This is a genomic window from Litorivivens lipolytica, from assembly GCF_014191715.1.
GTDB classification, from domain to species: Bacteria; Pseudomonadota; Gammaproteobacteria; order Pseudomonadales; family Spongiibacteraceae; genus Litorivivens; species Litorivivens lipolytica.
Map to the genome: position 1 here is coordinate 171,391 of NZ_JACHWY010000002.1, position 230,686 is coordinate 402,076.

Annotated in this window: 205 protein-coding genes and 2 tRNA genes (2 of these 207 running past the window's edge); 119 read left to right on the forward strand and 88 right to left on the reverse strand. The window is 56.5% G+C overall.

Annotated features, from left to right (window positions below; all coding sequences use genetic code 11):
• Together FHR99_RS09230 and FHR99_RS09235 are read left to right on the forward strand one after the other, a co-directional pair.
• Positions 1-516, forward strand: partial view of an acyl-CoA dehydrogenase family protein gene (locus FHR99_RS09230; RefSeq protein WP_183410368.1) — the 3' end only. It extends 651 nt beyond the left edge of the window; 516 of the gene's 1,167 nt are visible here — the last part of the coding sequence; its start codon lies off the left edge, out of view; its stop codon occupies positions 514-516.
• Positions 503-1,270, forward strand: a complete 768-nt coding sequence (locus tag FHR99_RS09235; RefSeq protein ID WP_183410369.1) for an esterase/lipase family protein — start codon at positions 503-505, stop codon at positions 1,268-1,270. Before FHR99_RS09230 ends, FHR99_RS09235 begins: the two co-directional genes overlap by 14 nt.
• Before the next feature lie 17 nt (positions 1,271-1,287).
• Here the strand turns inward: FHR99_RS09235 and FHR99_RS09240 are convergent, their stop codons facing one another.
• A complete protein-coding gene (locus tag FHR99_RS09240; RefSeq protein WP_183410370.1) occupies positions 1,288-2,175 on the reverse strand; it encodes a TIGR01777 family oxidoreductase in 888 nt (295 codons plus the stop codon).
• Positions 2,172-3,701, reverse strand: coding sequence for a cryptochrome/photolyase family protein (locus FHR99_RS09245; RefSeq protein WP_183410371.1), 1,530 nt, complete (start codon positions 3,699-3,701; stop codon positions 2,172-2,174). The genes FHR99_RS09240 and FHR99_RS09245 overlap by 4 nt, the downstream gene beginning before the upstream one ends.
• A gap of 194 nt (positions 3,702-3,895) precedes the next feature.
• Here FHR99_RS09245 and FHR99_RS09250 point away from each other — a divergent pair, with 194 nt between their 5' ends.
• Positions 3,896-6,280: a putative bifunctional diguanylate cyclase/phosphodiesterase gene (locus tag FHR99_RS09250; RefSeq protein ID WP_183410372.1), complete on the forward strand. Its 2,385-nt coding sequence runs from the start codon at positions 3,896-3,898 to the stop codon at positions 6,278-6,280.
• 16 nt (positions 6,281-6,296) lie between these two features.
• Here FHR99_RS09250 and FHR99_RS09255 read toward each other — a convergent pair whose 3' ends face one another.
• From FHR99_RS09255 to FHR99_RS09275, 5 genes are all read right to left on the reverse strand, one after another.
• Entirely contained in the window at positions 6,297-6,959 is a 663-nt protein-coding gene (locus tag FHR99_RS09255) for a DUF2894 domain-containing protein (protein WP_183410373.1), read from the reverse strand.
• Positions 6,949-7,587, reverse strand: a complete 639-nt coding sequence (locus FHR99_RS09260; protein ID WP_183410374.1) for an OmpA family protein — start codon at positions 7,585-7,587, stop codon at positions 6,949-6,951. Before FHR99_RS09260 ends, FHR99_RS09255 begins: the two co-directional genes overlap by 11 nt.
• Positions 7,587-9,674, reverse strand: coding sequence for a DUF802 domain-containing protein (locus FHR99_RS09265; RefSeq protein ID WP_183410375.1), 2,088 nt, complete (start codon positions 9,672-9,674; stop codon positions 7,587-7,589). The genes FHR99_RS09260 and FHR99_RS09265 overlap by 1 nt, the downstream gene beginning before the upstream one ends.
• The gene (locus FHR99_RS09270) at positions 9,671-10,420 is read right to left on the reverse strand and encodes a DUF3348 family protein (protein WP_183410376.1); all 750 of its coding nucleotides are present in this window, start codon (positions 10,418-10,420) and stop codon (positions 9,671-9,673) included. Before FHR99_RS09270 ends, FHR99_RS09265 begins: the two co-directional genes overlap by 4 nt.
• Positions 10,421-10,593: 173 nt before the next feature.
• The gene (locus tag FHR99_RS09275; RefSeq protein WP_183410377.1) at positions 10,594-11,142 is read right to left on the reverse strand and encodes a lipocalin family protein; all 549 of its coding nucleotides are present in this window, start codon (positions 11,140-11,142) and stop codon (positions 10,594-10,596) included.
• 283 nt (positions 11,143-11,425) lie between these two features.
• Here FHR99_RS09275 and FHR99_RS09280 point away from each other — a divergent pair, with 283 nt between their 5' ends.
• Positions 11,426-12,646, forward strand: coding sequence for an iron-containing alcohol dehydrogenase (locus FHR99_RS09280; RefSeq protein ID WP_183410378.1), 1,221 nt, complete (start codon positions 11,426-11,428; stop codon positions 12,644-12,646).
• Positions 12,647-12,706: 60 nt separating this feature from the next.
• On the opposite strand, the gene FHR99_RS09285 is transcribed toward FHR99_RS09280, so the two are convergent.
• The 3 genes from FHR99_RS09285 to FHR99_RS09295 form a co-directional block, all read right to left on the reverse strand.
• The gene (locus FHR99_RS09285; RefSeq protein ID WP_183410945.1) at positions 12,707-13,423 is read right to left on the reverse strand and encodes a YebC/PmpR family DNA-binding transcriptional regulator; all 717 of its coding nucleotides are present in this window, start codon (positions 13,421-13,423) and stop codon (positions 12,707-12,709) included.
• Between the two features lie 71 nt (positions 13,424-13,494).
• Entirely contained in the window at positions 13,495-15,825 is a 2,331-nt protein-coding gene (locus FHR99_RS09290) for a TonB-dependent receptor (protein ID WP_183410379.1), read from the reverse strand.
• Positions 15,826-15,887: 62 nt separating this feature from the next.
• Positions 15,888-16,961: a DUF3089 domain-containing protein gene (locus tag FHR99_RS09295; RefSeq protein WP_183410380.1), complete on the reverse strand. Its 1,074-nt coding sequence runs from the start codon at positions 16,959-16,961 to the stop codon at positions 15,888-15,890.
• Positions 16,962-17,287: 326 nt separating this feature from the next.
• Here FHR99_RS09295 and FHR99_RS09300 point away from each other — a divergent pair, with 326 nt between their 5' ends.
• Entirely contained in the window at positions 17,288-19,573 is a 2,286-nt protein-coding gene (locus FHR99_RS09300; protein WP_183410381.1) for a TonB-dependent receptor, read from the forward strand.
• A gap of 13 nt (positions 19,574-19,586) precedes the next feature.
• Here FHR99_RS09300 and FHR99_RS09305 read toward each other — a convergent pair whose 3' ends face one another.
• Entirely contained in the window at positions 19,587-20,723 is a 1,137-nt protein-coding gene (locus FHR99_RS09305) for a zinc-binding dehydrogenase (protein ID WP_183410382.1), read from the reverse strand.
• Between the two features lie 383 nt (positions 20,724-21,106).
• Here FHR99_RS09305 and katG point away from each other — a divergent pair, with 383 nt between their 5' ends.
• Positions 21,107-23,335 (forward strand): catalase/peroxidase HPI, encoded by a 2,229-nt coding sequence (gene katG, locus FHR99_RS09310; protein ID WP_183410383.1) that lies wholly within the window; start codon positions 21,107-21,109, stop codon positions 23,333-23,335.
• A 117-nt stretch (positions 23,336-23,452) separates the two neighbouring features.
• Here the strand turns inward: katG and FHR99_RS09315 are convergent, their stop codons facing one another.
• From FHR99_RS09315 to FHR99_RS09335, 5 genes are all read right to left on the reverse strand, one after another.
• Positions 23,453-23,965: a pilin gene (locus tag FHR99_RS09315; protein ID WP_183410384.1), complete on the reverse strand. Its 513-nt coding sequence runs from the start codon at positions 23,963-23,965 to the stop codon at positions 23,453-23,455.
• 351 nt (positions 23,966-24,316) lie between these two features.
• Positions 24,317-24,392 (reverse strand) — tRNA-Phe (locus FHR99_RS09320).
• Between the two features lie 72 nt (positions 24,393-24,464).
• Positions 24,465-24,737, reverse strand: coding sequence for an oxidative damage protection protein (locus tag FHR99_RS09325; protein ID WP_183410385.1), 273 nt, complete (start codon positions 24,735-24,737; stop codon positions 24,465-24,467).
• Positions 24,738-24,741: 4 nt separating this feature from the next.
• Positions 24,742-25,797: an A/G-specific adenine glycosylase gene (mutY, locus tag FHR99_RS09330; RefSeq protein ID WP_183410386.1), complete on the reverse strand. Its 1,056-nt coding sequence runs from the start codon at positions 25,795-25,797 to the stop codon at positions 24,742-24,744.
• A complete protein-coding gene (locus tag FHR99_RS09335; protein WP_183410387.1) occupies positions 25,785-26,168 on the reverse strand; it encodes an acetyl-CoA sensor PanZ family protein in 384 nt (127 codons plus the stop codon). The genes mutY and FHR99_RS09335 overlap by 13 nt, the downstream gene beginning before the upstream one ends.
• Positions 26,169-26,256: 88 nt before the next feature.
• Between FHR99_RS09335 and hisB the strand changes: the two genes are divergently transcribed.
• The 4 genes from hisB to hisF all read left to right on the forward strand — a co-directional run bounded on the left by hisB (position 26,257) and on the right by hisF (position 29,143).
• Positions 26,257-26,850, forward strand: coding sequence for an imidazoleglycerol-phosphate dehydratase HisB (gene hisB, locus FHR99_RS09340; protein ID WP_183410388.1), 594 nt, complete (start codon positions 26,257-26,259; stop codon positions 26,848-26,850).
• Between the two features lie 18 nt (positions 26,851-26,868).
• Complete coding sequence (hisH, locus tag FHR99_RS09345; RefSeq protein ID WP_183410389.1) at positions 26,869-27,528, forward strand: imidazole glycerol phosphate synthase subunit HisH; 660 nt, start codon at positions 26,869-26,871, stop codon at positions 27,526-27,528.
• Between the two features lie 96 nt (positions 27,529-27,624).
• Positions 27,625-28,353 carry a 1-(5-phosphoribosyl)-5-[(5-phosphoribosylamino)methylideneamino]imidazole-4-carboxamide isomerase gene (gene hisA, locus FHR99_RS09350; protein ID WP_183410390.1) on the forward strand — a complete coding sequence of 243 codons (729 nt, stop codon included), beginning with the start codon at positions 27,625-27,627 and terminating at the stop codon, positions 28,351-28,353.
• Positions 28,354-28,366: 13 nt separating this feature from the next.
• The gene (gene hisF, locus FHR99_RS09355) at positions 28,367-29,143 is read left to right on the forward strand and encodes an imidazole glycerol phosphate synthase subunit HisF (protein ID WP_183410391.1); all 777 of its coding nucleotides are present in this window, start codon (positions 28,367-28,369) and stop codon (positions 29,141-29,143) included.
• A 3-nt stretch (positions 29,144-29,146) separates the two neighbouring features.
• On the opposite strand, the gene FHR99_RS09360 is transcribed toward hisF, so the two are convergent.
• The 7 genes from FHR99_RS09360 to FHR99_RS09390 form a co-directional block, all read right to left on the reverse strand.
• Complete coding sequence (locus tag FHR99_RS09360; RefSeq protein WP_183410392.1) at positions 29,147-31,360, reverse strand: molybdopterin-dependent oxidoreductase; 2,214 nt, start codon at positions 31,358-31,360, stop codon at positions 29,147-29,149.
• 101 nt (positions 31,361-31,461) lie between these two features.
• Positions 31,462-31,863, reverse strand: a complete 402-nt coding sequence (locus tag FHR99_RS09365) for a gamma-butyrobetaine hydroxylase family protein (protein ID WP_183410393.1) — start codon at positions 31,861-31,863, stop codon at positions 31,462-31,464.
• A gap of 11 nt (positions 31,864-31,874) precedes the next feature.
• Entirely contained in the window at positions 31,875-33,191 is a 1,317-nt protein-coding gene (hslU, locus tag FHR99_RS09370; RefSeq protein ID WP_183410394.1) for an ATP-dependent protease ATPase subunit HslU, read from the reverse strand.
• 31 nt (positions 33,192-33,222) lie between these two features.
• A complete protein-coding gene (gene hslV / locus FHR99_RS09375) occupies positions 33,223-33,765 on the reverse strand; it encodes an ATP-dependent protease subunit HslV (RefSeq protein WP_183410395.1) in 543 nt (180 codons plus the stop codon).
• A 155-nt stretch (positions 33,766-33,920) separates the two neighbouring features.
• Entirely contained in the window at positions 33,921-34,469 is a 549-nt protein-coding gene (locus FHR99_RS16585; protein WP_183410396.1) for an SPOR domain-containing protein, read from the reverse strand.
• Complete coding sequence (gene argS, locus FHR99_RS09385; RefSeq protein WP_183410397.1) at positions 34,470-36,152, reverse strand: arginine--tRNA ligase; 1,683 nt, start codon at positions 36,150-36,152, stop codon at positions 34,470-34,472.
• A 144-nt stretch (positions 36,153-36,296) separates the two neighbouring features.
• Positions 36,297-38,474: a primosomal protein N' gene (locus tag FHR99_RS09390; RefSeq protein ID WP_183410398.1), complete on the reverse strand. Its 2,178-nt coding sequence runs from the start codon at positions 38,472-38,474 to the stop codon at positions 36,297-36,299.
• Positions 38,475-38,673: 199 nt separating this feature from the next.
• On the opposite strand from FHR99_RS09390, the gene rpmE reads away from it, so the two are divergent.
• The 4 genes from rpmE to FHR99_RS09410 all read left to right on the forward strand — a co-directional run bounded on the left by rpmE (position 38,674) and on the right by FHR99_RS09410 (position 42,465).
• Positions 38,674-38,895: a 50S ribosomal protein L31 gene (gene rpmE / locus FHR99_RS09395; RefSeq protein ID WP_183410399.1), complete on the forward strand. Its 222-nt coding sequence runs from the start codon at positions 38,674-38,676 to the stop codon at positions 38,893-38,895.
• Between the two features lie 13 nt (positions 38,896-38,908).
• A complete protein-coding gene (locus tag FHR99_RS09400) occupies positions 38,909-39,724 on the forward strand; it encodes a thermonuclease family protein (RefSeq protein ID WP_183410400.1) in 816 nt (271 codons plus the stop codon).
• Between the two features lie 2 nt (positions 39,725-39,726).
• Positions 39,727-41,046 (forward strand): serine hydrolase domain-containing protein, encoded by a 1,320-nt coding sequence (locus tag FHR99_RS09405; RefSeq protein ID WP_183410401.1) that lies wholly within the window; start codon positions 39,727-39,729, stop codon positions 41,044-41,046.
• Between the two features lie 174 nt (positions 41,047-41,220).
• Complete coding sequence (locus FHR99_RS09410; protein WP_183410402.1) at positions 41,221-42,465, forward strand: malic enzyme-like NAD(P)-binding protein; 1,245 nt, start codon at positions 41,221-41,223, stop codon at positions 42,463-42,465.
• A gap of 35 nt (positions 42,466-42,500) precedes the next feature.
• On the opposite strand, the gene FHR99_RS09415 is transcribed toward FHR99_RS09410, so the two are convergent.
• On the reverse strand, positions 42,501-44,765 hold the full coding sequence (locus tag FHR99_RS09415) for a putative bifunctional diguanylate cyclase/phosphodiesterase (RefSeq protein WP_183410403.1): 2,265 nt from the start codon (positions 44,763-44,765) through the stop codon (positions 42,501-42,503).
• A 210-nt stretch (positions 44,766-44,975) separates the two neighbouring features.
• On the opposite strand from FHR99_RS09415, the gene FHR99_RS09420 reads away from it, so the two are divergent.
• From FHR99_RS09420 to FHR99_RS09430, 3 genes are all read left to right on the forward strand, one after another.
• Positions 44,976-45,857 (forward strand): TIGR03620 family F420-dependent LLM class oxidoreductase, encoded by an 882-nt coding sequence (locus tag FHR99_RS09420; protein WP_183410404.1) that lies wholly within the window; start codon positions 44,976-44,978, stop codon positions 45,855-45,857.
• Positions 45,858-45,859: 2 nt separating this feature from the next.
• Positions 45,860-46,543 (forward strand): NAD-dependent deacylase, encoded by a 684-nt coding sequence (locus tag FHR99_RS09425; RefSeq protein ID WP_183410405.1) that lies wholly within the window; start codon positions 45,860-45,862, stop codon positions 46,541-46,543.
• Positions 46,544-46,655: 112 nt separating this feature from the next.
• Positions 46,656-47,435: an outer membrane protein gene (locus FHR99_RS09430; protein WP_183410406.1), complete on the forward strand. Its 780-nt coding sequence runs from the start codon at positions 46,656-46,658 to the stop codon at positions 47,433-47,435.
• Positions 47,436-47,461: 26 nt separating this feature from the next.
• Here the strand turns inward: FHR99_RS09430 and FHR99_RS09435 are convergent, their stop codons facing one another.
• Entirely contained in the window at positions 47,462-48,232 is a 771-nt protein-coding gene (locus tag FHR99_RS09435; protein WP_183410407.1) for an SDR family NAD(P)-dependent oxidoreductase, read from the reverse strand.
• A gap of 94 nt (positions 48,233-48,326) precedes the next feature.
• On the opposite strand from FHR99_RS09435, the gene FHR99_RS09440 reads away from it, so the two are divergent.
• Positions 48,327-48,824, forward strand: a complete 498-nt coding sequence (locus FHR99_RS09440) for an NUDIX domain-containing protein (protein ID WP_183410408.1) — start codon at positions 48,327-48,329, stop codon at positions 48,822-48,824.
• A gap of 3 nt (positions 48,825-48,827) precedes the next feature.
• Here the strand turns inward: FHR99_RS09440 and FHR99_RS09445 are convergent, their stop codons facing one another.
• From FHR99_RS09445 to FHR99_RS09465, 5 genes are read right to left on the reverse strand one after another with little or no spacing between them, the layout of a single operon-like run.
• The gene (locus tag FHR99_RS09445; RefSeq protein ID WP_183410409.1) at positions 48,828-50,165 is read right to left on the reverse strand and encodes an MFS transporter; all 1,338 of its coding nucleotides are present in this window, start codon (positions 50,163-50,165) and stop codon (positions 48,828-48,830) included.
• Positions 50,162-51,037, reverse strand: a complete 876-nt coding sequence (locus tag FHR99_RS09450; RefSeq protein WP_246386701.1) for a hypothetical protein — start codon at positions 51,035-51,037, stop codon at positions 50,162-50,164. Before FHR99_RS09450 ends, FHR99_RS09445 begins: the two co-directional genes overlap by 4 nt.
• Positions 51,038-51,048: 11 nt before the next feature.
• Positions 51,049-51,477: a hypothetical protein gene (locus tag FHR99_RS09455; RefSeq protein WP_183410411.1), complete on the reverse strand. Its 429-nt coding sequence runs from the start codon at positions 51,475-51,477 to the stop codon at positions 51,049-51,051.
• Between the two features lie 14 nt (positions 51,478-51,491).
• Positions 51,492-51,923, reverse strand: coding sequence for a hypothetical protein (locus FHR99_RS09460; protein ID WP_183410412.1), 432 nt, complete (start codon positions 51,921-51,923; stop codon positions 51,492-51,494).
• A gap of 53 nt (positions 51,924-51,976) precedes the next feature.
• Entirely contained in the window at positions 51,977-52,651 is a 675-nt protein-coding gene (locus tag FHR99_RS09465) for a DNA-3-methyladenine glycosylase I (RefSeq protein ID WP_183410413.1), read from the reverse strand.
• 124 nt (positions 52,652-52,775) lie between these two features.
• Between FHR99_RS09465 and FHR99_RS09470 the strand changes: the two genes are divergently transcribed.
• The 5 genes from FHR99_RS09470 to FHR99_RS09490 all read left to right on the forward strand — a co-directional run bounded on the left by FHR99_RS09470 (position 52,776) and on the right by FHR99_RS09490 (position 57,999).
• The gene (locus tag FHR99_RS09470; RefSeq protein WP_183410414.1) at positions 52,776-54,485 is read left to right on the forward strand and encodes a methylmalonyl-CoA mutase family protein; all 1,710 of its coding nucleotides are present in this window, start codon (positions 52,776-52,778) and stop codon (positions 54,483-54,485) included.
• Positions 54,486-54,497: 12 nt separating this feature from the next.
• Positions 54,498-54,893: a cobalamin B12-binding domain-containing protein gene (locus FHR99_RS09475; protein ID WP_183410415.1), complete on the forward strand. Its 396-nt coding sequence runs from the start codon at positions 54,498-54,500 to the stop codon at positions 54,891-54,893.
• Entirely contained in the window at positions 54,893-55,849 is a 957-nt protein-coding gene (meaB, locus tag FHR99_RS09480; protein ID WP_183410416.1) for a methylmalonyl Co-A mutase-associated GTPase MeaB, read from the forward strand. Before FHR99_RS09475 ends, meaB begins: the two co-directional genes overlap by 1 nt.
• A 67-nt stretch (positions 55,850-55,916) precedes the next feature.
• Complete coding sequence (locus tag FHR99_RS09485) at positions 55,917-56,849, forward strand: MarR family transcriptional regulator (RefSeq protein ID WP_183410417.1); 933 nt, start codon at positions 55,917-55,919, stop codon at positions 56,847-56,849.
• Positions 56,850-56,907: 58 nt separating this feature from the next.
• Positions 56,908-57,999 carry an Rv3169 family protein gene (locus FHR99_RS09490; RefSeq protein WP_183410418.1) on the forward strand — a complete coding sequence of 364 codons (1,092 nt, stop codon included), beginning with the start codon at positions 56,908-56,910 and terminating at the stop codon, positions 57,997-57,999.
• Positions 58,000-58,035: 36 nt separating this feature from the next.
• Here FHR99_RS09490 and FHR99_RS09495 read toward each other — a convergent pair whose 3' ends face one another.
• Positions 58,036-58,857 (reverse strand): metal-dependent hydrolase, encoded by an 822-nt coding sequence (locus tag FHR99_RS09495; protein ID WP_183410419.1) that lies wholly within the window; start codon positions 58,855-58,857, stop codon positions 58,036-58,038.
• Positions 58,858-59,016: 159 nt separating this feature from the next.
• On the opposite strand from FHR99_RS09495, the gene FHR99_RS09500 reads away from it, so the two are divergent.
• Positions 59,017-60,057 (forward strand): helix-turn-helix domain-containing protein, encoded by a 1,041-nt coding sequence (locus FHR99_RS09500; protein WP_183410420.1) that lies wholly within the window; start codon positions 59,017-59,019, stop codon positions 60,055-60,057.
• 6 nt (positions 60,058-60,063) lie between these two features.
• On the opposite strand, the gene FHR99_RS09505 is transcribed toward FHR99_RS09500, so the two are convergent.
• Positions 60,064-60,765, reverse strand: coding sequence for a hypothetical protein (locus tag FHR99_RS09505; RefSeq protein ID WP_183410421.1), 702 nt, complete (start codon positions 60,763-60,765; stop codon positions 60,064-60,066).
• A gap of 201 nt (positions 60,766-60,966) precedes the next feature.
• Between FHR99_RS09505 and FHR99_RS09510 the strand changes: the two genes are divergently transcribed.
• The 8 genes from FHR99_RS09510 (at position 60,967) to FHR99_RS09545 (ending at position 69,746) form a co-directional block, all read left to right on the forward strand.
• Entirely contained in the window at positions 60,967-62,076 is a 1,110-nt protein-coding gene (locus FHR99_RS09510; protein WP_183410422.1) for a phosphatase PAP2 family protein, read from the forward strand.
• A 72-nt stretch (positions 62,077-62,148) separates the two neighbouring features.
• On the forward strand, positions 62,149-63,069 hold the full coding sequence (gene rdgC, locus FHR99_RS09515; protein WP_183410423.1) for a recombination-associated protein RdgC: 921 nt from the start codon (positions 62,149-62,151) through the stop codon (positions 63,067-63,069).
• A gap of 146 nt (positions 63,070-63,215) precedes the next feature.
• Entirely contained in the window at positions 63,216-63,689 is a 474-nt protein-coding gene (locus FHR99_RS09520; protein WP_183410424.1) for a hypothetical protein, read from the forward strand.
• 178 nt (positions 63,690-63,867) lie between these two features.
• Positions 63,868-64,563 (forward strand): hypothetical protein, encoded by a 696-nt coding sequence (locus FHR99_RS09525; RefSeq protein ID WP_183410425.1) that lies wholly within the window; start codon positions 63,868-63,870, stop codon positions 64,561-64,563.
• Positions 64,564-64,708: 145 nt separating this feature from the next.
• Positions 64,709-65,767 (forward strand): DNA polymerase IV, encoded by a 1,059-nt coding sequence (gene dinB / locus FHR99_RS09530; RefSeq protein ID WP_183410426.1) that lies wholly within the window; start codon positions 64,709-64,711, stop codon positions 65,765-65,767.
• Between the two features lie 206 nt (positions 65,768-65,973).
• Entirely contained in the window at positions 65,974-68,172 is a 2,199-nt protein-coding gene (locus tag FHR99_RS09535; protein ID WP_183410427.1) for a TonB-dependent receptor, read from the forward strand.
• 146 nt (positions 68,173-68,318) lie between these two features.
• Complete coding sequence (gene ppnP, locus FHR99_RS09540) at positions 68,319-68,630, forward strand: pyrimidine/purine nucleoside phosphorylase (protein ID WP_183410428.1); 312 nt, start codon at positions 68,319-68,321, stop codon at positions 68,628-68,630.
• 21 nt (positions 68,631-68,651) lie between these two features.
• Positions 68,652-69,746, forward strand: a complete 1,095-nt coding sequence (locus tag FHR99_RS09545; RefSeq protein WP_246386704.1) for an endonuclease/exonuclease/phosphatase family protein — start codon at positions 68,652-68,654, stop codon at positions 69,744-69,746.
• Positions 69,747-69,750: 4 nt separating this feature from the next.
• On the opposite strand, the gene folE is transcribed toward FHR99_RS09545, so the two are convergent.
• Positions 69,751-70,449, reverse strand: coding sequence for a GTP cyclohydrolase I FolE (folE, locus tag FHR99_RS09550; protein ID WP_183410429.1), 699 nt, complete (start codon positions 70,447-70,449; stop codon positions 69,751-69,753).
• 179 nt (positions 70,450-70,628) lie between these two features.
• Positions 70,629-72,737 carry a TonB-dependent receptor gene (locus tag FHR99_RS09555; RefSeq protein WP_183410430.1) on the reverse strand — a complete coding sequence of 703 codons (2,109 nt, stop codon included), beginning with the start codon at positions 72,735-72,737 and terminating at the stop codon, positions 70,629-70,631.
• Between the two features lie 236 nt (positions 72,738-72,973).
• Here FHR99_RS09555 and FHR99_RS09560 point away from each other — a divergent pair, with 236 nt between their 5' ends.
• Both FHR99_RS09560 and FHR99_RS09565 read left to right on the forward strand, forming a co-directional pair.
• Positions 72,974-73,444: a hotdog fold domain-containing protein gene (locus FHR99_RS09560; protein ID WP_183410431.1), complete on the forward strand. Its 471-nt coding sequence runs from the start codon at positions 72,974-72,976 to the stop codon at positions 73,442-73,444.
• Between the two features lie 18 nt (positions 73,445-73,462).
• The gene (locus tag FHR99_RS09565) at positions 73,463-74,515 is read left to right on the forward strand and encodes an NAD(P)H-dependent flavin oxidoreductase (RefSeq protein ID WP_183410432.1); all 1,053 of its coding nucleotides are present in this window, start codon (positions 73,463-73,465) and stop codon (positions 74,513-74,515) included.
• A gap of 48 nt (positions 74,516-74,563) precedes the next feature.
• Here FHR99_RS09565 and FHR99_RS09570 read toward each other — a convergent pair whose 3' ends face one another.
• A complete protein-coding gene (locus tag FHR99_RS09570) occupies positions 74,564-75,433 on the reverse strand; it encodes a LysR family transcriptional regulator (RefSeq protein WP_183410433.1) in 870 nt (289 codons plus the stop codon).
• Positions 75,434-75,537: 104 nt separating this feature from the next.
• Here FHR99_RS09570 and FHR99_RS09575 point away from each other — a divergent pair, with 104 nt between their 5' ends.
• The 6 genes from FHR99_RS09575 (at position 75,538) to FHR99_RS09600 (ending at position 80,021) form a co-directional block, all read left to right on the forward strand.
• Positions 75,538-76,374, forward strand: coding sequence for an SDR family NAD(P)-dependent oxidoreductase (locus FHR99_RS09575; RefSeq protein WP_183410434.1), 837 nt, complete (start codon positions 75,538-75,540; stop codon positions 76,372-76,374).
• Between the two features lie 20 nt (positions 76,375-76,394).
• The gene (locus tag FHR99_RS09580) at positions 76,395-77,174 is read left to right on the forward strand and encodes an SDR family NAD(P)-dependent oxidoreductase (RefSeq protein ID WP_183410435.1); all 780 of its coding nucleotides are present in this window, start codon (positions 76,395-76,397) and stop codon (positions 77,172-77,174) included.
• A 1-nt stretch (position 77,175) separates the two neighbouring features.
• A complete protein-coding gene (locus FHR99_RS09585; protein ID WP_183410436.1) occupies positions 77,176-77,796 on the forward strand; it encodes a nuclear transport factor 2 family protein in 621 nt (206 codons plus the stop codon).
• Positions 77,793-78,848 carry an alkene reductase gene (locus FHR99_RS09590; protein ID WP_425488624.1) on the forward strand — a complete coding sequence of 352 codons (1,056 nt, stop codon included), beginning with the start codon at positions 77,793-77,795 and terminating at the stop codon, positions 78,846-78,848. The genes FHR99_RS09585 and FHR99_RS09590 overlap by 4 nt, the downstream gene beginning before the upstream one ends.
• A gap of 30 nt (positions 78,849-78,878) precedes the next feature.
• Positions 78,879-79,400 carry an RNA 2',3'-cyclic phosphodiesterase gene (gene thpR / locus FHR99_RS09595; protein ID WP_183410438.1) on the forward strand — a complete coding sequence of 174 codons (522 nt, stop codon included), beginning with the start codon at positions 78,879-78,881 and terminating at the stop codon, positions 79,398-79,400.
• A gap of 141 nt (positions 79,401-79,541) precedes the next feature.
• Positions 79,542-80,021 carry a hypothetical protein gene (locus tag FHR99_RS09600; protein ID WP_183410439.1) on the forward strand — a complete coding sequence of 160 codons (480 nt, stop codon included), beginning with the start codon at positions 79,542-79,544 and terminating at the stop codon, positions 80,019-80,021.
• A gap of 54 nt (positions 80,022-80,075) precedes the next feature.
• On the opposite strand, the gene FHR99_RS09605 is transcribed toward FHR99_RS09600, so the two are convergent.
• Positions 80,076-80,405 (reverse strand): Mpo1-like protein, encoded by a 330-nt coding sequence (locus FHR99_RS09605; protein ID WP_183410440.1) that lies wholly within the window; start codon positions 80,403-80,405, stop codon positions 80,076-80,078.
• 13 nt (positions 80,406-80,418) lie between these two features.
• The gene (locus tag FHR99_RS09610; protein ID WP_246386707.1) at positions 80,419-81,192 is read right to left on the reverse strand and encodes a class II aldolase/adducin family protein; all 774 of its coding nucleotides are present in this window, start codon (positions 81,190-81,192) and stop codon (positions 80,419-80,421) included.
• A 105-nt stretch (positions 81,193-81,297) separates the two neighbouring features.
• Between FHR99_RS09610 and FHR99_RS09615 the strand changes: the two genes are divergently transcribed.
• A complete protein-coding gene (locus FHR99_RS09615; RefSeq protein ID WP_183410441.1) occupies positions 81,298-82,002 on the forward strand; it encodes a Crp/Fnr family transcriptional regulator in 705 nt (234 codons plus the stop codon).
• 245 nt (positions 82,003-82,247) lie between these two features.
• A complete protein-coding gene (gene cspE, locus FHR99_RS09620; RefSeq protein WP_183410442.1) occupies positions 82,248-82,454 on the forward strand; it encodes a transcription antiterminator/RNA stability regulator CspE in 207 nt (68 codons plus the stop codon).
• 66 nt (positions 82,455-82,520) lie between these two features.
• Here the strand turns inward: cspE and FHR99_RS09625 are convergent, their stop codons facing one another.
• Both FHR99_RS09625 and FHR99_RS09630 read right to left on the reverse strand, forming a co-directional pair.
• Positions 82,521-84,908 (reverse strand): TonB-dependent receptor, encoded by a 2,388-nt coding sequence (locus tag FHR99_RS09625; protein WP_183410443.1) that lies wholly within the window; start codon positions 84,906-84,908, stop codon positions 82,521-82,523.
• A 137-nt stretch (positions 84,909-85,045) separates the two neighbouring features.
• Complete coding sequence (locus tag FHR99_RS09630) at positions 85,046-86,242, reverse strand: amidohydrolase family protein (protein WP_183410444.1); 1,197 nt, start codon at positions 86,240-86,242, stop codon at positions 85,046-85,048.
• 198 nt (positions 86,243-86,440) lie between these two features.
• Here FHR99_RS09630 and FHR99_RS09635 point away from each other — a divergent pair, with 198 nt between their 5' ends.
• The 3 genes from FHR99_RS09635 to FHR99_RS09645 are packed head-to-tail and all read left to right on the forward strand — an operon-like array spanning position 86,441 to position 90,068.
• Positions 86,441-87,604, forward strand: coding sequence for a 1-acyl-sn-glycerol-3-phosphate acyltransferase (locus tag FHR99_RS09635; RefSeq protein WP_183410445.1), 1,164 nt, complete (start codon positions 86,441-86,443; stop codon positions 87,602-87,604).
• Positions 87,605-87,606: 2 nt separating this feature from the next.
• A complete protein-coding gene (gene dinG / locus FHR99_RS09640) occupies positions 87,607-89,733 on the forward strand; it encodes an ATP-dependent DNA helicase DinG (protein WP_183410446.1) in 2,127 nt (708 codons plus the stop codon).
• 17 nt (positions 89,734-89,750) lie between these two features.
• Positions 89,751-90,068 carry a YqcC family protein gene (locus tag FHR99_RS09645; protein ID WP_183410447.1) on the forward strand — a complete coding sequence of 106 codons (318 nt, stop codon included), beginning with the start codon at positions 89,751-89,753 and terminating at the stop codon, positions 90,066-90,068.
• A 15-nt stretch (positions 90,069-90,083) separates the two neighbouring features.
• Here FHR99_RS09645 and fixJ read toward each other — a convergent pair whose 3' ends face one another.
• Positions 90,084-90,701, reverse strand: coding sequence for a response regulator FixJ (fixJ, locus tag FHR99_RS09650; RefSeq protein ID WP_183410448.1), 618 nt, complete (start codon positions 90,699-90,701; stop codon positions 90,084-90,086).
• Positions 90,702-90,856: 155 nt separating this feature from the next.
• On the opposite strand from fixJ, the gene FHR99_RS09655 reads away from it, so the two are divergent.
• Both FHR99_RS09655 and FHR99_RS09660 read left to right on the forward strand, forming a co-directional pair.
• Complete coding sequence (locus FHR99_RS09655) at positions 90,857-93,958, forward strand: cache domain-containing protein (RefSeq protein ID WP_183410449.1); 3,102 nt, start codon at positions 90,857-90,859, stop codon at positions 93,956-93,958.
• Positions 93,951-95,474 (forward strand): ATP-binding response regulator, encoded by a 1,524-nt coding sequence (locus tag FHR99_RS09660; RefSeq protein WP_183410450.1) that lies wholly within the window; start codon positions 93,951-93,953, stop codon positions 95,472-95,474. Before FHR99_RS09655 ends, FHR99_RS09660 begins: the two co-directional genes overlap by 8 nt.
• 12 nt (positions 95,475-95,486) lie before the next feature.
• Here FHR99_RS09660 and FHR99_RS09665 read toward each other — a convergent pair whose 3' ends face one another.
• From FHR99_RS09665 to FHR99_RS09680, 4 genes are read right to left on the reverse strand one after another with little or no spacing between them, the layout of a single operon-like run.
• Positions 95,487-97,103 carry a long-chain fatty acid--CoA ligase gene (locus FHR99_RS09665; RefSeq protein ID WP_246386710.1) on the reverse strand — a complete coding sequence of 539 codons (1,617 nt, stop codon included), beginning with the start codon at positions 97,101-97,103 and terminating at the stop codon, positions 95,487-95,489.
• A 33-nt stretch (positions 97,104-97,136) separates the two neighbouring features.
• Entirely contained in the window at positions 97,137-98,285 is a 1,149-nt protein-coding gene (locus tag FHR99_RS09670) for an extracellular catalytic domain type 1 short-chain-length polyhydroxyalkanoate depolymerase (protein WP_183410451.1), read from the reverse strand.
• A gap of 18 nt (positions 98,286-98,303) precedes the next feature.
• Complete coding sequence (locus tag FHR99_RS09675; protein ID WP_183410452.1) at positions 98,304-100,667, reverse strand: TonB-dependent receptor; 2,364 nt, start codon at positions 100,665-100,667, stop codon at positions 98,304-98,306.
• Positions 100,668-100,727: 60 nt separating this feature from the next.
• A complete protein-coding gene (locus tag FHR99_RS09680) occupies positions 100,728-101,387 on the reverse strand; it encodes a TetR/AcrR family transcriptional regulator (protein WP_246386711.1) in 660 nt (219 codons plus the stop codon).
• Positions 101,388-101,536: 149 nt separating this feature from the next.
• Between FHR99_RS09680 and FHR99_RS09685 the strand changes: the two genes are divergently transcribed.
• The 6 genes from FHR99_RS09685 (at position 101,537) to mtnC (ending at position 105,981) form a co-directional block, all read left to right on the forward strand.
• Complete coding sequence (locus FHR99_RS09685) at positions 101,537-102,427, forward strand: alpha/beta fold hydrolase (protein ID WP_183410453.1); 891 nt, start codon at positions 101,537-101,539, stop codon at positions 102,425-102,427.
• Positions 102,428-102,504: 77 nt separating this feature from the next.
• Positions 102,505-103,329, forward strand: a complete 825-nt coding sequence (locus FHR99_RS09690) for a DUF6279 family lipoprotein (RefSeq protein WP_343067554.1) — start codon at positions 102,505-102,507, stop codon at positions 103,327-103,329.
• A 21-nt stretch (positions 103,330-103,350) separates the two neighbouring features.
• Positions 103,351-103,983 (forward strand): lysophospholipid acyltransferase family protein, encoded by a 633-nt coding sequence (locus FHR99_RS09695; RefSeq protein WP_343067502.1) that lies wholly within the window; start codon positions 103,351-103,353, stop codon positions 103,981-103,983.
• A 99-nt stretch (positions 103,984-104,082) separates the two neighbouring features.
• Entirely contained in the window at positions 104,083-104,697 is a 615-nt protein-coding gene (locus FHR99_RS09700; RefSeq protein WP_425488617.1) for a methylthioribulose 1-phosphate dehydratase, read from the forward strand.
• 37 nt (positions 104,698-104,734) lie between these two features.
• The gene (locus FHR99_RS09705; protein WP_183410456.1) at positions 104,735-105,280 is read left to right on the forward strand and encodes a 1,2-dihydroxy-3-keto-5-methylthiopentene dioxygenase; all 546 of its coding nucleotides are present in this window, start codon (positions 104,735-104,737) and stop codon (positions 105,278-105,280) included.
• Positions 105,280-105,981, forward strand: a complete 702-nt coding sequence (gene mtnC, locus FHR99_RS09710; RefSeq protein WP_183410457.1) for an acireductone synthase — start codon at positions 105,280-105,282, stop codon at positions 105,979-105,981. Before FHR99_RS09705 ends, mtnC begins: the two co-directional genes overlap by 1 nt.
• Before the next feature lie 8 nt (positions 105,982-105,989).
• Here mtnC and FHR99_RS09715 read toward each other — a convergent pair whose 3' ends face one another.
• The 4 genes from FHR99_RS09715 to FHR99_RS09730 all read right to left on the reverse strand — a co-directional run bounded on the left by FHR99_RS09715 (position 105,990) and on the right by FHR99_RS09730 (position 113,944).
• Positions 105,990-109,121, reverse strand: coding sequence for an efflux RND transporter permease subunit (locus FHR99_RS09715; protein WP_246386712.1), 3,132 nt, complete (start codon positions 109,119-109,121; stop codon positions 105,990-105,992).
• Positions 109,118-110,194 carry an efflux RND transporter periplasmic adaptor subunit gene (locus FHR99_RS09720; protein WP_183410458.1) on the reverse strand — a complete coding sequence of 359 codons (1,077 nt, stop codon included), beginning with the start codon at positions 110,192-110,194 and terminating at the stop codon, positions 109,118-109,120. Before FHR99_RS09720 ends, FHR99_RS09715 begins: the two co-directional genes overlap by 4 nt.
• A gap of 137 nt (positions 110,195-110,331) precedes the next feature.
• Entirely contained in the window at positions 110,332-112,686 is a 2,355-nt protein-coding gene (locus tag FHR99_RS09725) for an FAD-binding protein (protein ID WP_183410459.1), read from the reverse strand.
• Positions 112,687-112,924: 238 nt separating this feature from the next.
• Positions 112,925-113,944 (reverse strand): AraC family transcriptional regulator, encoded by a 1,020-nt coding sequence (locus FHR99_RS09730; RefSeq protein ID WP_183410460.1) that lies wholly within the window; start codon positions 113,942-113,944, stop codon positions 112,925-112,927.
• Between the two features lie 157 nt (positions 113,945-114,101).
• Here FHR99_RS09730 and FHR99_RS09735 point away from each other — a divergent pair, with 157 nt between their 5' ends.
• The 4 genes from FHR99_RS09735 to FHR99_RS09750 all read left to right on the forward strand — a co-directional run bounded on the left by FHR99_RS09735 (position 114,102) and on the right by FHR99_RS09750 (position 115,745).
• Positions 114,102-114,524 carry a hypothetical protein gene (locus tag FHR99_RS09735; protein WP_183410461.1) on the forward strand — a complete coding sequence of 141 codons (423 nt, stop codon included), beginning with the start codon at positions 114,102-114,104 and terminating at the stop codon, positions 114,522-114,524.
• Positions 114,484-114,687, forward strand: a complete 204-nt coding sequence (locus FHR99_RS09740; RefSeq protein ID WP_183410462.1) for a hypothetical protein — start codon at positions 114,484-114,486, stop codon at positions 114,685-114,687. The genes FHR99_RS09735 and FHR99_RS09740 overlap by 41 nt, the downstream gene beginning before the upstream one ends.
• Positions 114,680-115,423, forward strand: a complete 744-nt coding sequence (locus FHR99_RS09745) for an alpha/beta fold hydrolase (protein WP_183410463.1) — start codon at positions 114,680-114,682, stop codon at positions 115,421-115,423. Before FHR99_RS09740 ends, FHR99_RS09745 begins: the two co-directional genes overlap by 8 nt.
• A gap of 70 nt (positions 115,424-115,493) precedes the next feature.
• Positions 115,494-115,745, forward strand: coding sequence for a GlsB/YeaQ/YmgE family stress response membrane protein (locus FHR99_RS09750; RefSeq protein ID WP_183410464.1), 252 nt, complete (start codon positions 115,494-115,496; stop codon positions 115,743-115,745).
• A 20-nt stretch (positions 115,746-115,765) separates the two neighbouring features.
• Here FHR99_RS09750 and FHR99_RS09755 read toward each other — a convergent pair whose 3' ends face one another.
• Complete coding sequence (locus tag FHR99_RS09755; RefSeq protein ID WP_183410465.1) at positions 115,766-116,446, reverse strand: SDR family oxidoreductase; 681 nt, start codon at positions 116,444-116,446, stop codon at positions 115,766-115,768.
• Between the two features lie 241 nt (positions 116,447-116,687).
• On the opposite strand from FHR99_RS09755, the gene FHR99_RS09760 reads away from it, so the two are divergent.
• On the forward strand, positions 116,688-118,109 hold the full coding sequence (locus FHR99_RS09760) for a GGDEF domain-containing protein (protein ID WP_246386805.1): 1,422 nt from the start codon (positions 116,688-116,690) through the stop codon (positions 118,107-118,109).
• Between the two features lie 12 nt (positions 118,110-118,121).
• On the opposite strand, the gene FHR99_RS09765 is transcribed toward FHR99_RS09760, so the two are convergent.
• From FHR99_RS09765 to FHR99_RS09780, 4 genes are read right to left on the reverse strand one after another with little or no spacing between them, the layout of a single operon-like run.
• The gene (locus tag FHR99_RS09765) at positions 118,122-119,060 is read right to left on the reverse strand and encodes an alpha-L-glutamate ligase-like protein (RefSeq protein ID WP_183410467.1); all 939 of its coding nucleotides are present in this window, start codon (positions 119,058-119,060) and stop codon (positions 118,122-118,124) included.
• Positions 119,057-120,604 carry an inactive transglutaminase family protein gene (locus tag FHR99_RS09770; protein WP_183410468.1) on the reverse strand — a complete coding sequence of 516 codons (1,548 nt, stop codon included), beginning with the start codon at positions 120,602-120,604 and terminating at the stop codon, positions 119,057-119,059. The genes FHR99_RS09765 and FHR99_RS09770 overlap by 4 nt, the downstream gene beginning before the upstream one ends.
• 30 nt (positions 120,605-120,634) lie before the next feature.
• Positions 120,635-121,192, reverse strand: coding sequence for an ATP-dependent zinc protease family protein (locus FHR99_RS09775; RefSeq protein WP_183410469.1), 558 nt, complete (start codon positions 121,190-121,192; stop codon positions 120,635-120,637).
• Positions 121,193-121,208: 16 nt separating this feature from the next.
• Positions 121,209-122,561, reverse strand: a complete 1,353-nt coding sequence (locus FHR99_RS09780; RefSeq protein WP_246386714.1) for a succinylglutamate desuccinylase/aspartoacylase family protein — start codon at positions 122,559-122,561, stop codon at positions 121,209-121,211.
• A 260-nt stretch (positions 122,562-122,821) separates the two neighbouring features.
• Here FHR99_RS09780 and FHR99_RS09785 point away from each other — a divergent pair, with 260 nt between their 5' ends.
• From FHR99_RS09785 to FHR99_RS09825, 9 genes are all read left to right on the forward strand, one after another.
• Positions 122,822-124,369: a 2-isopropylmalate synthase gene (locus FHR99_RS09785; RefSeq protein ID WP_183410471.1), complete on the forward strand. Its 1,548-nt coding sequence runs from the start codon at positions 122,822-122,824 to the stop codon at positions 124,367-124,369.
• Positions 124,370-125,110 carry a hypothetical protein gene (locus FHR99_RS09790; RefSeq protein WP_183410472.1) on the forward strand — a complete coding sequence of 247 codons (741 nt, stop codon included), beginning with the start codon at positions 124,370-124,372 and terminating at the stop codon, positions 125,108-125,110.
• The gene (gene rimI / locus FHR99_RS09795; protein ID WP_183410473.1) at positions 125,107-125,601 is read left to right on the forward strand and encodes a ribosomal protein S18-alanine N-acetyltransferase; all 495 of its coding nucleotides are present in this window, start codon (positions 125,107-125,109) and stop codon (positions 125,599-125,601) included. Before FHR99_RS09790 ends, rimI begins: the two co-directional genes overlap by 4 nt.
• Positions 125,594-125,989, forward strand: coding sequence for a hypothetical protein (locus tag FHR99_RS09800; protein ID WP_183410474.1), 396 nt, complete (start codon positions 125,594-125,596; stop codon positions 125,987-125,989). The genes rimI and FHR99_RS09800 overlap by 8 nt, the downstream gene beginning before the upstream one ends.
• Before the next feature lie 21 nt (positions 125,990-126,010).
• Entirely contained in the window at positions 126,011-127,156 is a 1,146-nt protein-coding gene (locus FHR99_RS09805) for an epoxide hydrolase family protein (protein ID WP_183410475.1), read from the forward strand.
• Positions 127,157-127,221: 65 nt separating this feature from the next.
• The gene (locus FHR99_RS09810; protein ID WP_183410476.1) at positions 127,222-128,025 is read left to right on the forward strand and encodes an iron-containing redox enzyme family protein; all 804 of its coding nucleotides are present in this window, start codon (positions 127,222-127,224) and stop codon (positions 128,023-128,025) included.
• Entirely contained in the window at positions 128,025-128,771 is a 747-nt protein-coding gene (locus tag FHR99_RS09815) for a class I SAM-dependent methyltransferase (RefSeq protein ID WP_183410477.1), read from the forward strand. The genes FHR99_RS09810 and FHR99_RS09815 overlap by 1 nt, the downstream gene beginning before the upstream one ends.
• Positions 128,772-128,773: 2 nt before the next feature.
• Entirely contained in the window at positions 128,774-131,449 is a 2,676-nt protein-coding gene (locus FHR99_RS09820) for a class I adenylate-forming enzyme family protein (protein WP_183410478.1), read from the forward strand.
• Positions 131,450-131,499: 50 nt separating this feature from the next.
• Complete coding sequence (locus FHR99_RS09825) at positions 131,500-133,167, forward strand: MFS transporter (RefSeq protein ID WP_183410479.1); 1,668 nt, start codon at positions 131,500-131,502, stop codon at positions 133,165-133,167.
• An 11-nt stretch (positions 133,168-133,178) separates the two neighbouring features.
• Here FHR99_RS09825 and FHR99_RS09830 read toward each other — a convergent pair whose 3' ends face one another.
• Positions 133,179-134,396 (reverse strand): BaiN/RdsA family NAD(P)/FAD-dependent oxidoreductase, encoded by a 1,218-nt coding sequence (locus FHR99_RS09830; protein ID WP_183410480.1) that lies wholly within the window; start codon positions 134,394-134,396, stop codon positions 133,179-133,181.
• Positions 134,397-134,508: 112 nt separating this feature from the next.
• On the opposite strand from FHR99_RS09830, the gene FHR99_RS09835 reads away from it, so the two are divergent.
• Positions 134,509-134,901 (forward strand): VOC family protein, encoded by a 393-nt coding sequence (locus FHR99_RS09835; protein WP_183410481.1) that lies wholly within the window; start codon positions 134,509-134,511, stop codon positions 134,899-134,901.
• A gap of 52 nt (positions 134,902-134,953) precedes the next feature.
• On the opposite strand, the gene FHR99_RS09840 is transcribed toward FHR99_RS09835, so the two are convergent.
• The 7 genes from FHR99_RS09840 to metG form a co-directional block, all read right to left on the reverse strand.
• Positions 134,954-135,667, reverse strand: coding sequence for an electron transport complex subunit E (locus FHR99_RS09840; RefSeq protein WP_183410482.1), 714 nt, complete (start codon positions 135,665-135,667; stop codon positions 134,954-134,956).
• Positions 135,660-136,301 (reverse strand): electron transport complex subunit RsxG, encoded by a 642-nt coding sequence (gene rsxG / locus FHR99_RS09845; protein WP_183410483.1) that lies wholly within the window; start codon positions 136,299-136,301, stop codon positions 135,660-135,662. The genes FHR99_RS09840 and rsxG overlap by 8 nt, the downstream gene beginning before the upstream one ends.
• The gene (gene rsxD, locus FHR99_RS09850) at positions 136,301-137,344 is read right to left on the reverse strand and encodes an electron transport complex subunit RsxD (RefSeq protein WP_183410484.1); all 1,044 of its coding nucleotides are present in this window, start codon (positions 137,342-137,344) and stop codon (positions 136,301-136,303) included. The genes rsxG and rsxD overlap by 1 nt, the downstream gene beginning before the upstream one ends.
• Positions 137,345-137,347: 3 nt before the next feature.
• Complete coding sequence (rsxC, locus tag FHR99_RS09855; RefSeq protein ID WP_183410485.1) at positions 137,348-139,651, reverse strand: electron transport complex subunit RsxC; 2,304 nt, start codon at positions 139,649-139,651, stop codon at positions 137,348-137,350.
• The gene (gene rsxB, locus FHR99_RS09860) at positions 139,648-140,259 is read right to left on the reverse strand and encodes an electron transport complex subunit RsxB (protein WP_183410486.1); all 612 of its coding nucleotides are present in this window, start codon (positions 140,257-140,259) and stop codon (positions 139,648-139,650) included. The genes rsxC and rsxB overlap by 4 nt, the downstream gene beginning before the upstream one ends.
• Before the next feature lie 10 nt (positions 140,260-140,269).
• Positions 140,270-140,848, reverse strand: a complete 579-nt coding sequence (rsxA, locus tag FHR99_RS09865; protein ID WP_183410487.1) for an electron transport complex subunit RsxA — start codon at positions 140,846-140,848, stop codon at positions 140,270-140,272.
• A gap of 276 nt (positions 140,849-141,124) precedes the next feature.
• The gene (metG, locus tag FHR99_RS09870) at positions 141,125-143,161 is read right to left on the reverse strand and encodes a methionine--tRNA ligase (RefSeq protein WP_183410488.1); all 2,037 of its coding nucleotides are present in this window, start codon (positions 143,159-143,161) and stop codon (positions 141,125-141,127) included.
• Between the two features lie 142 nt (positions 143,162-143,303).
• On the opposite strand from metG, the gene apbC reads away from it, so the two are divergent.
• Both apbC and dcd read left to right on the forward strand, forming a co-directional pair.
• On the forward strand, positions 143,304-144,401 hold the full coding sequence (gene apbC / locus FHR99_RS09875) for an iron-sulfur cluster carrier protein ApbC (RefSeq protein WP_183410489.1): 1,098 nt from the start codon (positions 143,304-143,306) through the stop codon (positions 144,399-144,401).
• Between the two features lie 26 nt (positions 144,402-144,427).
• Complete coding sequence (gene dcd, locus FHR99_RS09880; protein WP_183410490.1) at positions 144,428-144,994, forward strand: dCTP deaminase; 567 nt, start codon at positions 144,428-144,430, stop codon at positions 144,992-144,994.
• Positions 144,995-145,036: 42 nt separating this feature from the next.
• On the opposite strand, the gene FHR99_RS09885 is transcribed toward dcd, so the two are convergent.
• Genes FHR99_RS09885 through purM form a run of 3 tightly spaced genes read right to left on the reverse strand, consistent with a single transcriptional unit; the run spans position 145,037 to position 147,419 of the window.
• A complete protein-coding gene (locus FHR99_RS09885) occupies positions 145,037-145,771 on the reverse strand; it encodes a DUF3108 domain-containing protein (RefSeq protein ID WP_183410491.1) in 735 nt (244 codons plus the stop codon).
• Positions 145,719-146,372 carry a phosphoribosylglycinamide formyltransferase gene (purN, locus tag FHR99_RS09890; RefSeq protein ID WP_183410492.1) on the reverse strand — a complete coding sequence of 218 codons (654 nt, stop codon included), beginning with the start codon at positions 146,370-146,372 and terminating at the stop codon, positions 145,719-145,721. Before purN ends, FHR99_RS09885 begins: the two co-directional genes overlap by 53 nt.
• On the reverse strand, positions 146,373-147,419 hold the full coding sequence (gene purM / locus FHR99_RS09895) for a phosphoribosylformylglycinamidine cyclo-ligase (RefSeq protein ID WP_183410493.1): 1,047 nt from the start codon (positions 147,417-147,419) through the stop codon (positions 146,373-146,375).
• Between the two features lie 143 nt (positions 147,420-147,562).
• Here purM and FHR99_RS09900 point away from each other — a divergent pair, with 143 nt between their 5' ends.
• The 6 genes from FHR99_RS09900 (at position 147,563) to FHR99_RS09925 (ending at position 156,134) form a co-directional block, all read left to right on the forward strand.
• Positions 147,563-148,636, forward strand: coding sequence for a DUF2066 domain-containing protein (locus FHR99_RS09900; protein ID WP_183410494.1), 1,074 nt, complete (start codon positions 147,563-147,565; stop codon positions 148,634-148,636).
• Positions 148,637-148,641: 5 nt separating this feature from the next.
• On the forward strand, positions 148,642-149,748 hold the full coding sequence (locus FHR99_RS09905; RefSeq protein ID WP_183410952.1) for an AI-2E family transporter: 1,107 nt from the start codon (positions 148,642-148,644) through the stop codon (positions 149,746-149,748).
• A complete protein-coding gene (gene hda, locus FHR99_RS09910; protein ID WP_183410495.1) occupies positions 149,745-150,443 on the forward strand; it encodes a DnaA regulatory inactivator Hda in 699 nt (232 codons plus the stop codon). Before FHR99_RS09905 ends, hda begins: the two co-directional genes overlap by 4 nt.
• Before the next feature lie 210 nt (positions 150,444-150,653).
• Entirely contained in the window at positions 150,654-151,766 is a 1,113-nt protein-coding gene (locus tag FHR99_RS09915) for an OmpA family protein (protein ID WP_183410496.1), read from the forward strand.
• 307 nt (positions 151,767-152,073) lie between these two features.
• On the forward strand, positions 152,074-154,257 hold the full coding sequence (locus tag FHR99_RS09920; RefSeq protein ID WP_183410497.1) for a molybdopterin oxidoreductase family protein: 2,184 nt from the start codon (positions 152,074-152,076) through the stop codon (positions 154,255-154,257).
• A 14-nt stretch (positions 154,258-154,271) separates the two neighbouring features.
• Positions 154,272-156,134: a DmsC/YnfH family molybdoenzyme membrane anchor subunit gene (locus FHR99_RS09925; RefSeq protein WP_183410498.1), complete on the forward strand. Its 1,863-nt coding sequence runs from the start codon at positions 154,272-154,274 to the stop codon at positions 156,132-156,134.
• A gap of 401 nt (positions 156,135-156,535) precedes the next feature.
• On the opposite strand, the gene FHR99_RS09930 is transcribed toward FHR99_RS09925, so the two are convergent.
• A complete protein-coding gene (locus tag FHR99_RS09930; RefSeq protein WP_183410499.1) occupies positions 156,536-157,177 on the reverse strand; it encodes a urate hydroxylase PuuD in 642 nt (213 codons plus the stop codon).
• 228 nt (positions 157,178-157,405) lie between these two features.
• Between FHR99_RS09930 and FHR99_RS09935 the strand changes: the two genes are divergently transcribed.
• The 13 genes from FHR99_RS09935 (at position 157,406) to ispH (ending at position 172,260) form a co-directional block, all read left to right on the forward strand.
• Positions 157,406-158,164, forward strand: a complete 759-nt coding sequence (locus tag FHR99_RS09935) for a hypothetical protein (RefSeq protein ID WP_183410500.1) — start codon at positions 157,406-157,408, stop codon at positions 158,162-158,164.
• A 102-nt stretch (positions 158,165-158,266) separates the two neighbouring features.
• Positions 158,267-159,784 (forward strand): fumarate hydratase, encoded by a 1,518-nt coding sequence (locus FHR99_RS09940; RefSeq protein ID WP_183410501.1) that lies wholly within the window; start codon positions 158,267-158,269, stop codon positions 159,782-159,784.
• Positions 159,785-159,885: 101 nt separating this feature from the next.
• On the forward strand, positions 159,886-161,304 hold the full coding sequence (gene sbcB / locus FHR99_RS09945; RefSeq protein WP_183410502.1) for an exodeoxyribonuclease I: 1,419 nt from the start codon (positions 159,886-159,888) through the stop codon (positions 161,302-161,304).
• Positions 161,301-161,576, forward strand: coding sequence for a GIY-YIG nuclease family protein (locus FHR99_RS09950; RefSeq protein ID WP_343067513.1), 276 nt, complete (start codon positions 161,301-161,303; stop codon positions 161,574-161,576). Before sbcB ends, FHR99_RS09950 begins: the two co-directional genes overlap by 4 nt.
• Complete coding sequence (locus FHR99_RS09955; protein ID WP_281388648.1) at positions 161,569-163,371, forward strand: ABC transporter transmembrane domain-containing protein; 1,803 nt, start codon at positions 161,569-161,571, stop codon at positions 163,369-163,371. The genes FHR99_RS09950 and FHR99_RS09955 overlap by 8 nt, the downstream gene beginning before the upstream one ends.
• Positions 163,368-164,384 (forward strand): aspartate carbamoyltransferase, encoded by a 1,017-nt coding sequence (locus tag FHR99_RS09960; RefSeq protein WP_183410503.1) that lies wholly within the window; start codon positions 163,368-163,370, stop codon positions 164,382-164,384. Before FHR99_RS09955 ends, FHR99_RS09960 begins: the two co-directional genes overlap by 4 nt.
• Positions 164,384-164,989, forward strand: coding sequence for an NUDIX domain-containing protein (locus FHR99_RS09965; protein ID WP_183410504.1), 606 nt, complete (start codon positions 164,384-164,386; stop codon positions 164,987-164,989). The genes FHR99_RS09960 and FHR99_RS09965 overlap by 1 nt, the downstream gene beginning before the upstream one ends.
• A 3-nt stretch (positions 164,990-164,992) precedes the next feature.
• Positions 164,993-166,585 (forward strand): murein biosynthesis integral membrane protein MurJ, encoded by a 1,593-nt coding sequence (gene murJ, locus FHR99_RS09970; RefSeq protein ID WP_246386717.1) that lies wholly within the window; start codon positions 164,993-164,995, stop codon positions 166,583-166,585.
• Positions 166,586-166,615: 30 nt separating this feature from the next.
• Positions 166,616-167,557 carry a bifunctional riboflavin kinase/FAD synthetase gene (ribF, locus tag FHR99_RS09975; protein ID WP_183410505.1) on the forward strand — a complete coding sequence of 314 codons (942 nt, stop codon included), beginning with the start codon at positions 166,616-166,618 and terminating at the stop codon, positions 167,555-167,557.
• A gap of 12 nt (positions 167,558-167,569) precedes the next feature.
• Positions 167,570-170,365: an isoleucine--tRNA ligase gene (ileS, locus tag FHR99_RS09980; RefSeq protein ID WP_183410506.1), complete on the forward strand. Its 2,796-nt coding sequence runs from the start codon at positions 167,570-167,572 to the stop codon at positions 170,363-170,365.
• Positions 170,358-170,864, forward strand: coding sequence for a signal peptidase II (gene lspA, locus FHR99_RS09985; RefSeq protein WP_183410507.1), 507 nt, complete (start codon positions 170,358-170,360; stop codon positions 170,862-170,864). Before ileS ends, lspA begins: the two co-directional genes overlap by 8 nt.
• Positions 170,864-171,301, forward strand: a complete 438-nt coding sequence (gene fkpB, locus FHR99_RS09990; protein ID WP_183410508.1) for an FKBP-type peptidyl-prolyl cis-trans isomerase — start codon at positions 170,864-170,866, stop codon at positions 171,299-171,301. The genes lspA and fkpB overlap by 1 nt, the downstream gene beginning before the upstream one ends.
• 5 nt (positions 171,302-171,306) lie before the next feature.
• Positions 171,307-172,260: a 4-hydroxy-3-methylbut-2-enyl diphosphate reductase gene (gene ispH / locus FHR99_RS09995; protein ID WP_183410956.1), complete on the forward strand. Its 954-nt coding sequence runs from the start codon at positions 171,307-171,309 to the stop codon at positions 172,258-172,260.
• A gap of 43 nt (positions 172,261-172,303) precedes the next feature.
• On the opposite strand, the gene FHR99_RS10000 is transcribed toward ispH, so the two are convergent.
• Both FHR99_RS10000 and FHR99_RS10005 read right to left on the reverse strand, forming a co-directional pair.
• A complete protein-coding gene (locus FHR99_RS10000) occupies positions 172,304-173,695 on the reverse strand; it encodes a DEAD/DEAH box helicase (protein WP_183410509.1) in 1,392 nt (463 codons plus the stop codon).
• Between the two features lie 99 nt (positions 173,696-173,794).
• Positions 173,795-173,881, reverse strand: a tRNA-Leu gene (locus FHR99_RS10005).
• A gap of 131 nt (positions 173,882-174,012) precedes the next feature.
• Between FHR99_RS10005 and rnr the strand changes: the two genes are divergently transcribed.
• The 7 genes from rnr to dnaB all read left to right on the forward strand — a co-directional run bounded on the left by rnr (position 174,013) and on the right by dnaB (position 180,962).
• On the forward strand, positions 174,013-176,412 hold the full coding sequence (rnr, locus tag FHR99_RS10010; RefSeq protein ID WP_183410510.1) for a ribonuclease R: 2,400 nt from the start codon (positions 174,013-174,015) through the stop codon (positions 176,410-176,412).
• An 8-nt stretch (positions 176,413-176,420) separates the two neighbouring features.
• On the forward strand, positions 176,421-177,161 hold the full coding sequence (gene rlmB, locus FHR99_RS10015; RefSeq protein WP_183410511.1) for a 23S rRNA (guanosine(2251)-2'-O)-methyltransferase RlmB: 741 nt from the start codon (positions 176,421-176,423) through the stop codon (positions 177,159-177,161).
• Positions 177,162-177,349: 188 nt separating this feature from the next.
• On the forward strand, positions 177,350-177,790 hold the full coding sequence (rpsF, locus tag FHR99_RS10020; protein WP_183410512.1) for a 30S ribosomal protein S6: 441 nt from the start codon (positions 177,350-177,352) through the stop codon (positions 177,788-177,790).
• Between the two features lie 26 nt (positions 177,791-177,816).
• On the forward strand, positions 177,817-178,044 hold the full coding sequence (gene rpsR / locus FHR99_RS10025; protein ID WP_183410513.1) for a 30S ribosomal protein S18: 228 nt from the start codon (positions 177,817-177,819) through the stop codon (positions 178,042-178,044).
• A gap of 32 nt (positions 178,045-178,076) precedes the next feature.
• Positions 178,077-178,925: a hypothetical protein gene (locus tag FHR99_RS10030; protein WP_183410514.1), complete on the forward strand. Its 849-nt coding sequence runs from the start codon at positions 178,077-178,079 to the stop codon at positions 178,923-178,925.
• Positions 178,926-178,946: 21 nt separating this feature from the next.
• On the forward strand, positions 178,947-179,396 hold the full coding sequence (gene rplI, locus FHR99_RS10035; RefSeq protein WP_183410515.1) for a 50S ribosomal protein L9: 450 nt from the start codon (positions 178,947-178,949) through the stop codon (positions 179,394-179,396).
• 162 nt (positions 179,397-179,558) lie between these two features.
• Positions 179,559-180,962, forward strand: a complete 1,404-nt coding sequence (gene dnaB, locus FHR99_RS10040) for a replicative DNA helicase (RefSeq protein WP_183410516.1) — start codon at positions 179,559-179,561, stop codon at positions 180,960-180,962.
• Here the strand turns inward: dnaB and tatC are convergent.
• The 10 genes from tatC to FHR99_RS10090 form a co-directional block, all read right to left on the reverse strand.
• Positions 180,959-181,711 (reverse strand): twin-arginine translocase subunit TatC, encoded by a 753-nt coding sequence (gene tatC / locus FHR99_RS10045; protein WP_183410517.1) that lies wholly within the window; start codon positions 181,709-181,711, stop codon positions 180,959-180,961. The genes dnaB and tatC overlap by 4 nt on opposite strands.
• Positions 181,708-182,121 carry a Sec-independent protein translocase protein TatB gene (gene tatB, locus FHR99_RS10050; RefSeq protein ID WP_183410518.1) on the reverse strand — a complete coding sequence of 138 codons (414 nt, stop codon included), beginning with the start codon at positions 182,119-182,121 and terminating at the stop codon, positions 181,708-181,710. Before tatB ends, tatC begins: the two co-directional genes overlap by 4 nt.
• A 23-nt stretch (positions 182,122-182,144) precedes the next feature.
• Complete coding sequence (tatA, locus tag FHR99_RS10055; RefSeq protein WP_183410519.1) at positions 182,145-182,372, reverse strand: twin-arginine translocase TatA/TatE family subunit; 228 nt, start codon at positions 182,370-182,372, stop codon at positions 182,145-182,147.
• Between the two features lie 21 nt (positions 182,373-182,393).
• Complete coding sequence (locus FHR99_RS10060) at positions 182,394-182,726, reverse strand: phosphoribosyl-ATP diphosphatase (protein ID WP_183410520.1); 333 nt, start codon at positions 182,724-182,726, stop codon at positions 182,394-182,396.
• Positions 182,727-182,732: 6 nt separating this feature from the next.
• Positions 182,733-183,134 (reverse strand): phosphoribosyl-AMP cyclohydrolase, encoded by a 402-nt coding sequence (gene hisI, locus FHR99_RS10065; RefSeq protein ID WP_183410521.1) that lies wholly within the window; start codon positions 183,132-183,134, stop codon positions 182,733-182,735.
• Between the two features lie 64 nt (positions 183,135-183,198).
• Complete coding sequence (gene ubiB, locus FHR99_RS10070; protein ID WP_183410522.1) at positions 183,199-184,806, reverse strand: ubiquinone biosynthesis regulatory protein kinase UbiB; 1,608 nt, start codon at positions 184,804-184,806, stop codon at positions 183,199-183,201.
• Positions 184,807-184,812: 6 nt separating this feature from the next.
• Positions 184,813-185,436 carry a ubiquinone biosynthesis accessory factor UbiJ gene (locus tag FHR99_RS10075; protein ID WP_183410523.1) on the reverse strand — a complete coding sequence of 208 codons (624 nt, stop codon included), beginning with the start codon at positions 185,434-185,436 and terminating at the stop codon, positions 184,813-184,815.
• Positions 185,433-186,182: a bifunctional demethylmenaquinone methyltransferase/2-methoxy-6-polyprenyl-1,4-benzoquinol methylase UbiE gene (ubiE, locus tag FHR99_RS10080; protein WP_183410524.1), complete on the reverse strand. Its 750-nt coding sequence runs from the start codon at positions 186,180-186,182 to the stop codon at positions 185,433-185,435. The genes FHR99_RS10075 and ubiE overlap by 4 nt, the downstream gene beginning before the upstream one ends.
• Before the next feature lie 103 nt (positions 186,183-186,285).
• Positions 186,286-186,966, reverse strand: coding sequence for a replication protein P (locus FHR99_RS10085; RefSeq protein ID WP_183410525.1), 681 nt, complete (start codon positions 186,964-186,966; stop codon positions 186,286-186,288).
• A complete protein-coding gene (locus FHR99_RS10090; protein ID WP_183410526.1) occupies positions 186,863-188,005 on the reverse strand; it encodes a DnaT-like ssDNA-binding domain-containing protein in 1,143 nt (380 codons plus the stop codon). Before FHR99_RS10090 ends, FHR99_RS10085 begins: the two co-directional genes overlap by 104 nt.
• A gap of 116 nt (positions 188,006-188,121) precedes the next feature.
• Between FHR99_RS10090 and radA the strand changes: the two genes are divergently transcribed.
• A complete protein-coding gene (gene radA, locus FHR99_RS10095; protein ID WP_183410527.1) occupies positions 188,122-189,486 on the forward strand; it encodes a DNA repair protein RadA in 1,365 nt (454 codons plus the stop codon).
• 110 nt (positions 189,487-189,596) lie between these two features.
• Here radA and FHR99_RS10100 read toward each other — a convergent pair whose 3' ends face one another.
• On the reverse strand, positions 189,597-192,068 hold the full coding sequence (locus FHR99_RS10100; RefSeq protein WP_183410528.1) for a penicillin-binding protein 1A: 2,472 nt from the start codon (positions 192,066-192,068) through the stop codon (positions 189,597-189,599).
• A 173-nt stretch (positions 192,069-192,241) separates the two neighbouring features.
• On the opposite strand from FHR99_RS10100, the gene FHR99_RS10105 reads away from it, so the two are divergent.
• From FHR99_RS10105 to hemE, 10 genes are all read left to right on the forward strand, one after another.
• The gene (locus FHR99_RS10105; RefSeq protein WP_183410529.1) at positions 192,242-193,309 is read left to right on the forward strand and encodes a type IV pilus assembly protein PilM; all 1,068 of its coding nucleotides are present in this window, start codon (positions 192,242-192,244) and stop codon (positions 193,307-193,309) included.
• Complete coding sequence (locus tag FHR99_RS10110; protein ID WP_183410530.1) at positions 193,309-193,878, forward strand: PilN domain-containing protein; 570 nt, start codon at positions 193,309-193,311, stop codon at positions 193,876-193,878. The genes FHR99_RS10105 and FHR99_RS10110 overlap by 1 nt, the downstream gene beginning before the upstream one ends.
• Positions 193,879-193,880: 2 nt before the next feature.
• Complete coding sequence (locus FHR99_RS10115) at positions 193,881-194,498, forward strand: type IV pilus inner membrane component PilO (protein ID WP_183410531.1); 618 nt, start codon at positions 193,881-193,883, stop codon at positions 194,496-194,498.
• The gene (locus FHR99_RS10120; protein ID WP_183410532.1) at positions 194,495-195,028 is read left to right on the forward strand and encodes a pilus assembly protein PilP; all 534 of its coding nucleotides are present in this window, start codon (positions 194,495-194,497) and stop codon (positions 195,026-195,028) included. The genes FHR99_RS10115 and FHR99_RS10120 overlap by 4 nt, the downstream gene beginning before the upstream one ends.
• A gap of 15 nt (positions 195,029-195,043) precedes the next feature.
• Positions 195,044-197,191, forward strand: a complete 2,148-nt coding sequence (locus FHR99_RS10125; RefSeq protein WP_183410533.1) for a type IV pilus secretin PilQ — start codon at positions 195,044-195,046, stop codon at positions 197,189-197,191.
• A gap of 35 nt (positions 197,192-197,226) precedes the next feature.
• Entirely contained in the window at positions 197,227-197,733 is a 507-nt protein-coding gene (gene aroK / locus FHR99_RS10130) for a shikimate kinase AroK (RefSeq protein WP_183410534.1), read from the forward strand.
• 51 nt (positions 197,734-197,784) lie between these two features.
• Positions 197,785-198,858, forward strand: coding sequence for a 3-dehydroquinate synthase (aroB, locus tag FHR99_RS10135; protein ID WP_183410535.1), 1,074 nt, complete (start codon positions 197,785-197,787; stop codon positions 198,856-198,858).
• A 205-nt stretch (positions 198,859-199,063) separates the two neighbouring features.
• Positions 199,064-203,509, forward strand: coding sequence for a glutamate synthase large subunit (gltB, locus tag FHR99_RS10140; RefSeq protein WP_183410536.1), 4,446 nt, complete (start codon positions 199,064-199,066; stop codon positions 203,507-203,509).
• Positions 203,510-203,537: 28 nt separating this feature from the next.
• Positions 203,538-204,956, forward strand: coding sequence for an FAD-dependent oxidoreductase (locus FHR99_RS10145; protein ID WP_183410537.1), 1,419 nt, complete (start codon positions 203,538-203,540; stop codon positions 204,954-204,956).
• A gap of 85 nt (positions 204,957-205,041) precedes the next feature.
• Positions 205,042-206,106 carry a uroporphyrinogen decarboxylase gene (gene hemE / locus FHR99_RS10150; RefSeq protein WP_183410538.1) on the forward strand — a complete coding sequence of 355 codons (1,065 nt, stop codon included), beginning with the start codon at positions 205,042-205,044 and terminating at the stop codon, positions 206,104-206,106.
• Positions 206,107-206,178: 72 nt separating this feature from the next.
• Here the strand turns inward: hemE and FHR99_RS10155 are convergent, their stop codons facing one another.
• Complete coding sequence (locus FHR99_RS10155) at positions 206,179-206,724, reverse strand: DUF4136 domain-containing protein (RefSeq protein ID WP_183410539.1); 546 nt, start codon at positions 206,722-206,724, stop codon at positions 206,179-206,181.
• Positions 206,725-206,741: 17 nt separating this feature from the next.
• Entirely contained in the window at positions 206,742-207,338 is a 597-nt protein-coding gene (locus tag FHR99_RS10160) for a DNA-3-methyladenine glycosylase I (protein ID WP_183410540.1), read from the reverse strand.
• 82 nt (positions 207,339-207,420) lie between these two features.
• Between FHR99_RS10160 and FHR99_RS10165 the strand changes: the two genes are divergently transcribed.
• Complete coding sequence (locus FHR99_RS10165) at positions 207,421-208,209, forward strand: M48 family metallopeptidase (protein WP_183410541.1); 789 nt, start codon at positions 207,421-207,423, stop codon at positions 208,207-208,209.
• A gap of 13 nt (positions 208,210-208,222) precedes the next feature.
• Here FHR99_RS10165 and cysE read toward each other — a convergent pair whose 3' ends face one another.
• Positions 208,223-209,038 carry a serine O-acetyltransferase gene (cysE, locus tag FHR99_RS10170; protein ID WP_183410542.1) on the reverse strand — a complete coding sequence of 272 codons (816 nt, stop codon included), beginning with the start codon at positions 209,036-209,038 and terminating at the stop codon, positions 208,223-208,225.
• A 27-nt stretch (positions 209,039-209,065) separates the two neighbouring features.
• Positions 209,066-209,764 carry a class I SAM-dependent methyltransferase gene (gene trmB, locus FHR99_RS10175; RefSeq protein WP_183410543.1) on the reverse strand — a complete coding sequence of 233 codons (699 nt, stop codon included), beginning with the start codon at positions 209,762-209,764 and terminating at the stop codon, positions 209,066-209,068.
• Between the two features lie 29 nt (positions 209,765-209,793).
• Between trmB and FHR99_RS10180 the strand changes: the two genes are divergently transcribed.
• Positions 209,794-210,516, forward strand: coding sequence for an acyltransferase (locus FHR99_RS10180; protein ID WP_183410544.1), 723 nt, complete (start codon positions 209,794-209,796; stop codon positions 210,514-210,516).
• Between the two features lie 23 nt (positions 210,517-210,539).
• Here the strand turns inward: FHR99_RS10180 and FHR99_RS10185 are convergent, their stop codons facing one another.
• Complete coding sequence (locus tag FHR99_RS10185; protein WP_183410545.1) at positions 210,540-211,529, reverse strand: serine/threonine protein kinase; 990 nt, start codon at positions 211,527-211,529, stop codon at positions 210,540-210,542.
• A 39-nt stretch (positions 211,530-211,568) separates the two neighbouring features.
• Positions 211,569-212,288 carry a ComFC family protein gene (locus FHR99_RS10190; RefSeq protein ID WP_183410546.1) on the reverse strand — a complete coding sequence of 240 codons (720 nt, stop codon included), beginning with the start codon at positions 212,286-212,288 and terminating at the stop codon, positions 211,569-211,571.
• A gap of 82 nt (positions 212,289-212,370) precedes the next feature.
• On the opposite strand from FHR99_RS10190, the gene bioB reads away from it, so the two are divergent.
• The 8 genes from bioB (at position 212,371) to FHR99_RS10230 (ending at position 222,641) form a co-directional block, all read left to right on the forward strand.
• Entirely contained in the window at positions 212,371-213,417 is a 1,047-nt protein-coding gene (gene bioB, locus FHR99_RS10195; protein WP_183410547.1) for a biotin synthase BioB, read from the forward strand.
• Positions 213,418-213,448: 31 nt separating this feature from the next.
• Positions 213,449-214,627 carry an 8-amino-7-oxononanoate synthase gene (gene bioF / locus FHR99_RS10200; protein ID WP_183410548.1) on the forward strand — a complete coding sequence of 393 codons (1,179 nt, stop codon included), beginning with the start codon at positions 213,449-213,451 and terminating at the stop codon, positions 214,625-214,627.
• Positions 214,627-216,138 (forward strand): malonyl-ACP O-methyltransferase BioC, encoded by a 1,512-nt coding sequence (gene bioC, locus FHR99_RS10205; protein ID WP_183410549.1) that lies wholly within the window; start codon positions 214,627-214,629, stop codon positions 216,136-216,138. The genes bioF and bioC overlap by 1 nt, the downstream gene beginning before the upstream one ends.
• Before the next feature lie 17 nt (positions 216,139-216,155).
• Positions 216,156-216,839, forward strand: coding sequence for a dethiobiotin synthase (bioD, locus tag FHR99_RS10210; protein WP_183410550.1), 684 nt, complete (start codon positions 216,156-216,158; stop codon positions 216,837-216,839).
• Positions 216,840-216,949: 110 nt separating this feature from the next.
• A complete protein-coding gene (locus FHR99_RS10215) occupies positions 216,950-218,587 on the forward strand; it encodes an acyl-CoA dehydrogenase family protein (protein WP_183410551.1) in 1,638 nt (545 codons plus the stop codon).
• A 162-nt stretch (positions 218,588-218,749) separates the two neighbouring features.
• Positions 218,750-220,537, forward strand: a complete 1,788-nt coding sequence (locus tag FHR99_RS10220) for an acyl-CoA dehydrogenase C-terminal domain-containing protein (protein WP_183410552.1) — start codon at positions 218,750-218,752, stop codon at positions 220,535-220,537.
• 33 nt (positions 220,538-220,570) lie between these two features.
• Entirely contained in the window at positions 220,571-222,340 is a 1,770-nt protein-coding gene (locus FHR99_RS10225; protein WP_183410553.1) for an acyl-CoA dehydrogenase C-terminal domain-containing protein, read from the forward strand.
• A 115-nt stretch (positions 222,341-222,455) separates the two neighbouring features.
• A complete protein-coding gene (locus tag FHR99_RS10230; protein ID WP_183410554.1) occupies positions 222,456-222,641 on the forward strand; it encodes a DUF3094 family protein in 186 nt (61 codons plus the stop codon).
• A gap of 6 nt (positions 222,642-222,647) precedes the next feature.
• On the opposite strand, the gene FHR99_RS10235 is transcribed toward FHR99_RS10230, so the two are convergent.
• The gene (locus FHR99_RS10235) at positions 222,648-224,204 is read right to left on the reverse strand and encodes a sensor domain-containing diguanylate cyclase (protein ID WP_183410555.1); all 1,557 of its coding nucleotides are present in this window, start codon (positions 224,202-224,204) and stop codon (positions 222,648-222,650) included.
• A 204-nt stretch (positions 224,205-224,408) separates the two neighbouring features.
• Between FHR99_RS10235 and FHR99_RS10240 the strand changes: the two genes are divergently transcribed.
• Entirely contained in the window at positions 224,409-225,275 is an 867-nt protein-coding gene (locus tag FHR99_RS10240) for a trypsin-like peptidase domain-containing protein (RefSeq protein ID WP_183410556.1), read from the forward strand.
• Between the two features lie 87 nt (positions 225,276-225,362).
• Here the strand turns inward: FHR99_RS10240 and FHR99_RS10245 are convergent, their stop codons facing one another.
• From FHR99_RS10245 to FHR99_RS10255, 3 genes are all read right to left on the reverse strand, one after another.
• On the reverse strand, positions 225,363-227,063 hold the full coding sequence (locus FHR99_RS10245) for a type IV pilus assembly protein FimV (RefSeq protein WP_183410557.1): 1,701 nt from the start codon (positions 227,061-227,063) through the stop codon (positions 225,363-225,365).
• Positions 227,064-227,175: 112 nt separating this feature from the next.
• Positions 227,176-229,569: an efflux RND transporter permease subunit gene (locus tag FHR99_RS10250; RefSeq protein ID WP_183410558.1), complete on the reverse strand. Its 2,394-nt coding sequence runs from the start codon at positions 229,567-229,569 to the stop codon at positions 227,176-227,178.
• Entirely contained in the window at positions 229,563-230,351 is a 789-nt protein-coding gene (locus tag FHR99_RS10255) for an MlaA family lipoprotein (protein WP_183410559.1), read from the reverse strand. Before FHR99_RS10255 ends, FHR99_RS10250 begins: the two co-directional genes overlap by 7 nt.
• 221 nt (positions 230,352-230,572) lie before the next feature.
• Between FHR99_RS10255 and FHR99_RS10260 the strand changes: the two genes are divergently transcribed.
• Positions 230,573-230,686 carry the 5' end (the start) of a helix-turn-helix domain-containing protein gene (locus tag FHR99_RS10260; protein WP_183410560.1) on the forward strand. It continues 612 nt past the right edge of the window, so the window shows 114 of its 726 coding nt (coding positions 1-114); it begins with the start codon at positions 230,573-230,575; its stop codon lies off the right edge, out of view.

Sequence of the window (230,686 nt, forward strand, 5' to 3'; positions counted from 1 at the left end):
GACGTAAACCCTCAGGTTCAGTTCCAGTTTCCCTGGGCTCAGTTGTTTATCCGCACCGTGTCCTCGCCGGCAATCGGTGCCTGTCGCGCAGCGCTGCGACTGGCCATCAAAGGCGCCAATGGCAAAGCCAGTAACGACCCGACCAAGTTGGCCGGCGATACCGCCACGCTGGAACGGCTTGCGCAGGCCGATTGCACCATTGATGAAATGGAAGCCTTGCTCTATCGCAACTTTGATCGCATGCAGGCCCAGCTTGAGCGCAACGAAGCCATTCCCCTGTCGGAGCGTGCTCGTTACCGACTGCAGGCATCGCAGGTTATCGAGCGCAGCATGGGGGTGGTGGATAGTCTGTTTTCTTCGGCGGGCGGCGGCTCGGTTTTCCTCGACAGTGAAATTCAGCAGCGCTTTATGGACATTCATACGGCGCGGGCTCATGTAGCTAACAATCCAACCCCCTTCCTGCGCAACCACGGTGGCCTGCTACTTGGTTTGGAGAATGGCGATGTCTTTATCTGAACGGCCCGGCGACGGGCGTCCCAATTTTTACACCATCGCGTCAGAACCGCTGCGGGCGTATTTTGAAGTGGCGGCACTGCCGTGGCGTTTGCCTGCGGCCCTGCGCAATATCCCGCGGGGTGACGGGCACCCCGTCTTGACCCTGCCCGGTTACGGCGGAGCCGATGGCTCAATGGCGGTGATGCGCGCAGCCTTGAAGCGACAGGGCTACCGCAGTCACGCATTGGATCTGGGGCGGAACCTGGATAGCGGTGATGACCGAATCCAGTCCGTGGATGACGCGATTCGCTTCCGCAAGAAGATGGTGGCGCTTATCTGTGCGCGAGTGCGTGAATTGTACGATCAATATGGGCAGCCGGTATCTTTGGTGGGTTGGTCATTGGGTGGTGTCTATGCCATTGATGTCGCCCAGGCCTTACCGAAAAAAGTACGTCAGGTTATTACCCTGGGTTCCCCCTTTGGCGACCCGAGGGGAACAACCCTGTTTCATCTGATGCGTCGAATCAGTCGCAGTCAGGTGCCGCTCGAAGGTCAGGACTATGCAGGTTGGTGCGAAGGCGCGCAGTGGAAAACGCCCGATGTGCCGGTCACGGTGATTTACAGTGAGCGTGACGGTATTGTGTCGACGTCGATTGCGCGGCTGGAAAACGATGAGACGGTTCGTTATCGAAAAGTAAATGCGAGTCACATCGGTTTTTCTCATAACACCGATGCGATTTGTGCGGTTGCGGAGGTCTTGGCAACGCGGCACTGAATTGTAAATTCAGTGCGCTAGTTAAGAAGTTCGTTCAGCGCACTATCTATGGTTTCAAAGCGAAACTGAAATCCCTCCTCCAAAGCCGCTTTGGGTACCACAAACTGCCCTGTCGTCAGCAGGGCAGACACCTCTCCCAACATCAAACGCAAAGCCCGCGGTGGCATGGGAATCACTGCCGGACGATGCAATGCACGACCCAAGGCCTTGCTAAAGGTTTTATTGCTCACCGGTTGCGGGGCAACAGCGTTAATAACGTTCGCGTTGAGTTCGCCACGCAGGCAAGCCATCAACAGTTTCACCAGATCGCTGATATGAATCCAGCTAAAGCCTTGTTTGCCTGAGCCGATGGGACCACCCAGCCCGAGCTTGAACGGTGGCAGCAGATTATCCAAGGCGCCGCCGTCGCCGAGCACAACGCCAATCCTGAGGCGCTGCACATGAGTAGATTCTTCTGCTTGCAGTGCACAGGCTTCCCAGTCACGGCAAAGATGGGCAGCGAAGTCGTCGCCCGCAGTGGCGTTTTCGTCTAGCGCGGGAGCATCACTGGCGCCGTAATAGCCTATCGCAGACGCAGAAATAAAACGCTGAATAGTGGGGCTGGCTTTAATACCTGCTGCCAGTTGCTCGGTGAGTTGGATGCGGCTGTCGCGTAGGCGCTGCTTTTGGGTTGGGTTCCAGCGCTTGGCAAACAGATTTTCCCCGGCCAGATTAATGATCGCGTCAAAAGGCCATGCTTCCGTTGTTGTTGGAAGCGCGTTGATATAGCGAATGTCTCCAAGGTCACTGCGCGCTTGTCTCGTAAGAATGGTTACCTGATAGCCTGCGTCGATCAGTGCCCGTGTCAGCGCACTGCCGACAAAGCCGGTGCCGCCGGTTAACAATACCCGTTTAATTTCTGTCATGTCGTAATCCTGTTGCGAATCTGACGTACCGTGTCACGAATGTTCGATTTTTCCTGATGCGAGAGGCGTTTGATATTGCGAACCTGCAAGGCCATGCGCGGGTGGTCGCTGAATCGCTGTTCGTGCCGAATCAAAAAGTCCCAGTACAGGGCAGTGAATGGACAGGCGTTTTCGCCACTGCGTTTTGCGGGGTTGTAAGGGCATTGATCGCAGTAGTTTCCCATGCGTTGAATATACTTGCCGGAAGCGACGTAGGGTTTTGAGGCCATCAACCCGCCGTCGGCGTACTGCGACATGCCCAGCGTATTCGGCATCTCAACCCATTCAATCGCATCGACGTAAATCGCCAGATACCAGCTGTGTATTTGCTCTGGCTTAACGCCAAACAGCAAGGAAAACAGGCCGGTTACCATCAGGCGTTGAATGTGATGGGCGTAGCCGTAGTCCAGTGTCTGAGTGATGGCATCTTTCAGGCACGCCATGTCGGTATCGCCTGTCCAGTAAAAACCGGGCAGGTCGGCGCTCGCTTCCAGTGCATTGCCCTCGGCAAAGCGGTCATAGTGAGTGAAGTAGAGTCCGCGCACATATTCGCGCCAGCCCAAAACTTGCCGGATAAAACCCTCTGCGGCATTGAGCGCCACATAGCCGTTGCGATAAGCGCGCTCGACGGCGGCAACCACGTCACGGGGATTGAGTAACTTCAGGTTCATGGCTGCAGAAAGCCGTGAGTGGTAGAGCCAGGGTTCTCCATGCCAAAGGGCATCCTGATACTGCCCAAATCCGACCAGTCGGTTGTCGATAAAATCCTGCAGCGCTTCCTGCGCCTGTTGCGCTGTGACCGGCCAGTCGAAGCGCTCAGTGGAGCCCGGATTATCGGGAAAGCGCTCATTCACCAGCGCGATCACGTCACGGGTAATCTTGTCGAGTTTGAAGGTGGTGGGTTGGCTCATCAGGCCGGGGCCTTGGGCGCCGAAACTTTCGCGGTTGTCGCCATCGTAATTCCACTTGCCGCCGCAGGGTTTGTCATCGTCCATCAACACGCCATAGCGCTTGCGCAATTCGCGGTAGAAGTATTCCATGCGCAAGGATTTGCGCCCGGATGCCCAACTGTGAAAATCGTCTATTGTCGAGAAAAAATGCGTATCGGAGTAGATATGCAGTGGGAGCCCAACAGAGTCCGCAGTGCCTCGCAGCATTTCGGCAACACGCCGATCCCCCGGCTCAGTGACCGTGATCTCTTCGGGGGAATGCTTGTCGATTGCAGCACGCAGGGCCTCTTCCAGCGTGCTCCAGGAATGGGTGTCCAGAGCGTGATAATCCACAGCTTGTTTGCGGCTTTTTAGGTCGCGGGCAAAGTGTCGCATCGCACTGAGGAAATACACACTGCGCGCTTTGTGTGACGGCACATGCAGACTTTCCTCGGCAACTTCAGCCATCCAGAAGACGTCACCGCGTTGATAATCCGTTACCAGCGGTGCCTGCGAGTCGAGTTGGTCGCCGAGCACGATACGGAGTGTTTTACCCATCAGCAGTATTTCGCTGTAGCTTAATGGCGACGGTGTTCTGCATGCTGAATCCTTGGTGACAAATATACTGATTGTGTTACGTAATTTGCGCTATCCCAGACCACTCGGGCGTTGTCTTAAAAACATTAGCACGCATACGCGTTTTCAAGTGATATTTTGCGAACACTCACTAGGTAATAATCCGCATAGCCGCATTGGGCGTCTTCAACCACACTGCTCGTCCGAAGAAATCTAACTGGAACGTGTACGTGCTGGAACTGGCACGGAAGAGGTCGGGAATGGGCTCTAAGACATCACAGCGCTGGACGCGCACTGCGACAGGGAAGCTGTTAGACGTTTCCACAAATCCGTATTTGCTGTTTCTGGCTATCGGCACTTTTTGGATAATTCTTTCCGATCAGGCGCTGGCGGCGATGCATTTTCCAGATTCACTGCTGTCAATGACCGGCTTTCAAACAGCGAAGGGCTTGCTGTTTGTTGTTATTACCGCGTCTGCTTTCTATTCCATTGGCTTGCGAAGTCAACGAAAACTGAACGACGCAACCAATCGGCTCCAGGGCTTTAGTGAAATTGCCAAGACCTCCTTTGATATTGTATGGCGGGCTAATGCGGGAAGCGGCGCTTATGAGATACTTCATGTATCTGACGCTGAGCGCTATAGCCAATTGTACGACGATGGTGTAGCCGCGGTGCATCCCGATGATTTTGGCGATGGGGGGCTCCCGAGCCACATCAAACGGCATGGGTTGAGGGCTCCCTTCAAGGCCGATGCCAGAATGGCGATCGATGGCGAGTACCGCCATTTTGAGCACTGGGTGTTTCCCGTCTTTTCTTCAAGTGGTGAGCTCATTGAGTACTACGGCACCTGCCGCGATGTTCACGATTTCGTTAATGCCCAGGAAAGAATCCAACGTGATGAGCATATGCTGCGAATGGCTTCCGAAGTGGGCGGTGTGGGAATTTGGGAATGGAACATTCCCGATAATAAGTTGAGGCTGTCTAATGAGGTCCACCGACAATATGGCAGTGTGGTCGATAACCCAACGGCGCTGAAACAATATATCCATCCGGAAGATTACCCCGCGGTGCGTGAAGTCATGTTGTCGGCCAAGCATCATGGGCTACCGTTTGAGATTGAATACCGGGTGGTTACTGCCGGTGGTCATGAGCGTTGGATTCACAATAAAGGTGCCCCGGTAGACAGAGGTGAAATCTCTCGAGGCGAATCCAGCAAGCAGATGGTAGGTATCAGCCTCGATATCAGCCGTATCAAGCAGGCTGAGCAACGCCTTCGTCAGCTCGCTTTCTATGATTCTGCAACCCAATTGCCGAATCGTGAGAAAGGGCAGCAACAGCTCGAGAAAATTTTCGGCCAAACCAAGTTCGCTGGTGAATGGGTTGCGTTGAGTATGTTTGATATCGACTACTTTTCATCACTCAATGAAACCTATGGGCCGATGGTGGCCGACGAAATTCTGAAGCGGATAGCAGACTCGGTAGTGAAGGCTAGTGGCGTACGCGATTTTGTCTGTCGCTACGGGCCGGATATTTTCCTTGTGATTTTGACCGGTTGCACTGAAACGCAATTTGTGGAGAAAGTCGAAGTTCTGGAAAGTATCCTGCATTCGGAGCTCGAAATTTCTGATATGAAACTGTTTGTCAGTATCACCGGGTCCATCGCCTGCAGTGATACCGATGGAGACAGCGCATCGGAGTTGGTGCGCGCAGCCCAATCTGCGCTCTACCATGCTAAAGATCAGAAGCGCGGCAAGCTGGTCCGCTTCTCGCCCGATATGTTGTCTAAATCGCTGCGCTTCGAGGCGATCCGCAATGCACTGAAGACGGCCATCTCCAACGCCGAGCTTACCGTCAATTTTCAGCCGCTATACCATATGCAAAAGCAAAGTATGCGCGGTTTTGAAGCACTTGTGCGCTGGAATTCGGCGAGCTTGGGTGCTGTGTCTCCCGCTGAATTTATACCCATTGCCGAGCGTATTGGTTTGATTGGTGAGATCGATGATTTTGTACTCGATGCCATTGCCGATCAAATTCAGGAATGGCAAAGCCATGGTCTAGAGGTCGACGCCATTGGATTCAACCTGTCACCGCGAAACCTCGAGGCCGACGGTGGTGCCGATCGGCTTCATCGAAAGATTTTGAGCCGTGGGCTGGAGCCTAGCGCCTTGCTGCTCGAGGTTACTGAAACAGCGATGATTCAGGATGCGATCGCCGTGGCGCGCAATCTGGAACAACTGGCGGCCTACGGTTATTTGATTGCTATTGATGATTTTGGCACGGGATATAGCAGCTTGGAGAACCTGCATCGCTTCCGTATTGAGAAAGTCAAAATCGACAAGAGTTTCACGCAGGCGATTACCATGTCTGAGCGCCATGCCAATATGGTGCGTTCAATTATCAATATGGCCCATGCCATGAATATGGAAGTAGTCGCAGAAGGCGTGGAAACGGAACACCAGCGCGAGTGTTTGAGTGAGTGGGGTTGCGATATTCTGCAGGGCTATCTTTATTCGAAACCGGTTAACGCCGAAGAGGCAGAGAAATTTATGCGCGCTGCCTGATCAGACAGCGCATCACTTACTTGCGCTGGCCTTTTCCTCGGGCCGCCTTGCGGTTTTTATGCTCGCGACTTTGTTGCAGTGCATTCAGTGCGTCAATATAACTGACAAACCGGTCCAGATAGGCGGGTGACACTGCCTGAATTTCATTGAGAATTTTCACTGCCAGCATGTGCGGGTTTAGCGGACCGGGGTTTTCCGGTTTCTGCTCCAGTGCAATGCGGACCTTGCGATGTTTGGCGTGCTTGATCTGATGTTGCTGAAAGCGACTGGCGGCGCGGAGGCCGGTAGTAACTTCAGTGCTTTCCTCAGATTGAGGTGCTACTGCTAGCTCGCCAAGTAATTTCCTGTTCTGTTCCTGAAGTTGCTGGTCGAGTTTGCTTAAGGGCTTGGGTTGCGGCGCTTGTGTTTCTCGTTTAAGTGCTTCCAGTAGCGGCGCAAGCGGTGAGGGCGTGGCCGAAGGCGCCTCTTCATTGGAAACTGATGCTACAGGGCAGCGTTGCTCCAGGCAGGCTTCTATTCGCTGGTAGAGTTTTTGTGCTACCGCCTCACGTTCTTTTTCTGCGCGGCTGAGCAAGCTCTCCGCCAGCATCAGTGGCAGCGGGCTTTGCGCGCCGGATTGTTCGCGCCATGCCTCGAGATCAGCTTTCAGTTGCGTTGGGTCCGGCATCTTACTGATCATCGTCCGTCTGGGTTGCGCGCGGCACGGGCGCCATTTCTACCCGCCGGTTGCGGGCGCGGCCTTCCGCATCTTCATTGGAGGCGACCGGCTGCTGGGCGCCAAAGGCGGCGGCAAACACCAGGTCAGAGGGCATGCCCGCGTCGATTAAGGCGCGGGTAACGGTTAGCGCGCGTTGGGCAGAAAGCTCCCAGTTGTCAGTAAAATTCAGGTTGCCCTGTTGGATGGGGAGATCGTCGGTAAAACCGCTGACCATCAAAATCTGATCGTGCTCACTGAGATAAAACTGCAGCGGTTGCAGCAGGCTCTCAAGCAGGGCACGCCCTTCATCCTGCAGCTCGGCAGAGTTGAGTTCAAACAGCACACTGCCACTGATCCCAATACGGCCTTGCTCGAAAGTAATACGGCCTTGAGCCAGCGGTGCGGCGAGTGCCTGCTCGAGAGCCTGACGACGCTCCTGCTCGGCTTCGCGTTTGGCGACTTCCTGTTTCAGGGACTGGGACAGCTCCAGCTGGAAGCCCAGTGCCCAAACCAGCAGCAAGACAAACACGCCGACCAAACCCGTCATTAGATCGCCGAATACGGCCCAGATAGGGGGTTCCTGTTCCAGACTATTGTCGAGGTCTGCCATCAGTCGTTACCGTTGGTGGCGGTTTCTGCCTGCAGTTTTGCCAGCAGTTCCTGATGGGTCAGTAAGTTGTGATCAATGATTTCACGGGCCTGACTCAAGTAGTATTCCATTTGCTCGTCGCTGCGCTGACCGCTGCTGGCGAGCACCGCTTCCATTTTCTCCAGTCGCGCCATCAGCTGCGTGTTAGCTTCTCCAAACTGCTGCACTGCGTTGGTGAATACCTCACCCAGAGCCGTCAGTTCGGCGGTGCTGGCAGAGAAGTGAGCGATCTGTTCGCTGAGCGCTTCGCTTTCACCGGCAACCTTCTGCTCGAATTTCTCGGCAATGCCGCCAAGGCTTTCGCTGGAGCCTTCGAGCATGGCCTGTACCGCTTCGCGTTGCAGGCGGGCATTTTCTTCGAGGCTTGCAGACAGGGATTCGAGTTTGCCGAGGGTATCGCGGCGCTCTTCAAGCAGGCCATTGTCGCGTTCGATATTCTTGCTGATTTCCGCGCGCATCTGTTCGATAACTTCGGCGGCCGCGCGCGGTGCTTCCGACGCGGTTTCGATCAGACGGGTCATGGGCGCTTCAAGGGCAGCCCCCAGTTTGGCCAGCTGTTCTGCGCTGCTGTCCTGCAGAGCTTTGAGCTGCGCGGCGGTGGCTTCGCTGCGCTGTTGTTCGTCGTTGCGCAGTTTTGAAAGTTGTTCCGTAGCACTGTCGATCAGCGTTTGCAGATTCTGGGCCGCCTGCTGTTGCCACTGTTCGTCGCGCTGCTGCTGGGCATCAAGCACGGCGCTGCTCTGGGCAAGCAGCTGATTGATTTTTTCTTGATGCGCGGTGGCATTTTCGCGGGCTTTTTCCGCCAGTTCGTTACTGGCCTCGGCCAGCTGGCGCGCACTGATTTCTGCGGCTTCACGCGATTGCTGCGCGCGCTCCTGCTCAGCCTGTCGGCTGCTCTCAAGCCATTCAGTATTGGATTTTTGCAGGTTTTGCAGCAGGGCTTCGCTGCCCTGGGTGAACTGAGACTGTGCCTGCTCAAGCTGCGCTTTGATCTGTGCCATCAATTCGTTGCTGCCCTGCTGGTGCTGTTGCAGCACCTCCTGCCAATGGGCCTGCTGGGCCAGTGTGCTTTTTTCAAGCTCGCGGCTGATGCCGGAAAGTTGAGCGGAGACTGCGGCAGAAATCTGCTCCTGTGTGGCCTGACTCTGTTCGCCCAGTTTCTGGATAAAGGACTGAAGGATCGGCTGGGCGCTTTCGGCGGCTACCTTGCCGGTATCGCGAAAGCCGGCGCTGAGGGCGTCGCTGACATTGCGGTTAAGTTCGCGCTGCTGTGTGGCGAGATCATCCTGCAGGGCTTTGTGACTGGCGCCGAGGCTGTCAGCGAGTTGTTGAAAGCGGGCGTCGAACTGTTCGGCCAGCTGGCCCAGCTGCGCGGCGGCCGCGGGCAGGGCGGTGGCCTGAGCTTGCAGCACGTCGTAGGTTTGACGGCGCTGATAGCTGAGAGAATGGGTTTTGAAAGCATCGCCCATTTCAGCATCCAGCTGACGTGAGGCCAGCAAACGCTCGCGGCGGCTCAGCGTCGAAATCAATCCCAGCATGGCCGAGGCGGTGACACCGGCCACGGAGGTGGCAAAGGCAAGGCCCAGACCTTCGATGGGCGCGGCAAGACCTTGGCGAATCGCTTCCAGTTCGGTGCTGCCCTGTAAGGCGCCAACGGCACCCTGCAGGGTTTCGACCATACCGAGAAAGGTGCCGAGCAGACCGAGCATGACCAGCAGGCCAACCAGATAGGGTGTTAGCAGCGGGGCGGGCAGGCCGGTGGCTTCGCCATTGATGCGCTGGCGTACGGAAAAGCGCAGTGAGGCAGGCAGCTGGGCAAGCCATTGATTGAGGTCGGCCACCGGGTGCTCGGCGGTATTCAATGCCTGCTGCAGTTTGCCGGTTTCGCTCTGATAGCGCAGCAGCTCGACAAAACCGGTGGTATAGGCGGCGGCAATGAGCAGGCTGACCAGCAGAGCCAGTACGCTACTGGCGACAAAGCTGGAGCTCATCCACAGGACGACGAGGGCGCCCAGAGCAAAAAGAATAATGGATACGGTACGTGTCATGACTTGTCCTGAGGTTCCAGTACATCCAGCAGGGCGCGCGCCGGCAGCAGGCGTAAATCCAGTTCTGCCAGCAGCAGTTGCTGCATATCCTGATGAAAACCGTGAATCCAGCCGCCTTCACAGGTCCAGGCGCTGGGGTCGGTTAATTGATCGGTCTCGGCCGATTCGATAAAGGTTTGACGCCGGGCGTGGAAATGCTCACCCACCAATTTAATGACGCCGCCGAGCACCTGGCGGCTGTATTCGCCAAAGGTGTCGTCGACGATCTTATCCAGTGCTGCCAGCTGCGAGCGGGGCGGTGGATCGAGGGTCAATGAGGCGCGCAGGGATTTGCGTAGCTTGCTGATCCGGTGGTCCATCTCACTCTGATGCAGGGAATAAAAGCGCAGGTAGGGCTTAACACCCTCGGCTGGGTCCTCCAGCGTTGGGCGGTTGGCCACGGGCAACATAAAGGGAGCGCTGGTATCGCTGGGGTCAAAGCTGCGCAGTATAAAGCGGATGATACCGCCACGGGCATTTAGGAACTGGCGTTGAGGGCGTTCCATCGAGATAGTGTCGGCGGCTTTGACCTTGTCCAGTGACATTAATGCCCGCGCCAGCGAGATGGAATCCGACAGCCCGATCTGGTCGCCCAGTAGCTCGGCGAGGTTGTATGGCGCAGGTCGCACATCGGGCAGCAGATTCATGCTGACCAGATGCTGCAACAACGGAGGCTGGCTCCGGATGTCCTGTGGGGCTTGCGTCATATCGGTCCGGGTTGTGGGGGAAGCCGCCGGGCGGCGAACTGCTGGCTGACAACGGATTGTTTTTTAGGTTGGTCATTATCGCCATTTTGGCCGTGGCATCAAGCTGGGCGCCACGGCCGGGGACGGTACTGGAAGGGGGTGGTGAGGGGCTTAAAACTATCTATATCAGTGGCTTAACGCTCATTCAGCGGCTGCTGAGGCTGTCTGCGGAACTCGCTCACATCGTAACCCATGTCTTCAATACGCTGCACATAGCTCTGGTAGCGCGCGTCTGACATGCCGGGGTCGCGGGACATCAGCCAGACATAGTCCCGGCTCGGGCGGGCAATGATGGTCTCCCGGTAGTCTGAGGTGACATAGGCAATCCGGTAATCGGCGGCAAAGGGCCAAAGGAACTGCATTTTCCAGGCGGTGCCGTCGGAGCCTTCAACCACGGTCGCTTCGGGGGTGTAGCGCTTCACTGGTCCATCGAAACTGCCCTTGTTGAAGGTATAGGTTGTATAGATGCGTCCGTCGTCACCCAGCCGGTAGTTTTCGATACCGTTATGGGCCTCGCTCTCCGGCGGCAAGGGGATAAAGCCAATCACATACCAGTCGCCCATAAAGCGTTGCAGGTCGACGGATTCCGGTCGCGGCAGCGGATTGTCGGGCGCGGAGCTACAGGCGCTCAGAAAAACCATGGTGGTGGAGGCAATGGCGAGAGTGGCAACGAGTTTCAGCATGTTGACCCCGTACTGGAAGCGATTTCTGTTATGTACGGGGCGGGCAGAGATTTGGACTTCGGTCTTGTAGCTGCATTGTGATCGATTCACGCTTTGAGGCCCTCTGCGTTGGACTGCTTATTCATAGTAGGCAAACCCTTGCGGCAAAAGTCTTGATGATGTGCGCCAGACGCCATTCAGAAAAATTATGCTGATCACCGCAGGTAAACCAGCGTCTGGTCTTTCAGTCGCCTAAATTGGAAGGCTAGTATGAGGAGCTAAGTCATAAAAGAAATGAATTCTCATGCACACTCTGACTGTACTCTATAGCCGAGCCATGTCCCTGTTGAGCCGGCTGATAATGAAATTTATCAGTGTTCCCGCACCTCTGGTTTACGCGGGCGCTGGCAGCTCAAGCGCCTTGATGCAGGCCATCGGTAATTTTGGTCACCAGCGGGTGTTGGTGGTGACCGACAAAATGCTGGTTGAATTGGGCCTGGTTAAACAGGTCACTGCGTCCTTGGCCGAGCAGGGCATCGATACCGTAATTTACGACGGTGTGCTGCCCGATCCAGATTTTGGGCAAGTAAATGCGGGCATCGCGAGTTGTAAACAAAATCGCTGTGACGCGGTGTTAGCCATCGGTGGAGGCTCTGCGCTGGACGCGGCAAAAGTCATCGCGATTTGTTCCGGCTCCGATCAGGAGCCGGCAAACATCGTCGGCTATTTCAATGTAAAAAGCCGGGGTTTGCCGATCTATTGTGTGCCCACAACCGCGGGCACAGGCTCTGAGGCCACCATGGTCTCTGTGGTGACAGATGCTCAGGCCGAAACCAAGTGCTTTATCGTAGACCCGAAACTCGTGCCCGACGCCGTCGCGCTCGATGCGGACTTGATGCTCAAACTGCCGGCCCCGATTACGGCTGCCACCGGTATGGATGCGCTGACTCACGCGATTGAATCGGCGCTATCGCGAGAAGCCAGTGAAGACACCTTGCGCAAGTCCCTGGCGGCTGCGCGCATCATCTTCCAGAATCTGGAATCTGCCGTTGCTGATGGAGGCAATCGCTCGGCAAGAGAAGCCATGGCACTGGCCAGTTACTATGCCGGTTCCGCCTTCACCATAGCCAATGTTGGCTACGTGCACGGCATGGCTCACCAGCTCGGTGCCCTCTGTCATCTGCCTCACGGACTGGCCAATGCCTTGTTCCTCCCTCACGTGCTGGATTTTTATCGCGACACCTGTGCGCCGCAGATGGCGCGAATTAGCAAATCAGCGGGTATCGGCAGCGCGAATGACAGCGATGACATTCTTGCCGAAAAACTCGTCGAGCGGGTGAAAGAACTCTCACAGGCGATCGGCATTCCAACCCACGCCGACGTCTTAAAACCTGATCAGGTGGCAACGATTGCTGCGCGGGCAATGAAAGAATCACACGGACTTTACGGCTACCCGGTGCCGAAATATATGCGCGGGGAAGAGTGTGAGGCGATTGTGCGCAAGATACTGCCGGTAGGCGAGTAATAGGCTGTTTGTGTTTTCACGGAATGTCAGGAGGTGACATTCCGTGAACTCGCGTAAGTGCTACAGTACAGCGTCGTGGTAAACCCGTTGAACATCATCAAGATCATCCAGCATATTCATAAATTTGTTGAACTGATCGCGATGTTCTTCGGCGATAGGCGTTGAGCCTTTCGGAATAAACTGAATTTCGTCGACTTCAAACTCGATATCCGGAAAGCCTTCCATCAATGCGGTTTTGGCCTTGAAGTATTCGGTATGCGGCACGAATACGCTCAGAGAGCCGTCTTCGTCCTCAATATCGCTGAGGTCAACTTCCGCCTCCAGCAGACACTCCATTACCGCTTCTTCGTCGTCGTGCGCGAATTTGAAAATCGCACAATGATCGAAGCTGTGGCTGGTGGTGCCCTGAGTGCCAATCTTGCAGTCGGTTTTGGTAAAGCACAGGCGCACATCGCCAAAGGTCCGGTTGGGATTGTCGGTCAGGCATTCGATAATCACCATGCAACCGCCGGGACCAAAGCCCTCATAGCGCGCCGGTGAGTAGTCCTCCCCCGCGCCGCCCTGGGCCTTTTTGATGGCATTTTCGATAACGTGGGTAGGCACCTGCTCGCGCTTGGCGCGCTCGATCAGCCCCCGCAGGCTCAGGTTGCCCTCGGGCTCGCAGCCACCGGATTTGGCGCAAACGTAGATTTCCCGTGCGTAGCGGCTGTAGACCCGGGCCTTGGCATCCGAGGTCTTCGCCATTGAATCTTTGCGGTTTTGATATGCGCGTCCGATGACCATTACTCCTGCAGGTTGATAGCGGGCAGCATTTTAGCCCATTTTCAGGCTAGGCCAAGAGTCCCTCGTTACCAATTGGCTTCAATAATCAAACCGGCCGTGCGCGGCGGCTGCGGCGCGATCAGTGAGTAGTTGCCGGGATCGGGCTGGGAGAAGTGGTGGGTGAAGATATCGTCGTGGTCTTCGAGGTTCTCCACAAAAATACCGACTCGATATGTGTCGGTCGGACTGTTCCAGTTCAGACGGATATCGGTTTTGTGGTGGGCGTCGACGGTATCAATGGGGTTATCGTAGGGGCGACGCTGATAGTCGTCAGACCAGGCAAACTTGACCACGCCGGTTAGCATACCGAAACGCTCCAGCGGGTGGGTGTAGCGCAGCAGGGCGCCAAAGGTAAATTCCGGGGCGTCGCTCATGCGAGCGCCTTTAAAATTGTGGGGCTGGTCGCTGTCACAACCGGGCTGGGTTTGCTGGTTCTCCAGCTCGTCATCGCGGCCGCAGAATTCCTCAAATTTTGCGTCCAGCCAACCAAAGGAAAAGTGAGCCAGCAGATTGGGCAGAGGCGCCCATTGCAGTTCAGCCTCGACTCCTTGAATGGAGGCCGCACCGGCATTGTTCAGCTCAATACCGGTGACGACAATTTTGGAAACTTGCAGGTCCTCGTAGGAATAATCAAAGGCCGATACATTCAGGGTCAGTGAGCGGTTATCAAACAGGGCGGTTTTCCAGCCGAATTCGATCATATTGAGAAATTCCGGATCGACCTGATTCAATTCACCGCTGGTCAGGATCTGGGCCGTGCCGGGTTTGTAGCCGGTGGCGTATTTGCCGTAGATCATGCCTTCGTCGCTGTAGAACCACTTGCCGCCGATCTCGCCGGTGCGGGCGGTGGATTCACCGGGTGCGTCGAAGGACTGGTCCGATACCACAAAGGGCGGGTTGGGCTGGCCGGTCTGGGCATCCTGCGCCGAGGCGGTGTCGCGTTCTACCAGCAGTCGGAATTCGTCGCGGTTATAACGGATGCCGGCAAACAGTTCGATCTCCGGCAGGGTCGACACCATATCCCGCAGATTGGCGCGAACGTTCAGGAAGGCTGCTTCGTTTTTGGTGTTCTGGTTCAGATCCTTTGTTACCACATAGGCATCAAAGATCCGGCTGCCGGCGCCGCCGGGAAGATTAATCGGCGCGAAAAACAACTGCCCCAGATTCTGTTTGGTGCGAGCAACGACGAAGCGATCCTGATGGTTGTCGTCGCGGTACCAGAACAAACCGAAGATCCAGTCGATGCCGCTGGTATTCTGCGAGGTAAACCGCAGTTCTGCATTGCGACCGACGCCGTTGATGTAGTTGTCGGTTTCAACGATCTGCACCTCGGTGCCATCGAGATCGTTGTAGCGGTGCAGGCGGCGGCGCTCGACGCCACCGATCAGGTCCACGTCGATATTACCCAGCAGCCACAGGTCTTCCAGACTCCAGGTCAGGTCGGTAACCACGCGGCTGCTCTTGTCATCCACTGGGCCAAAATCCTGATATTGCTGCGAGCGGACTTTTAACAGGTCGAGGGGCATCGGGGCGACGCCGAACTCGCGGTAGCGTTCGCTCTGCCGGGTGGAGATGGACGGGCTGGCAACCATATGCGCCTTGGTGCGCTTGTTATTCTTGATCGCATGCAATGCTAAGCGAAGGTTCTCGTTGACGTAGCCCTCAATCATGCCGCGATAAAAATAGCGGGTGAAGCTCTCCGGCTCTTCATCGCCATCGGCCAATTCGTTATCGAGGTAGCCGGTTTGTTCTTCCCACAGGCCGGCAAAGCGGGTGTTGATACCGTCGGCAACCGGTACGTTGATAAAGCTGCGTACCCGGCGATTGTCGTAAGATGCGGCTAGCAGATCGCCGCCCACCTCCCAGTGATCGACCGGGCGCTGCCATTTAACATCGATCGCCCCGGCGGTGGCGTTGCGGCCATACACGGTACCGGACGGCCCTCGAATCACCTCAATGGTTTGAATATCGTAAAACGGCTCGGTGGAATCTACGAAAAAGCCATTGATGTGGTAAGCCACGGGCGAGGTGCCGCCGAAGGCCTTGCCAATACCGCGAATGGAGATATCGTTGCCCTCGCGGTCGTTACGCGAGACCAGTCCGGGGGTGATGTCGGCTAATTGCTCAAAGCCGTCGATATTGTTCGCCTTGAGCAGTTCGTCAGAAAAGGCGGAGACCGCCGCAGAGACTTCCTGCACCGATTCGGTCCGCTTGCTGGCCGTGACAAAAACTTCCTCAATCATGGCAGTGGGCTTGTTCTGCTCGGGAGGCGTTTCGGCCGTCTGATCTTGGGCAAGCGCGTTTATCGAGAGCGTGCCTACCAAACAGGCCAGGGGGAAGCGGTTGTATGATGTCATGGGTAATATCTCTTTCTTATTATTCCAATGATAGTAAACCCTGCGGAGGCTGGTGCGCAAAATCACGGTGCCTCTGACAGGTAGGCTTGGCTGCGCTGTTCCAGATTGCTTCGTATGTTCATCCAGAACAGATTGTAGTCGTAACTGTGGTAGCCCTTGCCGGGAAACAGAGCCAGTCCGTAGCCGCGGGCGGCGGGTTCTTCAATCCAGAGAATGCCGTCTTCGCAGCGTGCTCCGGTCTGGTGGCGGTCGGGGGCGTCCAGAAAATAGGGGCCGGTTATGGGGAGTGACCCAAGGTTGGCGTTTTTGTTAATAGCCACGCCATCGCGGCGCCAGGACAGCGGGTTTACACAGACCGGTTGCCCCTTATTCAGCCAGTGACTGCCATCGCCGCCTTCGGCCACGGCATTCCAGCTCAAGTAGCAGCCGGTGGCTGTGGGGCTATCGCAGACCGGCAAAAGACCCTTCAGTCGGGATTCTTCAACGGTATTGCCGATCAGGTAGCCTGCTACAAAGCGCCTCGCATCCCGTGATCGCTGGGTATAAAGGTATTGCAGCAACGGCACCGCATGAGTGGTGCCTTGGCTGTGGCTGGCAATCAGGAAAGGGCGGCCCCGATTGTAGTGATCCAGAAAGTGGTCAAAAGCTCGCCGCACGTCGCTGAAGGCCAGTGAGCGCGCCTTTTCCAGATCATGCTGGCTCAGGGGTTTAACTTGCGCGCCTTGAGACATTTGGCGGTAGCGGGGGGCATACACTTTGGCAATGCCGTTATAGACCGCCGCCTGCTGGGGCAGCACACCGTAATCGGTTATAAGACGGGCCAGCCAGTTGCTTGTACTGCTATTCCATGCCCCGCCAATCAGGTAGCTGGTGGGGTGAATATAGAATACATCCATAACCGCATTGGCCTGACGATCTTCCAAACCGGTGCCAGCCGGCACCAGATCGGCATTGTCCTTGCGATCCGGGAGGGCAGCCCAATTGTCCGGGTCGTTGTAGTCCGGTGCTTCGGGGCTCTCTGTCGGACTAAAAGGTTTGCTGGGAGCTAGCCAGCCCGCGTAGAGATCGAGCGCTGTGGCAGGCGCCGCCATCAGGATGGTCAGCAAACTGATTATTAGTGCTGTTCCAGCTCTCATAAACACGCCTCGTTGAGACACTTTATTGTTATCAGTGCTGACACTAGCACACTCTGTCATGGCTGGAGGATGTCGTGTTCGGCCAGATTCTGGTGTCAGAATGCATTGCCGGCGGCCGTTTCAAGCGCTTGTAATAGCAAAGTCGTACTTTTGTACATTTAGGGCTTTTGTCTTGCTGAGCAATGCGTTAGCCTGAGTTTCGGCCCGAATGTAAATAACGATAACAACGTGAAGCGGGGTGGTATGTGAAGTGGAGTTGTCTGCGGCGTCGAGTGCGCCTTTTTAGGGTTGTTCTTACCGGAGTATTCCTCTGTAGCGGTCATACGTTGGCCGAACCGCGTGTGATCGAAGAGGTGCTGGTTACGGCCAACAAGCGCCTGGAGAGCTCTCAGGATGTGCCGCTCTCGATCTCGGTAGTCAACGGCGACTTTGTTCGCGAATCCGGTATTACCGATGTGGGCGAAATCACTCGCTATATTCCCAACGTCAATTTTGATGCCTCGCTGGCGCTCTATACCACGGTGACCATTCGTGGTTTTGGTACGCCGCCGCTGGGCGTGGGCTTTGAACCTTCCATTGGGCTGGTGATCGATGATGTGCCCTTTGGTCGCTCTACCTTTACCCAGGATGCGGTATTTGATCTGGAGCGGCTTGAAGTCCTGCGCGGCTCGCAGGGCACCCTGTTTGGCAAGAATACCCTTGGCGGTGTATTTAATTTCCATACGGCGTCACCTACCGACACGCCCGAAGGCTATATCAGCTATAACCGGGTTGAGGACGTAACCACAGAAAGCGCCGAACTGGCGATCTCTGGCCCCCTGATTGGCGACAAGGTCCTGGGCCGACTGGCCTATCGCTATAGCGACGGCGATACGCTGGAGTTCAACAGCACCCGTAACGAGCAACAGACCCAGCGTGACGAGGGCTTGCGCATCAAGCTACTGTGGGATGTCAGCGATACTCTCACGGCCAAGGTGAATTTGCTGCGCGCGGAGTCGATCACCAAGGGCTATACCCAGTCGCTCTACATTGCCAGCGAACGCAGTCTGGATGTTTTTCGTGAGTATGATCCACAGACCGAAGCGGACCCCTACGATCAGAATACCTCCACCGATGGCCTGACCTTGTCGGATCGCGAAACGGCTGCGGCTTCGTTGCAGCTTCTTTGGCAGACGCCGACCTTTTTTGGTTTGAACAATACCCAGCTCACCTCAATTCTGGCCTGGTCGCAGGTCAAAACCCCTTACGCGCTCGACGTTGACTACTCTCCGGTAAACCTCGTTGTGTTTAACGGCCCGCCGCGCGGTAACCCGTATTCGGCCCGCTCCCTTGAGTTTCGTTTTGACGCTACCGCGCCGTCGTTTTTCGGGCTCGATGGCGAGGTGGATTTTGTCGTAGGTCTGTTCGGCCAGCGCTCCAAGGTCAATGTCTTTCAGGATATCGATGTCGATCTCAATGGCCTGTTTGCCTTTGCCCGCGCGGGCGCCATTGTGCAAAACCAGCAGCTGCCCTTCGATCCGTTTTTGCTAGGGCTGCCAGTGGATTCCAACGGTCTGATCATTGCCGGTGAGCGCGAGCGTTTTATCTCGGGAACCTCGGCTGAAACCGTTTCCTATGCGATTTTCTCGCAGTTGAACTGGGCTGCAACCGAAAAGCTGAGCGTTACCCTGGGGCTTCGTTATGGCGAAGACGAATCTACCGGACGCTCGTTTTCGGCCGTGGCTGAGGGAAACAGTTTGTCGGCGGGTTCGCTGCAGCAGGAGAGTTTCAGTGCGCCGGATCTGGAACGTCGCGAAACCAATGTTTCGCCAAAAGTGGCCGTGAACTATGAGGTCGTGCCGGACATCAATCTTTATGCCACGGCGGTAAAAGGTTTTAAAGCCGGTGGTTTTGATTTTGCGCCACTTAACCCCAATTCGCTGGAATATGACGCGGAATCGGCTGTTACCTATGAAGTGGGTTTAAAGTCGCGGCTGCTCGGCGGCTCGCTGGTATTGAATGTGGCTGCCTTTGATTCAGAGGTGGAAGACCTTCAAATTCGTACCTTTAATGGTGTCACGTTGGTTACGGATAATGCGCCGGAGTCAGAAAGCCGTGGCGCGGAACTGGATTTCTTCTGGTTGCCACCGCTGCAGGGCTTGAGCATTGTCGGTAGTGTGGGTTATCTGGATGCGATTTATAAAACCTTCCCCGATGGCCCGCCCATTTTCACCTCGGGTCAGGATGAGCGCCAGAATCTTGGTGGTAAACCACTGCCTTATGCATCGGAGTGGAATGCGACCTTGTCGCCGCGTTATGAGTTCGGCTTTTTCGGTATGGATGAATTGCGTGCCAGCATTCGCTTAAATATCAGCTACAACAACGGCCGTTTTCTGGATTCGGATATTGACCCCAATACCTATCAAGAAGGCACCACGCGTATTGATGCAGGCTTGGGTTTGCGCTCGGAAACAGGTGGCTGGTCGCTAAACTTTAACGCCAAAAACCTGACCAAAGAACAGGATGCCCTGCTGATTCTCGACCAGCCCTTGCTGCCCGGGAATTACACCATGACACCCTATCCGGATCAGACCATATACCAGCTTGGTCTGCGATGGGATTTCGGCGGCTGAGCCGCCGAAGGGCTTACAAGGTCGGGTTGATCAGAAACTTCTGGCCGGTTGCCTGCTTGCTGTACTCGGCAACCACCTCGGCCTTGAGGGCGTCGGTCAGCGAAATTTCATCGCTGTAGTGGCTGGCGAACGTGGTGGTCAGTTCATCGGCCACACGCTTTTGCAGCTGCTGGGTTTTCTCCGGTCCAACCTTCTGAATAAAGGGCGTCAGCAACCAGGCATTCACACCCCAGCTGAAACCGAAGTTGCGGTTGATCACCGTAGGCGACAGATCGAGGCTGCCGTATACGTAGAGTTGTTTAAAGGTGTTGGAGCCGTAGGGTCCGGGCAGTTCGGTGTCTTTCAGCGCGGCCTTTTCCATACAGGTCAGAATGCGGCTGCCCAGATCGCCGCCGCCAATCGCGTCAAAGGCAACGTAGGCTCCGGTCGCTTCGATAGCAGCGGTCAAGTCGCGAGAGAAGTTCTCGTCATTTGAATTAAGCACATATTTCGCGCCCTGCGATTTCAGTAGCTCAACTTGTTCCGGTTTGCGCACGATATTAACCAGATCGATGCCGTCGTTCAGGCAGATACGGTTCAGCATCTGACCGAGGTTGGAGGCAGCGGCGGTGTGCACAATCGCTTTGAAGCCTTCGCTGCGCATGGTTTCCACAAAGCCGAGCGCGGTCAGCGGGTTTACAAAACAGGACGCGCCATCGCGAGCGCTGGTGCCTTCGTTCAGGGGCATGCACTGCATCACGTTGACCTTGCGGTACTGGCAGTAGAGGGCGCCATCCATAACGGCAACGGTTTTGCCGAGCAGGGCCTGAGCGGCTTTGCTGGAACCCGCTTTAACCACGATGCCGGCCCCTTCATTGCCCATTGCCAGCGGTTTGCCAATGCGCGGTTTAACGCGGCTTTCCAGTCCAGGTCGAACCTTGGCGGTATAGACCGTGTCAGCGCCGGTACCTGTGGTTTTACCGGTACTCACATCGGCAGGTGCGATCAGAGTGGCCTGATCGGAGGGGTTGATCGGTGTGGCTTCAATGCGTACCACCACTTCATCGTCGCCGGGTTCCGGTACTGGCGACTCCTTAAGCAACAGTTGCAGGTTTCCGTCTTCAGTAACCAGTGAGCGCAGGCTGAGCGCGGTTTGCGGTACGTTTTCCATTCCAGTCTCCAGTGTTATGCGATCGCGTAGCGTAACACTGCACTTGCCACAGGGCAGGCGAACCATTGCAGAACGGTTTCGCGCTTTGTGCGCAGGTGCAGTGAGCAGGCTGAAATATAGCCAAAAAAGCAGGCGATGACCCTGACTTGCGATGTCTCGTCGCCTGGCTTGCTCCAGATGTAAAAAATACCAAGCAGGCTTGAGTGGCCTGCAGGCCACGTGGCGCCTAGTCTATTGAAAAAACCTATCGACTGTTTCAAAAAATACTATTTTCCCTATCGAAACCCAAGGTCTATAAATCAGTCTGCGCCGTAAGACGAGCGCCCGAACATGAAGCCGTGCGTTGGCCGGCAATCGCATAACCTCTGATAAGGAGAACCATAATGTTCAAGTCTGCGAAACCGCGGGTCATGGCGCTGGCCATTGCCGCATCGCTGGCACTGCCTGCCGCTGCTGGTAGCCCCGCAAAGCAGGGTACAACCAATGATTTCTGGTGGCCCGACCTGCTCGATCTTCAACCTCTGCGTCAGCATGACAACGAATCCAATCCCCTCGGCGAAGACTTTGACTACGCCGAAGAATTTAAAAAGCTCGACCTTGCGGCTCTCAAGAAAGACCTGGAAGCCTTAATGACGGAATCGCAGGACTGGTGGCCAGCCGACTACGGTCACTACGGCCCCTTCTTTATCCGTATGGCCTGGCACAGCGCGGGTACCTACCGCGTCTTTGACGGCCGCGGTGGTGCCGGTGGTGGCCAGCAGCGTTTTGAGCCGCTGAACAGCTGGCCTGACAACGTCAATCTGGATCGTGCCCGCCGTCTGTTGTGGCCGATCAAGCAAAAGTACGGCAACCAGATTTCATGGGCTGACTTGATGGTGCTGACCGGTAACGTGGCACTGGAATCCATGGGTTTTAAAACCTATGGCTTTGCCGGTGGTCGTGAAGACGACTGGGAAGCCGATCACGTGTACTGGGGCAGCGAGAAGAAATGGCTGGCCGGCGATAAGCGCTACCACGGAGATCGCAAACTGGAGAAACCTCTGGCTGCAGTGCAAATGGGTTTGATCTACGTAAACCCGGAAGGCCCCAACGGTAAACCTGATCCGCTGGCGGCGGCCAAAGATATTCGCGAAACCTTTGGCCGGATGGCAATGAACGACGAAGAAACCGTTGCCTTGATTGCCGGTGGTCACACCTTTGGTAAAGCCCACGGTGCCCACAAGCCTGAAGAGTGTGTGGGAGAAGATCCCTCAGCCGCACCAATTGAACAGCAGGGTATTGGCTGGAAGAACAAGTGTGGCAAAGGTAATGCGGAAGACACCATTACCAGTGGTTTGGAAGGTGCGTGGACATCCAGCCCGGCGCAGTGGACCCACCAGTATCTGAGCAATCTGTTTGCCTTTGAATGGGAACAGACGCGTAGCCCGGCGGGTGCGATTCAGTGGGTTCCAAAAGGTGGTCAGGCTGCCAACTTGGTTCCGGATGCGCACGTTGAAGGTAAGCGTCACGCACCGATCATGTTTACCACTGATCTGTCGCTGAAGATGGATCCGGCCTATCGCGAGATTTCCCTGCGCTTCAAGGAAAACCCGGAAGAGTTTGAGAAAGCCTTCGCCCGCGCCTGGTTCAAACTGACCCACCGCGACATGGGGCCGAAAGCGCGCTACGTCGCGGGTGATCTGCCGCAAGAAGACCTGAAGTGGCAAGACCCGGTTCCCGAAGCGGATTACAAGCTGATTGGCGACGGTGATGTGAAGAAACTGAAAGCCAAGATTCTGGATTCCGGTCTGACCGTATCCGAGCTGGTGCGCACTGCCTGGGCCTCTGCTGCAACCTATCGCGGAACCGATATGCGCGGTGGTGCTAACGGTGCTCGGCTGGCGCTGGAGCCGCAGAAAAACTGGGCGGTTAACAATCCGGCTGAGGTGGCAAAGGTATTGGCCAGGCTCGAAGAAATCCGCACGGATTTCAACGACAGCCAATGGTTCAACACTCGCGTGTCGTTGGCGGACATGATCGTGCTGGGTGGCGCCGCCGCGATTGAGAAAGCTGCCAAAGACGCTGGTCACGACATCACAGTGCCTTTCGAGCCGGGTCGTACAGATGCTACTCAGGAGCAAACCGACGTGGAAAGCTTTGCGGTCCTCGAACCCAAAGCCGATCCCTTCCGCAACTACTACACTCGCAAAGCGCGTTACACGCCAACCGAGGCCATGGTAGATCGCGCGGCGCTGCTGGAGCTGACGGTGCCTGAAATGACGGTTCTGATCGGCGGTATGCGAGCACTGAACGCCAACACCGGCAGCAGCCAAAACGGCGTTTTTACAGATCAGCCGGGTGTGCTGAGCAACGATTTCTTTGTGAATCTGCTCGACATGTCGACTGAATGGTCCAAGGCCAACGGTCAGAAAGGTCTCTACGAAGGTCGCGATCGTACTACCGGTGAGCTCAAGTGGACTGCCACGCCAGTGGATCTGATCTTTGGTTCCAATTCGGAACTGCGCGCAGTTGCTGAGGTCTATGCAGTGAATGGATCAGAAGATCGCTTTGTGCAGGACTTTGTCGACGCCTGGGTCAAAGTGATGCAACTGGATCGTTTTGATCTGAAATGATCGCAGGGTTTTAACTGGATTGTTGTAGCTGAATAGTTGCGCCATCCAGGTCTCGTGAAGGGCTCCCATTGGGAGCCCTTTTTTTGTGAGATCTGCGTGGTCGGGGCTGAGAGAGGGTTAACTTCTGCACGAGCCCGGCAGATAAGAATCGTCTACAGGGTTCACGCTGGCCGGCCCGCACCGCCACTTATTAATAGACTTGCCTCCGTCTGTACTTCCATTTAGTGGTGCACCTTCGACAAGCGGTGTGAACTGGATTGAATTGCTGGTTGCCGACGTTCCGATTCCGAGTGTGGAGTGATTTCCGACAATTGTGATGACCCCGTTGGCATCTACGCTACCTGATGCAACGTAGCGGGTGGGAGCAATATCGCAGCCATTCAGCAAGGACGACGAAACGTCGGAGTTACCGCCATGATTAACATGGACAATATCGACGATGTCATTTTTGCAGGCTGAAGCGGCGAGTATGAGCTCGCTCATCTTTGAGCGGGTACTCATGCCGCCAACCGCTGGAATTGCAATCGAGGCAAGTATCCCGATGATCGCCACCACGCTGAGCAACTCGACTAAAGTAAAACCCGAAGGGGAAATATAGGAGGGACTTTTTGCTACTTTCTGATCGTACATGACGGCACACCAGTGGGTCTTGTGAACACGAGATCAAGCAAATGTTGATACGCAAACCCTAACGCCGCAGCGGGCCGCGCGTATATATGGGAATACCGAATACGGTGTTGCGCTCCTGCTGCACGGAAAGTGTTATGTGTGAAAGAGTGGTGGTGAGAATTGCTCAATGAGAGTGGTGGCGAGTGGCGGAATCATCAAAACAGCCTCAGGGCTGTTTTGACCCTTCGGGCTTCGCGCTATCGCGCTCGCATCAAATTGCGGCGCAATTTGTCGAGCCAGACTGGTGGTTCTCATCCGCCTGCGGACGCCAGATACAAAAAAGCCCCACCGAATGGTGAGGCTTTATTTGTATGGTGCCCAGAGGCGGAATCGAACCACCGACACGGGGATTTTCAATCCCCTGCTCTACCGACTGAGCTATCTGGGCGTGTCGCAAAAAGGGTGCTGACTTTGCGAAGGCGCGTATTAAACCTGTTCAGGTTTGCAGAGTCAAGGGGACTTACTCACTCGGCGGTACATAGCCTTCGGCTTTGTCGTAATCCTCGCCGGCGAAGAATTTTTCCATCTCGGCCTGCAAGTATTTGCGGGCATCCGGGTCCATCATGGAAAGCTGCTTTTCGTTGATCAGCATGGTTTGGTGGGTTTGCCATTCTTCCCAGGCTTTCTTGGAGACATTGTCGTAGATGTCCTGACCGCGCGGACCGGGGAAGGGCGGGGCTGTCAGGCCGTCGAGTTCCTGCTGATATTTGCGGCAATGGACTTTGCGGGTCATGAGGTCACTTTTTGATCAGTTGCTTGAGCAGTTTCTGTACCGGGGCGGCAAGACCAACCTCGGGCGTTGAGGGGCTGTTATACCAGAGGCGTTGGTCACCTTCCATGATCTGTGCCGGCACTGACGCCAGCTTGAGGTGGATCGGGTGAATATCCAAATGATAGTGACTGAAGGTGTGGCGGAGCACTGGCATCGTTTTGCTTTTGCTTTCAACACCGAAACGCTGGAGGGCAGCGTCTTCGGCGGATTCTTCGATAGCGACTTCCGGCAAGCTCCACAGGCCGCCCCAAATCCCTTGTGCGGGACGCTGTTCCAGCAGGATCTGCTGGCCGGGCGCTTCGATGATCAGCATTTGTACGGCTTTGACGGGAAGGGCTTTCTTGGGCTTTTTGCCCGGGAAATTGGCTTGTGTGCCCTCGGCTTTGGCAATGCAGTCTTCTGCGACCGGGCAGTGGTCGCAGTCGGGTTTACTGCGAGTGCAGAGGGTGGCGCCGAGATCCATTATGGCTTGTGAATAGGCGGCAGGGCGCTTTTTGGGTGTGGTGGCTTCCGAGGCCTCCCACAGCGCTTTCAGGGTGGCGGCTTCGCCGGGCCAGCCGGCTATGGCCCGGTGGCGAGCGAGTACTCGCTTTACATTGCCATCCAGAATCGGAGCCCGCTTTTTGAAGGCGATGGAGATAATGGCGCCCGCGGTGGATTTGCCCACGCCCGGGAGCTTCTCCATTTCCTCGACCGTATCGGGGAATTCGCCGCCCAGTTCATCCACCACGAATTGCGCGGCTTTGTGCAGGTTGCGGGCACGGGCGTAGTAGCCGAGGCCGGCCCAGTGGTGCAATACCTGATCTATCGGTGCCCGGGCGAGGCGCTGCGCGGTGGGGAAGCTCTTCATAAACGCCAGGTAATACGGAATGACCGTATTGACCTGAGTTTGCTGCAGCATGATCTCGGAAACCCACACGCGGTAGGGGTTAATATCCTGCTGCCAGGGTAAATCCTTGCGGCCGTGCCGATCGAACCAGTTGAGTAAACGGTCGGCGAACGAGGGCGTTACGGCCGCCATTGATAAGTGCCGGAACCGCTTTCTTCAAACCCGAACTCGGCAAACAGTGAGGCCAGTTCAGGGTGATCGCTGAGGTCGACTCTGATTGGCCGGGTAAAATCGAGGGTTTTGAGGGCGCTATGGATGGTCTGACGGGCAACGCCCCGGCGGCGCGTAATCTCGCGAACCTGCAGCTTCTCAAGCTGCCAGTGATCTCCCTGATCCTTGAGCAGAAAGCCCGATACCAGGCGATCGTTGAATCGGCCGGCTACTACCAGATCGCTGCCGGCGACGGCGGTTTGCAGCCACTCAGTGCGGTCTTCGTAGGTTTTTTTCAGGTCAATCAGGTCTTGAGCGCAGGGCTGAGACACAATTTCGGCAACAACAGGCATAGTAAGTGGTTACTGTTCCAGTATTTAGTGGCTGTAATGACGGCGGGGATTTTCTATAATATCGCGTTTTCACACAAGAGCAGGATAAATGGCGGAGCGCAAGGCCACAATCACCCGTAACACACTGGAGACGCAGATCACCGCTAGCGTGAATCTGGACGGCACCGGTGCGGCCAAATTCGAGACGGGTGTGCCCTTTCTGGACCACATGATGGACCAGATTGCTCGTCACGGTCTGATTGATCTGGATATCAACGCCGTGGGCGATCTGCACATCGACGCTCACCACACGGTGGAAGATATCGGTATCACCCTCGGTCAGGCCTTTGCTCAGGCTGTGGGCGACAAGAAAGGGATCAATCGCTACGGCCACGCCTATGTGCCGCTGGACGAGGCCCTGTCGCGCGTGGTCATCGATTTCTCCGGTCGTCCGGGCTTGGAATTTCACGTGCCTTTCACCCGCGCCAGCGTGGGCGGCTTTGATGTGGATCTGTTTATCGAGTTCTTTCAGGGCTTTGTAAACCACGCCAAGGTGACCCTGCACGTGGATTGCATCCGCGGTCACAACACCCACCATCAGGCCGAAACCGTGTTCAAGGCCTTTGGTCGCGCGTTGCGTATGGCGCTGACCGCTGACGAGCGCATGGCCGGCATCACGCCGTCCACCAAGGGCAGCCTGTAATTCGGTAGGAATCTGTTCATGACTACGCCTTCTGTTGCCGTGATTGATTACGGCATGGGTAATCTTCATTCTGTTGCGAGTGCGCTGGCCAAAGTGGGCGGCGACGTGGAGATTCGCGTCACCGACGAGCGAGCCCAGATCATTAGCGCCGATCGCATTATTTTTCCCGGTGTGGGCGCCATTCGCGACTGCATGGGTGAGATTCGCCGCTTGAAACTCGATGAAGTGGTGAATCACTGCATCGACGCTGGCAAGCCGGTATTGGCCGTTTGCGTGGGCATGCAGGCGCTGATGACCCGCAGTGAAGAAAACGGCGGTGTGGATTGCTTTGACACCATTGCCGGGCAAGTGCGCTTCTTTGGTGAAAACCATAAGGACGCAGACGGCAACAAGCTCAAGGTGCCGCACATGGGCTGGAACAATGTGGTCCAGAAAAAAGCCCACCCGCTGTGGAAGGATATCGCCGACGGTAGCCGCTTTTACTTTGTGCACAGCTACTTTGTGCAGGCCGAAGACGAAAGTCTGGTGACTGGTACCAGCGACTACGGCCGCGAGTTTCACTCGGTGCTGTCGCGCGACAATGTGTTTGCAGCCCAGTTTCACCCGGAAAAAAGCGGTGAGGCGGGTTTGCAGTTGTTAAAGAATTTTTTGGATTGGGACGGAAAGCCCTCACCCTGACCCTCTCCCAGTGGGAGAGGGGACGCTCTGCTCAAGCTTGGGCGGTAAACTCCCTCTCCCTCCGGGAGAGGGCTGGGGTGAGGGGAAGAGAATATTATGCTGATTATCCCCGCAATTGATTTAAAAGACGGCCAGTGCGTGCGCCTGAAACAGGGCGTTATGGATGACTCGACTGTCTACGGCAATGACCCGGTTGAGATGGCTGCCCGCTGGGTCGACACCGGCTGTCGCCGACTGCATCTGGTGGATCTGAACGGTGCCTTTGATGGTGAGCCGGTGAATGGCGAGGCGGTGACCAGTATTGCCAAAGCCTACCCGAACCTGCCAATCCAGATTGGCGGTGGTATCCGTTCACTGCATACCATTGAGAAATATCTGGAAGCCGGTGTGAGCTACGTCATTATCGGCACCAAGGCAGTGAAAGAGCCGAAGTTTGTGACCGAGGCCTGCAAGGAATTTGAGGGCCATGTGATTGTCGGTCTCGATGCCAAAGACGGTCGCGTTGCGACTGACGGTTGGGCGGAAGTGTCCGATGTACTGGCCACCGAGCTGGCCAAGCGTTTCGAACAGGACGGTGTGTCTTCCATTGTGTACACCGATATCGCCCGCGACGGCATGATGCAAGGTGTTAACGTGGAGCAGACCGTCGCCATGGCGCAGGCGTCCTCCATTCCTGTAATCGCCTCCGGCGGCATAACCAATATGGATGACATTCGCGCGCTGAAAGACGTTGCAGACAAAGGCATTCTTGGCGCCATTACCGGCCGTGCGATTTACGAGGGCACGCTGGATGTCGCTGAAGCCCAGCAATATTGTGATCAGTAAGAGATAACACCTTATGGCACTGGCTAAACGCATTATTCCCTGTCTCGACGTGGACAATGGTCGCGTTGTGAAAGGCGTGAATTTTGTCGACATTCGCGACGCCGGTGACCCGGTTGAAATCGCGCGCCGCTACAACGATCAGGGCGCAGACGAAATCACCTTCCTTGATATCACTGCCACCCATGAGGAGCGCGACACCACCGTGCACACGGTGGAGCAGATCGCCAGTGAAGTGTTTATTCCGCTGACCGTGGGCGGCGGTATTCGCGAGCTGAAAGATATTCGCAATATGCTCAATGCCGGTGCCGACAAAGTGGGTATCAATTCAGCGGCGATTAAAAACCCGGAGTTTGTAAAAGCTGCGGCCGACAAGTTTGGTTCGCAGTGCATCGTCATTGCGATAGACGCCAAACAGGTTGAGCCTAACGCCGACGGCACGCCGCGCTGGGAAATCTTTACTCACGGCGGTCGCCGCGCAACCGGCATCGATGCCATCGAGTGGGCGGTGCGTATGGTGAACTACGGCGCCGGTGAAATTCTGTTGACCAGCATGGATCGCGATGGCACCAAGAATGGTTTCGACAACGATCTGACCTCACGTATTTCCAAAGCCGTACAGGTGCCGGTGATTGCCTCCGGCGGTGTAGGCAATCTCGATCATCTCGTTGAAGGTGTGACTAAGGGTTTGGCCGATGCCGTATTGGCGGCCAGCATTTTTCACTTTGGCGAATACACCGTGCCCGAGGCCAAAAAATACATGGCTGAGCACGGCATCGAGATGCGGCTGTAAGCTTTAGGCCGCCCTCACCTCTATCTTGGCGCCGTTGACCACACTGGTGCCAGACGGTACGTCCAGTACCGTCCAGTCAATCAGATCATTGCAACTCACGCCGGGACTTTTCTCTCTGGCCGTGCTTTGACCGGTATCGCTAAAGCGGTGGCCAAAGCCGTGGGGCAGGCTGACCACGCCGGGCATCATGCTGTCACTGATTTCCACCTCTACGGTCGCGCTGCGTCCGGCGCCACTGACGATGGCATGGCCACCCTCACTCAGTCCAAGACTCTCTGCATCATCGGGATGAACCAGCAGGGTGCAGCGATTCTTGCCGCGCACATACTGGTTGATATTGTGGAGCCAGGAATTCATATCTCGAATATGACGGCGGCCGATCAGGCGAAAGCCGCTGTTTGCGGTTTGCATGGCTGCGGTCAGGCGCTCTACGTCATCGGTGATCAATGCCGGAGCGATATTCAGTCGCTTGTCCGGGGTTTGCAGTAAATCCGGCAGGCGAGGTTGCAGAGGGCCAAAGTCCACGCCGTGTTCTGCAGCTTTGATTTTCTGAAGATTCCAGCCTTCGCCTTGTTCAAAGCCATCGCCGTGAGGTCCTGCGCGCAGCATCATATCGAGCAGGCGTTCCGGCCCACTGTGTTCGCTGGTTGCGGTTTTAATCTTTTCGGCATCGAGCCCGGTAAATTTTGGTGATGAAGCAATTTGCGCGGCGAGCCCCTCTACCATCATGGCGTGCAGGTCATCCGCAGCCATACCGTTAATCCGCGCTACCAGTTCCGTCATGATTTCGTACTGATGCCGAGCATCCGAATCGGGTTCAAAAATCTGGGGCGAATAGCGTGCGAAGTTTCTGACGGCTGTAGTCTGAAACAGGAAGTCGTAATTGCTGTGCTCGAGTTGCGAGGTTGAGGGCAGAATGTAATCGGCCAGACTGGTGGTTTCGTTGATGTAGAAATCGAGGGCAACGATCAGCTCCAGACCTTGCATGGCCTCGCGGATGGCTTCGCCGTTCGGTACAGACAGAACCGGGTTGCCGGCAACGGTAATCAGCGCACGCGCTTTATCGTCGCCCTGATAGGCCAGTTCCTCGGCCATCAGTGAGGCCGGCATCATACCCATGTATTCGGGAAAGCCGCGCACGCGGGTTTTGAAACGGCCGTGGCCCACTTCGCTTTGCACGGGTTCTGCTGGTGGAGGTAATTCTGTCGCCGCTTGCGGAAACATGGCGCCGCCGGGGGCATCGAGTCGCCCTTGCAGCAGGTTCACAACATCTACCAGCCAGCTGGCAAGGGTGCCGAATTCCTGAGTGCAAAGACCGATGCGGCCGTAGAGAACAGGCGACTCAGCCTGATTAAAGGCGTTGATTAGATCGCGCAATTGAGCGGCGGGTACGCCGGTAATGTCGGCGGTATTTTCCGGTGTAAATGCTTTGGCCAAATCGCGCACGGTGTCGACGCCGTCGACGATATTTTCCAGTCTGCCCAGTGAGACTTTATTGTCTTCAAATAAAACATTTACCCACGCAAACAACAGATAGGCGTCGGTGCCGGGTTTGATAAACAGATGTTGGTCAGCAATCGCTGCGGTTTCGGTGCGGCGGGGGTCAATGGTCCACACCTGCCCACCGCGCTCGCGAATGCCTTTTAATTGCGCTTCGGCATTGGGTGCTGACATCAGTGAACCCTGAGACACCAGTGGGTTGCCGCCCATGCAAACAAAAAAGTCGGTTCGCTGGATGTCTGGGATGGGAAAGACCCAGGCGTTGCCGTAAAGGAGCTCGCAGCTGAGGTTTTTGGGTTGTTGGTCTACCGAGCCCGCCGAGAAAAAGCGCTCGGTGTTGAGCATTTGCGTGAATAGCTCGGTATAGACCATGCTACTGAAGTTATGGCCATTGGGGTTGCCGTAGTACATGGCAATACTGTCTTTGCCATGTTGCTCACGCAGCTTGCCGAGCTTCTCGCCTACTTCGGAAAGCGCTTGTTCCCAGCTAATGGTCTGCCACTGGTCATCCACTTTTTTAACCGGCTGGCGCAGACGCTCCGGATCTTCGTATACATAGCGAAAGGCCTGGGATTTTGCGCAGACGTAGCCCTTTGATCGTTCATCCTCCGGGTCGCCCTTAATCGAGATAACCTGTTTGGATGCCCGGTCGACCTCCAGCACCAGGCCGCAGCTGGCTTCACAGGTAGGGCAGCTTCGATAGAGAGTTTCGGTCATGGCGGGCTCCCGACGGTTTATTATCGTAATAGTTACGACTTTAGCCTATCGGGGGCCTTTCAGGATGACAAGGCTGTCATTTTTAGTGCGCAAGGAGGGGGTTATTCCTTGCCGGCGTCGAAGAATTTCACCACCTGCACCTCCGGGTCGCGGCTCGCACCCGCTTCGTGCAGTTTCTGTAGATACTCCTGCCAATACTGCTCGCGGTTATCGACTAAGTCCCGAAGGTAATTCCAGGAATAGATGCCACTGTCGTGGCCGTCGCTGAACTTAAGTTGAATGGCGTAGTTGCCGACCGGCACGATGTCGGTAATCGCGACATTAATTTTGCCGGTCTGCAGCTTTTCCTGGCCCTTGCCGTGGCCGCGGACTTCAGCCGAAGGTGACAGTACCCGAAGCAGTTCGCAGCTGAGGCGGTGCTTTTCCCCGTTGGCATAGATCAGCTCCAGCTCGCGGGATTTCTGGTGAAGTTCTATGCCGACGGGGGTGGTGTTGTCGCTCATGGTATTGAACCTTAGAGAATAAAGCGGCTGAGATCTTCGTCCTGCGCCAGCGCGCCCAATTGCGCATCCACATAGGCGGCATCAATCACCAGCTTGTTTTCGCTGGCATCGGTGGCCGCGTAGGAGGCTTCTTCCAAGAGCCGTTCCAGAACCGTATGCAGGCGGCGGGCGCCGATATTTTCGGTGCGGTCATTCACTTCCCAGGCGGTTTCGGCAATGCGGCGAATACCGTCTTTGGTGAATTCAACGGTCATGCCTTCGGTTGCCAGCAGGGCGATGTATTGCTCAGTCAGTGAAGCGCTCGGTTCTGTAAGAATACGCTCGAAATCATCCGGGGTCAGAGCTTCCAGTTCAACACGTGTAGGCAGGCGGCCCTGCAATTCCGGAATCAGATCCGAGGGTTTGCTCAGGTGGAAGGCGCCGGAGGCGATAAACAGGATATGGTCGGTTTTGACCATGCCGTGTTTGGTGCTGACGGTGCTGCCTTCAATCAGGGGCAGCAGGTCGCGCTGTACGCCTTCGCGGGATACATCGGCGCCGCCGGTTTCCTGGCGCTTGGCCACTTTGTCGATTTCATCGAGAAATACGATGCCGTTCTGTTCAACCGCGGCAATAGCCTCTGCTTTGGTTTCTTCCTCGTTAACCAGCTTGGCCGCTTCTTCATCGGTGGCTTGTTTCAGCGCTGCCTTTACCGTCATGCGACGCGATTTTTTGCGCTGATTGCCGAGATTGGAAAACATGCTCTGCAACTGGTTGGTCATTTCTTCCATGCCGGGCGGAGCCATGATTTCGACGCCCATCGGCGAGGCATTAACCTCGATATCAATTTCCTTGTCGTCCAGCTCGCCCTCACGCAGTTTTTTGCGGAACAGCTGGCGGGTTGAATTTTCCTTGTCAGCTTCTTCGCCTCGGCCGGGTGGCAGCAGAATATCGAGAATGCGTTCTTCGGCGGCGTCGGCAGCGCGATGACGGACTTTGTTCATTTCCGCTTCGCGGTGCATCTTGATTGAGACATCAACCAAATCGCGAATGATGGATTCCACATCGCGGCCCACATAACCCACCTCGGTAAATTTTGTCGCTTCTACTTTCAGGAAGGGCGCGTTGGCGAGCTTGGCCAGACGGCGGGCGATTTCGGTTTTACCCACGCCGGTCGGGCCTATCATCAGAATATTCTTAGGGGTGATTTCGGCGCGCAGATCTTCATCGAGCTGCATGCGGCGCCAACGGTTGCGTAGGGCAATGGCGACGGCGCGTTTGGCCTTGTCCTGGCCGATGATGAAACGGTTAAGTTCGTGAACGATTTCGCGGGGTGTCATTTGTGACATGTTGGCTCCGGTGTTCTGGTGCTCTGGGAGATCAGTTGTAATCCAGAGTTTCAATAACGCGATTGTGGTTGGTGTAAATGCAGATGTCGGCGGCAATCGACAAGCCTTTTTCCACAATGTCGCGGGCGGGCAGTTCGGTGTTATCCAGCAGGGCGCGGGCGGCAGACTGGGCAAAGGGGCCGCCGGAGCCAATCGCTATCAGATTGTCTTCCGGCTCGATTACGTCGCCGTTACCGGTAATCACCAGCGAGGTTTCCTTGTCGGCTACGGCCAGCAGGGCTTCAAGACGGCGCAGGGCGCGCTCGGTGCGCCACAACTTGGCCAACTCTACCGCGGCGCGGGTCAGGTGGCCCTGGTATTTTTCCAGTTGAGCTTCAAACAGTTCAAACAGGGTAAAGGCATCGGCTGTGCCACCGGCAAAACCGGCCAGTACCTTGTTGCCGTAGAGGCGGCGCACCTTGCGAGCGTTGCCTTTCATCACGGTGTTGCCCATGGACACCTGACCGTCGCCACCGATGACGACCTGGCCGTTTCGGCGCACGGAGAGAATGGTTGTGCCTCGGTATTGTTCCACTTGGGGCCTCGATTGTTGGCGGGTATCAGGACGATATGGGGGCGGGGCCGGGGATTTCAAGCGCTGTCCCTCTCCCTGTCCGAGAGGGTGCCCTCCATCAGAATTCAGGGCGCCCCCTCTCCCACTGGGAGAGGGTTGGGGTGAGGGGTAAAGGGTTAGCCCGCGACCTTACGTTTCAGCAGCAAGGTCTCAATCCCTTCAGAAATCAAGGTGGTACGCGCTTTGGAAAGCTTTGAACGGGACGTAAAGGGCCCTACATAAACCCGGTGCCAGGTATCACCATTGGCCTCCACGGCTTCGATTTTGGCTTCCAGTCCGAGCAGCAGGAGTTCCGCGCGGCGGCGATCGGCGTCGGCGTTGGTTTTAAAAGAGCCTGCCTGCAGGATGTACTGAAACTGTTCCTGATTGGCGCTGCTTTCTTCCCGGGGCTGCTGTTCCTCGGGCACGATCACCTCGCGCTCGGGCAGCAGGGTAAAAAAGTCGAACTGGGTTTCGGTCGTTGTCTGTTTGGCAGGCTTGGCCGGTTTGGGCGCGTTTTTACTGGCCACGTCCGCCTTGCTGTCACCGGAGTCGACACCGCCGAGAAAGACCAGAAAGGTCAGAAAGCCGCCACACAGGGCGCCGGCGCAGAATATGGCCCACGCCGGCACACCGGTATTGTTCTGGCGGGTTGCACCGCGGCTGCGGCTGCGATTGTTGGCCACTTACATTTCCTCCGGCGCGGACACGCCCAACAGGCTCAGACCGTTGGCAATAACCTGACGCACCGCTACGGAAAGTGCAAGCCGAGCGTTGCGCAGGGCTTCGTCGTCTTCCAGTACTTTGTTGCTGTTGTAGTAGCTGTGGAATTCGCCCGCCAGTTCGCGCAGGTAATTGGCAATGGTGTGGGGCTCAAAATTGGCGGCGGCTGTAGCGACCACATCCGGGAAGGCCGACAGGCGTTTCATCAGGGCGAGTTCGGCTTCTGCAGACAGTTGATCCAGTGTGTTGCAGCCGCTTTCCACGGACCAGCTCCAACCCTGCGTCGCCAGTTTGCGAATAACAGAGCACACCCGGGCGTGAGCGTACTGAATGTAGTACACGGGGTTGTCATTGCTCTGGGAAATCGCCAGATCAATATCAAAGGTCAGCTGGGAGCTGGGCGCGCGAGCGACCAGAAAATAGCGGGTAGCATCGCGGCCCACTTCGTCGATCAAATCGCGCAGGGTGACATAGCTGCCGGCGCGCTTGGAAATTTTTACTTCCTCGCCGCCGCGCATGACCATGACCATCTGGTGCAGCACGTAGTCGGGCCAGCCTTCAGGGATACCGGCGTTCAGTGCCTGCAAACCGGCGCGTACGCGGGTAATGGTGCTGTGGTGGTCGGCGCCCTGTTCGTTAATCACGGTTTTAAAACCACGCTGCCACTTGTTGAGGTGGTAGGCCACATCGGGAACAAAGTAGGTGTAGCCGCCTTCGCGCTTGCGCATAACGCGGTCTTTGTCGTCGCCAAAGTCCGTGGTTTTCAGCCACAGAGCGTCGTCTTTTTCGTAGGTGTAGCCGTTGGCGATCAGGGTGTTAACCGCTTCTTCGACTTTGCCTTCTTCGTAGAGTGAGGATTCGAGGAAGTAGACATCAAAATCGACGCCGAAGGCTTTCAGGTCGAGATCCTGTTCCCGGCGCAGGTAGGCCACGGCGAAATCGCGAATGGCTTCAAGATTGTCGGCATCGGCTGCGCCGGTCACGTGTTTGTCTTCGGCGTCGACCTTGTCGCCTTTCATATACGACTCGGCGACATCAACGATGTACTGGCCGCGATAACCATCCTCTGGCCATTCCGGGCTGTCCGGGCCAAGGCCCTTGCAGCGCGCCTGCACGCTCTTTGCGAGGTTGTCGATCTGGGCGCCGGCGTCGTTGTAGTAGAACTCGCGGGTTACATCGTGGCCGGTAGCTTCCAGCAGGCGGCACAGGGCATCGCCCACGGCGGCGCCGCGACCGTGGCCCACATGCAAGGGGCCGGTCGGGTTGGCGGATACAAATTCCACCTGTACTTTTTTTCCAGCCGCGCTGTCGCTGCGGCCGAAACTTTCACCGGCAGCCAGTACAGTATTGATAATGCCGGTGGCGGCGTCGGCATTCAGAAAGAAGTTGATAAAGCCGGGGCCGGCGATTTCGGTTTTGCTTACGAGATCATTCGCGGGCAGGGCATCGATAATCTGCTGGGCAATGGCGCGCGGGTTGCTGCGCAGCGGTTTGGCCAGCGTCATGGCGACGTTGCTGGCAAAATCGCCGTGGCTTTTGTCGCGGGTCTGCTCCACCTGCACCTTGGGTTCGAGGTCTGCGGGCCAGTCGCCGGCTTTCAGGGCGGCAACGGCTTGCTCGATCAGGGTGACGATCTCTTCCTTCATGGCGGGTGGAAAACTCCTGCGTGTACTGTATTTGCAATTTTGGGTGCAGCTGAATTGTGTGCTGCTATAAGAGGGCCGGTATTATCCCTGTTTCGCGGTTGCCCTGCCAGCGCTGGCAGGGGCGGACGTCACACTCCACAGCCCTTAAAACCACTCCAGCGGGTCGACGTCGATGGTCCAGCGTAGGGCAAAGCCCGGTTTTAGGGGCTCAGCGGCCCGGCGGGCGCGGTTGAGCAGGGCATGGAGCTGCTTTCTGTCCTGCGCAATCAGAATCAGGGAGCAGCGGTAGCGATTGGCCTTACGGGTAATCGGTGCGGGCAGGGGGCCGAGGAACTGGTTGCCGTTGCCGGGCATGCCGGTGTCGCGTCTGACGGCCTGCAGAAAGCGGTCGCAAGCCTCCAGCGCATTGGCTTCAGCGCGAATCACAGCGGTGAAGCTGCAGGGCGGCAGGCCGAGTTGCTTGCGCTCGGCCAGCAAGCGCTCGGCAAAGGGGCTGTAGTCCTGTTTTAACAGTGTCGCCAGAATAGGGTGATCCGGGGCGTGAGTTTGAATCAATACGGTGCCGGGGCGCTCGGCCCGTCCGGCGCGGCCCGCCACCTGAGTCAGTAATTGGCCGGCCCGTTCCGCACCGCGAAAGTCGGGGCTGAACAGTCCGCCGTCTATATCCAGCATCACCACCAAGGTTACCAGCGGAAAGTGATGGCCCTTGGCCAGCATTTGGGTTCCTACGAGGATGCAGGGTTTGCCTTCGTTAACCGTGCTGACCAGTTCGCTCATGGCGCTTTTGCCACCGGTGGTATCGCGATCGATGCGAATGACCTGAGTGTCCGGAAAGGCGCCTTTCAATGTTTGCTCCAGACGCTCGGTACCGGGGCCTTTGAAGGTCAGGCTGTGATTCTCGCAATCGGGGCAGACGTCCGGCAGCGGCTTGTAAGCATCGCAGTGGTGGCAGCGCAACTGGCGGCGACCAAAGTGCACGGTCATGCTTACATCGCAGTGATCGCACTGCCCCACCCAGCCGCAGGTGTGGCATTGCAGCAGCGGCGAAAATCCGCGGCGGTTGAGAAAGACCAGCGCCTGCTCGCCTTTGCCCAGCGTTTCACCAATCGCCGTCAGGCTGTCTGGCGCCAGGCCGTTATTCAATTCGCTGTTGCGAATATCCAGCAACTTGATGGTCGGAGGCTGGGCGCCGCCGGCGCGCTCGTTTAGCAGCAGGTGGCGATATTTGTTCTGCTGCACATTGTGCAAACTTTCCAGGCTGGGCGTGGCGCTGCCCAGCACCACTGGACAGTGGTGGTCGGCGGCACGTTTGACGGCAATATCGCGGGCGGAATAGCGAAAGCCGTCTTGCTGCTTGTAAGAGGGATCGTGTTCCTCGTCGATAATAATCAGGCCGAGTGAATTGAAGGGCGTAAACACCGCAGAGCGGGTGCCGATCACCACTGAGCAATCACCGCGTCCGGCCCGCTGCCAGTCCGACAGGCGCTCGCCGTCTGCCAGACCTGAGTGCAGCACGCTCACCTGGGCTGGAAAGCGGGCTTCAAAGCGGCGCAGGGTTTGCGGGGTCAGGCCGATTTCCGGCACCAGTACCAGCGCCTGTTTGCCTTGCTTGACGCAGTGTTCGATGGCTTGCAGGTAGACTTCGGTTTTGCCGCTGCCCGTTACACCCTGCAGCAAAAAGGGCTGAAATTTGCCCGCGTGGGCAGCGATGCTCTCCACCGCGTGCTGTTGTTCGGGGTTGAGCGTCTTGCCCTCGGCAATGGTGACCGGCATGGCGGCGGCATCGCCCGCCTCAATAAAACCCTTGTCGACCAGTGCCTTGATTTGTGGGTAATCGAAACCATTTTGCTTCAGGGTGCTGCGGCTGGCGGCCTGCTGATGGCTGAGCCAGTCGAGCAGTTCTGCCTGCTTTCGGGCGCGGCCCAGACTATCGCTGGCGAGGGCCTCACGACCGGCCTCGGTTAAGCGGTAGTGCGGTTCCATCTGATCGCGGGCGGGTTTTTCCTTGCGCAGGCGCACCGGCAGCATTTGCTGCAGCACTTCCCCAATAGGGTGGTGGTAGTAGTTGGAGGCCCACTGGGCCAGGGCCAGCAAGTCCTTGCCGAGGGTCGGCTGGGTGTCCAGTAGTTCGATGGCGGGCTTCAGCTTGGCGTGATCAACCTGGGTTTCGTTTTTACAGCCAAGCACCACCGCCACCAGACGGCGGTTGCCAAAGGGCACCAGCACGCGCATACCGGGCTCTGCAGCGGTTATTCCGCTGGGGGGCAGGTAGTCGAAACTGCGGCGCAGGGGGCAGGGAACGGCGACATCAAGAATCAGCATCGGCGAATTATATAGAAAGCCTTGGCAAAATCAGTAGACACGGGCTTTTCGGTTGATTATTGGCCAACTTCTGGTAAGATTCGCCGCCTGTTTCGCCCCCGGCCTTATTCCAAAAGACGGCTTGGGACGGTTTTATTGACTGATGACCTGCACGGTGCCTGGCAAGAGATCAGGTGGCGGTGCACGAGAGGACCCCATCATGCGTGCGGATATTCATCCCAAGTACGAAGAAATTACAGCGACTTGCAGCTGTGGCAACGTGATCAAGACCCGTTCCACCCTGTGTCAGGACATGCACCTCGACGTATGTGCAAAGTGTCACCCGTTTTACACCGGTACCCAGAAGATGATGGACACCGGCGGCCGTGTTGATCGCTTCCGCAAGCGTTTCGGCGCACGTGGTGGTGCCAAGAAAGCCTAACAGGCTTTTTTGTATGAATAAGAAAGCGCCCGGCCAACTCTGGCTGGGCGTTTTTGTTTGTGCCTTTCTCTTTCTGGGCCAGCTCTCTCTGGCGATGGCCGCGCCCGGTCGGGCCCTTTGTTCCCCTCCTGCCAATCTCGAAGCTGCCCGACTCGACAGTGTGGTCGATGGCGATACCCTGCGCCTGACCGATGGTCGAATGGTGCGCCTGATCGGTGTGAATACCCCGGAAATAGGCCGCGATGGCAAGCCCCATGAGCCTTTTGCTGTAGAAGCCGCCAAAGCCGTAGAGCGTTTTCTAGGGCGTGACCTGTTGCTGGCGGTTGGGCAGGAAGCGACTGATCGTCACGGCCGCACGCTGGCGGCGGTATATCGTGCCCGGGATCGCGGCCACTTAGGGGAATACCTATTGTTACAGGGGCTGGGCTGGCACATAGTCGTGCCGCCCAATGTGTCGGATCTGAGCTGTCTGCAACAAGCTGAGGGCGAGGCTCGCAAACGCCGTCGCGGTGTCTGGAATGAGGTCGCTCCGCTGCTGAAGGCGAGCGAGCTGGACAAACGCCACCGGGGCTTCCAGCGCGTGACCGGAACGGTAAGTCGCGTTGACTCCAGTCGCAGCGCCATTTGGGTGGAAATTGACCGGAATCTGTCGCTGCGCCTCAGCAAGCGCGATTTGCCCTGGTTTTCTGGCATCGACATCGAATCATTGGCGGGTGAGAAGTTGACGGTGCGTGGATGGTTGATTTATAGAAGTGGTCACAACCCGCGCTATCCTGCGCACATGATGTCGCTGCGTCATCCGGCGATGTTGGAACTGGATAAGGACTGAATATGCTGTTGGCCCGTAAAAAGAAGTTGCTGCAGGCACTGGAACGCAAAATTTTTCGCGGTTTTGTGGTTCCGGAAGACCTCGCGCCCCTGACGGATATTGATCCGAAAGAATCCAAGGCAACAGCAAAAAGCGGCGTTTCTCCCGAGGATGTCGAAGGCATCTGGTCAGCGGTAGAAAGTTTCTACCGACGCAGTGCGCATCCTTTTGTGTCGGTCTGTATCCGCCGTCACGGCGAAATGATCATGAATCGCTCGCTGGGTTACGTGACGGGCGCAATGGGCGAGTGTGAGCCGGTGGTGGGCAGTCTCGATACGCCGGTGTGCCTGTTTTCGTCTTCAAAAGCCGTATCGGCCATGCTGATTCACAAGCTGGCGGAGGAGCGTCATATAGACCTGCTGACGCCGGTCAGTTATTACATTCCCGAGTTCGCCGCCGGCGGCAAGGCCAATATCACCGTACACGATTTGCTATGCCATCGTGCCGGGGTGCCGGGCATTGCGCCGGACGTGCCGCGTGATGTGCTTTACGATCCCGAAGAGGCCCTGCGCCATATCTGCGAGATGGAAACCCTGCACAGCGATGGCCGAGTCTCGGCCTACCACGCGGTGACTGGCGGGTTTGTGATGGCCAAACTGGTGGAGGTCACGACCGGCATGACCATTCAGCAGTATCTGGACAAGGTGTTTCGTCAGCCGCTGGGCATGAAGTACTTCACCTACGGTATTGATGAAAAACTCCAGCCGACCGTGGCGCGGCACTACGAAACCGGCCTCAAAAATCCCAAGCCCATCGAGAATGTGCTGACCAATGTGCTGGGTGCTACTGTGTCTGAGGCCATAGAGATTTCCAACAGCCCCGAATTTATGTCGTCGGTGATCCCCTCGGGCAATATTTATGCAACCGCCGAAGAAGCCTGTCGTTTCTTCCAGATGATGCTGCAGCGCGGCGAGTGGGATGGCCAGCGCGTACTGGACCCGGTCACCGTGCTGCGCGGTACCCGCGAGGTGGGTGGTGCCCGCTTCGACAAGTCGCTGATGCTGCCCATGCGCTACAGTGCCGGCATGATGCTGGGCGGCAAGCCGGCCGGCTTGTATGGGGTGGATACCCACCACGCTTACGGGCATCTCGGTTTCACCAATATCCTGTGCTGGGCTGATCCGCAGCGGGATCTGTCGGCTTCAATTGTTACCAGTGGCAAGCCGGTGATTGGTAGCCACATCGTGCCACTGCTGTTCAGCGTATTGAACAGCATCAACAAGGCCTGCGAGCCCTGTGTGGATGGTCTCTATGAGCTGCCTCAGTACCGGCCGGCAAGTTGACTCTGCTGCCTTTGCACCGGGCCTGTGCAAAGGCTTGAAGTATTCACAGTAAACACCCTGAATATGCGCCAAATGTGATAAAAAGCGGCTCCGGGCGCCCTTGAGGCGCCCTTCGCTTTTCTATATGCTTCTGCGCCACTTTATCGGTATTACAAGCATCCGGACCCCAAGCAAATGTCTGAGGAATTCAAGCGCGCTGCGCTGGCGTATCACGCCGAACCGACGCCGGGCAAAATCGGCGTTCAGCTCACCAAACCTGCGGAAACCCAGAGGGATCTGTCTCTGGCGTACAGCCCGGGTGTGGCCGAGCCGGTGCGGGAGATCGCGCGCGATCCTCAGCTGGCCTACAAATACACTGCCAAAGGTAATCTGGTAGCGGTTATTTCCGACGGCAGCGCCATTCTGGGCCTCGGTGATCTGGGTCCGCTGGCCAGCAAACCAGTAATGGAAGGCAAGGCCCTGCTGTTCAAGCGCTTTGCCAACGTGGATTCCATCGACATTGAGGTGAATGCCGAGGATTCTCAGGCCTTTATCGATACCGTAGTGCGCATTGCTGACACCTTCGGCGGTATCAACCTTGAAGACATCAAGGCGCCTCAATGTTTTGAGATTGAGCGTATTCTGATTGAGCAGTGCAATATTCCGGTATTTCATGACGACCAGCACGGTACCGCCATTGTGACCGCCGCCGGGATGCTGAACGCGCTGGAAATTCAGGGCAAAACCATTGAGGAGGCAAAAATTGTCTGCCTCGGCGCGGGTTCAGCCGCCATTGCCTGTATGAAGCTCCTGATTGCTCTCGGTGCCCAGTACAAAAACATTTTCATGATCGACCGTCGCGGTGTGATTTACCCCGGCCGCGAAGGTCTGAACGAGTACAAAGAAGAGTTTGAAAACGACACCGACGCGCGCACACTGGCAGATGCCATGGTGGGTGCCGATGTCTTTGTGGGCTTGTCTGGCCCGGATCTTGTGAGCGAAGAAATGCTCATGTCGATGGCGCCCAAGGCCATCATTTTTGCCTGCTCCAATCCGGATCCGGAAATCAAGCCGGAGCTGGCCCACGCCCTGCGCGATGACCTGATTGTGGCCACCGGTCGTTCCGATTACCCCAATCAGGTGAATAACGTGTTGGGCTTCCCCTTCATTTTCCGTGGCGCACTGGATGTACGCGCGCGTCGTATCAACGAAGAAATGAAAGTGGCAGCGGTGCATGCTATTCGCGAACTGGCCAAAGAGCCCGTGCCGCAAAAAGTTATCGATGCCTGCGGCTGCGGTAATCTGGAATTCGGCCCCAACTACATCATTCCCAAGCCGGTGGATGCTCGCCTGCTGAGTCGGGTGCCGGCTGCCGTTGCTCAAGCGGCCGTGGATTCCGGTGTCGCCCAGTTGCCGTATCCGGAGCATTACCCTCTGTAGTGATTCTGCGTGTCGCGACTCGCGGCAGTAGCGCCTCAGGGTTTGCGGCTGGTGATGGGCGTGACGTTCGACATGTCCGGATCGAGATAGATCTGAACATGTTCTGCAGGCATGGGTTTAGCAAAGTAATAGCCCTGTGCCTGCTCACATCCCATTGCATGTAGCAGCTCCACTTGATCCGGGTGTTCCACGCCTTCCGCAGTCACCTCCAGCCCCAGGCTATGTGACAGTGCAATAATCGCCTGAACAATTTTGCCGTCGCTATTGCTGGCGTTCATATCTCGCACAAAAGAGCTGTCAATTTTCAGGCGCTCTACGTTCATCTGTTTCAGGTAGCTCAGGTTGCAATAGCCTGTACCAAAGTCATCAATTGCCAGCCGGAAGCCTGCCTCTGACAGTTCACGCAACGCAGTCAATGCGATATCAATATCCTGCATAATACTGGTTTCCGTGATTTCCAATTCGATGCAATGGCAGGGTATGCCGGCTTCACGAACCTGTTGCTTGATACGACTGACAAAAGTGGCGTCATGCAATTGGTGAGTAGAGATATTGATGGCTACGTAGAGTGCTTTGCGTTGTTCTTCCGTCCATTGCTGTATCAGGTTCAATGATTGGGCGACGACACTCTGGCTTACCTGATCAATCATGCCTGCGGCTTCGGCAATTGGAATAAAACGTTCGGGGGTGATGTGGCCCAGGTCCAGACTGAGCCAGCGCGCCAGCGCTTCAAAACCGACGACACGGCCGCTGCGCAGTTCAATCTGCGGCTGAAAAGCTACGCTGAGCTCGTTGTTTTCAATCGCGCACTTCAGCGCATTCTTGAGATGATTCCATTCCTGCATATCAGCCGTGATGCTGGGGTCGAACACCCGGACACAGTTTTTGCCACTGCGTTTGCCGCGGTAGAGCGCCGCGTCGGCAAAGCGCATCAACTGTTCGGGTTGATCACCGTGTTCCGGATACAGGCTGATGCCGAGGGTTGCAGTGATGAAGATGCGCTGCTGATCTATGTTGAGTGGCTCGGCCAGTCGATTGAGCAGGCGGTAGCCAAGGCCGAGGAGTGCTTCCCGGTCGCCATAATTTTCTACCAGGACAGCGAACTCATCGCCTTCCGGCCGATAGAGTAGATCGCCTTGGCCAAGGCAGGATTGCAGTCGGTTGCGGACGGCCTGCAGCAGGGTGTCGCCAACTTCGTGCCCCATACTGTCATTGGTGGATTTAAAGTCATCCAGATCAATCAGAATGAGCGCGGCTTCCTGATTCCGTGCAATAACCTTCCCGAGCTGGGCATTCAGCTCACGGCGGTTTGGCAGGTTCAGCAGTTCGTCGTGGCTCGCCTGGTGTGCCATGCGTTGCTCTGCAGCCTTCCGCTCACTGATGTCGATGTTGGCGCCAATAAGGTGCCGTTCACGGGTCTGGGGATCTTCAATAACGGTGGCCGGTGACAGCATCCAGCGATGCTCACCATCGGTGTGCGCGAGCCGGTACTCGATACTGAACTGACCGCGTGGGTTATTCTGAATCTGTGTTTTCAGCGCGAGCACTTTCTCCTGATCATCCGGGTGGATCAAATACTGAAAGAACTCCAAGGTTTCCGGAAACTTATTGCTGGTGAGGCCGAGTTGGGTTTTCCACTGCTGTGAAAAGCGAATGCTGTTGGTGCTCAGATTCCAGTCCCAGAAGCCGATATTGGCACCCTCGACGGCAAGTCGCAGGCTGGCTTCTTTTTCCAGCAGGGCAAGCTCAGCCTGCTTGCGCTCGTGTATATCAATGATTGAGCCAACCCATTCGCTGATTTCGCCCTCCGAATCCACAATTGGCACACCTTGTGATTCAAAGTGGCGATAACTGCCGTCGGCCATACGCATGCGGTAGTCGGTGGTAAAAGGGCGGCCGTCCTTCATGGCGGCTCCCCAGAGGCGGTAGGCCTGTTCACGGTCGTCGGGGTGGATAACGTCGATCCAGTCAGTGATGCTGGCACTGGCAGGGGACATGCCGGTCAGGCGGCCAAAGGCACCGCTTAAGTTCAACAGCTCATTGCGAGTATCGGTACGCCAGACAATATGCGGCAGGGCATCCAAGCGCTCCCGAAAGTCACGTTCGCGGCTGCGCAGCATGCGTGTGTGCTGTATGAAAAGCACGGCTGCCAAAAGCCCGAGTGCTATCAGGCTGAATTCCGCAAAATTCATCAGCCCGGCGGGTGTAATCATGGGGTGAGCTGTAGCAGAAAAAGGCAACAGCAGGGTAGTAACCCCGGTAGCTCCCAGCTTGGATAAGTTTAGTCTATCTGTTCGCATCGATTTACCTGTTCCAGTAAACCTTGGTGAGCGTAAGTAAACGATACTGAGAGCGCTCCTGCTCTTAGGGTTTCACCGCAGTGGTATACCGCGGACGGTAGGAGTCAGTATAGCTGATGCGGATAGTAGTGAGCGCTTTGCCAAGTGATCTAGATGAAAGTAGCATCAACAGCTTCTACGCTATATCGAAATGAATATAAGGAGAGCGGAATGTCGTTGGGAAAACTGGGTATTTGGGCCTGGGTTGATCACGCAGGCTTTGATGGCGCGGCCGAGTTCGCCAGGGAGATCGAAGCCCTGGGCTATTCCGCGCTCTGGATTCCAGAGGCCGTTGGCTGCGATCCTTTTGTGACACTGGCTCTGATCGCGAAACAGACAAAAACGCTGAAGCTGGCGACGGGTATAGCCAATATTTATGCGCGCGATGCCATGGCGATGCAGGCAGTACGCAAAACGCTGGACGGGCTGAGTGGCGGTCGACTGGTGCTGGGTTTGGGCGTCTCTCACCCGGAGATGGTCAGTGGCTTTCGGCATCACGATTACGGCAAGCCGGTGTCTACCATGCGGCGCTATCTGGAACTGATGGACGAGTCGCTGTACGCCGGTCCGCAACCGGAGCAAGAAGGCTTGCGTCTTCTGGCCGCCTTGCGCAAAAACATGCTCGGGCTGGCGGCCGAAAAAGCCGATGGTGCCCATCCCTATTTTGTCCCGGTAGAGCATACCGCCCGAGCTCGTGAATTGCTGGGGCCGGATAAATTATTGGCGCCTGAGCAGACGCTGCTGCTCGAATCCGATCCCACCGAAGCGCGGCGCATTGCGCGGGGCTTTATGTCGACGTACATCGGCCTGCAGAACTATCGCAACAATCTGCTGACCCTGGGTTTTGAAGAAAAGGATTTTGACAACGGCGGTTCGGATCGACTGGTAGATGCCATCGTTGCCTGGGGTGATGAAGATGCTCTGGCTGAGCGTATCCGTGAACACTGGCAGGCCGGAGCCGATCATGTGTGCATTCAAACCCTGCGCAAAGATGGCCAGAATGGTTTTGATCTGGAGGCGGTGCGCAAGCTGGCACCGTTGACAGCGGAATAGCCATGTCGCGGGTGGTCGTATTCAGTGGCGCGGGAATCAGCGCCGAAAGTGGTTTGCCAACCTTTCGCGACAACGGCGGGCTGTGGCACAACCACTCGGTTTACGACGTAGCGACGCCGGAAGCCTGGCAGCGCGACCCGCATCTGGTACTGGATTTTTACAACGCCCGGCGGCAGGGCTTGCGCAAAGTAAAACCCAATGCCGCCCACCTTGCGCTGGCTCAACTGGAGCAGCACTGTGAGGTGGTGGTTGTTACCCAGAATGTAGACGACCTGCACGAGCGCGCCGGTTCCAGCAACGTAATTCACCTGCACGGGGAGTTGACCAAGGCCCGTTCTACCGAGCGGGAATCGCTGGTATATGATCTCGGAGATCGAGATATCGCGTGGGGTGATGTGTGTGAACTCGGTTCCCAGTTGCGACCGCACGTGGTCTGGTTTGGCGAAATGGTGCACAACACCGACGAAGCCTGTGAGGCAATTGCGCAGGCTGACCGCCTGTTGGTGGTGGGAACCTCCTTGTCCGTTTATCCCGCGGCCGGTTTTATCGAACTGGCACCGCCGGCTGCTGAGCGGGTGGTGGTTGCACCCGAACTCGACCGGGTGCCGGCGGGCTTTGAATGGTTGCAGGGACCGGCAACAGAGCACGTGCCCGTCTTGTGTCAGCGCTGGGAACTCGGCAAATAGCGCTTCTGAAAATCCAATGTAGGCCTTTGTTCGTAACAGACGGTTAACGCGTTTTTGCTCAATGCTTTGCGCGCGTTCAACGTCTGATCTGACAAACGCAAGGAAGGTCTATATGAATAAGCAACTATCCCTCGCAGGGGCGCTGGTCCTCGCCAGTTCCTCCGTTTTTGCCCAGCAGCAGTGGCAGGGTTATTACCTCGGTTTCAGCGGCGGTTTTGGTTTTAATCCCGGCGACAACGGCGAGTTGGAATTCCGCCGGGTAGATGGCTCCGACAATAGCCAGGCGATTGATAACGCCTTTGGTGACAACTTCGAAGGCAAATTCAATGCGGGTTCGCTACTGGGTTTGCAGGCCGGTTACGATTTTCAGCAGGGCGCCTATGTTTATGGTGTTGAGCTGTCGGTAAATGCTGCGGATCTTTCGCAGGAGCAGAGTGCCTTTTCCGCCACGCCGGCGACCTATATTGAGCGTCGTGAAATTGATGTTCTGACAACTCTCACCGGGCGGATCGGTTTTGCCAGCGAGCACGCATTTCTTCCCTATATCAAAGCGGGCGTGGCCCACGGTGATGTCGACTACAGTTGGGAGGGGAATTCCGGCGCTTTTCGCGGCGAGGCTGACGATGATGACGGCAGTGGCCTGGGCTATACCGTCGGTGTCGGAATGGAAGTGCGGCTCAACCCTTCGCTGACACTTGCTTTCGAATATCAGTATGTCGATTTGGGGGCTGCTGACTTTGCAACGAACTTTAGCGGTGAGCAGAGCATAGGCGGCAGCAACGGCGCATTTAATGCCTTTGGTGATGCCGCATCAGGCGGCACCAACGCCGAGGGTAGTGACGACGATTTTGATTTTCAAATCGTGCACACTCAGTTGAAGTACCGCTTCTAAGGTCGGTTTTTCTCGCAACAAGTCGACTACACGTAGCGCACTGCGCCGCCGTCAATCCGGATATTCTGGCCATTGATAAAGGCGGCGCGTTCGCTGCAGAGGAAGGTCACCAGCTCGGCAACTTCCTCGCGGCTGGCCAGACGGCCGCAAGCGTTGGGAAATTCGGTTTCCACCACTTTTTGTTCAATCTCGGCCCATTCACTGCCCCAGCCTTTCTTTTCGGCCTTTAGCCTAAAACCCGCTTCCAGTTCAGGGGTGCGGATATACCCGGGCGATACCGTATTCACGGTAATTCCCGTGCCGCTCAGCTCTTTGGTTAGGCTGACCCCCAGCGTTGCCAGCGCCCCCTTGGCCGCGTAGTAGTGGGGCATGATGCTATTGGGCTGATGACTGCCGATGGTGCCGAGGTTTACGATGCGACCCCAGCCGTCATTTTTCATCTGCGGAATCACCAGCTCGCACAGGCGCGCGACCGACATCACGTTTTTCTGATACATATCCAACCAGTCGGCTTCCGGGGTCTTGCCCCATTTTCCGGGGCTGGCGGTGCCGTAGTTATTGACCAGAATCTGAACCCGCGCCCCCATATCATGCAGTTGCGCGGCGATACGGTCGCAGCCCTCTGTGGTGGCAAGATCGCCCCATACGCTTAAACCTTCACCGGCGAGGTCCTCTTCTTTCAGTCCGTGGCGAATCACCCGCACGCCCTCGGCCTTCAGTGTGCTGGCGATGATTTCACCGGTACCCCGGTGGCTGCCCGTTACGAGCGCGGTTTTGCCGCTGATACCCAAATCCATAGTGCTTCCCTGTGGATTAACAAAGTGAAAATGGTCTCACGATCACGCTCTGTGGCAAAATCGGCCCTTCTGCAAAAAATGATAAGAGGTCGCCATGAATTACTGCCCCCAATGCGCCAGCCCGATGGGTGAAGTCCTGATCGACAGCGAGATTCGTAAAGGCTGCCCCGACAAGGCCTGTGGTTTCGTGCAATGGAACAACCCGACACCGGTGGTGGCGATGATTGTGGAAGTGGAAGGCGGTGTAGTGCTGGCGCACAACGTGAGCTGGCCGAAAACCTTTTATTCCATCATTACCGGTTTTCTGGAGGCGGGTGAAGATCCGCTGGAATGTGCCAAGCGCGAAACCCTGGAAGAGCTCAATCTACATGCGCTGGAGACGTCACTGGTTGGCGCCTACGCCTTCCCCCAGCAGAATCAGGTGATTATCGCCTACCACATAAAAGCGGCGGGTGAGATCAAGCTGAATCATGAGCTGGACGACTACAAGATTGTGCCGATCAATGAACTCAAGGGCTGGAAGATGGGCACCGGTCTCGCCATTATCGACTGGCTTGCGTCGAAAGGTATTGAAGCCGAATTGGCTTTCTGAGTTTTAGCTTTCCGGGGTGGTACGGGCGACGGCTTCCTCGTCGCCTGCCTCTTCCGATTCGTCTTCTTTAGGATCAAAAAACAGGTCTTCCAGGGTCCTGTCGTCTTCGTTGTAATCTTCGTTACGCGGGTCGAGTTCCACCATAACTGGCAGTACATCCGGCGAGACGGCAACAAAGTCTTCCTGTTCTTCCGGTGAGATCGGCGGTACCCGGCTTAGATCGTTCAGGATAAACACCACCAGTAGGCCCAGCAATGCGGTGTTTGCCAGGAAGAAACCATTGGGTCCGATGGCGTCCATGACGCCGGCATTCAGCAATGGGCCAACCAGGTTACCTATCCCGTAGGCCGTCAACAGGGTCGCACTGGCAGCGACAATCTGGTTCTGGGTCATGCGGTCGTTGGTAATGGCAACGGCAATTGAGTAGACCGAGGCGGATAGCCCGAAGAAAACGGCGGTAAAGGCGCATATCCAGAAAAAGTTCAGATTGCCGAGTACGAAAATGACACCGCCAGCCAGTCCGGAAATGATAGCCACTACCAGCATCACCCGCGCCCGGTTGTGGCGGTCACAGAAGTAGCCGATTGGGGCTGCAATCACCATGGCCGACATGATGGCGACTGACATAAAGACCGAAATCTGTTCCACATTCAGCCCGGTGCTGGTGGCGTAAACGGGTGCCATGGCATAAAAACCGCTCATCACCACCCCGTTTATCAGTGAAGCAATCACGCCTAGCGGCGCCTCCCGATAGACCTCCAGCATGGGCAGGGCTTCCACCGCCTCAATGTTGGGTGAGTGCATATGACTCATGGCCAGCGGTATCAGCGAGGCCACCAGCAGGATGGCCGCCAAACTGAAAGGAATGGCAGACTCCGGCGGTGCGACCTGCAGCAGTAACTGGCCGCCGGCCACGGCGGAATAGAAAAAGATCTGATAGGTGGAAAACAGGCGCGCGCGATTGCCCTCGGTGGCCACACAACTGAACCAGCTCTCTACGGTCATGATAAGACCCGCCGCCGCGATACCGCTGGCGAAGCGCAGCACGCCCCACACCCACATGGATTGCCATAGCGGGTAGGCGAGGGCAGCAATGGCAATGCAGGCTGAAAACACCGCAAAGGCGCGTATATGGCCGACACGCTGAATAATGCGCTGGCATATGCGCGAACCGATCACAAAACCCAGCGCAAAGAAAAACAGCACGATACCAATGGTCATCGGATCGACGCCATTCAGGCTCATGCGCACGCCCAGTAGCGAATTGACGAAGGCATTACCGCTCGCGAATAGCACGACGCTGATAATCAGGGCAGATAGGGCGACAACAATCTGGGTCATGAGTAGTGGGCGGTATCGATTCCGTGTTCGGTGTTCAGTTCGAAGATAACGTCAGCATGGGAGGGCAATGTGACAAGATTGGCCTCGGTCAGACGTTGATAGTGTTGAATGAAGCGCGCGATCTCCTGGGCGCTCATGACGCCGCTGCAGTCTGGCGAGCGGGCAGCCAGCTTCTGTTCCTGCTCCAGCCGCCAGTGATAGACGCAGCTGAAATCGGGCGCTTTCAGCTGCAACATTTTATGCAATCGGGAAAACAGTTGCTGGTAATTTTGCAGGGCATCGTTTACGAAATTGCGCCAGCGGCGGCCGCTGTCCTCTTCGGCTTCCAGTTGGTTGACGGCTGTCTCCAGTTCGCTATCAGCTTGCGGGCGTGAGCCGACGCACCAGCCTTCGAGAATAATGAAGTCGACAGGGCCGCGGATTTCCGGCCATTGCGACATTGGCGCGCGATCATCGCAGCTCTTGTCAAAGCGCGGCAATTTTGTAGATTTATCCGCACCCTGCCCCAGCAGACTATCGAGGGTCTGCATGGCCAACCCAAGATCGTGAGTGCCGGGTACGCCGCGGGTTTGCAGTAGGGGGTGAATTTGGTCAGCCAGCGCCTTGCGTTCGGCGCGGGTTAGATAGAAATCATCAATCGACAATACCGCTACCGATTTTCCCTGCTCGCCAAGTGCGCGGGCAATAAAATCCGCGAGGGTCGATTTGCCCGAACCCTGACAGCCGTTAATACCCAGTACCAGTGGATGCTCGCGTTGTTGCTGCAACCATTCGAGCAGCGGCAGATAGTAACGGCGGGCCAGCCCGTCAAAGCTGTCCGGTAGTCTGTGTTGGCGGATGAAGTCTGTCAGTGTTGCGTCGGATACCGACAAGCAATGTCTCCTTACGGGCTGAATTGTTCCCTGTCGTCGGCGCTGGCAGCTTCGCGGCATTCACCAATCACGGTGGAATGGGTGAAGCCAATCACTTTCTCAATCACCACGTAGCCTTCGCGGCAGTAGCCAGTGGTCTCGAGTTTTTTGTCCAGTAGGGACATGACGCGGGCTTCGATACTGGCCTTTTCGTCCTCCGCAGAATACGACGACATTTCCGGCGGCGTATTCATGTCGGTGGGTTCGTTGGCGTCGAATACCAGCGTCGGTTTGAGATCACCGCTGGACGGAGAATCCAGGCGATAGTCAAACAGCTTGCTGCCGTCTTGCTGAATCCGGGGGCTAAAGGTTTCGGTCTCGTTGTCTTGCAGTCGGGAGCCGCTGCAGGCAGCCAATGTGCCGGCTGCCAGACACACTACTGCGAATTGGAACCCGGTCATAGGTCGCTCCTTGATCATGGTTGTTTACTGGCGCTTTGTTCTGAAGGTTTGTCAAAGCGGGCTCGATCTTCCGCGGTCGCAGCCTCCTTGCACTCGCCACGCAAGCTCGCGTTGCCATAGCCGATAAGCGTATCCAGCGTATAAAAGCCTTCGCGACAGTAACCGTTTTCTTCGAGCAAACGCGGGACAGCGAAACGCAGGTGACGCTCGTTCTTTCTGCGCAATTCCTCGGCTGAATAGACATCGCGACCGTCGCTGAAGCCTCCGGCTTGATCGTAAGCCAGAATCGGGCGCAGCTTGTCTCCGCGTGAAAATTCGTAGCGGAACAGCTTGGTGCCGTTATCCAGAATCTGGGGCGTGAATCGCTCCTGTGTGCCGCTGGCGGGCGCGTTGCTGGCGCAGGCCTGAACAAGACCAAGAAGGAAAATAAAAACTGTAAATCGCAAACCTGCCTCGCTGGCCAATAGTGACTAACGTCTTGAATCTGGAACGAAAGTGTTTAACCGATAGATAAAGCCAGCATACGGCTTAGCTGACACAACTGCCAGCCGCTTTCCGTGCGCATTTCATTGAAAGCCTCCTGCACTTTGCGTAGGTCGCGCTGGGAGGTCGGGTTGTCCTTGTCAATCACACCATTCAGTTTCAGCGCCGCGCAGACATCGCGGCTGAGGATGAAGGTGTCTTTACCAGTAAACCGCAGAAAATACTGGCCGCTATTTCCGCCCAGACGTGAGCCGTGTTTTTTCAGGTAGAGCCAGAGGCCGGTGATATCTTCCTCCGGCCACTGCGCAAGAAACTGACCGACACTGCCGTATTCGCGCTGCAGGTCCAGTACCAGCAGGGCATTGTCCTGCACCGCTTTGACCTTGCTCAGGTTGCGGATGATACGGGTATCACTGGCCATATCCTCCAGTTGCTCGGGCGACCGTGAGGCTACCCAGATCGGCAGGAAACCATTGAACACCTCTTCAAAGCCGTCCCATTTGTTTTCTACCACTCGCCAGACAAAGCCCGCGCGGAAGATGCAGGCGGCCATCTCTGCCAGATAGCGGTCATCTCCGGTTTTCTTCAGCTGCGCGGCAGATTTTGCCTTGGGTAGCAGGGCCTTGAGGTTCTTGGGGCCGCCCTGATGGTCGAGGGCGCGTTGCTGGCAGCGTTGGAAGAGTGTGGTCATGGAGTGATCCCTGAGCGAGCAAAGGCCGAGGATAGCGAGGCGGTTTGGGGGCGGCAAGGCCGAACTTGCAGAGTAAGTCATCTAGATTTATATTAAAGGTGGTTTACTAACTGGAGGTGGTGCCATGTCTCGCGCATCCGAAAAACTCAAAGCCCCGAACGACAGCGGCGAAACCCTGTGGCGCACTGAATACTACGAGCCGGCCATCGCCGATACCGGCGAGCGCAAAACCCGCTTCCAGACCCAGAGCCTGCGCTGGGATATCAAGCCGCTCTATACCCAGGCCGATCTGGATGCCATCGGTTTTGATCCGGACACCGATCTCGGCCTGCCCGGCACCTATCCTTATACCCGTGAGACCCGGCCTGCCGGTTATCGGGGGGATCTCTGGGCCATGACTCAGGTCAGCGGCTTTGGCTGCGCTGAAGATTCGGCCAAGCGCTGGGCCTATATGGTGGAGCAGGGGCTGGACTCCATCATTGTGGAGTTTGATCTGCCGACCACCAACGGTTACGACTCCGATAACCCTCTGTGTCGAGGTGAAGTGGGGCGGGCCGGGATGGCGCTCGATACTCTGCAAGACATGGAAGATGCCCTCGATTTCCCGCTGGAAAAACTGAAAAACATCACGTCCGTGTGCAACGCGCCGCAACCGGTCAATCTGGCGATGCTGATCAAGGCCCTGCAGCGCAAGGGCAAAAAGCTGGAAGACATCCGTCTGATGATGCCCAACACCATACTGGTGGAGTACACCTGTGTCGGGCGCTATATCTACCCACCGAAACACGGCCTGCGCCTTGCCTGCGATGTGATCGAATACTGCATGCAGCACCACAGCAACTGGATGCCGCTCAATATTGTTGGCGCACAGATCTACGCGGCGCGGGGCAATCCGGTGCAGGAAATTGCCTACTCCTTTGCCATGGCGCGGGCTTATATCGACGAACTGCTGGCCCGCGGCCACGACATCAACCGGGTCGCGCCGATGGTGAGTTTTATCACCGGTATTGATATGGATTTCTTCGAAGCCATTGGCAAGCTGCGAGCGTATCGCAAGGTGTGGGCTCGACTGATGAAGGAAACCTATGGCGCGACCGCTGAAGAGGCGCTGAAGCTGCGCTTGATGAGCAGCCCCGGCACCATGTCCATGGCCCTGCAACAACCGCTCAATAATATCGCCCGGCTCGGCATAGAAATGCTGGCCTGTGCCCTGGGCGGCGGCGCACACACCATCAACACGCCGCTCTACGATGAGGCTCACGCCCTGCCCAGTGAGGATGCCATTACTATCGGCGCGAACATCCATCATATTGTTGCCCAGGAAACGGGGGTGGCCGATACCATCGATCCGCTGGCGGGTTCTTACTACGTGGAGTACATGACCAAGCGCATGGAAGACGAGGTGTTTGCCGAGCTGGAAAAAATCGAAGCCATGGGTGGCGCGCTGGGTGCACTGGAAGCCGGCTATTTTCAAAGTGAACTGGCAGAAGAACAGATCGCCATGAATCGGGATTTTCATACCGGCGAACGCAAGTTTGTGGGCGTGAACTATCGCGTTAAAAAAGACGAGCAGCGCGAGATCGAGATCTTCCGTCATGACGAGGCTGCTGAGGCGCGTCAGATCGAGCGGCTGAACAAGGTTAAAAGCCGCCGCGACGAGGCTGCCGTAGCACGGGTTCTGGAAAAAGTCCGGGAGGCGGCGCGCGGCAATACCAATATGGTCGAGCCGATGCTGGAAGCCGTGGAACTGTATGCCACCCACGGCGAACTGTGTGATGCCATGCGCGACGTGTTTGGCGAGTATGACCCCAATGCGCTCACCCCTACCCTGTAAGCGAGAATAGAGATGGACCAACCAATCAGAATCCTTCTTGCCAAAATCGGTCTGGATACCCACACCATTGGTATCACCGTACTGGCGAAAGAACTGCGCGATCGGGGTTTCGAAGTGATTTTTTCAGGCCTTAAACAAACCCCGGAGAAAGTCGCCCACGCCGCGCTGCAGGAAGATGTAGATGTGATCGGCGTGAGCTGCCTGTCGGGGGGGCATATGACTCACCTGAAAGTACTCGCCGAGAAAATGCGGGAAATGGGACTGGACGACCGCATTCTGATTGTTGGCGGGGTGGTGCCAGAAGAAGATGTGGAACCACTGAAAGCCCTCGGTGTGGATCAGGTGTTCACCATGGGCGCGAATATGGATGACATTGCGGCTTACCTGCGCAGCGCTGTTTCTGCCTGATGCGTCGCCCGATCACACTTGATGACCAATGGCGCTCGGCAGTGCAGGCGCGCGACACGGCTGTATTGGCGCGCACCATTACAGCCATTGAACGCTCCCCGGAATTTCTGCTGCAGCTCTCGCGAGAGGTTTTTTCCGTCGCGCCCGTCAACAGTATCGGTATTACCGGCGTGCCCGGTGCCGGTAAGTCGACCCTGCTAAATCAGCTGATTGCGCACTATCGCGCACAGGACAAGCAGGTTGCCGTTTTGGCGGTTGATCCGAGTAGTGTGCAGACCGGCGGTGCCGTGTTGGGTGATCGCCTGCGGATGCAGGATCACGCGCTCGATGACGGTGTTTTTGTACGCTCGCTATCCACCAAGGGCCAGCTCGGCGGCGTATCGGAAACCACCTTTATCACCGCGCAATTCCTGAAATTCGCTGGTTTTGACCGGGTTTTTATTGAGACGGTGGGGATCGGTCAGAACGAACTCGATATTGTGCGCGTTGCTGATGTGAGCGCGCTGGTGTTTATCCCAGGCGGCGGCGATTACGTGCAGGGTATTAAATCCGGTGTGATGGAAGTGGGCGATGTTTTTGCCATCAACAAGGCCGATCTTGACGGCGTACGCGCGTTGGAGAAAGTGCTGCAACTGGAGGCCCACGACCGGGAAAACAAAACCGGCTTCGCAACCACGGTTTGTCGTACCAATGCCATCAGTGGCGACGGGGTTCCCGCGCTGGTCGACGCCTTGGAAGCTGCCTTGGGTTCACCGCAGGCCAGTGCCCGCCGCGACAGCCAGCTCAGAGCCTTTTCGGAACTTCTTTTGAGTATCGAGCTGCGTCAGCGTTGGCTGAAACCTTTTGTCGCGGGCGACAAGGGGCTTGAGTTTTTCAGTGCGCTGGAGCGCGGTGAAAAGCAGCCAGCCGATATTGTTGAAGCGTTTCACGCGAGCGTGCGGAACGCGAACGGCTAGCCCCTCAAGCCGTGCGCAGCGCGATATGAGGCGCTACACTTGCGCGCTTTATATTTGGAAGTCATTTGTGAGCGATCTGGCACAGTTACTGGAAGACTATCGAGAGTCGGCACTTGGCGTTGTCCTCGTGACGCTGGTCGCCGATTACGAAGATCGTTTTCTCAAGGCCTACGGTGAACAGGGATTTTCCGATATTCGCCGCTCTCATGGGTCTGTGCTGCGCCACCTCGATGCCAGCGGCACGACATTGTCTGAATTAGCCCTGCGTGCGGGTGTCAGCAAACAGGCTATCGGTAAAACGGTGCGTCAGCTCGAAGCACTCGGTTACCTCCATATCAGCACAAGCCATACGGACAAACGAGCGCGACTGGTGCGGTTTAGTTTGCGCGGCGACCGCCTGGTCAGCGCCTCTAACCGCGTGGTGGAAAATATCCGCCGTCAGTATCGGCAGCAACTCGGTAGCGATACTTTCCAGCGCCTATTTGAATTGTTGCAGGGCCTGACGGACGCGCTGGGTCGGCAGCCACAGGTTGCCAGCAGTGGCGAAGCGCAACGCTTTCTACACTTTGGCCGCCTGATGGTGGAACTGGCCGGCGATTTTGAAAAGCGCCTACTGCAGCATCTATCGGCAGAAGATGCTGCAAAACTCTCGCAACCTGTGCTCAGCCAGTTTTTCTATTGTCGCGCTGCCCCCATGACCGTCTCTGAGCTGGCGGAGAACCAACCATTGACGGTGCAGGCGGTCAGCCTGACTAGCCGGGCCATGGTTAAAGCCGGGCTGTTGGCGGTCAGAGAAAGTCCGCGCGATAGCCGGGCTAAAGAACTCTCTATCAGCGAAAGAGGCTGGAACTGGCTGAAGTCGGTTGTCCGAGCCAACCGCCAGATTCGTGAACAATACGCCGAGGCTTTGGGGCAGACTGCTCTGGAGGAGCTGGATCAGATTTTTCGTACCCTGCTGAAGGCGCTGGTCGAAAGGAAACCTGAAAAAGTCGTAATCTGAGCCCTTGGCCTATCCTCGCTAGACTGACTGAATAATAAACATGTCGTGAGGACTGCTCATGTTGTCTCAGATGGACGATTACCCCCTGCATCAGATCGCCGATGTTATCCGCTTTGTAGGCACTTCAGATCGCAACTTTTACGACCGCTACTATTTCAACCTGCATTCGTCGAGCGACGATCTGTTTATGGTAATGGGTCTGGGGCAGTATCCAACCCTCGGCGTTCAGGACGCCTTTGCCGTAGTTCGCCGGGGTGACAGCCATCATGTGGTACGGGCATCTCGTGAGTTGGGCGATGACCGCATGGATACTTCCGTAGGGCCACTCCGGGTTGAAGTACTGAAAGGTCTGGAGAAAGTGCGTTTTGTGGTCGAGAACAGTCCGGAGCATCCGATCTCAATGGATATTGTCTGGGAAGGTGCAATCCCTGCCTTTCTCGAGCCGCGCCAGTACATTCGCAAGCACGGTCGAGTGTTGTTTGATTCCATGCGTTTTGCCCAGACCGGATACTGGACCGGCACGCTGCGCGTAGGCGACGAAACCTTTGAGGTAACACCGGATCGCTGGAAGGGCAGTCGAGATCGCTCCTGGGGGATTCGCCCGGTGGGCGAGCACGAACCCCAGGGGATTCACGAAGGTACGCCGATTATGGAGGGCATGTGGAATTACTGCCCGATGCAGTTCGATGACTTTTCCATTATCTATATTCTGAATGAACACAACGACGGCACCCGCGTACTGGAAGAAGCCGTGCGTGTTTGGAATGATCCGGAAAGAGAGCCGGAGTGGTTGGGGCGGCCGGAGCACGAACATAATCTCGTGGTTGCCAAACCCTATCAGGCCTTTATTGATTCAGCGGTGATCCGTTTCCCTGATGCACCGGAAGGGCCCATGGAGGTAAAGGTGACGCCCTTGACTCATGTGTGGGTGATGGTCGGCACAGGGTATGGTTTGGAAGCTGACTGGAAGCACGGCATGTACAAGGGTAAGCAAGTGGTTGAGAGCTTTAGCCTGGACATGGAAAAAGACAAAGACCGCATGTTCGGCCTATGTGACAACGCCGCCCGTTTTGAGCTGAACGGGCACGTGGGCTATGGACTGTTTGAGTATGGGTTCTTTGGTGAGTTCGAAAAGTACGGTGTGAAGTAAGATTGGTGCGGGCGATGCATCGCCCGCACCTTACTATCAGTTGGTTTGCAGCCCGGCAACTTCCGGATAACGCTGCTGCCAGTCATTGATCAGTGGTGTCTGATCAATGTCGTTCGGATGAAAACCGCGCTTAAAAGCCTTGAGAAAATGCGGAATGGATTCACGCATCACGCCGCCTTTTCCCCAGAAAAATTTCATCGCGACCCACCATTCATTCAGGCTTGCCCGGCGTTGGTCGGCGCGCAGCAACAGGCGCTGAAAAAATAGAATACGGCCGAAGAACAGCATCAAGGTCATAAACATCACCCGGCGTCGCAAAAACTCGTCGTCGACACATTCCCGATACACATCAAAAGCAACGGCCTTGTGTTCGATCTCTTCCACAGCGTGCCAGATAATCATTTTGCGAAACGTCGGATCCATCTGTTCGAGAATTTCCGGATGACGCAGAGCATGCTCGGCCATGGTTGCAGTAACGTGTTCCAGCGCTACGGTGATGGCCAGCTGGCGTTGTGGTTTCAAGCGGGCGCGAGCCAGATCCAGCAGGGCTTTGGCCTTGGCGGCAACGGTGTTAACAGGAAAGCCCTTGGCCTCCAGCGCATTGTTGAAATCTTCGTGAGCCTTGCCGTGGTGAGCTTCCTGGCCGATAAAAGCGCGAATTTCCTGCTGTAACTGCGGGTCTTTCACATCGTTGCGATAGTGTCGAACGGTATCGATAAAAAAGCGTTCGCCATCGGGGAAGGTTGCTGACAACGCATAGAAATAAGCGGATATCAGTGGGTTGCCGCCAAACCAGTATTTATCCATCGAATCATCGATAGCGAAGTTCATGCGGCGCACGGTGATGGCCTTGTCCATGATGCTCTCCTGTGTGTTCCTGTTGCCGAGCAACTCGCTGGCGCTGACGGCATTTATCAAGTAATACTTCTGTGATGGTGAAAATATGCCATCACCGCCGTTGTGGCGGCAGGTTAAATCGTCGCATTATCCGGTGGTTTGAGATCAGGGAGTTTATAGATGAACGCCGACAGAGCGGGGCAGGGGCGCTACGGAATCTCCAGTGATTATCTGGTATCCCTGAGCGAACAGGCCTTTGAGCGTGGTATGAGCGTCGCTGATCTACTCGATGGAACCGACCTGGAAGCGAGCATACTGTTGCAGCAGGATGTGTCGGTCGGTCACGAATCCTTTCTCGCGGCGATGCGCAATTTTTGTGAGTTTGACGGAAACTTCTGGACGGCTTTGGAAGGTGGCAGGCGTATGACCCTGTCCAAGCACGGTTACGTCGGCTATGCGGCACAGCACAGTCAGGATCTGATGGACGCCGCCGAAAAGTTGTATCGCTATGTGTCAACGCGGATAGAGTTTTTTGAACTTCAGCGCGGAGAAAACCCAGATCTCGCCGAGTTGATTTTACTGCCCCGTATCCCGGACAGCGACACACTGCGCTACGTGGCATTGAACTTTCTCGTGTGTCTGGAAACCCTTTGCCGGCAGATTCTCGGGCGCAGTGCCAGTCAGATTCCCAGCCGAATCACGCTTGTCGGTCCGCCTCCAGAAACCCCCATGCCGCCACTGCCGGCGGGATCAAAGATAGAATTTCACTGTGACAACTACAGTTTGTGTTGGCCGCGCACGATTATTGATGTTGCCATTCCGGCTCGGAATGAAGACCTTGCCAAGCTGGCGGAGGCGCGCTGTGAAAGCGATCTGCGAAAACACAGTGAGCAGCAAAGTGTCTCTGAACGGGTTGCCCTGCAGCTGCAGCGGATGGAGGGCACCTTGCCGCCGCTGGAAGAGATTGCCGCACGCCTGAATATGTCGGTGGCGACCTTGAAGCGGCGACTGAAAGCGGAAGGCCGGAACTATCAGCAGCTGAAGGATGAGCAGCGTCAGCGACAGGCCTCGCGCTGGCTGGTGGAAGGTCGATTAACGGTGGATCAGATTGCCGATCGCCTCGGCTACAGTGATGCCAGCAATTTCTCCAAAGCCTTCAAGAGCTGGACCGGACAATCGCCGAGCGCCTTTCGTCAGGAACAGTCCGAAAGGCGCCGCTAAGCAGAATCAGAAGTGGTAGCTGACGCCCAGTGAAACAAAGGGCAACCATTCGTATTTATCTAATTCGTCCTGAATTTCCTTTTCTTCCTGCTCGATCTGCTCACGACACTGGGGGTCGCTGCCGCAAGAACCTGACGAGGTCATTTCAACCTTGGCTGCGCCCACGTGAATCACGCCGAGGTCAGCGTTAAAGGCAAAACCGTTCTGGGCGCGATGGCCCCAGCCGATCCCCAGATAGGGCGCTACTTGATCAAAGTCTACCTTGGTAGTGACTTCGCCCAGAACGGCAGAAGAATAACGGCTGTTACCGAATTCACAGGTCGCCAGTTGTTGTACAGGCGCTTGCGCATTACAGCGAGTGATTACGGTGGCACCGCTGTTGTTAAAGAAGGTGCCGGCGGATACCCGGAAAATACCGTTCCAAGGGTGCCAGTCAGCCAGAAGGTAGGAGTTTTCCAGATCGACGTCGCTGTCGTACTCTAGCTCATCGCCCTGGATCCCGTTGTTGTCCTCAGCCTCAAAATCCACATCCAGATCACCTACCAGAAAGCCGGCGCGAAGCCCGAAGGGCGATTCCCAGCGGTAACCGACCTCAGCGCCCAGTCCGATATCGGAGGCTTGAAGGCGGGTGGTGATTTGGGCCTGACTGGCCGTGGAAAAGGTCAACAGCAGCAGCGTCAGCAGGCCGCCGGTCAGTGATCTGTACATCGTATCCCCGGAGGTTTGTTGGCGAGCGCTTAGGGTAGCGCACTTGATGCGACACTGCAGGGGTGGATAGCCCAGAATATTACCGGCCATCGAAGTGATCCAACATGCTGTCTGCAGTGGCTTCTCCGCTGAGCTACTACGGGGCCAATGTAATGTCTGCTATGGTGATTGCTTGGCAATTACGAAGACAGGCGCGCAAATTTGGACACCAGCTCACAGGTGCGGCGGCGACATCGTCCGGGCGCGACGCTCAGCGGGCTGGCTTCAATGCGCGTCGAGCTCGCGCTCGGCCTTATCACGGTGGTCTATACCGTTTGCGTTTTTGCGGTCAGTTCCGCTGTGGGGCTCTCCGAACAGGTGTCGCTGTGGCTCTACAGCGAAGCTGTCTTCATGGTCAGTTTTCTGGTGATCTTCAGCGCGGCCATTTTGCGTGTTCTCTACATCATGCTGGCGCTGCGACCAGTGCGGTTAACGCGGTTTATTCTTGCGGATTTCAGGAATTTTCTCTGCGGTGAGCAGCGTCTGCTGCGGGCGTTGCCGGTGTTGTTGCTGTTTCTGGTGTTTATTTCCGTTTTTACCAGCTACAAGGCCATGATTCCGGAGCTACAACCTTTTGTTTGGGACGAGACCTTTATTGCTTGGGACCGGATACTTCACGGCGGTCACGATCCCTGGCGACTGCTGCAGCCCTTGCTGGGTTACCCGGAGCTGAGTGGTGCATTAAACGTGGTCTACAACGCCTGGTTCCCAGCGATGTTCACGGTGCTCTACTGGCAGCTGTTTTCCCTGTCGCGCCCGCAGCTGCGTGCCCGCTTTCTGCTCAGCTTCTTTCTCACCTGGATTCTGCTGGGCAGCCTGGTCGCGACGCTGCTGTCATCAGCAGGCCCCTGCTTTCTCGAGCCTTTGTTCGGCAATAACTACTATCAGCCACTGATGAGCTATCTGCAGCAGGCCGCCCAACAGGCTCCGGTGTGGGCGCTAGACACCCAGGCCATGTTGCTGCGCAGTCATTTGGGCAGCGAGAGTGGGCTGGGTGCCGGCATATCGGCCATGCCGAGCCTGCATGTGGCGACGGCTTTGTTGATCGCGCTGACCTGCTGGGGCAGCGGTCGCTGGCTGCGCGGGTTTGGGCTGCTGTTTTTGCTGCTGATACTGCTTGGGTCCGTGCACTTGGGCTGGCACTACGCCGTGGATGGTTATCTGGCGATTGCTCTCACGCTGCCGATCTGGTGGGGCTGCGGCTGGCTGGCGCAGCGGTTAGTGCCGAGCAGTGAAAATTTCGTGCAGTCAAGCCTGAAAAGCCACTCCTGAACCGTCTACAATGCCCCGCTGCGTTATTCCAAGATAGGCCCTTTCGGCCCGACAACAAGACAGGACAGATTTATGTGGTTCAAGAACCTGCTGATTTACCGTTTTACCAAACCCTTTGAGCTTTCGGCGGAACAGGTCGAAGAAAAACTGCAAGAATTTGCCTTCAAACCCTGTGCCAGTCAGGACATGAGCACCCTCGGTTGGGTGAAGCCGCTGGGTCAGCAGGGCAGTGAACTGGTGCATACCAATAACGGTTGCATCATGGTGTGCAGCCAACGACAGGACAAAGTGCTGCCGGCGGCGGTTATCAAAGACGCACTGGAAGAAAAGGTGCTGACCATCCGTGAAGACGAGGACCGGATACCCAGCCGGAAAGAACGCACGGATATGAAAGAGCAGCTAATTTTCGAAATGCTGCCGCGCGCCTTTGTGAAATCCCGCAGGCAGTTTGCCTATATTGATCCGGCTAACGGTTGGCTGATTGTAGATAGCGGCAGCCACAGCCGCGCAGAAGAATTAATCGTGCTGTTGCGCGACAGCTTGGGCTCAATGCCAGTCATTCCTGTCGCCCCCAAAAACACAGCTTATCACACCATGACCCATTGGTTGCAAAGCGCCGCGCCTGCCGGTTTCGAGTTGGGTGGAGAGTGTGAACTCATTGATTCGGCGGATGAAAGCGCCGTGATTCGCTGCAAGAACCAGAACCTGGCGTCAAAAGAAATCCTAAATCATATCGACAGCGGCATGTTGGTGAAGAAGCTGGCACTGAGCTGGTCCGGCGGCATCGAGTTTATGGTCGACGAGCAGCTGACGGTGAAACGCCTGCGGTTCAGCGACATGATCATGGAGCGCGCTGACGAGATTCACACGGACACTGCCGCCGAGCAGTTTGATGTAAACTTCTCAATCATGAACGCTGAGCTGGCTAACTTTATTCCCGCCCTGCTGGAAGCCTTCGGCGGTGAAGATACCTCGGCGCTGGAAGCAGCCTGAATGCGGTTGGGCTAATGTAAAGGGCATTACGCAACATTTTCAGGTTTGCGCCTGAAAACCGGTAGTAGTCCCGTCTTAAGCAAATGTCCCGGAATTGTCATAGAAAGCGATTATGCTGAAAGTGATCAATGCCGGAATGCTCGCCAATGACCACTCGGGGTTTCAGTCTGTTTGCTCTGCTGCTTACTGCGCTGCTGGCAGGCTGCGCGAGTCAGCCGCAGCAGTCATTGGCTTTGCGCACCGAGTACTGTGATACCTACCTTATTTACGATATGTGCGTGCGCGATATCGATGCCGATGGCGCGGTAGATCTGATGTACTTTGCGGATACCCGCGAGATCTTCATGCTGTCTGAGTCGGCGGAGCCGGAACTGGCCGGCGAAAACCTCGATGTGCACCGTTGCCTGCAGACGCTGGGTGATGCATTGCGCGATACCAGTTCGCAACTCTTGCGTCCCGATATCGGCTTCCTCGCCCGTTCAAGAGTGCGCTCCGCTATGTTGATCAGCTATACCGCTTACCTACCTGCCATTAATGCCTGCATGGACAAACAGCGAGTCGCGGCGAGCGGTGCGGCAGCGTTTGCCGACGACGACTTTGGCGAAGACGATTTTTTCTAATGGAAACGCTGCGGACGCGCTGCCCATTATCTGCGCGGCAGTGGGTAGTTCTTTCTGATCGTTGGCTAGACTGACGATCGTTTTCTTCTTTGTTTCGTTTTCTGGATTGATACCGTTTTTTTGACTAATACTAAGATATAAGTAATGTGAGTTTAATGAACACGCAGGGTCATAAGAAATGAATAGATTACTCATATTTTCCCTCTTGGCATCCTTGGCGACGGGTTTTGTTGTGGCGGATGACGATTGGGAAGGGGATCGTGATGATAGAGAGGATGCCCTAGAGGACCGTCGCGATAAGGCGAAAGATCGACAGGAGAAGTATCGAGACCGCTACGAAGATCGACGTGACGATGAAGATGACGAGTGGGAGGAGCGTCGGGAAAGCGAAGAGGAAAGGCGAGAGCGCTACAAAGAGCGCTATGAAGACGAGCGCGACGACGAGGATGATGGTTGGGAAGAGTCTCGCGATAAGAAAAAAGACAAGTACAAAGACAAAAAGCACAAATACAAAGGCAAGAATGAGGCCAAGAAAGACAAGCACAAGAAGCCAGATGGTATGCATGGTCGCGACTGGGGTGCCAGCCAGGGTGAAAAGCGCGGCTGGGATGAAGGCAAACGCGATAAGCCCGTCGGCGACGATCACCATGATCATGACGCTCATGAGCATGAAGCCAAACAGCCGCCCGCTGACCACGCGTCGGGTCAGCCCGAGCAAGGCCAACCGCAGGACCCTGAGCAGACGCTGCGAGATATGGCGAAGGACAAGGCCGCACGCAAAGCAGGCGCTGAAAAAGGTAGTGCAACCGAGGCGATTATCCATATGGGAACAGACATGGTTATAGACCGTGCCAAAGGCGGCAGCGCGGAATAGCATCCCGAAGGTAGCCCCCAGGAACTTAAAAAGGCGGCTTTTGCCGCCTTTTTTATGCTCTTTTACTAATGGCTGGCGGCGGGGTGGTTGTGAGGCAGAGGCGGGCATGCTCAAATGGTGCTGTTCAGGTATACAGTGATTCTTTGTGCGAAAAATCATCCACTGCGACTGCGATTGCTTCTACGCCTCGGTTGAGATGCGTGACGATCCGGCCCTGCGCGGCATTCCTTTGGCGGTGGGTGGTGCCAGCGACCGCCGTGGCGTGATTGCTACCTGCAACTATGAGGCGAGGGCCTATGGGGTGCGCTCGGCAATGCCCTCGGCCCACGCTCTTCGGTTGTGTCCTTCGCTGGTGGTGATCCCGCCAAGCTTCGATAAATACCGCGCCGCCGCCTATAAAGTGCGGGAAATTTTTCATCGTTATACGGATCTGGTTGAACCCCTATCGCTGGATGAGGCCTATCTGGATGTGAGCGATTCGCCACACTTTCAGGGCAGTGCGACCTTGATTGCGCGGGCTATCCGTCAGTCCGTCAGCGACGAGGTCGGTATTACTATTTCTGCTGGCGTGGCGCCCAATAAATTTCTGGCCAAGGTCGCCAGCGACTGGGACAAGCCCGACGGCCTGACTACCATTACGCCCGATCAGGTGCAGGATTTTGTGGCCGCCTTGCCAGTGCGGCGCATTCACGGCGTCGGCCCGGCGATGCAGAAAAAGCTGCTGGGACACAACATAGAGCGCTGTGGCGATATTCTCGGTTGGTCCAAACTGGAGCTTGCTCAAGCCTTTGGCTCCATGGGCGAGACCCTCTATCGCTACGCCCGGGGCGACGATAAGCGCCCCGTCGCCAATAACCGCGAACGCAAATCCCTGAGTGTTGAGCGCACCTACGCCGAAGACCTGCCCACTCGCAAAGCCTGCCAGAGTCAATTGCCCAATCTGTTAAGCAAGCTGGAAGAGCGGCTGGCAAACCTTACGCGCCGTGGCGCCATTACCGGCCACTTCGTCAAGCTCAAGAGTAAGGATTTCGAGACCACAACGGTCGATCGGCAATTACTCGGTGGTTTGGATACCCATGAATTTGTTGAGATGATGGATGAGGCTTGGGCGCGTTATCAGAAACCCGTGCGTTTGCTGGGCGTAGGTCTGCGCTTTCATACGGATCATATGAGCAGCGATCAGCAGTTACGCCTGTTCGATTAGTGAATGGCTTTTTAGTAGGCTTTAGTTCAATTACGAGAACTGCTTCTCATTTTGCATTATGAATTCTCTCCTTTTGTACTAGCTTCATTATGGGCGCTGCCCTCATTTGGGGCGGCGGGTTGGTTGCCGTGTTGTTTTGACTTGGTGCAATTCCAATCGCATTGCGGCGATACCGATAATGATAATGCACGAAGCTGGAGAACCTCATGCAAGGATTCCGTTTAGCGGTTTTGGTGGTGGCGTGCGCGTTACCTTTCACCCACGTTCATGCCCAGCGGGCATCGGAGGCGTTGCTTGAAGAAGTTCTGGTAACGGCCCAGAAGAAGTCATCTGCAGAAGAGATTCAGGATACATCCATCGCGATTACAGCTTACGGTGCCGATCAGTTAGAGGCATTGAAGGTGCGCGATCTAAAAGGCCTCAGCTATTCCATGCCCAATGTGGCATTGGAAGATGTCGGCACCACTAAGGGCACGGCAAACTTTGCAATCCGTGGCTTGGGTGTCAACAGCTCCATTCCTTCAATTGATCCGACCGTGGGTGTGTTCGTAGACGGGATGTATCTGGGCATCAACGGCGGCGTCGTGTTTGATATGTTTGATCTGGAAGGCATTGAGGTGCTGCGCGGTCCGCAAGGGGTTCTGTTCGGACGCAACGTAACGGGCGGCGCCGTGCTGGTCAGAACCCGGCTGCCGGGTGAAGAGTTTGTTGGTAGCGCTAAATTTGCCGTGGAGACCGGTCTAAATCGCTACTACTCCGCTTCGGTATCGGGCCCAATGACCGACAAGCTCAAAGCCAAACTGGCGGTGTATCTGAATGAAGATGAGGGCTGGCATGATAACGAATTTGGTGATGACAGCCATGGCGATGCTCGAACTCGCTTGATTCGCCCAGTCTTTGTTATCGATCTGGACGAATATTCTGATCTCATTCTGCGATTTGAACGCGGCGACGCCGAAGGTGACGGTCCGGCTGCACAAAATCGCGGTCGCTTTGATCGCGACGACTTTAAATTTTCCATCAACGAAACCGGCTACTTCGACAACTACTGGAATCAGGGGATTGTTGAGTACGCGCGTGACGTGGACTTTCTCGAAGGGCGCATTACCAATATTGCCGGCTTTCGTCATTACAACAGCCAGGGTGTCAGCGATATAGATGCTTCCAGCTCGACCTTGTTTCACGCGGGTTTTGAGACTCAGCAGGAGCAGGTCAGTAATGAATTTCGCTTTAATGGCAGAATTGGTGAAGTGATTGATCTGACCGCGGGTCTGTATTACTTCGATCAGGAAGTTAAGTATCAGGAGAACCGTCAGGTAACTGCCGGTATTCCGGGTATCTTTGCTTACTTTTATGGTGGCGGTATTCAGGATCATGATACCTGGGGTGCATTTGCATCGGTCGATTATCTGTTGTCCGAGAAACTGACTCTAACTGCCGGTTGGCGTTTCTCGCAAGAATCCAAAGATGCCAAAATCAGAACGCTTGAGCGTAACTTGATCGGTCCAAATATGCAGCCCGATGAGATACCGCCAGGGCAGTGTGACGTGATTGGCGGCGACTGTGCCTTTGATTTCAAAGACGATAAATCCTGGTCCAATATCACGCCTAAAGTCGGCGTGACCTGGACGCCCAATGATCAAATGCAAATCTACTCCTTCCTGACCAAGGGCTTCCGAAGCGGCGGCTACAACTTGCGTAATACGGACCCATCATTCTCGCCCGGGCCTTTTGATGAGGAAACACAAAACAGCTTCGAAGTTGGCGTTAAATACGATAGTCCGGATAACCGTGCCCGCTTGAACGTGGCAGCCTTCTATAACCAGATCAAGGATATGCAGCGTGAGGTCAACTTGCCATCTGGAGGCTCCGGTGTAGTCCAGATTATTCGCAATACCGCGGATGCCGAGATTATGGGGGTTGAACTGGAAGGTCGCTATGCGGTGCTGCCTAACCTGATTGTTAACCTGTCGGTAGGTTATGTTGAAGGTGAGTATCGAGAGGTCAAATTTGATCTCAATGGCGACAACGTTGTGAACGGTCAGGACGGCGAACTGGACTTGCCGCGCTTGGCCCCGCTCACAGGTAGCCTGGGTATTATCTATGACCAGAATGTGGGTGATTTTGGTTTTATCACGGCCCAGGCCAGTTATAGCCATCGTGACGAAGCTGCCTATACCGACAACAATCGCGGCACGTTGAATGATGCCAATATGGTGGACGCAACGATTTCTCTGTCACCCAACTCTGAGGCATGGACCGTCTCGGTATACGGCAAGAACCTTCGAGACGAAGCCACTGAAGGCGGTGATACCCAGTTGCCGTTCGGCGCACTGGGGGTAACCAGCTTTTCACCTCTAAACAAGGGGCGTGTGGTCGGCGCTGAATTTAAAGTGCGCTTTTGATCTATAGTTGCCGCGACTTGGCTTAAGTCGTGGCAATACGCTTCACTAGCACCACCAGGTCAGACCAAGGTGGCTGTGTTGTGAGGGGTAACGCGCTAGAATAACGGCAGGCAGAACCTGCCGTTTTTTTATTTTAGGGGTACCCCATGTCGCAGTTTGAAAATGTCACCGTTATAAAAGCCGCCAACATCTACTTTGATGGTAAAGTCAGCAGCCGCACTGTGCTGTTTGCCGACGGCTCCCGCAAAACCCTGGGCCTGATGCTGCCCGGTGAATACAAGTTTGGCACTGAAGCAGCCGAGATCATGGAAATTCTGGCCGGTAAGCTGCGGGTCAAGCTGCCGGGTGAAGAGTGGCAAAACATCGAGGGTGGCCAGAGCTTCAATGTTCCCGCCAATGCCAGCTTTGATATTGTGATCGAGACTCCCGTCGACTACTGCTGCAGCTATATCGACTGATTGTCTGGAACAGGAGCTGATTTGAGGCTTTACTGGCTGATACATTTCGCAAGTGTGGCCGTTGTTATCGCAACGGCTTTGCCCCTGTGGCGACGTGAATCCTGGTGGGTTCGAGGCTGGGATTTTCCCCGCCTGCAGTTGGCCTGCCTCGCCGCGATCCTATTGGTGTTGCAGGGTTTGCTGCTGGATGAAGGGGCTACCCTGACGCCGGTTTTGCAAGGGCTCACCGCCCTGTGCCTGTGTTTTCAGTTGTGGTGGATTTTCCCTTACACCCGACTCGCCCGGCGCGAGGTAAAAGACACGCGCTCCGAGCAGATTGATCCACAGAGCAGTATCAGCATCCTTACCGCCAATGTGTTGACGCCTAACCGTCAGGCGCCACGCTTTCTCGAACTTGTCAGGCAGTGGTCACCGGATATAGTCGTGACGCTGGAGTCAGATAGCTGGTGGCAAGAGCAATTGGATGTGCTGGAGTCTGAGTACGCGTACACGGTGAAGTGCCCCCTCGATAATCTCTACGGCATGCATGTGTATTCACGCTTGCCCTTGCATGATGCACAGGTGGACTTTCTGGTCGAGAATGACGTGCCGTCCATGCACGCGATGGTCGAGCTGCCGTCCGGGGATTACGTGCGCTGTCATTTCTTGCACCCGGCGCCACCGAGCCCGACCGAAAATGAAGAGTCAGCGGAGCGCGATGCGGAGCTGGTGATGGTAGCCAAAAGTCTGGAAAACTACCGAAAGCCGGTGCTGGTCACCGGCGATCTGAACGATGTCGCCTGGTCTTCTACCACAAGGTTGTTCCGCAAAATCAGCGGGCTGCTCGATCCTCGCGTCGGGCGCGGTATGTTCAATACCTACCACGCCGGTTTGCCCTTTGCGCGCTGGCCATTGGATCACCTGTTTCACAGCGCGCACTTCACGGTAAACGAACTGCGGCGCTTACCATCCTTCGGGTCCGATCATTTTGCTCTTTACGCTCGCCTGCAGCTGTCGCCCAAGCCTTTGAATGAACAGGAAGGCCTGGATGCAGACGCTGATGATGAAGCGTGGGCTGAGGAAAAACTCAGCCAGCAGAATGTAGACGAATCAGACGTGCCGGTACCGCGAGTTTGAGCGATTAGCGCAGAAACTCGGCGCGGGTTTTGGCGTCCGAGCGGAAGGCTCCGCCGAGAGCAGTGGTTTGCGTGGCGGAGGTTGAATCCATTACGCCTCGTGCTTTGACGCAGTAGTGGGCTGCGTTAATCGATACCGCAACGTCTTCCGTGCCGAGCAGTGTTTGCAAGGCAACCAGAATCTGCCGGGTCAGGCGCTCCTGCACTTGCGGTCGCTGTGCAAAGAAACGCACAAGACGATTAATTTTCGACAGGCCGATCACTTTTTTCGCCGGGATATAGGCCACGGTTGCAACGCCATCGATGGTGATAAAGTGGTGTTCGCAGGTGCTGGTCAGGCTGATGTCGCTGACGCGCACCATTTCATCCACACCCATCTTGTTGTCGATCGCGGTGATCTTGGGGAAGGTGGAATAATCCAGCCCCGAGAAAATTTCATCGACGTACATCTTGGCAATGCGATGCGGGGTTTCGCACAAACTGTCATCGCGAAGGTCGAGTCCCAGCGCCTCCACGACGTCCGTCATCGCACTGCGAATACGATCGTACTTTTGGTCGCGACTCAGGTTGTTTTCTATCAGCGGTGTTTCTAATCCGGCGGTTATCAGCGCATAGCGAACTTCGCGGGCGGCTTCTGATAATTCGGGCACCTCGGTTCTTGTGCCTCGGGATAGGGTTTCAGCGGCTTTCAGTGCAACAGTCATCGGCAGTTCCCAAAAGTGTTTCCTCATTTACGTGCCGAAGGTGAGGGTGGATCATCGCTTGATAGCGTGAATACCAGGGCTCTGCGGCTGGAGGTCTGGGGGAGGACTTTATTTGTCTGGCAGACGGGCATAAAAAAGCCCCGCGAACGGGGCTTGAATATTAAGAGGACTGTTGAGACTTAGAAATCGCCACTGATGGTCAAGCGCGCGCTGCGTGACTCACCCACGGTGACCTGATGAGTGCTGTGAGCGTTCGGGAAATACAGCTCATCGGTCAGGTTCTCGATGTTAAGCTGAACCCGAAGCGTTGCTGAGACGTCGTAGATAATGGCCATATCGGTGCGCGTGTAGCTGGGCAGCTCCGCGTTGTTGCCGCTATCGATAAAGCTTTCATCCTGATAGGTGGCGCCAAGCCCAAGCCCCAGGTTGTTGGTCAGCTGGTACATGGTCCAGATGGAGGCCATATGCTCCGGTAGCTCGCGGGGACGCAGGCCTGTTGGACCAGATTGATTAACAATTTCGCCGTCAAGATTGCCGTAGCTTGCGCTGAGGAACCAGCGGTCCGTCAGCTGACCTTCCAGTTGCAGCTCGTAGCCCTCAATTTCCGAATCCACAACGACAAAGGCATTGGGGTCATTGTCGTCTACCTCTGGTGCGCTTTCCTCGTTCTCGAAGATCGCTGCGGTGAAGCTGAGGCCATTGCTGAAGTCCCACTTCATACCCACTTCACGGTTTTCGTAAGTGTTGGGGTCAAGATCGTTGGCCGCGCCATTGATGTTGGCGAACTGCTCACCGCTCTTTGGCAGGAAGGACTCGCTGTAACTGGCGTAGATCGAGATATTCTCTTGCGGCTTGTACACGATGCCGGCGCGAGGAGACACTTCTTCATCCTTGCGGCTGCGTTTTTCGTTGGCCACAACGTTGTTCACGTCGATGTCAAAGCTGTCAAAGCGAGCGCCGAGCACCACATCCAGGTGTTCGGAGATTTCGATCTCGTCTTGCAGATAAACGGAGGTGACATCCAGTTTCACGCGGGTGTCGTCGTTAATATCAACGTTAAAGTTGTTGGTGGTCACGACGCCATTAGCATTCACACCCACACCGTTTCGCAGGTTTAGCGGACGTTGAATGCTGAATACCTCGTTGTCATCACTCGTGGTATCCCAGAACGCATTCCAGCGATCCTGATCCGACGAAGTATCAATATACTCGACACCGAAGATCACCGTATGGCCGATATCGCCGGTTGCAAATTCCCCGATCAGGTTGCCTGACAGGATCGCATTCTGACGATCTGTGGTATCGACGTAGCCGTCCAGAGTGACTTCGTTCGGGCTAGCGGCCTGATCATAGCTGGAAGCATAGAAGTTTTGATACAGTTTTTCATAGTCGCCGTAAAACGCTGTCAGGTTGCCTTTCAGTGCGTCTGAGAAGCTGTGCTGTACGGTCACGCGGAACAGATTCGCCAGCAAATCGCTTTCGTTGACGTTTTTGTCGCCGAGTACGATGTCCTCGAACTCTTCAACCGGTCGACCATCGGCGCCAGTGGGGATGCCGCGATCGATAAAGCGTTCGTGATTGGCGTACTCGTAAGAGATGTCGAGCGATGTATCCTCGCCAAGCGACAGGCGCAGCGTCGGATTAACACCAAAACGGTAACCTTCATAAAAGTCGCGGTGATTCTTTAGGCTTTCCGCCATCACGTTGAGGCGAAGCGCGGCGTTATCGCTGAGTGTTACGTTGCCGTCAAAGCCAAGGGCGGTCTCGTCGAAGGTGTCCAGGCTCGCCTGATAGCGGGCGAAGTCTTCTCCAATCACACCTTTTTTGGTTACACGGTTCAGTGCACCGCCAGTGCCGCCGCGGCCAAAGAACAAGGCATTCGGGCCGCGCAGAACTTCAACCTGTTTCAGGTTGTAAAGCGAGCGGTAGTATTGAACATCATCGCGGACGCCGTCGATAAAGAAGTCGGCGGTGGCGCGGCGACCACGGAAAACGACCGCGTCGCGGTGACCTTCACCCTGCGAGGTGTTTACGCCGGGGGTGTAGTTGATAATGTCGCCAATTGAGGTGAAGCCTTGTTGCTGGATTTGCTCAGCGGTCACGATGGACAGGCTCTGCGGCACGTCAATGATCGGCGTCGGTGTCTTTACCGCGGTAACCTCATTAATAGAAAGGTATTGGCCTTTAACAATGAGTTCTTCGTATTTTTTCTCGGCCAGAGACTGATTCGCGGCCGCCAGACTAATGGCTGCTGCGAGAGCCGATAGCCCCGTCTTGGATGAAAGCATCGATTATCCCCTTGTGTCACTGGAAGCAATTTTTAGTCGGCAGGATGGTAGAGAAACACGATGACGAATGCAAATATTAATTATTCTCATTTACCCAAAAAAGATGGAAATCTGAGTGAGTCAGCCTTGCTTCCCTTTTATCCCCTCAGTGCCCAAGCATTGTGCGCATTTCCTTATGGCCTGGGCGGCTGAATATGGTAGTTTGTGTTCACCGTTAACATAGTGAGTTGGTCATCATGAGTGCAGTTAAAAACCTCTGGAATTCTCTCAACAGCAAGCCCGGCGGCAAGTGGCTCTTTACCCGGGTTATCAGCATGAAAGCTCCGTACTTTTCCTCCATAAAAGCCCGCTTTGAAAAGCTGGAGGTGGGTGCCACGGAAATCACCCTGTGGGACAAGCGCTCGATGCACAACCACATCGGCACGGTGCATGCGATTGCCATGTGCAACGCGGCGGAACTGGCTGCAGGTATCAGCACCGACTATGCGGTGCCCTCGGACGTGCGCTGGATTCCCAAGGGCATGACGGTGAAATACCTGAAGCCCGCCAAAGGCTTGCTGAAGGTTGTCGGGACTCTGCCGCCCATTGAAAGTGGCGTCGCGGCCGATGTGCCGGTGAGTGTGGCGATTACTGACAAGGCAGGTGACACGGTATTTACCGCCGAGATCATCATGTATTGTTCCCCGAAGAAGGCTAAAGCTGCTTAAAAGAAGAGGAGAAGGGGTATGGCGGGTGCAAGTGCATTAGCGCTGTCGGTGCCGGGGTTATCAGCGCCGATTGTGCAGGCGCCGATGGCCGGCGTGCAGGGCGCGGCTCTGGCTGCCGCCGTTTCCGACGCAGGTGCACTGGGCTCGTTGCCCTGTGCCATGCTCTCCGGCGATGCGCTGGAAGCTGAACTCAAAAAGCTCACTGAGCTGACGTCAAAGCCGGTAAATCTGAATTTCTTCTGTCATCAGCCACAAGAAGAATCTGAGGAGCGCTACGCCCGCTGGCTTGAGCTGTTGTCGCCATTTTTCCGCGAATACGGCCTTAGCGTAGAAGACCTGCCGGTAGGCGCTCAGCGCGAGCCCTTTTCCGAGGCGGTCGCCGAAGTGGTTGCACCCTTTCGACCGGCGGTGGTCAGTTTTCATTTTGGCCTACCTGAACCCGGGTTGCTGGCGCGGGTGAAGTCCTGGGGAGGTCAGGTATGGTCTTCCGCCACAACCCTTGAAGAAGCCATCTGGCTGCAGCAAAACGGCGCCGATGCGGTGATTGTTCAGGGGCTTGAGGCGGGCGGTCATCGCGGCCACTTTCTGAAAAACGATCTCGAGGGGCAGCTGCCAACGCGGGAGCTGCTTGCGCGCTGTGCCGCGAAAATGAGCCTGCCCTTGATCGCGGCCGGTGGCATTGCCACACCAGCCGATGTGCCCGCATACCGCCAGGGTGGAGCGGCGGGCGTCCAGTTGGGTTCTGCCTACTTGCTGGCGGAAGAAGCAACAACGTCGCCTTTGCATCGACAAGCCCTTAGCAATGAACGGCGCTGCGACACGGCCATTACCAATCTCTACACCGGTCGTCCGGCGCGGGGCATTGTCACTCGGTTGATGAGCAGTCTGGGTTTGCAGCACGAAGCTGCGCCGGTTTTTCCGCTGGCTGCCAATGCCACAGGAGCGCTGCGCAGTGCGGCTGAAAAAGTCGGAGACGATACCTTTACGCCGCTGTGGTGCGGTGAAAACGCTGAACCTCGCAACGCCAGTGCGGCCAGTATTACCCGCGAGTTTATAAACGGCTGGGTTTAGAGGCAGGGTTTAGATGCAGGGTTTAGATGCAGGGTTTAGATGCAGGGGCTAGCCCAGCCGCTGTTTCAACAGTGGCCGGAGGGTGGTGATAAAAGCTTTTACCCGGGCATTGGCGGGAATATTAGCTGGTCGCATCAACCAGAGTCCCATGCTCAACTCCTCATCAGGTGGGCGTATCGGGGTGAGCTGGCGGTCACTGTCGGCGAGAAAACACCACAGGTGGGCAACCCCCAGTCCGCTCTTCACTGCAGCCAAGATGGCGTTCCAGCTGTTCACCTCGGCGGGTTTATACACCGTATCTGGCAATTCTCGCGCAATCCATTTGGCGGCCTGGGATTCGGCCAGATCCTTGCCCCAGCCAATCCAGTGGTGCTGGGCCAGCGGCGTTTCCGCCGGTATCCGTTTTAAGTAGGATTTGCTGGCGTAAACGGCACGACCCATTTCCCCCAGAAAATGCCCGCGAATATGAGGTGGGCAGGTGTTACTGACCGCAATCGCCACATCCGCCTTGCGGTGGTTGAGGGCTGCGATGGGATCGAGCGTGTTGAGCAACTCCCAGCGCACTTGGGGATAGGCGAGCGAAAACTGGCTGAGCTCGTTGATAAACTCCGGCCCGAGACCCAGCGGCGCAGCGATCCGCAACTGGCCCTCCAGACGTTCCTCACCGAGCCCCAGTTGCTCCTCAAGCGACAGCAAATCTTTTTCCAGCCGGCTGGCCTGCCGGTACAGCTCCTCGCCAAATTGACTAAGCTGATACTGGTTGTGCTGGTGCACAAACAGCGCCTGGCCGAGGCGACGCTCCAGCTGGGTGATGCGCCGGGCCACGGTCGTGCGGTTCACGGCAAGCTCTTCCGCTGCCGCAGAAAAGGTGCCGCCGCGCACGGCTGCAAGAAAATAGCGCAGGTCGTCCCAGTTCATGCGTGCAATATTGCACGGTATGGGTGCGACTTCAATCGTTTATTTGCACGGTTCTGCTTGCCTATAGTGCGGCCATCGACTTCAGAGAATTCAGGAAATATGCCATGAGCCAAAGGCTGCATAACAAGGTTGCGATCGTTACGGGCGCTGCACAGGGCATTGGTCAGGCCATTGCCATACGCCTGGCCGAAGAAGGCGCTGCAGTGGGGATTGCCGATATCAGCCGCGATGCCTTGAGCAAAACGACGGCGGCTATTGAGGCGCAGAGTGGCCGCGTATTGGCGCAGGCCTGTGATGTGACCGACAGCCGCTCGGTGGTGGCCTTGTTTGATGCGGTGACGAATCAGTTTGGCAGGCTGGATGTGCTGGTCAACAACGCCGGTATCGGCACGGCGCCCAACGATGGTTTTGATCTGTATCAGCAGCGTATGGCTGAGCGTGGTGCCCAGCTGCAGGCGGGGGAAACGCCTACGGTATATGCAGACCACATTCCCGATATGCAGGACGACGGTTGGCTCAAAGTGGTCGACGTGAATCTCAATGGCACTTTCTACGCCTGCCGAGAAGCGGTGCGGCAAATGATCAAGCACAACAGTGCGGGCAGCATTATCAATATCGCCAGTACCTCGGCGGTATCGGGGGAGGGCGGCGTGCATTATTGCGCGTCCAAGGCGGCCATTCTTGGTTTGACCAAATCGCTGGCCATGGAAATGGCACCGCGCAATATTCGTGTCAATGCGATCTGCCCCGGGCCGACTAACACGCCGATCATGGCGAATATATCGGATGAGTGGAAACAGGCGATGGTTGCCGCCATTCCTCTCGGTCGTATCGGCGAGCCCGTCGAGATCGCCAATACCGCACTGTTTCTGGCGAGTGATGAATCGTCGAGTTTTACCGGGCAGACGCTGATGGCGAACCTGGGCACTTATCTAGCTTGAAATTTTAAAGGGAGAACACCATGAGCAAACGCTTGGAAAACAAAGTTGCCATTATCACCGGCGGCGGACAGGGAATTGGTGCGGCAACGGCGATTCGTTTTGCCGAAGAGGGCGCCAAAGTGGTGATCTGCAGTCGTCGTATGGAACCGCTGGAACAGGTTGCCAAAACCATTCGCGATGCCGGTGGCGAATGTACGCCGCTGTCGGTGGATGTGAGTGACGAAGAGGCGGTGAAACGGTTGGTGGAAACTACCGTATCCAAGCACGGCAAGCTGGATATTATTGTGAACAACGCGGTGCTGATGGTGCCGGAAATGATTGGCAAACACAGCACCAAAGGCTGGCGCCAGAACTTTGCGGTCTCTCTGGATGGCGCCATGTTTTTGATGCGCGAAAGCTATAAACAGCTGCGAGCTAACAAAGGCGCGGTGGTGAATATTTCCTCCGTGTGCGGCTTGCTCGGTTCTATGGGAACGGCGGGTTACAGCGCAGCGAAAGCAGCCATGATCGGCCTGACCCGCAACGCCAGCATTGAGTGGGCACCGGACGTGCGCGTCAATGCCATCACCCCCGGCGCTTTTCTGACGCCGGCGCTGGAGATGGTTAACCCGGACGAAGAAAGTCAGAAAGCGACGGGCAAAACCATTCCCCTGAAACGTGTGGGCGATCCGCGCGAATGCGCTAACGCCATTCTGTTTTTGGCGAGCGACGAAGCCTCCTACATCACCGGTATTGTGATGCCCGTTGACGGTGGCCGCACGGCTGAGTTGAACACCGGCGCGGCCTCCTGGGAGGATTGAAATGGACGATAAACTCCTGCATCGCATCGATCGGCTGGAATCACTCGACGAGATTCGTCAACTGGTTGCCAAGTATTCCCTGTCGCTGGATATGCGCGATCTGGATGCCCATGTAAATCTGTTTGCGCCGGATATCCGAGTCAGTCGCGAGTTGAGTGGCCGGGAAAACCTCAAGGCCTGGGTTGATGACACCTTGCGCAATCAATTCACCGGCACTTCCCATCACGTAGGTAATCACATTATTGAGTTCGATGATCCGGATCATGCGGTGGGTGTTCTGTATTCAAAGAACGAGCACGAATGCGGCCCAGAGTGGGTGATAATGCAGATGCTCTATTGGGATGACTACGAGCGCATCGACGGTCGCTGGTATTTTCGTCGCCGCCTGCCCTGCTATTGGTATGCCACGGATTTGAACAAACCGCCGCTGGGCGAGTTGAAAATGCGCTGGCCCGGTCGCGAACCCTACCACGGCGCCTTCCACGATCTGTTTCCGAGCTGGAAGGAATTCTGGGCCAACAAGCCCGAGGGTACCCCGGAGGTGGCCGCGCCCGCGCCAGTTGAACAATTTCTGAAAACTATGCGCCGGGGCACACCCGCGCCAAAAATACGAGTGCGCTGATGAAGCTCTTTACCGAAACCACACTGGGGCGGCTGCAATTGCGCAATCGCGTTGTGATGGCACCCATGACTCGCTCACGCGCCGATCAAGCTACCGACGTGCCGACGGATCTAATGCGCGAGTACTACCAGCAACGCGCCAGTGCCGGCCTGATTATCACCGAAGGCACTCAGCCCAGCGCCGAAGGCAAAGGCTACTGCCGCACGCCGGGAATCTATACCGCAGAGCAGATTGCGGCCTGGAAAACTGTGACTTCTGCCGTGCACGCCGAGGGCGGTCAGATTGTGCTGCAGCTGATGCACTGCGGTCGCGTCGCCAGTTCGGCTAACAAAGGGGCAGGGGTGCGAACTGTGGCGCCGTCCGCTATTACGGCCAATGCAGAAATTTTTACCGAGCAGGGTATGCTGGCAATGGACGAGCCGGAGGCCATGAGCGAAGCGGATATTCTGCAAACCATCGACGATTATCGTCGCGCCACCGAAAACGCCTATGCGGCTGGTTTCGATGGTGTAGAGCTCCACTGCACCAGCGGCTACCTGCCGGCTCAGTTCCTCTCAACCGGCACCAATCAGCGCAGCGATGACTGGGGCGGCTCCCTGGAAAACCGCCTGCGCTTTGTGCTGGAAGTACTGAAGGCGATGACGGGGGTGGATGGTTCGGATCGGGTCGGCATGCGTATCTGTCCGGGCAATCCCTTTAACGATCTGCATGACGACAACCATGAAGAGACCTTCGCGGCTCTCTTGCGGTGGGTTGATCCGATGCAGCTGGCCTACCTGCATGTGATTCGCATGCCCCAACTTGGGCTCGACAATATTGGCCTCGCCCGCGCGAATTATTCGGGCGCCCTGATCGTCAATGAGAGTTACGATCGCGATGAGGCCGAGAGCGCGCTGGATGAGCAAATTCAGGCGGTGTCTTTCGGGCGTCCCTTTATTGCCAACCCGGATCTGGTGCGCCGCTATCGCGAAGGCTTGGCCCTGTCGCAAATGAACCCCAAGACCCTTTACACGCCGGGCGAAGCTGGGTATACCGATTACCCAACCGTCTGATAACCGTGAGAGGGAGGTACGCAGCAGCGTATGTCGCGTCTCTTTGTTGCAGTGCCCCTATCGCAGCCGCTGAAAACGCGGCTGCAGACCATCCAGCCACCCAAAACCCGTGGCATCAGCCCTATGGCGCCCGACAATCTGCATTTGACCCTGCAGTTTATCGGTGACGCCGACCCCGAGCTTGTGATCAAGGCGCTGTCCACGGTGCGGGCAAGGAGCTTTGAATTGCAGTTCACCGAGCTGAGCCAGTTCCGCAACGGCGTCATCTGGCTCGGCGTGAAAGATTGCCCGGAACTGAAAGCACTTCAGCTCAGTGTGCTCAAGGCCTTGATCAAGGCGGGGCTGCCGCTGGAGAAAAAACGCTTTGTTCCCCACATCACCCTGGCGCGCTATAAACGCCATGTGCCGCAACCTATGATTGAAGAATTGATCAAACAAACTGCCGCAGACGTGCCAGCGGAACAGGTCATGGCCTTCAGCCTGTTTAACAGCCAGACGGAGGATGAGGAGCTGGTTTACAAACGGATACGGGCCTTTCCACTGTCATCCTGAATCCTGCGTACAAAGCCTGTCAGGCTTGCGTTATCTCGCAAGGCATTTCGGTTGGAAGAAATCCGTTGTCTAGCGGTGGGCGTAAGACACGAATCAAGGCGACGACCATAACAACATAATAGCTATTCGCGAGGAGCAGTCATGCAGCGCCACATTGATCCCATTGAGACCGTTAACAGTATTGAAGAAAAATCCCGTCGCGTGTTGGTGTGGGGTGCCACGCTGTTTCTAGTAGGCTTGGTGGAGGGTGGTCTGATCCCGTGGTTCACAAACCCGAGAATGGGTTTGTCAGCGCACCTGACGGCGGTTCAGGGGGGCATGGCACTGTTGATCATCGGTCTGGCCTGGAATCGACTGCAACTGAGCGATATGCAGTTGCGCTGGACCTACTATCTGAACGTGGCCGGCATTGTGACCCTCTGGCTCGCGTTAACCGCAGCAGCTGTGCTCGGCACCCGTTCTGGAACCCCTATTGCCGGTGCGGGCTACGGTGCCGGCGCCACAGCAGAGTTCTGCGTGGAGGCTCTGTTAACGGTGGGAGCCGTCTTGGCCATTACCGGGGGCGGTCTGTTTTTCTGGGGGCTGGAACTGACTACCTGGAAATCGCGGGCCAAGAAGTGATGTATTGGCTGCGGCGCCTATTGCCAGGCAACTAACGGCGCCGCACCTGCGTGATTACCAGGCAATCTTGCCGGTCACCACATCCTTCCACATTACAAAATCGCCCCACAGGCTGTAGAGCGGGTTTTTGAAAGTCGCTGGTTTGTTCTTCTCAAAAAAGAAGTGTCCGACCCAGGCGAAACCGTAACCCACCAGTGGCAGCGCCCACAGGAAGGCCCACTGCTCGGTAAACACGGTATAGGCGACCAGTGTGATCACCAGTGTGGTGCCAACCACGTGCAGCCGGCGGCACGTGGTGTCTTTATGCTCGCTCAGATAGTAGGGGTAGAACTCGCGAAAGGACGTGAAACCGCCTTCGGGAATGGTCAGAGTCTGTTTGTTCATGGGGTATCCCTCCTTACTGATCGTAGCCAGGGTTCTGCCGGTCGAGTTTACGCAGCAGGCCAGGCCATGCAAGGCCGCCGAACATGCCTTTCGTCACAACCTGTGCGGCTTCACGCACGCCGTCGAGGATGTCCTGCTGCACCGGGACCAGCTCGCGGTTGCCCGCCAGTGCGCGAACCTGAATCATGCAGGCTGCCTCAAAAATATACATGGCCAGAAAAGCATCGGCGGGTGTGTTGCCGACGGTGAGCAGGCCGTGATTGCGGAGCATCAGAAACACGTTCTCGCCCAGATCATTTACCAGTCGGGGTTTTTCGTCTTCGTTAAGGGCGATGCCCTCATAGTCGTGGTAACCGAGATTGGACAGCACCAGTGTGGCTTGTTGTGAAATCGGCAGCAGGCCTTCTTTTTGCGTGGATACGGCAACACCGTTCAGGGAGTGGGTGTGCATGACACAGTGGGCGTCTTCACGGGCGGCGTGGATGGCGCTGTGGATCGTGAAACCGGCCGGATTTACATCGTAGGGTGAGTCCTGCACCTTGTTGCCATCGGCGTCGATTTTCACCAGTGAAGAGGCGGTCACCTCCTCGAACATCATGCCGTAGGGGTTGATCAGAAAGTGGTGGTCTGTGTTGGGGACCCGCGAGGAAATGTGGGTAAACACCAGATCGTCCCAACCGTAGAGGGCGACCAATCGGTAGGCTGCGGCCAGATTGACCCGGGCTTCCCATTCTTCGGCCGAGACTTGGCCCTTCAAGCTTTCGGCTTTACTCATTGCCAGGCTCATGGCAACCTCCCTTCAAATCTGCAGTCATGTTGTTGGATGTTGACCCTGAGTCTGCGCCAGTCACAACCATAAAACTGTCAAACAATTGACAATTAGGCCCTTGAATTGAGTCAGACACCCTCTATCCGGGAATCCCTTGAAACCAACCTCTGGTTCGCCCAGTTGCCGAGTGATGTGCTGGATAAACTGGCCCGTTGTGCCCAGCGGCGGCGTCTGAAGGACGGCGAGCTGCTCTACGCCCGCGGCGATCAGCCGACGGGCCTGTTTGGGGTGGTAAAAGGGCGAGTGCGTATTGGTGCTACATCCATCGATGGCAAGGCTCTGACCGCGACGTTTTTTGAGGCCGGCGATTGGCTCGGCGAAATCTCGATTTTTGATGGGCTGCCGAGACTGTCTGATGCAGAGGCCAGCGGTGAGTTGGAAGTTCTGATGATCCCGCGTCAGGCCATCCTCGATCTGCTAAAACAGCAGCCGGAACTCTATGCGCCCTTTGTCCAGATTCTCTGCGGCAAGCTCCGTCAGGCGATGGAGGGGCTCAGTGATCTGATGTTGCTGCCCTTGTCGCAGCGAGTCGCCAAGCGCTTGCTGACCCTGGCCAATGACTACGGCCAACCGCATGCGGAAGGGGTGCTGATTGATATGCATCTGCCTCAGGATGAACTGGGCCGAATGCTGGGGGCTTCACGTCAGAGCGTGAGTAAGGAGCTCAAGGCGCTGGAAAAGCGCGGCTGGGTCAAGCTGGCCTACGGCAGAATTATTCTCAGTGACAGGCAAGCCCTTGAATCGCATGTGGAAGAGCCTTTTGGGTAATAGTGCGAAAACACTGTACGTGTTGCAGGTTTGCCGTATAATCGATCAGGCTGACTAAGACTCAGTAGAACCTTGTAAAGCAATTTAGAACGACCTGCCTGTTAGTGCCAGCTGACAGACGTGAGCAACGCACTAGATCTTCATCTTGTTTTTACCAAGTCAATTCTGCGCCTTACCGTCAACACCCAATCTGCGTAACGCAGTTTTTTTGTTTTATTTCGGCAGCAAGCCGAGGAGAAAGTGCAATGTCTAAAACTACTGGCCAGGTAAAATGGTTTAACGAAACTAAAGGCTTCGGCTTTTTGGAACAAGATGGCGGCAAGGACGTATTCGTACACTTCAGCGCTATTCAAGGTTCAGGTTTCAAAACTCTGGCTGAAGGCCAGCGTGTAGAATTTGAAGTTGTTCAGGGCGACAAAGGCCCGCAAGCAGCTAACGTAATGGTTGTATAACCACTTACGTAGAACGACAAAGGCGCTCATTGAGCGCCTTTTTTATGCCTGTTGTTTAGGCTCGCCTTAGAAGTTCTTGCGCGCCGTAATACCGTAGGTGCGAGGCTCACCGACAAAAGCACCAATGCGTCCGTTGCCGCCAGTACCTTGAATCGGTGGTGGATCCAGCTCTACCTGAGTGTATTCTTCGTCAGTCAGGTTGCGTCCCCACAGTTCTACTGACCAGTTCTTGGCAAGATCACCAACGCCTATGCGACCGTTAACCAGAACAAAACTGTCTTGAGCGAAGTCCTGGTCTAGGGATGAATTCGAAAACGAGTCATCGCGGTAGCGGGCATCGATATGGAAAGACGCGCCAAGGGTTTCGCTGATCGACTGGTTCCACGTTACGCCAGCAGTTGCAGACCACAGGGCGCCCAGGCGCTCTCCGGCACGCTTGTTACCGTCGCTGGTCGGAGCGCGTTGATCAATGTTGGAATCATCCGGGTAGCGGTTGTCGGTATACACTGCGCCGGCATTAACGGTCAGCTCGTCGGTGGCCAGCCAGGTTGCTTCGAGTTCGGCACCATTGGATTCCACTTCGTCGACACTGACCGTCTCCAGCGTGACCCCGGTAAATTGGCCCAGCTGATAGTCTTCGAAAGTAGACTGAAAAACGGTGCCGTTAAGAGACATGGTCTGGTTCAGCAGAAAGGTCTTAAAACCGAGCTCGTAGGTGGTGACGGTTTCGGGTTCAAAGCCGAGGTTGTCACCTGTGGGAGCGAGCGGGTTTACACTCAGACGAGTCTGGTTGAAACCGCCGGCTTTGAAACCTGTTGCCGCACTGGCAAAGAGCAGCGTACCGTTTTCCAGCGTGTAGGCCAGTTTCACGGTGCCGGTAAGCTCCGAGTCATCTTTGTCGGCGGTGTAAGTGCCGTCTGCCAGTAAGGGTTGGCTGAGGGCAGAAATACCGCAGATGATAGTGCGAGCGGCCGCAGGTGCACTGGGGTTGGTTGCTACTCCCAGACAGGGGTTGCCATTTGCGGAGAAATTGCTGCGGGTGGTCAGTTCAATATCTTTCTCTTCGCGGGTGTAACGCAGACCAACGGTCAGCATCAGCTGGTCGCTAAGATCAAAGTCTTCTTGGGTGAAAATGGCCATGCTTTTGCTGACTTGCTCGCCTTCGTCGTTCACGCCATCGCCGGCAATGAAGTTGTTGTTCTGGGTGAGAAAGGCGTAGGTGGGTTGACCGAAGAAACCGATCGCGTAGTTGTTCAGGTCGGCACCGTAGCGGGCGGTATACTCGGTTGAAAGTGTTTCATCGGAGTATATTGCGCCCACCAGCCAGCGGCCATGCTCCCAATTCCCTTGGGCCCGAAACTCCTGACTGAACGTTTCAAACTGACGATTTTGCGGCGCGTCTTCGTCCCAGTAGAACAGGTCCGCTCCGCTGAAATCGATGGTGTCACCAATGATGTCCGTTTCCCACTCGCGGTAAGCTGTGATCGAAACCAGTTGGAAGGCGTCAAAGTCGTAATTGACTTCCGCTGACACGCCCCACTGTTCGGCTTCGTCCGCGATTTCGCGGCCGCTGGTTACGGCAATGTTGTGATCATAGGGATCGTCGTTGCTGTCCAGCGCACGATCGTTGCTGTTGTTGAGAGTCAGATTGTTGACGTTTTGCGGGCCTGTTGCCTGTTGCGATGTGGGGGCGCCGCAGCACTTTTCTTCACGCTTGCTGTAATCCACGATAAAGCGCGTTGCCAGACGATCGCTGGGTTCGAAAGCGAGTTGACCGCGCAGCATGTAACGGTCGCGATCGTTGTAGGTTTCGTCGCTGTTGATATCTTCCAGATAACCATCGCGCTGGGTAATGACGGTGTCGAGTCGTCCGGCGAGAACGCCTTCCTTGATAGGCCCACTGATGCCACCCTCGAAGCGTTTCAAGTCATAGTTGCCTGCGGTTAACCCTACATAGCCCTCAGGTTCTTCGAGGTTGGGTCCTTTGGTGATCACGTGTATCAGGCCGGCAGAGGTATTGCGACCAAACAGGGTGCCCTGCGGACCGCGCAAAACCTCGATACGCTCCACCTGTCCAAGTTCATCGATGGCTACTCCGGAACGGTTACGATAAACACCGTCGATAAAAACGCCCACTGACGATTCCAGGCCGGGGTCCGTTCCCAGAGTGCCGATACCCCGCATACTCAGGTTGCCGCTGGCGGATGACTCCGTACTGCCGTAATCAAGGCTGGGTGATACCGAAGTGACTTCGGATACATCCCGAATTCCAGACTGTTCTAGCTGATCGGCGCCATAGGCTGAGACAGCAACCGGGATATCATTCACCGATTGAGCTCGTTTTGTGGCCGTGACGATGACTTCCTCAAGCACTCTTTCAGCGCTAGCGGGTGTAGATAATAAGGCGCCGACCAGGCTGACGCTGGCCAGTCTGGTAAATTTTTGTGACGTCATATAAAGCTCCTGAATAGGTTTCGCGAGTCTGGGTCCGGTCAGACTGCGCAAAAGTTAGCACCTATTACATGTTGAGCTATAAGGGATTTCCGAAGGAGAGGGAAAGGTTTCTCCCTGCCGGGAGAAACCTTAGAGGTTTAGAGGGGCTTCAATTCATTCAGCTCGCGCACGTTGTCGCGCAAAATCCGCTTCTTCTTCGCGTCATCAAATTTCGACAGCTCGGGTACATAATCCAGCGGTGTGGGCATGCCTTCAATGTGAGGCCAGTCAGAACCGAAGATCACCCGGTCGGCGCCCATGATCTCTTCCACCTCGTACACGTCGTCTTCCCAGAAGGGGTTAATCCATACGTGGCGCTTGAACAGCTCGACCGGGTCTTCCTTGTAGTAACCCATGGTGTCCATTCGGTCGCGGGACTGCTTCAGTTTGCGCACCAGATCCGGCAGGAATTCGGCGCCGTTTTCGATGGAGGCAATGCGCAGGTTGGGGAAGCGCTCAAACAGTTTTTCGTAGCAGAGTGTCACCAGAAAATCGTAGGCCGCCCGTTCGATATTGAAGTGTTTGATGTTTGGCGCCCAGGAGCTGAAAGCGTTGGAACCGCCCGTGCTGAAGCCGTCATCCACGTAGCCGTGGGTGGTGTAGCCGGAATCCGAGGCGTGAACGACGACGGTAATGCCTGCTTCGTTAACGCGTGCCCAGAAAGGATCGAACTTGGGGTGTGAGGGCGACAGCGGGCCGTCTTTGGTCCACACCGCCGAGGGGCGCATGCAGACGGTGCGCGCGCCTTGCTTAAGCGCCCACTCCAGTTCTTCACAGGCGAAGTCCACATCGGCCAGGGAAATATAAGGCGAGGCAAAAATACGGTTCTGGTAATTACAGCCCCAGTCCTCGTCGAGCCAGCGGTTAAAGGCGCGGAACTGGGTGCGCACCGCCTCGATATCGTGCTTGAGCAGTTCTTCGTAGAGTACTCCGAGGGTTGGGAATAGCCACATGGCTTCCAGGCCCTGTTCGTCCAGTACCTTGATGCGGGCATCGCGGTTGATATAACAATCGGGCAGGGGCTCGGGATCACTCAGCAATTCTTCGGGCTTGAGTTTGTTGGGGTTGCCGCGCAGAAAATCGGAAATCGCACCGGGCTTGGCGATGGGGTCCCAGGTCGGGTTGGTCACGGCGCGCGATACCTTGCCGCCCACCACGTGGTATTTGCGGCCTTCGATTTCGGCCCACTGCACACAACGCGGGCGCATGTGTTTGGGGACGTGACGGGTAAAGGCGTCGTGGGACTCGTAGTAGTGGTTGTCGCAGTCAAAGGGTTTGTAGCCGAGATCGGTCATGGTCTGCTCCCGAGGCAATGTGGTTCATGCTGAAAACTATACGCCTTACGGAAAACCCTCGCGATGTGCGCAGCGGTCACTTTTCAGTGGCAAAAACGTGCGCGGCGAGCGGCCCCTGATTCCTGTAGAATAGCCGGCCTATTTGACGGTGGGCACCTGCCGCGCCGCCTGTCACCAGACACTGACGATAAGAGACGTATGGATAATTTTGCCGACATTCGGCCCTATCGCGACGATGAAGTTGCCCCCGTGCTGGGCAAGCTGCTGAACGACAAGGAATTGCTCGATACCATGGCGGGCCTGCGGGCGCCGCGCTTGCAACGTTTTTTCCCCAAGCTGGTAAGACCGCTGGTGCGCTCTGTGCTCAAACGCCAGTTAAAGGGCGTGGCTACGGTGCGTCAGTTTCAGCAGATCGTGAAGCTCTACATGGACGACATGATCGAGACCACCACCAGCCGCTTTACCGTCTCCGGGCTGGAGAATCTGTCGCTGGAGCGGCCCTGGCTGCTGATCAGCAACCACCGCGATATTGCACTCGACCCGGCATTCGTCAACTACGCCCTCTACCATAATGGCGGCGACACCGTGCGCATTGCCATTGGCGACAATTTGTTGAGCAAGCCCTTTGCCGCCGACCTGATGCGCCTTAACAAGAGTTTTATTGTTAAGCGCTCGGCCAAGGGGCCGCGCCAGATGCTGGCAGCCTACAAGAACCTGTCGAATTATATTCGCCACTCCCTGACCGAAGAAAAAGCCACCATTTGGCTGGCTCAGCGCGAGGGGCGGGCAAAAGACGGTATCGATGAAACGGAACCGGCCATTATCAAAATGCTGTGCATGAGCCAGCAGAAAAGCGAAGAAACCTTTACCGACTTCATCAAAACGCTGGGCATTGTGCCGGTGGCCATTTCATACGAATGGGACCCCTGCGACGCGGCCAAAGCGCGTGAGCTGACCCTGCGTGAACAGGATGGCGACTACCAGAAAGCTGAGTTTGAAGACCTGCAAAGCATCGCGCTGGGTATTCGCGGCCAGAAAGGCCGGGTGCACGTGCATTTTGGTGAGCCCCTGGATCAGGATTTCAGCACTCCTAACGAGGTGGCTGAGGCCATCGACTGCCAGATTGTGCAGGAATACCGCCTGCAGCCGAGTAACATCTGGGCCTATGAGCAGCAGACCGGACGCAATGACTGGCAGCAGTTGCCCAAGGAAGTGCTGACCGAGTTGGGGCCGATGAATGATGACTCCAAATCGGCCTTCGAGGCGCGTCTGGCAGCGATCCCGGAAGGTCATCGCGCCAAGGCACTGGCGATTTACGCCAACCCGGTGATCGCCAAACTGGCGCAGCGGGAGACGGCCTGAGGGTGGTAGACGACAGCCTCAAACAGGAAATTCAGGCGGCCTATACCGGTTTTCTGAATTCCAAAGGCCTCAAGGCGCGCTACGGTCAGCGTTTGATGATCGCGCATATTGCGCGAACACTGTCCGCGATTCCGACCGATGACGCCGGCCAGCGCAAGGGGGGCAAGCCCCTGGCGGTGGTGGAGGCAGGCACCGGTACTGGCAAAACACTCGCCTACCTGATCGCGGCCCTGCCTATCGCCCGCGCCCGCCGCAAAACCTTAGTGGTATCGACCGCGACCGTGGCCCTGCAGGAGCAGATTCTGCTGCGGGATATTCCCGACATTATGGAACACTCCGGCCTCGAGTTTGATTACGCTCTGGCCAAGGGGCGCCAGCGCTACCTCTGTCACGCCCGGCTTGATCAGCAACTGTCCGGTGGCGGCGCTCAGAACCAACTGCTCTACCCGGATGAAGTGGCGGCCCAGCCCGCCGTGCAGGAAGTCAAACTATTCCAGAGTATGGCGGATGCCCTGGCGCGGAACAGCTGGGATGGTGACCGGGATCAGTGGCCGGACGCCGTCGACGACGAGGCCTGGCAGCGGGTCACCACGGAACCGGCTCAATGCACCGGGCGGCGCTGCAGCTTTATCCGTGAGTGCGCTTTCTTCCGCGCGCGAGAAAACCTGCTGGACGTGGATGTGATTGTCGCCAACCACGATTTGGTACTGGCTGATCTGGCACTGGGCGGCGGCGCTATCCTGCCGCCGCCGGAAGATGTGATTTATGTGTTTGATGAAGCCCATCACTTGCCAGACAAAGTGATTAATCACTTCAGCTTCCAGCTGCGCTTCTTTTCCACCGAGCGCTGGCTGGACCAGACCCTGCGCGCGGTGCGCGGCATGGCTGAGCAGTTGCCCCAAGGCGAGCAGCGAGCGCTGATCGATGGCTTGGCAGGGCAAATGTCAGCCCTGCTGGAACTGCAACGCGAAGCGGCGCCGCTGATCTCCTCCATCGTAAATGAGGGGCTTGAGGCCAGAGGCGGTGGTGACGTGCTGCGCTTTGAGCACGGCCTGATTCCGGATTTACTGCGACGCCAAGCTACGGAGTTGATGCAAGGCTACAGTGGCGTGCTGGCGGAAGTGGATGATGTGCAGGAAGCCCTCGAAGACGCTCTGGACAAGCGCAGCAAAAACATCGACCGCGAGGTGCTGGAACAGTGGCTTGCGGCTGTAGCGACCATACAGCGCCGAATAGAGAGTCAGATGGGGCTGTGGCGCAATTATCAGAACGCGAGTGAGGAGGAAAACCCACCGCTGGCGCGCTGGGTGAAGATGGTTGAGGGCATGAGTGCTGCCGGCGATATGGATCTGTGTTGTAGTCCCATTCTGGCCGCCAATACCCTGATCAGCACCCTTTGGAAGCGTTGCTACGGCGCGGTATTAACCTCTGCGACCCTGACCGCGCTGGGCGAGTTTGAACGCCTGTCCATGCGCGCCGGTTTGGCGGATATCAGTGAGTGCGCGGTGGTGCCCAGCCCCTTTATCCACCAGGAAAAAGCCGAACTGCGGGTGCCTGCGATGCCCTGCGACGCGGGTGATGCCTTGGCGCATACCGAAGCCCTGATCGCGATGATGCCCGAGCTGCTCAAGCAGGAGCGCGGAACGCTGGCCCTGTTTGCCTCCTGGCGGCAGATGCTGGCGGTCTACGAGGGGCTGCCAGCAGCGCTTCAGGAACAGGTGATCAAGCAGGGCGATTACTCCAAGCACGAGATGATCAAGCAGCATTGTGAACGGGTGGATCAGGGCGGCTACAGCACCTTGTTCGGGCTGGCCAGTTTTGCTGAGGGGGTCGATCTGCCGGGAGATTACTGCCGGCACGTGATCATCGCCAAGCTGCCTTTTGCGCCACCGGATGATCCAGTAGAACAGGCATTGGCGGAGTGGATCGAAAAGAACAAAGGCAATGCCTTTATGGAGATTTCAGTGCCAGACGCGGCGCTGAAGCTAGTGCAGGCCAGCGGCCGCTTGCTGCGCAAGGAAAGCGACAGTGGTCATATTACCCTGCTGGATCGGCGCGTTCTCACTCGCCGCTACGGCCAGAAGATGCTGGATTCCCTGCCGCCCTTCCGGCGAGTGTTCGAGTCTTGAGTTAGCTGTAATAGGCCATGAACGACTATCAGGAAATCGCCTCGCTGCTGATCGACCTTGAGGCCATTTTGCGCAACCGCGGACTGTGGGCCAGTGAGCCGCCGTCGGACGAAGCACTCGCCAGTGTTGAACCCTTTTGCGTTGATACGCTGGAGCTTCAGGAATGGCTACAGTTTATCTTTATACCGCGCATCTATTGGCTGATCGATGCGGAGGCTGCGATGCCCGCCAAGTGTGAGATCAAACCGGTGGTGGAAGAGGCTCTGGATAATCCGGGTGAGGCGTTATTGCGGGTTATCGGTCAGCTCGATGACGCGATAACCCGTGCGCCGTAGGCGAGTTGTGAGGGTTTAGCTTTCGGTCTTCAGTGCCATCGACATGCGCACCAGCTGGGCCAGAGATTTCGCGCCCATTTTCTCCATAACGCGGGCCCGGTGAATTTCAACCGTGCGCTGGCTGATATCCAGATCAATGGCAATTACTTTGTTGGCTTTGCCATCCACCATCATGTCCATGACTTCGCGTTCGCGCGGGGTCAGTTCTTCATGGCGTTCTTTAATTACCTTAACTTCCTTCAGCTCGTGACGGTGCTCTGCATCTTGGGCTATCGCTTTTTGAATTTTGTCGAGTAGATCCTGTTCGCGATAAGGCTTCTGGACAAAATCGACAGCGCCCTGCTGCATGGCTTCTACCGCCATCGGAACATCGCCGTGGCCGGTGACAAAAATGATCGGGAGGATGGACATCATGGCATTGAGTTTGCGCTGCAACTCCATGCCATTCATGCCGGGCATGCGGATGTCCAGCACTATACAGCCGGGGCGTTCCGGGTCGTAGGCTTCAAGAAAGGTGTCGGCACGTTCAAACGCTTCAACTTTGTGGCCGAGCGACTCCAGCATCAGCTTTAGGGAGTCACGCACTGCCTCATCATCTTCTACAATGAAGACAGTTGCTTCTTCTGCATCCATGGAGCACCCCTTTGTTCGAGCTATTCATAGTCATTGTAGCTTCTAAAAATAGCAGGTAAAGCAAACATTTGCGTGATTTTTTTCATCGCTGGCGTCTAAATAGGTCCGGCGGTAGCATAGTTCCACGCCAGCCAGCCTTAACGCACGGGAGCACGATGCGTAAGAAAAGAAGTCTGATACAGATCTATCTGGTAAGTCTTATCGCCTTGGCAGCCGTGCCTGTCGCCCTCAATGGCGTCATCTGGATCGCCACCGAGTATGACAAATTCACAGATCAGTCTGACAACCTGCGCAAGACCTTTGTTGAATCCCGCTCTGAGCTGCTTAAGCGCGAAGTCGCCAAGGCGATGGACTACATAGAGTACAAGGAGTCCCAGCTCAATCGCACGCTCTACCAGGAATTGCGTCAGGAAGTGGCCGTCGCGCTGGCGCTTATCGCCAATATGCACAAGCAGTCGGCAGCGACCGAATCCCGTAGCAAAATACTCGCCCGTGTTCGCTCGACGATAGAGCCGCTGCGTTTTCATGAGCAGAAGGGCTTCTTTTTTGCGTTGCAAGGGACGGGTCGAGCGCTGCTGCCCCCCTTACATCCGCAGTCTCGTGAGCGCCTGCGCCAAAGTGCCATGCTGGAGCAGTTCACAGTACAGGTTAAAAACGCCACGCAGAACAAAAACCAGAGCACCCTGGAGTTTCGTTTCAGCGACCGTGGCAGCGATGACACCCATCGCAACGTCAGTTTTGTTTACTATTACAAGCCTCTCGACCTCTACATTGGGGCCAGTGTTTACCTTCGCGATGAAATTGACCGTATCAAACAGGAAGTGATTGACCGTTTGGCGGCGGTTCCCTTCGACGTCGACAGTTCGGTGCTCTTCGTAACCGAGTACTCAGGCAAACAGTTAGTGAACCCTTACAACCCGGATATGCTGGGCAAGCTGCAGCCTGGTATGGATAGAGTTGTGGATGTTCTATCCCAGGAAGAGGGCGGCCAAGGCAAGCTGGTCGAGCTGGAATGGCGGCGCCCGGGTGGGCAGCAGCGTTCACCGGCGGTGAGCTATGTAGAACTTTACCCCGAGTGGAACTGGGTTGTCGGCGCTGGCTTCTTCCTCGATGAATACTACGCATTACTGGAAGCCGAGCGACAGGCGCTAGAAGCGCGTGTCATGAACCATACCCTGTTTATCTCGGCAATCGCGGTGGCGTTAATGATTGTGGCGACCTTGGTAGCGCGGCGGCTCGCTCACCTCAATGCACAGGGTTTCCATCGCTTTCAGGAGTTCTTTGCCAAAGCCAGCGAAAGTTCTACCCGTATCAATGTTAGCGAGTTGCCTTTTGCCGAATTTGAAGAGCTGGCTCATCACGCCAATTACATGGTGCGAACCCGAAGCGAAACCGAGTATGCGCTCAAGCTCAGCGAGCGCCGCTTCCAACTTGCACTGGACGCGTCACAGAGCCATCTGTGGGATCTGGATATGGAGCATGACCGCATCGCGGTTGGCGAGAGCTTTTATCGTCAGCTCGGTTATGAAGTGCCTCCGGATAGCGTCAGCCTCAACAAGTTCAGTCAAATCTTTCACCCGGAAGACGTACATGTGCTGCACAATCTGGTTGCCGTTAATGGTTCCGACGATGGCAGTCACAGCGTTGAATTCCGCGTTCGCGATAACGCCGGGCGCTACCGCTGGATACTGAGTCGCGGTGATATTGTTGATACCTCGGCCGATGGTTCGCCCCATCGAGCTATGGGGATTATGAGCGATATTTCCGAGCGCAAACAGATGGAAGGTGAGCTGGTAAATGCACGGATTGCCGCCGAAGATGCCAACCATGCGAAGAGCCAGTTTCTGTCGAGTGCCAGCCATGAGTTGAGGACCCCGCTCAACGGGGTTTTGGGCTACGTTCAGTTGTTGCAGCGGCAGAAGAAACTACCCGAGGAATCCCAAGGCTACCTCGACGCGATTGAAAACTGTGGTCAACACCTGCTTAACCTCATTAATGACGTACTGGATCTGGCCAAGGTTGAAAGCGGTACCTTCAGCATTTCCCTGCACACAGCAAACCTGCGCGACATTCTCGCGAGCGTCAGTGATATTTTGCGTCAGCGTGCCCAGGCGAAAAAACTTGGCTATGAACACAAAGTGTCGAGCCAGGTACCGGATTTAATACGCACCGACGAAGTCAAATTGCGGCAGATTCTGGTTAATTTGTTGGGTAACGCGGTCAAATTCACCGAAGAGGGCAAGGTCACGCTGGAGGTGGATTTCGACGAAGACCGGAATGTTTTGTTGTTCAGTGTGATTGATACCGGCGTGGGTATTCCCCAAGAAAAGATCAAGAGCATTTTCGAACCCTTTAGTCGGGTAAATGAACATGACGGAAAAGGAACCGGATTGGGTCTCGCTATTTGCCGGCGACTGTGCGAGGCCATGGGTGGTGAACTGTCAGTCACCAGTGTAATGGGTAAAGGCACAACGTTTGCCTTTGACATCCCGGTAGGTGATCAGGGCATTATTCAGCGCGACCGGCGCAAAGGCGTTGAACTGGAGGTGGAAAAAGAAAAACTACCCGATCTGAGTGACTTGACTATCGTTGTTGCAGACGACAACGCTGACAACCGTACCGTGCTGAAAGGTATGCTTGAGTCGCTGGCGAAGTCGGTTCACGTTGCTGCGGATGGCGGCGAAGTATTGGACCTCTTGCCACGTAAGGCGATCGATCTGATTTTGCTCGATTACAAAATGCCAAAAATGGATGGCTTGACCTGTCTGCGTGAAATTCGAGCAAACAGTGAATACAACGAGATCGTCGTGATTATGGTAACTGCCAGCGCCGAGCTCGATACCCAATCCAGAGCGTTCGAATATGGCTGCAACGATTATGTGGCCAAGCCAGTGCAGTTTGAAGATCTTTTGAAAGTGATTGCCAAGCACGTCCGCACCGGCACCGCAGAAGATCGTGGCGCAAAAGGTCGTGGCGCAGAGGGACGCGATCGGACGTCAGCACCTGCCGTGGCGAGTGTTCCCCTCAATAGCGAAACAGAAACCAATGAGGCTGCATACGACGGGCCGCCATTGCCGATCGAAGATCGCAAGACCTTACTCGAGTTGCTAGCGTTGGGTGATATCGCGGCCATGAGTGAGTTTTGTGAATCACATAAAGACAGTGAGTACGGTGGGTATGCAGATTATGCCTATAATTTACTGCAGAACTTTGATTTCCAGGGTCTGAAAGATCTGTTGCAGGCAAACGATGACTGAAGCTAAAAGTACCGCCTCCAAACGTAGTGCCGAGCAGGTTTTGCTGGTTGATGACAACCCGACCAACCTGCAGGTGCTATACAAAACACTGGAACATTCCGGCTACACCTTGTTGGCGGCTCGCGATGGCCCGCAGGCTCTCTCCATCGCGGAAAAGGCGATCCCCTCGCTTATCTTGCTCGATATCATGATGCCCGACATGGATGGCTTTGAGGTCTGCCGCCGGCTGAAGGCGAACGAACAAACCCGCGGTATACCCATCATCTTTCTGTCTGCCCTAACGGATACCGACGCCAAGGTTAAAGGCTTCAGTCTTGGCGCTGTGGATTATGTCTCCAAGCCCTTTCAGGCTGAAGAAGTTCGCTCGCGTGTACGAACCCAATTGCGAATACATCGCCTGGAAATGCAGCTGGCTCGTCGTAACGCCGAGCTGGAGGACGAAAATTTTCAAATACTCCGGTCGGTTTCTGAGGCGATTTTCAGTTTGGATCGACAGGGCCGTATCAGTAGCGTGAACCCGCAGGCTGAGGCCTTGGTCGGGCGCACTGATAGCCAGTGTATTGGCGAAGCCTTGTTTGATTTCTTCGATTTTCAAGCTATGCAGTCGCACATTGAGGAAGTGATTAGTGAAGGCAAACTATTATCTCTTGATCAGGTGGAGGTGCGCGCCAGAGACGGACGCGAACTGACGCTGGCGCTGTACTGTGCGGCCCTGGAGGGCGATAAGCGTGTAGTGGTGCTGAGGGACATCACTGAATGGCTGGAGAACCAAAAAGCGCTGCAATCAGCGCGCGACGAATTACATAACCAGCGCCAACATTTGGCGCATATGGAACGCCTGAGTACCGGTGGTGAAATGGCCGCAGGCATTGCCCATGAAGTGAATCAGCCGCTGACGGCGGTCAGTAATTACGCCATTGTGGCACAGCGCTTTCTCGAACAGGACCCGATTGAAAAATCCAAGCTGAAGGAAGTTCTTGAAAAAATTGTCGTTCAATCCCAGCGCGCGTCCGATGTTATTCAGCGCCTGCGAAGCTACATCCGTAAACCCACCTCGGAAGGCCGGGTACCGCTGGATATCAATACCGTCATGCAGGAAGTGGTTATGCTGGCCGAAGTGGATTCGCGTATTAATGGTGTGAGTATCACCTTTGAGCCAACTGAAGAGCTGCCGGCAACCTTGGCCGACGATGTACAAGTGCAGCAGGTTGCCCTGAACCTGATTCGCAATGCCATGGAAGCCATGCGCGGGGCGCCCGATGATTTCGGTGGTGTGCGGGTGAGAACCTATCTGGACGGTGACGAGGTTGGTTTCGCGGTAGAAGATCGCGGCTGTGGCCTGAGTGCTGAAATGGAAGAGAAATTATTTTCGCCCTTTGTGACAACCAAGGAAGGCGGCATGGGCGTGGGCCTGTCGATTTGTCAGTCGATTGTTCAGGCCCATGGCGGCAGTATTGGTTACCGGGCAAACCCCAAAGGCGGGGCGATTTTTTATTGTCAGTTTCCGGTGCGTTGAAGGCGTACCGGTTTAATTACTCCACTCCCAGTCCGCAAACTGCTCGCGCACCTTCAGTTTCATAAACTTGCCTGTAGAAGTCTTGGGGATTTCTTCCACAAACGCCACATCATTGGGTATCCACCAGTTGGCGAACTTGCCTTTGAGGTGAGCCTTCAGATCATCCGCACTGACCTCGGCGCCGTCGCGCTTGACGACAACCGCTAAGGGGCGCTCCATCCATTTCGGGTGGTGCACGGCGATCACTACGGCTTCGGCAACATCCGGGTGGGCCATCAATTCATTTTCAAGATCAACCGAGCTGATCCATTCGCCGCCGGATTTGATCAGGTCTTTGGTGCGATCTGAAATCTGCACGTAACCGAGCGGCGTGAGCGCCGCTACGTCGCCGGTGCAGAACCAGCCGTCGTCGGTAAAGCTGTCGGCGGCGTCTGGGCGGTTGTAGTAGCTGCCGGTAATCCACGGGCCTCTGGCCTGCAGCTCTCCCACGGTTTCACCATCCCAGTCGGCTAATTGTCCTTCTTCGGTTTTGACGCGCAGTTCGACCATGGGTAGGGGAATGCCGGCGCGAGCGCGGTAGCGCCTCTGTTCGGCTTCGTCGAGTTCGTCAATTTCCGGGCGCAGGCTGGTTACTGTGGCGATGGGTGAGGTTTCGGTCATGCCCCAAACCGTTTGCACAGTCATGCCAATGCTACGGAATTTCTCGATGAGAGATGAGGGCGTTGCGGATCCGCCGACGAACATCCGCAGCTTGTCTTGTAGTTCCCAGCGTTGAGGTTCTTTGGTCAGCGATTCGTAAACCCGCATCCAGATCGTGGGCACGCCGGCAGTAAAGTTCACTCCGGTTTCGGCGTAGAGATCGAGCAGGCTTTCCGCATCGAGGTGTGGGCCGGGCAGCACCAGTCGCGAGCCGACCATGGCAGCGGCGTAGGGTAAGCCCCAGGCCTTTGCGTGGAACATGGGTACTACCGGGCACACCGTGTCGCGGAACGACAGGTTGCCGGCATCAGGCAGGGCAAAGCCCATAGCGTGCAAAATGGACGAGCGGTGACCGTAGAGTACACCCTTGGGTTTGCCGGTGGTGCCCGAGGTGTAGCACATGCCGCAGGCCCAGTTCTCGTCTATCTCTACCGGGGTGTAGGTGTCGTCACCACTGGCAAGAAAGTCTTCGTAGTCCTCGAATTCGTGGCTTTCGCCGCCATAGTTCAGGACGATAACGCGCTCGAAATTTACCGTGTCGGCGAATTCGCGATACAGGGGCAGCAGAATGTCGTCGATGATCAGAATGCGATCTTCGGCGTGGTTGGCGATATAGCCGATATCATCCGCGTGAAGGCGCAGATTCAGGGTGTGCAACACGGCGCCGATTGCAGGAATTGCGAAATAGCATTCGAGATGAGCGTAGTGATTCCACATAAGCGTTGCGACGCGGTCGCCCGGCTGAATGCCGGCCTTTTGCAGGGCGTTTCCCAGCTGTCGGGCGCGTCGTGCAACCTCACCGTAGTTTGTTCGGTGCAGGGTTTTACTGGGGGTGTTGGAAATGACCTCGACATCCGCGAACACCGAACCGCTGCGATCCAGCAGGCTGGTGAGTGTAAGGGGCTGGGTCATCATGGTGGACTGCAACATGGAAAACTCTCTACAAATTATTCTTTTGGGTGCTCACTGGCAGACGGCGAGGCCGCGCTCAAAAATACTGTTCTTGGGGTTGGCTAGAAAAAAGTTGTAGCTGGCACGGGTGATATCGGGGCCGATGGGGTCGACAAAATTACCCTCGGGATTGCCGCCGGGGTAGTTGTGGGTCAAGCCGTGAATGATCCAGAAATCAATCAGCGGGCAGCCCTTGGCGTCTACGTAGCGCTCAATGGTTGTCGGATAACTATCGAGTCCGAACAGGCCGCCTAGGCAGGGCGAATTCTGGTTGCGAATACAGGTGTCGCCTTCCTCGCCGACGCCCGCAAACACGGTCTCATCAAAGCCGATTTGCAGCGTTTGCGCAGGCGTGCGTGCTACGGAGTTGTCAGGCAGGCCGTTGTCGATCCAATCGTTGCTGCCGAGCCATTGCTGGAGAGCATCCTCGCCCATGGCAATGGGCGCGATTTCGTCGGCGGTACCGTGGAACAGAATTACCGGGAGGCGGCGGGCCTGTTCACCCATGGTCTGAAAGGCGAGACTGCCGCTGGCATCACCGCAGGCGGCGTAGCCACAACCCGCGACCACGCCGATGGCGGCGTATAGGTCGGGGTAGGTTGCGCCCATTACGCTAGCCATAATGCCACCGGCTGACATTCCGCTGAGAAACACCTGGTCTGCGTTAATGCTCAGATCGCTGCGAGCCAATACTTCGCGGGTAATACCGGCAATCGCCGCCGGTTCTCCACTGTCGCGATTCTGATGCTCGGGGCGGAACCAGTTCCAGCAGTAGATACCGTTGCCGTCGCTCACATGGCCGTCGGTCTGCTCGGCGGGGTCTTCGTCATTATTCGGATTTTTCTGTTCCGGATACACCACCACAAAGCCACGTTGCTCGGCGAGTTCATTCCAGCGAGTACCGATAGCAGCTTGTACCGCGGTCTGATTACAGCCGTGTAAATACACCACAAGTGGTGCGTTAGCGGGCAGCGAGCTGGGCACATACAAATAGTAGTCGCGTTCCGGCAGCCCTTCTTCACTAAAGCGATGCTGGGTAAAGCTGGCGCTGCCAAGGTTATTTGAACTCGTGGTGCTGGAGTCGTTGCAGCCCGCCAGAAGGAGGGCGGCCAGCACCACCGTCAGGCGGCGCAGGCCTCTCTGTTGATTTGCAAATCGCATACGCGAACCTCCCGGTGCTTAGAAGCGCCAGTCGAATTGGGCGTAAACGGTGCGAGGTTGCTCCGCGATTTCCACAAAGACACCGGAGAACAGATCGCCCTGACGGATGCCGGTTTTCTCGTCGGTCAGGTTTTCGCCAATGACCTTCAGGCTCCAGCCCTGTGCCGGGTTATGAACGCCAACACTGGCTTTGTATCGTTCGAAGCCTTCCTGCAGTTTACGCTCGTCCAGGTCAACATCCAGCAACTGTTCGGAGAACTGCTCTATGGTGGCGCTGGCGGTAAATTCCAGCCCGGTGTCAAACACGGGCAGGCGTACCAAGCCGGTCAGCGTATTGTTCCACTTCGGTGCGAAAGGGAAGGACTTACCGCTGGCGTCGCCACAGTTAGGGTCGTCAGTGCGATCGGGTGGGCACTCGTTGTCGGTAAATTTCAGGTATTCGGTTTCGTTGTAGCCAATGGTACCGAGCAGGCTGAACCAGTCGTTGACCAGCCAGTGGATATCACCTTCAACACCTTGAGAGCGGGCTTCGGCCGCGTTTTTCACAAGGGTTACACCGATACCGATGGTCGTGCGTTCTGGTGCGCGGCTCAGTACCTGGAAGTCTTCGACATCCATACGGAAGATTGAAAGGTTGGCATTCAAGGTGTTATCGAACCAACTGGTTTTGGCGTTGAAGCTCCACTCGGTGGTGAATTCAGGGAAGAACACCAGTTCATCCTCTACGCCGCGGAAGGCAAAGGCGTTAAAGCCGCCGCCCTTCACCCCTTCTGCGCGGTGCAGGAAGAGACTGACGTTGTCGGTGGGTTGCCAATTGATCGAGACCTTGTGCTGGAATTGGTTATCTTCCTGTACACGCTTGGCTTCAAATTCCTCAATGCCGGCTTGCGGTAAAACAACGGCAGGTTGCGGCTGGTTATAAAATTGCTTCCATTCGCCGGTCTTTTTCTCTTCGCCGTTACGCATGCCCACCTGCAGGGTCCAGTCCTGCATGAAGTGCCATTTGAATTCAGCAAAGGCGGCGAGGGATTCGGCTTCCTGCTCGAAGGTTTGGGTAAAGTCTTCGACAAATTGATCTTCACCCAGATTGGGTAGCAGTGCATAAGCTGTCGCGGAATCGCTCGAGCCAGCAGCAGCAATCAGACCGAGATAGGAGGGCATGTCAAAGATAAAACGGAAGTAGCTGTCGTTGATATTCCGCTCTTGATAGAACACACCGGCAACAAAATCGCTGCTGCCGAGATCGGCGCCAAACAGACTGTCGATGCCGAACAAGCCGTCGAGTGTCGGGGAGATTACGCGGAACTCGCCGGTTGTTGTCGGCGAACGGTCGCCGCCAAGACCCAGCGTGGCCGGCGCCGGGGTGAAGTCGGTATCGAGGCTCAAAGACTGCTCCAGCACGGAGTGACCGCCGACAAACACCAGGCCCCACTCGCCAATGTCGTAGTTGAGCTGCATGTTGAAGGTCTTGATGTTAACTTCGCGGCCATCCTGATCATCCAGCGAGGCCTTGAAGTTGCCTTTTTCGAAGTCTGTATTGGGGTCGTAGGCGCGCAGGAATTCCTTCACGTCGTCGGAGGCGCGAATAATTTCAAAACCGGTGCCGAGGTCGGCCAAATCTACATCTTCCCAGGTCAGTTTTAACTGGGCGCCGGCGATATTCGGAAAATCGAACTTAATGCGGTAGCCGTCGCGATCATGGCCGCGAAAGTTTTCCTGGGCTTTCGGGTTCACATCGTCGGTGGTGTTTTCAACAAAACCGTCGCGTTTGTCGGTAAAGGCTGCGATGCGGAAGTTGACCACGTCGGGAATCAGGGGTCCGCCAAAGCTCGCTTCGTAACGCTCGCGTTCAAAGTCGCCGGTCTGGGCGCTAAAGTTGCCAGTAAAGGTATCGCTCGGGTCGGCAGTGAGCATATGAATCAGGCCGGCTGTGGTGTTCTTGCCGAAGGTAGTGCCCTGTGGGCCGCGCAGAACTTCAATGCGCTTAAGGTCAAATGTGGCGGCCAGAAAGTACGGAATGCGGGTGTAGGGCAGGCCGTCAATGGCCAGCCCCAGCGGCGGTTCAAAAGCTTTATTGTTGTTATTAAAAGTAAAACCGCGCGCACGGGGAGCAGCAAAAAATCCCGCCTGCTCCACCGCCACATTGGGGACATAAAGCAGTGCTTCACGTAAATCGGTAACGCCCTGCTCGACCATGAAATCCGCGTCCATAACCGACATGGAGATGGGAACGTCTTGTACGGCCTCGTCACGCTTTTGCGCTGACACAATAATTTCTTCTATGACGCGCGTGCGTTTTTTGCCGGTTTCCTCGGCGTGTGCAGGTGCAGCAAGTAGGCCGCAGGCGGCGAGGGCGGTTATGGCTTGGTAGTGCTTTTTCATGCCCGTTTTCTCCTGTTTTTATAGATCTTGGTAATGCTTTCGGGGCGTTTTTTACGGTGTTCAGTTATTGCCTTGAGCAACCAGCCGGCAGGCAAAGGTTTGATAGGTCGCGACGATTTCGTCGACAGACTTTTCGTGATGTTCGGAATACCAGTGGGCGACTCGGATCCCCATGGCGCCGATGGCGGCACCCGCGAGCCAGTGATCGTGGCTGTTGTCGAAGGCGCCCAAGGTTTGGCCGCGCTTGAGGATGTGCATCAAAAGGTCGGTTGCCTGCTCACGCAGTTTCAAGGCCGTGACGACTTCTTCAGCCGACAGGGCGTGCAGCTCATGGTTGACCAGTACGGCCAGCATTGGAAATTCCGCGTGAAAGCGAACGTGGCCTGCAACATAGGCTTTCAATTGCTCAATGGGTTCGGGCTCGGCATCGACAACCGCTTCCTGCACCATCTTGAAGTGTTCTTCGTGGCCGATATTCATCAGCTGGGCGAGCAGTTGTTCTTTGGAGGCGTAGTGGGCGTAGATGGATGCGGGCTTTAGACTGCAGGCTTGGGCGATGTCGCGAATGGAGGCTCCCGCATAGCCCTTCTCCGCAAACAGGCGAAGCGCAACATCGAGAATAACGGCCTTCGGCCCTTTGGGCGTTACGTCGGCGGGCAGCGCGGTGGTGTCGCTGGCCAGGCGGCGAACATTATCGGCGGTGACAATGTGCATGGGCATAATTGAAACGATCGTTAGTATGTTTATAGTTGATATTTTTCCATTTTAGAGATACTTTTGTTTTTGTCAACGAACGATCGTTAGGTTTTTATTTGAGCGCCGCGATCTGTTGTGGCATCACACAATAACGATAATGTTTTGAGGAACTTATGCCTTCGTACCGGGAAGTCGAAGTTAAGGTAAAAGGCGGCGCGCTTAGCGTCGGCATCTGGGGCGAGAGCGGCCCGGCGGTGTTGTGTTCACACGGCATTACCTCTAATCGTCAGTCATTCAAGCTGGTAGCCGAGGCGCTTGCCGCTAGTTGTCGAGTGATCGTGCCTGATCATCGAGGCCGCGGTCGCAGTGCCGAAATTACCGGGCCCTGGGGCATGCTGGCCCACGCCGAAGATATGGTGGCGGTGCTGGATGCGCTGGATATCGAGGCCGCAGACCTGATGATTGGCCATTCCATGGGCGGCTTTATTACTGCCGCAACGCAGGCGAATTATCCAGCCCGCGTGCGTCAGGTTATTCTGGTGGACGGCGGTCTGCCCTTGTTTGATGAACCGCCGCCCGGCGTCACGGCTGAACAGCTGATTGAGCAGATTATCGGCCCGTCCATGCAGCGCCTTAGCATGCGTTTTGATTCGCTGGAGACTTATCGGGAATATTGGCAGCAGCATCCGGCGTTTAAGCGCGAGGCCGATTGGCAGGCCTTCTGCGACTATATGCCCTCTGACCTGATTGGCGAGCCGGGTGAGCTGCGCGCGCCAATCAATAAAGAGGCGATTATTCGCGATACCGAAAGCCAGCTGATGAGTGATGTGATCCCCCGCTCGCTGGAAAATCTCAGCGTAGCGATGAACTTTCTGCAGGCACCGCGCGGGATTCTCGACGACGCTCCGCTATACTCGGATGCCCGGCTGGAAGAGCTGCAAGCGCGTTATTCGAACATGGTCTGGAAGACGGTGGATGACGTAAACCACTACACCATCGTGATGGGGCCGCAGGGTGCGGCGGCGGTAGTCGACCATGCCCGACAGCTATTGGGCCTGCAATAATTCCGGTTTCTGCCGCTACCGTAATCCGTTAGTCTGGCCTCTCGTATCAACTCTGCGAGGAGAGCCCTTTGCGCAGCGTGTGCCTGATTCTGGTGCTGTTCATCAGTGCCTGCAGCAGTACCCAGTTTGCTTATAATCGCGCTGCCTGGTTTGCCCAATGGCAGATCGAGCAGTTGGTCGATTTGAACGACGACCAGCAATCCCGTCTCGAGCAGCGCCTCGAGCTCTTGCACAGTTGGCATCGCCGTGAAGAGCTGCCCCGCTACCACGCGCTGATTTTGCAGGTTGGAAACCTTTTAGAAAACGGCGTAACCGAGCCCGGCTACCTGAAACTCAGCGACCAGATGGAAGACCTGTGGCTGCGCCTGTTGAACCGCAGTCTTGATGAATTGGTACTGCTGTTGCCTTCGCTCAGCGACGAGCAGGTGGCGGAGCTACTGGCTTCCATGTCCGATAAGAATGATGAGTTCTATCGCAAATGGATTGTTATCCCGGAGGAGGAGCTGATCGAGCGCCGCCGCGAGCGGGTCTTCGACTCACTGGAGCAGTGGACCGGCGATATCACCCAGGCCCAGCGCGAACGGGTTGTTGAGTGGGCGGAAAATGCGCCAGACGTCTACACCCTCTGGTACAACCAGCGGCTCAAGCGTCACGAAGCCTTTGCGCAGTTGTTGGCCGAACGCAAAACCGCCGACGTGAAGTCGGGGTTACGGGCGCTGACCGTGGTGGACGAATCCCGCCTGCAAGCCTGGGAGTTGCGTCGGTTGGAGGATAACCGGCGTCGGGCCAACGCTCTGATGATCTGGCTGGGGCAGAACCTCACTCCTCAACAACGCGACCACTTGCTTGAAGAACTGGCTGAAATCGCCGAAGATGTCCACCAGTTGCAGTCGCAGGGCTGATGCAGGCCCGGCAGGATTGATGTGGAAAATAACAAGATGCAGGTCGCCGAAACCCTCAGAAATGCCCCCAATATTTTTGACCACCCCTGGATCATTCGTGGGCTGGAACGCATTGCCTTGCCCCTGCTCAAGTGGCGTGGCTGGACCCATCACGTCGAAGCGCCAGCCGAGAAGAAGTACGTTCTGATTATCGCGCCACACACCAGCAACTGGGATTTCCCGCTGATGTTCCCGGTGGGGCTCTTGCTCAAGCGGCGGGTTCGTTTTATGGCCAAACACACCCTGTTTGTTGGCCCGGTCGGCAGTGTCCTGCGCTGGTTGGGCGGTATCCCGGTTGAGCGCGGTAGTCACCATAACTTTGTAAAGCAGATGGCGGATGAGTTCGGTAAAGCCGAAGAGATGGTGCTGATTATTGCTCCGGAGGGAACTCGCAGCCCGGTCAAAAGCTGGAAGAGTGGCTTCTATCATATCGCCTGCGAAGCCGGCGTTCCCATTGTGCGTTGTTATCTGGATGCCGGGCGTCGCCGCGCCGGGATTTGGGCACCGTTTTACCCGACGGGTGATGCAGAAGCCGATATGAAAGCTCTGCGTGCCGACTACGATCAGGTCATCCCTCGTTACCCTGAAAAGTTCATCCGCAGCGACGCTGCCTGAACCTTAGGAAAACCCTTGCGACCCGTGACTGCCGGAGTATACTCCGGCAGCTCACCGCCCGCTTGATTGCGGGCGCGAATGTCGACAGAGGAAGGCGGTTTGAACAGCGATTTTCTTGCCAAGGCCCGTGCGCTGGCAGCCACCGGGCGTGAACTGCATGCCCGCGGCTGGGTGCCGGCCACCAGCGGTAATTTCTCCATGCGCTTGAGCGACAACAGCGTACTGGTGACCGCATCCGGTCGTCACAAGGGTCGGCTCGATGAGCAGGACTTTCTGGCGGTGGATCTCGCTGGTCGGCCGATTGACGGTGGCAAGCCATCGGCGGAGACGCTACTGCATACTCAGTTATATGCCCGTTTTCCCGAGGTCAATGCGGCCCTGCATTGTCATACCCCTGCGTCTACGGTGCTCACCATGCACCGCCCGGACAGTGAACTAACCTTTGAGGGCTACGAACTGCAGAAAGCTTTTGCCGGGTTCAGTAGCCACGAATCAACCCTCAGTATTCCTGTGTTTGACAATACCCAGGATATTGCCGCGCTTGCCGCTGATGTGGATCGTTATTTTGATCGGGTGCCCGATTGTCCGGCGTATGTTATACGTGGGCACGGTGTCTACTGTTGGGGTGATAGTCTCGATGCCTGTCATCGGGAGCTGGAAGCCCTGGATTTTTTGTTTCAATGCGCTCTGGAGATGGAACGCCTGCGCCGTTAATGCGCCACTGAAGGCCTGTTTATTGGGAAGTTATTGAATGAGCCAGTTAAAAGTATTTTCTGACAGCCGACCGGAGTCTGCCCTGCAGAGCACCAGCAACCCGAAGGATATTCACCGCCTGCTGGGTCTTGCCGGTGTGCGCTTTGAGCAGTGGCAGGCAAGTGCCGATGTGGCCGCTGGCGATAGTCAGGACAAGGTTTTGGCCGCCTACGCAAAGGATATCGACCGTCTGGTCAGTGAAGAGGGTTATCAGACGGTGGATGTGATCAGCATCAAGGCCAACAACCCGGACAAGGAAGCGCTGCGCAAAAAGTTTTTGTCAGAACACAAACATACGGAAGACGAAGTGCGTTTTTTCGTTGATGGAAAAGGCCTGTTTTCACTGCATATTGGTGAGAAAGTTTATGAAGTGTTGTGTGAAAAGGGTGACCTGATCAGCGTACCCGCGAACACTCCGCACTGGTTTGATATGGGGTCCGAGCCTCAGTTGGTGGCGATTCGCTTTTTCAATAATCAGGAAGGTTGGGTGGCTCATTACACCGGCAGTGAAATTGCCGAGCAGTTCTCCCGGCTGGAAAATTGATGCCTGAATTTCATAACGTTCGGGTGGTGCTGACCGATATTGAAGGCACCACCAGCTCCATCTCTTTTGTTCACGATGTGCTGTTCCCCTATGCGGCCGAGCGCTTGCCTGCCTATATTCGCAAACACGCGAGCGAGCCGGAGGTTCAGGCGCAGCTTGAGGCCGTAAATCGGGAAGCCAAGCTAGACAATCCGACGCTTGATCGGCAGATTGATCAATTGTTGGAGTGGATTAAGCACGACGTTAAAGCCACGCCTTTAAAAGCCCTGCAGGGCTATATCTGGGAGGCGGGGTATCGCGGCGGGGATTATCAGGCTCACGTCTATGACGATGTTGCGCCCAAGTTACAGGCTTGGAAAGCGCAGGGTCTGAAACTTTACGTGTATTCATCCGGTTCGGTATTGGCGCAAAAACTGTTCTTTGAGTTTTCTGACGCAGGTAATTTACTCCCGCTGTTCGAAGGGCACTTTGATACCACGGTCGGCGGTAAGCGAGAAGCGAGCAGCTATCGTGCGATCAGCAGTGAAATCGGTGTCTCTCCCGATCAGATACTGTTCCTGTCCGACGTAAAGGAAGAGTTGGAAGCTGCGCGCGAGACGGGTTTGCAAGTCTGTCTGCTGGAGCGGCCCGGTAACGCACCCGTCGCAGACATTGATGCCGAGCGTGTCTCGAGCTTCGATGAAATCACGCTAACGAAGTGAGTACGCCTCTACGCGCTCACTTCGCTCCCTGTCTTTTCACGTGTAAACAATCTTTTTACATCGTTGGCGATGTAAAACAGGATCGGCACCAGAAACAGTGTTACACCCGTCGCGAACAGAATGCCAAAGCCCACCGAAACCGCCATCGGAATAATAAACTGAGCCTGAATCGAGGTTTCCAGCTGTATTGGCAGCAGGCCGAGGAAGGTGGTCAGCGAGGTCAGAATCACCGCGCGAAAACGTGCCTGCCCCGCCTCTACAACAGCGACCAGTTTGTTCGTGCCTTCCGCCACTTTCTGATTCACAAAATCCACCAGTACCAGTGAATCATTTACCACCACACCCGCCAGTGCTAACACGCCCACAATCGACAGAAAGCTGAAGGCATTGCCTGTCAGCCAGTGCCCGATGATGGCACCCACTACCGCAAAGGGAATGGCCGACATAATGTAGAGCGGCTGAACGTAGGACTTCAACGGAATTGCCAGCGCAGCGAATATCAGCAGCAAGACAATCAGTCCACTGGTTTTCAGCTCGCGGGTGTCTTCCTGCTGTTCTTCCACCTGTCCGGCAAAACGGTAGTTAATGCTGGGGTGATCGGCTTTAAGGGCCGGCAGAATATCGCGACGCAGTTTGTCCACCACCTCATCGGGTTCGGTGGTGGCCTTGTCGATACCGGTCTGAATGTTGACCACGCGTTCGCGATCAATGCGTTTGATGCTGGAAATACCGGCGTTGTAGCGCGCTTCGGCGACTTCGCTGAAGGGCACCCGTTCGCCATTAGGCAGATTAATCCACAATCGCTCCAGGGTTTGCAGCGTATCGCGCTCTTCCAGTGGCAGGCGGGCGTAGACACGCACTTCGTGGCGGCCGCGCTGGAAACGCTGTATTTCAGCGCCAAAGAACGCCTGACGTACCTGCCGGGCAATCTCGGCCTGTCCAAGGCCGAGCAGTTCGCCGGCTGGTTTGATTTGAATGTCGACTTCCGGTGCGCCGGCGCCGAAGGTATCCCGAATATCAAATACGCCGTCGATTTCCTTCAGGCGGTTTTTCAGATCGGCTGCGGCTCGTTGCAGCTCAAGTAGATCGTCAGATTCCAGGGCGACGTCCAGATCAACACCGCCACCGGGGCCGGCCTTGGCGTCAAAGCTGAGCTCCTTAATACCGGGCAGGGGGCCAATGGCTTCGCGCCACCACTGGGCAATGGTGACAGAGTTGATGTTGCGCTCTTCCGAGGGAATCAATGCCGCCCAGATATCGGCGCGGTCATCGGATTCGCTCAGTACTTCAAGATCGGCGATCACATCGCGCGGGTCGCCACTGACTTCGCGGTAGCGTTCATTTACCGCGTTGGCTGCGTCCTCCACCTGCAGGGCGTAGCGGTGAGTCAGCTGGTAAGGCGCGCTGGGGGGAAGGCGCAGCACAATACGAATTTCATCGGAGGGAATATCCGGGAAAAATACAAAGCGCACGATGCCGGCAGGGACCAGACTGAGTACCACAATAAAACTGCCGACAAAGACTGCCAGCGTGACATAACGATAGCGAAGAAAAGTCTGCAGCACCGGTTTATATACATTCTTGATAAAACCCATCAGCATTCGATCAAAGCCGCGTTGCAAGGCTGGCAAGGGGCCGCGACGGGCCTTGTGTACATCGATGTGACGGAGGTGTGTCGGCAGAATCAGTTTGGTTTCGATCAGGGAAAATAACAGACAGCAGATCACCACGAAGGCAATGTTAGAACCAAAGCGGCCCATGTCCGAGGTCATGGTTAGCATGGGGGTAAAGGCGATCATCGTAGTGATGACACCGAAGATGGTGGCCACCGAGACTCGCTTAACGCCGTGCACCACACTGTCTATGCCCTGTTTTTCCCTTTCGAGATAGGTATAGCCACTCTCACCGGTGACGATGGCATCGTCCACAACGATCCCCAATACCAACAGAAAGCCAAACAGAGACAGCACGTTGATGGAGTAATCGAACCACGGTAGCCCCATCATCCACATCGCGCCGAGAAAGCTGAAGGGGACGCCGATCAGCACCCAGAACGCCATGCTAAGGCGGAGAAAGAGGGTGAGCGCGATTAGCACCAGCAAGCCGCCCTGAGCCGCGTTTTTCAACAAGAGATCGATCCGCCCCTTGAGAATTCGCGAGTTGTCGAACCAGGCGTTGATGGTCACACCTTCAGGCAGGCTGGCCTGCTTTTCGTCGACGTACTGCTTGACCACTTCGCTGATTTTCAGCGCATTCTGCGAACCCAGCGTATAAATCGTGAGGCGGGCACCGGGCTCGCCATTCAATCGACTCAGCACGGGCTGCTCGCTGAAACCGTCGCGGACGTTGGCGATATCTCCCAACAGCAAACGGGTGCCGTCCGGACGCGTTAGCAGCGGCAGTTGTCGATAGTCATCGCCGCTATAGGCTTGTCCTTGTGAGCGCAGCGTGATCGTGCCGCTGTCGGTGCGCAGATTGCCGCCGGGCAGGTTGGCAGATTTGCTGCGCACCAGATTGACTACCTGATCAAAGGTCAGGCCGTACTGGCGCAGGATCGTATCGGAAAGTTCAATGGCGAGTTCATAGTCGCGCACGCCCACCAGATCAATCTGGGTAATCGCGTTGGTAGCGAGCAGGTCTTCGCGCACCTGTTCGGCGACGCTCTTCAGCTCGTGTTCGCTAAGTCCGCCGGCGGCAATGGTGAGGTTAATGGTTTGTACCTTTGCCAAAATTTCTTCCAGCACCGGTTTCTCGGCTTCAGCGGGAAACGAAGCAATGGCGTTGACGCGCGAGGTGACATCATTCAGGGCAGTGGGCATATCGGATTTGGGCAGCATACGCACCAGCACGGTGCCCACATTTTCCCGCGCCTCCGAGGTCATCTCCTCAATGCCCTCCATGTCCTGCAAGGCTTCTTCAATTTTTATCAGAATGCCTTCCTCCACCTCGGTCGGGGAACTACCGGGGTAGGGCACGGTGATGCGGATCATCTCTGTGGGGAAGGTGGGAAAGACTTCCTTGCGCAGATCCATCAGTGAAAACAGGCCGGCAATCATAACCACGGCCATCAGCAAATTGGCGGCGACGGGGTTGTGCGCCATCCAGCCGATAGCGCCGCTGCGGCGTTCATTCCAGCTCATGGTGTATCGCCCACTGTCACCTGCATACCGTCGGTCATGATATCCAGTCGGCTCAGTACCAGCCGGTCGCCGGCCCCAAGCTGACCGCGAACGATCACGCTGCGTGCATCCTGCCGCACCAGTTCCACGGTGACTCGCTGCAAGGTACTGTCGTCGAGTACCCGGTAAACAAAGCGGTTTTCAAATAGTGCGCTGGTTGGCACGCGGAAAGCGTCGTTCAAACGGATGCCGCTGATCTCGGCCTTAACAAACTGCCCAATGCGCAGGGGTGGAGTGAGTGTGTAAGGTTCTTGAACGGCCGCTACCGCGTAAGCGACGCGGGTGTTCCGATCCAGTTGTTGATTCACGCGGGAGAGCTGTGCACTCCAGAGCAGCTTGTCGTTGTTCACAGAAACCAGTTCAACCTCGACCTCACTGGCCGATTGCAGCAGTTCCAGTTCCGCGGGGGAAATGGGAAGGGCGATCTCTACGGCATCCACGGTTTGAAGGTTCGCCAGCACGCTGCCCGGTGCCACGTACTGCCCGAGCGCGACTTGCTTGCTGGCAACCAGAGCCTTTGCGGGCAACGTGATTTCAGTGCGCGCCAGATCGGTTTCGGCTTTCTTGATCTGAGCCTCGGCGGTGGCAACCTGCGCTTCGGCCCGTCGAATCTGGGGGTGACGGGGATTGCGGGTTTTAAAGCGGGTATGGGCGTCGGCGAGGGATAATTCTGCATCGCGCAGTGCCAGTTTTGCCTGAGCCAACGCCAGTTTGTATTGAGTTTTATCCACCCGGGCGATGGCCGTGCCGGCTTCCAGAATCACGCCCACGACCAATTCCGGATTGACCCAGAGTACCCGGCCGGCAACATCGCTGGTTAGTTGCAGAGCCGTTTTGGATTGCACTGTACCGTGGGTCTGCAGGGTGATATCGGCGCCGGATTGCTCCAGCCGGTGTACCTGAACCAGCGGCGGCTCGCTGCTACGCGGCTTGGCCTGTAGTGGTTCGCGGCTGTCCACCAGCGTTTTCGCAAACAGGCTCGCGCCTGCGAGGATAAGCAGACCGAAGAAGAGATTTATCAGTTTTCTAAACACAGCTGCAGCAATTCCCTAGCAATGTTGGCAGATGTCACAAGCGGGGCGTAGTGTACCGTAGCCGGTAGCGGGGGTGTATTGCAGGCGGTTTAGGTGGTGGAGAGCCCTCTCCCGAGAGTGAGAGGGCGTATGAAGAATTACTGGGGCAGGTTTTCGTGTGAAATCGCCTTTAACTGGTTCTGCTCAAACTTGCGGTCTGGGGTGCAGTCACTTGAACCGCCAAAGCACCAGCGTGGACGCGAAATAAAGCTGCGCGACAGATTGGCGTTGTGATGGCGGTTGTAGAGATCGAGGCGAATAGTCTGGTTTGTGGCCAGATCCACACAGCCCTGGCGGAGCAGGGCGCTGTCGTGGCCGACTTCCGACACGATGTTTTTGTTCACCCATACCTGTGCGCAGGCGTTCCATCCCTGGGCAATGCCCGTTCCGGTGGAGCCGTTATCCTGACTGAAGCAGTAACGGCCCGCAGCATCGGCGGTAAATTCTGCGCTCATGAGAACTTCCCATGAGCGGCCGCCGCTGTTGGGCCATACCGGATCCCAGTTGTAGGAACTGGCGTGGTAGGAGTGATTCTTGGTGTCGTAATCCCAGCCGGCTCGCATGTTCTGTTCCTGATCTGCACCGAAATTACTGCGCATTTCATTCCAGCTGTCGGCCACGTTACAGGTGCCGCTACCCACGCCGTCATCGTCGATCCGCATGTACATGCCTGAATACTCGTTGGGTTTTCGGTCAGTGCAATCACTGATGCCGTCACCATCGCTATCCTGGCTGCTGCAATTGCCATAGTAATGCTCGGCAAAGTTGCCGCCTTCCTGTGGCGAGATAAAACCGTGACGCCGCGACGCGCCCGTAGAAAACACACCGTAAGGGTCGAGCTGGGCGATGGCTTGATTGAACAGAGTCCGCTCGGCGGAATTACGCGCGATGACCGCCGGGTGGGTGAATACCCACTCATCGTTTTTGCCCCAGTGCGGCCAGTAGTTGTAGTTGTTAACCAGATGTTTTATGACTTCTGAATAGGGCGTGCTGACCCAACGCTCCAGTCCGCCATCGTCGAGACCGTAGCCCCAGAATTCCACAAACTCCAGATGCACCATTTGCTCGTTGTGAGCCACGCCGCTGCGAGCGTGGTTAGCCGACATCAGAAGACCGTCATCGGCCCGGTCAAAGCGCATGATGGTGCCAATCAGGGGTTGGCAGACATCATCTCTATCGTAAATAGATTTAAGATATTGCACCGCCGCCTGAATCTGGCTCATGGGCATGGCGCCCTCGTATTCCAGTTGCGAAAACTCTGGATTTTTGCGGTGAAAGACTTCCGCCTGCAGGGTAATCATGCGGTGAGAGTAGCCGGTCAGATTGCTGTGCCGTGAAACAGCTTCGGCGTCCGGTGTGGAGTTCTGAGCAATGATCAGAGGCGGCGAGCTCTGGTAGTCGTTGATGCGACGCGACTCGATATCGCATTTCAGATTGTCGTCGCACATAGCCAGTTGCAGGCCGTTGGGCGCAAAGTCGGATTCGCTTTGCGAGACATCCGGAGTAAACAATCGGTTCTGCGCGTGCGGGCTGTCTACCGGGGCGTTGGTGCGCGTACCGCAGAGGTATTGCACCGTGTCTTGTCCCGGGAACCAGTTCAGAAACACATAGTCGCAACCCGCTACCGTATCGGCGACCCCCGTGGGGGAATTCACAAAAGCGTCCTCAGTGGTGTATTTGACCTGCACATTCATATTGAACTGGGGCTCGAGCTTCAGGCGGACGCGTGCAACGAAACCGAGCAAGCCTAGGTTGGTTTTCAGCGCCTTCCATAGGGTTGGGTTGCTCTGGCCGGTGGTGGCTTCGCTGTAGCGGGTGATGTTGCCGTCGGCACCGACCACATCCAGCGCCACTACATAGGAGCTGATGGTGGAGGATTGAAGCAGTGAGGAACCGTGGGCGCCGGTTGCTACTGCCCCACCGATTGAGATGCCGCCGTACCCTGTGCTCGCCAAGCCATGGCTATAGCCTTCGTTATGCAGGTGTTCCTGAAGTTCTTGAAATTTGACGCCGGCTTCCACTTCCACGGTCATGGGGTGGCTTTCAAAAGGTTCTACTGGCCCGATATTTTTCAGGTTTTTCGAACGCACCACATCGCCATTGGTATCGGCGCAGATAATGTCGGTGGCCGAATGGCTGGTGCCGGCAGGTTTCACCTTGCGCCCGTTGCTGACGATGGTGCGAATGGTGTCCTGCAGTTCGCTGACGGAACCGGGTTCGTAAATATTAGTGGGAGGGCAGGTCGCAGCCTGTGTGTAGTACGCCATGACCTGGGTGCTTTTATCGGCGCAGTCTTCCGGGCAGTTGGTTGGGTTTTCACCAGCGTCAGTGCGGCACACGCCGTCCCGACAACTGGTGGCCAGATAGGATGCGCCGGGGCAGCTGCTCTGGGCTTGCAGAAAGCCGGATAAGAGCAGGCTGGACGCCAGCAGTAATTTAACGGGGGATAGCATGCGACTCTCCTTTTTTTGCTGTTGTTATGGCTAGTGCTGGATGCAAGGTAGGCGCTTGAAGCGAAACTGTAAAGCTATGTTTTATAAGACTAAATTGTCTTTTGGTGGCCGATTTTGTTGGGCTTTCGTCCGAATCGGTCATGGCAGGAGGGAGCCTTGTCCGCTTCGGTCTTAGTGTGGTCAAAAGCGGACAGGAAGAAAAAATTTCCGGTGTGCGCAGTATTTATCGTTTTGCGAATCAAGTTCGGTAGAAGCCTGGCTGGCGGCCCGTCCATTTCACAAAAGCGCGACGAAAACTGCTGCTGTCGGCAAACCCCAATTGCGCGGCGAGTTCGGGCAGCGCTATCTCGCTGCTGCGGAGTCGTTCGATCGCTATGTCGCGACGCAACTGATCCTTTATGCTGCGATAACTGCTGCCCTCTTCAGTCAGCCGACGACGGAGGGTGCGAACATCGCAATCCAGACTGCGGGCAATGGCATCCATGCCTGGTTGTTCCCGCCAATGGGCCTCCATATGCTGACGCACGCGGGCGCTCCACGCACCTACACGATCAAATTGTCGCAACAAATCTTCACACACCTGTTCGCAGGCACGAGCGGTAACCGGATCTGCATTGGGCAGTTTTATACCGAGAATATCAGTGCGAAAAACAATGTCCGTGTGTTCACAATCAAAGCGTACTGGACAGTCGAATAGAACTTGATAGTGTTCGGCGTAGCCCGGGTCCGGATAATTCAGGCGTAGCTCACAGACTCGGCTGGGGCGTTCGGCAAGTACGTCATTGAAGCGCAGGAATCCGGCAAGAAATTGTTCCAGATAAAACACTTTGACCGGCCCGGATGGTAGGCGGTCGGTAACCCGAATCAAGCCCTTGTCGCCCTCCACCTGCAGGGCAATCTGCACTTCCGTGCCGAGTATGGCTTTCTGATACTTGATGGCCAGATTCACTGCATCGATATCGGTTGAGCTGCACAGCATGGCGAAACCGACAACGCCATATACACCGACGCCAGCGGCTTTGCCGACTTTGAGCCCGATACCCGGTTCACGCCCGGCCTTGACCGCATTCTGGTAGACCTGAATCAGGTCGCTGAACGGGACTATTTGACGGCAACTGCGATCAGTGCCGAGTTGGCCGGTCGAAATGCTCGAACCGTTTAGCAATTGCTCTGCATTAAAGCCCAGTCTCACAAGCTGGTTAACCGCGGCAATAATGCTATAGAGGGGTATCAGCCCCGAATTCATCCGTGTCTTCATGGCATCTTCAGCGTTGTTATTGTTGTGCTGTAGAAATCATTGTGCCCGCTCCGGTCAAGCTTCGCACTCATCTATTTGGCGCACCTGATCAATCTGTGAAATATACCTGTCACATCACCGTGTTTGACTGCGGGGCTGGTTGAATGGGAATGATTGCATGGGTGACGAGCTGGTACTGACGCCGGAACTGAGGCATCTCAAAAGCCTGCTGCAGTTTTCCTCACCGCTGCTGCGCAGCCGTTTCTTGGCTGAGGTGCCTTTGCGTCATTCGGAGCAAAAGATACCGCTGCAGGTGCTCGAGTTGGGTAGTGAAGCCGCGGATGTGCCGGTGCCGACGCTGGCGGAATACTACGCGCTCTACAAATTACTGCATCGCACTTACCCGCACATGGATTACATTTTTGAACCCCAGTCTCGCCACTATATTACCCATGGTGATCTTTTGGGACTGGATGAGTTTGGAGGCGCAACAGGAAAACCGCCTGCTGTTGCCGCTGACGCTGGAAATGGGGTCGTGGCGCTGGGTAAAGAAAAACCCGTTGCAGATTCGCAGCCTGCAGGGTTTGTTCAATCCAGTTAAGGCCCATCGCATTCAGCGGGTGCTGCGGCGCCATACCATGCTGATGGAGTTTCTGATCCGTGCCACCCGCGCCTATCCAGCGTGGCTGCCCTCGGAAGAAGACCGGGTTTTTCGTCAGCGGGCCGCCATGCGCCGCTGGTATGAGCAGTATGCCAGTGGCTGACACCTTTATTTTGCTGCGTGGATTAGGGCGTGGACAAAGCCATTGGATGGGTTTTGCGGAACGACTTGCCGAGGCCTGTCCGGACGCAAGCGTTGTCTGTCTGGATTTACCGGGTAACGGCGAACTCTGGTTCGAAAAAAGCCCGCTGTCACTGGAAGAGGCTGCGCGCAGCTTGCGTCGGGATTGCCTGCGCCGAGGCTTGCAGCCGCCATTTCGAATCGTGGGTTTATCGATGGGTGCGATGGTGGGGCTGGCGTGGTTCACTGCAGAACCGAGCGATATAAAAGAGCTGGTAATGATTAACAGCAGTCTTGCCAGTGTTTGCCCGATATACCAGCGTATGCGCCCTGCGGCGTTTCTCAGATTGTTGCCGGGTTTATTGAGTCGCCGCTGGCGCGAGCGAGCGGTGCTCAGTTTGACCTGTAACCTGCGTCGTCACGACCGCGAACTCTTGCGAGTGTGGGATGCTATTGCGCTCGAGCAGCCCGTTTCTGCCACTAACGTGTTACGTCAGTTGGCTGCGGCAGCGCGCTATTGCCCGCAGCCTCTGCCCTTGGCGCCAATTCGCCTCGTGGCTTCACGTACTGATCGGCTAGTCGATGTGCGCTGCAGTCAGGCGATTGCCGAACATTGGCAGCTGCCGTTGATAGTGCATGATACTGCCGGCCACGATCTGCCCGTTGATGATCCGGATTGGCTAATTCAGACACTGCTGCACCGATCTCAGCCCGTGTAAATTCTTCGCAGAGTTTCCACCTTGTCTGTGCGACGCTAGTTTGTGAAACGGAGTTCTTGAGGAGTGCGTCATGAGTGTAGAAAGTCTGCTGGTGTTCTTGTTGGTCGGCGGTGTAGCTGGCTGGCTCGCCGGGCTACTGGTGAAGGGCGGCGGCTACGGAATTCTTGGCAATATAGTGATTGGCATTGTTGGTGCGGTGATTGGCGGTAGTGTTTTTAACAGCCTCGGTATCTATGCCGGGGGTATTATTGGTTCCATTGCTACGGCGACCGCCGGCGCCATACTGCTGCTGTTTGTCGTGCGCCTTATCAAGCGCTTATAAGAAACACGGCGAGTTGCCGATCAGCGCTGCACCCATCCGCCGCAAACGGGAAATACCTGTCCAACAAAATGGTTTGCGGCGTCGCTGCATAGAAAAGCCGCGAAGCTGCAATCTTCGTCGGCACTGACCAGCCGGCCCAGAGGCACTTCGCGTTTCAGACGTTCCTGAAACCGGGGATTCTCCTGAACGCTCTCGGGAAAGTAGGTCGGGTTGTCGACAAAGTTCTGGGCAATGGCGTTGACTTGAATATTCTGCCCCGCGACTTCTACCCCCAGTGCTTGTACATACGCCAGCTGGGCACCGCGCGCCGCACTGTAGGTTGAGACCCGCTTCATACCGCGCAGCGCAGAGGCGCTGCCCATCACCAGAATCTTGCCGTGGCCGCGAGACTGCATTTGCGGGAGCACGGCCCGGCACAGTCGGGGCAGTGGATCGACCAGGGTGGCAAACGCTTCGCGCCATTCTTCTTCGCTAACCTCGCCCGCTGGCGTGGACGGTGCGGGCAGGGCGAGGTTTGCCAGCAGCACATCAATCTCGCCACTGCGTGCAATCAGGTCCGCAGGTTCGCTTTCCTCGAGCAGTGCGTCGCTGCTCGCGATTACCTCGGCGCCCTCAGCCTGTAATGTCTGCTGGAGAGCAGGGCCCATGAAGCGGTCCGCATGGGTCAGTAGAATGCGTTTACCTTGTAGTGAGTAAGGCATGATTGGTCTCCGAGGTCATTTTTAAGGGCAGACCGGGATAGTAATCAAAGCGCCGCTGTGGATGCAATTATCTGTATTTACAAGTAGTTAGCTTGAGTATCGGCAAAAAGCCACTGCGGCGACTACGGATAACGATTATTGGCGCCTTGGGCTACTCTGAACACTGAAAAATACAGGTAGTAAAAGATTGTCAGATTCGAAACTTCGTCAAATGCTTCGGGGAGAAACCCAGCTTCCGGTTATGCCGGAGGTCGCTTCTCGTCTCATTGCTTTTCAGTATAACCCTAAGGCGGGTCTTTCGGAGTTGGCGGCAATTGTTTCTCTGGATGTTTCGCTTGCCAGCACCGTTCTTCGTCACGCCAATTCACCGGCCTACAACCTCGCTGGCAAGGTGGAGACAGTTGAACGGGCGGCGCTGGTCATAGGGTACGAGGCCGTGCGGACTATGGCGCTCACGCTCAGTATCAGTAAGGCGATGGCGGAGCAGCCCGGGGGTAGTCTGAACTACACCACATTCTGGCAGCGCAGCTTGCTTGCTGCGGCGTCTGCCAGAGTGCTTGGCCAGACCGTGAAGGAAAATGCACTTGATGAACTGTTCCTCGCCGCGCTGTTGCAGGATATCGGGATGCTGGCCCTGGATCGTGTTCGCCCTGAGCTTTATCGAACACTGGATGTGCCGCAGACGGATCATCAAGGCCTCTGTGTTTTTGAGAAAGCTGTTTTGAATTTTGATCATGCCCGATTCGGAGGCGCACTGCTGCAGGAATGGGGTATGCACAACCGTACAGTCAAAGCGATATTGGAAAGTCACGATGACCATGCCAATGATGTTGACCATTTTGCTGCGTGTGTCGCTGCATCCGGTGTAATTGCAGACTTTTTTCTACAGGGCGGCGGTAGTGAGGCCTATGCCCGGGTTAGCCATGAGCTATACCGCTTGTTCAGTATTCGAGACTCTCAATGTATGCAGGTTTTGCTGCAGGCCAGTGAAGCTGTGCGCAACAATATAGGCTTGTATGGGGAGGTGATGGACGCGATTGGTTTGGTCGATGTAGCCTCATCAGTCTCTGGAACAAAGGAAAGCAGTAGCGAGTTTGAGGAAGATGAGCAGGATTTTGAACGCATAAGTCGCCATCATCTACTCGACAGTAACCTTGAAGCCGAGGGCTTGATGGGGCGAGGGGCTTTTGAAAAAAGCCTTAAAAACTCTTTTTATATGTTGCGCGGGCAACCCGTTAGTGTCGCGATGGTTTCCATCAATAACTTGCGTGCGCTGCACGGCCAGTATGGAGACCGAGTGGTGGCGCTGTTACTGAAAGTGATTAGCCGCAAACTGTCGGACAGCCTGCGGGTGGAAGACTTTGTCACGCGTTATGGTGATACCTTCGCGATTCTGTTGCTGGGCTCGACCGCAGAAAATGCGGTGAAAGTCGTGGAGCGCATTGTTCAACAGTTCGAGGATGCACGTTACGCCATTGCCGACGGGAGTCGCGTGGCGCTGCTGATTAACGGCGGCGTCGCGGGTAGTTCAGCTAGTCTGCACTTCGGTTCGGAGCAGCAGTTGCTGAACCGCGCGGCATTGGCGCTGAGCTATGCCCAGCAAGCAGGTGATTACAGTATCTGTGAGGAAATACCGGAAGCACAGCTGATGGAAATTGTTTGAGCGTCTTTGAGATCAGCCCAGTTTTTCTCGCGCCAGCGCAACGCGCTCTTCCGCACTTTTAGGGATGTTCTCCATAGCTTCAACGGCTCGCAGGTTAAATAACAGCCCGCGGCCGGTTGCCAGTTGCACGTTCAATCCCGGGCGTGCATTCAGCTCCAGCACCAAGGGGCCCTTGGTGCGGTCGATCACAATATCCACGCCAATATAGTTAAGCCCTACCATCTCCGAGCAGCGGGCAGCGAGAATCATAATGGTTTCCCAGTAGGGCAGTTGCAGCCCGTCGATGGGCTGCAGGGTATCCGGGTGAACCTTGGTCATATCGTTGGCGCGCACGCCGCTGCGCGTGACACCGGTACTGATATCAATGCCGACGCCAATGGCACCCTGGTGCAGGTTGGCCTTGCCATCGGAATCGCGAGTGGGCAGACGCAGCATGGAGGCGACCGGTACGCCGCGAAATACGATGACGCGAATATCCGGTACGCCCTGGTAGCTGATGCTGTCAAAGAAGGGGTCGCTTTCGACCCGGTATTCGATAATGGCGGTGTCGGGCACACCGCCCAGTGAATACATACCGCTCAGAATATTAGAGGCATGGCGCTTGATCTGCTCGCCGCCGACAATCACCCCGCTGGCCTTGCAGAAGTGGCTGCCAATGCGACTGCCGATAACCAACACACCATTACCGCCGCTGCCGTTATTCGGTTTGATAACAAAGCTGCTGTAGTGCTTGAGCGTATCGAGCATGGTGTGCACGTCGTGCTCAATTTCAACGGTGGAATAGAGTTCCGGTACCGCGATATTGTTTTCAATCGCAAGGTTTTTGGTGCGCAGCTTGTCATCCACCAGCGGGAACTGATTGCGGGGGTTGTAGGGCATGATGAATTCGGCGTTGCGCTGATTAATGCCGACAATGCCGCGCTCGCGCAGTCTACGGGCCCAGGTAATCATGATTTTGACTCCGGCGGTTCAAACTTGAGCGCCGCTCGGAAACGCCACAGTTCTGTCAGTCGGTAGCCGGTGTAGCGGCCGAACAACAGTGTCACCGCCAGCATGCAGAACAGCAGCTCCGGGAACACGAAGAACAGGTGGTTAAGCGTTTCATTGGTCATCAACATGTAGCCGAGAATGGCCGTAAACAAACTACCCGCGCCTTCCTTGAGGGCATCGCCCGCACCCAGCTCTTCCCACACAATGGACATGCGCTCAATCGTCATCGCCATGATGACCATCGGGAACAGCGCGACCGACATGGCGCGGGTGCCGCCAAACTGATGCGTCAGAATGCTGATCAGGATCATCATGATGACGACGATGATGAGAACCGAGGCCAGCCTTGGGACTAACAGAAGCATTAAACGGTCGAGATAAAAACGGATCGACAGACCGATCGCGATCATCACTGTGAACAGAATGATCCCCCACAGCAGTTGGGTTTCGCGGAAGGCCATGGCAATCAGTACCGGCATGAAGGTACCGAAAGTGCGGATACCAATCACGTTGCGCAGTATGACTACCAGCAGGGCGCCGAGTGGCACCATCAAAAGGACGCGGTAAACGTTTTGGGTTTCCAGCGGCAGGTTAAACAGGGAGGCATCTACCAGTGATGAACCCATGCGCTCGGCGCGCTTGCGGGCGATGTCGACGATTTCGCGGTAGTTGCGCGCGGCTGAAAACACCACTTCCGCCGCACCGGAGCCTTCAACCCACACCAGCGGGCCGCCGCCAATGCGCCACACCAAAAAATTGTCCGGCAGGCCCGGCTGGCCGGTCAAGGGATTGAACGACAACCAGCGCTTGCCATTGTGTACCTGCAGCCAGGGTTTGAGCTGGGCATTATTTACTGACTCGTTGAGTTCCAAACCGTAGAGAATGCGGTTGGGAATACGGGCGCCCTTCAGGACCTCGCTGATTTCAAAAACCCAAGCTTCATCGTTGTTGGCGCGACCACGCAGCAGTTCCACGTTTTCATTGGGTTTGTCGGCGTTGAGTTGGATCAGAAGCTCGCGGGTATAGGTGGCGATGTCGGCGGATTCCAACCGTACGTCGTCCAAAATGGCTTTAATTGCCGAGTTATAGGGCTCGGGGTAAAAAGGGGCTTCCGGGAAGGGGGGCTGTGAGCCGCCGGTCATTTCATTGCTGTTCTGGTCGCGGGCAATGCTGATTCGGTAGTACAGGGTCTGCGGGCCATTGGCGCGGCGCACGGCCCAGTTGGCCCAGCGATTTTCCCGCTCGCTTTCAACCGCAAGGCCGTAGTTGCCGGAAATATAATCCTCGTCGAGGGTGACAAAGCCGGGGGCTTCGTGAGGAATGGCAAACTGTACCTTGGTAGGCTTGCCTGAACCCTTGAAAGCGATGCGTGCCTGGACTGTCCAGACTTCTTCGTCCTGCCCCGGCTGCAGAGGCAAACCGAACACATTGACCTTGTAGATGCACAAGCCCAGTCCGAAGGCGAACAGGATCAGGGCCAGTACTCTCAGTTTAAAATCTCGCATCAGTTTTCCCCGGAGCGATGACGATTTCTATCAATCGTCTTTGTCATCGTTGTCTTCTTTCTCTTCTATCGCGTCGCGACAGTGGTCTTTGGTGAGGTAGGTCTCGTCGGGATCGATCACGGCAACCCCGCCCAGAAAGCGACGTCCCAGCAGAATGCGGTAGTTGAAGCCGCTGCGATCACTCAGGTTGAACTGAGTCTTGTGCACACGACCATCAAAGCACATATCCAGCTCGATCACCGGCCGTCGGTCGGCACCACCGTCGAGATCCTTAATCTTTACGCCGCGCACAATCGGGCGCTCCATTTTCTTGGTATCACCGTCTTTGTCGACAAAGGTAAAGCGGACCCACTCATCACCGTCGCGCTTAAAGCTTTCCACGTTGGTCGCGTGAATGGATGAGGTGTTGGCACCGCTGTCCAATTTGGCCTTGATGGGTTCGTCGCGGATATCCAGTATGGTCACCTTTTCCACCCAGCCAGCGATCACCTTGCCAGCCTCGCGGCCGTCTTTGTTCTTGCCAGCGTAGACCACGCCGGGGATCAGAGTTGTTACCACCAAGGCAAGTATGGCTGATTTTGCGGACATGCGAATCCTCCTGTGTTTATTCCGGGTGTTCGTCGGGTTCGGGGATGCGGGGTTCCAGCTCCGAGGTATCCTCACCCTCGGCGTCAACCGGTAGGTCTTTGGAGATAACCGATTGGGTTGCTTCTTCGGCAGCTTTGCGCGCTGCCTCGTTCACCGCTTGCGGATCATTACCGCTCTGGCTAGCCGATTCGGCAGCTTCTTTCGCGACCTCTTGTACGGCCTTGCGCACGGTTTCCAGCGCTGCATTGGCGGCGCCCTCGGCCGCTTTTTCAACTGCAGCGCCTTCGGCCTTGTCCAGTCCCAGGTGATAGGCGGCAAAACCGGGCATCACCATCTGGTTCAGGGCCATGCCGATAATGGTGCCTTTGGCGCTGGCGCGGATAACGCTGCTGCGGTTGGTGATTGGGTCGGTCACGGAGCCGAGAATGTCGCCTTTGTTAACCTCATCTCCAATTTTGACCTCGCTGAATAACACGCCACCCTGATCGGCTCGCAGCCAGACAGACTCGTAGAAAACCTCCTGCTCGCTGGCGATCTTGGTAGCATCGCCCATTACACCAAACCCGCGCAGGGCGGACAGCACACCGCGTACACCCTGGGCAACCTGTTCAGGCTGCAGATACAGCGGCTCGCCCGCTTCCAGCGTCACCGAGGGAATACCGGCCTCAACGGCGGCACGGCGCAGGGTGCCGACGGCACCGAGGCTGTGCAGCACCACAAAGTTATCGAACAGTGAGCTGAGTTTGGCCACATTGGCGTTGCTCAGGTCGGCCCGCAGCTGGGGCAGGTTGGTGCGATGGAATGAACCGGTGTGAATGTCGATAAGCGCGTCACAGTGGCTGATCACGTCCTGAAAAAAGTGGTAGGCAATGCGGGCTGCGGAGCTGCCCTTGGGATTGCCGGGAAAGTAGCGGTTCAGATCGCGGCGGTCAGGCAGGTAGCGGGAATTGCGCTGGAAGCCGTAGAGGTTGACGATGGGCACGGCAATCACGGTGCCGGTCAGGTTTTCGGTATCCAGCGCAAACATGATGCGGCGGATAATTTCCACGCCGTTAAGCTCATCGCCGTGCACAGCACCGGTCAAACACATGGTGGGGCCCGGCTGGTTGCCGGTGGCGATCAGCACCGGGGTAGGGAGCGCCAGACCGGACAAGGGTTGGCCGGCGGACCAGGCACGGCGGTCGAGAATGCCTTTTTTGATGGGTTTGCCCAGAAAGCGCTCGACTTTCGGGCGCTCGGCCGGAACTTCCGCTTTCAGTGGTGCAACATCCTGAACCCGCTCTGTGGCAGAGGCTGAGCTGACCAGGCTGCTCAGCAGCAAACCGGCGCAGAACATGGCTGTACTTGAACGACCCTGAGGGTGTGGCATAAACCTGTCGGTGCTCCTGTGAATACCGTTCCAGTGGGGGCGCATAACGAGTGCGCACTTTATCTTAAGTGTTATAGGCTTGCTGTGAAGAATTTGGGAAATTATTCCGGCCTGATAAGGGAACTTCGCCTTTCTGGCCGCTAATTTCCATGCACTTGCTGATTATCGTACGTTCGACGGTTGAGTGTGCCTGTACTCTGATTTGTCGGCAATCTGTGTGAGAATAGGCGGCTTAAGCATAGGGGATACAGGAGTCCATCATGGCAAAGGACCAGTTGGTCATTTTTGATACAACCTTGCGCGACGGCGAGCAGAGCCCGGGCGCGTCCATGACGCGGGATGAGAAGGTTCGTATTGCCAAGATGCTGGAAAAAATGGGCGTCGATGTTATCGAGGCCGGCTTTGCGATCGCCAGTCAGGGTGATTTCGAGTCGGTGCGCGCGGTAGCGGAGGCGGTTCAGACCAGCCGCATCTGCTCTCTGGCCCGCTCGGCCAAGAAAGATATCGAACGCGCCGGCGAGGCGCTGAAACCCGCTGCTTTGTCGCGTATTCACACCTTCATCGCCACCTCGCCGATCCACATGGATTACAAGCTGCGAATGAAGCCCGATCAGGTAGTCGATGAGGCGGTGCGCGCGGTGACCACGGCGCGCGGCCTGACCGATGACGTGGAGTTTTCCTGTGAGGATGCCTCCCGCTCGGAATTCGATTTCCTGTGCCGCATTATCGAACAGGTGATCAAGGCCGGTGCCAGCACCATCAACCTGCCCGACACCGTCGGCTACGCCGAGCCGGAAGAATACGGCGCTCTGGTTCACCGACTGATGAACACCATTCCCAACGCCGACAAGGCCGTCTTCTCCGTGCACTGCCACAACGATCTGGGTCTGGCCGTCGCCAACTCGCTGGCCGCCGTGCTGCAGGGTGCGCGGCAGGTAGAGTGCACCATCAATGGTCTCGGTGAGCGCGCGGGCAATGCCTCGCTGGAAGAAATTGTGATGGCGGTGCGCACCCGCGCCGATGTGTTCCCGGTAGAGACCCGCATTGACGCCACTCAGATCGTGCCGACCTCGCGTCTGGTCTCCACGGTGACCGGTTTTCCAGTGCAGCCTAACAAGGCCATTGTCGGTGCCAACGCCTTTGCCCACGAGTCCGGTATCCATCAGGACGGTGTCCTGAAATACCGCGAGACCTACGAAATCATGCGCGCCGAAGATGTGGGCTGGAATACCAACAAACTGGTGCTCGGCAAGCATTCCGGCCGCGCCGCCTTCAAGGCTCGCTTGACCGAGCTGGGTATCACCTTCGACAGCGACGAGGCCTTCAACGACGCCTTTACCCGCTTTAAGGATCTGGCCGACAAGAAACACGAAATCTTTGATGAAGATCTGCAGGCGCTGGTCAGCGAGGTGGCTGCACCGGATTCCGGTGAGAAGTACCGCCTGCTGGAGCTCGAATCTCACTCCCAGACTGGCCGTAAACCCGTTGCGCGTCTGCGCTTGCTGGTGAATGGTGAAGACCGCTCGGTAGAGGCAGAGGGAGATGGCCCGGTTGATGCGGCATTCAAAGCGGTTGAGCAAGTGGCGAACAGTCAGGCGCTGCTGAAACTGTATTCGGTCAATGCCATTACCCAGGGGACTGACTCTCAGGGCGAAGTGACTGTACGTTTGGAAAAAGACAACGTGATCGTCAATGGCAATGGTGCCGATACCGATATCATCGTCGCCTCGGTCAAAGCCTACCTGAATGCCTTGGACCTGTTGGCCTCTGGCAATATGCGCACCCATCCGCAAAAAGAAGGCGTGTAAATGTTCGAGGCCCTGCCCGAAGCAAAAAGGCTGGCTTATTTGCAGGCTATGGGGGTGGAAAGTTTCTTCCCCCGTTTTCGCCTGCCCGGCGCGCCGGAACCCCGTTTGTGCGACACCCTGCCGACGGCGGACGAGATGACCGCGTTTGCAGAACCTCAGAGTGAATCCGTCGAGCCGCCCAGGCCGGAGCGCGCTCCGCGAGAAGCTCCAGAAGCAGCCCGCAATCTGTTGCGAGATCTTGTAGAAAAACCAGCCTCGCCAGAAACCCGAAAGCCCACGGCGGCCGCAACGCCTGCTGTACCGAAAGCTGAGAAACTCCAGTTCACCTTGCGTTTTTATCTGGTGCCGGGTCTGGTGCTGTTGGTGGACGCCTCGCCGGAGCAGGTACCGGAAACAGCCCTGAAACAATTTGCCGCTAACCTGATGCTGGCGCTGTCGCGGCGAAGCCCGGATTGGCAAGGCAGTATCAAACAGTCTCTGCAGCAGCACCTGTTCCGCTGGCCGGTGGTGGGTAATCAGGCATTGGCGCAGGGCGAGAACGAAGCCCGTGAAGCCCTGACCGCTGCCATTCAGGCCAATTGCGAGCGCCACAGTCTGACGCAGGTCGTATTGATGGGTGCCAATGCCCAGCGCTTTGTCGAGGCTGATCTTGTAAAGGCCATCCACAGCGAAGCGATGGCTCACTATCTGCAAACGCCGCTGGCCAAGCGAGAACTGTGGGCACAGCTGACCGCGTCATGAAGGTTGAACGCCTCACCGACGAGGCGCTGGAACGGGTACAGGCGATCGAGGCCGATGCCGGCCCCTATCGCTGGAGTCGCGCCGACTGGCTAAGCAGTCTGCAGTCCGACGATTGTTTTGAGCTGATATGCGATGAGGAGGCCGTGGCAGTCGCGGCTTTTTCGGTTGTTTGCGATGAGGCGAACCTGCTGAACATTGCCGTACCCAATCACGCTCAGCGTCGGGGGTATGCTCGCCGCTTGCTGGTGCACTGCCTCGATGAATACGCAGTCAATGGCATCAAACATTGTTTTCTGGAAGTCAGGCGCTCCAATGCGCCAGCGATTGCGCTTTATGAGAGCCTGGGCTTTAGCTTGATTGGCGAACGTAAAAATTATTACCCGGTGAAGGGCGGGCGCGAAGACGCGTTGGTTTACCTCAGCCGCTTGCAGCGCGGGGAGCAAGAGCGCGCTGCAAAAATAACAACCGCAGAGGAAAAAGACGATGCGTGAACTGGAAACGGACTGGTGGTTTTTGTCTCTGCCGGAAGACTGGCAGGTGGATCAGGACGACGACAGTATCGTTATTACAGACCCGGATGAAGTCGGCGTGATTACTCTGACCTCACTCATCACCGATGGCGAGCGCGATATCGAAGCCGGACTGAAAGATCTGATGGCCTCGCTTGGCGTGGAAAGCAGCCAGGTTGAGTCCACGATGCTGGGGGATTTCGACGGCTATTATCAGGAGTTTCAGGACGGTGACGACTGGGTACGCGAGTGGTATCTGGGTAGCGAACACTGTCTCCTGCTGGTGAGCTATGACTGCGACCCTGATAACAAAATGATGGATCGTGAACTGGTAGACGATATTCTCGATACGCTTTCACTAAAAGCCTAAAAAATAACGAAAGGGGTATTCATGTCAGAGCCCAAATCTTTCACGGTGCACATCAGCGATCAGGCCATTAGTGACCTCAATCAGCGCCTCGATCTAACCCGCTGGCCCGATCAAGTTGATGATGTGGGTTGGACTCAGGGCGCAGAATTGAATTACCTGCGCGAACTGGTGCAGTACTGGCGCAATGAATTCGACTGGCGCGCGCAGGAAGCGAAGATCAATCAACTCGACCAGTTCACGCTCGAGTTCGATGGTCTGACGACTCACTTTATTCACCAGCGCTCGCCCCATGCCAATGCGCGGCCCTTGCTGCTGAATCACGGCTGGCCAGGTTCCATTATTGAGTTTCTCGACGTCATTCCACGCCTGACCCAACCCGAGAAATTTGGTGGTCGGGCCGAAGATGCCTTTCACGTGGTCGCACCCTCCCTGCCCGGTTACGGTTTTTCCGAGGCGGCCCACACACTGGGAATGAATACCCGCGCCATCGCCGCACGCCATGTGGAGCTGATGAAGCGTCTCGGTTATGAGCGCTTTATCTGTCAGGGCGGCGACTGGGGCGCGATGATCACTCGCCAGCTTGCCGATCTGGCGCCAGAGCATTGCGAGGCCATTCATCTGAATATGGTGCTCGCCGGGCCTATAGATAAAGAGCGCCCGATGGAGGGTGTGACCGAGGCTGAAATCAAACGCGTGGAAGAAGATGCCGCTTTTTCTCGCAGCGAGATGGGCTACTTTAAAATTCAGGCCACCAAACCCCAGTCGCTGGGCTATGCGCTGAATGATTCTCCCGTCGGCCTGTGCGGCTGGCTTACCGAAAAGTTCCAGCGCTGGACCGACTGCCAGGGCGAAATTCGCAATGCGGTAAGTTGGGACACCTTGCTGGCGAATATTTCCTGGTACTGGTTCAGCGGCTCGATCACCTCGGCCATGCGCCTGTATTACGAGCATCGCCAGCACAAAGATACGGTACAGAAAATCTCGGTACCCACCGGCGCTGCGATTTATCCCGTTGAGCTCTACCGCCCGCCGAAAGCCTGGGTAGAGGCGACCTATAATCTGGTGCACTGGCACGAAGCCGGGCGCGGTGGTCACTTTGCTGCGCTGGAGCAGCCTCAGGATTTTGTAGAGGATATCTGGCGCTTCCGCTCCGCGCTTGAGGATTGAGCTGATCTGCGTGCTTGCAATACCGCGCTGTGCACGGCAGGGTAGGGTGCTGAATCGTAGATAGCATGGAGCCATCCGACGTGACGCATGAGCCTTTTCGTGAAGTAGCGAAAGATGACTTCATTGACGCGCTGTGCGAGGAGGCCTGTTCCTCTGCTGCAGTTCACCACCCTTACTTAAAGGCTTTTCAAAACGGGGACTTTCCCGATCCGCAGCGAGCGATCAGGGATTTTGCCCTCGAGTACGGCTGCTATAGCGCCGCCTTTACCCGCTACCTCAACGCCGTCATCGGTAATCTCGACAACGAGCGTCACCGCAAGATCCTGCAGCACAATCTGGCAGAAGAGCACGGCAATGCTCACGATGTGGCGTTGCCCCCCGCCGTGCTGGCCACTGTTGAAGGGCAACCCCATGCCCAGCTCTTTCGGCGCTTTCAACAGGCCTTGAACATTAATGACGCCTACCGACGTGCGCACCCACCGAGTGCAGCGAGCCTGCAATGGCGCGATCGATTTGCACGGCTATGTGAAAGCAATGCCTGTGCCGGCGTCGGTGCTATCGGCATCGGTACGGAATTGATTGTGTCACGTATCTACCAGCAGATACTTGTTGGCTTGCAACAACACAGCAAACTGACACTCACTCAGCGCGTTTTCTTTGATCTGCACAGCGAGTGTGACGACCAACATGCCAGTGATCTTCTGGAGATTGCCCGCTCTCTGGCAACGACACCGGAGGCTCGTGAACAGATTGCTTATGGCGCGCGGGCGGCGATCCGAATGCGCGTCGCGTTTTGGGATGCCATGCTGGAACGCGCCAACGAAACTTCTTCCCGTCACCCTATTGCTTCGGAGACATCTCCCGTCTGATGGATACACAACAGGTCTACAATCAAAACGCCCAGAAATGGCTGCGGCTTGAACCCAGCTCGCTATCTGACTTCACCGCGCGCCCTTTGGTGTTCGACGCCTGTGGCGAGCTTGCCGGGCGTTCGGTGCTTGATATCGGCTGTGGTGAGGGTTATTGTGCGAGAGAGCTAAAGTGTCGAGGTGCCGGTGATTACCTCGGTGTCGATCTGTCAGAGCAAATGATTGAGGCCGCGAAGCTGCAAGAAGCCAAAGAGCCTTTAGGGATTGAATACCGCGCCTGCGATGTCGTTGAGTTTCAAACCGAGCGTCAGTTTGATGTGTGCATCGCCGTCTTCTTGTTCAACTACTTGCGTGTTGAGGACATGAACAAAGTATTCCGCAGGGTGTATGATGCGCTGGCCACCGGCGGCGAGTTTATATTCAGCGTACCGCATCCCTTCTTCCCTTTTGTCCGTGTTGGAGAAAATCCGCCATTTTATTTTTCGGCAGCAGGTAAGAACTACTTCACCGACGTGAACCAGCAGTTTGAAGGTGAAATCTGGAAGCGAAGTGGTGAACCTTTGCACGTGCAATGCGTTCACAAAACCTTTACCGATTATTTTGACGGACTGCGTCTGGCAGGCTTTTACACCATGCCCGAGATCCGCGAACTCACCGTCACCGAGGAGCTTGTTGCGACGGATGAGGCATTCTTTGGGCCGCTCCTAAATGAACCCCTTCACGTACTCTTCAAGGTCAAAAAGTAGCGATGACCGCTCCCGGTCCTGCTGACGAAACGCTAATCGGACGATTGTTTTATCACGCGAAAGTCCGGCCAGAGCACACTGCTATTGCCTGTCCCGTGCGAACGATTTCCTATCATCAGCTGGCGTCGTTAGTTGTCGCTCAGGCCAATGAGCTGCGCCATCGGGGTGTCACTGCAGGGGCAACGCTGGGTATCTGTTGTCATGATGATGTGGAGCACCTGATCCTGTGCCTGGCCGGCATCTATTGTGGTGCCACGACCTGCACGATTCCCAGTCACGAATCCCCCGCCGCGCGCGATGCGCTGATGCAGCGCTGTGGCGCATCGCATCTCATCGAAAAAAGCGATGTGTTGAACACGCAGGCGGAGGTGGAGCTTCCGTGGGAAGCTGAGGCTTCCCAAGCGTTGGTACTGTTCTCGACCTCCGGTACGACCGGTGAGCCCAAGCTAGTTATGCATCGAGATAGCGATTTGGTGGCCCAGGCCCACCGCCATGTCAGTTCTGAACAGGAGCGCTTCGCTTGTCTGGCCTCGGTGGAGCATAACTTTGCGAAACGTCATCGTCTGTACTGTGTCGCGATGGGGGCTACCAATGTGTTTCCCGGCGCATTGGACGACACATTGGTTGAGCGATGTTCCAGGCTGCAGGTCAACGTGCTGCATGTGTCTGCCTTTCAGGCTCAGGAACTGCTGGCGCTGCATGGTTGGGAAAGTCTCACTGGGTTACGTCTGAAGCTGGGTGGTTCGCATGTGGCTCCCGCATTGCGTCAGCAACTTCGCGAGCAGATCACCCCCCGATTGCAGGCCGGCTACGGCACAACAGAAACCGGCGCCATTGCCTTTACCGATCCTGACGATATGGCGGCGGGAGACAGCGTCGGGCGCCCCCTTCCCGGTATTGAGATTCACGCAGTCGATGAACAGGGGCAGACACTTCCCAATGGTCAGCGTGGTGAGTTGGCGGTGCGTTGCAAGGGAATGTTTCGTGGCTATCTGAACCGGCCCGAACTGACAGATGAACGTTTGCAGGATGACTGGTTCCATACCGGCGATATCGGTTTTATCGATAGCGATGGACGCATTCATATCAGCGGTCGCAGCGACGATATGTTTGTGTTTAACAGCATGAATATCTTTCCGCAGGATATTGAATCTGTCATTCGTGACTGCGATGGCGTGCAGGATGCGGTGGTTCTACCAAGGCCTTCAGCTGTGCATGGCAGTATCCCGGTGGCGCTGGTGGTACTTAAGGGGAGCCCGAAAAAAATACTGCCCTTGCTGCAGAAGCAGGTAAAAAAACAGGTTGGAATCAGGGCGCCACGGCAATACATGGTTGTGGATGCAATCCCGACCAATGCATCGGGCAAAATTGCTCGCCGGGATGCGATGGCCATCCCTCAAAAAGTGGAACAGCTGCGCAAGGATCTGATCGGCCTTATCGACGCCAAGGTAAAGCAGCGGGTCAAGCCGGCCCTGCTCAAAGCCTTCGTCAATGGCAAGACCGATATTGCACTGCGCCGCTTTGAGATGGACTCGCTGGAGCGTCTTGAACTACTGCTGACACTGGAGACCGGTTACGACATTGTCGTGCCGCCGGCAAAATTCAATGGCTTTCGTTACCTGGGGGATCTGGTTTCCTACGTTCTGTCGCCTGACGAAGAGAAAAGCGATGCGGCAACGACGGAAGTACACCCTGTCGATAGTATTAAGATCGAAACTCCGACCAACGATGCCCCGCCCCCCCATGTGGTGACCTTTTTCCAGCGTGTGCTGCGGGTCAGCCGCGCGATAGTGCAGTTGAATAAAGCCCTCAATACCCTTGAGAACCGGTTGGTGCCGCAGGATTTATATTTCCTCTGCGCGTGGTATGAAGCTGGCAGACTATTGCCTGACGATACACCAAAGGACAGGCAGGCAATCGTGTGCCGTTGGTTGCAGAATATGACCAGCTTGCTGGTTAAAAGTGGCAAGCTGGAAGCTGAGCCTTACGCACTCACGCGAGTGGCACCTACCGCCAGACTGTTTGCTGGCCCCGGGCCGGCTACGAACAAGGCTATTCTGATCTGTTTTCCACCCAGTGGCGGGCGCAATATGATGATGCCCAATACGGTTTTTCTGCAGTATCTGCGTGCCTCGCAGGTGGATGTGTTAATGCTGTCGGAAACCCTGAATCAGAAATATCGCAAGGGTATTCCCTTTGTAGGCCGAAATCCCAGACAAATCGCCGATTACTTGGCGCAGCAAGATTGGATCGGCGCCTACGCTCGCATAGTTACCATGGGCTGTAGTGCGGGCGCACCGCTGGCACTAACCGCTGCCGGTAGATTGAATGCGACGGTTGGTGTGAGTGTCTGCGGTCGGTTTTATCGGCGTCGCCATGTTGCAGCCAATGTGGATCGCTTACTGTCTATCTATCGAGCCAAGCGCCGGGCGAGTAATTTGCGGATGATCTATGCCTACGGGGTTGACGACGTACGTGATCGTTATTTTGCCGAGCGTATGGCTCCTATCACAGCCAGTGAAAGATGGCCTGTCAGCTTCGGCGAAGAAGCGGTTGGTCATGAAATTCTGCGGCAGCTATTGGATCGCGGAGAGCTCAAAATGTTTCTGGAGAAAACATTGTTTGGTGGTCGAAATCTAGCTGAGGATGCTGAATCCGAGCCATTGCGATTACATTAATGCTCTCTTTCCTTCGGCGCTTAAATTAAACTAGTCGCGTAGGAGGGCCAATGAATCAGAAAGAAAACACCAAGGTAAGTATCTTCTCGCCTCTACAGCACGCCACTTTTCGCAATATGTGGCTCAGCAATACCGTAACCAATGCGGGTAGTCTGATCCAGAGTGTGGCGGCCGCGTGGGTAATGACCAGCATTTCAACCGCCGATCACGTGGCGCTGGTTCAGACCGCAACCTTTTTGCCGATGGCCTTGTTTGCCCTGCCTGCCGGCGCGATTGCCGATATCTATGATCGACGAAAGGTTCAGATCGTATTCTTTTTCGTTTCGATGCTCGCCGCGATTTTAATGACGGCGGTGTCGGCTTTTGACTTGATTACACCGTGGGTGCTGCTTGGGCTCTGTTTCCTGGTCGGCACCGGTGGTGCGCTGGCCGCTCCGGCGCGGGGTGCTTCGGTCGCCGAACAGGTGCCCTCCAAATTGATACCGCAGGCGGTGGCGCTGAACAATATCAGCTACAACCTGGCGCGGAGTGTCGGCCCGGCGGTTGGCGGGATGTTGGTCGCGGCCTTCGGTGCGACCATCGCCTTTGCCGTGAATGCCCTCAGTTTTATTCCGATGCTGGAATCCCTGCGTCGCTGGAAGCGAGAGCCCGAGTCGTCGCGCTTGCCGCCCGAGGGGTTGTTGCGTTCGGTCAACTCCGGGGTGCGGTATGTAATCAATATGCAGCCGGTACGCCGTGCCGTCGGGCGTGCATTTTTCGTGTGTCTGGTGGGCGCAGCGCTGCCCTCACTGATGCCATTGGTTGCGAAAGATATTCTTGTGGGCGATGCCAGTACATTTGGTCTGATGTTGGGCTGCTTTGGTGTTGGTGCTGTCGGCGGTATTTTCGTCTTGCAGCCGATGCGGGATCGTTTTGGCAATGAAGGCACTCTGCAATTCTGTTGCCTAGTGATCGGTCTGACAACGGCCCTGTTGTCGATTTGTACCAACCAATGGCTCGCCTTTGTCGTGCTGACCTTGGCAGGTTTAGCTTGGATGATGGTCACCACCATCATCAGCGTCATGGTGCAGTTATTTGTGCCGCGCTGGGTCATGGGGCGCGCCATCGCGACCTCTAGTGCTGCTATCACCTTAGGCGTAGCGATTGGCTCCTGGTGTTGGGGGCTGGCGGCACGCGATTTTGGTCTGGTCTTAGCACTGCAGATAGCCGGAGGAGCGATGCTGGTCACTCAGGTGCTGGGTTGGATACTACCCATTGCGGATCGCGATGAATCTACAGAACTTGACGAAGAAATTCTGGCTGACCCGGATGTGCAATTGGGGATAACGGGGCGCAGCGGTCCCGTCAGTATTGAATTGCAGTATCGAATTCCGGTCGAGAAAGCCCGCGATTTCTACAACATCATGCGGGAGCAGCAAAGGGCGCGCTCTCGCAACGGAGCTTATCAGTGGTCGATTTCCCGCAATATTGCCGACCCGGAACAGTGGAGTGAACGCTTCAGTTGTCCGACCTGGAACGACTATCTGCGCCTTCGAAACCGTCGAACGCTGGAAGACAGCGAATTACACCGCAGGGCGGCGCAGATGCAGATTGGCATGGAGCCCATTCGCGTGTTGCGATGGCTGGATAGGCCGGCTGGCTCGGTGCGCTTGAGCGACTCGGTGCCGGATCGCGGTGACGAAGCGCTCAATGTGCAAGGGCAGGGTAATACGGCTTGAATCGTTGTCGTTTAGCTTTCGAGTTGTTTTAGAAAGGTGGCTGCAGCTTGTCCGGCGATTAGCCCACTAGCAAAGCAGGCATTCAGCAGATAGCCGCCGGTTGGTGCTTCCCAGTCGAGCATTTCCCCGGCGCAAAATACGCCGGGCAGCGAGCGGATCATTAAATCTTTGTCGAGCTCGGTGAAGTCGATGCCGCCCGCGGTGCTGATGGCTTCGTCAATGGGGCGATACTGGCGCAGGGTTTGAGGAAGGGCGGTTAGCAGCGCTGGCAGCGTTTCGCGCTGTTGCATCTGTGACTTACTGGTCAGCGCCTTGAGCAGGGCGAGTCGGGCTTCCTTAATGCCTAGTTTGCGCAGGGCGTTGGCGATTGAGTCGTTGCGATATTTTTGCGTGAGGTCGCGCTGCAAATCGTCGGGCTTTCGATTCGGGCACAGATTCCAGTAGACGGTGCATTCGCCCCGCTTATCTATGGCGTCGCGGATACGACTGGAGGCCGCATAGATCAGGCTGCCTTCAATGCCGTAGTGGCTGAGCAAGGCATCGCCCTGCCGCGACCAGTCCCCCACGCTTAAGCCAATGCTTTTCAATGGTAGACCGAAGGATTCCGAGATAAACGGGGGCCAAGGATAGTCAAACCCGCAGTTGGAAGGGCGAAAAGGCCGACAGGATACTCCACGCTCTTGGAGTAACGTGCTCCACCTTCCATCGGATCCGAGGGCTTGCCAGCTGCCGCCGCCAAGTGCGAGAACCAATGCGCGGGTATTCACCGACAGATTCTTTCCCTGATGTTCAAAGCGCAGGCTTTCCCCTTCCCAGCCGAGCCAACGATGCCGCGTATGAAGTTCGACGCCCTGAGTGCGTAGGCGTTCGAGCCAGCGCCTCAATAAGGGTGCCGCCTTCATCTGACGTGGAAAGACTCGCCCGGAGCTGCCAACAAAGGTTTTTATGCCCAGCGCTTCGCACCATGCGCGCAACATGGCGGGCGTAAACTGATCGAGTAGGGGAGACAGGCTGTCTTGCCGGTTGCCGTATCGCGACAGCATGTCTTCGTAGGGTTCGCTGTGGGTGATATTCAGTCCGCCGATGCCGGCGCGCAAAAACTTGCGGCCCACGGTAGGCTTTTGGTCGAAGACAGCAACGCGGTGCCCGGCCAGAGCCAGCTGTTCGGCAGCCATCAGGCCGGCGGGACCGCCGCCAATGACAACGGCAGGATAAGTAGTGGCGGGCATGGTTACCGGACGTTCACCTGTTCACGCATATAGGGGGCGTATGATACTGACAATCCTGAAAGTACACGACCGGCCCTTCTTTTGATCGAATAACAACAGGTGGCAAATCACTATGAGCGCGGGAAAAATCATCGGCCTTCAGCATTTGGCTATTAACGTTACCGACCTTGAGGCGGCGAGAACGTTTTATGGCGAGCTGCTCGGCTTGCCTGAATTACCTCGGCCCGATAGCGTTGCGGAACAGTTTCGCAGTATCTGGTATCTATTGGGCAATGCGGAGCTTCACGTTGTCGAAAACCCCGAATTCAAACCCTTGAAATCCCCGTTGGGGCCACACTTTGCGGTTGCCTGTGACGACTTTGCTGCAGCAAGTCAGCGCTTTGTGGACAGCGGTGCGACGCTGGTGTTCGGGCCGGGTAAAGGCATGGATGGTATTGAGCGGGTCGTATTGAAAGACCCGACGGGCAATATCGTCGAGGTGATTGATCTGCCTTTGCACGGCTAGTGCAGCGCTCTCGTCAGTCGACGAGGGCGAAGCCGAATCTAGCTGCGAACTGCTAGCTGATAGTCCCGGTAACGCGTACGCGGCGGCTTTCTTTCGGTTGCCCTGCCGTTCTTGCGGCCTCGCGTTTCTTGATGCCGTCATCGATCCAGTTTTTCACGGCGATGATCAGGCCCGTCACGATAAACGCGCCCGGCGGCAGGATGGCGACGAGGAACTGGTTGTAGTCGTCGAAGAACACAATCTTCCAGCTTTTCGCGCCTTCGCCAAACAAGAGATCCATATTGGCAAACAGGGCGCCGGTGCCAACCAGTTCTCGGATGGCGCCCAGCACCACCAGAATTACGCCGAAGCCAAGGCCCATCATCAGACCGTCGAACATCGCAGGCCCAATGCTGTTTTTGCTGGCAAAGGCATCGGCGCGGCCGAGGATCAGACAGTTGGTGGTAATCAGCGGCAGGAAGATGCCGAGTATCTGAAACAGTTCGTAGGTGTAGGCCTGCATCAACAGCTCGGTGCAGGTCACCGCTGCGGCGATGATCATCACAAAAGCGGGCAGGCGCACCGCATCGGAGACAAAGCCGCGAATTAGCGATACGGAGGTGCTGGAAGCAAGCAGTACGAACAGTGTAGCCAGAGCCATGCCAAGTGAGTTCACTACGGTGCCAGTAACGGCCAGCAGCGGGCATAGGCCGAGCAGTTGCACGATGGCCGGGTTGTTCTTCCACAGGCCGTTCAGGGACAGATCGCGGTAGTTGGTATCACTCATCGCCGCTTTGCTCCTTTTCCGCTGCTGCGATCAGCTGCTCGCGGTTCTGTTCGAAATATTGCAGGGCTTTATACACTGCGCTCGTGACGGCGCGCGGCGTAATGGTGGCGCCGGTAAACTGGTCAAATACGCCGCCGTCTTTTTTCACACCCCATTTTTCCGGTTTGGGGTTGGTCAGACTTTTGTTGATAAAGTCATCTACCCAATCGCTTTTCTTGCGCTCCACCGCGTCGCCCAGACCGGGCGTTTCACGGTGCGACAACACGCGCACGCCAGCAATGGTGCCATCGCGGTTTATACCGACAATCAGGTCGATATCGCCGGTATAACCTTCGCGTGATGTAGCGGGAATAATTGCGCCGACAAAGCTGCCGTTTTGGGTGGCGAGATAAATATCCTTGGCTTCGCGGAGGCCGAGCAAGTCGACGTTGTCGGTGCTTACGGTGCTGTCGAGCATGGAATTGTCGTGACGCTCGGCGGGAATAATCTGCAGCAGGGCCTTTTCTTCGGCGGCGCGAATGTTTGCCTTAATCTGGTCGCGGCTACTCAAATAGGTGCCGGCAATAATCGCCGTGGTAAAGGCGGCGAAAATACCCAGCAAAATACTGTTGCGGCTGATGGACTGGCCCAACATCAGTCAGTCTCCTTCTGCAGGGTTTTCTTTTTGTGACCGTATGTGCGCGGCTGAGTGTAATGATCCAGCAGCGGTGCGGCGAAGTTCATCAGCAAGACCGAGAAGGCGACCGCATCCGGGTAGTTGCCCCACACGCGAATCAGGTAGATCAGTACGCCGATACAGGCACCATAGATAATGCGGCCCTTGTTGGAGACCGCTGAAGTGACCGGATCGGTGACGATAAAAAACGCACCGAGCATGGTGGCACCGCTGAACAGGTGGAACATCGGTGAACCACCGGAGGCGGAACTACCCCCGTCGTAGAAGATTGCCGACAACAGGGTCAGGGCAATCAACATGCTGATGGGGGCATGCCAGGTGAATACACGTTTGTAGAGCAGAAACAGGCCGCCCAGCAGAAAGCCGACGTTAGCCCATTCCCAGCCGACACCGGCCAGTGAACCAAACTGGCTGTTGCTGGCCCAGAGGTCTTCGATCAGAAGAGAGTTGTTCTGCTTTAAAACATCGAGAGGCGTGGCTGCGGTTACTGCATCCACACTGCTGGCGCTGAAGGTTCGTACCAACGCATCAATCGGGCCGAGTACGCTGCCATCGAAGTTGCCTATGGGAGCAACCCAGCTGGTCATTTGCACCGGGAAGGAAATCAGCAAGACCACGTAGCCAACCATCGCCGGGTTAAAGGGGTTGTAGCCCATACCGCCATAGAGGTGTTTGGCGAAGACGATGGAAAACAGTATGCCGACGGCGAGAATCCACCACGGTGATGCGGGTGGCAGGGCGATCCCTAGCAGTATGGCGGTTACCAGCGCGCTACCGTCATTGAGGTAAAAGCCGATAGGGCGCTTGCGGATTTTCAGAATGGCCGCTTCCATTCCCAATGCTAGCAGGGCGGCAAACAGGATATTGGTCAGGGTGCCAAAACCGAAAAAATAGGTCAGGGCAAAGACACCGGGCAGGGTGGCGAGCAAGACCAGCCGCATCACGGTGGCGGTGCTCATGGGGCCATGGGCGTGGGGAGAGCTGACGGTAATTAAAGCCATAATTTATCCCTCAACTCCTGCTTCTTTGCGCGCCTCGGCCAGCTTGTCTTCCAGCTTGGCCAGCGTATCGCGTAAAACATCGACCGTATCGGCGCCGCTTTCTTCGGCTTCTGCCAATTTTGTGCGCGTTTTTTCTACCCGGGCTTCCAGTGATTCCAGTGCCTTTTTCGCTTTGTCTTCCGGACTCAGTTTGGCGGCGGCTTCACGAGCGGCCATGGCTTTTTCGATGGCGAGCTGGGCCGGATCGTTGGTTGATGCGGCAGCCGCAACGGGTGCTTCGCTCTCAGAAAGCTGGGCGAGTTCGGCGCGGGCGGCATCGAGTTTGTCGCGTAGCTTGGCAGTGGATTGCTCTAGCACCTCGGCGGTTTCGGAACCGCTTTCTTTGGCTTCTGCCAGCTTCTGCTCCGACTTGCTCAAGCGTTTTTCCAGCGAAGCGACCTGTTCTTCGGCTTTTTCCCGTGGTGACTTGTCGGCGTTCTTGGCGCGGGCGGCCTGGGCGCGGGCAATGGCATCCGCTGCAGGATCGCCTGTGCTGGGCGCTTCGGTCGAGGCCTGCTCAAATTGCTGCAGTTCTTCCTTGGCCTTGGCGAACTTTTCGGTCATGCGCTCGTGAGCGGTTTGCAGTGCGCCCAGGTTGGGAGCGTCTGCGGCTTCCGCCTCTTTCAATTTGGCGGTGGCGCTTTCAAGGCGTTTCTCGGCGGTTTCTACCGCTTTTTTCAGGCGCGCCAGTTTTTCTTCGTTAGTCTCTTCCGGCGCGTTGCCGCTGCGCTTGGCCATGGCTTTCTCGATAGCGGCCTGTGCTGGATCGGCAGCGGGTGCTGCTTTTGCTTGCGCAGCTTTAATGGGATCTTTGCCAGCAGCGGCTTTTTTCTTGGCCGCTTCCTGACGGGCCTTGCGGCGAGCTTCTTTTTCCGCCTCTTCGCGTTCTATGCGAATCTGACGGGCTTCAAAGCGGGCCTTGGCATGTTCGGATTTAACCTTTTCCTGCTGCTGTTTGCGGATCTCTGCTTTTGAGGCGCGGTAGTACTGCACCAGCGGAATATTACTGGGGCAGGCATAGGAGCAAGCGCCACACTCAATGCAGTCGAACAGGTTGTGCTCTTCGAGTTTTTCGTATTCCTTGCCACGGGCAAACCAATACATCTGCTGGGGCAGCAGCGACACCGGGCAAGCTTCCGCGCACATGCCACAGCGAATACAGGCTTGAGCGGGCGGCGGAGGTGGCAATTCTTTTTGCGTAGGCGCCAGCAGGCAGTTGGTGGTTTTTACTACCGGCACTGCGGTATCGCGCAGGGTAAAGCCCATCATCGGGCCGCCCATCACGAGGCGAATGCATTGGTCCTGCTGAAAACCGCCGAGTTTCAAAAGATAGTCGACGGGGGTGCCGAGCAGCACTTCAAAGTTACCGGGCGCACTGCAGGCTTCACCGGTCACCGTGGTAATGCGGGAAATCAGCGGCTCACCATACTGGACCGCACGGTGAATCGCGACAGTAGTCCCAATGTTCTGGCAAACCACGCCGATATCGGCGGGCAGACCACCGGAGGGCACTTCGCGGCCGGTTAGAATCTGAATCAGTTGCTTCTCGCCACCGGACGGGTACTTGGTGGGAAAAACCACCACTTCGATATTGCTGCCTTCTGCAGCGGCGCGCAGTGCGGCGATGCCTTCAGGCTTGTTGTCTTCCACCCCAATCAGGGTTTGTTTCGTGGGCTGAATCAGGTGCTGGAGAATCTTGACCCCGGCGATAATCTGATCGGCGCGCTCGCGCATCAGGATATCGTCGGCGGTAATGTAAGGCTCACACTCGGTGCCGTTGATAATCAGGGTATCGATCACCACGTCATCGCGGGTGCTGAGTTTGACCGCCGAAGGAAAGCCCGCGCCGCCCATGCCGGCAATGCCCGCATCGCGAATACGGTGCAGCAGGTCGGCTTTTTCCAGTGCGGTGTAATCCTCAACCGGATCGAGCTCGATCCACTCGTCCTTGCCATCGGTGTCGATCACGATGCAGCGTGCAAGCAGGCCCGAGGGGTGGGGAATCTCCCGGTGCTCAATGGTGCTCACGGTGCCGGAGCTTGAGGCGTGTACTGGCGCGCTGACAAAACCCTTGGCGTCGGCAATCATCTGACCTTTCAGTACTCGCTGGCCCACCTCAACAATGGGTGTGGCCGGGGCGCCGATATGCTGCGACAGGGGGTGAACCAGCACGGGCGGAATCCCCGCACTTTCAATGCCACGGCTAAGTGACTGAACCTTGTTCTCGGGGGGGTGAACGCCGCCGTGAATATCAAAAATCTTCCTCATGCGGCTTCATCCCGGTTACTGCTATTGCTATCCCGATCGGTCGCAATCAAATCTTCGGCGGGTTTGGGCAATTCCCAACTCCAGTTTTGCACGGTGGTGGGCAGCGGAATCATATCGATGCAATCCACCGGGCAGGGTTCGACACACAGATCGCAGCCGGTGCACTCACTGGCGACCACGGTGTGCATATGCTTGGCGGCACCGACAATGGCGTCCACCGGGCAGGCCTGAATACACTTGGTACAGCCGATGCACTCGTCTTCGCGAATAAAAGCTACCGAGGGTACGCTCTCTTCTTCCGCGTCCAGCGGCAGGGCTTCTACGTCCAGCAGGTCGGCCAGTGCATTGATGGTGGCTTCGCCGCCGGGCGGGCATTTGTTGATAGCGTCGCCTTCGGCAATGGCCTCGGCGTAGGGGCGGCAACCGGGATAGCCACACTGACCGCATTGGGTCTGGGGCAGCAGGGCTTCCACCTGATCGGCAATGGGGTCGCCTTCGGTCTTGAATTTAACCGCAGCAAAACCGAGCAGGGAGCCAAAGGCCAGACCAAGAATGGCCAGCGAGGCCAGCGCAGCGATAAAGGGGTGTTGGGTCAGGAGTTCAATCATCGTTTTCTCCTTACACCAGGCCCGCAAAGCCCATAAAGGCCAGCGACATCAGACCCGCAGTCACCATGCCGATTGCGGGGCCTTTAAAGGGTTGCGGCACATCGGCCACGGCCAGACGCTCGCGCATGGCGGCAAATAGCACCAGCACTAGCGAGAAACCGGCTGCGGCACCGAACCCATAGAGGGCGGATTCCACAAAGCTGTGTTCTTTGTTGATGTTGAGCAGGGCCACGCCCAGCACCGCGCAGTTGGTGGTGATCAGCGGCAGAAACACGCCGAGCACTTTATAAAGCAGGGGGCTGGTTTTGCGCACCACCATTTCGGTGAACTGCACAACCACCGCGATCACCAGAATAAAGGAGATGGTGCGCAGGTATTCCAGGCCCAGCGGCACCAGCAGCCATTCGTAGGTGAGCCAGCTACAGATGGAGGCGAGGGTGAGCACAAAGGTGGTCGCGCTGGACATGCCGATGGCGGTTTCCAGTTTGTTGGAAACACCCATGAAAGGGCACAGTCCGAGGAACTGTACCAGTACAAAGTTGTTGACCAGAATGGCGCTGATCAACAGAACAGAATAGTCCGCCAACATCGTGGGCCTCGACGATGAGAGTTAGTTTGTGCGCGCGGCGGGCAAATGCCCTAAAAAGGTGAGCAAAGCTCAAAAAACAGGCGGTAGTCTATTTTATTTCGAACAAGCGTTCAATTTAAAAGCCCTTGAAAGGACTGGCAAAATCGGCCGTTTTGGTGACGCTTTCAGTACCAATACAGCCGTCATTGCGAGGAGTGAAGCGACGAAGCAATCTCCAGCCGGCTGTGCCATGGTCAGGAGATTGCTTCCGATGCTCGCAATGACGGGGATCAGTGGCTACTTAACCTGCATCCCCGGCTTCGCCCCCTCATGGGGTTCCAACAAATAAATATCCTTTCCACCGGGCCCGGCGGCCAGCACCATGCCCTCTGATACGCCAAAGCGCATTTTACGGGGCTTCAGGTTGGCGACCAAGATGGTCAGTTTGCCGATCAGCTGCTCGGGCTCATAGGCGTCGCGAATGCCGGAAAACACCTGTCGGGTCTCGTCGCCCACGTTCAGGGTGAGTTTCAGCAGTTTGTCGGCGCCTTCTACGTACTCCGCATTGGCAATTTCGGCAATGCGCAGGTCGACCTTGGCAAAGTCGTCAAATTCGATTTCAGCGGGTGGTTCGTTTTTAGCGGCTTTCTTGTCCGCTTTTTTCTTGGCCTTCGCCGGCGCCTGAGCGGCCGCTGCTTCTTCCTTACTCTCGGCCAGCATCTTGTCGACGGTGTCGTTGTCGACCCGAGTCATCATCGCTTTGAACTTCTCGATCTTGTGATCCAGCAGGGGCGCGAATTCTCCGTCCCAATGCAGCTCGGTGTTAAGGAAAGTCTCGGCTTGCTCGGCCAGCGCGGGTACCACTGGTTTCAGGTAGGTCATCAGGACATTGAACAGGTTGATGCACTGGGAGCTGACAGCTACGGCCAGATGCTCGGTGTCTTCGTTTTTGGCGGTTTTCCACGGCTCTTCGGCGTCGAAGTATTCGTTTACCGCATCCGCCAGCGCCATGATTTCGCGCACGGCGCGGCTGTATTCGCGCTGTTCGAAGAAGCCGGCGATTTCATCGGATTTGCCAATCACACGCTGCCACAACTCGGGGTTGTGCAGCTCGCTGCTCAGCTTGCCGTCATTGCCTTTGTGAATGAACTTGGCGCTGCGGCTGGCGATATTGACCAGCTTGCCTACCAGATCCGCGTTTACTCGCTGGATAAAGTCGTCGAGGCTCAGATCGATATCGTCCACTCCGCCGGAGAGCTTGGCGGCAAAGTAGTAACGCAGGTATTCCGGCTGGAAGTGCTTGAGGTAGGTGCTGGCCTTGATAAACGTGCCCCGGCTCTTGGACATCTTTTTGCCGTTGACGGTGAGAAAGCCGTGCACGTACACCGAGCTGGGTGTGCGGAAGCCGGCGGATTCGAGCATGGCGGGCCAGAACAGGCCGTGGAAGTTGATGATGTCTTTGCCGATAAAGTGGTAGAGCTCGGCTTTGGAATCCTTGGCCCAGAATTCGTTAAAGTCGCGGCCATTTTTCTCACACCAGTTGGCGCAGCTGGCCATGTAGCCAATGGGGGCGTCCAGCCACACGTAGAAGTATTTGCCGGGGGCGCCGGGAATCTCAAAGCCGAAGTAGGGCGCGTCGCGGGAGATGTCCCAAGATTGCAGGCCGGCTTCCAGCCATTCGCCCAGTTTGTTTGCGATCTGGGGCTGGAGGCTGTCGGAGCGGGTCCACTCCTTCAGAAAGTCGGTGAACTCACCCAGTTTGAAAAAATAGTGGGTGGAAGCTTTTTCAATGGGCGTGGCGCCGGAGATGACCGAGCGCGGGTTAATCAGGTCGGCGGGGGTGTAGGTGGCGCCGCAGGCCTCACAGTTGTCACCGTACTGATCGTCGGTTTTGCACTTGGGGCAGATGCCCTTGATGTAGCGATCGGCGAGAAACAGGTTCTTTTCCGGGTCGAACAGCTGGGTGATCTCGCGCTTTTCGATATGGCCATTGGCGTCCAGGCGCTGGTAGATCTCGGCCGCGTAATGCTCACACTCGGGCGAATGGGTGGAGTAGTAGTTGTCGAAGCCGATCAGAAAACCGTCGAAATCCTTCTGGTGATCCGCCTGAACCCGCTTGATCTGCTCCTCGGGGGTAATGCCGAGCTTTTCAGCCGTCAGCATAATGGCGGTGCCGTGGGCGTCATCCGCGCACAGGTAGGTGCAGTCGTGGCCGCGCAGTTTCTGGAAGCGCACCCAGATATCGGTCTGGATGGTTTCCAGCAAATGGCCGAGGTGGAGCGGGCCATTGGCATAGGGCAGGGCGCTGGTAACCAGTATCTGACGTTTCGACATGTCTACCTTACAGTCACATTTCGGGGTTTTCGGGGCGGCGTACTATAGCCTTTTTGGGGCTTCGCTGCATCTGCCCTTCATTGAGGGCCTGGGCGTGAGGGCGTATACTCGCCCTCCGTTTTTTCTGTCTAGTCTATTGATCATGCCTGATGTTGAACAAAGTTTGCGCGAGCAGCTACTTGCCTGTCATTTGCCGGGTCTCGATCTGCCACTGAGCCTGGTTGGCGCTGTGGAAAAGGTCTCAGTGTCGGCCAGCAGTGCCGATGCGGAAGTGGCCCTGCACTTTGCCGCCCGTTCTCGCCTCGGGAACTTTGAGGAGACGTTGCTAGGACTGATGCGCTCGGCCACCGGTCTAGACAAGTGCAAACTGACGCTGAAAACTGACATCCACGCCACTGCCGCTGTGGGTGAAACCCAGAATCTGGAGCGGGTAAAAAATGTGATTGCCGTGGCCTCCGGCAAGGGTGGCGTGGGTAAATCGACCACCTCGGTCAATCTGGCGCTTGCGCTGGCGGCCGAAGGTGCCAAAGTGGGCATTCTGGATGCAGATATCTACGGCCCCAGTCAGCAATTGATGCTGGGTGTAAAAGAAGGCCAGCGACCAGAGCAGTACGGCACCCACTATTTAAAGCCGATTGTGGCTCACGGCCTGCAATCCATGTCGATGGGTTATCTGGTCACCGAAAAAACGCCGATGGTCTGGCGTGGGCCGATGGCCAGCGGTGCCCTGCAGCAGCTTTTGTATCAGACCTATTGGGATGATCTGGATTATCTGGTGATCGATATGCCACCGGGTACCGGTGATATCCAGCTGACCCTGTCGCAGAAGGTGCCGGTGACCGGCTCGGTGATTGTGACCACGCCGCAGGATATTGCCCTGCTGGATGCCAAGAAGGGTATCGAGATGTTCCAGAAGGTCGATGTGCCGGTGCTGGGCATTGTCGAGAATATGTCGGTACATGTGTGCACAAACTGCGGCCACGCCGAGCATTTGTTTGGTGAAAACGGCGGCGAGAAAATTGCTGCTGACTACAAGGTGCCGATGCTGGGCGCCCTGCCGCTGACTCTGAAAATCCGCGAGCAGGCCGATAAGGGCTTGCCGGTAGTGGCCGAAGCGCCGGAATCGGAAACCGCGATGATTTACCGCGAGGTCGCCGTGCGCCTCGGTGCCGAGCTGGCGCGGCGTCAGGCCAGCGGTGCTAATAAGGCCTTCCCTAATATTGTGATTAAAAACGACTAAACGCAGCGATAAGGATACGAACAGCGATGAGCATCAAGGCAGACAAATGGATTCGCCGCATGGCGGAAAACGAGGGCATGATAGAGCCCTTTGAAGCCGGGCAGGTGCGTGAAAACGAGGGCGGAAAAATCATTTCCTACGGCACCTCAAGCTACGGCTACGATGTGCGCTGCTCCGATGAATTCAAGGTTTTTACCAATATCCACTCTGCGACCGTCGACCCGAAAAACTTCGATGAAAAAAGCTTTGTCGATATTCGCGGCGAGTACTGCATTATCCCGCCTAACTCCTTCGCTCTGGCGCGAACCGTGGAGTATTTTCGCATTCCGCGCAATGTACTTACCGTGTGTCTGGGTAAGTCCACTTACGCGCGTTGTGGCATTATTGTGAACGTAACCCCGCTGGAGCCGGAGTGGGAAGGGCATGTGACCCTGGAATTTTCCAACACCACCAACCTGCCCGCCAAAATCTACGCCAACGAGGGTGTGGCGCAGATGCTGTTCTTTGAATCCGATGAGATTTGCGACGTGAGTTACAAGGATCGCGGTGGGAAGTATCAGGGGCAGCGCGGCGTGACCTTGCCCAAAACCTGAGGTTTTTCTATCGAGGCTTTTCTATCGTGATTTCGGGCTCGCTCAGCTCTTAAACTTGAGGGACTCGGGCTTGAGCTGCATGCGGATGCGACCATCGTCGTCATCCCGCTCCATTTTGATAATCAGATAGTCGAGGTCGGGCGCGACCCAGATAAAGGTTTCCCGATCTTTGCCAATCCGGGTCTGCCGCAGCTTGAGCGTTTGTATCTGCCGATTATCCAGCGTCAGCATTTCTTCTCCGACTTTTTCAATACGGTACTGCTTGTGCCTGCCGCGATCCACTAGATCGTAAGTGCGTGGTTGTTGCAGGCGGCCAGCTAGCAGATCGAGCCGCAGTTGAATCTGGTAGCTCAGTCGATCGAAGGTCTCTTTTTTTAGTTTGGCAGTGCGTTCGCCATCATCCAGGTCAAAGGTCGCCTGCTGTTTTTTCCAGTCGTAGCGAATGGTCTGGTCCTTGCTGTTGCCCGGACTTTGGCGGTGGCGATATTTAACCGGTTTGATGTTTTCGCCGTCGAAATCGACGATGGCGGTTTCCTGCATACTGAAAAACAGCACCCGGGCGGAATCGTGCAGCTGCCAGCGGCCCTCGCCGCTGCGTTCCAGTTTGCGCGTAACCTCTGCAGCCATTCCGTCTCGAGTGAGGTGGTAGGTGGCGCTATAAGGGGTGAGTAGCGGCTTGCTTTCGCCGAGCAGGGCGTGCGCGGGAAGGATGCCGAAAACGGCGCTAAACAGTAGCGCCGTTAAAAGAATAGCCTGAAGCTGGAAGTGCTTTGCCATCAAATTCTGCCCGATTGCCGTTAAGGACGAGTCGACCCTGCGCAAACCACTGGGCTGCCAGTGGATAGATGCGGTGTTCCTGTTCGAGTACGCGGGAGGCAAGAAGTTCCGCCGTATCACCCGGCTCGACTGGCACGCGAGCGTGAATCACCGGTGGTCCGCCGTCAAGCTCCTCGGTCACAAAGTGCACGGTGGCGCCGGCTTCCGCGTCGCCTGCGTCGATGGCGCGCTGATGGGTGTTCAGGCCTGGGTACTTGGGCAAAAGAGAGGGGTGGATATTGAGCATGCGGCCGCGAAAGTGGCGCACAAAGTCGGCACCGAGAATCCGCATAAAACCCGCCAGAATCACCAGATCGGGCTGGTAGCCGTCAATCAACTCTAGCAGAGCGGCGTCAAAGGCGTCGCGGCTTTCGAAGGTGGTGTGGTCCAGTGCGGCAGTGGCAATGCCGGCCTCGCGGGCGCGATCGAGCCCTTTGGCCAATGGCCGGTTGCTGATCACGGCGGCTATACTGGCAGGCAGTTCACCCTTCGCAGCCGCATCGATAAAGGCCTGCAGGTTGGAACCGCTGCCGGAAATCAGAATGACGATCTTGCAGGGCATTTACAGCCCCTGCAGTACGACGCGCTCGCCGTCCTCGGGGCAGGACTGGATTTCACCGATCAGTGACGCAGATTCGCCTTGTTGCTTGAGCATGTCCATGACGGATTCGGTCTGAGACGCGTCTACGCAGAGCACCATGCCAATGCCGCAGTTGAAGGTGCGGAACATTTCGCGACTCTCGACATTGCCCTGTTTCTGGAGCCAGTCAAAAATCTCCGGGCGCACCCAGCTGTTCACGTCAATGGTAGCGCGGGTGCCTTTGGGCAGTACCCGGGGCACGTTTTCCAGCAGGCCGCCGCCGGTGATGTGGGCCATTGCCTTGATCGGGTATTCCTTGATCAGGCGCAGTACCTGTTTGGCGTAAATGCGGGTTGGGGTCAGCAGTGTTTCGCCCAGCGTGCTGTCGCCAAAGGGTTGTGACAGATCGGCGTCGGTCACTTCGATGATCTTGCGAATCAGCGAGTAGCCGTTGGAGTGGGGGCCGGAAGAGCGGATGCCGATCAGCTGGTCACCGACTTTGACGGTCAGGCCATCGATGATTTTGGATTTTTCGACCACGCCGACACAGAAGCCGGCCAGATCGTAGTCTTCGCCTTCGTACATGCCCGGCATTTCGGCGGTTTCACCGCCCACCAGCGCGCAACCGGAGAGCTCGCAACCCGCACCAATGCCTTCGACAACACTGGCGGCGACGTCTACGTTCAGGGCGCCGGTGGCGTAGTAGTCCAGGAAAAACAGCGGTTCCGCTCCGGTAACCAGCAGGTCATTGACGCACATGGCGACCAGATCGATGCCGATGGTGTTGTGAATGCCGAGATCCATTGCCAGGCGCAGCTTGGTGCCCACACCGTCAGTGCCGGAGACCAGAACCGGTTCCCGGTAGCCGCTGGGTATCTGACACAGGGCGCCGAAACCACCCAGGCCGGACATGACTTCCGAGCGGCGGGTTTTCTTGGCGACGTGTTTGATTCGCTCAACCAGCGCATCGCCTGCATCGATGTCGACGCCGGCGTCTTTGTAGCTGAGGGGGCGGGAGGATTCGGTCATGTTGGGGCACCTTATTTCGAGGGCGGCTATTCTAGCCTGAATAAGTGTCAAATTCAGCAGGAAATTCGGTCTGTCTGCGGCTGCTTCGCTGGGCTGGCCTTGCTACAATGCCCGCCTGCTATCTGGCGGTCTGCGGGAAGATGATGAAAAGAATACTAGTACTTCTGGTGCTGGGCCTGATGAGCTCGGCCCTGCGCGCGGAAGTGATGACATCGCTCTATGAAGTGAAGGTGCCGGTTGCCCAGCGTGGTGAGGCTGAACTGACCGGAGCGGTGGTCGAAGGCCTGAACACGGTGCTGGTGCGAGTCAGTGGTCGCACCGACATCGGCCAGTTTGATCCCATCCGACAGGCGATGCGGCAGGCCCGTGCCATGCTGCTCCAGTATCGTTATGACCGTGAATATGAGGATGGCGAAGAGCAATTGCTACTGGCGCTGAGCTTCAGCGAGCAGGAAGTTAATCGCCTTCTGCTGCAGTCTGGCTTGCCGGTCTGGGATAAAAATCGCCCCCAGACCCTGGTCTGGCTGGTGGTGGATGATGTTAGTGGCCGCCAGTTTGTCAGCGAAGAAACCCATCCCGAGATCGTTTCGGCGCTGCGTGAAGCGGCGGCGCTGCGCGGTCTGCCGTTGGTCTTTCCGGTCTTGGATATCGACGATCGCCTGCAGCTCACGATTGATCAGATCTGGACCATGGATGTGGAAGCGGTGCGCCGCGCTGCCGAGCGCTATCGCACCTCGCATATTTTGAGTGGCCGCGTCACTCGTCTGTCCCGCAGTTGGCTGGGCAATTTCGTGTACGTCAGCGCCGACGATGAATCCTTTGTTGATCGGCAGGCCGAAGACCTGGCCGATATTATCGCGCCGACATTGCATAGCGTGGCCGATGAGCTGGGCAATCGTTACGCGGTGATGCGTACTGCCGGTGGCGTGGCTGATGCGAATATTGTGGTGAGTGGGGTACGGGATTTTCGCGACTACGCCCGTTTGTTGACGTATCTGGAAGGCGTTGCTGTGATCGAGCATGCCAATCCGGTGTGGATCGATGGCGCCCAGCTTATCGTGCGACTGCACCTGCAGGGCTCGATGGAAAAGGCGCAGCAGTTCTTCCAGCTCGACAAAAAGCTGATGGAAGACGAAAACCCCGGCATGGCTTTTTCTGACGCGCAGTTATCGATGGATCAGATTCACAGCTTTTATCGGTGGCAGAACCGGCCATGAATGCGATGAGCGATCAGCCAAGCGCGCGGCTTTTGCTCATTGCAGGCGCGGTCGTCGGCGGTGTAGTGCTGATTCATCTGCTGCAGCCCATTCTTGCGCCTTTTCTGGTGGGGGCATTGCTGGCCTATCTGGGCGATCCACTGGTCGACCGCCTGGAAGACCGGGGGTTGGGTCGCACCACCTCGGTGTGTCTGGTCTTTCTGGGTTTGACGCTGCTCGCGGTGATCGCTTTGTTGATCGCATTGCCGCTGCTAATTGATCAGTTTCAGTTGTTGAGTGTCCGTTTGCAGTCGCTGGTGCAGTGGTTGCAGGGGAATGTTCTGCCCGAGCTGAAGGCGCGCCTCGGCGACAGCGCCTCTTTGTCCCAGGCGGGGCAAGCCTTAGGGAAAAACATTGGCACGGCCGGCGATGTGATCATGCGCCTGTGGTCACGAATCACGGGTTCCAGTCTGGCCATTCTGGGCTGGATCAGTACCTTGGTGTTGATTCCGGTTGTGACCTTCTACCTGCTGCGTGACTGGGACATTTTGGTCGCTAAAATCCGCGATTTGCTGCCGCGCAGGATTGAGGGGCGGGCCAGCCTTATCGCTAAGGAGTGTGATGAAATTCTTGGCGCCTTTATCCGTGGCCAGCTGCTGGTGATGACGGCCTTGGCCGTTATTTACACCTTGGGGCTGTGGGCAGTTGGTCTGGAGCTGGCACTGGTGCTGGGTCTAGTTGCCGGATTGGCGAGCATCGTTCCCTACATGGGTTTTGTGGTGGGCATTGTTGCTGCCGTGATCGCTGCCTGGTTTCAGTTTCAGGACATTTGGGTGCTGGTACAGGTTGGTGTGGTTTTTGGTGTTGGTCAGATGCTGGAAGGCATGGTGTTGACGCCGCTATTGGTTGGCGATCGCATTGGTCTGCATCCGGTGGCTGTGATTTTTGCCTTGCTTGCCGGCGGGCAGCTGTTCGGTTTTGTCGGTGTGTTGCTGGGACTTCCGGCGGCTGCCGTCATCATGGTCATGCTGCGCCACGTCCATAGCAGTTATCTGGGCAGTGATTTTTACGGCGCAGTCGTAGAGTCTGGCCAGGAATCCGATGCCCCCTCCACAGAAGATCGCACCTCATGAGTGAACAATTGGCTCTGGGCATCGGGCCTGATCGTTTTCTGACCTTCGATAACTTTTACGTGGTGTCTGCCAATCGCTTGTTGGTTAACCAACTCGGCTTGCAGGCTCGTGGCGAAGGTGAGCAATGGGTGATGGTTCACGGCGCTGCCGAAAGTGGCCGCAGCCACCTGTTGCAGGCTGCCTGTCAGGCGGCGTCGGCTGATGGAAAGATTGCCTCGTATCTGCCATTAAAAGATATGGTTGGCTACAGCCCCGATGAGATTCTCGCCGGTGCGGAAACGCTGGATCTTCTCTGTCTCGATGATGTAGACGCTGTTCTGGGCAAGGACAACTGGGAAGAGGCTCTGTTTCACCTCTATAACCGCGCCAGCCTAAGCGGTACCTCGCTGCTGCTGTCATCGGCTCGCCCGGCGGGCAGTCTCGACTGCAACCTGCCGGATCTACGCTCCCGCCTGACCAGTTTCAGCGTCTATCAGGCGCACTCGCTCGATGAAGAGCAACGCCTGCAGGCGCTGGTGTTTCGCGCGGAAGGACTGGGTATGGAGCTCAGCCCTGACGTGGCGGAATATTTGTATCACCGAGCCGCCCGGAACCTCTCCACCCTGTTCGACATTCTGGATCAGCTGGACCGTGAATCCCTGCGCCATCAGCGCGCCCTGACCAAACCGTTTGTAAAGTCCGTGATGGGCTGGTAGCTCATACAGGGAATTTGTCAATTTGTGCTGATAAGCCCTTCTTTAAAGTGGAATTAATGAGTTTTTTGCGCTATATGTAACGCGAGTTAGTAAAAATAACGATTGAAGTACGGGATGTTACCGGTACGAAGCCGAGCAGAGCGTATCTCCGTTATCCAAAGTCCAGTTCTTGGATCTAGTGAAAGGCATTCATGCAAGGGGAGTTTTAGGATGAAAAAAACATTTGCCGTATCGATTCTGGCTGCTGCGGCAGCAGGTTTGTCGGCCAACGTCGCTGCAGAAGGTCCCTGGCGGGCCAGCTTGGGAGTGGGTCTGCAAACTTTTGATGGGGAGTGGGACCTGGATGACGTTGCTACTGGCGTTATCGGTATCGAGCGACAGCTGTCTGAAGACTGGGGCGTGGAATTCCGCTACATGAATTCTTCTCCTGACCACAAATACAACGACAACATCGATGCTGACCTGAATCAAGGGTCACTTGATCTGCTGCGTTACTACGGTGGCGAACGCTGGAAGCCCTATGCTGCAATCGGTCTGGGTCATGCTGAATTCGATTTTGACGGCGCTGGTGACAACGCGGTGACTCAAGCTAACATCGGTGGTGGTGTTCGCTACCTTTTCGACGACAGTTGGTCAGCCCGTTTTGATATTCGTGCGATAAATAGTCTGGATGTTGAGCAAACGGACGGTCTGGTTACATTGGGCGTTGCCTACGCCTTTGGTGATTCACAAGCCAAACCGAAGCCCAAACCCGCGCCGATGAAGCCTATGGAAAAAGATACCGATGGCGATGGTGTGGGTGACACGACTGACCGTTGCGCCAACACCCCGATTGGTGTGGTAGTCAACGCTTCTGGTTGTCCGCTGGATACCGACGGTGACGGCGTAGCAGACTACAAAGACAAGTGTCCGCAGACTCCAGCCGGCCGCCAGGTTGACGAAACCGGCTGTAAGTTCGTACTGACGCGCACTGAGCAGATCCGCATGGAAGTGAACTTTGCTTCGAACTCTGCGGAAATTCCTGCCCAGTACCAGGCAGAGGTTGCCAAGGTTGCTGACTTCCTGAAGAAATTCGGTGGTGTTAGCGCGGTTATCGAGGGTCACTCTGACAGCTCGGGTGCCGATGCTTACAACAAGACCTTGTCTCAGCGTCGCGCCGATGCGGTTAAAGCTGCTCTGGTAACCCGTTACGGCATTGACGCCTCGCGTCTGACCGCCATTGGTTACGGTGAAGAGCGTCCTATCGCCTCGAACGAGACTCGCGAAGGCCGCAAGCAAAACCGCCGCGTGGTTGCCGTACTGAAGGCTGAAGTGTCTGAGTAAACTCACTTCGCAGTGACCAAAGGCCTCCTTCATGGAGGCCTTTTTTATTTCCCTTCCGTTATTTTGTTGTGTGGCTCCCGGCCTGCGTCAGAACGATGCGCTGTTTTAGTGCCTATCCTTCAAGCCTTTGAATTTTAGGGCGTTTTTTGTGTTTCTCGGTTGCCCGTAACCGTTGGCATAGTTCTTGAAACAACTCTCCCAGTAACCGGATTTTCCCCAGTGCGACCCTGTTTTGGTGCATATCGTTGGGGGAAGGCCGTTTTGCCTCGCACCATATTAGTGCCGGCGCATTATTGGGAGACATTACATGCTGTTTGGGCGGAAAGACCGCAAGCCTATTAAAATTGCCGACAAGAAAGTGGTCGACTGGAAGTATGCCGTATGCGGCTACTGTTCCACGGGCTGTTCGATCGAGGTGGGCCTGAGCGCCGAGGGCAAACCCGTTACCAGTCGCGGCAAGGGTAGTGCTCCAGTTAACCAGGGAAAACTGTGCATCAAGGGGATTTTTGAGCACGAGCTGGTGACTACGGCGGGTCGCGGTACTGAGCCGCTGATGCGCGACAAGATTTATCAGCCCTACCAGCCAACCAGCTGGGATGCGGCATTGGACCGCACAGCTGACGAATTCAAGCGCATCCAAGAAAAATACGGTCGCGACAGTGTGGCGGTCGTGTCCACCGGCCAGCTGCTGACCGAAGAGTTTTATACCCTGGGCAAACTGGTGCGCGGCGTAATCGGCACCAACAACTACGACGGTAACACCACCCTGTGCATGGCGTCGGCGGTTTCCGGTTACAAGCGTTCCTTTGGTTCCGATGGACCGCCGGGCTGCTACGAGGATTTTGAGCATACTCACTGCTTGTTGGCCTTCGGCTCCAACCTGCCGGAACAGCACCCGATTATTTACTGGCGTCTTAAAGAAGCGCTGGAAAAACGCAAATTCCCCCTGATTGTGGTCGATCCGCGCGTCACCATGATGGCCCAGTTCGCCGATATTCACCTGCCTATCACTCCCGGTACGGATCTGGTGCTGCTCAATGCCATGGCCCATGTGATCATCAAAGAGGGTCTGCAGAAGCAGGATTATATCGACGCCCACTGCAGTGGTTATGACGAGCTGGCGGCCCTGATCGAGAAATACGATCCGGAATCTGCCTCGCGTATCTGCGGCATCGATGCCGATACTATCCGCCACGTTGCCAGACTGTATGCGAAGGCGCCCTCGGCCATGAGTATCTGGACCATGGGCATCAACCAGAGCACTCACGGCTCCGATGGCGTCTGCGGTATCAACAACCTCAACCTGATTACCGGCAATATCGGCATCCCCGGCGGCACTTCCCTGTCCATCACCGGTCAGTGCAACGCCATGGGTACCCGTGAGTGGTCGTCCTGTTCCGGTCTGCCGGGTTATCGCATGCTGGAAAAAGAAGAGCATCGCGAGGAAGTCGGCAAGTTCTGGGGCGTCGATCCCGAGTTCTTCCCCAAAAAGCGCGGCCTGCAGCAAACCGATATTTTTCCAGCCATCGAATCCGGCGAAATCAAGGCGCTGTGGATTGTCGCTACCAACCCGCTGACGTCGATGCCCAACCAGCCGCGGATCAAAAAGGCGATGGAGAAGCTGAAGTTTATGGTGGTGCAGGATGGCTACGCCGATTGTGAAACCGCCAAGTACGCCCACGTTTATCTGCCCGGTGCGGTTTGGGGTGAAAAAGAAGGTGTACAGACCAATACCGAGCGCCGGGTCAATTTAGTCCGCAAATTCGTTGAGCCACCGGGTCAGGCGAAGCCGGATTACTGGGTGTTCAACGAGCTGGCCAAGCGCTTTGAGCAGGGCCGCAAGATCAAATTTCCGGAAACGACCTCGGAAATTTTCGACGAGATGAAGCATCTCTCCAAGGGCGATGGTCGCACCCTAGATATTTCCGGCATGAGCCACGACATGATTGAAGAGCAGCGCGGTATTCAATGGCCGATGCGAGAGGGGGAGGCTACGGGTAACCCTCGCCTCTACAGCGACGGCAAGTTCCAGACCTCGAGCGGCAAGGCCAATCTGTTGGCGATGGACTACATCGAAAACAACGAAGTGCCGGACAATCAATACCCCTTCTGGCTCAACAGCGGTCGGGTGGTTGAGCATTTCCACACCCGTACCAAGACCGGCAAGATCGGCAACCTGAACAAATTCAGCCCGACCCCGTATATGGAAATGAACCCGGACGCCGCTCGCGCCCTGGGTGTGCAGCATATGAGCTACGTTAGGCTGGTTTCCCGCCGCGGCGATGCAGTAGTCATGGTGCAGCTGACCCAGCGCGTGCCGCGCAATATGGTGTTTATCCCGATGCACTACCACGATTGTGTAAACCGTCTGTCGCTGGGCCTGCTCGACCCTTACTCACGGCAACCGGCCTTCAAGCAGTGTGCGGTGCGTATTGAACATGTGGATCAGAAGGAAGCGGCGCGTTTGAACGTTGAGCGCCGGGCGTTTTAAGAGGTTTATTTACGATGTGGCAAGTACGAGACGACGAACCCCAATACGCTTTTCTGAAAGAGCCGAAAGCGCCCGAGGTGAATTTTTATGAAGCGCCGATCGATCTGATTGCGCGCTCTGGCGGTGTGGCTGAGCCCGGTCGGGAAATGTTTATCAATGACGAGCCCGGTGTGGGTACCAACCCCAATCGCAACAAGCAGCACGCCTTTCACTTTACGGCGGATAACTGCATTGGTTGTCATGCCTGTGAGGCCGCCTGCTCGGAAAAGAACGACAATCCGGCCCATATCAGCTTTCGCAGCGTGGGTTATGTTGAAGGCGGCACCTATCCGGATTTCCGTCGGATGAATATTTCAATGGCCTGTAACCATTGCGATAACCCGGTGTGTTTGAAGGGCTGCCCAACGCGCGCCTACACCAAACACGCAGAGTATGGCGCGGTGCTGCAGGACCCGGAAACCTGTTTCGGTTGCGGCTACTGCACCTGGGTTTGCCCCTACAACGCTCCTCAGCTTGATCCGATCAAGGGTCAGGTGTCGAAGTGCAATATGTGTGTCGATCGCCTCGAGGTGAATCTCAAACCCGCTTGTGTGTCGGCGTGTTTGGGTAATGCGCTAAATTTTGGGGTGGTGGAAGATCTGCCTGAGAATCGCGAACAGGGCAAAGTCTCCATTCCCGGTTTCCCTGATCCGGAAATCACTCATCCCAATATCCGCTTCCAGCAGGTTAAGCATATGCCGGACGAGGTCACTCGTCCCGATGGCATGCCGGTGAAATACCACAAGCATGACGATGGGCAGTACCGCCCGGTGGTGGATCAGAAGAAAGGTGTCGACCGTCACTGGAATCTCAAACGCTTGAGTTCGCGTGAAAACCCGCTGGTGATCTTTACCCTCTCCAGTCAGGCAGCACTTGGCCTGTTCTTTAGTCTGTTTCTGGGTGCCCAGCTCGGCGTGGAACCGCTGCAGGCGCTGCGCAGTTCCGTGATGTACGTGCCGATGGTCGCGTTGGCCGTGGCCTTTGCGGGTTTGGGCATGCTGATGTCAGCGACGCATTTGGGTAAGCCCCTGCGTTTCTACCGCGGGTTTAACAATCTGCGTCACTCACCGGTCTGTCGCGAAGGGCTTGGCATCCTCTTGTTTATGGTCTTCGGGGGGCTGCATCTGTTAGCTGCGCTGCCAGACAACGCCGTATTCCAATCGCTTTTGGGCGATTGGGGCAGTTATCCGATGCTGGCCTCGGTATTTGGATGGTTGGCCATTCCAGCCGGTGCGACCGGTCTTTACTACATGATTAAGTGCTACCGCATCCCGGCGCGTCCGTTCTGGAACCACTGGCAGACGGGCAGCAGCTTTGTCGGCACCAGTCTGGTGTTCGGTGGCCTTCTGTTGGGGCTGATCGGTGGATTCACGCTGGTATGGCTGGAACAAAGCACAGCGTCGCTGGTTGCTGTCTGCGTGATGCTGGTGTTGGCGGGCACGGCGCTGGAAGCCGTGGGTCTGTGGCGCCATGCAGTAGATATGAATCTGGCCAATAACGAGGGCAGTGCATCGCACTATGTGCAGAGCACCGTTTTTGGCAAGAGCTATACGCTGCGCAATGTGCTGCTGGGGGTGAATCTGGTTCTGGCACTTGCGCTTCTTGGTGGGGTTTTCAGTGGGGGGCTTAGCAGCTGGGCGATATTGCCGCTAGCGCTGGCGCTTTCCTTGGCGGCGCTGACCGTCGCGCTGATTGGTCGGGCCCTGTTCTACGTGCTGGTTATTCCGACCACCATGCCTGGTGCCTTCTTCTGGAAGAACAAGGATTTCGAAGAGCACGCCAGAGAGATCGGTCTGGCGCATATGCCGCAGGTGGGCGTGGTCTACCACAGCCACTGAGGCTTTCAGGCGTACTCCCGCAGCCTTTTTGCAGTCGCTGCGGGATGCTTGCGCTTGTACTCGTCTTCGTAACGCCTGGCAACCTTCTCAGCCCGCATTCGCTCAATGATGCTGTTCATCACCTGCTGCTTGCAGGTAAGAAGCGTCTGATCTTCATTGTCTGAAGGAGCGGACGGTATCTCTTCACCTCTGGCTATGAAATCTCCCTTCAATACACGATGGGAGCTGCGAGACGTCCGGTTTGGATTGTTTGACGATGGTGCCATGCCTGATTTTTATTGGATTTTTGTGGGCTGACCTAAAACTTTGGCAGCATGGTAACAGAGTGATCGCGAACCTCAACCTTATATTTTGGTCATAAAAAACCCGGGCAAGCCCGGGTCTTTATTAGGCTCTGACGCTTATACGAACTGAAGCAGCGCCAGGATCACAACACTCAGACCGATGCTGCAATGGATAACACCTTTTACCGTGGTCATCGGGCCGGTTTTGCCGAAGATGGCGTTAAGTTCGAGGGCAGCGATCAGCGCCAGCGCGATCCACAGACCTAGCGGCAGGCTGTTCATGCCATAGCTGGCAGCGCCGGTGCCGTGGAATGAACCCATCATGCCGATCAGCATGGGGCCAGAGAACAGGGTGTTGGTGCGTGAAGCCAGGCCCGCTTTGGGAGCGGCAGCCGCTGCGTCACCGGGAGTGATGCCGCAAACGATTTTCTGGTTCGGCCAGATGATCAGCCATACGTTCAGGAACATCAGCGTACCCAGAACAGCACCCACGATGATGTAGGAATCCCAGCCGTGAGCCTGACGGATCACTTCCAGCAGGACCACACCGGTCAGGAAGGTGAACATGGCGCCCCAGCGGAACCACCACAGCGCGCGCGGAGCGAGCTTTTTAACCGCGTCGGCCTTGGCGCCGGCTTCGGCTTCTTTGAAGTATTCGGTTTGAACAAAGTTGAAGTAGTAGAGCAGGCCGATCCAGGTAATGCCGAACAGCACGTGCAGCCAGCGGAACAGTAGATCGATAGTAATAAAGTTTTCCATAGCGGTCCCTATCAATTGTGGCAGATTGAACTTTTATTACTCCTCGCCCTCTGAGGGTCTGCGAGGAAAGCTTGTTGTCGCGGCAGTATAGCAAAAAGATTGAAAAGCTAGAAATATCGGCGGTTTGCGACGGCAATCAAGTGTTCGATGTAAACGCCGAACAGTGCTCTTTTGTCGGTGACAGGCAGCTGTCATAATGCACGCCGCGCACTGCATTCAGGAGTAGCCATGACCCATCCCAGCAGACCCGGTGGCATCAAGCCCGATGCCGATGATATTCAGGCCTATCAGCGTGAGCGCCGCACACGCATGGTGGATCGGATTGGGGACGTGCCGGAGGTTAAGGGTGGCGGTGCGGGGCTATCCGCTGACGGTGGTGGCTGGCTGCAGTGGCTGATCATCCTGCTCCTGTTGGGTGGCGCTTACTACCTCTATCAGCAGCTCGATCTGGCGCGTGCCCAGCTGACCTTGGATGAGCAGCGCATCCTGCGTTTGGAAAAACAGCTCAATATCACCGATGAAAGTGTGTCTGAAACCAGCGATCAGTTCGAAAAGCAGATGCAGTTCCTCGATACTGAAATTCGCAAGCTTTGGGACAATGTCTGGAAGCGCAGTAAGGAGCAGCTGGCTGAGCACGAGACCAAAATTACCAAGATGGAAAAGAGTCTCGAGTCTATTAACAAGCAGTTTGAAACACTGAATAGCAAGGTTGCCGCGGTTGAAAAAGCCAACGCCGCAGACAAAAAAGAGCTGGCTAACCTGAAAGTTCAGCTGCAAAAAACGCGGGATATGACGGAAACCAACTGGAGCGAGATTGCCGAGCTCAAGCAAGGCGGCAACATCGCGGACAAAGTCGCCAAGCTGGAATCTCGTGTTAAGGCCAACGAAGAATGGCTGGAATCCGTCAACGCCTTCCGCAAACAGGTAAACCGCGACATTACCGATTTGCGCACCACCATCCAGAGCAATCACGGCGGAACGCCCTGAACGGTGAAAGGCCTCCCACTCTGAGGTATACTGCCGCCCCCGATTCGCGCGGGTGGGGCGGCTGGTAACGGTTGCCCGGCTCGCAGACCAGTGAGGCAGCCGATGACCGTAATCCGCAAAGACGACCTGATCAGCACCGTTGCTGATGCCCTGCAATATATCTCCTACTACCATCCGGTAGATTTCATTCAAGGCGTATACCAGGCCTATCAGCGTGAGCAGAACCCGGGCGCGAAAGACGCTATGGCGCAGATTCTGATCAACTCCCGCATGTGTGCCGAGGGTCATCGCCCGATCTGTCAGGACACGGGCATCGTGACGGTATTCCTGAAAGTGGGCATGAACGTGCAGTGGGAAAGCGATATGTCGGTCACCGACATGGTCAACGAAGGTGTGCGTCGCGCCTACAACCACCCCGACAACGTGCTGCGCGCCTCGATTCTGTCGGATCCCGACGGCGCCCGTCAGAACACCAAAGACAACACCCCGGCGGTTATCCACTACGAAATTGTCGAAGGCGACAAGGTTGAAGTGTGTGTAGCAGCGAAGGGCGGCGGCAGCGAGGCGAAATCCAAGTTCGCTATGCTCAACCCCTCTGACTCGGTTGTGGATTGGGTGTTGGAGCAGGTGCCCAAGATGGGTGCTGGCTGGTGCCCGCCCGGTATGCTGGGTATCGGTATCGGCGGTACTGCCGAGAAAGCCATGCTGGTCGCCAAAGAAGCCCTGCTTGATCCTATCGATATTCACGAGTTGCGCGAGCGCGGCCCGTCCAACCGCTCCGAAGAGCTGCGTCTGGAGCTGATGGAGAAAGTCAATAAACTGGGTATTGGTGCTCAGGGTCTTGGTGGTTTGACCACCGTGCTGGATGTGAAGGTAAAAGACTACCCGACCCACGCCGCCAACAAGGCTGTTGCCATCATCCCCAACTGCGCCGCTACCCGTCACGCTCACGTGACCCTGGATGGTTCTGGCCCGGCGACGCTGACTCCGCCGTCGCTGGACGACTGGCCGGAAATTACCTGGGAAGTGGGCGAGGGTGTGCGTCGCGTCAACCTCGACACGGTAACCGCTGAAGAAGTGAAAGAGTGGAAGCCCGGTGAAACCCTGCTGCTGAACGGCAAGATGCTGACCGGCCGCGATGCGGCGCACAAGAAAATGGTCGACATGCTGGCCAAGGGCGAAAAACTGCCGGTGGATATGACCGGCCGCTTCATCTATTACGTGGGTCCGGTTGATCCGGTGCGAGACGAAGTGGTTGGCCCGGCTGGCCCGACCACCGCGACCCGCATGGATAAGTTCACCCGCACCATGCTGGAAGAAACCGGCCTCTTGGGCATGATCGGTAAGGCCGAGCGCGGCGATACTGCTATTGATGCGATTCGCGATAGTGAAGCGGTCTACCTGATGGCCGTAGGCGGCGCGGCTTATCTGGTAGCGCAGGCCATCAAGCACGCCGAAGTCGTGGCCTTCCCCGAGTTGGGCATGGAAGCGATCTACGAGTTTGATGTGGTGGATATGCCCGTGACTGTGGCGGTGGATACCCACGGGGATTCCGTGCACAAATCCGGTCCGGCCAAGTGGTCGAAGCTGATTGAAGAGCAGGCGATCGAGGTCGTCTGATCTTCTGGGCCCCTGTTCTTCCGGTAGCGCGAAGAGCAGGGGCGTTTGCAATCTCCCCCCACCCCATGTGAAATACCGCAAACTTCAGCGGAACCCGCATTTTGCCCAATCACACCTTCTACTGGCACGACTACGAAACCTGGGGCGCTGACCCTTCGGTAGACCGGGCCTCACAGTTTGCCGGCGTGCGCACCGATGCGGATCTGAACGTGATCGGCGAGCCGCTGATGATCTACAACCGGCCGACGCCGGATTGCGTGCCCCACCCGGAAGCCTGTCTGGTAACCGGCATCACCCCGCAGGAAGCCCTGGAAAAAGGCGTCAGCGAACGTGAGTTTATTGCCGCCATTCATCGCGAACTGGCCCAGCCGGGTACGGTCGGTGTGGGTTACAACAGCATTCGCTTCGACGATGAAGTCACCCGCTACACCCTTTACCGAAATTTTTACGATCCCTATGCCCGCGAATGGCAGAACGGCAATGCACGCTGGGACCTGATTGATGTGGTGCGCTTGTGTTGCGCGCTGCGGCCGGAAGAAATTGAATGGCCTATCGGCGATAACGGCGCGGTCAGCTTTAAACTGGAATTACTGACCGCAGCCAATGGTCTGTCTCATGAATCTGCCCACGATGCTCTGTCCGATGTCTACGCTACCATTGAGCTGGCCCGCATTCTCAAGACCCGCAAACCCAAGCTGTTCGACTATGCGCTGGAGCTGCGCAAAAAACAAAACGTTGCTCGTCTGTTGGACCTGAATAAACAAAAGCCCTTGCTACATATCTCCAGTCGCTATCCGGCCAGCCGGTTTTGCTCGGCGCTGGTGATGCCGCTGGCCATGCATCCGGTAAATAAAAACAGCGTGATTGCGGTAGATTTGATGGCCGATCCCGAGCCCTTGCTGGAATTGCCCGCGGCCAAAGTGGCCGAGCGGGTGTTCTCTCGTGCCGAGGATCTGGAAGAGGGTGTTGAGCGCATTCCGTTAAAAGAAATTCACCTGAATCGTTCTCCCATGCTGGCTACCCTGAACCTATTGGATGCGGCAGCCCAGGAGCGCTTGCAGATTGATATGGCTCGCTGCGAAGCCCACTGGCAGCAAATCAGCAAGGTTGATCTGCGCAGTAAATTGAACGATATCTACAGTCAGCGCGAATTTGCCGAGCCGTCCGACCCGGAACGCATGCTCTACAGCGGCGGCTTTTTCAGTCGGGAAGATCGCAGTCTGATGGACGATGTACTCAAATCCAGTGGCAGCGAACTGGCGCAGACGACCTTCCCTTTTAGTGACAAGCGGCTGCCGGAGCTTCTGTTCCGCTACCGGGCACGCAACTTTCCGGACACGCTAAGCGAAGAAGAGCAGGCCCACTGGCGCGAGTTCTGTCACCAGCGGGTGCATGAAGCGGGTGACGGTATTACCGCCAGCGAGTGCCTGCAGCGCATTGACGCGTTGTTGCCCGAGCAGTCACCGGAAAAACAACAGGTCTTGGCGGCGCTGGCGGACTACGTGAAAGCCCTGCCGTGAGTGACTGGTTTGTTTATATGATCCGCAGCGCCAGTGGCAAACTCTACACCGGTATCAGTACCGATGTAGAGCGCCGTTTTCAGGAGCACGCCGGAGAGCGACCCAATGGCGCGCGCTTTTTTCGCGGCGACCCACCGCAGGAAATTGTCTATCGCGAAGCCGTCGCGAATCGCGCTGAAGCCTCAAGACGCGAGGCGGAAATCAAAAAATTCAATCGATCAGCCAAGCTGAAGCTGATCGAACACTACCAACAGGACAATTCCCTTGGCTGATGTAAATGAAAACCGCGACCCCAGTAAAAACATTGGGGTCTTAAAGGCCATGCTGCAGTTTCTGCGCCCCTACAAGGCGCAGGTTGTGGGCGCCAGTATTGCGCTGGTCTTTACCGCAACGATTACGCTGTCTATCGGGCAGGGCATTCGCCTGTTGGTGGATGAGGGTTTTGCCAGCGGTACTCCAGCCATGCTCAATCACGCCTTGCTGGTCTTTATGGGGCTGGTGTTTTTGCTGGCGGTGGGCACCTTCACTCGCTTTTATCTGGTGTCCTGGATTGGTGAGCGGGTCAGCGCGGACATTCGCAAGGCCGTGTTCGACCATGTGATTACGCTTCATCCCGGTTTTTTCGAAACCAATCTCTCCGGCGAAATTCAGTCGCGCATCACCACCGATACCACCCTGCTGCAGACGGTGATCGGTTCGTCAGTCTCCATTGCCCTGCGCAATGCACTGATGTTTGTTGGCGGCATCGTCTGGCTGATTATCACCAACCCGAAATTGACCGGCATGGTCTTGCTGAGTGTGCCGCTGATTGTGGTGCCGATTCTGGTTTTTGGCCGACGAGTTCGCGCCCTGTCGCGCAGTTCCCAGGACAGCATTGCCAGTGTCGGCAGTTTTGTGGGTGAGGCCATTAAAAATATCAAAGTGCTGCAGGCCTTTAATTATCAGGAGCGTGATAAAGCCCTGTTTGGGCGGCATGTGGAAGAGGCCTTCCAGATTGCCATTCGCCGCATTAATCAACGGGCCTGGCTGTCGACGGCGGTAATTCTCTTGGTGCTGGGCGCCATAGCCGCGATGTTGTGGGTGGGTGGTCACGATGTGTTGGCCGGGCGCATCAGCGCCGGTGAACTGGCGGCCTTTGTATTTTATGCCTTGATGGTGGCGGCTTCGGTGGGCGCGATCTCGGAAGTCTACGGCGATTTGCAGCGCGCCGCCGGGGCGACAGAGCGCCTGCTGGAACTTTTGGCCGCGCGCAGTTTGATTGTGCCGCCCGAACAGCCTTTGCCCTTACCGGCAATGGTACAGGGCGAGCTGCAAATGAAAGCCGTGTGTTTTGCCTATCCCTCGCGCCCGGATTATCTCGCCATTAATAATCTGACCCTCGATGTGCCCGCAGGCTCCAGTATGGCGCTGGTGGGTAGCTCCGGCGCGGGCAAATCGACGCTGGTCGATCTCTTGTTGCGTTTTTACGATGTGCAGGGCGGCAGCATTACCTTTGATGGAGTCGAATTGCGCGATCTCTCCCCCGAAACGCTGCGTGCCCAGATCGCTCTGGTGCCTCAGCAGCCGGTGCTGTTTACCGGTACCGTGGCGGACAATATTCGCTACGGTAATCCGGATGCCAGCGAAGCACAGATGATCGAGGCGGCCAAGGCCGCCTACGCCCATGAATTTATTGAGCGCCTGCCAGAAGGCTATGAAAGCTTTGTGGGTGAGGGCGGGGTGCGTCTGTCCGGTGGTCAGCGTCAGCGTATTGCGATTGCCCGGGCCATTCTAAAAGATCCCAAACTGCTCTTGTTGGATGAAGCCACCAGCGCGCTGGATGCAGAAAGTGAATTCCAGGTTCAGCAGGCCCTGCAGCGTTTAATGAAGGACCGGACCACGATTGTGATCGCCCATCGCTTGGCCACGGTAGTGAAGGTGGATAAGATAGCGGTGCTTGATCACGGCCAGCTGGCGGCGCTGGGCAGCCACGGCGAATTGATTAAAAACTCGCCGCTTTACGCCCGCTGGGCCAGTCTTCAGTTTGATCACGCCGACGACACCCCAACCTCCGAGGAAAGCCAGTGAAGTTTACCGGTAGCCATATTCTGTCCATCACCCAGTTTGAACGGGAGCAGATTGAGCAGCTCTTTGCGGTGGCGGACCGGATGGAACCCTACGCCCACCGCGAGCGGGTCACCCGGGTGCTGGACGGCGCGATTCTTGGCAATATGTTCTTTGAGCCCTCTACCCGAACCCGGGTGAGTTTTGGTTGTGCCTTTAACCTGCTCGGCGGCGAGGTGCGTGAAACCACCGGCTTTGAAAGTTCAGCGTTGGCGAAAGGGGAATCCCTTTACGATACCGCCCGCGTACTCAGCGGTTACAGTGATGTGATTGTAATGCGTCACCCGACCTCCGGGTCTGTGGCCGAATTCGCGCGCGCCAGCCGAGTGCCGGTGATAAACGGTGGCGATGGTTCCAATGAGCACCCCAGTCAGGCCCTGCTCGACTTGTACACGATTCAAAAAGAACTGCGCCACAAGGGTCGCGAGGGTATCGACGGGCTGCGTATTGCTCTGATCGGTGACCTGAAATACGGCCGCACCGTGCACTCTCTGTGCAAGCTCTTGTGCCTGTTCAACAATATTTCGGTCACGTTGATTGCACCGGATGAACTGCGTATGCCGGGCGATATCGTGGAAAGTCTACGCGCGGCGGGTAATACGGTGGTGGAAAGTGATGCCATGGAAGCGAGCATCAGCAATGTGGATATCGCCTACTCGACCCGCATTCAGGAAGAGCGCTTTGCCAGTAAGGAAGAGGCCAATCTGTACCGTGGCCGCTACCGCCTGAATCAGACCATCTATACCCGCTACTGCGAGCCCAATACCGTCATCATGCACCCCTTGCCGCGGGACTCACGCGCCGAAGCCAATGAGCTGGATAACGACCTGAACGAAAACCCTAACTTGGCCATCTTCCGGCAGGCGGACAACGGCGTGCTCGTGCGCATGGCCCTGTTTGCCCTGATCCTGGATGTCGCAGATCAGGTAGATCGTCACGCCCGCGACGTGAACTGGTATACCGAGCGCCGTTTCTGATGAGTTTTTCCCGGGACGATTTCACCGTCGAGTCTGAAAAACGCCTGTGGAAAGGCTTTTTCGAGGTGGTGGATGTCAGCCTGCGGCATCGGCTTTTTAATGGCGGCTGGACCGGTGAAGTGCGTCGGGTCGTCGCGCGTCGCCGGGAAGCGGTCGGGGTTCTGATTTACGACCCTGCGCTGGATGCGCTGGCGGTGGCTGAGCAATTTCGGATCGGCGCGCTTAATCGTCAGCCCTCTCCCTGGTTGATGGAGTTGATCGCCGGGTTGATGGAGCCCGGTGAATCGCCGGAAGACGTCGCCTATCGCGAAAGCATCGAAGAAGCCGGAGCCAAACTCACCGCATTGGAAAAGGTTGCCTCTTATTATTCCTCCCCCGGCGGCAGTGATGAGTATTTTCATCTCTACTGCGGCTGCGCGGATTTATCACAATCTGCGGGCGTGCATGGTTTGGCCGAAGAGAATGAAGATATCCGCCTGCACGTGCTGCCGGTCAATGAGGTGCTGGCGATGATGGATGACGGTCGCATCGACAATGCTCACTCGCTGGTGGCGCTGAACTGGTTTGCCCGCCACCACGCTCGCCTGCGCGATCTCTGGAGCTGAGGTTTGAGCGACACTCAGGCTGCGCCACCTAAAGCCCCGGGATTGCTGCGATCAAGTGCCGTGGTTGCCGTGATGACTCTTTTGTCGCGGGTGCTCGGTTTGGCGCGGGACATCGTAATTGCGGCGATGGTGGGTGCTACCGCCAATGCCGACGCCTTTTTCGTCGCCTTTAAAATCCCTAACTTTTTGCGTCGCCTGTTTGCCGAAGGGGCGTTTTCGCAGGCCTTTGTGCCGGTTTTGGCCGAGTATCGCGAGAAAGGGCCCTTTGCCGCCGTTCAGCAGCTGATTGATCGGGTGGCGGGTGTGCTCGGTGGCATTTTGCTGCTGGTCACAGCGCTCGCGGTGATCGGTGCACCGCTGGTGGCGACGATTTTTGCCCCCGGTTTTTACAATGACGCGGCCAAGTTTGCGCTTACCGCAGACATGATCCGCATCACCTTCCCCTATCTGTTTCTGATTTCAATGACCGGTTTTGCCGGGGCGATCTTGAATAGCTATGGTCGCTTCGCGGTGCCGGCTTTTACCCCGGTGCTGCTCAATATCAGTTTGATCTGTGCTGCCCTGTTTATTTCACCGCGCATGACTGAGCCGGCGATGGGGTTGGCCTGGGGCGTGATGATTGCCGGTATCTGCCAGCTCACCTTCCAGTTGCCTTTCCTTAAGCGTATTCAGCTACTGCCCCGGCCGCGTTGGGCCTGGCGGGATGAGGGGGTGCAGAAGATCATCACCCTGATGATTCCAGCCCTGTTTGGGGTGTCGGTCAGCCAGATCAACCTGCTGCTGGATACGGTGATCGCCTCATTCCTGCCAACGGGCAGCGTATCCTGGCTCTATTACTCGGACCGTCTGGTCGAGCTGCCGTTGGGTGTCTTTGCCATCGCCATCGGCACGGTGATTCTGCCAAGCCTGTCGCGCCACAATATCGGCGCGGATAAAACTTCCTTCTCCGGCACGCTGGATTGGGCCATTCGGGCGGTGCTTTTATTGGGCGTTCCCGCTGCGGTGGCGCTCTTTATACTGGCCGAACCGGTGCTGATTACCCTGTTTAAATACGGCGAGCTGGCCATGCGCGACGTGGAAATGGCCGCCTGGAGCCTGCGCGCTTACACCTTTGGCCTGCTGGCGTTTATGCTGATCAAGGTGCTGGCGCCGGGTTATTTCGCCCGGCAGGACACCAAAACCCCGGTGAAAATAGGGGTCATCGCCATGGTCGCCAATATGGTGTTTAACCTGATCTTCGCGATTCCCCTGCATCACTACTATCAGCTGGGTCATGTGGGGCTGGCGGCGGCGACTGCCTGTTCGGCGTGGTTGAATGCGGCCTTGCTATTCCGAGGTCTCCATCGCAGTGGTGCCTACCAGGCGCGTAGCGGCTGGCTGCTCTACAGTCTGCGTTTATTGAGCGCGACCGGTGCTATGGCAGGCCTGTTGTGGTTGCTGCTGGCGCGGGTTGAGGCCTGGGATGCGCTGGGCGCCGGTGCCCGGGCGCTGGAGATGGTCCTGCTCTGCGGTGGCGGTGCGCTTGTCTACGCAGCGGTTCTTGCTTTGCTGGGAGTCCGCCTCAGACATTTCAGAGGCCAGACGACTAAGTTATAATCACGCGCTTCTTTATGCAGCGAGCCCCTCATGGAGCTGATCCGAGGCTTTCACAATATCCGCGACCGGCACAAGGGTTGCGTGGCCACCATTGGCGCGTTTGACGGGGTTCACCTCGGTCACAAGGCGGTGCTGGAAAAGCTGATGGCCAAAGGTCGCGAGCTGGGGCTGCCCACGGTGGTGGTGGTGTTTGAGCCACTGCCCCGCGAGTTTTTTTCGCCCCACGAGGCTCCGCCGCGTTTGATGAGCTTTCGCGAGCGCTTTGTGGCGCTGGACGAGCTGGGTATCGACCGCATTATGCGAATTCGCTTTACCCCGAAATTCCGTGAACTGGGTGCGATGGAGTTTATCCGCAAATTGTTTGTGGATGGCCTCGAAGCGAAATTCATTGTGGTAGGCGATGACCTGCGTTTTGGCCGGGACCGCAGCGGTGGCTTCGGCATGCTGAAAAAGGCAGGTGAAAGCTACGGCTTTGAAGTGCAGGACACGGCGACCCTGACTCAGGGCGATGAACGGGTCAGCAGTACCCGGATTCGGGAAGTGCTGGATGAGGCAGATTTCAAAGAGGCTGAACGATTGCTGGGGCGGCCTTACAGCATTGCCGGGCGCGTGATTGTCGGTCAGCAGTTGGGCCGAACCTTGGGCGTGCCCACCGCCAATATGGAATTGCACCGTCTGCGCTCACCCTTGCGAGGTGTGTTCGCGGTAGATGTGGAATGCCCGGACGGCGTAATTCGGCACGGGGTGGCCAACGTGGGGACTCGGCCCACGGTAGACAATCTGCCCAAGGCCATACTGGAGGTGCATGTACTGGATTTCAGCGGCAACCTCTACCGGCGCAATATCAAAGTATTTTTCCGGAAAAAGATCCGCAATGAAATTCGCTTTGACGGCCTCGAAGCCCTGAAAGCACAGATTCACAACGATATTGAAACAGCGCGCAACTACTTCGCTGAGCGCGGCGATGCTTGATTTTTGGATGCTATGAGCGATTACAAACACACTCTGAACCTGCCGCAGACGGCGTTTCCCATGAAGGCCAACCTGGCTCAGCGCGAGCCGGGTATGCTGAAAAAATGGCAGGACGGCAAACTTTACGAGGCCATTCGCAAGGCCCGTGCCGGTCGCGAAAAATTCGTTCTGCACGACGGCCCGCCCTACGCCAATGGCGATATTCATCTGGGGCATGCGGTTAACAAGATTCTGAAAGACATCATTGTCAAGTCCAAAACCCTGGAAGGTTTTGACGCGCCCTACGTGCCGGGTTGGGACTGTCACGGCCTGCCCATTGAACTGAACGTCGAGAAGAAAGTCGGCAAACCCGGGCACAAGGTCGACGCACGCACCTTTCGTCAGAAGTGTCGCGATTACGCCAGCAAACAGGTTAAAGGTCAGCGCACCAGCTTTGAGCGCCTCGGTGTGCTGGGTGACTGGGACGAGCCCTACCTGACCATGAACTACGCCTTTGAGGCGAACATCATTCGCGCGCTGGGCAAGATCGTCGACAACGGCCACGTGCACAAGGGCTTCAAGCCTGTGCACTGGTGTACCGATTGCGGCTCGGCACTGGCCGAAGCTGAAGTGGAATACAAGGACAAAACCTCGCCGGCCATTGATGTGGCCTTTGCGGCGGTGGATGCTGCGGATTTCAGCCAGCGCACTGGCGTGACAGTTGATGCGGTTGATCTGGTGATCTGGACCACCACACCCTGGACCCTGCCGGCCAACCAGGCAGTTGCTCTGCATCCCGAGCTGGATTATCTGGTTGTTTCGTTTAACGGCCGCACGGCAGTGTTGGCGGAAGAACTGCACGAGAAAGCACTGGCAAGATTCGGTGCGGAAAGTTTTGAAGTTCTGGGGCAATTCAAAGGCGCGGCACTGGAAGGCCTGAAGCTTCAGCATCCTTTTTACGATCGTCAGGTGCCGGTGATTCTCGGAGACCACGTCACGGTCGATGCGGGTACCGGTGCGGTTCATACCGCGCCCGGTCACGGTGCTGACGACTTTGTAGTGGGGCAGAAATACGGTCTGGACGTATTGAACCCGGTCGGCGGCAATGGCGTCTTCCTCGAAGACACGGAATTGTTTGCGGGCCAGTTCGTACACAAGGCCAACCAGCCGATTATTGAACTGTTGGAAGAGCGCGGCCGTCTGCTGCACAACGAAAGTTACGAGCACAGCTACCCGCACTGCTGGCGCCATAAGTCGCCGATCATTTTCCGAGCCACACCCCAGTGGTTTGTGAGCATGAACCAGAATGGTCTGCTGAATACCGCAATGAAAGCAGCCGATGATGTGCAGTGGCTGCCCGAGTGGGGCAAGGCGCGCATTGAGTCGATGATGCAGGAGCGCCCGGACTGGTGTATCTCACGCCAGCGTACCTGGGGTGTGCCGATTGCGCTGTTTGTACACAAGCAGACCGCCGAATTGCACCCGGACACGCCGGCGTTGATTGAGAAAGTTGCGCAGCGCGTAGAAAAAGAAGGGATTGACGGCTGGTTTGAGCTCGATGCTGCCGAACTGCTGGGCGACGACGCGGAGCAGTACGAAAAAGTCACCGACACACTGGATGTGTGGTTTGACTCCGGCGTTACTCACCACGCGGTGCTGAATCAGCGCGAACAGCTGAAGTATCCCGCCGATCTGTATCTTGAAGGTTCGGATCAGCACCGTGGCTGGTTTCAGTCTTCACTGCTGTCCGCGATTGCGGTGAATGGCAACGCGCCCTACAAAACCGTTCTGACCCACGGTTTCACCGTAGACACTAACGGTCACAAAATGTCGAAGTCGCTCGGCAATGTGATCGCGCCTCAGGAAGTGATGAACGATCTGGGTGCGGATGTGCTGCGCCTTTGGGTGGCGGCCACTGATTATCGCGGCGAGATGACCGTCTCCAAGGAAATCTTCAAGCGCACGGCGGATTCCTATCGCCGTATTCGTAATACCTCGCGCTTTCTGCTGGCCAATATGGCAGGTTTTGATCCCGCCAATGATCTTGTCGCCAGTGAGAATATGCTTAGCCTGGATCGCTGGATCGTGCACCATGCTGCGCAGCTGCAGGAAGAAATTCGGGGTGCTTACAACCGCTACCAGTTCCACCAAGTCTATCAAAAACTGCACAACTTCTGCGTTGTTGAGCTCGGCGGTTTCTACCTCGATGTGATCAAAGATCGTCAGTACACCACGGGCGCCAACAGTCTGGCCCGCCGCTCGGCGCAGACTGCGCTTTACCATATTGCGCAAGCCATGACGCGCTGGATGGCGCCTATTCTGAGTTTCACCGCCGACGAGCTGTGGGACAATCTGCCCGGCGAGCAGAGCGGCAGCGTATTTGCCGCCGAGTGGTATACCGAGCTGGCGCGTTTCGACGATCCCGAGCGCGGTGATGCCTTCTGGACACTGATTCAAGAGGTAAAAGCTGCCGTCAACAAGGCCATGGAAGAGGCCCGCAACAACAAGGTGATTGGTGGCAGTTTGCAGGCGGAAGTCACCCTCTACTGCGACAAGACCTTGCAGGATGAACTGGCCAAACTCGGCGACGAGCTGCGTTTTGTGCTGATTACTTCCAAAGCCAATGTCGCAGATCTGTCACAGAGCACAGACGCGGTCTCTACCGAGCTGGATAATCTGGAAGTGGCGATTCGCGCCAGTGAAGGCAGCAAGTGTGTGCGCTGCTGGCACCACCGCGAGGATGTGGGCACCGTTGAAGCCCATCCCGAGCTGTGTGTGCGTTGCGTAGATAATATAGAAGGTGATGGTGAACAGCGCAGTTATGCATAGCCGCCGGATTTTCCGGAACTTAGTCGATACCGGCGTAATACGCTGGTATCTGCTTGCCCTTGCCATGGTTTTGCTGGATCAGTGGACCAAGCATCTGGCGAATACGACCCTGTCATACGGTCAGCCGGTGTATGTCCTACCGGTTTTCAATTTGACCCTGCATTACAACACCGGTGCCGCTTTCAGCTTTCTGAGTGATGCCGGTGGCTGGCAGCGTTGGTTCTTTATTGTGGTGTCGCTCGGCGTCAGTATTTCACTGATGATCTGGATGGCCCTGATCAAGAATCAGCAGAAATTGCTGACCTTTTCCCTGTGTATGATTCTGGCCGGTGCGGTGGGTAATCTGGTGGATCGCGTGCTACTGGGCTATGTGGTCGATTTTATTTCCCTGCACTGGAACAACCATTATTTCCCGGCCTTTAACTGGGCTGATACCTGCATTACCGTCGGCGCTGCCAGCATGTTGCTGGACATGGTGCTGCACCCGGATCACCGTTGATGACTATCGATACCCAATCCCGCATTACCCTTCACTTTGAACTGGCGATGGAGGATGGCGCGATTGTCGATTCCACCTTTGATCGCAGTCCGGCCACCTTTAACTACGGTGATGGCAGCCTCTTGCCCGGCGTTGAGAAAAAACTGCTGGGCATGCAGGAAGGCGAGAAGAAAGACTTTGAGCTAAAGCCGGAAGACGCCTTTGGTCAGCCCAACCCCGCCAATATCCAGCACTTCAAGCGCGAACAGTTTGGCGCCGATATGGAGTTGAAGGAAGGCATGGTGATTTCCTTTGCCGACGCCCAGAAATCCGAGCTGCCAGGCGTGGTGCAATCGGTCAGCGACTCCGAGGTAGTGGTGAACTTTAATCACCCGCTGGCGGGGCGTACACTGCGCTTTACTGCAGAAATTCTCAAAGTTGAAATGGCCGACGTATGAGCGCTATCGAAATCAAAATGGCCAACCCCCGTGGTTTCTGTGCGGGTGTAGACCGGGCCATTGAAATCGTGAATCGTGCCCTCGATGTGTTTGGCGCGCCGATCTATGTGCGTCACGAAGTTGTGCACAACAAATTTGTGGTGGACAACCTGCGTGATCGCGGCGCCGTGTTTGTGGATGAGCTGCACGAAGTTCCCGATGACGTGATAGTGATTTTCTCGGCGCATGGTGTATCCCGCGCGGTGCGCGAAGAGGCCGAGCAGCGTGGCCTGAAAGTCTTTGATGCCACCTGTCCGCTGGTTACGAAAGTCCATATGGAAGTGGTGAAATACAGCCGCGAAGGACGCGAATGTATTCTGATCGGGCACAAGGGCCACCCGGAGGTGGAAGGCACCATGGGGCAGTACGATGCCAGTCAGGGTGGCGATATCTATCTGGTGGAAGACGTTGAACAGGTGGATGCGCTGGAAGTGCGTGACCCCGAGCATCTGTCCTTTGTCACCCAGACCACGCTTTCGATGGATGACACCGCGGCCGTAATTGATGCCCTGAGAGCGAAGTTCCCAGCCATAGAGGGCCCGCGCAAGGACGATATTTGCTACGCCACCCAGAACCGGCAGGATGCGGTCAAAACCTTGGCTGACCAGACGGATCTGGTGTTGGTGGTCGGCTCACCCAACTCTTCCAATTCCAATCGCCTGCGTGAGCTGGCGGAGCGCAAGGGCTGTCAGGCTCACCTGATTGATTCGGCGCAGGACATTCAGCCAACTTGGCTGGACGGTGTCAAAGCCATTGGCATTACCGCAGGCGCGTCAGCGCCGGAAGTGCTGGTGCAGGATGTGATTGATCGCCTGTGCGAGCTGGGTGCTGCCGTGCCCGTTGAGCTGGAAGGTCGCCCGGAAAACGTCACGTTCTCTCTGCCGCGCGAACTGCGCTGGGTCGACGCCGCTAATCAGTAGCGGCGTTCTTTTCTCTTCACTGAAACGCAGTCTTAGCGGGAACTCAGTCCGCTCGTCGCGCACGCGGTGGTCTAGGCTTGCGTTTCGCAGGTGCCTGGCCCGACGAATTGCCTCGTTGATTGCCTTTTGCGTTGTTGCCGCCAGCGTTCGGCTTGCCGGAGGCATTCCCACCTGAGCGGTTACCACCCGCTCGATTGCCGTTTGCACTATTACCGCCAGATCGACGCTGGGAGGGCTTTTTCGGCCCGGTTTTCGCTTTCGGTTTGTGCGGCTGGCGAATGCGCTGGGAGGCGGGGACTTCGTGATTCGGCTCAAAGCCATCCACATATTCTCGCGGCAGACTCTTCCCGATCAATTGCTCGATCTGCTGCAGCTGTTTGATTTCGTCGGCGCTGACCAGAGAGACCGCTTCACCCTCGGCGCCGGCGCGGCCAGTGCGGCCAATGCGGTGCACATAGTCTTCGGCCACATTCGGCAAATCAAAATTGACCACATGGGGCAGCTGGCTTATATCCAGACCACGCGCGGCTATATCAGTTGCGACCAGCACCTGCACGTTGCCGCGCTTGAACTCATCCAGCGCACGCAGGCGTGCAGCCTGACTTTTGTTGCCGTGAATGGCGGCGGAGCGAATGCCCGCGCTATCGAGTTTTTTCGCCAGACGATTGGCGCCGTGCTTGGTGCGGCTAAATACCAGTACCTGATGCCAGTCGCCAGTTTTGATCAGTTCGATCAGCACCTCAGGCTTTTGTGCCTTGTCGACCGGGTGCATCACCTGCTTGACGGTGGTGGCCGTAGTGTTGCGCGGGGATACTGAAATCTCTTCCGGATCGTTCATCAGGCCCTTCGCAAGATTGCGAATGTCGCCGGAGAACGTTGCCGAGAACAGCAGGTTCTGCCGCTTTTTCGGCAGCACGTTCAGAATCTTTTTAATGTCGTGGATAAAGCCCATATCCAGCATGCGGTCGGCTTCGTCCAGCACCAGAATTTCCAGATCGTCAAAGCGGACGGCATTTTGCTGATACAGATCGAGCAGTCGGCCGGGGGTGGCCACCAGAATATCGGCGCCCTTGCGCAGCGCCATCATCTGCGGGTTGATCTTCACCCCGCCAAACACTACGGTGCTGCGCAGTTTCATATGGTGGCCGTAGTCCACTACGCTTTGGCCGACCTGAGCGGCCAGCTCGCGGGTCGGCGTCAGTATCAGCGCCCGTGCCCGGTTGGGTTTCGCGCTCTGGCCGCGGCTCAGCAATTCGAGAATAGGCAGAGTAAAGCCGGCAGTTTTGCCGGTGCCGGTCTGGGCGGCGGCCATCAAATCCTTGCCCTGGAGGACAACAGGGATAGCCTGTTCTTGAATTGGGGAAGGTATACTGTAGCCCTTGGTTTCAACCGCCTGAACCAGTGCGTCTGAAAGACCGAGTGTGGCAAATGTCATAATAAAATCCGAGAATGGTTTGTGCCTGCCCTGATACTGTCTATTCGGCAAGTGTCTGAAAATCTGGCGAGGGCTATAGAACTTGGCTTCTGCGAGAAGTGGTGCCCAGGAGAGGACTTGAACCTCCACCCCCTTGCGAGGACCAGCACCTGAAGCTGGCGTGTCTACCAATTTCACCACCTGGGCATAGATGGGAATGTGGGCGTTGTTACCCGAGGCGCGCAATTTACTGATACAGGGATGCTTTGTCAATGCCGTTGCGTATAATGGATTCGATTTTTTCAATTTCTAGAGAAAGCTGAGGTAAGCACCTTTATATGGCAAAACGCCGTCCACCGGCCGATCCCCATGCCGAGCGGGAAGCCTCCCGCTACGATAATCCCATTCCCAGCCGTGAGGTGATCCTCAGTGTGCTGGATGAAAAATCCCTCACTGAAAAGCAACTGGCGAAGAAACTGAATCTGCACGATGCTGAAGCGGAAGAAGCACTGCGTCGGCGGGTGCGTGCGATGTTGCGCGACAAACAGTTGACGGCAAGCAAATCCGGGCGGCTGGAGCCGGCGGCGCTGGAAACCCTTGAGGGGCTGGTACAGGCCAACAAGGATGGTTTTGGTTTTGTGCTGCAGGAAGGGCAGGACATTTTTCTCACGGCCTGGCAAATGCAGCGTGTATTTGATGGCGACCGGGTTCGAGTGGCGATCGAAGGTTATGATCGTCGCGGCCGTGCCATGGGCAATATTGTGCAGGTGCTCGAGCGTAATACTCGACAAGTTGTCGGGCGCTTTGATGTGCAGGGCGGTGAGCCCTGCGTGGTCTGTGAAGGCAAGGTGTCCCACGTGGTGGGGCTCGAAGATCTGGGCGGCGCCACGCCGGAAATCGGCGACTACCTGACCGTGGCCATTACTCGCCAGCCGGAAATCAAAAAACCGCCACTCGGTACCGTGGTGGAAGTGCTGGGTGATATCAATCACCCTGGCGTGGCGACCGATGTAGCGGTGCGACAGCACGATATTCCTCACGAATGGCCTGAGGCGGTTGAGCGCGAGGCGCGCCGGTTTGCGGCTGAGCCTTCTGACGAAGATAAAAAGGCGCGGGTGGATCTACGCAAATTGCCGCTCGTGACCATCGACGGCGAAGATGCGCGAGACTTCGATGACGCGGTCTACTGCGAGCCGAAAAAAAGCGGCGGTTGGCGCTTATGGGTGGCCATCGCGGATGTCTCCCACTATGTGAAAATCGGCTCTGCGCTAGATGATGAAGCGCAGAAGCGCGCTACCTCGGTGTACTTTCCTGATCGTGTTGTTCCCATGCTGCCCGAAGCTCTGTCGAACGGGCTGTGCTCGCTAAAGCCTGAAGTTGAGCGCCTGTGCATGGTCTGCGAAATGACCATTAGTGAGCAGGGGCGAATCAGTGGCTACAGCTTTTATGAAGCGGTGATGCGTTCCCACGCGCGCTTTACCTATAACGAAGTCTGGGCGCTGCTGGATGGCAAGGCTGAGCCTGAGCTTTTGGAGCGGCGGAAGGGCTTTCTCCCGCAGCTTCGTCATATGCACGACCTTTACAAGGCATTGCGTTATGCCCGTGATCAGCGCGGTGCGATTGATTTCGAAACCGTCGAGACCAAGGTGGTTTACGACAAGCAGCATCGCATAGCTGAAATCGTTCCGATACAGCGCAACGACGCGCACAAAATCATCGAAGAGTGCATGCTGGCGGCTAACGTGGCGACGGCGCGGCTGTTGGAAAAGAGCGAGATGCCGGCTCTGTTCCGGGTCCACCAGAGTCCCGGTGGCGACAAACTGGGTAATCTGAGGACCTTTCTTGGCGAGCTCGGCTTGAACCTGTCCGGTGGCGAACAGCCGACTCCGGTCGATTATCAGGCTCTGCTCCAGTCGGTCGCCGATCGACCTGACGCCAGTGTGATTCAGGTGATGATGCTGCGCTCGCTGAAACAGGCCATGTACCAGCCAGACAACGGTGGCCACTTCGGCCTGCATTATCAGGCTTATGCCCACTTTACCTCGCCCATTCGCCGCTATCCCGATCTATTGGTACACCGCTGTATTCGTTACCTGCTACGCAGTAATGCGGAGATCAGTCAGCTGGCGCCGCAGAAGGGCGCGAAAAAACTCAAGCAGTCTGAAATCTACCCCTACGACATGGGAGCGATGGTCAGCCTTGGTGAGCACTGCTCGATGGCAGAGCGTCGGGCCGATGATGCCAGCCGCGATGTGATGGCCTGGCTCAAATGTGAGTATCTACAGGAGCGAGTAGGGGAAACCTTTGAGGCCATAATTACGGCCGTCACCGGTTTTGGCTTCTTTGCGGAAATGAAGCCTCTTTATATGGAGGGGCTTGTTCATATCGGCGCCCTCGGTAAAGACTTCTATCAGTTTGATGCCGCGCGACAGCGTTTGGTCGGCGAGCGCAACCGCGAAGTCTTTGCGCTGGGCGATTCGGTCACGGTGCAGATCCTGCGTGTGGACGTCGAAGACCGCAAGGTCGATCTGGGCTTGGTTGCTGCCGGGACCAGTGCTTCCGGCAAGCAGCGCAAGCTCAGTCGTCGCGAGCAAATCGCCAAGGGTATTTTCGACGAGGGTGATGGCAAAAAGCCGCCATCCAAGGGGCGTAAGGGTAAGTTCGATAAGAGCCGGCCTGAGAAGAAAGATAGTACGCAAAAGCGCAGCGGACCCCGCAAGCGCCGCAAGAAACGCTGAGGGTTGTTGTGAAAGAAGTGATTTTTGGGCTGCACGCGGTCACCACTGCACTGGAAAAGCGGCCGGACGAGATTTCCCAATTGTTGGTGCAAAAAGGGCGGCAGGATAAGCGGCTGCAGGCCCTGCTGGATCTGGCGGCCTCGCAAGGCGTTGCGGTGACAGCGCTGCCGCGTGATGTGCTCGATGAAAAGGCTTCGGGGCGTCATCAGGGCGTCATTGCCGAAGTTCAGGTCGACGATACCCCTCGTTACAGCGAGAAGCAGATTCCGGAGATTTTGGCCGGAATGCCTTCGCCAGCATTGATTCTGATTCTGGATGGGGTGACTGATCCCCACAATCTCGGCGCCTGCCTGCGCAGTGCCGATGCTGCAGGTGTTGGCTTGGTCATCGCTCCGAAGGACAAGGCAGTGGGGTTGACTTCGGTGGCACGCAAGGTGGCGTGCGGGGCGGCGGAAACTGTCCCCTTTGTGCAGGTCACCAATCTGGCACGCACCCTCAAACAGCTACAGGACGTTGGTATCTGGCTGGTTGGCCTGGCCGGTGAGGCCGAGCAGATGCTCTATAGCATCGATCTGACTGGCCCGGTGGGCATTGTGATGGGGGCCGAGGGCAGCGGTCTGCGCCGTCTAACCCGGGAAAACTGCGACTTTCTGGCGAAATTGCCGATGGCTGGCGCGGTCAGCAGCCTCAATGTCTCGGTCGCGACCGGCATCAGTTTGTTTGAGGCGGTGCGCCAGCGAGGCGCCTGACGCGTCGTTTGAGCGCCGTATCGGCCAAAATTCAGCCGATTTCGCTTGCAACCGCGGCGCCACTTGCCTAAAATCCCGCGTCTTTATTTTCTGCCGCCGCCCGCAAAGGCGTCGGCCTCCTTGTCACACCGTGGCTTGCCAGCAGTTGGTTGGCGAAAACGGGTGGCTTAACCCATAAGGAGATGCATATGCGTCACTATGAAGTTGTGTTCATGGTCCATCCGGACCAGAGCGAGCAGGTTCCGGGTATGATCGAGCGTTATACCCAGACTATCGAGAAGGACGGCGGCAAGGTTCACCGTCTGGAAGATTGGGGCCGTCGTCAGCTTGCGTACCCCATCGAGAAAATCCACAAAGCCCACTACGTTCTGATGAACGTGGAAGCTTCCGCTGAAGCTATGGAAGAACTGCGTACCAACTTCCGCTTCAACGACGCGGTTCTGCGCGACATGATTATCCGTTGCGATGACGCCGTGACCGAAGAGTCGCCCATCATGAAGGCCGAGAAAGAAAGCCGTGACCGTCGTGGTCGTGGTGGTGATCGCCCGCGTCGTGATGACAGCGACAACAACTCTGATGACATCAATGAGTCTTCAGACGAGAAATCGACAGCAGAAGCTGACGAGTAATAGCGGACAGTTTGGGAGAGTAAGACATGGCACGTTTTTTCCGTCGTCGCAAATTTTGCCGCTTCACAGCGGAAGGTGTTGATCAGATCGACTACAAAGATCTGGACACCCTGAAAGCCTACATTTCTGAGACTGGTAAGATTGTTCCCAGTCGCATTACTGGTACTAAAGCCAAGTATCAGCGTCAGCTGGCCACTGCGGTCAAGCGCGCACGTTACCTGGCGCTGCTTCCTTACACTGACGGCCACAAGTAAGCGGTCTTCCGTTAAGGACTAACCCTAACTCCATGCGCGCTCTGGCCGAATTCATCATGAGAGGGCGCACACAGGCGGTAGCTGTGTCTGTGTTGGCGGTAGGGACTGTGTTTTTTGCCTGGATAGGCGCCGCCGCAGTGGCTTTGGTAACACTGCGCAAAGGCAGTACGCAAGGCGCTTATCTACTGGCCTGGACCTTATTGCCCGCCGGGGTGATTGCCCTTCAGGGTAGTGATCTCGGCCCACTCACCACCTTGGTGGGAGTGTACGTCGCAGCCTGCGCCTTGCGCGTAGGCCACTGGCCACTGGCTCTGCTGGTGATCAGTGCCGCGGGGTTGGTACTGGCGCTGCTGATGAATACCGTCGCAGTGGAGCAGTCCCAGCAGATTGCCGACATGCTGGCCCAATTGGCCGAGCAAGTCAGAGCAAGCAACCCGCAGGTGGAGATGCCGGTGCTCAATGCCACCGACATCGCTGGCATGGTCGGCATGATCAATGCCTGGACGGTGGTACTGAGTCTGGTGCTGGGTCGCTGGTGGCAGGCGATGCTTTACAATCCGGGCGGCTTTCGCAGTGAGTTTCACAGTCTGCGCTTGCCGCAGGCAGCCGTTATCGGTCTGTTTGTTGGGATAGTGCTGCTGGTCAGCAGTGGCGAATGGGCAAACTGGGCGATGGTGCTGCAAGTACCGCTGACCGTCGCGGGTTTTGGTCTGGTACATGCTCTGGCGGCCCGATTCGGCCTGGGTGTTGGAGCGTTGACCGTATTTTATGTGTTGTGGGCGATGTTGCTGCCCCTGCGCTGGCTGGTACAGCTGCTGGCCGTGACAGACAGTTTTATTGATGTGAGAAAGCGTTTGCCGGTCCGCAGCAGCGGCGGGTAAGCGCGAACAGAGGACGAAATCATGCAAGTCATTTTGCTGGAAAACGTAGGCAAGCTGGGCGAACTGGGCGACCAGGTCAATGTGAAGTCCGGCTATGGCCGCAACTTCCTGATTCCCTTCGGTAAAGCGGTTCCCGCCACCGAAGAGAACATCAAGGAGTTCGAAACTCGCCGCGCCGAGCTGGAAGCCGCTGCTGCTGCCAAGCAGGCCGCTGCCGAGAAACGCGCAGAGTCTCTGAGCGAGCTGGTTGTTACTATCGAAGCCAACGCTGGTGACGAAGGCAAACTGTTCGGTTCTATCGGTACGCGTGATATCGCCGAAGCGGTCAGCAAGGCCAGCAACAGCGAAGTCGTGAAGGCTGAAGTTCTGCTGCCGGAAGGTGTGATTCGCGAAGTTGGCGAATACGACATCGACCTCAAGCTGCACCCTGAAGTGACTACCAGCATCAAGCTGATCGTAGTTGCAGAGTAAGCATTGCTGATTCAGGCTGCTTCCGAGTAGCTTGAAACAACGCTGCAATATGAGATAAGCCGACGCTGGTGCGTCGGTTTTTCGGAAAGCATCCGTGCGCGGGTGCTTTTTTTTTGCCGTGAATTCCCCCAAAATGTCCGGCCAATTCCAATAAACAGCCCCATGCAGAGCGAATCCTACGACGACGCCCCGCCACCCTTCGAAGAGTTCGATGTGGCCAACCTGAAACTGCCTCCGCATTCTCTGGAGGCAGAGCAGTCAGTGCTGGGCGGCCTGCTGATTCGCGGTGAAGCCTGGGACACGGTAGCCGATCTGGTTACCGAGACGGATTTCTTCCAGCCTCGCCACCGTCATATCTACGCCAAAATGGCCGCGTTGATCGAGGCCGAGCAGCCCATCGATGTGGTGACGCTGGCAGAAGCACTTGATAAGAGCGACCAGCTCGAAGACTGCGGTGGTATTGCCTATCTGGCTGAACTGGCGGGGAATACCCCGGCGGTTGCGAATATCCGCGCCTACGCCGAAGTGGTGCGCGAACGCGCCACTCTGCGCTCGCTGATCGAGGCTGCCCAGCGCATCGCCGACAGCGGTTTTCATCCGGACGGCCGTAACAGTGCCGACCTGCTGGACGCCGCCGAGCGCGAGATCATGCAGATCAGCGAGGATCGCCCGAAAGAGGGTGGTCCGCAGGCGGTCAATCCGCTGCTGAGCAAGGCCGTTGACCGGATCGATGAACTGTTTCGCAGTGACGAGGCGTTAACGGGGCTGAGCACCGGCTTTAACGAGCTGGACGATATGACCTCCGGTTTGCAGAAGTCGGATCTGGTCATTGTTGCGGCGCGACCCTCGATGGGTAAAACCACCTTCGCCATGAATCTGGTAGAGCATGCGGTGTTGAATGACGACCGGCCCACGGTCGTATTCAGTATGGAGATGCCCGCCGAGCAGCTGATGATGCGGATGCTGTCCTCCATCGGTCGTATCGATCAGACCAAGGTGCGCACCGGTAAGCTGGATCAGGAAGACTGGCCCAAGCTCAGTGCAGCCGTAAACAAGCTTAAAGACCGGCCGCTGTTTATCGACGATACCCCGGCGCTGACGCCGACGGAAGTGCGCTCGCGCACCCGCAAAATCGCCCGTGAGCACGGCGATATTGGCATGATCATGCTCGATTACCTGCAGCTGATGCAGGTGGCCGGGCGCAGTGGCGAGGGGCGAACCGCGGAGATTTCAGAAATCTCGCGCTCTTTGAAAGGTATCGCCAAGGAATTCAATTGCCCGGTGGTGGCTCTGTCACAGCTGAACCGGGCGCTGGAACAACGGCCGAATAAACGGCCGGTGAACTCGGATCTGCGGGAATCAGGCGCCATCGAGCAGGATGCCGACGTGATCATGTTTATTTACCGCGACGAGGTCTACAACGAAGAGACCGATCAGAAAGGGGTGGCGGAGATCATTATCGGCAAGCAGCGGAACGGCCCCATCGGTACCGCGCGCCTGGCCTTTATCGGCAAATACACCCGCTTCGACAATCTCGCCTTTACCGGCTACGAAGACGATTACTAATTGTCTTCTGTGGTTTCCTCGCGCTTGCCAAGAAACTGGCTGAAGAAAATCCCGGCCTCAAACAATAGCCACATGGGCACCGCCAGCAGACATTGGGAAAAAATGTCGGGCGGTGTCAGCAGCATGGCAATAACAAAGCAGCCGACAATCACGTAAGGGCGTTTCTGTTTGAGAGATTCCCGCTCTACAGCGCCGCTCCAGATCAGTAGTACTGTCGCAATCGGGATTTCAAAGGCGATCCCGAAGGCCATAAAGAGCTTCAGTGCGGTATCCAGAAAGCGGCTGATGTCCGGGGTGTAGGCGACGCCTTCAGGCACTACGCTGCTGAAAAACCCAAAGACCAGCGGAAATACCGCGTAATAGGCGAAGGCCAGCCCGGCGTAGAACAGAATAATGCTGGATACTAACAAGGGCAGGGCAATGCGCTTTTCGTGTTTGTACATGCCGGGCGCCACAAAGCCCCAGATCTGTTGCAGGATCACCGGCATGGCGAGGCAGACGCTCACTACCATGACCAGTTTGAATGGTGTCAGGAAGGTGGAGGCTACCTCGGTGGCGATCATGCTGCTGCCTTCCGGCAGGTAGCGGGTCAGCGGTTGCGCCACAAAGGCGTAGATATCGTTGGCAAAGGCCATCAGCGCAACCGCAAAAACCAGTATGACCAGGATGCTACGCAGCAAACGATCGCGTAGTTCAGTCAGGTGTTGTACCAGCGGTTGGCCGGTATCGTCTTCAGCGCTGGTGGTCATGAGGATTTGCGATCTTGTTCCGGGAGGTCGGGGTTTTGTTGCTTGTCCGCCGAAGGTTTCTCGGTCTGTTTGGTTGGCTGGGGTTTCACGACATCACTGATATCGTATTCCAGTGACTGCAGATCTTTTTGCGCCGTGCGAAATTCTTCCTCGGCGGAACTGAAGCTCTCTTTTAGAGAGTTTTCGGTTTCCTTGAGGTTCGCCATAATCGACTCGTTATGCAACTGGCGCTTGATCTCGTCGGCACCGACTTCGCGCTCGATCTCATTTTTCAAGGCGGTAAAGCTGCGTCGCAAACGGCCCAGCCACAAAGAGACCGTGCGCACGGCGCCGGGCAAGCGCTCCGGGCCGAGCACCAGCAGGCCAACCACAAAGATCAGTACCAATTCTGCAAAGCCGATGTCGAACATGCTGAAGCCTTAACAGAATAGCGTTAAACAGACTTATCTTTCTGCTCGTTGACTACGGTGGTTTGTTCAGCGGCAGGCTTTTCTTCGACTTGCTCTACCGAATCGTCTTTTTTGTCGTCATCGGCCATGCTTTTCTTGAAGCCTTTGATGGCGCCGCCCAGATCTGTGCCGATGCCCTTGAGCTTTTTGGTGCCAAACAGCAGTAGTACGATAATCAGGATGACGATCAGTTCTTTAATGCCAAATCCCATAGTCCATTCCTCACTGCGGATTTATTGCCGGGACGCTTTTTCGTCGTGCCCGGAGAGATCAAAGCGACGTTCCAGTTCCTGCAGAACCTCGCGGTAACTTAAATTCAAATGTGACAGCATCACCAGACTGTGGAACCACAAATCAGCCGTTTCACCGATCAGCTCGGCGCGCGATGTTTCATCAGATGCATCTTTTGCCGCCAGAATGGTTTCGGTGGCTTCTTCGCCGACTTTTTCCAGAATCTTGTTCAGACCCTTGGCGTGCAGGCTGGCCACATAAGAGGCTTCTGGATCGGCCGCCGTTTTGCGAGCCGCCAATACGCGATCGAGCTGTTCCAGTACGCTGTCATTCATAGTCGTTTATTTCTGATAAATATGTTTCGGGTCTTTGAGCACGTCTTCTGTGGTGTCCCATTGCCCGTCATTGAGGGTCAGGAAGAAACAGCTTTCCCGGCCAGTGTGGCAGGCGATGCCGCCTTTCTGGGTCACATGCAGCACGAGGGTGTCGCCGTCGCAGTCGAGCTGAATTTTCTCAACCAGCTGCTCGTGTCCGGAGGATTCGCCCTTGCGCCAGAGCTGGCTGCGAGAGCGCGACCAGTACACGGCCTTGCCGCTTTCTGCGGTCAGCGCCAGTGATTCCCGGTTCATCCAGGCCATCATGAGTACGCGGCCAGTGGCAGCGTCCTGTGCGATTGCCGGAACCAGTCCATCGCTATTGAACGCGACCTGATCCAGCCAATTGTCTGTGTCTGTGCTGTCCATATCTCACCTTGCTAATCCGCGCATTATGACACGGCTGCGCCGCTGGCGACCACGCTGTTTATCGCTAAGAAAGGCAGAGAATAGCGATTCCGGCTGCCGCCAGTGCCAGCGACAAGGGAGGGAGTGAGGCGAGCGCAGGCTGTGCAATCGCGGCGCCAATGAGGATCACCCCGGCCAGTTGCCAGCGATGCTGACGCTTACTTTCGTCCAGCCGCTTTTCCAGTCGTTCGACATCGGTGTTGTTGTTGCGAAATTCAATCGGGTGGCGTGGGCCTTCCAGTAGATGTTCTGGCAGGTTAGGCAATTGCTCCAGCCAGCCGGGCAGTCTGTGGCTGACCCGCTTTAGCATGCTCTGAGGCGAATAGCGGTCGCGCAACCAATGCTCGAGAAAGGGCTTGGCGGTATCCCACAGGTTCAGGTCGGGGTAGAGCTGACGGCCGAGGCCCTCAATATTCAGCAGGGTCTTTTGCAGCAGGACCAGCGAGGGCTGTACTTCCATTTCAAAGCGGCGGGCAGTAGAAAACAGATACACCAGCAACTGGCCAAAAGAAATTTCCGCCAGCGGTTTTTCAAACACCGGTTCACATACGCTGCGAATCGCCGATTCAAATTCGTGGACGCGGGTATTGGGTGGCACCCAGCCGCATTCGATATGCAGCTCGGCCACCTCACGGTAATTGCGTTGAAAGATGGCCAGCAGATTGCGCGCCAGATAGTACTGATCGGAATCGCTGAGGCTGCCAATAATCGCGCAGTCGATAGCGATGTACTGGGGCGATTCCGGATGCTTGCGCGATACGAAAATATTGCCGGGGTGCATGTCCGCATGAAAAAAGCTGTCGCGGAATACCTGAGTAAAAAAGATTTCCACGCCGCGCTCAGCGAGCTTTTTCATATCCGTGTTCTGGGCGGCGAGTTCGGCGACATCGGTGACCGGGATGCCTTCAATGCGTTCCATGACCAGCACGGTGCGGCGGGTGTAGTCCCAGAAAACTTCGGGTACGTAGAGCAGTTCCGAGTCCGCAAAATTACGCCGCAGTTGTGAGGTGTTGGCGCCTTCCCGTTGCAGATCCAACTCGTCGAGGATGGTCAGTTCGTAGTCTTCGACCACTTCCAGCGGGCGCAGGCGGCGGCCATCTGGCACGTAGCGGTGCACCAGTCGAGCGATGGTGTAGAGCAGCTGGATGTCTTTCTCGATGGTGCGCTGAATGCCCGGGCGAATGACTTTAACCACCACCTCGCGGCCGTCTTTCAATTGCGCAGCGTGTACCTGTGCAACGGAGGCGGATGCCAGGGGCGCTTGATCAAAGCGGGCGAACAGTTCGCCGACCGGTTTGCCGAGTGCGACTTCAATGATCTGTCGTGCCTGCTCGTTGCCAAAGGGAGGCACCTGATCCTGCAGCTTGGCGAGCTCTTCGGCGATATCGTCGGGGAGCAGATCGCGCCGGGTGGAGAGCTGCTGACCAAATTTGATAAATACCGGGCCTAGCGATTCGAGCGCCAAACGCAGGCGTTCGCCGCGGCTGGCTTTCGGTGCCGGAAATAAACGCCAGGGTCCAAAGCGCAACAGCAGACACAACCACGTGGGCAGGCGAGTAATATCGATCAACTGGTCCAGGCGAAAGCGCGCGGCAATCGACAGGATGGTGAGCAGGCGGCGGAATCCAAACAAGGGGCGTTACTCGGCGGGGTCGGGTTGCAGGCGCTGACGCAGTTGGCGCAGCTTGGCTTCGAGGCGCTCGGTGCGTTGGCTCAGGTCTTCCAGATCGCGATAAAAGTCTTCGACCTGAATCGGGTGAGGCACCCACTGACTTTCCTCGCGCACAAATTCACTGGCCTGGCGTCGGAAGGCGCCAAAGGCTTGCGCCGCCCAGCGGCTGCCTTGGCGCAGGGTGCGCCCAATCTGGTGAGCCGCCACATCGCCGATCAGGCGGGCCAAGGGGGCCTCCCAATCGACATCGAGCTGGCTTAGTATTTCGCGCAGTTCAACCACCCGGGCGGTATCGCCATCGACACGCACATTGCCATTGATCAGGGCCGCGGCGGGGTCGTCGGCCAGAGCGATCTTACTGAATTCATCCCAACTGCCAGTCAGCGTGGTTGTCGCCGCGGTGCTGCTTTCTTCTACCAGCAGTACCTGCTCGCCGATACAGAGCGTCAGCGAGAATGCCGGGCTGGTGCAGTTCAGGGTAAAACTTTTGCCATGCAGGGGTTTCAAGCGCTCGCGGGTTGCCTCGTCGAGATCGAGAGCCCGGTTGATCAGACTTTCCAGCGCGGCCAGCGCCGGGGCGGGCAGTCTCATGCCTTGATGCCCCGGTGCAGGGCGACGATACCGCCGGTCATGTTGTAGTAGCTGGTGTTCACAAAACCGGCCTCATCCATCATGCCCTTGAGGGTTTCCTGATCCGGGTGCATGCGAATACTTTCGGCGAGGTAGCGGTAGCTTTCGCTGTCCCCGGCGACCAACTGCCCCATGCGCGGCAGGACTGAAAAGGAATATTGATCGTAGAGTTTGCTGACCACGTCACTGGTGGGTTTGGAAAATTCCAGTACCAGACAGCGACCGCCGGGTTTAAGCACCCGGTGCATGGAGCGCAGGGCCGCGTCCTTGTCGGTGACGTTGCGCAGGCCAAAGGCAATGGTCAGGCAGTCAAAATGGTTGTCGGGAAAGGGCAAACATTCGGCGTTGGCCTGTACGTAGCGCATATTGCCGACAATGCCTTTGTCGGTCAGCTTTTCGCGGCCAACCTCGAGCATGGAACTGTTGATGTCGGCCAGCACTACTTCGCCGGTTTCGCCAACAATGCGGCTGAATTTGGCGGCTAGATCGCCGGTACCGCCGGCGATGTCGAGTACTCTGTGGCCGCGGCGCACGCCGGACAGCTCAATGGTAAAGCGCTTCCAGACCCTGTGAATGCCGCCGGACATCAGGTCGTTCATCAGATCGTAGCGGGAGGCGACGGAGTGAAACACGCCCGCGACCAGGCCGGCTTTCTCCGAGGAGTCTACCGAGCGAAATCCGAAATGGGTCTTGTTGTCCTCTGCCATGGGCCATCCAGCGATTCAGTTGATTGATTTGCGGGGCGTTATTGTAGCCTCGCCGGGTGGCTATGTATAACTTTCGCTGATGTGGCTAAAGGCTTTTCGGTGGCTAGAGATCGAGTTCCCGGCGCAGTTCCGCCAGTTTCTGCCGGCGCTCGTCCAGTGACAGCGGGGTGGTGCTTTCCTGCGGCAGGGCCGGCGTGTCGGGCTGGGTCAGTTCCTCGCCCTCAATCACGCGCTCGCAGAATCGCTCATAATGCTCGCGAAAAACCGGAAAGGCAGCGCGCTCCGGGTTGTTGGCGAGGAAAAACCAATCGGCTGCACGGCCTGCGTGGTAGACCGCGGGATGACTCCAGTTGTAAGCCGCCTTCGGCGACGGTGCGCGGCAGGCTTCCAGATAGGCACTGTGGGTATCTGGCAGACCAAAATCCCTGAGGCTCGGGCGGCTCAGTTCGCGAATAGTGTGCAGCGTCGGCAGGTAGGCGCTCTCTTTGATGCTGCGACGACCGCCGCGCAGGATTTCTTCCGGGCTCAAGTCCAGCAAGCTGTGCAGCCACAGTTGCTTGGCCACATTGGCCTTGTCGCCGGGAAAGGCCTTGTGAAACTGGTTGTGATAAGCAAGCTCCAACTCGGTGAACAGCTGGTTAATGGCGTCGATATGGCCGTCGGTTATCGGCTGCTCGGCGTCACTTGCTGCGGAGCCCGCTCGCCCAGCTGCGGTCGGTGAGTTTGTGGAAGAGCTTTTCAGCTTCCGACTGAGGTTTTCCGTCAGCGTTTTGCTGTCCTGCATTGTAGTCTCCCATGCGGTGGCGCTGCGCCCACTGATACTTTACGTGCTGTAGAAATTTACTGTTCCAGGAGCGCTGCAACTGTCGACTATCTTGCCAGTAGAGTCGAAACTCGGGCAACAGTTGGCGGGCGAACTCCTGATCGATATTGGCCATGCGCAGAATGTCGAACACGGCCTCGCCCGGTTGCCAGTTGGCGGGAATCTGGCGGGGTTCGGTGTCGAATTCGATGGCGTTGGTGTAGTGGGCCCACTGCCGGCGCACATGCTCGATAAAACGGGTATTCCAGCGCCGATCGCGGTGGCCGCTCTCGCGCCAGTAAAGCACAAACTCGGGGACCGCATCCTCGATAAAGCTGCGGTCGATGTCGGCGCGCTCCAGAATTTCCAGTGCGTCCTGGCTGGGCTGCCAGTCCGGGCTGATGGGCATGGTTTGGGCCAACTCCTGCTGGTCGTACTGATGCTTCTTCCAGCGTTTGGCCACATGTTGGGTGAAGGTGCTATTCCAGGATGCCCGGGCGTTGCCTTTCTCGCGCCAGTGGCTGATAAATTCCGGTACCAGCCCTTCGATAAAGGCAGGGTCAACGCCATGAAACTGGGTCAGGTAATTAATACTTTCCTTGTCCGGCTGCCAGTCGCTGTCGATAGGGCGGGCACTGCCGTCGCGGCCATTGGATGGAGGCGACGTCTGTGTTCGCGCAGGTTCTGTTCGGCGTGTGTTTCTGGGGGGCGGAGAGTTTGCGCTTTGCCGGGCGTTTAGGGTAAAGCGGATATTGCGCGCATTGCTGTTCAGGGCGCTGCCCAGCGAGACCACGCCCTGTGACTGAAGTTGCAGCAGAATTTTTTCGATTTCCTGCTGATTCCAGAACGGCAATAATTGTTGCAGCTGGGCTTTGTCGATAAGCTGCCAGCTTTCCTCGCCACCGTGCAACTGCGCCCACTCGGTCAGCAGCTGCAGCACAATAGCCTCGTGCAGACCAATGGTCGCAGCAAGTGTGGGCGAAACGATAAGCGGGCGTTCAATCACGATGGGCGCTGACATTATGAAAGTAAGCCGGACATTGTACGGTCCGGCGCCGGTCTGGGCCAAGCCGGATTTGCGCCCGGTTCCGGGTCGTTGAAATAACCGGTTCAGAATAAAAGGATGTAATCCCCAGCATGGCTAAACAGAAATCCGCCTTTGTCTGCAATGAATGCGGCAATGAATACAGTAAGTGGCAGGGGCAATGCCACGACTGCGGTGAATGGAATACGCTGACGGAGATCAAGCTGGGCCCGGCGGCAGGTAAGTCGGCGCCGCGCGCCGTGGGTTATGCCGGAGCCGCCGCCAGTGAAGTACAGACGCTGGACTCCATCAACCTCGAGGATCTGCCGCGTATCCACAGCGGCTCCTCGGAATTTGACCGGGTGTTGGGCGGCGGGCTGGTGCCGGGCTCGGCGGTATTGATTGGCGGTCATCCCGGCGCCGGCAAAAGCACCCTGTTGCTACAGACTTTGTGTCGGCTGGCCCAGTCAGTGCCGGCCCTGTATGTAACTGGTGAGGAGTCCCTGCAGCAGGTGGCCATGCGCGCCAAGCGACTGGAGCTGAAGGCCGACAAGCTGCAGCTGCTTTCAGAAACCCAGCTGGAAGCCATCCTCTCTCACGCCGCCCGCCAGCGCCCGCAGGTGATGGTGGTGGATTCGGTGCAGGTTCTGCACAGCGACGGCGTGACTTCTGCGCCCGGCAGTGTTTCTCAGGTGCGTGAGTGTGCGGCGGCGTTGACGCGCTTTGCCAAACAGAGCAACACCATCGTACTGCTGGTGGGTCATGTGACGAAGGAAGGCTCGCTGGCGGGGCCGAAGGTGCTGGAGCATATGATCGATTGTTCCATCATGCTGGAGGGTAGCAGCGATACCCGTTTTCGCACCCTGCGTGGTCAGAAAAACCGCTTTGGCGCGGTGAATGAACTGGGTGTATTTGCCATGACCGAGCTGGGTTTGAAAGAAGTCAAAAACCCTTCGGCGATTTTCCTTAACCGCCAGAGTGAGCCGGCCTCGGGCAGTGTGGTCATGGTGGTCTGGGAGGGAACCCGGCCCCTGCTGGTCGAGATTCAGGCGCTGGTCGATAGCAGCTCGGTGGGGCATCCGCGCCGGGTTGCGGTTGGTTTGGAGCAGAACCGCTTGGCCATGTTGCTGGCGGTCTTGCATCGCCACGGCGGTTTGCAGGTGGGTGATCAGGATGTCTTTGTAAATGTAGTCGGCGGCGTGAAAGTGCTGGAGACCAGCGCGGATCTGGCCTTGCTGTTGGCGATTGTGTCCAGCTTCCGGGATCGGCCTTTGCCTGAAGATCTGGTGGTGTTTGGGGAGGTGGGGCTTTCCGGGGAAATTCGTCCGGTGCCCAGTGGGCAGGAGCGTTTGCAGGAAGCGGCGAAGCATGGGTTTAAGCGCGCGATTGTGCCGAGCGGTAATCGGCCGCGTAAGGCGCTTGAGGGGATGACGGTGGTTGCCGTGGATACTTTGGCTCAGGCTTTGGATGCTATTTAGGCTGAGTTTTTGGAGTACTAAATACGGCTCGGCGATGTCCGATTCGATACCCCCAACCTGCTGCTGGCCGGATTCGGAGCCCCAATCTATGAACACTCCGAAATCCAGTATTAAAAAATTTCCTCTAGCGAAGTATCAGCAGGCCCATTCCCCGGGCTATAACTAGGCCCTTCAACGGTCTCGGAATCCGGCACATTCTCTGCCCGGAAGATTTCAAAAATGGCATTGCTTTGGCCGGGTGCGGCCAGCTTGCCGCTATCCGGATCAATCCGAACGGTGGCGATGCCGGCGGGCTGCTTCATGTGCTGCTCTGGTTTACCCTTGAGGGCGTCTTCCATGTATTCCATCCAGATAGGCAGAGCGACGGAGCCGCCGTACTCGCGTTTACCTAGATTCTGGTTGTCATCGAAGCCAACCCACGCGGTGGTGGCTATGCCTGAGCCATAGCCGGAAAACCAGGCATCGGTGGGGCCGTTGGTGGTGCCGGTTTTGCCGGCCAGATCACTGCGACCCAGTTTGCGTGCGCGGCGTCCGGTACCGTAGCGGATAACGTCCTTGAGGATGCTGTCCATGATATAGGCGACGCGTTCTTCAACGATGCGTTCGGCATTGGGATGCTGTGGGCCTTCCGCTTCCTTGAGAATGGCTTCAAGGTTGGTGGCCTCTTCAAAGAAGGGTTCGTCGCCCACGTGAATCTGATCTGGCCCGAACGTCACTTCCTCTTCGCAGGGTCGACACACAACAGGGTGTTCCGCCTGATAAAGAATGTTGCCGTCGCGGTCTTCGATTCGCTCCAGCACAAAGGGTTTGACCCGGTAGCCACCGTTGGCGAAGACCGTATAGCCTGTTACCACATCCAGCGGGGTGGCTGACAGGCTGCCCAAGGCTAGCGACAGATCGCGAGGCAGTTGTGATTCGCGGAAGCCGAAACGGGTCACATAGTCAATCGTTTTGCCAATGCCGGTAGAGCGCAGCAGGCGAATCGACACCAGGTTGCGGGAGTTATAAAGCGCTTTGCGCAGCCGGGTCGGGCCGTAGAATTTGCCGCTGTCGTTGGTTGGGCGCCAAGTGCTTTCCAGTTGCTGGTCGTCAAACACAATGGGCGCGTCGTTAATCACCGTAGCGGCGGTGGCACCGTTTTCCAGCGCGGCCGCGTAGACAAAGGGCTTGAAGTTCGAGCCGGGCTGCCGGTTAGCCTGAGTGACCCGGTTAAAGCTGCTGTGCTGATAGTCGTAGCCGCCCACCAGGCTGACAATGGCCCCGGTTTCTGCATCCATCGATACCAGAGAAGCCTGAACCGCGGGCAATTGCGACAGTTGCCAGCGCTTGCCGGGTTCGGCGGCAACGCGGATGACGTCGCCACGGGTGAGAATGTCGGCAGCCGTTTCCGGTGCCTGGCCGCGGCTGTCTTCATTAATGTAGGGGCGGGCGTCTGACAGGCCATCTTCCCACTGAAGTTCGATTTCGGTGCCGTCGCGCATCAGGCAGGTCACGCTTTTGTCTTCTACTGTCAGCACCAGTGCCGGTTCCCACCGGCCGACGCTGCCGACGCGGCGTAGCTCTCTCTGCCAGTGCTCGCGATCCAGCGGGGTTGTGAGCGCCCACTTCTGTTCTGGGCCTCGGTAGCCATGGCGCTTGTCGTATTCGCTGACCCCGTTGATGACGGCTTCGTTGGCGCTGTTCTGAAGCTCGCTGTCGATGGTGGTGTAGGCGCGATAGCCCTCGGTGTAGGCATCCGGGCCGAAGCGGCGGATCATGTCGCGGCGAATCATCTCCGAGACATAGGCGGCGTCGGCTTGCAGCTTGCTGCCGTAGTAGCTGGCTGAGATTTCGCTTAGTCTGGCTTCTTTATAGGCGTTTTCGTCGATATAACCGAGGCTTAGCATGCGCCCCAGAATCCAGTCACGGCGGGACTTTGCCCGGGTCGCGTTAACCAGCGGGTTGTAGGCCGAGGGAGCTTTGGGCAGGCCCGCAATCATTGCCATCTGGGCCAGTGTCAGCTCCCCTACATGCTTGTCGTAGTAGACCCCGGCCGCGGCCTCAACACCGTAGGCGTGGTTGCCGAGGAAGATCTTGTTGAGGTAAAGCTCGAGGATTTCCTCTTTAGTCAGGGCCCGTTCAATCTTGATGGCGAGGAATATCTCATTGAATTTTCTGGAAAAAGTTCTTTCCTGGGTCAGGAAGTAGTTCTTTGCCACCTGCATGGTAATGGTGCTGCCACCGGTCTGAATTTCGCCGCTGACAATCAATTGTGACGCCGCTCGCAGCAAGCCACCGATATCTACGCCATGATGTTCGTAAAAGCGGTCATCCTCCGCAGCGAGGAAGGCCTGTATAAAAAGCGGTGGGATGTCCTCGAAATCCAGCGGTGTTCTCTTCTTTTCACCAAATTCGCCGATCAGCTTCTGATCCCGACTGTAGATTCGCAGCGGGGTTTGCAGGCGAATATCGCGCAGGGTATCGACATCCGGCAGTTTCGGGGTGAGATAAATGAAAATGGCGGCAAAACCGGCAACTGCGCCGGCTGCGAGTACTAGAATAGAGTGTGTAAGTACTCGCCGTAGCAGGATAAATTTAGACATTCTGACCCTGTGGTTATAGTGAGGCTCGGTTCGCGAATCGGCGCCTATGTTAGCGAAATGAGACGCGGTCTACCCAATAATCATTATAACTATTTGCGAAATCGGGTACTCTGGTATTTAATCTAATTATAAAAAGTGTGTTCTAAGTCTCGGATGCAGATAGGAAAACTCTGGTGTTAAAAGAACTTTTCGGCGGCTGGCGACCCAGCCCGGTTGTTGGAGTGGACATCAGTTCCAGTGCTGTGAAGGTGCTGGAGCTGAGCTGCAATAACGGCCGTTACCGGGTGGAGAGTTTCGCTGTCGCGCCACTGCCCCAGAATGCGGTGATTGAAAAAAATATCGCCGACACTGAAGTCGTGGCTGAAAGTCTGCGTCTTGCGCATACGCGATCTCGCTCAAAACAGAAAAATGCCGCGGTAGCGGTTTCCGGTGCGGCGGTGATCACCAAGGTGATAGAGATGGCCGCCGATATGAGTGAAGAAGTGATGGAGTCACAGATCACTCTGGAAGCCGACCAATACATTCCCTACCCCTTGGAAGAAGTCGCGCTGGATTTCGAAGTGCTGGGTCCCTCCGATCGAAATGAGGGGATGGTTGAAGTTCTGCTGGCCGCTTCCCGTCAGGAAAATATCGAGACGCGAGTAGAAGCCCTGGAGCTGGCAGATCTCGAAGCGAAGGTGGTCGACATTGAAGCCTTTGCCCTGGAACGTACCTTTGCGCTGATTGCCGAGCAGTTCGAGCTCAATGAAAACTCGGTGGTGGCGATTGTTGATGTCGGCGCTACCGTCACGACGCTGAGTGTTATTGTCGACGACGAAACCATCTACACTCGTGAGCAACTGTTTGGCGGCCGACAGCTGACGGAAGAAATTCAGCGCCGTTACGGTGTCACTTACGAAGAAGCCGGCATGGCCAAGAAGGATGGTGGCATTGCGGACGATTACGAGGAAGAGGTGCTAGAGCCGTTCCGCGACGCTGTGGTTCAGCAGATCAATCGCGCGCTTCAGTTTTTCTTTTCGGCCAGTCAGTACAACATGGTCGATCTCGTTGTCCTGGCCGGCGGGGTCGCCTCGACCACCGGGCTGGCGGATCGGGTTGCCGAGGAAACTGGGACATCAACCGTCGTTGCCAATCCCTTTGCGAATATGGAGGTTGCTCCCGGCGTGGATGTGCTGGCGCTTAACGCTGATGCACCGTCGATGATGATTGCCTGCGGACTAGCCCTGAGGAGTTTTGACTGATGGCAAAGATCAACCTCCTTCCTTGGCGTGAAGAGCGCCGCGCCGCACTCCAGAAACAGTTTCTGGTCATTCTGGTTGGCATGGCTGTCTTCGGTGGGCTGATTGTGTTTCTCGGCGACCGTTATTTCAACGCACTCATCGACCACCAAAATGCACGGAATAACTATCTGCAGCAACATATTGCCGAGTTGAATCGGCAGGTCGCGGAAATTCGCGAGTTGGAAAAACGTCGTGCCGAGTTGCTGGAGCGGATGGAAATCATTCAAGGGCTGCAGGGCAAGCGTCCTGTGATCGTGCGGATTTTTGATGAAACGGTTCGCACCATGCCCGACGGTGCCTTCTTTTTGGATATGACGCGCACAGGCGATGCGATCAAGGTTTCAGGCAAGGCCGAGTCGAATAACCGCGTCTCCAGCCTGATGCGAAAACTGGATAATTCCGAGTGGTTTAAAGAGCCCAATCTGACGTCGGTCAAGGCTGCGCCTGATTTTGGCGAGCAGGGTAGCCAGTTTGAGCTTTCGTTCAAGATCACGTCTCCGGACGCTGAAGCAGAAGCGAAGGAGAAATAGGCATGGCATTTCAGGACGCACTGAAAGAGCTCAAAGAGTTTGATGTCAACAACATCGACTTTAATACGGTTGGAACGTGGCCGATTCTGGTCAAGAGCATTGTTTGGGCTGTTGTCTTTGTCGGCGTTGTGGTTGGCGGTTATTTCCAGTTGATTGAGCCGCTGCGGCTTGAGTTGGAAAAAGTCACAGCGAAAGAACAGGACCTTCGTCAGGAGTTTAAGACCAAGGCTTTCAAAGCGGCTAACCTTGCGGCCTATCGCAAGCAGATGATCGAAATGGAAGAAACCTTCGGTGCGCTGTTAAGCCAGTTGCCAACCGATACCGAGGTTCCGGGACTGCTTGAGGATATCACTGAAGAAGGCGTCTCCAATGGCCTGGAAATCACCTCGATTCAGTTGCAGCCGGAAGTTCGCAAAGAGTTTTATGTTGAGCTGCCGATCAGTATTCAGGTCAAAGGGCCGTACCATGATCTGGCGGCGTTTGTGAGCGGTATCGCCGGTCTGCCACGGATCGTCACTCTGCATGATTTCAAGATTGGCGGCGCCAAAGGCGGGATTGATCTGAATATGTCAATTACGGCCAAGACCTACCGTTATCGTGATCCGGAGGTCGACGGATGAATATCAGGACACTGATTCCTTTCTGTTTGGCGGGTCTGGTGTTGACCGGTTGTGGCGGTAGCTCCAGCTATGAAGATATCGACGCCTACATGGCGGAGATCAAGTCGCGTCCGGTCGGGCAAATCCCGCCGATTCCGCCCTTCAAGGCCTACAAGGCGTTTAATTACAGTGCCTCCGGTTTGCGCAGTCCGTTTATCAAACCAGTTGAGGCCAAGCAAATAGCCCGCTTGTCCGGTAACGCAGCTGTGAAACCGGATTTCAATCGCAAGCAGGAGTTTCTGGAGCAGTTCAGTCTGGATTCCCTGCGGATGGTGGGCTCTTTGGAGTTGGATGGTGTGCGTTGGGCGCTCGTCAAAGACAGCGAAAACAGTGTGCATCGTGTGCGGAGTGGTCATTACCTCGGTCGCAATCATGGACGGGTCATTGAAACGACAGAAACCAGTCTGTTGATTATCGAAATCGTCTCGGATGGCGGCGATGGCTGGATTGAAAGACCGCGAACCCTCGAAATAAAAACGAGTGACGGCTAAGTGAGTGGAGAAGTCATGAAAACCTTAAAGCCAAAAACAATTCAGCGGTATCTGCTCTGGGCGGCTTGCGCAATCTTCACTCACCCCCTGTTTGCCGGCGAGCTCAAGGATATCCAGTTCTCTTCGCTACAGGGTGGTCGTTTCGAGGCGCGCATGACCTTTGACTCCGCACCGCCGGAGCCCAAGGGTTACACCATTGAAAAGCCTGCTCGTATTGCGCTGGACTTGCCCGGCGTAAGCAGCGGTCTGCCGCAGAAGAAATACCCTCTGTCCTATGGCAACGCCAGTAGCGCGATTGTGCTGGAGGGCAACGGTCGCACCCGGGTGGTATTAAACCTGCTTGAGCTGGTGCCCTACGCCACGCGCATAGAGGGCAACGATCTGGTTGTTGAAGTCGGTTCTGTCGCGACGGAGTATCTTAAAGAATCCGGTGGTGCGTTGGAGCAGGTGGCTAGCTCAACACCGTCAGTGGAAACGGCCAGCGGTAACCAGATTACGGATATGGATTTCAAGCGTGGCGCCGATGGCGAAGGCATGCTGATTCTGAGTCTTAAAGATCCCAAAGCCGATATCAATGTGTATGAACAAGGCACGAAGATCTTTGTCGAGTTCAGCGAAATGTCGCTGCCGGAAAATCTTCGTCGTCGCTACGATGTCGGTGACTTTGCTACTCCGGTGCAGGTCATTGATGCCAAAAGCACCAGCCGCGGTGCGCGCTTTGAACTGAAATCCAGCGGTGATTACGACTACCTCGCGTATCAGGCAGATAACGAGTATGTGCTCAGCGTGAAGCCGCTTACGCAGGAAGAAGTGGAAGAACGGCGCAAGGAATTCGCCTTTGTCGGTGAAAAGCTGTCGCTCAACTTCCAGGATATTGAAGTGCGCGCGGTACTGCAGCTGATTGCAGACTTTACCGAACTTAATCTGGTGGCCAGTGATACGGTTTCCGGCAACATTACCCTGCGGTTGAAAAACGTGCCTTGGGATCAAGCGCTGGAACTGGTGCTGAAAACCAAGGGGCTCGACAAGCGTTTGGTCGGGAACGTACTGATGGTTGCGCCTGCGGCGGAGATTGCCGAACGTGAGCGCCAGGAAATTGAAGCCCAGAAACAGGTGCGTGAACTGGCGCCCCTGCGCAGTGAGTTTATCCGCATTCGTTACGCCGATGCGGCGGACCTGATGACCTTGTTTGAGCGTACCAGCACAGGCGGAGGAGGTAATTCTGATGAAGGTGAAGATATTTTGTCAGAGCGTGGTCGGGTGGTGCTGGAATCGCGCACCAATTCTCTGCTGATCACTGAGACTGCCGATAAGCTCGACGAAATTCGACGTCTGATCAAGCAGATTGATGTCCCGATTCGTCAGGTACAGATCGAGGCCCGCATTGTTCGAGCCAGCACTGACTTTGATAAGTCGCTGGGTGTTCGCTGGGGTGGTGCTTTTTACGATGTAAACGATGCCGGGAATATCCTCTCAGCAAACGGCACCATTGAGGAAAACAATGAGACCACCAGTAACCTGATTTCTGCGGCAGCGGCGGGTAATAATTCCTTTGAGGTGGTCCCCGGCATGATTGCTGACCTCGGTGTCGCAGGTGCTGCAGGCTCTTTCGCGCTGGGCTTTATTGAGGATGATCACTTCCTCAACCTTGAGCTGTCCGCGCTGGAATCCAAAGGTCGAGGCGAGATCGTTTCCCAGCCGAAGGTAATTACCGGGGACAAAGAGCCCGCGATTATCAAAGCTGGTACCGAGATTCCTTATCCGCAGTCCTCGGCCAACGGCGAAACCACCATTGCCTTTAAAGAAGCGGTGCTGAGCCTGGATGTTACGCCGATCATCACCCCGGATGACCGCATTCTGCTCGACCTCCTGATTAATCAGGATACGGTTGGCCAGTTGGTTATCTCTACGGGGCTGGGTGGTCAGGTGCCCACTATTGATACCACCGAGCTGAAAACCAAGGTCTTGGTGGGCAATGGTGAAACTGTCGTGCTGGGCGGTGTGTACGAGACGACCGATATCGAGTCGGTGACCAAGGTTCCCTTCTTTGGTGATCTGCCGTACATTGGGCGCCTGTTCCGTCGCACCTCTGTTGATCAGGATAAGTCGGAGCTGCTGATTTTTATTACGCCCCGCATTCTGGCAGATACGCTGGTTGAGTGAGGCTTAGCACGTAACTGCCACGGTAAGCCCTTTCTATGAAGTATCCCCGTGTGTTTCTTGTCGGCCCAATGGGGGCCGGCAAGAGCACTATCGGTCGCCTGTTGGCCGATGACCTCCATCTGGAATTCCGTGACGCTGACCGCGAGATTGAAGAGCGCAGCGGCGTTGATATCCCGTGGATCTTTGACAAGGAAGGTGAAGCCGGTTTTCGCGATCGCGAAACGGCCATGATCGAAGAACTGTCTCAACTTGAGGGCGTTCTGGTGTCCACCGGTGGTGGCGTGGTGGGGCGCCCGGAAAATCGTGAACTGATGAAGCGGGGCGCCGTTGTGTATCTGCATGCCTCGGTTGATGAACAGGTTCGCCGTACTGCCAAGGATAAAAAACGACCCCTGCTACAGAACGCCAATCCGCGCAAGGTGCTCGAAGAGCTGATGGCGGTGCGCGACCCGCTGTATCGCGAAGTGGCAACGATTATTGTGCATACTGATGGTCGTGGCCCGCGCGCTGTCGCCAATGAGATTCGTCGCCTGCTGGCCTGAGTTCTCCCGAAAACGCTACAATAGCGTTTTTCCTGCATCAGACTGATTTCCATGCGTGAGTTGACTCTCGATCTGGGTGAGCGGAGCTACCCGATTCGTATTGCCCCGAATTTGCTGTCCGATAACGACTGGCCATCCTTTATCAAAGGCAAGCAGGCCTGCGTGGTCACTAACGAAACCATAGCGCCGCTCTATCTTGAGGCCGTGTTGGCTCGACTTCAGGGCTGGCAGGTGTCGGTCGTGGTGCTGCCCGACGGTGAGTCGCACAAGAACCTGGAAACCCTGAATACGATCTTTGATCAACTGCTGGAAGACAACCACACGCGCAAAACTACGCTGATTGCGCTCGGTGGCGGCGTGGTCGGGGATATGACCGGCTTTGCGGCGGCCTGCTATCAGCGCGGTGTGCCGTTTATTCAGCTGCCGACGACCCTGTTGTCGATGGTGGATTCCTCCGTCGGTGGCAAGACGGGGGTCAATCACGCGCTGGGCAAGAACATGATTGGTGCGTTTTACCAGCCTGAGTGCGTCATTATCGATACCGAAACGTTGACAACCTTGCCGCCGCGGGAGTTTTCGGCGGGGCTGGCCGAGGTGCTCAAGTACGGTCTGATTGCCGATGTGCCGTTCTACGATTGGCTTGAAGCTAACTGGGATGGTCTGCTGGCTCGTGACCCCGAACTGCTCGCCGAAGCGATTCTGTGCTCCTGCGAGAACAAGGCCCGCGTGGTGGCTGAAGATGAACGTGAAGGCGGTCGCCGTGCCATTCTCAATCTGGGGCACACCTTTGGTCACGCTATCGAGACCGCTACCGGCTACGGTAGCTGGCTCCACGGCGAGGCGGTGGCAACTGGCATGCTGATTGCTGCAAAGCTGTCGTCGGATTTGGGCTGGATTGCCGATGCTGAGGTGGAGCGATTGGCGAGCCTGCTGCAACGGGCGGATCTGCCACTGAACCCTCCGGCAGAGATGGCCGCCGAACAGTTCCTGAGCCTGATGGCGCGGGACAAGAAAGTGCTCGATGGTCGCTTGCGGCTGGTCTTGTTGAAAGCGCTGGGTGAGGCCGTGGTGACCGACGAAGTGGAGCAGGCAAAGGTGATTGCAGCTATCGAGGCGGTGCGCTAGCGCCGTCCGGCCTTGGCAAGGATTTACTAAGTCTTTGTTAAAAGGGCAAAAAATACGGCTTATTCTGTGTATTTTGCGGGCAAATTTGTCGCTTATGCGCCAGCCGTGTAGAATGTCCCTCCTTTTTTCCGGCGACTGCTGTCCCCGGAGCGCAGAAATGCTAGCTATCTTTCTGATTTTCTGAGTTTTTTACGAGAGTCGATTTATGAGTACAGGCCTGTACAGACCTGAGGACGTGCGTGATAACTGTGGTTTCGGCCTTATTGCCCACATGCAGGGCGAGCCGAGCCACAAGTTGTTGCAAACGGCCATAGAATCCCTGACGTGCATGACGCACCGTGGGGGCATTGCCGCTGACGGTAAAACCGGTGACGGCTGTGGTCTGTTGCTGAAAAAACCCGACAGCTTCCTGCGGACTCTCGCCAAAGAAGCCTTCTCGGCCGAACTCAGCAGCATCTACGGCATCGGTCAGATCTTCCTGAGCAAAGACGCTGCCAAAGCAGACGCTGCACGTAAAGCCATGGCGGATGCCATGGCCGAGCAGGGTCTGGAGTGCGTCGGCTGGCGCGAAGTGCCGCACGATCCGTCTGTGTGTGGTGAGATCGCGGTCGCCAGCCTGCCGCGCATTGAGCAGGTGTTTATTAACAGTGATGCGTCCAGTGACAAAGAACTGGCCACCAAGCTGTATGTGGTGCGTCGCCGCACTGAAAACGCGCTGGCCAATGACTCCGATTTCTATATCTGTAGCCTGTCATCTTCGGTCCTTTCCTATAAAGGTCTGATGATGCCCGTGGATTTGCCCAAGTTCTTCCCGGATCTGGGTGACGAGCGTCTGGAAACCGCGATCTGCGTTTTCCACCAACGCTTTTCGACCAACACTCTGCCGCGCTGGCCGCTGGCTCAGCCCTTCCGCATGCTGGCCCACAACGGTGAGATCAACACCATTGAGGGCAACCGCAACTGGGCGGAGGCGCGCTCGACCAAGTTCTCCAGCCCCTTGCTGCCTGATCTGGACAGCATTGCGCCGCTGGTTAACCGCACCGGTTCCGACTCCTCCAGCCTCGACAACATGCTCGAGCTGCTGGTTGCTGGCGGCATGCCCCTGTTCCGCGCTGTGCGCATGCTGGTGCCGCCGGCCTGGCAGAACATGGAGCACATGGATGCCGACCTGAAGGCCTTCTACGAATACAACTCCATGCACATGGAGCCCTGGGATGGCCCGGCCGGTATCGTATTGACCGACGGGCGCTACGCCGTGTGTATGCTGGACCGCAACGGCCTGCGTCCGGCTCGCTGGGTAACGACAACCGACGGCTTTATTACTCTGGCCTCGGAAATTGGCACCTACGACTACAAACCGGAAGATGTTATCGCCAAGGGCCGCGTTGGCCCCGGCCAGATTCTGGTGGTCGATACCGAGACCGGCGAAGTCATGCACACCGCCGATGTAGACGCTCAGCTGAAAACTCAGCAGCCCTACAAGCAATGGCTAAAAGAGCATGCGACCCGTCTGGAATCCTCGCTGTCTACGCCGCTGGTTCCGGACTTGGTGGGCAAGGAGCAACTCAAGGCGTTCCAGAAATACTTCCAGGTCAGCTTTGAAGAGCGCGAGCAGGTGCTGCGCCCGCTGGCAGAGTCTGGCAACGAAGCCGTGGGCTCCATGGGCGACGACACGCCGATGGCGGTGCTTTCCAAACAGGAGCGCCCGCTCTACGACTACTTCCGCCAGAAGTTTGCACAGGTAACCAATCCGCCGATCGATCCGCTGCGCGAAGCGATCGTCATGAGCTTGGAAACCTGTCTGGGCCGTGAGAAAAACGTTTTCGAAGAAACGGCCGATCACGCCGAGCGCCTGATTCTGTCTAGCCCCGTGCTGTCGCCGGATAAATTCCAGCGTTTGCTGGAACTGAACAATCCGAATTTCGACGTTGCGCGCCTGGATTTGACTTACGATCCGGCCACGACTGACCTGCGCAGTGCGATCAATAAACTGTGTGATGACGCGGTTGCTGCGGTTAACAGCGGCAAAACCATTATGCTGCTGAGTGATCGCGGTCTTGAGCCCGGTCTGCTGGCTATTCACTCGCTGATGGCCACCGGTGCCGTGCACCACCACCTGATCAAGCAGGGTCTGCGTTGCGACGCCAACATCGTGGTGGAGTCCGGCAGTGCCCGCGATTCTCACCAACTCGCCTGTCTGTTTGGTTATGGCGCGACCGCGGTATACCCCTACATGGCCTACAGCGTGATCAACGACATGCTGCGCAGCGGCGAGCTGGTGGGTGATACCAACGAATGTCACACCGCTTACCGCAAGGGTATCAACAAAGGGCTGATGAAAATCCTCTCGAAAATGGGGATTTCCACCATCGCCTCTTACCGCGGCGCCCAACTGTTTGAAATTATCGGTCTCGATGACGATGTTGTGGATCTGTGTTTCCGCGGCACCGCCAGCCGCATCAAGGGCCCGACCTTTGCCGAACTGCAGAAAGATCAGGAAGCGCTGGCAACCATCGCCTGGATTCCGCGCAAACCGATTAATCCCGGCGGTCAGCTCAAGTTTGTTCACGGCCAGGAATTCCACAGCTTTAACCCGGACGTGGTTAAAGGCTTGCAAGACGCCGTGCAAACTGGCGATTACACACGTTGGAAAGCCTACAGCAAACTGGTCAATGAGCGCCCGGTAGCCACCCTGCGCGACCTGCTGAAACTGAAAGACGCCAAGCCGATTCCGCTGGAAGAGGTTGAGCCCATTGAAAACATCCTGCCGCGCTTTGACTCGGCCGGTATGTCGCTGGGTGCCTTGAGCCCGGAGGCGCACGAAGCTCTGGCAACTGCCATGAACCGTTTGGGCGGTCGCTCCAACTCCGGTGAGGGTGGCGAAGATCCAGCCCGCTACGGCACCGAGCGCAACTCCAAGATCAAACAGGTGGCTTCCGGCCGCTTTGGCGTGACCCCGCATTATCTGGTCAATGCCGAAGTGTTGCAGATCAAAGTCGCTCAGGGCGCCAAGCCCGGTGAAGGTGGTCAGCTGCCCGGTGGCAAGGTCAACGAACTGATCGCTCGCCTGCGTTACTCCGTGCCCGGCGTGACCCTGATTTCACCGCCGCCGCACCACGACATTTACTCGATCGAAGACCTGGCTCAGCTGATCTTTGACCTCAAGCAGGTCAACCCGGAAGCGCTGGTGTCGGTCAAGCTGGTATCTGAGCCCGGTGTCGGCACGATTGCTGCCGGTGTCGCCAAGGCCTACGCGGATCTGATCACTATCTCCGGTTACGACGGTGGTACCGCAGCCAGCCCGATTACCTCTATTCGCTACGCTGGTTCGCCGTGGGAACTGGGTCTGTCAGAAGCCCAGCAAACCCTGCGCGGCAATGGCTTGCGTGGCATGGTGCGTGTGCAAACAGACGGTGGCTTGAAAACCGGTCTGGATGTGGTCAAGGCAGCAATCCTCGGCGCGGAAAGCTTCGGTTTCGGTACCACGCCGATGGTGGCGCTGGGTTGTAAATACCTGCGTATCTGTCACCTGAACAACTGCGCGACGGGTGTTGCCACCCAGGATGGGCGTCTGCGCGACGAGCACTTTATTGGCACCGTCGACATGGTAGTGAACTTCTTCAAGTTTATGGCCATGGAAACCCGCGAGCTGATGGCAAGCCTCGGCATTCGCACCATGGATGAACTGATTGGTCGCACCGATCTGCTGGAGCAGCACGCCGGCGCGACGGAAAAACACGGCAAGCTCGACCTGTCTCCGATTCTGCATAAAGACGCGGAAGCCGAAGGGCAGCCCGAATTTTGTCAGGTTGCTTTGAACGCACCCTTCGACAAAGGTGAAAAAGCCGAAGCGATGGTTGCCGCAACCCTCGATGCGATTGAGAACAAGCGCGGTGGCGAATTTGAATTTACCGTGACCAACTGCGACCGCTCTATCGGTGCGCGTCTGTCCGGTGAAATTGCCAAGCGCTACGGCAATATGGGTATGGCCGACACGCCGATCACCTTGCGCCTGACCGGTACCAGTGGTCAGAGCTTTGGGGTGTGGAACGCCGGCGGTTTGAACATGTATCTCGAAGGCGATGCCAACGATTACGTCGGTAAAGGCATGGCTGGCGGTAAGCTGGTGATATTCCCGCCCAAGGGCAGCCGTTTTGCCTCGCAAGACACCGCCATCATTGGTAACACCTGTCTGTACGGTGCCACCGGTGGCCGTCTGTTTGCCTCCGGCCGTGCCGGTGAGCGTTTCGGGGTGCGTAACTCCGGTGCTCATGCGGTGGTTGAAGGCACCGGTGACCACTGCTGTGAATACATGACCGGCGGTAACATCACGGTACTCGGCCCGACCGGGGTTAACTTCGGCGCGGGCATGACCGGTGGTTTTGCCTATGTGCTGGATATGGAGCATCGTTTTGTCGATCGCTACAACAGCGAGCTGGTGGAAATCTGCCGTATTACATCCGAGTCGATGGAAGCCTATCGCTCGCATCTGCGCGCCAATATTCAGGAATTTGTAGCCGAAACCGGCTCTGCCTGGGGCGCCGAAATTCTGGAGAACTTCTCCGACTACATCGCCAAGTTCTGGATGGTGAAACCCAAGGCCGCAAGCCTGGGAGCCCTGCTGGCCAGCACGCGCCAGCGTCCGGAATAAGTTGAGCGGAGAAGATTGAGGTAATTTTATGACGGAACGTCAGAGTAACAATTTCCAGTTTATCGATGTCGGTCGCGCAGACCCGGACAAGAAAGCGATTGAAATCCGCAAGGCGGAGTTCGTTGAGATTTACGAGCCCTACCGCGAGCAGCAAGTGGCCTCGCAGGCAGACCGTTGCTTGTCCTGTGGCAACCCCTATTGCGAATGGAAGTGTCCGGTACACAACTACATTCCCAACTGGCTGAAGCTGGTCAGCGAGGGCAACCTGTTTGAAGCGGCCGAGCTGTCGCATCAGACCAATACCCTGCCGGAAGTGTGTGGCCGGGTGTGCCCGCAGGATCGTCTGTGCGAAGGCGCCTGTACGCTGAACGACGGTTTTGGTGCGGTAACTATCGGTTCTACCGAGAAGTACATTGCCGATACGGCGCTGGCTATGGGCTGGCGCCCGGACCTGTCCGAGCGCGTCTGGACCGACAAGAAAGTCGCCGTTATCGGTGCCGGCCCGGCCGGTCTTGGCTGTGCCGACGTGCTGGTGCGCGCCGGTGTAAAACCGGTTGTGTTCGACAAGTACCCGGAAATCGGTGGCCTGCTGACCTTCGGTATTCCCGAGTTCAAACTGGAAAAATCCGTGATGGCGCGTCGCCGTCAGGTGTTTGAAGAAATGGGTATCGAGTTCCGTCTCAATACGGAAGTGGGCAAGGATATTTCTGCTCAGGAACTGATGGACGAATTCGACGCCGTCTTCCTCGGCATGGGCACCTACACCTACATGAAGGGTGGCTTTACCGGTGAAGACCTGCCCGGTGTTTACGACGCGTTGCCCTTCCTGATTTCCAACGTAAACCGCAATCAGGGCTGGGAAAAAGACGCGGCTGACTTTATCGATGTGAAAGGTCAGCGTGTGGTGGTGCTGGGTGGTGGTGATACCGCCATGGACTGTAACCGGACCTCAATCCGTCAGGGTGCCGAGAGTGTGGTCTGTGCCTACCGCCGTGACGAAGAAAACATGCCCGGTTCACGCCGCGAGGTGGTGAACGCGAAAGAAGAGGGCGTTCAGTTCCTTTACAACCGTCAGCCGGTCGCCATTGTCGGTGGCGACAAGGTTGAAGGCGTTAAAGTTGTGACCACACAGTTGGGTGAGCCCGACGAAAACGGTCGCCGTCGCCCCGAAGAAATTCCAGGCAGCGAAGAAATCATTCCGGCAGACGTGGTGCTGATCGCCTTCGGTTTCCGCCCCAGCCCGCCAGAGTGGCTGGCCAACTTCAAGGTTGACCTGAACGACTGGCAGGGCGTGGTTGCGCCGGAAGAGCAGACCTACAAGTTCCAAACCTCTAATGAGAAAGTCTTTGCCGGTGGCGATATGGTGCGCGGTTCCGATCTGGTGGTAACCGCCATTTGGGAAGGTCGCCAAGCCGCGGAAGGGATTCTCGATTACTTAAAGGTGTAAGCCTGAAGGTATAAGCCTTAAAACAAGCTTCTTTTTGTCGGGCCTCGCGCCCGACACTTTTATCTGAATTGCCGGATTTCGCAGCATGACTGAACTGAAGAACGATACTTTCCTTCGCGCCCTGCTGCGTGAGCCCGTGGACTACACGCCGGTGTGGATGATGCGTCAGGCCGGTCGCTACTTGCCTGAGTACCGTGCAACGCGCGCCAAGGCCGGCGACTTCATGTCCCTGTGCATGAACCCTGAACTGGCCTGCGAAGTGACCCTGCAACCGCTGGAGCGCTACCCGCTCGATGCCGCGATTTTGTTTTCAGATATTCTGACCATCCCGGATGCGATGGGGCAGGGCCTGTATTTTGAAACCGGCGAAGGCCCGAAATTCAAAAAGGTCATTCGCAGCCAGGCGGATGTGGATGCGCTGCCAGTTCCCGATCCGGAAAAAGATCTCGGCTATGTGATGGATGCGGTGCGCACCATTCGCCGCGAACTGAATGGCCGTGTACCGCTGATCGGTTTTTCCGGCAGCCCCTGGACGCTGGCGACCTACATGGTCGAGGGCGGTTCCTCAAAAGATTTTCGCACCACCAAGGCCTTGGCCTACGATCAACCGGCATTGATGCACAGCCTGCTGGATAAGCTGGCGCAATCGGTGGTGAGCTACCTTAACGGTCAGATCCTGGCTGGCGCTCAAGCGGTGCAGATTTTTGATACTTGGGGCGGCACCCTGAGTGCAGCGGCTTATCAGGAATTTTCACTTTGCTACATGCAGAAGATTGTTGATGGCCTGATCAAGGAACACGACGGCCGCAAGATTCCCTGCATTCTGTTTACCAAAAATGGCGGTTTGTGGCTGGAAAGTATTGCGGCCAGTGGCTGTCAGGCGGTGGGATTGGATTGGACGATCAATATCGGCGAAGCGCGCAAGCGCATCGGTGACAAGGTTGCCCTGCAGGGGAATATGGATCCGACCATGCTGTACGCCTCGCCTGAACGCATCCGCCAGGAAGTCGCCACTATTTTGGAAAGCTTCGGCCACGGTACCGGCCACGTATTCAACCTCGGTCACGGCATTACCCCGGAAGTCGATCCCGCCCATGCCGGTGCCTTTATCGAGTGTGTTAGGGAGTTGTCGGCGCCCTATCACCAGTAAACGAGCGTTTTCTCGGGAGAGGGCTTGGGCCTACTTAGGCGGGCTTACTTAGGCGGGCTTACTTAGGCGGGCTTACTTAGGTGGATAAAGGGCCCACACGGTTTCAACGGCTTTTACGATCTCTTCCGCCAGCGCTTCGCTGTCCTGATCTGCATCGATCAGGCCGGTGCCGCGCCAGCTCAATTGGTTGGCGCGTGCATCGATGACATCGATTATCAGCTTGAAATTCCGCTCTGGCTTGCTGCCACCCAACGGAAAACCGACCGACACACCCATACCAAAACCACCGCCACCGCTGCCGAGGCCAACGCTGCCGCGCGTGTTGCTGTGGCCATGACCTTCAACAGTTTCTGTGAGGTAGTAGCGGATTAAAAAGTCCGGATTTTCGGCTTGGTTTGCCTCCCGGTAACGCTGTTGATTCAGCAGGTTCTGCAAGGTAGTTTTTACCCGCTGCCCATGAAAGGGGCTGATAGAGCTATCGCTGCCACTGGTTTCCATCTGCCAGTGATAGCGCTGATAGCCATTGAAATTGGCGTCTGGGTTGTAGTCTGTTTCAACCGGCACTGATGAGCAGGCAGTGAGCAGCAGTGCCAGTAAAGGCATGGCGAGTCTGTGCATGGGTGTCTCCTTTCCTCTCAGACCGTAAACTTCCGCGCCAGTTCAGCGCAGTCTTCGTGGCGGTAACAGCTCAACAGATGGTCGTTGACCATGCCCGTCGCCTGCATAAAGGCGTAGACGGTCGTGCTGCCCAAAAATTTGAATCCGCGTTTTTTCAGGTCTTTGGACAGGGTATCGGAAAGTGGTGTGGTGGCGGGAATGGTTTTCATGGTCTTATGACGGTTTTGTAGAGGTTTGCCATCCACAAAATCCCAAAGGTAGCGAGCAAAACTGCCGTGGCTTGATTGCAGTTCCAGAAAGCGGTGGGCGTTATTGATGCATGCTTCGATTTTAGCGCGATTGCGTACGATGCCTTTGTCGGTAAGCAGTTTTTCTACCTGTTTTTCGCCGAAGCGTGACACCGCTATGGGATCGAAGCGTTTAAAGGCTTTTCGGTAATTATCGCGTTTTCGCAGAATGGTGATCCAACTCAGCCCCGCCTGTGCGGATTCCAATGCTAGGAACTCAAATAAGCGCTGGTCGTCGCTCAAGGGAGCGCCCCACTCATGGTCGTGGTAGCTGCAGTAGAGTTCGTCTGTGCCGCACCAGGGGCAACGCTCTAGATGTGTGCTCATACCAAACCTTTCGCATTCCGTCGAAATGGGCGTGTGATACCATGCTGTCGATCAGGAACCCAGTGATTTTAAGGATACTCCGATGAAGCGAACGCTGATACTGCTTTCCGTGGCACTGTTGGTGGTGGCCTGCACGACGTCGCCAACCGGGCGTCGGCAGCTGGTTATTTTTTCCGATGCTGAAATGTCTAACATGGGCGCAACAGCCTTCGATGAGATGAAGCAGAAAGCTTCTGTTGATCGCAGTGGCGAGGTGAATCAGTACGTAAGCTGTGTTGCAGATTCGATTACGCGCACCCTGCCAGAAGGTGAGCGCACGGGTTGGGAAGTCGTGGTCTTCGACGACGATAGCGCGAACGCCTTTGCGTTGCCCGGCAAAAAGATTGGTGTGCATACCGGACTGTTGAAAGTGGCCAAAAATCAGGATCAGCTGGCGTCAGTTATCGGCCACGAAGTGGGGCACGTGCTGGCTAAACACAGCGCCGAGCGTATGTCGATGCAGTTTGTCTCCCAGTCCAGTCAGCAAATTGTGGGTGCCTTGATCGGCGAAGGTGCTGGGCAGCAGGCGGTGATGGCGGCGCTGGGTTTGGGTTCCCAATACGGTGTGCTGATGCCCTATGGGCGTCTGCAGGAGTCTGAGTCTGACAATATCGGCGTACAGTTAATGGCGCAGGCGGGCTTCAATCCCCAGGCCAGTATCGATCTGTGGCACAACATGGCGGCGGCATCGAATGGTCAGCCACCGGAATTCCTGTCGACTCACCCCTCCCACGAAACTCGCATTTCCGATCTGCAGGCGCTGATGCCAGAAATGCAGCAGATCTATAAGCAAGCGCGCGCGGCGGGCTATAAACCCAACTGCCGGAAGTAAACAGGAGCGGGGATTAATCGTCCCCGCAGCAAACCCGGTGATTCATTTCCAGTGCGGGCTGATCACAGTCCGGTTTGCCGACCACCTTGGCGGGCACGCCGGCAACCGTCGTATGCGGTTCGACGTCTTTTAGTACCACGCTGCCAGCGGCGATTTGAGCACCCTGACCGACGCGGATATTGCCGAGAATTTTGGCGCCAGCACCAATCAGTACACCATCGGAAATTTTCGGGTGGCGATCGCCGTGCTCTTTTCCCGTACCGCCCAGAGTGACCGACTGCATGATCGATACGTTGTTGCCGACCACAGCCGTTTCACCGATCACTACGCCGGTGGCATGATCCAGCATAATACCCTTGCCGACTTTGGCAGCGGGATGGATGTCGACGCCAAACTCGCAGGAAATGCGATTCTGAAAAAATAGCGCCAGCGATTCGCGCCCCTGTTTCCACAGCCAGTGAGCAATGCGATAAGACTGCAGTGCGTGGAAGCCTTTGAAATAGAGAAAGGGCACCGAGAGGTTTTCGCAGGCGGAGTCGCGCTGTTTAACGGCGGCAATATCTGCGCGCATGGCTTCACCGATGCTCGGATCAGCGGCCATGGCATTCTCAATGACCTCGCGCACCAGCAGGGCCGATGCGGTGGGTGAGTCTAGCTTGTTGGCCAGGTGGAAGCTGAGAGCAGTTTCCAGCGAGTCGTGGTTCAGAATGGTCGCATGCAGAAAGCTGGCCAGCACGGGCTCGTGTTTTACTTCCTCCGCGGTTTCGCTGCGGATAGTGTGCCAGATGCTGTCAGTCAGGCTTGCGGCTCTGAACGGTTCGGCGCTCATGATGAAATCCTCTAGGTTGCCCAATCATTATACCGATGAAGGCGGGTGCGATGACAATGGCGCGACAACCTGCCACAGCGTCTGTCCAGCCTCGTGGTACTTGCGCTCAAAGGCGGTAACTGGTTGACCTACGTGAAGAATTTTTGGTTCAACGGAAAAACCGGCAATTTTCAAGGCAAAGCAGAATTCTTCTGCATAGATGCGCCAGTTGGTGCGTAACTCAATGATTCCACCCAGATTCAACAGTGTCGGCAGCAGGGGAGAGCCCTGCACGCGGCGTTTCAAGTGCTCGGATTTGGGCCAGGGGTTGGGATAGAAGAGGGTGTGCTGCTGCGGCTGCCAGTTGGCGGCAAGAGCCAGTCGCCAGAAATCATCGGCATCGGCGCGCACCAGCAAGGCGTTGTCCGGGAGGTGCTTTTGTTTGTCCAGACGCGCGGCAGATTTATCGATGCCAATCACTGCGCAGTCGGGGTGACTCTGGGCGAGCCAGACGGTGCTCTCGCCGGTGCCGCAGAAAGAATCCAGAAGTAGTGGGCGATGCTGTGAAGCCAGCCAGTTCGCTGCGGCATCGAAGGCTGCCTGGGTGTGAGCGGTAATGGGTTTGCGGAAAGGGTGTTCAAGGTGGCGTCGAACGGTAGTTTCCAGTTTGTCGTGCACACCGCTCTGGTTGCTGGTAACCGCACGTACTCCCTTTGAATTGTTGCCCTTTACGGTCTCGCTTGTCACACTTTCCGTCCCTGAATCAGAGACATCCCATGCGCCAGGATCGACGCCCCTACTGGGTCAAAAAAAATTATTTGCGCTTTCGGCGCTGGTATACCAATCACTTTCTAAAACCTGCCTGCGATTATCTGGGGGATTATCACACGTGCATGAAGCCCTGGTACATCTCGATTTCCGGGCCGAACATCTCGATAGGCAAATGCGCCACGATTATCGGCGAACCGGATAATCGCGTGAAAATCGGCGTGTGGGGGCGTGAGCCGGAAACCGGGCGCATCGAGATTGGCGACTACGTGATGATAAGTCCCGGGACCCGGATATCAGCCAGCGATGAGGTGAAAATCGGTCACAGCGTGATGATGGCCAACGGTGTGTATATCACCGACTGCGACTGGCATGGGGTATATGACCGCACCAAGCGCGATGATCGGGTGGCACCAGTGATTATCGAAGACAATGTCTGGTTGGGCGATCACGCGACCATTTTGAAAGGCGTGACCATCGGTGAAAACTCGGTAGTGGCAGCGGGCGCTGTGGTCAGTCGTGATGTCCCGGCCAATGTGATTGTGGCGGGGAATCCGGCGAAGGTGGTCAAAGAACTCGACCCTGAGCGAGAAATGGTAACCCGCGCCGATTACTTCAAAGACCCGGCAGCGCTGGAAGATTTCTTCGACAAGGTCGATCACATGGTGCTGTCGCAGAATGGCTTTTTTAACTGGCTGCGCGCGTTGATTAGACCAACGATGCGAGACTGATCTCTCCTGCCTGATAGCTGCTGTCAGAATACTTCCAGCGGAGGTTCATTGAGCAGGGCCAGTTGCTCGCGCAATTCCAGAATATGTTCGGCCCAGTAGCGCTCGGTATTGAACCAGGGGAAGGTGCGCGGAAAGGCCGGATCACTCCAGCGGCGGGCCAGCCAGGCACTGTAATGCATGATGCGCAGGCTGCGCAGGGCTTCCACCAGCGGCAGTTCGCGAACGTTAAAATCGCTGAATTCGTTGTAGCCTTCCACCAATTCCGATAGCTGCCGCTGCTGCTGATCGCGACTGCCGGACAGGAACATCCAGATATCCTGAATCGCTGGTGCCATGCGGCTGTCATCCAGATCCACAAAATGCACTTCGTCGCCGCGCCACAAAATATTGCCCACGTGGCAGTCCCCGTGAATTCGCTGCAGCGTAGGTTGCACTTCGTCAAAGCGTTGGCGAATGCGATACAAAAGATCGCGAGTCAGGGTTTCATAAGCATTGCGCAGCTCGCTGGGAATAAAGTGCTGGAGCAGGAAGGCGGCACTGCTGTCACCAAAGGATTCGGTGGTCAGGGCGGGGCGATGCTGAAAAGGTTCCAGCCGGGCAATGGCGTGCAGACGTCCGGTGAGGCGGCCGAGCTGGAACAGGCTGTCGAGATCGTCCAACGCGGGAGCGTGACCGCCGCGGCGTGGATACAGTGCAAAGCGGTAACCCTGGTAGGCGAACAGGGTGTCACCGTTCTCATTCTTTTGTGGCGGTACTACCGGAATGTCGGCGTCAAACAGTTGCCAGCTGAAGTGATGCTCTTCAAGTATCTGCTCGTCCGACCAGCGTTCAGGCCGATAGAACTTGGCAATCAGCGGTTCGCCATCTTCTATGCCAATTTGATAAACCCGATTTTCGTAGCTGTTCAGCGGCAGAATCCGCAGGTCGCTCAGAAATCCCAAGCTTTCCACGGCATCGATTACCGCATCAGGGCTCAGGGCTTCGTAGGGGTGGGGGTTTACATCATCACGCATACGAGGGCTCCAACAGCCAGCCAGGGGTTCGATTCGGGTTCAGGGCGTGCGCGCCAGACACCAGATGGATATTTCGGCGGCGCCAGCCCTGCGCAGTATAGCGGCGAGGGTGTTGGCTGTCGCGCCAGTTGTCAGCACATCGTCAACTAGCACAACGTGCTTGCCACGCACTGCGTCTGGTGCAGGCAAGGCAAATGCCCCCAGCAAATTGCGGCGCCGAGCACTCGCGCTCAGCCCCTGTTGGGTGGGAGTGGCCTTGGTTCGCTTTATGGCGTGGCGAACCGGGATGTTGAAAGCGTATCCCCAGTGGTTTGCGAGGATCTCTGTCTGGTTATAACCCCTGGTCAGTTGGCGCCGCCAGTGCATGGGGACTGGAATCAGCATGTCCACTGTGGTTTTTGAAAAGGCGGTTTGTGAAAAGCCGGTTTGGGAAAAAACAGTCTGCGCCAGCTCTGCCAGCAGTGCACCGCAGGCTTTGTCGCCGTGGTATTTGAAGCGACTGATCAGAGCGTCGATGGGGAAACCGTACTCCCAGCAGGCTATGCATTGATCAAAGACGGGAGCCTGTTTCAGGCAGTGGCCGCACAGGTCGCCCGTGGCCAGTGGCAGGGCGCAGCGTCGACAGCAGGCCTGAAGCCAGGGCAGATCGCGCTCGCAATCGATACAGATATCGCTTGGGCGCCGGGAGGGCGAGAGACAAAGTTGACACTGCCCGGGAAAGAGCTTGTATGACAGATGCTTAAGTTTGCTGTTAACCATTTGCGTCCCTGCAGGTTGACAGATAAAATGGGCGGCTTGCTTACACCAGAAAAACCTACCCTAGAAGAATGCAGGATACGCCATGAGCACCCCGATTCGCCACGACTGGACCCACGCCGAAGTCAAAGCCCTGTTTGAGCTGCCCTTCAATGATCTGCTGTTCAAGGCGCAGACCGTTCACCGTGAATTTTTTGACCCGAATCAGGTACAAGTGAGCACTCTGCTTTCCATCAAAACCGGCGCCTGCCCGGAAGATTGCAAATACTGCCCTCAGAGCAATCGTTACGACACGGGCCTGGAGCAGGAAAAACTAATGGAAGTGGAAAAAGTGCTGGCCGAGGCCCGTGCCGCCAAGGCCACCGGTGCCAGCCGCTTCTGCATGGGCGCCGCTTGGCGCTCGCCCAAGAAGAAAGACATGCCCTACGTGACCGCCATGGTGAAAGGCGTGAAGGAAATGGGGTTGGAAACCTGCATGACCCTCGGCATGCTCAGCGAAGAGCAGGCTGAAGAGCTGGCTGAGGCCGGCCTCGACTACTACAACCACAATCTGGACACCTCGCCCGAGTTTTACGGCGAGATTATTACCACCCGCACCTACCAGCATCGTCTGGATACCCTCTCCAATGTGCGCAAGGCCGGCCTGAAGGTCTGCAGCGGCGGCATCGTGGGTATGGGTGAAAGCGTCCGCGATCGCGCCGGTCTGTTGATTCAGCTGGCGAACCTGCCTGAGCACCCCGAGAGCGTGCCGATCAATATGCTGGTGCGCGTGGAAGGAACGCCGCTGGCTGAAGAGGCTGATCTCGACCCCTTCGATTTTATTCGCACCATCGCCGTGGCTCGTATCCTGATGCCTGCTTCTCACGTGCGTCTGTCGGCCGGTCGTGAGGAAATGAACGAACAGATGCATGCGCTGGCCTATTTCGCCGGTGCCAACTCGATTTTCTATGGTGAGAAGCTGCTGACCACGCCGAACCCCGAGGCCAACAAGGATCTCAAGCTGTTCGATCGCCTCGGCATCAAACCGGAAGAGCGCGACGAGCAGTACTGCGAAGACGAGCAGGAAGCGGCGCTGCAGGCCAAGGTAGAGCAGGCGCGCAACGACCAGTTCTTTTACGACGCCACCGCCTGATCGACCGGCGCTTCACTGACACGGAATTCCCGTGACACACCCTTTAGAGCACACCCTGGCTGCGGCGCTGACAAAGCGCCGCGAGCTGCACCGCTATCGCGTGCGCCGGACGCTGGAGAGCGCCACCGGCGCGACCGCCCGTGTCGATGGTAAAAACTTTCTGCTGTTTTGCAGCAACGATTATCTGGGTTTGGCCAATCATCCTGTCCTGATCAGCGCGATGCAAAAAGCCGCAGAGGATGTGGGCGTTGGTAGCGGGGCCTCCCATCTGGTTTGCGGCCACTCCCGCTATCACCATCAGCTGGAAGATCGGCTTGCAGAAATGACCGGGCGGGATCGGGCGTTGCTGTTTTCCACCGGTTATATGGCCAACTTTGGCGTGATTGCGGCACTGGTGGGTCGCGGTGATGCGGTGTTTGAAGACCGTTTGAATCATGCCTCACTGCTCGATGGTGGCCTGCTCAGTGGCGCCCGTTTTCAGCGCTTTGCCCACAACGATGTAGCAGACCTTGAACGACGGCTGCAGAAAACCGAGTCCGGTCGCAAATTGGTGGTCGTGGATCACGTCTTCAGTATGGACGGCGATCAGGCGCCGATGGCCGAGTTGGTGGCAACCAGCCGTGACAACAAGGCCTGGTTGATGGCCGATGATGCGCACGGTTTTGGCGTGTTGGGTGAAAACGGCGCGGGCTGTGCGGATATCTTTTCTCAAGATGATTTGCCGATTCTGATGGCGACGCTGGGTAAAGCCATCGGCGGCTTTGGTGCCTTTGTGGCGGGCAGCGAGATGTTGATTGAAAGCTTGATCCAATTCGCTCGCCCCTATATATACACCACCGCCATGCCACCGGCCGTTGCCGCTGCCAATCTGGCCGCGCTGGATTTACTGGAAAGCGAGAGTTGGCGCCGCGACAAATTGCAAAGCCTGATTCAGCGTTTTCGGCAGGGAGCAGAGCAGTTGGGTCTGCCCTTGATGGCCTCTGACACAGCTATTCAGCCGCTGCAGGTGGGCCCGGACGATCAGGCGCTGACCATGAGTTGGGCGCTGGAAGAAAAAGGCATTCTGGTTTCGGCCATTCGTCCACCGACCGTGCCGGAAGGCACTTCCCGACTGCGCATTACCCTCAGCGCAGCCCACAGCGAAGCGCAGGTGGATCAACTATTGGATGCACTCGAAGATATTGCCCGTCACTCAGGGATGACAGCGTAATGCTGTATCGCGAGCGACTGCCCGCACGACAGGGCGATGCGGAACTGGTGCTCTTGCATGGCTGGGGTTCCAGTAGTGCTTGCTGGCGCAGTGCGTTGCCGCTATTGCGCGATCACTTTAACGTGACGTTGGTAGATCTTCCTGGTCACGGGCGCAGCGCGAACTACGCGGCTACCTACGAACAGTTTACCCGAGACCTTCTCGAACAACTGCCGGCGAAGGCGATGTATCTGGGCTGGTCACTGGGTGGCATGATTGCGACGCGGATCACGGCGGATTTTCCCGAGCGCGTGTCGGCCTTGATAACCGTCGCCAGCAATCCGAGTTTTATCCGGCGGGACGATTGGCCGGCGGCCATGCCGTCAGCAACCTTTGACGATTTCCTGACGCGCTTCCAAAAAAATCCTGTTCGAGGGTTAAAGCGTTTTGATGTGTTGCAGGGGGGCGTTGTCGGCAGCGAGTTGGGAGCACCCGAAGTGCAGTACGACGTGCTGCATTGGTTGGCGGAGCTGGATAATCGACAGGGCATTGCTCAATTGAATTGCCCGAGTCTGTTTCTTTTCGGGGAAAAGGATGGCTTGGTACCGGTTGCAGTAACACAGCAAATCGGTAGTCTCCAAAATATTCAGGTGTTTTCTGATAGTGGGCATCAGCCTTTCCTGGAAGAGCCTGAAGCCTTCTGGTCGGCGGTAATAGCGTTTTGTCAGCGCCACAAAGGCGAGGCAGAGGTCGCACAACATTATCTCGACAAGCAGAAAGTCGCTGCCTCTTTCAGTCGCGCCGCTGAAAGTTACGATGGCGTGGCGGATCTGCAACGACGGGTAGCCGATTATCTCGCTGACAAGCTCAATGCAAACTCTGCAAGTGCCCTGGATCTTGGAACGGGCACGGGCTACAGCCTGCCAGCATTGAACGCGCAATCAGATACCGTCATTGCCATGGATCTCGCCGAAGGCATGCTGGCCTACGCCCGAGAACAGAAATCCCGGCCGGCGGATGCCTGGCTCTGCGGCGATGCGGAAGATCTGCCGTTGGCTGATGACAGCGTCAATACAATCTTTTCATCACTGGCGGTGCAGTGGTGTGAAAATATTGCGGCCGTATTTGCCGAAGCCTATCGCGTGCTGAAGCCGGGCGGTACGTTCCTGCTGAGTACCCTTGGCCCCGATACCCTGTTTGAATTACGCGAAGCGGGTAAGGCCGCGGACAACGCTACCCACGTCAATCGCTTTCTGCCACGCGAGGTGCTTGAGCGCGGTATTGAACGCAGTGGTTTGACATTACAGGTGTGGCAGCAAACTACCGAAGTGCTGGAATACCAGACCCTGCGTGAATTGATGAATGAGTTGAAAAGCCTCGGTGCTCATAACGTTAACAGTGACCGGGGCATGATGGGAAAACAGGCGATGAAGCGTTTTATCGCGGCTTATGAAGACTTCCGTCAGCCCAACGGCAAACTGCCTGCGAGTTATCAGGTGTGGTATCTCGCATTGCAGAAACCGAAGCTTTAAGAAAAGAGTTAAATACAATGGGAAAGAAATTTTTCGTTGCCGGCACCGACACGGAAATTGGCAAAACAACGATTGCCTGTGGTCTGCTGGAGAAAGCCAATCAACTGAGACTCAGAACGCTCGCCCTGAAACCGGTCGCCGCGGGCGCTGAACGGACCGCTGAGGGTGCGCGCAACGATGATGCGCTGGCGCTAATGCAGAGTGCCAGTATTGAGCTGAGCTACGAGCAGGTAAACCCGGTGCTGTTTGCGCCTCCCATCGCCCCCCATATCGCTGCTCAACAGGCAGGCAAGCGATTGACTGTTTCTCAGCTCGCCGGCTATTGCCGCGGTACTCTGATGACGCCGAGCGATTTTGCGCTGGTAGAAGGTGCTGGCGGTTGGCGCGTACCGTTAAGCGGTCGCGAGACCCTGGCCGGGCTCGCGGTCGAGTTACAACTGCCGGTCATTCTGGTGATAGGTATGAAGCTGGGCTGCCTCAACCATGCCCTATTAACCGCCGAAGCCATCCGCCGCGATGGCCTGCCCCTGGTGGGTTGGGTCGCAAACCGCGTCGATCCGGATATGTCCTGTTTTGATGAGAATGTCGAAACCCTGAAGCAGTTTTTACCGGCGCCCTGTTTGGGTGTTGTGCCGCATCTGCCGGGGGCGAGCCCGGCGGCGCTGGCAGAGCATCTGGATATCTCCCCGCTCGGCTACTAAGCGGGCTTATAAGCACTATTTAACAAGCGGGCTTTACGACCGCGCCCGGACAATGTTTACTCTGCATATTTCGTAGAACCCTCTCAGGGAAAACTTGTTCAGGAGCGGCTATGAGTTTCGACGCTACCCACCCCACCCATGAAGTCATTAATCAGGCTTCGCCTCTCGAAAACCACAATCTTTATTTGGGTGACCAGGCCCTGCGCGAAGCGGTATCGGCGCAGGCGCCTGATGCGGATGAAGCCTTGGTGGACTACGGCGCTTTGTGCGGTCTGCCGGAATTTATCGAGCTCGGATTTCAGGCCAATGCCCACAAGCCGGTGTTGCATACCCACGACCGTTTCGGTCATCGGCTGGATCAGATCGAGTTTCACCCCAGCTACCACGCCTTGATGGATCAAGCCTATCAGGCGGGTCTGCACAGCGAGCCGTGGACCGGCGGCAGCCATGCGGCGCGGGCGGCGAAATATTATCTGCACGCTCAGGTTGAAGCCGCTCACGGTTGCCCGGTCACCATGACTTTCGCGTCCGTGCCCACCTTCCAGCTCAATCCGGTGCTCGCCGAACGCTGGCTGCCCAAGGTGCTGGCCAATGAATACGATCCGCGCAATGTGCATTACAACGAAAAGTCTGCGCTGACGATTGGTATGGGCATGACCGAAAAGCAGGGCGGTTCCGATGTGCGTGCCAATACCACGCAGGCCACTTTGATCGGTGAGGTGGAAGGCTGCGCCGCCTATTCACTGGTAGGCCACAAATGGTTCTTATCGGCGCCTATGTGTGATGCCTTTCTGGTGTTGGCGCGAACCGATAAAGGTATTAGCTGTTTTCTGGTGCCGCGCTGGCATCCAGAAGGCCACAAGAATCCGCTGGAAATTCAGCGCCTGAAAGACAAGATGGGCAATGTGGCCAATGCCTCGTCTGAAGTGGAATTCCGCGGCGCGCTGGGTTGGCTGGTCGGCGAGCCCGGTCGCGGTGTGCCGGCGATTATTCAGATGGTGGCCATGACCCGGTTTGACTGCATGATTGGCTCCAGCGCCGGTCAGCGTCAGGCGGTGGTGCAGGCAGCCCACCACGCTACCCAGCGTGAAGCCTTTGGTAAGCGCCTGATCGACCAACCCATCATGCGCAATGTGATTGCCGACTTGCAGTTGGAGGTCGAGGGCTCGCTGGCGATGACCTTCCGCATGGCGAAAGCGCTGGACAGCGGCAGCGAACAGGATCAACTCCTCTTGCGCCTCGGTACAGCCGTTGGCAAATACTGGATCTGCAAGCGCACGGCGCAGCATGCTTACGAGGCCATGGAATGTATTGGCGGTAACGGGGTGATGGAAAACTGCATCATGCCGCGCCTCTATCGAGAAGCACCGATTAATGCGATTTGGGAAGGCTCTGGCAATATTCAGGCCTTGGATGTGCGCCGCGCCATGCAGCGCAGCCCCGAGGTGGTGGATGCCTGGATGGCCGAGCTGCTGACCACGGCGAATGTCGATCCGCGTCAGGATGCCATCGTCGAAAACCTCAAGCACGAGCTGTCGGGCTCGGACGAGGGTTCCGCCCGACGTTTGGCCGAATTGCTCGGTTTGAGTTTGCAGGGGTCGCTGCTTCTCAGGGGCGATAACTCGGCCATCGCTGAAGCCTTTTTGGCGGGTCGCTGCGCCGCCCCAAGCCATCATTTTGGTGCTTTACCGGCCGGATTAAAGCTGGATTTGTTGATAGATCGCGCCAATCCGCACGTATACGAGTAAGCCCTTACCTCGCTAACATATTGAATTTAAAAGCGTAAAGCACGATTCTTGTGATTTTGGCGGCAAACGTCTTGCAATGTTGACGGTGATTTGCCTAATATACTCGCCGTCAACATTGGCGGTTGAGATGTTCTCCTGCCACAAACATTTGAGGTTAGAGCCATGCCACTTTACAAAGCTCCGTTGCGCGATATGCAGTTTGTGCTGAATGATCTGTTGAAAGTTGATCAGCACTATCCGACGCTGTCCGGTCGCGAGGAAGTGACCCCCGATCTGCTCGATGCGATTCTGACTGAAGGCGCCAAGTTTGCCGAGGAAGTGATTGCACCGCTGAACCAGATTGGCGACCAGCAGGGCTGTACCTGGAGCGAAGACGGTGTAAAAACACCCGACGGTTTCAAGGAAGCCTACCAACAGTACTGCGAGTCTGGCTGGACCAGCGTGAGTGCCCGCGCCGAATTTGGCGGTCAGGGGCTGCCCCCCTCTGTGGGCCTGTTGCTGTCCGATATGATGGGTGGCGCTAACTGGTCCTGGAGCATGTATCCCGGCCTGTCCAGCTCTGCGGCGCGAGTACTGGAAGAGTACGGCAACGAAATGCAGCAGACTCGTTACCTGCCGAAAATGGTCGACGGTACCTGGACTGGCACCATGTGTCTGACCGAGCCGCACGCGGGTTCCGACGTCGGTCTGTCGCGCACCAAAGCGAAAGACAATGGCGATGGCACTTACGCTATCACCGGTACCAAAATCTTTATCTCCTCCGGTGAGCACGACATGGCGGAGAACATTATTCATCTGGTACTGGCCCGCACTGAAGGCGCGCCCGAAGGTACCAAAGGTATTTCTCTGTTCCTGGTGCCCAAATTTATTGCCCACGAAGATTCCAGCCTGGGCGATCGCAACGGTGTGACCTGTGGCTCCATCGAGCACAAGATGGGCATCAAGGGTTCTGCGACTGCAGTGCTGAACTTTGACGGTGCGACCGGCTACATGATCGGTGAGGAAAACAAAGGCCTTACCTACATGTTCGTTATGATGAACACCGCCCGTATGGGTACTGCGATGCAGGGTCTGTGTCTCGGTCAGCTGTCTTATCAAGGTGGTCTGGAATATGCCCGCGAGCGTTTGCAGATGCGTTCACTGTCTGGTCCTAAGAACCCGGATGGTCCGGCTGATCCGATCATCGTTCACCCCGATGTGCGTCGCATGCTGCTGACCCAGAAGGCTCTGACCGAAGGCAGCCGTGCCTTCCTGTACTGGATCCTGATGGTGGTTGATAAAGCTAACTGCGGTGCCACAGAAGAAGAGCGTGCACAAGCGGACGACTTGCTGCACCTGCTGACACCGATTGCTAAGGCTTTTGTCACTGAAACCGGTCTGGAAGTGGCCAACTACGGTATGCAAATTTATGGCGGCCACGGCTTTATCAGCGAGTGGGGCATGGAGCAGATCGTACGTGACTTGCGTATTGCGACGCTGTACGAAGGGACGACGGGTATTCAAGCTCTGGATTTGCTGGGGCGCAAGATTATGGGTACCGGTGGTCAGGCGCTGATGAACCTGACCAAGATCATCCATAAGTACTGTGAATCACAGAAAGAAAACGCAGGAATGGCGGAGTTTATCGAGCCGCTGGCCGCGCTAAACAAGGAGTGGGGCGAAATCACCATGCAAATTGGTGAGAAGGCCATGCAGAACCCCGATGAGGTAGGTGCAGCGTCGGTTGATTATCTGATGTACTCCGGCTACATTGCGCTCGCGTATATGTGGGCGCAAATGGCCGAACTCGCGCTTGGGGGCAGCGAGGGCGATACCTTTATGGCGTCCAAACTGAAGACTGCGAAGTTCTACTTCCAGCGCCTGTTGCCGCGCACCGAGAGCCACAAGCTGAGCATGCTCAGTGGCGCCGACAACCTGATGGCAATGGATGTAGACGAGTTCGCGTTTTAATCAGGGCCGCAAGGCCCACACTGGAGGATAACCGTGCCGGAATATAAAGCCCCTGTCAGAGACATGCAGTTTGTCTTGCATGAGGTATTTAATGCAGAGTCAATCTGGGCCAAGCTGGGTCTGGATGAGGTGAATCGGGAGCTGGCGGATGCCATTCTTGATGAAGCTGCAAAAATCAGCGAAACCCTGCTATCCCCGCTCAATCGCAGCGGTGATGAAGAAGGCGTAAGCTGGAACGACACGGTTGTCACTACCCCTAAAGGCTATCCGGAAGCCTTTAAGGAACTGGCCGAAGGTGGCTGGGGCGCCCTTGCGGGTGACCCGGAGTACGGTGGCCAGGTTATTCCCAAGATGCTGGTGCTGATGTTCGAGGAAATGAGCTATGGCTCGAACATCGCGCTGGGCCTCTACCTCTCTTTGACCTCCGGTGCGGCACTGGCCATGGCCAACCACGCCAGCGAGGAATTGAAACAGAAATACCTGCCGAACATGTACGCAGGCAAATGGGCGGGCAGCATGTGTCTGACCGAAGCCCATGCCGGTACCGACCTCGGTATGATCCGCACCAAGGCCGAGCCGCAGGCGGATGGCAGCTACAGTATCACCGGTAACAAGATCTTTATCACCGGCGGTGAGCACGACCTGACCGAGAACATCATTCACTTGGTGCTTGCGAAACTGCCTGATGCCCCGGCGGGCTCCAAAGGCATTTCTCTGTTTCTTGTACCGAAATTCCACGTCAACGATGACGGCAGCTTGGGCGAGCGCAACGGTGTGAGCTGTGGCAGCGTCGAGCACAAGATGGGTATTCACGCCTCGGCAACCTGTGTGCTGAATTTCGATGACGCCAAGGGTTATCTGGTGGGTGAGGTGAACAAGGGGCTGATGGCCATGTTCACCATGATGAACTATGAGCGTCTGTCTGTGGGTGTGCAGGGGCTCGGCCTCGCTGCAGCTTCCTACAATGGCGCGCTGGACTATGCTCGCGAGCGCCTGCAGAGCCGTTCACCCGCTGGTCCGCAAAATGCCGATGGTCCGGCCGATCCCATTATTGTTCATCCCGACGTACGCCGCATGCTGCTGACGCAGAAAGCCTATGTTGAAGCCGGTCGTGCGTTCTCTGTATTTGTGGGCCAGCAGCTAGATACCGCCAAGTTCGGCGAAGGTGAGGAGCAGGTACGCGCCGCCGGTTTGGTTGAGCTGCTCACGCCGATTGCCAAGGCCTTCCTGACCGACAAAGGTCTGGAATGTACCGTGATTGGTCAGCAGTGTTTCGGCGGTCACGGTTACGTGCGCGAGTGGGGCATGGAACAGTACGTGCGCGATGTGCGTATTGCCCAGATCTACGAAGGCACCAACGGCATTCAGGCCCTCGACCTGATGGGTCGCAAGGTTGCTGCCAATGGCGGCAAGAACATGGCGGTGCTGATTCAGGAAATGCGTGACTACGCGGCCTCGGCAACCACGGCCGGTATGGACGAATTCACCGCCCCCCTGAAGAAAGCCTGTGATTCGCTCGAGTCGCTGACTCAGGACGTTCTCGCGGCTGCGAAAGACGATCCTCATGCTGTAGGTGCTGCATCGGTGGAATACCTGAACGCAGCGGGCTACACCATCTACGCCTACATGTGGGCACGTATGGCAGAAGTGGCTTTACAGAATAGCGATGACGCGTTCTACAGCGCCAAGCTGCATACGGCGCGTTTCTACATGACTCGCTTGCTGCCGCAACTGGATGCCATGGCGGCTTCCGTGCGTGCAGGCAGTGATGTACTGATGGCATTGCCAGAAGAAGCCTTCTAAGCAAGCCTTTGCGCGGTCGGGACTCTCCCGTCCGCGCATCTTCTCCTCTCTTGTCTACTCTTGGCCTGACTACTTCCCGGTGGGATAATGGTGTCTTCAACTGAAGTGATGTGCCATGTCTGAAGAACGCAAGCTCTACCCCGAAGATCAGAAACGCGTCGATGAGTACCTGAAAACGGGTTACAACGATGTCGAACGCAAGCCCTTCAAACCGATGCGTATGATCGTCATGCTGATTGTGGTGGTGACTGGTTTTAGCGCTTTCAGTATTTTTCTGGCGCGTTCATCCGGCGTCTACTGAGCGTTATCAATAGGGAAGCTGAATCACTTCCGCTGAGGTGACCTGATTGACGTTATCCACCAGCGCGTCGCTATACATGGCTCGGTTACGTCCGTTCTCCTTGGCAGCGTAGAGAATCTCATCGGCGCGCTGCAAGGCTAACTCCAAAGTCAGGTTGGCGTCGGGCACGCAATGAAAAATACCGGCGCTGGCTGTGACGATGCCTTGTCCAGTGTTGCCGGCGTGTTCAATACGTTCCTCGCGCAGTGCCTGCAGTACGCGGTGCGTCAGTACCTGACTCGCGCCCGATGGCGAATCCTGAGTCAGTACCAGAAACTCCTCACCACCCACACGCGCGACCACATCGCTGGCACGCTTAAAAGTTTCTCCTAGTATGCGCGCAAAGGTTTTGATTACCTTGTCACCCGCCGGGTGGCCGTAAGTGTCGTTGTAGGCTTTGAAGTGATCCAGGTCAAAGGCGATCAGCGCCATCCGCGTGTCAGCGCGTTCAGCCAGCGGCCAGACTCGGTGAGACTGAACATCAAAGGCGCGGCGGTTGTTGAGATCTGTAAGGGGGTCGGTAAGGGATAGTAGCTCCAATTCACTCGTGCGCTGATCCACCATGTTCAACAGGCGGTTGAAAAACTGCGTGAGCTGGCCGAACTCATCCGGATGGGGATACTCCAATCGTCGCCCGTAATCCTGATCGGTCATGATCTGCTGTAGCGTCTTACTGGCCGCATTCATTGGGCGGATCAGTGTTCGGTAAAGCAGCCAGATGGCACCGCTCCACATCAGCAGTGTGAAGAATAAGGCGGTGGCCAGGGTTGGCGTCAGTATCTTGTCGTCGTAACTGCGCGGAGGAAGCCCAACTGCGAAGGACACTGCCGGCTGTCCTCGAGCATCGTTCACCGTCCACTGTAAGTTATTGGATTCCGAGCGGATGCCGGATAAAGCGCGAGGCTCCTGCAATATTTGAGCGCGCTCTTCAAAACTGATCAGTTGGAGGTCAACGCCGGCAAAGGCTGATATGCGATTTATAAACGCTTCGTCGATACGGCTGACGACAATAAATAATTCAGGCCCTTGATTATCTGGGTGACGCAGCTGCTGGGCCGCAATGACCGACGTTCCCTCGGGTAGGGTGATAAAGTCCACGTAAGGGTAGCGCGGTGCGGCGCGGGCACGAGTAATAATCTGACGGATATCGCTGGGAGAGGGCGCCGCAGATTCATGAAAGTAGCGGCCGGGACGAACCTGGGAAAAATCGCCTTTAGCCGAGGTGCTGATCAGATAGCCGAAATCACTACTACTAGCCACAGAGCTGATGGCAGAAGAGTACGCCTTCCAGTGATCACTGCGGATGGTGGCTGCCGCTTGCCGAGCTCTATTGGCCGAATCTATGAGGCTGGCGGTAATCAGTTCCTGTATCAGCGCGAGCTGGGTAAGGGTTTTCTCATCGTTGGTGCGCTCGATTTTCGCGAGCTCGGGATTGAGGAGATAATTGCGTGCGAGCAGGCCTGCGGAGAAAGTTATCACCACATTTATAAGAATTAGTGCCGTAGCTTTCCACGCGAGTTTCATACTTGATATAGGCTCTCGCACTCACGCTCTACGCTCAAGTTGTTGAAACTGCGTATCCGTATTGTGGTTGCTACTTAGTGCTCGAAATCAAGTTAGGGTATGTCTGCGTATAGGCTAATTAACCTTATCGGAAGTCGCGGGGCCCAGTTAATGCCGCAGAGCTTGGTTAGTGATAGTCTTCGGGGCGGTACTCAGGAGTGGAATATGGCGCATACCTCGATGGAGGCTGGCAAACTGATGGTGGCCGCAATGGCGGGTTTCCTGTTGGCGGGCTGTAATTCTGACAGCTCCAGTGATACTAGCGATGGCGGTGCCCCGATCGATCGCGATTTCGGTCAGCCTACTTCCAGTCAGATACGGCCCGGCGTGGAAATTTCGGCCACCGGCTACGGGGTCTGCACGTCGAACTTTATTTTTGCGGCAGACGAAGTGACTTACTACATCGGCGTCGCCGCACATTGTTTTAGCAATGATACCAATCAGCAGCCCCCGGTCGATCCCTGCGTAGCGCGCAATGCGCCGCTGGGGTTTAGCGATATTCGCATCGAAAATGCCAGTCAGCCGGGTGAGCTGGCGTATTCCAGTTGGGCAGCAATGAATGAGAATGGTGAGACTCCCGGCTCTGACATCTGTACCTACAACGACTTTGCACTGGTGAAAATCCATCCTGACGATATCGCCAACGTCCATCCGGCTGCCATCACCTATGGTGGCCCCACCGCGCTTTTTACCGGCAGTGCACAGGTGGGCGATGCGGTTTACAGTTACGGCCGCTCCTCCTTTCATTCTGGCGTTCAGGATCTCGAGGCCAAGGAAGGGCAGGTTTCCGGGATTCAAGCCGAGGGTTTGAACTATCGTCTTTCGTTCGACAATCCAGGGTTGCCTGGCGACAGCGGCAGCGCCGTGCTGCACAGCGATGGTCGGGCGCTGGCTGTGTTGACCACGGTAGGAGTTGCTGTTGGAGTCAGTAACGGCGCAGTCAGCTTGGAGCGCGCGTTAAACTACGGTAAGAACAGCGGTCATATCCGCTCGTCAACCCGGCTTATGACCTGGTCTGTCTTTACGCCTTGATCGCTTGTTGCGATGCCCATGCAGGGCTCCAGAAACGAAAAAACCGGCCGAGGCCGGTTTTTTCTGTTGAGGGATACACAGTGCGGATCAATCGCGGTCGCGAATAACCATGGCATTGTTGCGACGCTTGTCGCGATAGATACCGAAGCCAATTACCAGGGCCATGCCCAATGTAATCCAGCCCAGAGCATTGACGATGCTATTGCTCGGGCTCAGCTCGGCGATCATGTCTGAAGCGTCTTCGTCAGCGGGTTGGCTTTCGGCCGCGTCGGCTTCCTGGTCAATAACCGCCAGCGCTTGATCCAACTGGGCTTCCAGTTCTCGAAGGCGCTGCTCTTCATCCGCAGGCTGCTCGATCGCCGCTGCTTCTTCTGTGCTCGGCTCTTCCATATCGGTTGAGTCGGCATAGGGGTCGCTGACAAAGCTTTTGCCTTCGTATTCAAAAACACCGCTGTCAGCAGGCTCTGGTGAAGCAGGTTCTTCAGCGGGCGTTTTAACCTGCGGCTGAGCGACAACAGGCTGTGCACTTTCTGCTTCGACGCTGGCTGCTTCGGTCGTCTCTGCTTCTACATCTACTGTGTCGACACTGGCACTTGCTTCAGTGTCTTCGGCGGGTGTGTCAACAACGGGAGCTGCGGGTGTAGTGGTTTCCGCGTCTGCAACTACAGGGGCTTCTGCTACATCGACGGCATCAGGGTACTCGCCCTCAACCAGCGCATAGTCAATGCCGTTTTCTTCGAAGCGCATTTCCATATTGCCGGCTTCGCTCGGAATGGCCAGGGTGAAATCCTGGCGCAGGCGATCCGGGCGACCTGCGATAAAGGCGCGAGGGTTCAAGCGGAACAGGGCGGCCATCCAGCGGGCCCGATTGCCTTCTTTTTCAGAACTCAAACGATCAGCAATGCCCCACAAGGTTTCGCCACGAACCACCTGGTAGGTTCGCTCGATTTCATCCTTGGACTGGTAGACCGCAACGCGCGGTTCTTCGGGGGCAGGGTTCGGCTCATCAATCGGCTCAACTGAGGAGGGGGCCGGGACATCGCCGGTGATAGCGGTCCGCGTGTCACTGAAAATCTGCTGTGTTACAACACGGCCATCAGCGTCGATCAGGCGGAAGGAGCGACCATCGGCATCCAGCACCAGGCGCACTTTGCTGCACTGTTGCGGAATATCCAGGCTGTACGCAGCCCGGATGCGATCCGGGCGGCCACCGATAAAGGCGTCGGCATTGCGCTGATAGACCGTTGCCATCCACTGCTCGTGACTGCCGTCGCGACCGATACTGACGTTGCGGGCAATCGTCCAGAGCGAGTCGCCTTGTTCGACGAGGTAGTGTCGGTTGGCCGTCTCATCGGCGGAAACAATCGCGGGTAGCACGGTCACCGGTGAGATGATGGAAGCGGCACGCCGTGAGCTATCATTGCCGAGGGCAATGGCGTAGGCGCGCTGCAGAAAACCTTCATTCCAGCGCACGTTCAGCGTGAAGCTGAGCCGAGGGGCTGAAATCACATTGTTGGAGCGGAGCACGATGGCTTTGGCGCGGCGATCATAGCGCACGTCGCCAGCAAAGGTCTCCGGTGGCAGGGCATCGCGAGGGCTGGCTCGAGAGATCAACGCTACGCGCAGATCCTGCCCTTTGAGTTCCTCCGCATTGTTCACGGGGATTTGCACTTCCAGCGGGTTGCCGGGGGCAGATAGCACTTCGGGCTGGCCCAAGCTCAAGGCCTGAGCGAATCCTCCTGCAAACAGCAGGCTGGAAGTCATTATGTACTTCAGAATATTACGCATTCTGGGCTCTTTTTATTGCGGTCGCGGGAGTGGCAGCGGCGTACGCGCCAAACCCCGGAAGGATAGCGTAATTCGCCCCAAATTCCCATCTCCCCGGGGCTTGGCGCCGGGTTTACGGGTTTTTCGAGGGCTTCCCGGCAAATTGATGCAGCAGGGCGGGTAACAGGGTCAGGTCAGTCAGCATGGCGATACCCATGGCGAGGCCGGTAAATGCGCCGAACATGATGCTGGGAGTAAAGTCGGAAAAGGCCAGAAGCGCGAAGCCGAAAATCACGATAAGACTGGTATACAAGAGTGCGTAGCCAACCGCGTGGTGAGTGCGATCGCAGATTTCGGTGGCATCCCCACCCCGTTCGCGCTCTTCAAGAAAGCGGTGGATGTAGTGAATCGTGTCGTCTACCGCGATGCCCACTGCGATCGCGGCGATGGTGATCGTCATGAAGTCTAGCGGAACGTTGAGCCAGCCCATGCTGCCGAGCACAAATAATGCGGTAAAACTATTCGGCACCAATGCTATCAGCGCGAGTTTTAATGAGCGGAAAATCAGGGCAAATGCAACGCCCAACACGGCAAAAACCGCCCCGAGGGTTAGGATCTGCGAGCTGAATAATTGCTCCAGCAAGCCTTGATACAGCACGAACAAATTGGTCAGTTTGACGTCTTTTTCCGGGATATTCTGCTGTTTTAAGTCCTCACGGATGTCGGTGAGTAGCTGTTTCCGGTTAAGGTTTTTCGTGCTGTCCTTGATGCGCGTGCTGATACGTAACTCCTGCGCATCTGGCGCAAAAAAAGCACCGAGCAGGTCGCGTCGCACGGACTTGTCCAGACTCCAATAAACGGCGGTCAGCTCATATTCGGTAAGGGGTTTACCCTGATTGATTTGCTTGGCCAGCTCTGTGAAATTCACCACCGATAGTGTGGTTCCGACAGCTTCGTGCTGTTCCAGTTGATGTTGAATCCGCTGTAGGCGCTGTACGGTTTCTGCGCTCAGAGTTGGAATTTCAGCCTGCTCATCACGGGGTATGCGGTAGATGATATCGAGCGGGGTGGAGCCGCCAAATTTCTGGTCAACATAGCTCAATTCCCGGTGAATCCGGGTGTCATCCGCAAAATAGTTGATGAAGCTGTTTTCGACCGATAACTGCATCACGCCGGCACCTACCGCCAGGGCGAGGAGTGCACTACCCGGATAAACCGCAGCTTTCTTCTGGGTGGCCAGATGATGGCAGCCGCCGATAAATTCGCGGAAAAAACTATTTCGCTCAGGCGCCTGTCGGCGCGGCAGAATCAAGTTGATTGCCGGCACAAGTAACAAGCTGCAGAGGGTGGAGACGGCCATGGCGACCACCATCATCCAGCCGAAGCTGATAACCGGCTGAATACCACTCAGGAGCAGTGAGCCAAACCCGATGGACGTGGTCGCGGCGGCAAACAGACAGGGCGCTATTTTGCGACGCACGCTGTCCAGCACCACCTCGTATTGACTGGCGTCTGGCAGCTTTCGGAGGGACTCACGATACTGCACGATCAAATGGATAACGATGGCCAGCGTGAGTATCAGCTGCAGGGCGACAAAGCTTGAAGAGATTACGGTGGCTTTCAGGCCCAACAGGCCAAATAAGCCCAAAGTGAGCGCGACACTGCTGGCACAGCAGACCACGGGAATCAGTACCCAGCGAACACTGCGAAACAGCAGGGCCAGCACCAGGCAGATCACCACGGCGATGGCCGAGCCAAACAGTGCCAGATCGCGTTTTATGATAGAGATGAGTTCGTACCCCAAGACCTGAACGCCGCCCAGATACAATTCGGCCTCGCTGCGATAGGGTTCGATAATCTCCAGAATGTGTTCGACTTCGCGGTGGCGCTGTTCACGCAGTTCGGACCGCAGTGGTTCGGCCTGACGCACCAGTTTTTCCAGTTCCAGCGTTTCTTCATAGCTGAGGGTTTCGTCCAGTGCTTTCAGCTTGAGGGTGGTGATGCGCGACTCCAGCGCTTCGAGTTTGGGGTTCTGGCGATATAGCAACTGGATGGCACTGGCCGTTTGCTCCCGGTCTACGATCAGGCCCTCGTATATAGGGTGATTCCTGAAAATGTCTGACAGGCGCTCCGCGGGTAACTGCAGCCGATTCTGGGTGTAATCCTCGGGATTAACCTCACCAGCCAAGGCATCCAGTTCGCTTAACAGGGGAACATTCAGGATGCTGCGCACGGTTTCCACCCGCTCCAGCGCCGACAGTTTTTCGGTGAGTTCGCGGATGTCGGCAAAACTCTTTTCGCTAAACAAGGCGTGATTGCGCGGTTCGTAAACCACCAGCAGGAATTCCTCGGGCGCGAAGCGCTGGTTGATTTTGCGCGATTCCAGATAGTCGCGATTGTTGTCGGAGATCAGAGTTTCTGCAGAGGCATTAATCTCAAAGTGTCGCCCCTGCCAGCCAAGCAGAATGCTCGCACTCAGCACCGCCATAATGATTGCGCGAGGGTGGCGGAATAGGCGGCTTAACATGCCCGTGCCTCCTGTTGGCAGGCCCTTTGATGATCGGCATCACGCTGCACGCCCTGCAGATACAGGTTTCGGAAAAACAGATAGGGGTCGTCACTTTCGCTGCGCAGTTTTTCGTACTGTTCGGCGCGCCCGGAGAAGGACTGCAACTGATCAAAGGTCATGATGTAGGTGGTGTCGGGCTGCCGGGTCAGATGCGGAATGGGGTTCAGCAGGAAGTCGGCAATCAGCGCTGAACCATTACGCAAATCCGACGGGCCGACGATGGGTAGCACAAGATAGGTTCCGTAGCCGCTGCCATAATGGCTGAGCGTATTTTCAAAGCCATTGTCAGTTCGCTTTAGGTTGAACCAGTGTTCGGCCGGATCAAAGAGCCCGAGTAGCCCCACGGTCGAGTTAACCGCAAAGCGCAGTAGATCCACACCGGCGGCCTTGGGTTTTAGTTGCACCAGATAATTGATACTGCGAATGGGCATTTTTATATTGTGAAAGGCGTTGCCAATACTGCTGCGCACCGGGTTTGGCAGAAGCCAGTTGTAACCCTTGGCGACAGGGATCATGGCGTAGCGATAAACGACATCGTTAAAGGCAAAAATTGCGCGGTTCATGCCTTGCAGAGGATCGTGGTAGTCCTCGTAGGCGACCACGGTCGGTTCGAGTTCGTCTGACTGGCGGGGCTCTGTGGTTTGCGTTTGGCTGGCGCAGCCTGTCAGCAGCAATAGCAGCAGACCGATCAACGGCCAGGATCGGGCCGGGATTTGGAAGCGTGTGCGGTACGGCGCCATGACCCCTTGCCTCTTTTAGTTGTAGCGTTGTGAGCAATGCCTGTATAGAAGCAGAAATACCTTCTCAGGTTCAGTCAGAGTGGTAAGAGGTCACAGAAATCCTTGGGCAGAAAGGGGAATTTGTTAGCTTGTTCATCTTTCGACGTGAATGCTGGCGCTTTCTGACGAGCGCCGAACAGGCTATGCTCAGAGTTATCGCGAAGCGTCTTTACAGGTGAACCGTGAGTGAAACGACTGGAAGCAAATCGCAGCAGCCCGGCAGCAAATCCAAGTCGGGGAATAGTGAGTCGGGCGAGCGAAAGAGTTCTCTGCTTGATCAGCTATTGGATTACACC

Excerpts from the sequence above, each read along its gene's own strand:
- FHR99_RS10155 (WP_183410539.1), bottom strand. The coding sequence starts at position 206,724 with ATGCACAGACTCGCCATGCCTTTACTGGCACTGCTGCTCACTGCCTGC.
- rsxB (WP_183410486.1), bottom strand. The coding sequence starts at position 140,259 with ATGATTGAACTCCTGACCCAACACCCCTTTATCGCTGCGCTGGCCTCG.
- FHR99_RS09585 (WP_183410436.1), top strand. The coding sequence starts at position 77,176 with ATGGACGATAAACTCCTGCATCGCATCGATCGGCTGGAATCACTCGAC.
- FHR99_RS09830 (WP_183410480.1), bottom strand. The coding sequence starts at position 134,396 with ATGCCCGCCACTACTTATCCTGCCGTTGTCATTGGCGGCGGTCCCGCC.
- FHR99_RS09420 (WP_183410404.1), top strand. The coding sequence starts at position 44,976 with ATGTCGTTGGGAAAACTGGGTATTTGGGCCTGGGTTGATCACGCAGGC.
- cspE (WP_183410442.1), top strand. The coding sequence starts at position 82,248 with ATGTCTAAAACTACTGGCCAGGTAAAATGGTTTAACGAAACTAAAGGC.
- FHR99_RS09660 (WP_183410450.1), top strand. The coding sequence starts at position 93,951 with ATGACTGAAGCTAAAAGTACCGCCTCCAAACGTAGTGCCGAGCAGGTT.
- lspA (WP_183410507.1), top strand. The coding sequence starts at position 170,358 with ATGCATAGCCGCCGGATTTTCCGGAACTTAGTCGATACCGGCGTAATA.
- FHR99_RS09930 (WP_183410499.1), bottom strand. The coding sequence starts at position 157,177 with ATGGAAAACTTTATTACTATCGATCTACTGTTCCGCTGGCTGCACGTG.
- FHR99_RS09290 (WP_183410379.1), bottom strand. The coding sequence starts at position 15,825 with ATGACATCATACAACCGCTTCCCCCTGGCCTGTTTGGTAGGCACGCTC.
- FHR99_RS09725 (WP_183410459.1), bottom strand. The coding sequence starts at position 112,686 with ATGCTATCCCCCGTTAAATTACTGCTGGCGTCCAGCCTGCTCTTATCC.
- meaB (WP_183410416.1), top strand. The coding sequence starts at position 54,893 with ATGCGTCGCCCGATCACACTTGATGACCAATGGCGCTCGGCAGTGCAG.
- hslU (WP_183410394.1), bottom strand. The coding sequence starts at position 33,191 with ATGTCACAAATGACACCCCGCGAAATCGTTCACGAACTTAACCGTTTC.
- bioD (WP_183410550.1), top strand. The coding sequence starts at position 216,156 with ATGGGAAAGAAATTTTTCGTTGCCGGCACCGACACGGAAATTGGCAAA.
- FHR99_RS09360 (WP_183410392.1), bottom strand. The coding sequence starts at position 31,360 with ATGACCGAAACTCTCTATCGAAGCTGCCCTACCTGTGAAGCCAGCTGC.
- FHR99_RS09500 (WP_183410420.1), top strand. The coding sequence starts at position 59,017 with ATGAACGCCGACAGAGCGGGGCAGGGGCGCTACGGAATCTCCAGTGAT.
- FHR99_RS09445 (WP_183410409.1), bottom strand. The coding sequence starts at position 50,165 with ATGACCCAGATTGTTGTCGCCCTATCTGCCCTGATTATCAGCGTCGTG.
- FHR99_RS09820 (WP_183410478.1), top strand. The coding sequence starts at position 128,774 with ATGACCGCTCCCGGTCCTGCTGACGAAACGCTAATCGGACGATTGTTT.
- hisI (WP_183410521.1), bottom strand. The coding sequence starts at position 183,134 with ATGGACAGCACAGACACAGACAATTGGCTGGATCAGGTCGCGTTCAAT.
- FHR99_RS09610 (WP_246386707.1), bottom strand. The coding sequence starts at position 81,192 with ATGAGCCTGGCAATGAGTAAAGCCGAAAGCTTGAAGGGCCAAGTCTCG.
- tatA (WP_183410519.1), bottom strand. The coding sequence starts at position 182,372 with ATGGGATTTGGCATTAAAGAACTGATCGTCATCCTGATTATCGTACTA.
- mutY (WP_183410386.1), bottom strand. The coding sequence starts at position 25,797 with ATGGCGGCCGTAACGCCCTCGTTCGCCGACCGTTTACTCAACTGGTTC.
- FHR99_RS09260 (WP_183410374.1), bottom strand. The coding sequence starts at position 7,587 with ATGGCAGACCTCGACAATAGTCTGGAACAGGAACCCCCTATCTGGGCC.
- dnaB (WP_183410516.1), top strand. The coding sequence starts at position 179,559 with ATGCAGAGCGAATCCTACGACGACGCCCCGCCACCCTTCGAAGAGTTC.
- FHR99_RS09750 (WP_183410464.1), top strand. The coding sequence starts at position 115,494 with ATGAGTGTAGAAAGTCTGCTGGTGTTCTTGTTGGTCGGCGGTGTAGCT.
- FHR99_RS09765 (WP_183410467.1), bottom strand. The coding sequence starts at position 119,060 with ATGATTACCTGGGCCCGTAGACTGCGCGAGCGCGGCATTGTCGGCATT.
- FHR99_RS09680 (WP_246386711.1), bottom strand. The coding sequence starts at position 101,387 with ATGCCCATGCACATTGTCACCGCCGATAATGTTCGCCGCCTGGCCAGC.
- hisA (WP_183410390.1), top strand. The coding sequence starts at position 27,625 with ATGCTGATTATCCCCGCAATTGATTTAAAAGACGGCCAGTGCGTGCGC.
- FHR99_RS09965 (WP_183410504.1), top strand. The coding sequence starts at position 164,384 with ATGAGTTTTTCCCGGGACGATTTCACCGTCGAGTCTGAAAAACGCCTG.
- rsxG (WP_183410483.1), bottom strand. The coding sequence starts at position 136,301 with ATGTTGGGCCAGTCCATCAGCCGCAACAGTATTTTGCTGGGTATTTTC.
- bioB (WP_183410547.1), top strand. The coding sequence starts at position 212,371 with ATGAGCACCCCGATTCGCCACGACTGGACCCACGCCGAAGTCAAAGCC.
- FHR99_RS09625 (WP_183410443.1), bottom strand. The coding sequence starts at position 84,908 with ATGACGTCACAAAAATTTACCAGACTGGCCAGCGTCAGCCTGGTCGGC.
- FHR99_RS09440 (WP_183410408.1), top strand. The coding sequence starts at position 48,327 with ATGAATTACTGCCCCCAATGCGCCAGCCCGATGGGTGAAGTCCTGATC.
- FHR99_RS09390 (WP_183410398.1), bottom strand. The coding sequence starts at position 38,474 with ATGCTGATTCTTGATGTCGCCGTTCCCTGCCCCCTGCGCCGCAGTTTC.
- FHR99_RS09730 (WP_183410460.1), bottom strand. The coding sequence starts at position 113,944 with ATGAAGACACGGATGAATTCGGGGCTGATACCCCTCTATAGCATTATT.
- purN (WP_183410492.1), bottom strand. The coding sequence starts at position 146,372 with ATGCCCTGCAAGATCGTCATTCTGATTTCCGGCAGCGGTTCCAACCTG.
- FHR99_RS10125 (WP_183410533.1), top strand. The coding sequence starts at position 195,044 with ATGAAAACCTTAAAGCCAAAAACAATTCAGCGGTATCTGCTCTGGGCG.
- FHR99_RS09520 (WP_183410424.1), top strand. The coding sequence starts at position 63,216 with ATGACCACTCGGGGTTTCAGTCTGTTTGCTCTGCTGCTTACTGCGCTG.
- FHR99_RS10255 (WP_183410559.1), bottom strand. The coding sequence starts at position 230,351 with ATGGCGCCGTACCGCACACGCTTCCAAATCCCGGCCCGATCCTGGCCG.
- FHR99_RS09675 (WP_183410452.1), bottom strand. The coding sequence starts at position 100,667 with ATGAAAAAGCACTACCAAGCCATAACCGCCCTCGCCGCCTGCGGCCTA.
- FHR99_RS10190 (WP_183410546.1), bottom strand. The coding sequence starts at position 212,288 with ATGGTTAACAGCAAACTTAAGCATCTGTCATACAAGCTCTTTCCCGGG.
- FHR99_RS09270 (WP_183410376.1), bottom strand. The coding sequence starts at position 10,420 with ATGACGCAAGCCCCACAGGACATCCGGAGCCAGCCTCCGTTGTTGCAG.
- mtnC (WP_183410457.1), top strand. The coding sequence starts at position 105,280 with ATGCCTGAATTTCATAACGTTCGGGTGGTGCTGACCGATATTGAAGGC.
- FHR99_RS09425 (WP_183410405.1), top strand. The coding sequence starts at position 45,860 with ATGTCGCGGGTGGTCGTATTCAGTGGCGCGGGAATCAGCGCCGAAAGT.
- FHR99_RS09760 (WP_246386805.1), top strand. The coding sequence starts at position 116,688 with ATGCCGGAGGTCGCTTCTCGTCTCATTGCTTTTCAGTATAACCCTAAG.
- FHR99_RS09560 (WP_183410431.1), top strand. The coding sequence starts at position 72,974 with ATGAGTGCAGTTAAAAACCTCTGGAATTCTCTCAACAGCAAGCCCGGC.
- FHR99_RS09495 (WP_183410419.1), bottom strand. The coding sequence starts at position 58,857 with ATGGACAAGGCCATCACCGTGCGCCGCATGAACTTCGCTATCGATGAT.
- FHR99_RS09535 (WP_183410427.1), top strand. The coding sequence starts at position 65,974 with ATGCAAGGATTCCGTTTAGCGGTTTTGGTGGTGGCGTGCGCGTTACCT.
- FHR99_RS10085 (WP_183410525.1), bottom strand. The coding sequence starts at position 186,966 with ATGCAGGACAGCAAAACGCTGACGGAAAACCTCAGTCGGAAGCTGAAA.
- gltB (WP_183410536.1), top strand. The coding sequence starts at position 199,064 with ATGAGTACAGGCCTGTACAGACCTGAGGACGTGCGTGATAACTGTGGT.
- rpsR (WP_183410513.1), top strand. The coding sequence starts at position 177,817 with ATGGCACGTTTTTTCCGTCGTCGCAAATTTTGCCGCTTCACAGCGGAA.
- FHR99_RS09705 (WP_183410456.1), top strand. The coding sequence starts at position 104,735 with ATGAGCCAGTTAAAAGTATTTTCTGACAGCCGACCGGAGTCTGCCCTG.
- FHR99_RS09400 (WP_183410400.1), top strand. The coding sequence starts at position 38,909 with ATGAATAAGAAAGCGCCCGGCCAACTCTGGCTGGGCGTTTTTGTTTGT.
- ppnP (WP_183410428.1), top strand. The coding sequence starts at position 68,319 with ATGTCGCAGTTTGAAAATGTCACCGTTATAAAAGCCGCCAACATCTAC.
- hisF (WP_183410391.1), top strand. The coding sequence starts at position 28,367 with ATGGCACTGGCTAAACGCATTATTCCCTGTCTCGACGTGGACAATGGT.
- rnr (WP_183410510.1), top strand. The coding sequence starts at position 174,013 with ATGGCAAAACGCCGTCCACCGGCCGATCCCCATGCCGAGCGGGAAGCC.
- rdgC (WP_183410423.1), top strand. The coding sequence starts at position 62,149 with ATGTGGTTCAAGAACCTGCTGATTTACCGTTTTACCAAACCCTTTGAG.
- ileS (WP_183410506.1), top strand. The coding sequence starts at position 167,570 with ATGAGCGATTACAAACACACTCTGAACCTGCCGCAGACGGCGTTTCCC.
- FHR99_RS10250 (WP_183410558.1), bottom strand. The coding sequence starts at position 229,569 with ATGTTAAGCCGCCTATTCCGCCACCCTCGCGCAATCATTATGGCGGTG.
- FHR99_RS09575 (WP_183410434.1), top strand. The coding sequence starts at position 75,538 with ATGAGCCAAAGGCTGCATAACAAGGTTGCGATCGTTACGGGCGCTGCA.
- FHR99_RS09645 (WP_183410447.1), top strand. The coding sequence starts at position 89,751 with ATGAACGACTATCAGGAAATCGCCTCGCTGCTGATCGACCTTGAGGCC.
- FHR99_RS09770 (WP_183410468.1), bottom strand. The coding sequence starts at position 120,604 with ATGCGAGATTTTAAACTGAGAGTACTGGCCCTGATCCTGTTCGCCTTC.
- FHR99_RS09295 (WP_183410380.1), bottom strand. The coding sequence starts at position 16,961 with ATGAGAGCTGGAACAGCACTAATAATCAGTTTGCTGACCATCCTGATG.
- FHR99_RS09835 (WP_183410481.1), top strand. The coding sequence starts at position 134,509 with ATGAGCGCGGGAAAAATCATCGGCCTTCAGCATTTGGCTATTAACGTT.
- FHR99_RS10115 (WP_183410531.1), top strand. The coding sequence starts at position 193,881 with ATGGCATTTCAGGACGCACTGAAAGAGCTCAAAGAGTTTGATGTCAAC.
- FHR99_RS09580 (WP_183410435.1), top strand. The coding sequence starts at position 76,395 with ATGAGCAAACGCTTGGAAAACAAAGTTGCCATTATCACCGGCGGCGGA.
- FHR99_RS09825 (WP_183410479.1), top strand. The coding sequence starts at position 131,500 with ATGAATCAGAAAGAAAACACCAAGGTAAGTATCTTCTCGCCTCTACAG.
- FHR99_RS09325 (WP_183410385.1), bottom strand. The coding sequence starts at position 24,737 with ATGACCCGCAAAGTCCATTGCCGCAAATATCAGCAGGAACTCGACGGC.
- FHR99_RS09430 (WP_183410406.1), top strand. The coding sequence starts at position 46,656 with ATGAATAAGCAACTATCCCTCGCAGGGGCGCTGGTCCTCGCCAGTTCC.
- FHR99_RS09655 (WP_183410449.1), top strand. The coding sequence starts at position 90,857 with ATGCGTAAGAAAAGAAGTCTGATACAGATCTATCTGGTAAGTCTTATC.
- ubiE (WP_183410524.1), bottom strand. The coding sequence starts at position 186,182 with ATGGCAGAGGACAACAAGACCCATTTCGGATTTCGCTCGGTAGACTCC.
- FHR99_RS09265 (WP_183410375.1), bottom strand. The coding sequence starts at position 9,674 with ATGACACGTACCGTATCCATTATTCTTTTTGCTCTGGGCGCCCTCGTC.
- FHR99_RS09245 (WP_183410371.1), bottom strand. The coding sequence starts at position 3,701 with ATGGGTAAAACACTCCGTATCGTGCTCGGCGACCAACTCGACTCGCAG.
- rplI (WP_183410515.1), top strand. The coding sequence starts at position 178,947 with ATGCAAGTCATTTTGCTGGAAAACGTAGGCAAGCTGGGCGAACTGGGC.
- FHR99_RS09255 (WP_183410373.1), bottom strand. The coding sequence starts at position 6,959 with ATGATCAGTAAGATGCCGGACCCAACGCAACTGAAAGCTGATCTCGAG.
- FHR99_RS10185 (WP_183410545.1), bottom strand. The coding sequence starts at position 211,529 with ATGCGTGATGATGTAAACCCCCACCCCTACGAAGCCCTGAGCCCTGAT.
- FHR99_RS09630 (WP_183410444.1), bottom strand. The coding sequence starts at position 86,242 with ATGACCGATCTCGGCTACAAACCCTTTGACTGCGACAACCACTACTAC.
- FHR99_RS09840 (WP_183410482.1), bottom strand. The coding sequence starts at position 135,667 with ATGAGTGATACCAACTACCGCGATCTGTCCCTGAACGGCCTGTGGAAG.
- fixJ (WP_183410448.1), bottom strand. The coding sequence starts at position 90,701 with ATGGATGCAGAAGAAGCAACTGTCTTCATTGTAGAAGATGATGAGGCA.
- FHR99_RS09435 (WP_183410407.1), bottom strand. The coding sequence starts at position 48,232 with ATGGATTTGGGTATCAGCGGCAAAACCGCGCTCGTAACGGGCAGCCAC.
- radA (WP_183410527.1), top strand. The coding sequence starts at position 188,122 with ATGGCTAAACAGAAATCCGCCTTTGTCTGCAATGAATGCGGCAATGAA.
- aroK (WP_183410534.1), top strand. The coding sequence starts at position 197,227 with ATGAAGTATCCCCGTGTGTTTCTTGTCGGCCCAATGGGGGCCGGCAAG.
- FHR99_RS10110 (WP_183410530.1), top strand. The coding sequence starts at position 193,309 with ATGGCAAAGATCAACCTCCTTCCTTGGCGTGAAGAGCGCCGCGCCGCA.
- FHR99_RS09785 (WP_183410471.1), top strand. The coding sequence starts at position 122,822 with ATGGCAAAGGACCAGTTGGTCATTTTTGATACAACCTTGCGCGACGGC.
- FHR99_RS10215 (WP_183410551.1), top strand. The coding sequence starts at position 216,950 with ATGAGTTTCGACGCTACCCACCCCACCCATGAAGTCATTAATCAGGCT.
- FHR99_RS09755 (WP_183410465.1), bottom strand. The coding sequence starts at position 116,446 with ATGCCTTACTCACTACAAGGTAAACGCATTCTACTGACCCATGCGGAC.
- fkpB (WP_183410508.1), top strand. The coding sequence starts at position 170,864 with ATGACTATCGATACCCAATCCCGCATTACCCTTCACTTTGAACTGGCG.
- FHR99_RS09905 (WP_183410952.1), top strand. The coding sequence starts at position 148,642 with ATGAGCGATCAGCCAAGCGCGCGGCTTTTGCTCATTGCAGGCGCGGTC.
- FHR99_RS10230 (WP_183410554.1), top strand. The coding sequence starts at position 222,456 with ATGTCTGAAGAACGCAAGCTCTACCCCGAAGATCAGAAACGCGTCGAT.
- FHR99_RS09505 (WP_183410421.1), bottom strand. The coding sequence starts at position 60,765 with ATGTACAGATCACTGACCGGCGGCCTGCTGACGCTGCTGCTGTTGACC.
- FHR99_RS09920 (WP_183410497.1), top strand. The coding sequence starts at position 152,074 with ATGCTGTTTGGGCGGAAAGACCGCAAGCCTATTAAAATTGCCGACAAG.
- FHR99_RS10100 (WP_183410528.1), bottom strand. The coding sequence starts at position 192,068 with ATGTCTAAATTTATCCTGCTACGGCGAGTACTTACACACTCTATTCTA.
- FHR99_RS09275 (WP_183410377.1), bottom strand. The coding sequence starts at position 11,142 with ATGCTGAAACTCGTTGCCACTCTCGCCATTGCCTCCACCACCATGGTT.
- FHR99_RS09940 (WP_183410501.1), top strand. The coding sequence starts at position 158,267 with ATGACCGTAATCCGCAAAGACGACCTGATCAGCACCGTTGCTGATGCC.
- FHR99_RS10160 (WP_183410540.1), bottom strand. The coding sequence starts at position 207,338 with ATGAGCACACATCTAGAGCGTTGCCCCTGGTGCGGCACAGACGAACTC.
- FHR99_RS09605 (WP_183410440.1), bottom strand. The coding sequence starts at position 80,405 with ATGAACAAACAGACTCTGACCATTCCCGAAGGCGGTTTCACGTCCTTT.
- rsxC (WP_183410485.1), bottom strand. The coding sequence starts at position 139,651 with ATGAGGAAGATTTTTGATATTCACGGCGGCGTTCACCCCCCCGAGAAC.
- aroB (WP_183410535.1), top strand. The coding sequence starts at position 197,785 with ATGCGTGAGTTGACTCTCGATCTGGGTGAGCGGAGCTACCCGATTCGT.
- hda (WP_183410495.1), top strand. The coding sequence starts at position 149,745 with ATGAGTGAACAATTGGCTCTGGGCATCGGGCCTGATCGTTTTCTGACC.
- FHR99_RS09885 (WP_183410491.1), bottom strand. The coding sequence starts at position 145,771 with ATGGCAAAGCACTTCCAGCTTCAGGCTATTCTTTTAACGGCGCTACTG.
- FHR99_RS09240 (WP_183410370.1), bottom strand. The coding sequence starts at position 2,175 with ATGACAGAAATTAAACGGGTATTGTTAACCGGCGGCACCGGCTTTGTC.
- FHR99_RS09670 (WP_183410451.1), bottom strand. The coding sequence starts at position 98,285 with ATGCGATTTGCAAATCAACAGAGAGGCCTGCGCCGCCTGACGGTGGTG.
- FHR99_RS09415 (WP_183410403.1), bottom strand. The coding sequence starts at position 44,765 with ATGCGAACAGATAGACTAAACTTATCCAAGCTGGGAGCTACCGGGGTT.
- FHR99_RS09715 (WP_246386712.1), bottom strand. The coding sequence starts at position 109,121 with ATGAGCTGGAATGAACGCCGCAGCGGCGCTATCGGCTGGATGGCGCAC.
- FHR99_RS09410 (WP_183410402.1), top strand. The coding sequence starts at position 41,221 with ATGTCTGAGGAATTCAAGCGCGCTGCGCTGGCGTATCACGCCGAACCG.
- argS (WP_183410397.1), bottom strand. The coding sequence starts at position 36,152 with ATGAAGGAAGAGATCGTCACCCTGATCGAGCAAGCCGTTGCCGCCCTG.
- FHR99_RS09475 (WP_183410415.1), top strand. The coding sequence starts at position 54,498 with ATGGACCAACCAATCAGAATCCTTCTTGCCAAAATCGGTCTGGATACC.
- rpsF (WP_183410512.1), top strand. The coding sequence starts at position 177,350 with ATGCGTCACTATGAAGTTGTGTTCATGGTCCATCCGGACCAGAGCGAG.
- FHR99_RS10030 (WP_183410514.1), top strand. The coding sequence starts at position 178,077 with ATGCGCGCTCTGGCCGAATTCATCATGAGAGGGCGCACACAGGCGGTA.
- FHR99_RS09780 (WP_246386714.1), bottom strand. The coding sequence starts at position 122,561 with ATGCCACACCCTCAGGGTCGTTCAAGTACAGCCATGTTCTGCGCCGGT.
- FHR99_RS09800 (WP_183410474.1), top strand. The coding sequence starts at position 125,594 with ATGCGTGAACTGGAAACGGACTGGTGGTTTTTGTCTCTGCCGGAAGAC.
- FHR99_RS09465 (WP_183410413.1), bottom strand. The coding sequence starts at position 52,651 with ATGACCACACTCTTCCAACGCTGCCAGCAACGCGCCCTCGACCATCAG.
- FHR99_RS09565 (WP_183410432.1), top strand. The coding sequence starts at position 73,463 with ATGGCGGGTGCAAGTGCATTAGCGCTGTCGGTGCCGGGGTTATCAGCG.
- FHR99_RS10120 (WP_183410532.1), top strand. The coding sequence starts at position 194,495 with ATGAATATCAGGACACTGATTCCTTTCTGTTTGGCGGGTCTGGTGTTG.
- FHR99_RS09805 (WP_183410475.1), top strand. The coding sequence starts at position 126,011 with ATGTCAGAGCCCAAATCTTTCACGGTGCACATCAGCGATCAGGCCATT.
- purM (WP_183410493.1), bottom strand. The coding sequence starts at position 147,419 with ATGACCGAATCCTCCCGCCCCCTCAGCTACAAAGACGCCGGCGTCGAC.
- FHR99_RS09555 (WP_183410430.1), bottom strand. The coding sequence starts at position 72,737 with ATGCTTTCATCCAAGACGGGGCTATCGGCTCTCGCAGCAGCCATTAGT.
- ribF (WP_183410505.1), top strand. The coding sequence starts at position 166,616 with ATGGAGCTGATCCGAGGCTTTCACAATATCCGCGACCGGCACAAGGGT.
- FHR99_RS10075 (WP_183410523.1), bottom strand. The coding sequence starts at position 185,436 with ATGAGACTGCCCGCCCCGGCGCTGGCCGCGCTGGAAAGTCTGATCAAC.
- FHR99_RS09735 (WP_183410461.1), top strand. The coding sequence starts at position 114,102 with ATGGGTGACGAGCTGGTACTGACGCCGGAACTGAGGCATCTCAAAAGC.
- FHR99_RS10060 (WP_183410520.1), bottom strand. The coding sequence starts at position 182,726 with ATGAATGACAGCGTACTGGAACAGCTCGATCGCGTATTGGCGGCTCGC.
- FHR99_RS09365 (WP_183410393.1), bottom strand. The coding sequence starts at position 31,863 with ATGAGCGACAACACCACCCCCGTCGGCATAGAACTTCACCAGAAATCC.
- FHR99_RS09775 (WP_183410469.1), bottom strand. The coding sequence starts at position 121,192 with ATGTCCGCAAAATCAGCCATACTTGCCTTGGTGGTAACAACTCTGATC.
- FHR99_RS10145 (WP_183410537.1), top strand. The coding sequence starts at position 203,538 with ATGACGGAACGTCAGAGTAACAATTTCCAGTTTATCGATGTCGGTCGC.
- FHR99_RS10240 (WP_183410556.1), top strand. The coding sequence starts at position 224,409 with ATGGCGCATACCTCGATGGAGGCTGGCAAACTGATGGTGGCCGCAATG.
- FHR99_RS10180 (WP_183410544.1), top strand. The coding sequence starts at position 209,794 with ATGCGCCAGGATCGACGCCCCTACTGGGTCAAAAAAAATTATTTGCGC.
- FHR99_RS09280 (WP_183410378.1), top strand. The coding sequence starts at position 11,426 with ATGCACACTCTGACTGTACTCTATAGCCGAGCCATGTCCCTGTTGAGC.
- FHR99_RS09935 (WP_183410500.1), top strand. The coding sequence starts at position 157,406 with ATGACCCATCCCAGCAGACCCGGTGGCATCAAGCCCGATGCCGATGAT.
- FHR99_RS10090 (WP_183410526.1), bottom strand. The coding sequence starts at position 188,005 with ATGTCAGCGCCCATCGTGATTGAACGCCCGCTTATCGTTTCGCCCACA.
- tatC (WP_183410517.1), bottom strand. The coding sequence starts at position 181,711 with ATGACCACCAGCGCTGAAGACGATACCGGCCAACCGCTGGTACAACAC.
- hisB (WP_183410388.1), top strand. The coding sequence starts at position 26,257 with ATGGCGGAGCGCAAGGCCACAATCACCCGTAACACACTGGAGACGCAG.
- FHR99_RS10165 (WP_183410541.1), top strand. The coding sequence starts at position 207,421 with ATGAAGCGAACGCTGATACTGCTTTCCGTGGCACTGTTGGTGGTGGCC.
- thpR (WP_183410438.1), top strand. The coding sequence starts at position 78,879 with ATGTCGCGTCTCTTTGTTGCAGTGCCCCTATCGCAGCCGCTGAAAACG.
- FHR99_RS09685 (WP_183410453.1), top strand. The coding sequence starts at position 101,537 with ATGCCTTCGTACCGGGAAGTCGAAGTTAAGGTAAAAGGCGGCGCGCTT.
- FHR99_RS09315 (WP_183410384.1), bottom strand. The coding sequence starts at position 23,965 with ATGTACGATCAGAAAGTAGCAAAAAGTCCCTCCTATATTTCCCCTTCG.
- metG (WP_183410488.1), bottom strand. The coding sequence starts at position 143,161 with ATGTCGAAACGTCAGATACTGGTTACCAGCGCCCTGCCCTATGCCAAT.
- FHR99_RS09405 (WP_183410401.1), top strand. The coding sequence starts at position 39,727 with ATGCTGTTGGCCCGTAAAAAGAAGTTGCTGCAGGCACTGGAACGCAAA.
- rimI (WP_183410473.1), top strand. The coding sequence starts at position 125,107 with ATGAAGGTTGAACGCCTCACCGACGAGGCGCTGGAACGGGTACAGGCG.
- FHR99_RS09525 (WP_183410425.1), top strand. The coding sequence starts at position 63,868 with ATGAATAGATTACTCATATTTTCCCTCTTGGCATCCTTGGCGACGGGT.
- FHR99_RS09900 (WP_183410494.1), top strand. The coding sequence starts at position 147,563 with ATGAAAAGAATACTAGTACTTCTGGTGCTGGGCCTGATGAGCTCGGCC.
- apbC (WP_183410489.1), top strand. The coding sequence starts at position 143,304 with ATGCCTGATGTTGAACAAAGTTTGCGCGAGCAGCTACTTGCCTGTCAT.
- FHR99_RS09235 (WP_183410369.1), top strand. The coding sequence starts at position 503 with ATGTCTTTATCTGAACGGCCCGGCGACGGGCGTCCCAATTTTTACACC.
- FHR99_RS09790 (WP_183410472.1), top strand. The coding sequence starts at position 124,370 with ATGTTCGAGGCCCTGCCCGAAGCAAAAAGGCTGGCTTATTTGCAGGCT.
- FHR99_RS09815 (WP_183410477.1), top strand. The coding sequence starts at position 128,025 with ATGGATACACAACAGGTCTACAATCAAAACGCCCAGAAATGGCTGCGG.
- rpmE (WP_183410399.1), top strand. The coding sequence starts at position 38,674 with ATGCGTGCGGATATTCATCCCAAGTACGAAGAAATTACAGCGACTTGC.
- FHR99_RS09455 (WP_183410411.1), bottom strand. The coding sequence starts at position 51,477 with ATGACCGGGTTCCAATTCGCAGTAGTGTGTCTGGCAGCCGGCACATTG.
- FHR99_RS10220 (WP_183410552.1), top strand. The coding sequence starts at position 218,750 with ATGCCACTTTACAAAGCTCCGTTGCGCGATATGCAGTTTGTGCTGAAT.
- tatB (WP_183410518.1), bottom strand. The coding sequence starts at position 182,121 with ATGTTCGACATCGGCTTTGCAGAATTGGTACTGATCTTTGTGGTTGGC.
- hemE (WP_183410538.1), top strand. The coding sequence starts at position 205,042 with ATGACTGAACTGAAGAACGATACTTTCCTTCGCGCCCTGCTGCGTGAG.
- FHR99_RS09665 (WP_246386710.1), bottom strand. The coding sequence starts at position 97,103 with ATGTTGCAGTCCACCATGATGACCCAGCCCCTTACACTCACCAGCCTG.
- cysE (WP_183410542.1), bottom strand. The coding sequence starts at position 209,038 with ATGAGCGCCGAACCGTTCAGAGCCGCAAGCCTGACTGACAGCATCTGG.
- FHR99_RS10245 (WP_183410557.1), bottom strand. The coding sequence starts at position 227,063 with ATGCGTAATATTCTGAAGTACATAATGACTTCCAGCCTGCTGTTTGCA.
- rsxA (WP_183410487.1), bottom strand. The coding sequence starts at position 140,848 with ATGTTGGCGGACTATTCTGTTCTGTTGATCAGCGCCATTCTGGTCAAC.
- FHR99_RS09335 (WP_183410387.1), bottom strand. The coding sequence starts at position 26,168 with ATGCCTGTTGTTGCCGAAATTGTGTCTCAGCCCTGCGCTCAAGACCTG.
- FHR99_RS09925 (WP_183410498.1), top strand. The coding sequence starts at position 154,272 with ATGTGGCAAGTACGAGACGACGAACCCCAATACGCTTTTCTGAAAGAG.
- FHR99_RS09635 (WP_183410445.1), top strand. The coding sequence starts at position 86,441 with ATGGATAATTTTGCCGACATTCGGCCCTATCGCGACGATGAAGTTGCC.
- FHR99_RS09305 (WP_183410382.1), bottom strand. The coding sequence starts at position 20,723 with ATGGAAAACGTACCGCAAACCGCGCTCAGCCTGCGCTCACTGGTTACT.
- FHR99_RS09915 (WP_183410496.1), top strand. The coding sequence starts at position 150,654 with ATGAAAAAAACATTTGCCGTATCGATTCTGGCTGCTGCGGCAGCAGGT.
- FHR99_RS09490 (WP_183410418.1), top strand. The coding sequence starts at position 56,908 with ATGTTGTCTCAGATGGACGATTACCCCCTGCATCAGATCGCCGATGTT.
- bioC (WP_183410549.1), top strand. The coding sequence starts at position 214,627 with ATGCTGTATCGCGAGCGACTGCCCGCACGACAGGGCGATGCGGAACTG.
- FHR99_RS09600 (WP_183410439.1), top strand. The coding sequence starts at position 79,542 with ATGCAGCGCCACATTGATCCCATTGAGACCGTTAACAGTATTGAAGAA.
- FHR99_RS09570 (WP_183410433.1), bottom strand. The coding sequence starts at position 75,433 with ATGAACTGGGACGACCTGCGCTATTTTCTTGCAGCCGTGCGCGGCGGC.
- katG (WP_183410383.1), top strand. The coding sequence starts at position 21,107 with ATGTTCAAGTCTGCGAAACCGCGGGTCATGGCGCTGGCCATTGCCGCA.
- hisH (WP_183410389.1), top strand. The coding sequence starts at position 26,869 with ATGACTACGCCTTCTGTTGCCGTGATTGATTACGGCATGGGTAATCTT.
- FHR99_RS10000 (WP_183410509.1), bottom strand. The coding sequence starts at position 173,695 with ATGACATTTGCCACACTCGGTCTTTCAGACGCACTGGTTCAGGCGGTT.
- rsxD (WP_183410484.1), bottom strand. The coding sequence starts at position 137,344 with ATGGCTTTAATTACCGTCAGCTCTCCCCACGCCCATGGCCCCATGAGC.
- FHR99_RS10235 (WP_183410555.1), bottom strand. The coding sequence starts at position 224,204 with ATGAAACTCGCGTGGAAAGCTACGGCACTAATTCTTATAAATGTGGTG.
- folE (WP_183410429.1), bottom strand. The coding sequence starts at position 70,449 with ATGACTGTTGCACTGAAAGCCGCTGAAACCCTATCCCGAGGCACAAGA.
- FHR99_RS09810 (WP_183410476.1), top strand. The coding sequence starts at position 127,222 with ATGGAGCCATCCGACGTGACGCATGAGCCTTTTCGTGAAGTAGCGAAA.
- FHR99_RS09470 (WP_183410414.1), top strand. The coding sequence starts at position 52,776 with ATGTCTCGCGCATCCGAAAAACTCAAAGCCCCGAACGACAGCGGCGAA.
- dcd (WP_183410490.1), top strand. The coding sequence starts at position 144,428 with ATGAGCATCAAGGCAGACAAATGGATTCGCCGCATGGCGGAAAACGAG.